The following is a 227,079-nucleotide window of genomic DNA, read 5'->3' as shown; positions in this document are numbered from 1 at the left end:
GACGCCTTCGCTGCCGCCCACGGCGCCTTGGTCGAGGACTACGGGCGCTGGCCCATCTTCGAGCACTGCATGCCGTTCAACGTCGCGCGCCTATGGGAGGAGCTCGACGGGGTCGAGCGCCCCACCGTGTGGACTGTGGAGCGAGACCAGCAGATCTGGGATCTGCTCCAGGGCGCATGACACCGACCCGACCGGAAGGACGCACGTGACCATCAGCTTCGAGGCGTCGAGCCTCAACGCAGAGGATCTGCGGGAGTCCCCGCTTGCACCACCGATCGCCCAGCCGCTCGCGGGGCCCATCACGACCCGCAGCCAGATCATGTTCTCCGCCGAGCGGCAGGGGATCCTGGCGGGTGTCTGGGAGTGCGAACGCGGCACGTCGCGATGGGATTTCCACGAGCGGGGGGAGTTCATCCACGTCCTCTCCGGACGGATGACGGTGCGGCAGGACGACGGCGAACCCGTGGAGATCACGGCCGGGCACACGGCGTTGTTCCCGGTCGGCTGGACCGGCATCTGGGAGGTGCACGAGAGGTTGCGCAAGGTGTACGTCGTCTTCCGGGCCGAGTGACAGCCCGCGGATCGGGTCCGACCAGTCATTCGAGGCCGGCGCAGCACTCGGCAAGAATTCGCACACCGTCCTCGATCGACGTCGCGGTCGCGCGGGCGTAACCGAGAACCAGGCCGCGCCGCTCGCTCGTGCCGTGGTCGTAGCGCCCCAGTCCGTAAACCTTCACGCCCCGTCGACCCGCTTCACTCACCAGGCGGTTCTCGTCGATTCCTTCAGGCAATCGCACCAGGAGGTGCAGCCCGGCGGCGATTCCAGCAGTCTCCAGTGCCGGCAGGTACCTGTCGAGTGCCTCGAGCATCCGTGCCCGCCTGGCGCGGTAGAGGCGTCGTGACCGGTTGAGGTGCCGCTCCAATTGGCCGTTGTCGACGAGCTCGGCGAAGATGAGTTGGACCAGCGCGGAGACGCCGAGGTCGATCCCCTCCCGTGCCTCGACGACGAGCCGGTTCCAGCGCCCCGGCAGGACGAGCCAGCCCAGCCGAACCCCCGGCGCGAGAAGTTTCGTCGACGAGCCCACGAAGGCGACCCGGGCGGGCGCCATGCCCTGCAGGCAGCCTACCGGCCGCTTGTCGTAGCGGAACTCGGCGTCGTAGGCATCTTCGAGCACCAGCCCGCCGACGGCTTCGGCCCAGTGCACCAACGCCTGCCGTCGCTCTGCTGACAGCACCACCCCGGTCGGGAACTGGTGCGCGGGGGTGACCAAGACCATGCGCACGTCGGGGTGTCGTTCGAGCACCTCGACCTTGATCCCGTCCTCGTCGACCGGGATCGGCACCAACTCGAGCCCTGCGGCCGATGCGAAGTCGCGCATGGGCGGCCAGCCGGGATCCTCGACAGCGAGCTTCGTATGGCCGGCGCGTGCGGCCGCCCGGCAGACCAACCCGATCGCGTGGGTGGCCCCTGCGGTCGCATGGACGTGGTCGGGTTCGGCCACCACCCCCCGAGTGCGGCCGAGAAGCTCGCAGACGCTGATCTTGAAGGCCTCGATGCCTGACGGGTCGATGTAGTGGAGGTTGTCCCACTCCGTGCTGGCGAGGACGGTCTGTGTCGCTCGTGCCCATGCACTCGCGGGGAAGGCGGAGATGTCCGGCTGCCCGGCGGTGAGGTCGATCCGGTAGCGCGTGACCGGCTGCTCGATCACTGGGTCCTGCGGCGCAGCCCGCCACGACAGTCCGCACACCCGCGTCGCACCGCCCTGCGTCGCCTGCAGATATCCCTCGGCGATCAGCTGTTCATAGGCCTGTACCACCACCCACCGCGAGCATCCGAGCTCCGACGCCAGGTGTCGGGATGACGGCAGCGCGACGCCTTCACGCAGGCGTCGGCTTCGAATCGCGTCGCGTAGCGACCCCTCGAGCCGCGAGGTCAGCGTCCGCTCAGGCCTCTGGTCGATGTCGACCAGGGCAAGATCGGCCGTGAACTTGGACCGGCGGATCGCCATGCCCGCACTCTCCTCACAACTGGTCTGGCTGAAGGAGCGAATACTGGACTATACGACCGATCCGGCCGCCCATACAGGCCAGCGGGAACCGAGTCGAGGAACCGGTCGGCCGGCCGTGAGCGCAAAGATCTGGTAGCAGAGGGCGGCGGCTGTCATGCGAAGGCGGGATCAGGCTGGATGGGCTCGCTTGCCCGCGCCCGCGGGCCGGGAGGCGATCCCCGTCCCGGTCGGACACCCGATCTTGCACTAGATCTAGGTAGTGATACCCGTACTTCACCCCCCGCCGCGACCTCTGCCCTCAAGGCACGCTGGACCGGTAAGCAGATGAGCTTGACGGAAGGCCGAACCATGAGCCAGCAGCAGACGCAAAGCGCGCCCCATGCATCCGGAAGCCAGGTGGTCGAGATCCGTGACGTTGCGACGACCAAGGCCCCTCTCGATTGCCTGGGTGCAGACGACCTCGCCCGGCGAACTCCGCGCGACCTGAGCCACGACCTGCGCACACCGCTGACCGCGCTTCGACTTCACCTGGAAGAGGCGCTGATGTATCCCGAGGATCTTGATCCTTCCGTCACTTTGCGGGCAGCGATGCGTTACGTGATGGCTCTGGAGCGGAACGTGACCGACTTTCTGTCCTCCAGCAGCCGGGGATGCGGCGCGCAAGTGCCTTCTCAGGAGGATGGTTGCCCAGGCGGTCATGGGAGAGCTCTTGACCTGGGAGCTGATGGTGATGGCGCCGCCAGGCTCGACACCTGAGCTCCTCGCCTACGGCATGGTTGGGCCGCTCACTCATCCGACAACCTGAGCACTGGTTCAGCAAGTCTCGCCTCGGTCGCGTGGCGATGCGTGGTCGCGGCACCGACCCCGAACTCGGTCGGCAACCGTCATCAAAGCCTCATCCGTAGTCGATATCTAGGGAGGAGGGGTGGGCCGGGCGTCATCGATAGGGAGGCGGCAGCGGTACGGCGCGTCATCGCTGACACACGTGGCTCATGCGTCACACCAGTCGCCAAGGCCCCGATACACACTTGAGTAACCATGCAAATTCGTAAAGCTCCTGGTGAGAGGCTTTTCGTCTCGGGGTTCCCTATTAGCATGAAGTATGGCTCAAGACGCATCGCCGCAGGTGGTCGGTAGCCTCCCGCCCGACGCGATGGGCATCGTCGGCCGCAGGCGGGAGGTGGTCGAGGCGAAGAGGCTGCTTTCCGACACGCGGTTGTTGATGTTGACCGGTGTCGGCGGGGTCGGTAAGACACGGCTGGCGATACGGGTGGCAGCCGAGGTCCGGCGGGCGTTCCCGGACGGTGTCTGGCTAGTAGAACTGGCGGCGCTACAAGACGGTGACTTGCTGGCGCGCAACGTTGCAGCCGCTCTGGGGCTGCGAGATCGGTCAGTCCGGTCTTCGGCCGAGACCCTGGTGGATTTCCTGCAGGGTAAGCGCCTGCTTCTGGTGCTGGACAACTGCGAACATCTGCTCGAAGCGTGTGCGCCCCTGGTCGAGAAGCTCCTCGGTGGGGCCGGGGGATTGCGGATCCTGGCGACCAGCCGGGAGCCCCTGAGGGCCAGGGAGGAGGTGGTGATGGCGCTGGCTCCGTTGTCGGTACCGGACCGGGTCGAACAGGTGACTCCGCGTACGGTGGCCCAGTACGAGTCAGTGATGCTGTTCATGGAACGCGCGAGGGCGGTTCGGCCGGAGTTTGTGATCAGCTCCGAGAACAGCTCCATGCTGGCGAGGCTGTGTCGCCAGCTCGAGGGCATCCCGCTCGCGCTGGAATTGGCGGCAGTTCGACTCCGGGCCCTGTCACTCGAACAGATTGTCGACCGGCTTGACAATCGTTTCCGATTCCTGACCCAGGGATACCGGTCCGCCCTGCCTCGCCACCAGACGCTGAAAGCCACGGTCGACTGGAGCTACGACCTGTGCTCCTCGGCGGAGCAGACGCTGTGGGCGCGGTTGTCCGTGTTTCCCGCCGGATTCGACCTCGATGCCGCCGAACAGGTCTGCTCAGGAGACGGTATCGCGCACGAAGATGTCCTCGGTCTTGTGACGAGCCTCCTTGAGAAATCGATTCTTATTCGCGAAGACGATGACAAAATAGCACGGTATCGACTGCTTGAAACTCTTAACCATTATGGCCAAGAGCGCCTGGATGAAAGCGGTGCGCAAACGTTGTATCGCCGCCGCCACCGCGACTACTACCGGCAACTCGCCGAACGGGCAAATCTTAATTGGTTCAGTCAGCGGCAGGGTGATTGGTTTGCCATGATGCGCCAGGAACTGCCGAACCTGCGTGCCGCACTGGCTTTTTCCTTGGCTGATACCGACCGGACTGAGGCGAGCCTGGACATCGCCACCAAGCTCTACGGATACTGGGTCTTCAATGGAGCTCACAGCGAGGCCCGTCACTGGCTCGACCAGGCGCTCCGGAAAAATAAACGGTCGAGTCCGGCGAGATTCGAAGCGTTGGCCGTGGATGCGACCTTCGCGCTGATGCAAGGGGAGATCGATGTCGCCCTCCCCATGATGAATGAATGTCGAGAGCAAATCGCACATTCTGACGATGGTCGGTCGCAGGCCCTTCTCAAGCTGCTCTTGGGGCGGGCCTCCTTCTTGACCGGGGATCTCCCACGTGCAATAGGCGAGTTGACTGAAGCGCGCGACTGGTATCGCGAGAACCAGAAAAAGCTTGCCGATAACGGAAGTGTGAACGAAGCCTTCTTCGCGTCTTTCTACCTGGCTACTTCCGCAGCATTTCTCGGGTGTGACGGCTCGGCTGATCTCGCCGCCGAGTGCCTGAAGATGGCCGAATCCGCGGATGCCCCAGGCGAGATATCCATGGGGCGATGGGTCGTCGGTATCGACTGTTGGCGAGCCGGTGACATCGAACAGGCCGGCGCATTGTTCAAGGACAGTCTCCACATAGACTATGTAATAGGCTATCGGTACAGTCCCGTCTGGAGTTTTGAGGCGCTGGCTTGGGCTGCCTCCGCCCAGAAGCAGTACGAACGCTCCGCTTGCCTGCTCGGCGTTGCCGACGCCCTCCGGCGGTCCTTGGGTCTGTCTCTGGAGAAATTCCGGCCGTATGCCCTTGCCCACGAAACTTGCGAAAGGCAATTGCGTTCTGCTCTACGGCATGAGAAGTACGCCACGGCCTTTCGATTTGGGGCAGGTCTTGACTTCGACGAGGCGATTGCTTATGCGCTGGACCCAGATAGCCCCGTGCAGACGCAAGCCGAGCCGCCGGATCCCAGCACTCCTTCCGTACTGACAAGACGTGAGCTGGAAGTCGCCCAGCTCGTCGCGGAGGGCATGAGCAATAAAGAGATCGCCGCAAGGCTCGTCGTCGCTCAACGCACCGCGGAGGGCCACGTCGAGAACATACTCGTCAAACTGGGTTTCAACTCTCGCGTACAGATCGCCGCCTGGATTCTTGAGCACCGGAACGCTTCCCGACAGTGACCAGACGGAGCGATCAGCCGGATCTGCTGTGGTTGGACAGGCCAGGGCGCTCGTAGGGCCGATGAACTTCGTCGCCGACGAGAGTGATCGGGCCGTCGTAGCCGTGATCCCGCCGCAGGGCTTGCGCGGCCTTGGCTCCGGCGAGGCTCGCGCCGGTAATGACGATTCCGGCGTGTTCGGGCATGACGCTCCTTGTAGGTGGAGGGCGGGGTCAGAGCACTTCGAAGTTGGCCATCATCCCCATGTCCTCGTGTTCGGCGTTGTGGCAGTGGAAGAGGTAGCGGCCGCGATAGCCGTCGAAGCGGGTGAGGATTTCCACTGACTCGCCTGGCCGCAGGGAGACAGTGTCCTTGAGCCCGGCGTCACGGGGCAGCGGCGCCCTCCCGCTGCGCGAAAGCACCTTGAATCCGACCAGGTGCAGATGGACGGGGTGGTGGATGTCGGCGGCCAGCCGCCAGACCTCCACGTCGCCGAGCCGGACGGTGACGTCGGTGCGGGCGGGGTCGAACGGCCTCCCGCCGATCACCCATCCGTGGCCGCCGTTCATGCGACCCGCGCGGAAGGCGAAGTCACGCACCCGCACGGCGTCCGACCGGCTCCAGGTGGGCAGGTCGGTCGACAGGACGCGGGGGACGCGGCTGTCGTCCCGGGCCTTGCGCGCGACGCGGAAGGCCATCACGTCCCGGGTCCGCCCGGAACCCAGCCGGTTGACGACCTTGACCAGCCCGCCGACTGGGATGCCGGAGAAGTCGACGACCACGTCGTAGCGTTCGGCCGGTGCGATCGGCAGCGACCGGTGGCGGATCGGTCCGGCGAGCAGCCCCTGGTCGGCGCCGACCTGGATCAGGTCCAACCGGCGGCCGTCCTCGGCAACCGCTTCCAGCTCGTAGTGCCGGGCGTTCGAAGCGTTCAGGACGCGCAGCCGGTACCGGGCGGCATCGACTTCGTGCACGGGCCACGGCGCGCCGTTCACCAGGATCACGTCCCCGAGGACGCCCGCGAGGTAGGGCTCCTCCACCCCCGGCTCCGTGCGCAGCGCCGGGTCGAGGGACGGGTAGGCGAGCGTGCCGTCGGCGTGGAACGCCCGGTCCCCGATCATGAGCGGCAGCTCGCGCGGGCCGGACGGAAGGCCGAGCGCCTCCTCGGCGTCGTCGCGCACGATGTGCAGCCCGGCGAGGCCCCGCCAGATCGCGGGGGCGGTGAAGTCCATCCGGTGGTCGTGGTACCAGAGAAGCGTCGGCCGCTGGTCCAGCGGAAAGGCGTAGTCCCGCGTGAGCCGGGACGGCACCGCGCGCGGGTCGTGCATGCTCCGCGCGCCGCCCACGCCGCCCGGCATGCCGTGCATCCCATGCCCGCCCTGGACCGCGTCCGGCCATCCGTCCGGCAGGACGAGGTCGGTCGGATATCCGTCGGAGGCGGCCGGGGTCCTGCCGCCGTGCAGGTGCACGACGGTCGGCACCGGCAGCTCGTTGCGGTGCCGCACGCTGACCGGCCGTCCGCGGCGCGACTCGATCGTCGGTCCGGGGAAGGTGCCCTCGTAGGTCCACAGCGGCGTCCGCACGCCGGGCAGGACCTCCGCGGTCACCTCGCGCTGGGTGATCTCGTACCGATCGATGCCGCCGGTCGTGGCGACCGGCTTCAGCACTGGCGGCAGCGGCAGCGGCACCTGGAACGGCGGCGGCAGCCGAACCCGGCTGCTCAGCTCCGCGCCGGTGCGCGGTGGACGCCGGGCCAGCGCGTTGGCCGTCGTCAGGCCGGCGACGGCCACCGCCCCGAGCGCGCCGCCGTAGCTGAAAGGCCTGCGCCCGAACCACCCGATCGCCTGGGGAGAGCCCGGAGACAGAACCTCACCTCGGCGCGTCCCCGATGACCCGCCTGGCCTCCTCCGGCGTGGCCCGCCGCAGGAGCGCCCGACTCTGAGACTGGATCCCTCTTCCTCTTTCCGCGGAAGGCGCACAATGACGTTCGAGAACACCATGTTCGGCGGCGGCGACGTACACAGCGCGACCGCTCTCTACGTGCCGCAGGATCCGACGCACCACGACCTGGCGTGGTGATGGCGTACTGCGCTCCCATGGTCGAGAGGGCACATTGACCGCCGCACGCTGGCCGCCCACACCGGCGACCCGCCGCCCCCCAAGCGCCCTGGCTCCGCGCGCCCCATCGGAACGGTCAGCGGCGTATCGACGAACGGCATCACCACTTTCTCCACGGCTCGGCACTCCACCCCGCAACGAGCACGGCTCGCGGCTCCACGCCGCGCCATTACTTCGCAACTAATGTGGTGCGGGGAGCAAACCGGCCCAGGACCCTCAGGGGTTCTGGTCTTTGCGGAGCCGGAGTCGCCTGAGCAGGTCGATGAGGCCGCGGATCGAGGTGATGAGTGCCGAGCCGACGGCGCCCACCAGTGGCTCGCGTTCCTCTTCGGCGGTCGGGCCAGGGTCCGGTGTGGCGGGGACGGGGCAGCGCCCGCGATAGGCCTCCAGTTGGGCGGCGGACGCCAGGCCGAAGAACAGCGCGATCGAACTGAGGAACGACCACAGCAGCAGCGCCATCACCGCGGTGAGCGGACCATAGGTGCTGCCGAACGTGGTGTGCTGGCCGGTGTAGAACGCCAAGCAGAACGTGAACAGGGTCCAGAGCGCCAAGGTGACAAGCGCGCCGAAGGCCAGCCACGTGTGGCCGGGTTGCCTGCGGCGGGGAGAGGCGCGGAACAGCACCGAGGTGGAGGCCAGCGCGAGCAGGAAGCCCAGCGGCCAGCGCCCCAGGTCGAATGAGGTGCGCAGACCGTCACCCCAGCCATAGACCTTGGCGAGAGCGCCTCCGATGGCGTCGCCGCCGGCCATGACCGTGAAGCCGGAGACCATGAACGCGCCCGCCGTGACGGCCAGCATCGCCGCTCTGCCGTACTTGCGGTGGAACGGACGGTCGCGTTTCATGCCGTAGATCCGGTTCGCGCCGCGCTCGATCTGAGCCATCGTGCTGGTCAGGGACGCCAGCGCGGTGGCGAGCCCCAGCCACAGGGCCAGCGCGTCGCGGCTCCGCCGCTGCTCGCCGAGCACCTCCCGGACGGCATCGGTGTCCCCGCCGGGGGCCAGTCGGCTCAGCGTCAGCTCGATCACCTGGCCCAGCTGCTCCTGGTGGGCGACCGAGCTCAGCCCGACCAGGGCGATGGCACCGGGAACGATCGACAGGCACATCTGGAAGGCCAGCGCCCTGGAATGGCTCATGCCATCCCCGTACCTGAACCGGATCCAGGAGTCCCGGGCCAGGCGCCACACGCCGTACTCGCGCAGGGTGGTCCAGGCATCGCCAGCCGAGAGCTCCTCGCCGCTCATGGTCCGCGTCTGGGGCACGAGAGTCACCGATGTCACGGCGCAACCGTACCTTTGCCCTGATATCACCCGCCCTGCTCCGCGCTCCCGGGACTCAGGTCAATGCCACCTGCGGCCACCGGCCGCCCACGCGACGCCGCCCCCAAGAAGCAAATGGCTGAGGGTGTGGCCTCTCTGCGAGGACGCCAGGGGAACTGTTCCGGGAGCGAGGCCGCACGGTCGCCGCGTGGATTCGCGAGCGCCGCCTGGAACAGCGCCGCCGCGAGCTGTCCGAACCCTACTCGCGCCTGCCTGATCAGCGAGGGCGCGGCCCGGTGGGGGGTTCTGCCGGCCTCAACATCTCCCAGTCGTTTCGTCATGCCTAACGAGTACCTACCCCGCCAGTAAAGGCAGGAGCAGTAGGAACGCGCACGTGGGTGTCGCCTCACCGGGCAAAGACCAGCGCCTTACGTGTCGATATCGGATCCCGGTCGGCGGCCTGGCCTAACCAGACACTGCAACGAGGCCCTCCCGCCTCGCCACCGCCGCCCTCGGCGCCCGGTCAAGTGCTCTAGCATGTCGATTCGACCATTCCGGTCCACGTTGCGAAATGGACGCTCACATGTTCAGGAAGACTTGCCTGGCGACCGTCGTCGGCCTTGGCGTCTTGGCCGCTGCCGGTTGTGGTGAGAAGGGGCATGAGGAGACGGCGGCTGTGACGACGAGCCCCATACGTCCGCCCACGAGTGGTGCAAATATCCGCGCATGTTCTCTCAACGAAAATGACATCGAACGGAGCGTCCTCCGGAAGGCGCCCGCGGGGGTTTTCTGGAAGCGTTTCAAGGGCGTTGCAGTGCCGTTCTCTCCGTCAGCCGGGCCAATGACCGTCCAAGGAGAAGTCGCGCGTTGCTACACGCACACGCCCAGTGGGGCACTGATGGCCGCGGTCCAAATCAGGGTGCGGCTCGAGCGGGCGGCTGGTTGGCAGAAGGTCCTGCGACAGCAGGTTGCTTCGGACGCGGGCAAGGCGACCTATGCGCAGACGCGGGGGTCTCACCAGGTCGTGCCGGCTGCGGAGGCGGCGCAGATTGCGGGCTTCCGGATCGTCTCGTACACCACGCAGAATGCAGTGATCGGAACGGTGTCGCGCGACCCGGCGCGCGGCGGACATACAGCCATGACTACGACCGTGAGGTGGGATGGCGACTGGAAGCTTGTGCTGACCTCGCAAGGCTCAGCGGCCTCGGTGCTTCGGGCGGACGACTCACTTTCTGGGTATGTTCGCTGGGGCGGCTTCTGACCCCCCCGGGACACTCTGTGTGGTTGAAGGTGGGTTGCGTGGTCGCTGCATGTTCCCTCAGGTCCACCAGCCGGGTTGAGTTGTCGTCTGTTTGGCGGCATGCCCAACAGGTCGGGCGCCCGGGGTGGCCCCACGTCCTGCTTTGGCCCGGCGCGATTGACAGGTCACCTGGATCGTCTGGAGGCGTTCAGCGCTGCTACGTCGCACCGTCTGATCGCCCGGGAAGGCCCGCTGATACGGCACGGCGTTCACCGACTTCGGCTTCGCGCTCATCCGCGCATGGCGGGACGTGCTGCTGCGGGCCACCCCGCCTGTCCCATGACCAACGAGCCGTGCCTGGCCATGACCCGCGAGGCGGCAACCTCCACCGTCCAGCCCGGCGGCACCGTCACCACCTGCGACCGCGCCCCACATCACCGGATCAGCTGCCGCGATTTCCTGGAAGACCATCAATGGCGCGCGCCGAGCAGCAACTTCGGCCCGCCCAGCCTGACCTTGCGGGGCGGTCGGCGTTTGAGGTCGGCGACCACGGCGTCGGCTCCCGGCCTGGTCTGCTCGGACATGAATCGGACCCCGCCATCGCGAGTGCGGCCGGGAGCCGACAGGCTCGATCAGCCGATCGGTGGTGCGAGGTATTCCAGCGCATAACCGTCGCCGGAGGGGGTTACGCGGGCGATGCCGGGGGAGTCGAGGTGGGCGCCGGCCACGAAGTGGTGTGGTCGGGTCAGTTGATCGAGGAGCGCCCCTCGCGCGGCGCGGGCCTGGGACTGGTCGCCGTCGAGCTCCCAGGAGACGTTCGGCTGCTCGAATTGAAGCGTGGGAACGTGAACGGTGTCGCCCCAGACGAGGAGGTGGCCGGTGCTGCTCCTGATGTCGTAGACGGTGTGACCGGGTGTGTGGCCCGGTGTCGGGACCGCAGTGGCCCATTCGTTGATCGCGACCTTCTCCGACACCGGCACGACCCTGTCACGGAGCGGCTCGAGCCGCCCCGTGAACACCGAGGCGTCGCCCGCGCCGATCCATACACGCTCGAGTGCGGTGAACGCCTCCGAACCGTTCGGTGTGATCAGGCCGCTCACATGGTCTTCGTGCTTGTGGGTGATGGCCACGTCGGTGATCTGCGCACGATCGATTCCTGCTTCGTCGAGCGCGTCGTAGATCAATCCCATGGTGGGGTCGTGCCAGACGTCGGACGCACCGGTGTCGATGAGAACCGATCGCGTGCCGTCGGTGACGAAGAAGGCGTTGACCGACAGCCGCAGGTTGTCGTCGGCCAGGGGGACGGCGGCCGGCAACTCGTCGAGCGGGCGCCCCTCCTCGTCGCGGAGCCGTGTCGGTGGCATGTCGATGTATCCGTCTCGCAACGAGACCACCTGCAGGTCGCCGAATGCGAAGGTGGCGTGGTGCCGGCCACTCGAGATCAAACGCATGGAACCTCTGTCATGTAGGGCGCACGACGCGCGTCTCCGATAGAAGACTCATGTCTTCTTTGGAAGAAACCATACACTGCGGCGGCGAGGTACTCGTCGATTGAGGAGCACAGTGGTCGAGCAGGACAGAGACGCGGCCGAACCACAGCACGGTGATGACCTGGCCGGCGCGTTCGGCGGTAACGTGCGGCGCCGTCGCGAGGAGGCGGGCCTGACGCTGGAGCAGTTGTCCGCGCAGTCGTCGGTCAGCCGGGCGATGCTGTCCAAGGTCGAGCGCGGTGAGAAGAGCCCGACGATCGGCGTGGCGTCCAGGATCGCCCACGCGCTCGACGCGTCGCTGTCGGACCTGATCGGTGCACCGACCGCTGCGGTGTCAGGTGTGGCCATCGCCTTGCGCAAGAAGGACCGTCCCGTTTTCCGTGACCCGGAGACCGGCTTCGAGCGGCACATAGTGTCGGCGGCCCCGGGCGCGGGAGGAGCCGAGGTGATCGTCCACTATCTTCCGGCGCAGGTCTCGACCGGGCTGCTGCCCGCGTATCCGCCCGGTACGGAGAAACAGCTCGTGGTGCTCGAAGGCACACTGACCGTCGCGATCGGAGGGATCACCGAGACCCTGAACACAGGCGACTCCCTGTTCGTCCAAGCCGACGCAGAGCACGGCTTCGCCAACCGAACGAACGCCCCCTGCGAATACATCATGGTCATCTCGCGGAGAACCTGATCGGCTGCAGCACATCCCTGACCTGCGGCAGGCGGCTAAGCGTTCCATTCCGGCCAGATGGTCGCGGCACCCCGACCCGACACCAGCCACCGCGCCCTTGCTGCGGGTGAGGAGCCAGGCTGGGACGAGTTGGCGCACGTGCCACGGCGAGTTGGAGACTGACCGCTCATCTTCGCTGGAGACGTCAGAGACGGTGCGGGCCTGGGAGACCGCAGGCCCCCGGCGAGCTTGGTCAGCGAGATTCACGGTGCTCCTGGTGACATTTGCATCTACTGACCAGCCGTGATTGCGGCGAAGGTACGGGGACCACGAAACCTCATTGCAAGGAGCACCCCATGGCCAGGCTGGTGGTCTGCAACATCATGTCTCTCGACGGCTTTTACGCCGACAACGACGGCAACCCGCTCGTACTGGAGATGGACGCCGCGTTCGACGCCTACAACCTGGAACGTCTGCGGGCGGCCGAGGCCCTGCTGCTCGGCGCCGACTCGTACCGGATGTTCATGGGGTTCTGGCCCGCCCAGGCGGACAACCCCGAGGCCTCGGCGGTGAACCAGGAGTTCGGCGGAATCTACGGGCGCATCAAGGTGAACGTGATCTCCGATTCTCTGACGAGTGACGACATCGCACCCTGGTCGGAGCAGACCACGGTGATCGGGCGTGCAGAGGCGGAGTCCCGGGTCAAGGAGCTCAAGCAGCAGACCGAAGGCGACCTGGTGACCTTCGGCAGCCGGATCACCTGGAACGCGCTCCTTCAGGCTGGCTTGGTAGACGAACTGCACCTGGTCGTCGGCCCCGCGGCGCTGGGCGCGGGCACGCCCCTGTTCACCGGCGCGTCGGGCCGGTTGAACCTCGCGGGAGTCCACAGGCTCGACGGCTCCGACAGTGTCGTGCTGCGATACGAGGCGTCCGTCGCCTGATGAGCTTTCCGCTCATATCCGCCCGGCTCTGGTCATCAGTGGACGTCGCCGTTCTGCCACAGCCCCTACCCTGGTCGTCCGCGACGGGAGGCCAGGTGGTGGACGGGTACGAGCAGCGCTGGCATCTCGACCGCGTCGTCCGACTGGCGCCGGGCGGCGCGGTCGCCTGCAGCGCTTTGTTCCCCACGTTGCAGGTGGCTCTCGCCTTCGGCTATCCGGGCGGCACCCGCGCAGCGCTCTGGAGCCTGGCCGCGACCGCGGCCTATCTACCGCTTCACCTGCGTCATCTTTGGCACGCGGCCCGTGGCGCCCGACCGCCGGCCGGGCTCTGGACGCTGGCGGCCATGGCGGTCGTGATTCTCGGGGCGACACCGCTGGCCGGGGCCACGTGGGTGCGGGCCTATGTGGCGTTGATCGTATCGGCGGTCCTGGTACTGCCCAGCCGCTGGTCTTACGCGGTGAGTGTCGCGCTGGTCCTGGCGTCAGCCCCTGTGGGCTACGCGATGGGGCTGGCGTTGACGGAGGCGCCATGGGTGTGGTTCACCCTGATGTGCGGCAGTACGGCATTGCTCCTGCTGGTCTGGCTGGCCGCGGCGCTCATCCGCCTGCAGTCGGCCCGTGAGGCGCTGGCCCAGCAGGCGGTCGCGCAGGAACGCCGCCGGATCGACGACGACCTGCGCTCCACGCTCGGTGCCGCGCTGGCGGCGATCGCCGCCCGGGGAGAACGGAGCCGCGAACTGCTCGCGCAGAGTGATCAAGACCGTCTCGAGGCAGAGATGACCCGGCTCTCCGAGGACGCCAGGGCCACCCTCGCCGAGGCCAGACAGCGCGTGCGGGGATATCGGCGGCCCTCGCTACGCGCCGAACTGGAGACCGCCGCCGCGCTGCTGTCGGTCGCGGGCATCACGACTCGCCTGGACCTGCCGCAGGGCCCGATCCAGGCGACGATCGGCGATCGGCCGCGAGCGGCCCTGCGCTCCACGGTCACCCGCCTGCTGCGCGACCGCACGGCCCGCGCGTGCGTGATCACGGTCTCCTCCCGCGGCGGCCGGGTCCAGTTGGAGCTGCGCACCGACGACTCGGCCGAGACGATCGAGGTGGCCGCGTGAGCGGAATGATCCCGCCGGCTTGGGTGATGAGGCGCCCCCACTGGCCCCTGGTCGCGCTCATCGTGCTGTGGACCGCCCAGGCGCCGTTCTACACGACGGTCGGCCTGAGCGAGGGCACACGGCACAGCCCGCTCCTCGCCGTCCCGCTGGCGTCCACCATCGGAGCCCTGCAGCTGCGGCACAGCCTGCACGCCGCTCGCGGAGAGCTGCCGAGGGGATGGCCCTGGACCCTCACCGCGCTTGCCCTTCTGGCCAACGTCCCGCTGCTGTGGTTCGGGCAGGACTGGGAGGCGCTGGGCATGTTCGTCATCGCCTCGGCGATGTTGCTGCGCAGCCGGGCCAAATGGGCAGTGGCAGGCGTGCAGCTGCTCATCACCGAGCTGGTCGGCGTGCTGGGCGCGATGTCCCTGCCCGGGTCCACGACCACGCTGGCCGTCGTCATCGGCGTCTACAGCGTCGTCATGCCCGCCCTGTACGCGGGTGCGCTGATCGGCGGGACGCGGCTGGTGCAGCTGGTGAACGAGCTGTACGCCACCAGGACTGAGCTGGCCGCCAGCGCCGTCGGGGAGGAACGCGTGCGGCTCTCGCGCGACCTGCACGACCTGCTCGGCCAGAGCCTGTCGGCGATCTCCCTGAAGGGCGACCTGGCGCTGCGGCTGCTCGCCAAGGACCCCGCCGCGGCCGGCGCCGAGATCGAAAGCCTGACCGAGGTGGCCCGGGAGGCGCTGCGCGACACGCGCGCCATCGCCCGTGACGAGCACGCCGTGTCGTTGAGCACTGAGCTCGACGGGGCGGCCGCCCTGCTCGGAGCCGCGGGAGTCCACACCCGCCTGGACGTGGCCGAACTGCCGGCTCTTCCGGTTCCCGTCCAGAGTGCACTGGCCTGGGCGATCCGCGAAGGAACCACCAACCTGCTGAGGCACAGCCAGGCCCATTCCTGCGCCATCAGCTTGTCGCGCCATCAGGGCACGGTACGGCTGGAGATCATCAACGACGGTGTCCGCGGGACCGCCGAGCACGGCTCGGGCCTGTGCGGTGTCGCCGAACGGGCCCGGGCGGTCTCGGGAACAGTGTCGGCCACGGTCCGCGACGGACGGTTCCGGTTCCGCGTCGAGGTCCCCGAGGAGGCCACGTGATCCGCGTCATGATCGCCGAGGACATGCACATGATCCGCAGTGCGCTCGTCGCGCTGCTGACGCTGGAGGACGATATGGAGGTCGTCGCCGAACTGGAGCGCGGGGACACGGTCGTCGCCACCGCACTGCGCGTGCGGCCCGACGTCGCGGTGCTGGACATCGACATGCCCGGACTGGACGGGCTGACGGCGGCTGAGCATCTCCATGACAAGCTGCCCGGCTGCCGCACCCTCGTGCTCACCGGGCTCAGCCAGCCCGGCAACCTCCTGAGGGCGCTGAAGGTCCACGTCCAGGGCTTCATCGTCAAAGACGCCCCCGCCCAGACCCTCACCGACGGCATCCGCCGCATCGCCCGGGGCGAACGGGTCATTGACCCCGACCTCGTCGCCGCCGCCCTCGAAACCGGCAGCAGCCCCCTCACCGTCCGCGAGACCGAGGTTCTGCGCGTCGCCGCGACCGGCGTGCCGGTGACCCAGATCGCCAGCGAGCTTTCGCTGTCGCAGGCCACCGTGCGCAACTACCTCTCGAACGCGATCGGCAAGGTCGGAGCCCGCAACCGCATCGACGCCATCCGCATCTCCCGCGACGCTGGCTGGCTCTAGACGAGCCGGCCAGACCGGCGAATTCGAGTGCGACCTCGCCTTGCTGGACAGCGATGGCCACGGCTTGACCGCTGGCGAGGCTGCGTAGAACTCGCTGGCGAAGAGCTTGGCCGGTAGGGCACCGAGGGGGTGACCAAGGCGATGACGGCTTCGGCGACCTCCAGAAGCCGTTCCGCGCCGGCCTCCTCGGCAGTGGCGGCGACGGCGCCTCACCGCCCAGCGTCTGGGTGGGTGCAAGCTCGGCAGTGTCGGCCTTGTGGTGCGCGGGGCGGCAGTACTCGTCCTCGCGGCCTACGCCGCGAGGACGCCATCGCAGCCGGTCTCAACGCGTCGCTTGTCACCACCGTCGCCGCTCAGAATCGGTAGCGGAGAATGCGGGCTCCTTGCCGAGACAGGGCCGTGCTGCGGGCGGTGAGACGGGTGAGCGCGCGTAGGGGTTGCGGGAATCGGGCTACTTCGGGTGCGCGGGTGAGGATCTGCTCTTCGATCAGTTCGAGGCCGGCGTCCCAGGACTCTGGTTCGTGTGGGTCGTCGAAGCCCTGGGCGGCTTTGATGCCGAGGGCCTTGATGGTCGGGTGGTACTTCATGGCCCAGGCGGCGAAGCGGGTGTAGCCGTTGAGCGCGAGCTCGCCCGAAGGGAAATGGCCGGCCAGCGCGCGGGTCATCTCCTGGAAGGAGTCGCCGGGCATGAAGGGGAGCAGCCCCTCGGCGACGATCATCGCTGGCCGGTCGCCGGGGATGGCGGTGAGCCAGTCGGAGGTGGTGAGGTCGGCTCCGACCAGGTGGGAGCGGCCGGGCAGGCAGTCGGCCCTGAGGTGGACCACTTCGGGGAAGTCGATGTCGTACCAGTCGACGCCGGGCGGGGGATCACAGCGCAGCATCCTGGTGTCCAGGCCGCAGCCCAGGTCGAGCACCACGCATCCGGGGTGGGCTTCGATGAAGGAGCGGACGACGTCGTCGAGCTTCTTGGCGCGTAGTGCGGTGGTGAGGACGAGGCTGGGCTTGACCTTCAGCTTGTCGAAGTCGTAGTCGATCTTGCCGGCCAGGTCGGCGGAGAGCGTGTCGCCGAGGATCGGGCTGGGCAGTCCGGCGTCCAGGGCTCTGGCGTGGAGGGTAAGCAGCAGTGTTTCCTGGATCAGCCCGAGCTTGGGTTGCCAGCGTTGCATGGGGCTTCCTTAACGGCGTAGCGGATGACGGGCCGCGAGGTTCTGCAGCCACGTCAGGGATTCGTGGGCGGCCTTGATGCGCTCGGTGCGGTGCCTCTCGCCGCCCGCGATGTCGATCCCTTCGTCGGCGATCTCACCGAACGCGCTCAGGCTTTCGAGCTTGCGCTGGATGACCTTCTGCCAGGCGTCGTCTTCGATGCGGTAGTAGGAGACGCGATCGCCCGGCCTTCTCACCTTCTTGACCAGGCCGATGGCCGTGAGAAACCGCATGTTCGAGGTGAGGGAGGCGCGGCTCGCCTGGATGACCTCCGCGATCTGCCCGGCGGACTGCTCCGCCGGATCGCAGATCATGAGCCAGCCGAGGATGCGTCCGGTGATGGGCGGCAGCCCCCACTCCTCGACGCAGAAGGCGGCCACCCGCTCCACCCAGCGGAGCAACCGGTCCTGCTGTTCCTCAGCGCTCATCGTCGAACCTCCGTTGTTGATCGTGTGGCGGTCACTCTGTCATGGCGGCCACCGACTCATAGGTGGGTGTCGGGGTGATGCCCGGGAGCCTGGTCTTGCGCAGGTAGAGGTCGAACCAGTCGATCGCGAGCGCCATCGCCTCCTCCAGGCCCGGGCCGGTGTAGAGGCCGAGCACGTCGTAGGGCAGCACCGCGAGCCGCTTGGGCTCGCCCGCTCTGGCGAAGGCGCTTTGCGCCTCTTCGAGCATGTGGTACGGGTCCCAGCCGCCGTTGGCGATCATCAGCAGGGGTGTCGGCGCGAGCCGGTGGATGAGGTTCTCCGGCGCGAAGGTGAGCAGGTGCTCGGCAGAGTCGAGGGTCTTCTCATTGCGGTAGGCGGGGAACAGGCGGGTCGACATGTCCGGCGTGTCCTTCACACTGTCGCCCTCCAGCGTCAGGTGCGGCACGCGAGCGCTCTGCCCGCCTTCGTAACGCCGCTGCCAGTCCTGCTGCAGTTGGTCGCGAAGCGCGTGGACACCAGCACGGCCCCGGAGGCGTTCCAGGTACCGCCATCCGTTCCACACGCTGGGGCTCTGCACGACGACGCACTTGATGCGCCGATCGAGCACGGCTGCCTGGGTGGCCACCGAGCCGCCGACGCTCACCCCCCACACGCCGATTCGCTCCGGCTGCACTTCGGGACGGGTCTGCAGGTAGGACACCGCGCTGCGGAAGTCCTCCACCTGCCGCTCCGGGTAGTCCAGGCCGCGCGGCTCGCCTTCGCTGGAGCCGACCGTGCGGTAGTCGATGGCCAGCACCGCGAAGCCGGCCTTGGTGAAGTACGGCGCGAAGAACGCCAGCGCCTCTTTGACCATCACCCCGCTGTGCCCCAGCACCAGCCCGGGGACCGGGCCGCTCGTCTCGGGCAGGTAGAGATCGCCCGCACAGCGGGTGCCGAGGCTGTTGAAAGTCACGTGTTCCACAGCTTGCTCCGGATTGAGGCGGCTAGTTATTTCAACTATGACTGAAACAACTAGCGATCGCAACCCTCGTACCACTCCGCGTTGAGCTCCTTCACTGTCCGGGCCGGCCTTCGAGGTCATCCTGGACTCGGCAGTTGTGGCGACCTGGCGGTTGCATGCCTGCTCCACCGACCGGGGCCGGTTGACCGGCATGGCTCCCGGTCCGCGCCCGCGTCAGCAGCGGCTGTTCGCGACGCACCGGGCGACGGCCTGCGCGGGGGCGGGCACTAAGGGCCGGGCGCCGGAGTAAAAGGAAACCGGTGAGCCGGTGTTAGAGGTTCACGCGGTAAACGGTCGGCGGGCGGCCCGTGCGGCCCTGCTGCTGGCTGCCGATCGGCGTGGCGATCCCGGCTCGTTCCAGGCGCTTGAGCACGCGCCGCGCCGTACGCTGCTGCACGTCCAGGTGCTCGGCGACGTCGTGCGCGGTCAGGCCGTCCGGCCGGTCTGCGACCAGCTCGCGAAGCCGGGCCAGCGTCTGGGCGTTGAGGCCGACGCGGCGGGCCAGCAGCGGCAGGCTCTCGACGCCGCGTTCGGCCGGGGGCTCGTCGCCGTCGGCGGGCTCGATCACGATGTCGACGTCGTCGGCCATCGCGACCACGCCCACCGAGGCGCCGATCGCCGCGGCCCTGCCGAGGGCCCGCTTGGCCAGGGACTCCGCCTCCGCCGCCGTGCGGCCGATGCCGAAGCCGATGTGCACGCTCGGGTGCCGGGCGGCGAGCCGGTCGAGTAGCGGCAGCCGGGTGAACTGCTCGGTGGCCTGCTCCAGGAGGCCGCGCGTAGTCACCATCAGGTGGCGCCCGCCGGGCAGCGGCGCGAGGCTGCCGCCCAGCGTCACCACGTCGGCCGCCAGGGTGTCGTCCGGGCCGGGAAGCTCGATCAGGCCCAGCGCGACCTGGGCGTCGCCGACCTGCTGCCCGACCGCGGTCAGGATGAGGGCCTGGATGGTGGAGCGGATCGAGAAGCGCGACGGGGCCAGCCGCACCGTGTGCATCAGGGGCTCCAGCACGTTGTAGGCGGAGCCCAGGCAGGTGATGGCCACCCGGGTGCCGTGCCGGTCGCGCGCGTTGCGGTGGAACGCGACGATGTCCTCTGACGTGAGGCCTGCCTTGTAGGGCAGCACCTGGACCTGGTCGGTCGGCAGCTTGGCCTCGGTGAGGGTCTCCAGCACCTCGGCGCGGCGGAGGGTGTCGACCGACACGCGCGTCACGTCGTGGCCTAGGCGCAGGAGCTCCACCAGTGCCCGAAGCAGTGTCGCGCCGTCATAGGAGACGTACATCGAGGGCCGCGTCACCACGCCCGCGGCGGTGGCCAGGGTGTAGGGGACCACACCGGTGAACAGGAACGCGTCGACCTCCTCGGGGGCGGTCGCGACGACCTCCACGGCCTCGCCCTCGTGCCGGTAGGGGAGGCCGGTCATGACGGCGCCGCCCATCTCGGAGCCCACCGCGACGGCGCGGTGGACCAGGTCTTCGGGACCCACGACCCCGATGGTGATGGGCACTCTCGGCTCCTCTATTTAGGTCCAGCCCTCAACCGTTTAGGTTAGTGCACCCCCGTCGGGCTTCGTTCCTTCCTGGCTCGGCCTCTTGACGGACATCCTAGGGTGAAATAACTTTCGGCCCAGACCGAAAATAGGTGGGACGTGAGGACGGGGAGAGGCATGGGCACGGACGGCGAGCGGTTCCCCGATGCGCTGGGTCCGAGCGGCCGGACGATCGGAGCCGAGGAGCGGCGGGCGGTGCTGCGCGTCCTCGACAGCGCCGTGCTGTGCAGCACCTTCGGCACCGAGGCGCGCGCCCTCGAAGCCGAGATGGCCGCGCTGTACGGCCGCCGCGCGGCGATCGCGTCGAGTTCGGGCACGGCGGCGCTGCACCTGGCCGTCGCGGCGATCCGCCTCGACCCCGGGGACGAGGTCATCACCACCCCCATCTCCGACTTCGGAACCGTCGCGCCGATCCTCGCGCAGAACGGCGTGCCCGTCTTCGCCGACGTCGATCCGACCACCGGCAACCTGGACCCCGCCGCGGCCGAGGCGGCGGTCACGCCGCGCACCCGGGCGATCATCGCGGTGCACCTCTTCGGCGCGCCCGCCGACCTCGCCGGGCTCCGCGCGGTCGCCGACCGGCACGGCCTGCTCCTCATCGAGGACTGTGCGCAGGCCTGGCTCGGCACCACCCCCGGGGGCGGCCTGCTCGGCACGGTCGGCGACATCGCCTGCTTCAGCTTCCAGCAGTACAAGCACATCACCGCAGGCGACGGCGGTCTGTGCTGCACCGATGACGACGAGCTGGCCCGGCGCATGCGGCTGTTCATGGACAAGGGCTGGGACCGGACGATCGGCCGGCTGCACCTGTCGCTCGGCCTCAACTACCGCATGACCGAGCTCGTGGCCGCGGTGGCGCGCGCCCAGCTCGCCAAGGCCGCCGGGGTCGTCGCCCGCCGCGCCGAACGGGCCGGGCAGCTCCTGTCCTCGCTCCGGGACCTGACCGGAATCGGCCTTCCCGATCCGGAGGGGCACGCGTGGTGGCTGTTCCCGTTCACGGTGCCGGACGAACCGGGCAACCGCGTCTGGGCGGAGGAGCTCGCCGCGGAGGGTGTCCCGGCGGTCGCCGGATATCTGGAGCGCCCTCTGTACGCCAATCCGGCGCTCGCGGCCGAGCCCGTCTACGGCTCCTCGCGCTTCCCGCTGGAGGGCCGGTCGTATCCGGCCGGGCTCTGCCCGAGCGCGGAGCGGCTCATCGACCGGACGCTGGTCATCCTGCACTGGAACGAGGGCTACACGGCCGACCACGTGGAGGGGATCGCCCGCGCGGTGCGCCGCGTGCACGCCCGGCTCGGGTAAGAGGCGGGCCCGTTCGCCGGGCTCCGCGGGCACGATCGACACGGTTCCGGCGGCATAGCGTCCGGCCGTCCGGCGGGAGACGGGCGGCAGGGCGCCCACTGCGCCTCCCGCCGCCCGTTCCCGCGCGGGATCCGGCTGGTCAGTGCGCCGCGGTGGCGCGCAGGTCCTCCAGGCAGGCGATCACCCGGTCGCGTTCCGAGGGCGGCAGCGCGGGGCCGTACGGGTCGTGCGCCGCGGCCTCGGGGATGAGCCCCTCCCAGACGGCCGCCCACAGCATGCGCTGCACGTATCCCTCGATCGGCGCGTAGAACGTCGCCGCCGCGAACCGGTCGAGCCGATTGGAGGCTTCGACGAACGCCGCGTGGTCATGTCCCGTCCAGGCCCGCAGCACGCGTGCGCTCAGCTCGGTCTGTGCCGCGGCGATGCCGACGAGCGCGGTGTCGGCGCCCCACATGAACGAGGGCCCGTACATGCGGTCCTCTCCGGTGATGGACAGCTTGCCGGTGCCGCGGCCCGCCCAGATCGCCTCCTGGCATCCGATGGCGCTGTCGAGCGTCGCCGTCTTCACGCCCAGCATCGCGGGGAGCGCCAGCAGGTCGCGGATCAACCCGGGCGGGTACGGGTAGCCGCCCGCCTCCGCGTGCAGGTAGAACCCGACGAGCGGCAGTCCGCTCTCGGCGGCCACTCGCTCGTGCAGCCGCACGGCCTGGTCGTGCCCGTCGGGCTCCTCGCGGAGCGCGGCCAGCGGGTAGACCATCACGGCGTCCGCACCGAGCTCCGCCGCCCGCACCGCCATCGCCACCGTCGCGTCCGAGGCCGCGGCCAGGGTCGGGGCGGAGACCGAGCGCGGCACGCCGACGCCCGCCACGATCGGCGCCGCGGTGGCCAGCCGCCACGTCGTCAGCACCCTGGCGCGGTCGTCGGCGGAGAGGTGGAGCCCGCGCCCGGTGTGGGCCCACACGGCCACGCCGCCGATCGGTTCCGCGGCGATCCGGCCGGCGTACGCCGCGAGGGCGTCGTGGTCCACGACGCCCTGCCGGTCCATCGGGGTCACCACGGCGGGCAGGAGGGTGCCGCGCAGCCGGTCGACGAGGGCGTGCATCGTCGGGTCTCCGTTCCGGGTCACAGGTCGTGGCCGAGGCCGGGGGCGGTCGGGACGTCCACCCATCCGTCGACGGCGGTGAACACCGAGGGCGCGAGCGGTTCCTCCCGCACCAGCAGCGGCCCCACCAGGTCCGCGGGTACGGTGGCGCCCGGCAGCGCGGAGGCCAGGTGCAGCGCGGCCAGCGTCGCCACGCCCAGCTCCGGCATGGAACCGACCTTGACCGCCAGCCCGGCCGCCTCCGCGATGGCCGCGATCCGCAGGGCGGGGTGCAGCCCGCCCACCTTGAGGATCTTGATGTTGAGCACGTCGGCGGCGCCGCGCCGCACGATCTCCAGCGCGTCCTGCGGCGACTGCATGCTCTCGTCCACCATCACCGGGACGTCCAGGCGCTCGCGGAGCCGGGCCAGACCCCCCAGGTCCCAGTGCGGCAGCGGCTGCTCCAGCAGGGAGAGCCCGGCGTCGGCCATCCTGGCCAGCACGGGCAGCGCCGAGAGGTCGTAGCCCTCGTTGGCGTCCAGGCACAACTCGGCGTCGGCGGGCAGCACGGCCCGGACGGTGCGCACGAGGTCGAGGTCGCGCTCGGGGTCGTGACCGCCCTTGACCTTGATGTGCCGGAACCCGCGCCCGGCGTAGTCCGCGGCCTCCGCCGCCATCTCGTCCGGCGTGCCGAGGCCGACCACCCAGGCGATCGGGACGCGCTCGCGCACCCGGCCGCCGAGCAGCGCGGTGACCGGCCATCCGGCGAGCCGCCCGGCCAGGTCGTGCAGCGCGATGTCGAGGGCGGCCTTGGCGACGTGCTGGCCGCGCAGCGCGACGTCCATCGCGACATGCGCCCCGGCCCGGTCGAGGGGATCGAGGCCGATCAGGGCGGGGCTCAGGTGCTCCTCGACGGCCGCGGCGACGCCCGCCAGCGTCTCGCCCGTGTAGGCGGTCATCGGCGAGGTCTCGCCGACGCCGATCGCTCCGTCCGCCGTCTCCACCTCCGCCACCAGGCTGATCAACTCCGTGCTGACGCCGCTGCTGATCTGGAACGGGCGGCGGTAGGGGGCCCGGACGACGCGCGTGCGGATCGCGGTGATCGGGCCCCCGGTCGCGGACGGGCGCTCGCCGGGCCGGGGGAGGGCGACGCTCAAGGCTGACTCCTCTGCTGGGGTCGCAATGAGAGGGCAAATGATTTACGGTCTAGACCGTAAGTAGCGTGCTCGGTCGATGTCAATGCCACCGACGACTGGAGGGCGGCCCCATGCGCCTCGGCCTGTATCTGAACCTGTACGGTGACGCGGCGGACCGCCCGTCCCTGGACGACGCCGTCGAGCAGGCACGGCTCGCCGAACAGGCCGGCTTCGAATGGGTCGTGCTGGGCGAGCGCCACCTGCACCGGCCCGGCTATCACGAGATCCTCACCTCGCTGACCTGGATCGCGGCGCACACCGAGCGCATCGGGCTGGCCACCGCCGGGATCGTCGCGCCGTTCTACCACCCGGTCGTGCTGGCCCAGACGCTCGCGCACATCGACGTGCTGTCGGGCGGCCGGCTGACGGCCGGGTTCGTGCTCGGCTACCGGCCGGAGGAGTTCGCCCTCTTCGGCGTCGCCCAGCGCGAGCGGGTCGCCCGTTTCGAGGAGTGCGTGGAGCTCCTCACCCGGCTGTGGACGGAGGACAAGGTGACGTTCGACGGGAGGTTCACGCAGGTCGAGGAGGCGTTCCTCGCCCCGCGTCCCGTCCAGGGGCCGCGCCCGAGGCTCTGGAACGGCGGCCGGGTCCCGGCCGTGCTGGAGCGGACGGCGCGCATGTGCGACGGCTGGACGACCTCGTTCAACGAGCTCGACGCCGACCTCCCCGGGAAGATCGGGGCGTACCGAGCGTACGAGCGAGGCCCCGGCACGCTCGGCGCCGAGGTGATCGTCTGCCGCGAGGGCTACTGCGCGCAGACGTCGCAGGAGGCGCGCAAGACGCTGGAGGCCCCGCTGCGCGACCTGTACGACGCGTACACGGGCTGGAAGCGCACGTCCTCGGACGCGGGCCGCTACGCGCAGGGCTGGGACGAGATCGTCGACCGGAGCGTGATCGGCTCGCCCGGCCAGTGCGCGGAGCGGCTGGAGCACTACGCGGCGATGGGCGCGGACGGGGTCGTGCTGCGCGTCCAGCCGCCCGGGATGCCGCAGGCGGACGCCCTTCGCGCCATCGAGTCTTTCGGTCACATCATTTCCGGCTGAGTCCGAAACTCGCGCCTGACCTTGGCCGCGGCGGACACGATGTCCGCGAGCGCGTCGTCGTCCGCCATCAGCAGGTTCTGCCGGAGCCAGACCACCGAGTCTTCGGCGGCCTCGGCCGCCGGGCAGGAAGCCTCGCACGCGTACGGGCGGAGGGCGGCCTCGCGGGACAGCGACCGGTATCCGGCGTCCAGCGGGACGCCCTCGGCCGCCATCGCCGCGATGAAGTCGGCCTTGGACCGACCGCCGAACTCCGCCCGCGCGTAGCGCACGATGCCGAGGTGCCTGCTGTGCCGCGTCGTCCCTTCCGGTCCCGGCAGCAGGCTCAGCCCGCCGACCGCCGCGAGTTCTTCGGCCAGGTACGCGGCGGCGCGCTCGCGGGCGGCCACCTGCCCGTCGAGCAGCGCGAGCTGGGGAGCCAGCACGGCCGCCTGGAACTCCGTCATGCGCAGGTTCCAGCCGATCACGGGATGTTCGTACCAGCCGCCGCCGAGCCGCCGCCCGACGTTGTGCAGCGACCAGAGCCGCTCGTACAGCGCCCGGTCGCCGGTCACGACGACGCCGCCCTCCCCGGCGGTCATCGCCTTGCTCGACTGGAAGCTGAAACAGGCCACGGCGCCGAGCGACCCGGCCGGGCGCCCGTGCCGCGCGGCGCCGTGCGCCTGCGCGGCGTCCTCCACGAGCGGGATCCCGAACGCCTCCAGGTTCTCGGTGTCGGCGGGAGCGCCGGCCAGGTGCACGGGCATGATCGCCCTGGTGCGCGCTGTGATCGCGCGTTCCACCGCCGCCGGGTCCAGATGCAGCGTGTCGGGGGTGACGTCGGCGAGAACGGGCCGGGCGCCCGCGAGAACCACCGAGGTCGCGCTGGCCACGAACGTGTAGGCGGGCACGATCACCTCGTCGCCGGGGCCGACGCCGAGGGCGCGCAGCGCGAGGAAGAGGCCGACCGTGCCGTTCACCGTGCAGACGCCGTACTCCGTGCCCGCGGAGGCGGCGAACGCCGTCGCGAACTCGGTGACCTTGGTCCCGTCCGTCGCGCCCCACGCACCGCCGTCCAGCACCTCCAGCAGCAGCGCGCGCTGCTCGGGGGTGGCGGGCGGCGGCCAGGCGGGCCAGCCGGAGGTGCGGACGGGTGTACCGCCGTGAAGGGCCAGCCTCATCGTGCTCCTTCCAGAAGCCGGGTCATCGTGCCGAAGAGGAGCCGGTCGCGGTCGGCCGGGTCGAGCGGCGCCAGGACCACGCGTCCGAGGCCGACGCGCAGATCGAGGAAGAGCGCGTCCGAGCCGAACACCATGCGGTCCGCACCGACGTCCGCCACCAGCCGCGCCAGATGCCGGGCGGTCATCCGCGAGCCGCAGATCTCCAGCACCACGTTCGGGCACCGCCGCGCGACGTCCGCCGCGGCGGCGAAGCCGGACGGCCACAGCCCGGCGTGGCCCATCAGCAGCGGGACGGCCGGATGCCGTCCGGCGACGGTCGCGAAGCGCGCCGGGTCGGACCAGGGCGAGCCGTACTCGCCGTGCGACAGCACCATCGAGCCGGTCGCGGCGGCGACGGCGAACGCGGGCTCATAGCCGGGACCGTCGAGCGGGTGCCCGTGCGTGTCCGGATGCAGCTTCACCCCGATCATGCCGGGCTCGTCGAGGAGGTCGCGCACCCGCCCGGGAGCCTCCGGGTCATGCGGGTCGTAAACGGCGTAACCGAGGAACCGGCCGGGCCAGCGGACGAGTTCCGCGAGCAGGAGGGCGTTGCCTGCGCGGGCGTCCGGGCCGACGCCCAGCAGATGCGAGACGCACATCGCGGCCACCCCGCAGCGGTCCATCTGCGCGACCAGACTCTCGGTCGAGGTGTCGGGGATGGCGAAGTTGAACCAGCCGCCGAGGTGGCCGTGGGCGTCGACGACCCTGCCGCGCCAGGCGTCCGGATCGTTCATCGGCCGTCACGACCGAGCCCGAGCAGGGCACGCGCGTTGCCGCCGGCGATCAGCGCGACGTCGGCGTCGGGCAGGTCGAGATGGTCCAGCTGGAAGCGCGGCCCGGCGTCGTCGCCGGCCGGCGCGCCCGTGCCGAACCACACGCGGTGCGCGCCGTAACGGCGGACGAGCCACTCGACACTCTGATGCCCGTTCAGCGTCGCCGTGTCGACGCCGATCCCGGCGTGGGCGTCCATCAGGTCGGCCAGCTCCCGCAGGCTTCGGTAACCGGTGTCGATGAGGATGAGGCGCAGCCGGGGGCAGCGCGTCGCGAGCCGGTGGATCTCCTCGAACGTGGCCGAATTCCAGCCCAGCAGCACTGCCGTGCCCTGGTCGGACAGGTCGCCGGCCAGCGCCAGTCCGTGGGGGCCGGTGAGCGCGAAGCGGTGCTCGGCCGGGCAGAGCCGCACCAGCCGCGCCGAGGTGCCGCCGGTGCCGAGCGGTCCCGGCACGAGGACGGGCACCTGCACGAGCCGGTCGGACACCGTTCGCGGCTGGCGGGAGGTCGGGTCGTAGAAGAGCGCGTGGGAGTGCACGACGCACGCCAGGTCGATGCGGAGCCTGTCGAGTTCGGCGACCAGGCCCTGCTCGTCCACGCTCGCCACGTCGTCCCCGGGGATCGGGCCGAGTACCCGGTCGATGTCGATGACCATGGGCGGTCAGCCCTTGAGACCCGTCATCGCGATGCTGTCGGTGAGGTAACGCTGGAGCAGGCCGAAGACCAGGAGGCTCGGCACCACCGTGATGGTCGCGCCCGCCATGACCTGGTTGATCGGCACGTTCTCGCTCTGCAGCGTCGCCAGCCCGACGGTGAGCGTCTGCATCTCACCGGACTGCCCGATGACCAGCGGCCACAGGAAGTCGTTCCAGTGCCAGAGGAAGACGAAGACGCCCAGGGTGGCGAGCGCGGGCCGCACCAGCGGCAGGACGATCGTGGTGAAGATCCGCCACTCCGAGGCGCCGTCCATCTCGGCGGCCTCGAAGAGCTCGTCCGGGAGCTGCACGATGAACTGCCGCATGAGGAAGATCGCCTGCACGTTGGCCAGCGTCGGCACGATCATGCCCCAGTAGGTGTCCACGCCGCCCAGCCGCGAGACCAGGATGTAGGACGGGATGAGCGTCGCCTGGAACGGCACCATCAGCGTGGCGAGCAGCGCCCAGAAGACCGCGTCACGGCCCGGGAAGCGCTTCTTGGCGAAGGCGTAGCCCGCCATGGACGCGAACAGCAGGATCAGCACGACCGACACGAACGAGAAGACCAGCGAGTTGAGCGTCCAGCGCGGGACGTCGGAGCTGGACAGCACTTGCTCGAAGTTCGCCAGGGTGATCCTGTCCGGCAGCAGTGCGTCCGGGAAGGTCTGCCCGCTCTCGGGGGCGAACGCGACGAGCACCATGGCGGCGAACGGGGTGATGGTGACGATCGCGGTGAGCACCAGCAGCACCGGCAGCGTGAGCCGCCCGGTGCGCGCCGCGGTGCGGGACGAGGCCATGGCGGTCAGTCCTCCTTGCCGAGGAACCGGCGCTGGACGAGCGAGACGCCCAGCACGAACACGAAGATCACCAGCCCGATCGCACTCGCGTAGCCGAAGTCGAAGAACTTGAAGCCCGAGTCGTAGAGCATGTAGACGAGGGAGTAGCTGGAGCGCACCGGGCCGCCGCCGGTCATCACGTACATCGCGTCGAAGACCTGGAACGCGCTGATGGTCTCGATCACCATCACGAAGAACAGCACCGGCCGCAGCAGGGGAAGGGTGATGTGCCGGAACCGCTGCCACGGCCCGGCCCCGTCGATCATGGCCGCCTCGGTGAAGGACCGCGGGATCGCCTGCAGCCCGGCGAGCAGGATCAGCATCGAGTAGCCGAAGCCCTTCCACGCCGAGGTGAGCGCGATCGAGGGGAGGACCAGCCCGCCGTTCCCGAGGAAGTCGACCGGACCGAGTGAGGCGAGCCCGAGCAGCCCGTTGACCAGCCCGTCCTCGGCGTCGTAGATCCACTTCCAGATCACGGCGGCGAGCACGATGCTGGTGACGTACGGCAGGAAGAAGATCCCGCGGAACAGCCCGCGCCGCCAGACCACCCGGTGCAGCATCGCCGCGGTGCCCAGCGACATCAGCACGGTCAGCGGCACGAAGACCACCACGTACAGCAGCGTGACCGTGAGGCTCTCGCGGAACAGATCGTCGCCGCCGAGCCGGGTGTAGTTCTCGATTCCGACGAACGTCCACTCGCCGTTCAGCCGGTAGTCGGTCAGCGACAGGAAGACCGCCCCGAGCACCGGCCCGAACCTGAACACCACGAACAGCAGGAGCATCGGGGCCGCGAACAGCAGTCCGGCCCGGGCCTGCCGGCGCCGCCGGGCCCGCCCGGCTCCGCCCGGCGGCGACGTGCCGCTCGCCGCCGTGGCCCTCCCGGCGTCGCCGCCTCGGGGAGGGGCGACGGGAGCCGCGCTGGACATGGGCACAGACGCCTCCACGAGTCCGTGGTCCGGGCCGCCGCGGCCGCCCGGACCTGGCCGTTCGTTCGCGTTCATCTCCGGTCGGCTACCGCTGCCTCGCCAGCAGGTCGTCCGCCTGCTTCGCGGCGTCCTCCAGGGCCTGCTTCGGCGTCTTCTTGCCGGTGAGCGCGGCCTGGATCTCGGTGCGCAGCAGCGCCATGACCTGCCGGGCGGCCGGGTTGGCGTCCCCCGGGTAGGTGTACTGCAGGGCCTCGGCGAACTTGGCGGCGCGCGGGTTGGGCGGCGGGACCTTCACGTCGGTGCGCGGGGACAGGAAGCCCGACGCGGTGCCGAGGCTGGTGATCTGCTTCGGGTCGATCATGAACTTGAGGAACTTCTCGGCCGCCGCGGTGTGCTTGGACCTGGCGTTGACGGCCAGGCCGCCGGGGATGCCGAAGCCGACGCGCTTCCTGCCCTCCAGCGGCAGGCCGACGACGACGTTCTCCTGACCCCAGGTCTTCGCGGCGATCTCGGCGTCGGCCGGCACGTTCATCAGACCGGCGGCGACCTGCTGCCTGCCGAGCGCCTGGTCGGCGACCACGTTCTTGTTGGTGAGCGCGCTCTTCGGTATCGCGCCCTCCTTGTAGAGGTCGGTGAGGAACGTGAGCGCCTCCAGTCCCTCCGGGCTGTTGAAAGCGGCCTTCTCGCCGTCCGGGGTGAAGACGCTGCCGCCCGCCTGCCACAGCAGCGGGTAGAAGTTCATGTTGAGCGAGGCCTCGGAGGACGCCGAGTAGTCGAGGGTGGCGTAGCCCTTGGCCTTCAGCTTCGGCGCGGCCGCCCTGATCTCGTCCCACGTCTGCGGCGGCGAGCTGATGCCCGCCTTCGCCAGCAGCTTCTTGTTGAAGATCATGCTGGTCACGGTGTGGTAGATGGGGACGGCGTAGAGCTTGCCGTCCACGCTGAGCGCGCTGAGCGCGTTGGGCAGGAAGGCGCTCTTGGTGGCGGCCACCGCGTCGTCGACCGGCTTCAGCGTCCCGTTGGCGACGTACTGGGGGACCTGGTCGGGGCCGAGCAGGACGACGTCGGGGCCCTTGCCGCCGGACAGCGCGGTGGCGACCTTGGTGTCGCGCCCGTCCCACGGCTGGAGCTCGATCTTGAGGTCGGTGCCGGAGTGGGCGGCCTCGAAGTCCGTTTCGATCTTCTTCCAGTACGCGTTGTTCGCCTGGACGTCGGTGATGACCGGATACATCCAGAGGGTCAGCGACTTGTCGGAGCCTCCGGAGCCGCCGCAGGCGGCGGTGAGCCCGGTGGCCAGCGTGAGCAGGGTGATCGACGCCGTGAGGCGGCTGCGACTGATCTTCATCGAGACGGGACCCCTTAGTTCGAGGTGACGCGGGGGCAGGGGGCGAGCGAGGGGGCAATAACGGTCTAGGCCGAAAGTAGCCGTGCAGGATTTCGGGTGTCAATGCCTGCGGGTGATCCGGAACATCTCCGCGCCGGCACCGGAATCCGATGGTCCGCCGCCGCGCGTCGGACACCGCGGTTCGGATGAGCCACCGGGCGCGGCGATCCGGGCGTGACCGGGGCGAGCTCGCAGATCTCGCCGCCGGCCAGGCGCGCGGACGCAACCGCGCGCGCGGGTGCGGCGATGCCGGGTGCCGGGGGGTCCTTCCGGCGTCCGGATCGAGGGTGTACGGGCTCGTGTCGGCGATTCCACCGCTTTCGGTCAGGGCCGATGACGACCGAGCCGCTCGCGGCACCATGCCGCACATGTCCTTCAGGCGCCCGACGGTGCGCGGCGTGCCCGAGAGGGCGCGGCGGCATCCGGCTCGGCGTTCATAGGGAGCCGCGGCGAAGCCCTAGGAGAGGCGTGGGGAAAGGTCTTCCGGATCGTCCAGGACGCCGTCCGCGTTCCGAGAGCGGGGTGACGGCAGGCCGAACAGCTCGGCGGCGTTGCGCCAGGCGACCCGTTCGGCCACCTCGTCGGAGAGGTCGGCGGCCGCGACCGCGCCGAACGCCGAGGCCGGGTCGATGAGAGTCGAGTCGGTGCCGAAGAGAAGTTGCCGGGGAGCGACGGCCGCCGCCACCTCGGCGAACCGCCCGGCCGGAGCCTGCGACCAGCACGGTTCGAGGTAGACCCGGTCGCAGCCGTTCGCCGCCTCGATCGCGTGGCGGTACCCGTCCGCGCCCATGTGGCCCGCGATCACCTTCAGGCCCGGGGTCTGCGCGCAGAGCGCGGCGAGGTCGAGCACCGACGTCCCCCACGTGTGCACGAGCGCCGGGCAGTCGAGCGAGGCGACCAGGGCGAGGGCGTCGCGCATCTGCGGCGAGGTCACCGGCGACCCGGTGTAGTCGGTGTGGATCTTCGCGCCGACGAACCGCCCGGTGGGCAGGTAGGCGGTGAGGTCCTTCTCGGCGTCGGCGAGCCGCCGCGGGTTGACCGTCACGTACCCGTAGAGCCGGTCGGTCGTCTCCAGCACCTCCGCCAGCGCGCGGTTGCCGCGCGGCGCGTCGTAGATGACGGCCTCGGTCGCCGACACGATCGCCATGTCGATGCCGTAGCGGTCCATGGCCCGCAGGCTCAGGCCGGTCACGTCCATGGTGAAGAACCACGGGCCCAAGTGGGCGTGCACGTCGATGATCACGAGGCGGCTCCGGGGGCGAGTCCGAGGAGGCGGCGGGCGGTGCCGCCCGCCACGGCGGCGACGCCGGCGGCGTCGAGGCCGCCGGTCGCCAGGCGCAGCAGCGGCACGGTCGTCTCGGTGTGCGGCGTGCGCGAGCCGAACACCAGCCGGTCCGCGCCGAGGTGGGCGGCCACGGTCTCCAGCGCGTCGGGGGAGTTGAGGAGGCGGGTGGAGGTGTGGAACCCGGGCTCGTCGGCCGCCGCCACCAGGAAGTCGCCCAGGTGGTAGAAGTGCGTGTCGAGGAAGACGACGGTGGCCCCGAGGCCGCCGAACGGCCGCCAGAACCGCCGCACGTCCCCGCCAGTGAGAATGACGAGCCCGTGCGCGGCGGCGCGCTCGGCGACGTGCCGGACGGACGGGAATCCGGCCTCGACGTTCTGCTCGTCGGGGAACAGCCGCACCGCCCGTACCGACAGGGCGGCCAGCCGGTCGATCTCCGCCGCGGCGCCGATCGGGTCGCGCAGGTCGAGGGCGCCGACCGGCAGCACCTCGGGACGCTCGGCCGCCAGGGCGAGGACCTCGTCGTTGCCCGAGGCCATGTCGAACAGCGCGGCGCGCAGGCTCGCCACCGCCGCGCCCGTGACCCGGTGCGCGGCCAGCGTGCCGAGGACCTCCTCGGGCGCGCCGGACGGGCCGTCCCGATCCGGATGGGCACCGACGAGGACGTCGAGATCGAGCGTGACGGTGAGCTCACCGATCAAGCGATCCGTCGAGAATGCCGTCATTGAACCACCAGCTTTCCGATATCGGTCATGACCCTAAGCGGGGGTCTTCCTGGGAGCAAGGGCGAGAAACCGTTGACGAGCATCGACACCTCTGTTTACGGTCCAGGCCATAAGTCTACTGAGGAGGTACGGCATGCCTTCCAGCCGTTCCCGCCGCCGGGCCCGGGCCGTGATCGTCTCTGCCCTCCTGGCCGCAACCGCGATTCCCCCTGCCCCCGGGGCCCTCGCGGCGACCGCCTCGCCGGCGTCCTGCTCGGCGCCGGGCTACACGACGTTCGGCCCCGCGTCACTGACCGGCGCGATCGTCGGGGCCACGGTGCACGACGGCAGGGCGTACGTCGTCACCCGCGGCCTGAAGCCGCCGCTGCTCGCCGAGATCGACCTCGCCACCAGGAAGGTGATCCGCGAGGTCCGGCTGCCCGACGCGCCCGCCGCCGGGGAGGCCGAGGGGGCCTGGGCCACCACCGTGTCCGGCGGCAAGATCTACATCGGCACCTACCCGGTGCCCGACCTCTACAGCTTCGACCCGGCGACGGGCGAGGTGAAGCACCTGCGCTCGTTCGGCCGCAACGGCGGCTTCGTCTGGAGCCTGGCCACCGCGCCCGACGGCACGATCTACGCGGGCACCTACCCCGACGGCAGGGTCTGGGAGTACGCGCCCGCGACCGGCGCCGTGCGCGACTTCGGCGTGCTCGCCGCAGGCGAACGCTACGTCCGGGCCGTCACGGCGGACGCCGACAATGTCTACGCGGGGCTGCTCGACAAGGGCAAGCTCGTCGCCATCCGCCGCTCGGACGGCTCCGTGCGCGAGCTGGCGCAGGGCACCACCGGGATCGGCGCGGTGGCCGAGCACGGCGACCGCGTGCTCGCCGCGAGCGGTACGACGCTCCTCGACGTGCGCAAGGACGGTACCGATCCGCGCTCGGTCGACCTCGGCGGCGTCACCCTCGACACCATCGCCTTCGGCGCCGACGGCACGGCCTACCTGGCGTCCCGGCCCAACGGCACCGTCTACCGCTACCGCACCGGCGACGCCTCGCCGACCGAGCTCGGCACGCCGCGGCTCGGGGAGGAGACGCGCAGGCTGGTACCGGACGGCGACCGGCTCACCGGATTCGCCGGCAGCGGCGGCATGTGGACGATGGACCTGACCACGAAGGCCGTCACCTACACCGACCTCATCGAGGCCGGCCTGACGACCGGCTCGGAACGGCCCCAGTCGATCCTGCTCGACCCGGGCCGCCGTGAGCTCTACGTCGGCGGGCACTACTCGGTGACCGTACGCGACCTGCGCACGGGCGGGCAGCGGAGGCTGTGGGTGCCGGGCGAGCCGAAGGCGATGGTCCGGCGCGGCGGCAAGGTGTACGCCGCGATCTATCCGAGCGGGCAGATCATCGAACTGGACCCGGGCACCGGCCGGATCCGGAGCCTCGGCTACCTCGGGCAGGGGCAGCAGCGCCCGTGGGATCTGGAGTACGACCCCCGCACCGACAAGCTGCTCGTCGCGACGGCGCCGCTCGGCGCCAACCTCAAGGGCGCGCTGTCGGTGGTCGATCCGGACACCGGCGACAAGCAGGTGTACGCGGACGTCATCCCCGACCAGGCTCTGATGAGCCTCTCCCTCGACTCCGCCAACGGTGTCGTCTACCTGGGGGGTGACGTGCTCGGCGGGGGAGGAACGCCCCCGACCAGGACGTCCGCGTCGGTCGCCGCGTTCGACCTCGCCACCCGCAAGGTCCTCTGGCAGGTCGACCCCGTTCCCGGCTACCGGACGTTCCAGGACGTCAAGGTGCACGACGGCGTCCTGTACGGGGTCTACAAGCGCACCGCGAGCTGGTTCGCGATGGACCTCGCCACCCGGACGATCACGCACCGGGGCCCGCTGCCCGGGTACGGCGAGATCGAAGTGCATCGCGGACGGGTGTTCACCTCGACCTACTTCGGCGGGGGCAACGTCCACGTACTGGGCACCGAGGCCAAGCTCGTCGCGACCGGCCTCGGCGACGAGTGGTACACCGACCCGCAACTGGCCTTCGAGCCCGGCTCGTGGGACGCCTGGACCCTGATCGGCCGCGACCTGGCCCGGATCAGGCTCGATCCCCGGTGCCCTGCGCTGACGGTCCCCGCCAGGGTCACTCCGTGATCGCGATGCGGACCAGATCGCGGCCCTTCACCCCGTAGAGCGCGCGGCGCGAGGGGTCGAGGGCGAGCTTGGGCTCGCCGCCGAACCACTCGCCGGCCAGTCCGCCGGCGATGGCTTTGACGGTGAGGGCGGCCAGGTCGATCTTGTAGACGGCCTGGCCGTCCGTCGTGTACGCGCTGCGGCCCACGATGTGGAGGTCGGAACCCCGCGCGCCGACCTTCACCGTGCGGGTCACCTTCCTGCGGCGCAGGTCGAACTCGAAGAGCACCCCGGTGTCGGTGACGCCGTAGACGGCCCGGTCGGTGTGCGCGACACCGGGGACGACCTTCGCCCCGGGCACCGGCTCCACCTGCCACAGCAGCCTGCGGCGCCGCAGGTCGTACGCGGCGAGCCGCGCGGTCGTCGTCACGGGCGGCAGGCCGAGCCCCTCCTGGATGTTGGTGCCGATGTAGGCGACGCCCCGCCGGCACGTCACCGCGTAGAGGCTCTGCCGTTCGACCACCGGGCGGTGCGTCTCGAACCGTCCGGTGCGCGGCGAGTAGAGCGACAGCGCGCCGTTGACGTGCCCCGGCTCCGGCTGCGTCGTCATCGCGATCAGGCCCGTCGCCGGGTCGTACGCCAGATCGCGCGGCCGGTCCTGCTGGTTCCCCGTCTTGGCGACCAGGGTCGCCTCGGCGTCGCCCGGCCGGTGCGAGTAGAGCAGCCCCTGGGTATAGACACCGAGGTAGGTGCGGTCGCGCACGGTCAGCGCGGTCTTGGGCTCTCCGGGGATGCCGAGACGCGTGCGGGTGCCGGCGGTGAGGTCGTGGACGTCGGCACCGCCCTTGCCTCCCACATAGACGCGCCTGCCGTCGGAATGGACCGACATCGGCTGCTCCGGCGCGGCTCTGAACCCGCGCTGGACGAGGTTGACGTAGTCGAGCGCCTTGGTGACCGGGTCGAACACCAGGACCGCGCCGTCCTGCACCCCGTACACCTTCCCCTCGTGCGCGAGCAGCCGGTGCGTGGCGGCCTCCGGTTGCGCGATGCCGAGCGCTTCCACCTCGCCGCCGTCGAGTGCGCAGCGGTAGAGCATGCCCGAGGGGCGTCCGGTGAAGTAGACGAAGCCGTCGTGGAGGAGCACCGACGGGACGTACTTCTCGGACGTGGTGATGATGCGGTGGTCGGCGGGGTCGCCCTTGGACATCACCAGGACCTCCCCGTTGGACGAGATGCCGCCCGCGATGTGCGTGCCGGAGACGTCGAGGCTTGCCACGAAGTCGCGTCCCGCGAGCGCGGCAGGGATGATGTCGCGCTTGGCGCCGGTGGCGCGGTCGATCGTCACGAGGTGGGCGTGCGCGCCGACGCCCGCGTAGATCGTGGTCTCGTCGGCGGCGATGCTGCGAACGTACGCCTCGCCCTCGACCGTGACGCCGAGGTCGCGGCTCTCACCGCTGGCCGGGTCGTACTCCACCACGCGGCCCGGCTCGGAGATGGCCAGGAAGACCTTGCCGTCGGGAGACGCGGCGAGGTTCCAGATGAAGTGGTAGGAGTACGCGCCCACCTTGGACGCCGATCCGGTCAGCGTGTCGAGGCGGTAGAGGTCGGACTGGCTGTGCGTGCCCACGTAGACGTCCGTGCCGACCTTGCACATGGCCCAGACGCCGATGCCGGTCGGGATGTCGACGTGGGCGGTGACGGAGTCCTCGGCCAGATCGTACGCGCCGACGACGTTGGGGGACAGGCCGCGGGTGCCGGTGTACAGCACCCCGTTCACGAACTCGCCGTTGCCGAGCGGGGTGGTGACGCTGGCCGGGCCGAGGTCGGTGACGGTCCCCTCCACCTCGTTCGGGGGCCGTTCCGAGGCGCTTGCGAGCCGGGGGGACAAGAGGGGCGTACCGCCCGCGACGGCGGCCGTCGCGGCCGTCTGGAGGAACTGGCGACGCTGGATCACGAGGAGAACCTTTCGGTCAGGACCGGAAGTCTCTCCTCACACTAGCGCTCATCTGTCTTTCGGTCAGGGCCCAAATCCCTGGAAGTGTCGGAGGATGGATCGCGGTGTTCCCCTGGATCTCGCCATCACCGTCTGGGAAGGCGCCGAGATGAGCGAACCCAGCGTTCGGCCAAGACAGGCTCACCCCGAGGGCGCAAATTTCCCGGTGCCCGCACCGCGATGGCCCGCCCGCCCACTGAAGTCGGCAGACGGGCTTACTCCGATCGAGCCGTGCGCCCTCGCGAGTTCGATCGGAGCCTGCTCGCCCCCGAGATCTGCGCGAAGTCGCGGACCATGGCGCTGTCGGTACCGGTCGGCCAGAAGGGCGCACAGATCATTGGTGGCATGCCCGACACCGGCACTGTGACGACGTGAGGGTTGTCCGGACGCACCCCACCTACCGTCAGGTGGATCACATCGCCCTTGGCGACCAGGACGATCGCCTCTTCGAGCGACCCGGACCTGTGCCGAGGTACCCGGCGCAGTGGGACACCGCCAGGAGTGGCGCGGGGGATCCACAGATCGGCGAGTTGCTGCCGCATGCCGCTCGGATACAGGATCTCGTGACCGGCCAGTTCCTCGGCGTCGATGACGGCGCGTCGCCCCAGCGGGTGCCCGGCCGGCACCAGCGCGGCCCGCTCTCGGAGGAGCCACGCCGGACCGACGGCGAGGCCCATGGCCTCCACTTCCGCGGTGTCGGCGGGCAGCCAGCCGACGAAGACGTCCACCGGCCAGTCCTTCCCCCAGCGCGACGGGTCGGTGTTGGGATGCGCGGAACGCACCACGGCGCAGTGCGGCCGGGCCCGTTCGAACGCCTGGATCGGCCCGTCGACCACGGCGCTGAGCAGGCTGGTCGCAACACCGACACGCAGTACCTGGGTACTCGTACTCTCTCGTGCCTCGTCCAGCGCCCGTTTCATCCGTTCGTACGCGGGCCGCAGTTCGGCGCTCAGACGTTCGCCCAGTGGCGTCAGCCGGACCTGCCGGCTCGTCCGCTCGAACAGCGGAGCGCCGACCCGGCGTTCCAGCGCGCGCACCGCCTGGCTCACGCGCGAGGTGGACACGCCCAGTCGCCCGGCCGCGCGAGTGAAATGCAGCTCCCCGGCGACCTGCAAGAACGCCTCGATCTCACGCATCTCCATGTGCTCATTGTGTCGTCCCAGTTAACGATCGTGCCGCGATCCGTCCTTGATCGTCTCCTCCGGCAGAGCCAGCCTGGAAGGACTATGGGACTCGAAGAACACCTTCCCAGCGGCTTCCTGCTCACGACCGTCGAGACGATGGCCGGCTGGGCGCGTAAGTCGTCGATGTGGCCGATGACCTTCGGCCTCGCTTGCTGCGGCATGGAACTCATGGCCGTCGGCGACCCGCGCCACGACTTCTCGCGGTTCGGCATGGAACGCGCCTCGGCAACACCCCGCCAGGCCGACCTGATGATCGTCGCGGGCCGGGTGAGCCAGAAGATGGCGCCGGTGCTGCGGCAGCTGTACGACCAGATGACCGAGCCGAAGTGGGTCATCGCGATGGGCGTGTGCGCCTCGTCCGGCGGCATGTTCAACAACTACGCCGTCGTGCAGGGCGTCGACCACATCGTGCCTGTGGACGTCTACCTGCCCGGCTGCCCACCTCGCCCGGAGATGCTGCTCGACGCCATCGTCAAGCTGCACGACAAGGTAGAGAACAGCAAGCTGGGCGCGCACCGCCGCGCCGAGGTACAAAAGGAGGAACGAGCCGTCCTCACAGGACTTCCGCTGGTCAACGAGCGCTCCGCCGCAGAGTGAACAGCGGGCCGCCGCTTCGGGGCCTGGTATTCCAATGACCGCATCCTTGGCGGCGACGGGTTCTTCGCGAGAACCGGCGGCGAACACCCGGGTGCACGGGACGGAGTGCGACGGCGGCGCCGGGTCGGCCGGGCAGAGGTCAAGCCACATTCGGCCGAGGGAACGCCGGGCACCTGACCGATCAGCGGACCGCGGCGGCGGATATGTGGGGAGCGTGCGGCCGGTCGATGAGGGGCACCGGCTCATCGAGGTTCGGGGGCGCGCCCGGATCTCGGCTCACCGGTATCCGGGACGCCCCGGCCGCCGTCTTCCGCCGATCGGCAGTCCATCTGGCGCCGGGCTGACCATGGCGCTTTCCAGCGCCGAGCGGCCGGGCGGACTGCACCCGGAGATTCTGGCGAGCGCGTAGCCGGCGCATAGAGCTCGCGGATACCGGCCACCGCGGTGTCGATCTTCTCGCGGGCGGTGCCGTCGGTGGGCAGGGCGCGGAGGTGGCCCAGGATTTCGCGCAGGTGGTCGACCGCGTCGGCCTCGTGCGGGCGCTGCCGGGTGATGGCCCGATGCGCTCGTAGCGGTGGGTAGAGCTTGTCCACGTCAGCGACGGACCGCTCGAACCCTTCCATCGCCCCTGGGTCACCCTGGAGGGCCCGGGGCAAGAGGGCGAGTGCCGCAGTTGAGCGGCGTCGCAGGACGTCTCCGGAACGAAACGGCAGCACGAACCAGGCGGACGCGACACCGATGAACGCTCCGGCGACGACGGCCGCCATCCGGGTCCAGAGCAGGGACATCGCGGACTGCCCGAAGTACCCGTACAGCAGGGCCAGGGCCGCCGTGATCCCACCGGCCCAGTACGCGTAGCTCTTGGGACGCGACCAGACGGCGACACCCAGCACGACGAAGATGAGCGCGACGGACCACCGGTTCCCCGGACCGAACACCCCTGCCAAGAGAGTGGCCAGAAGGGTGCCACCGGCCGCTCCGATCGTGCGCAGAAAGCCTCTGTACAACGCGTCTCCCTGTCCGCGGGCGCCGTTGCACACGATGAACGCGGTAAGGACGGCCCAAGACCAGTGGCCGGGGAAGAGCACGTGGCTTGCGGTGAACGCGGCGGCCAGGGCGACCGCCATCTGGGCGGCCATCCGTCCACTGACCGGGCTCCGTCGCGTCGGTCCCTTCGTGCTGGCAGGTCCGGTCGTGGCCACGCGGTCGGCGATCAGTTGGAACGCCGTCACCCAGAGCCACGCGATCAGTGCCATGACCGGCACCCACACGACGTCTCCCGCTGTTTGCATGTGCGGGACGACGAGAAGGGCCACGGCCGGGAGCGTCATCAGCGTGCCCGCGCGCGCGAAATGGCGCCCGAACCTGCGGATCCAGATGGCGGACGTGACGAGCAGTACGAAGGCGGCGTCGCCCACCACGCGGTGGTCGGACATGAGCGTCCCCACCAAGGTCGCGGCAAGGGCGACGAGGGGCATGACGACGCAGGCGGTGAGCCTGTCAGCCAGGGGCATGCCCTGCTGGGCTCCCGCGAGCATCAGTGACAGCACGACCGCCTGTATGACGACGTTGGCCCCTAGGTGGGCAGGTTGTTCCAGCGCAAGCGCCGAACCGAAGGCGGCGAGCACAGCCGCCATGGTGACGACGACCGGCGGAACCGACCGGACCCGCGCTCGGACGAAAGCCACGATCGCCTCCTCCTACTACTAAGTGATAGCTTAGCAATATGGAGCGGGTACCAACGGAGGTCGTGACGGAGATCCGGCACGGGATCATGCGGGTGTCGCGCCGGATGCGCACGGCCAGGGCCCCCGAAGCGCTGAGCTCGAACAAACTCACCGTGCTCGGCCACCTGCACCGGAACGGTCCCAGTACGGCGGGCGAGGTCGCCGGGGCGGAAGGGCAGCGCCCGCAGTCCCTGACGCGTGTCTTCGCTGAACTGGAGGCCGAGGGACTGATCTCCCGAGCCCGCGCCGACCGGGACAGGCGCCAGATCGTGCTGGCCCTCACCGAGCAGGGTGTTGACGCGTTGCGGCGCGACGTCGCCGAGCGCGACGCCTGGCTGGCGGGAGCCCTCGCCGGCCTGTCGGAGACCGAACTCGATCTCCTGCGGGTCGCCGCCCGCCTCATGGAACGCCTGGGTGAATAGTTCGCGCTTACGTAATGATTTCCAGATAGGCAGACGCGCATGCGCTGGCCCGATCACGCCAACGGCCGCGTGGGGGTAGCGAGCGGACCCGGCGCCGGTGTCCGGGCCCGCTGCGCGAGCGGTGGGCGTTCCGACCCTATTTGAGGCCCGAGTGGGCCAGGCCCTCGACGAACTGGCGCTGGGCGATGACGAAGACGGCCAGGACCGGCAGCACGGTCATGGTGGCGGCGGCCAGTTGGGTGTTCCACATCTCGGCCCCGTACGAGTCGGTGAACCGGGTGAGCGCCTGCGGGAGTGTGAACAGGTCCGGCGAGGTGAGGTAGACGGTGGGTTCCAGGTACAGGTTCCAGGAGGTGAGGAAGGTCAGGATCGCGACCGCGGACAACGCCGGTTTGGCCAGCGGCAGGAAGATCCGCCACCAGAGCGCGAGGCGGCCGAGGCCGTCCAGCCGACCCGCCTCCTCCAGTTCGGCCGGAAGGGCGATGAAGAACTGCCGCATCATGAAGGTGGCCAGGACGCACGGTCCGGCCAGCGCGGTGACCAGGATCAGCGGCCAGTGCGTGTTGATCATCCCGGCGCGTTTGAACATCTGGAACAGCGGCACGATCGTCACCTCACTGGGCACCAGCAGGCCGACCAGGACCACCAGGAACAGGGCGTTCGCGCCGGGGAAGCGGATCCGGGCGAACGCGTATCCCGCGAGGCTGGAGACCAGCAGGGTGATCAGGGTGACCAGGACGGCGATGTAGACGCTGTTCAGGTACTGCCGGGCGAACGGCTGGAAACCGAACGCCTCGGAGTACGCGGACAGGGTCGGGTCGCTGGTCCACAGTGACGGCGGGGATTTGAAGATCTCGGGCAGCGGTTTCACCGAGGCCGCCACCATCCAGACCGTCGGCACCACGAACGGAATGGCCAGGACACCGAGCGCGGTCAGCAGGGCCACCCGCCTCAGGACGGGGGAAGGCGGCTTACTCCTCATGGAACACCCACTTACGACGCAACTGCCACTGCACCAGCGTCAGCAGCATGACGAAGGACAGCAGCAGCAGTGCCAGCGTTGAGCCGTAACCGATGTGGTTGAACTCGAAGGCCTGCTGGAAGACGTAGTACACGAGCACCGTCGTGCTCAACTCCGGGCCGCCGCTGGTCAGTACGGCGATCTGCGCGAACGACTGCAATGCCCCGACGATGGTGATGATCGCGGTCAGCAGCACCATGGGGGAGATGAGCGGCAGGGTGATCCGGGTGAAGATCACCCTGCTTCCCGCGCCGTCGAGGCGGGCGGCTTCGTACAGTTGCGCCGGCACGCCCTGCAGGGCGGCCAGGAAGAGCACCATGTTGACGCCGACGCTGCGGACCACCTGGGTGACGATCACCGACACCATCGCGGTGTCGCCGCGCTGGAGCCAATTCGGGCCGTCGATGCCGACCACGCCGAGAACTCCGTTGATACCACCGTTGTCCTGGAGCAGGAAACCCCAGACCAGGGTCCAGGCGACCACGGAGACGACGACCGGGGAGAAGAACAGGGTGCGAAAGAAGGTCGCGCCGCGGAACCGCCGGTTCAGCAGTACGGCGAGCAGCAGGCCCAGGCCGATGTTCAGGACCACGACCCCGCCGCCGAAGACGGCGGTCGCCCGCAGTGTCGTGGGGAGTTGCGGATCGTCGGCCAGGGCCTTGTAGTTGTCGAGTCCGACGAAGGTCTGCTCGCCGGAGAAAACGTTCCAGTCGTTCAGGCTGTACCAGATCGCCAGCCCGACAGGGATCAGCACGAACAGCACGACCCCGACGAGCTGCGGAGTGATGAACAGGTAGCCCGCGAGCACGTCTCGGCGCCGGCTCGTCCAGAACGGCGCCTTGGAGGTGTTCCGGGCCGTGGCCGGCGTCCGGGAGGCGTCCGGTGCCCTCGCTCTGGTCTTCGTGAGGCCGACCATGGTCACTTGGCCAGGAGCGGTTGGATCGCGGAGCAGACCGACTTCAGTACGGCGGGGACGTCCGCGTCGGCCTTCCACATCGCGTCCAGAGAGGTCTTGCCTTTCTGGGCGATCTCGGCCGGGTTGGTGTGGTTGGGCAGGGTGACGGCGTTCGGCAGCTGGTCGACCACGGCCTCCTGGAGCTGCGTGGCGGTCAGGACCTTGTTGCCGGCGGCGAGCTTCGCGCCGGTGAGCATCGACTTGCGCGGCGGCGGGAAGAACTGCGCCAGCTTCTCGGAGTTCGTCGGGTTCGTCAGGTAGGCGAGGAAGTCGGTGGCCTGGGTCTTGTGCTTGCCCGCGGCGAGAACCCCCATGCCGGCCTGGCCGATGACGGAGTACTTACCGGCCGGGCCTGCCGGCAGCGGGTACAGCGCGTACTTGAACTTGCCGGTGAGCAGCGAGGAGCGGGAGACCTGGGCCACGGTGAAGGCGGAGTCACCGGCGAAGAAGTCGGCCGTCGTCCCTGGGCCGGGCATGGCCTGGGTCTTGAACACGGCGTCGTGCAGGAAGGTGAACGCCTTCTGCATCTGGGGGCTGGTGAAGGTGCAGGTCTTGCCGTCCGGGCTCCAGGCGGACGCGCCGAAGCCGGTCCACACGGTGGCCAGCAGGTTCCACGACTTGTAGTCGAAGTCCCGGATGACGAAACCTGCCTTGCCGGTGTCCGCGCGGACGGCCGCGCCGGCGGCGGCGACCCGGTCCCAGGTCAGGTTCTTCGGGTCGATCTTCTGGTCGGCCTTCGCCAGCAGGTCGGTGTTGACGTACAGCGCGTACGGAGAGGTGGAGAACGGGTAGGCGTACAGCGTGCCGTCCCGGCTGAACTCCCTGGTCGCGCTGGCCTCCAGGTCGTCGTACCGCCAGCCGGGGGTCGCCTTCAGCTTGCCGGTCAGGCCGACCAGCGCGTCGGATGCCATGAGGTCCCTCGACAGGTCGCCCATCCAGGCCAGGTCGGGAGCGTTGCCGCCGGCGATCTGGGTGGTGAGGGTGGTGTTGTAGTCCTCGAAGGGCAGGCTCTCGAAGGTGATCGAGGAGACCTCGGGGTGCTCGGCCCGGTAGGCGTCGGCGATCGAGCCGAACAGCTTGAGCTGGTCCTGGTTCGAGGTCCAGACCGTCATCCTCAGCTTGACGTTCCTGGCGTCGGAACCCCCGGACCCATCGGTGGGCGAGCCGCAGGCCGCCGTCAGTGTCAGGGCGCTCGTCAGCGCGAGAGCGCCGACGAGCCTTCTCGTTCTGTTCATGGTGTGCGTCTTCCGTAATCTCGGCGCGTGCTGCGCCTGCGGGGTGGGGTTAGTAGCCGGCGATCTGCGGCCAGTGGAGTTCGATCCCGACCGCGGTCAACCTGTCCTGGAGCCGGTCGACGAGGTGATCATCGGTCGCGATCTGCCGTGGGCTCAGGCCGAGTTCGAGGCAGTACGCGACCAGTTCCCCGGCCGATTCACCGACGTTCCATTCGACCGGGTGCAGCCGGTAGGCGCCGTTGGTGATGTGGGTGGTGCCGATGTTCTTGGCGGCCGGAACCAGGTTCTGGGTGGCCACCGGGACCAGTGCGCCGAGCGGAATCTCGAACGGTGCGCATTCGACGTCGATGTAGTTGTCGCCGCCGGTGGAGGGATGCAGGTCGATCCGGTACATCCCGACGCCGACCGAGCCGTCGAACCGGGCTGGTCCGGCGTCGCCGCGGGCCTTGACCGAGATGTCCTGCTCGCGCACGGTGGTGAGGGCCCTGATCCGGCGGGACTCGCGGATGTACGGGGCCTGCGCGAACCCGTCGGCGGTGCCGACCAGGTCGCCGCGCAGCCGCAGTCCGGGCCAGCCGCGGCCGCCGTCGGGGCGGGGCGCCTCGGTCTGCAGCCAGTGCACGTAGGCACGGGACTGGGCCTTCGCCGCGTCCAGGTGAAGCCGCCGGTCGTCGGTGTCGATGATCGAGCCGCCCACGTAGTCCAGTTGCGGCCAGTTGGCCAGCACGATGTCGCTGTCGTAGAAGCCGTCGGCGAAGTTCTGGCGGGCGGCGATTCGCCGGAACTGCCACAGGTCCCGGTCTCCGGCGTCGAACCGGGGGTCCCCGGTGGCGTCGGCGGCCGGGTTGACGTTCATCGTGCGGTCCTCCGGCACGAGGGTCCGGGGGTTCGGCGCGGTGAAGGACAGCATCGGCGCGCCCCAGAAGGGCAGCTCGAAGGAGCGCCAGTGGTCGTAGTCGTCCGGCCGGGCGATGGTGTGGTCGCCGGCGACGTGGTCGAAGACGAAGCACCACGCGATCGACTGCACGTTGCCCGGGTCGGCGGCCTCGGGGGCGCTCGGCTCACCGGTGTCGGACCGTGCCTCGGCGCCGACGACGTACTCGGTCCCGGTCAGCGGCAGCAGGTCGCCGGTCTCGGTCCCGTCCAGGACGTACTCGGCGGTGATCACGGTCTCGGCCCGGGTCCGCGGGTCCGCGACGGTGACGGTACGGACCACCGCGTCGCGCACCTCGGCCTCGACGGGCACCGCGGGCTGCAGGACGGTGAGCCGCCCCGCCGACCGGTACGGCGCGAGCAGGGCGGTGAGCACCGCGTGGGCCACCCGCGGTTCGTGACACAGCCTGCTCACCCGGCCACGGCCCGGATTGAGCGCCGGGTCGGCGCGCGCGGCGGCCGTCAGCGGATAGTGGTCACGGTAGTAGCGGCGGATGTCCTCGCGCACCGCACGGTAGCGCGCGGTGACGCCGAACTGCTCCACCCAGATGTGCTCGTCGGGCGGCACGGCCTGCGAGGTGAGCTGTCCGCCGAGCCAGGCGTACTCCTCGGTCAGCACCACGCGGCGGCCCCGTTGCAGCAGCGCCAGGGCGGCGGCGACTGAGCCGAGGCCACCGCCGATGATCGCCACCTCGGTCGTGATCCGGCCCGTCATGACGGCGTGTCCGTTCGCGCGACGATCGTGTCCCCCGGCTCGACCTCGGCCACCAGCAACCGCTCACGGTCCAGACCGGCCCACTTCTGCGGGGCCGTGTTGATCAGGAGCTGGAGGAGATCGAGGGCCTCGGCCGCCAGCTGTGGTCTGGGCACGTGGAAGCCGGCCAGCGCCCGGCCCTCCACGCGGTGGCCGCGCACTTCACCGAGCGCGGCGAGCGAGACCTCGTCCGGTACGGCGACCCCGGCGCCGGACAGCGCGTGCGCGACGTCCTCCGCCAGGAACGCGTCCTCCGCGATGATCAAGGTCGCGCCGGTCGCGCGCGCCAGTCGGGGCAGGTCGGCGATCCTCTCCTCACCGACCAGCAGGAAGGCCAGCCGGCCCGCCGCGGAGGCGCCCTCGACGGCATCGCGCCTGTCCCGCGCGGTCGGCGTGTCCCGGCCACGGTGGACATACAGCGCCTGCTGGTGCCCGCCGGCCGCCGCCTGGTCGATCAGCACCGTGGTCGGAGTGGTGTAGTCGATGGCCACGTACGGCACCTTGGCGGCGGTCTCGTCCCGGCGGCCGATCGCGACGAACGGGAACTGCTCGGCGACCAGCCGCTCCAGCTCGGACGCGACCATCTGCTGACCGAGCAGGACGCAGCCGTCGGTCAGCCGCAACCGGGTCTTGCGGTGGAAGAGGCGGCGCGTGCCGTTCTCCACCGGAGAGGAGGTGAAGAACAGCAGGTCCCACCCGATCTGCTCGGCCGCCCGCTCGATCCCGTTCAGCAGCGGACCGTAGAAGTCCATGCTCTCGGGGGACAACGCGGCCTCGTACGTGAAGACGCCGATGATCTGGTTGTCCAGGCCGGCGAGCCGGCGGGCCGCGGGGTCCGCGACGTAGGAGAGCTGCTCGATGGCCTGCCTGACCCGCGCCCGGGTGGCCTCGGGGACCCGCACGTTCGAGCCGTCGCGGTCGTTCAACACCACCGACACCGTGGTCTGACTGACGCCCGCCAGCTCCGCGATCTCGCGTTGCGTGACACGGCGAGGTCTCGGCGACATCGCTCCTCCATCGTGAGTGACCATCCTGATAATGCCTACCTTCAGCTCTGGGTGATGACCGTATTTCACGAGGATCGCCAGGGCAAGTACCTGTTGACACCAAAGTAGCGGCCTGGAAACGTGTCGTTCACCGAGCTGCAGATAGGCATTATCAGGGTCGGCGTCACCGAACGCCGGACAGGAGCAGACGATGACCTCCGAAGCCTTCTCCCGACCCACGCTCAACCGCCGCGCCTTCCTCGGCGCGGCTCTCGCCGCCGGTGTCGTCCTCGTCGCCGAGTCGACCCCGATCGCCGCTCACGCCGCGGCCGGCGACGTCGCCCTGACCGGCGGCGGCATCCGCCTGCTGGCCAGTGCGGGCGGCAGGCTCGCCATCCGTGACGGCGCCGGCGTCACGCGGTCCGCCGGGTCGAAGTTCCAGGTCAAAGACAGCGTCACCGGAATCCATGTGTCCACCGGCGGCACTCCGACCCTGAGCGCGCTCCCGGACGGAACGCCGGCGATCCGCATGGACTACACCTTCGACGCCGCCGCCGGACCGACCGCCGTCGCCGGCTGGTTCAGCGTCGGCACCTCCCACGCCGTGCTGGAGTGGCGCGTCACCGGAGCGGACACGCTGGTCCCGGACGGCTTCCTGTTCAGCAGGGCGATCCAGGCACCGGCCGCGCCCGACGACTACGTCCCGATCACCGAATGGGTCCGTGACGCGGGCGGCGGCATCCCCTACGAGGACACCCTCTGCGTCGCCCACACCTCCACCTGGTCGGCCTCCCTGCACGGCCTGTTCCTGCTCGACCGGTCCCGCCAGGCCTGGACGAACGCGACCTGGGTCCACGCGCCGGGCGTGGCCGACGCGGGCGGCGGCTGGACCAGCCGGGCCGACTTCTTCTTCTCCGAGACCCGGCCGTCCGCCACCGCCACCATCGGCCGGGGCCGTGAACTCGGCCTCGAACTCACCACGAACCGCGACTTCAACCTGTACGAGTCGGCCGGTGAACAGATGGAACTCACCGCTCTGGTGGCCAACGGCGGCAGCGCGGCCTCATCAGTCGACCTGAAGCTGTGGGTGCGCGACTTCGACGGGGCGCAGCTGGCCGCCACGACCGTCACCGGCAGCGTCGATGCGGCCGGCACCTGGCAGCACACCTTCACCCTGGCCGCGCCGACGGGCGGGATCGCCCTGGCCGAAGTGGTCGTCAGCTCCGGTGACGACCAGGCGTTCGCCCGCACCAACCTCGCGGTACTGCCGCCCTACGACTACCAGGCGGGCACGGCCGGCATGTTCGGCGTCGCCAACTACCCCTGGCTGCAACGGCCGAGCGCCACCGCCCTCCTGGACTTGTGGCAGAGGGCAGGCATCGGCCTGGTCCGGATCGCCTACGACGGCGGCCCCGGACTGCCGCCCGCCGACTTCGACGCCCGCGGCATGCGCCACAACATCGAACTCCAGCCGTCTCTGGAGGCGACCGACACCGAAGCCGCCACCTGGGCCGCGGACAAACTGGCGGTGGCGGTCGCCGCCGGGGCCGAGTACTTCGAGATCGGAAACGAGCTCAACAGACCGTTCAACACGGGCGACGCCGCGCAGGCCTACCTGGACAAGGCACTGCGGCCGGTCTTCGACCGGCGGGCAGCCACCGGCGGCACCGTCAAACTGATGAACAACGGATTGGCCGGCATGGACAAGCCATGGGTGGAGAACTTCATCGCGGCCGGCGGCTGGGACCTGATCGACGCCTTCGCCTACCATCCGGGACGCGGCAACTTCACCCCGGACTACATACCGCCGGGCGACGACTGGACCACCGACGGCGACGGAACCTACTGGAACTTCTACGGCGGCCTGCGGCAGTTGAAGGCGCTGATGGCCGAGCACGGCGAGAAGGAGATCTGGCTGACCGAGGCATACGCGCCGACCAAGCCCAACAGCTGGTGGCACGACACCTACCGGCACGCCGCGGAGAACGTGCTCCTCACCCTCGCCCTGGCCAAGGCCGAGGGGATCCGGGGCGTGTGCTGGTACCAGTTCCACGACAGCGTGCTCGGCATGCCCCAGATCGCCGACCCGGACAACGTCGAGTACCACTACGGCCTGATGAACCGCGACCTCAGCCCGAAGCCCTCACTCCTGGCCTATGCGACCGCGGCCCGCACGCTCGACCAGGCCACCTTCCGTGACTGGCTGACCTTTGCCGACCCACAGACCTTCGGCCTGTGGTTCGACACACCCGACGGCCCCGCGGTCATCCTGTGGAACCGCGCCGACGGCTACCTGCTGAACACAGCCGGCCCACGCACCGACTGGCACTTCCCAGCCCCCGAGATGTGGACCGACCCCTGGCCGACCAAGACCCCGCTCGCGGTCGCCGCCACGACCGCCGTACGGCAGGTGAACGCGATCGGACGGGTCACCCAGATCCCGGTCACCAACGGCAGCGCGACGCTGACGCTCGACGGCGCGCCCCGGATCTACTACGGCCTCCTCCCGCACAGCGACAACGCGGGCCACCACAGCCTGCCGGCGCCCGCCTGAGACACCAGGTCCGAGCCTGACATGAAACGACCAAGGAGCAGCAACACCGTGCCCGCCCCCACCGCCACCACTCCCTGGTGGCGCACTGCCGTCATCTACCAGGTCTACATCCGCAGCTTCGCCGACGGCGACGGCGACGGCGTCGGTGACATCGCCGGCATCCGCTCCCGCCTGCCGTACCTCGAGTCCCTCGGCGTGGACGCCCTCTGGATCAACCCGTGGTACAAGTCGCCGATGGCCGACCATGGTTACGACGTGGCCGACTACCGCGAGATCGACCCGCTGTTCGGCACGGTCGCCGAGGCGGAGCGACTCATCGAGGAGGCGCACGCGCATGGGATCCGCATCATCGCGGACATCGTCCCCAACCACTCCTCCGACCGACACGCCTGGTTCCAGGACGCGCTGGACGCAGGCCCCGGCAGCCCCGAACGCGCGCGCTACATCTTCCGCCCCGGCCTCGGCCCCGAGGGCGCCCTGCCGCCCAACGACTGGGAGTCCCGCTTCGGCGGCCCGGCCTGGACCCGGGTGCCCGACGGCGAGTGGTACCTGCACCTCTTCACCCCCCAGCAGCCGGACCTCAACTGGCAACACCCCGACGTCCACACCGAGTTCGAGTCCGTCTTGCGCTTCTGGTTCGACCGCGGAGTGGACGGCTTCCGCGTCGACGTGGCCCACGGTCTCGTCAAGGACCCCGAGCTGCCGGACCTGGCCGACCGCGAAGGCGGCGTGCACCCCTTCTGGGACCGCGACGAGGTCCACGACATCTACCGCGCCTGGCGCAAGGTGGCCGACGAGTACCCCGGCGACCGCTGCTTCGTCGCCGAGGCATGGACGGACACCCCGGAACGGCTCGCCGCCTACGTCCGTGAGGACGGCCTGCACACCGCCTTCAACTTCGACTTCCTCATGACCGAGTGGGACGCGAAGGACCTGCGCACCGTCATCGATGACACCCTCACGACACTCGGCGCGGTCGGCGCCCCGGCCACCTGGGTCATGTCCAACCACGACGTCATGCGCCACGCCAGCCGCTACGGCCGCGTGGCCGCGAAGAAGTGGGTGGCCAACGAGTCCTACGTCCCCGCCGGCCCCGCCGACCTCGAACTGGGCACCCGGCGTGCCCGCGCAGCAGCCCTGCTCACTCTCGCCCTGCCCGGCGGCACCTACATCTACCAGGGCGAGGAACTGGGCCTGCCCGAGGTGGAGGACCTGCCCGAACACGTCCTCCAGGACCCCGTCTGGGAACGCTCCGGCCACACCGAGCGCGGCCGCGACGGCTGCCGAGTTCCGATCCCCTGGTCCGGACGGACCTCACCGTACGGGTTCAGCCCACAGGCCACCACCGCGCCCTGGCTGCCACAACCCGCCGACTGGGCGCCGCGCACCGTGGAAGCCCAGAGCGGCGACCCGGACTCCGTACTGGAGTTCTACCGCGCCGCCCTCTGCCTGCGCCGCGACCATCCCGCCCTCGGAGACTCCACCTTGACCTGGCTGGACGACACTCCCGCCGGAGTTCTCGCCTTCCACCGCAAACCCGGCTTCATCTGCGTCGTCAACCTCTCGACCGAGCCGTACCACCTGCCGGAACACACCTCGATCCTGCTGGCCAGCGGCCCCGTCGAAGCCAGCCGACTGGCCCCGGACCAGGCGGTCTGGCTTACCGTGTAGCAGGCCACACCCGAAAACCCCAGGGCCTGTCCCCGTCTCACGCCCCGCTATCCGGACAGGCCCTGGAGCGCCCTGATGCTGGGCATGCGCCTCGCCGCCGCCGGAGGCGCGCTACTGCTGGTCATGATGCGGTCAAGAGACCCTCCAGCCAAACGGCGTGGTTCACTTGTGCCTACCTTTCTTGTGTTTGGGTGCCCTCTTAGCTGGTTTCAATGTCCTTTTCGGGGGCGGTTCTTGGCGCTCGACGGCTGACTTCTTCTCCGTGGGCGTTCCCGGAGGCGCGCCGCCTGCCGGAGGCGCCGATGTGGATGCCGTCGGGACCGGGGCAGGTTCGCCCCCAGCAGAGGCGACCGCCAATCCGATCGCTCCCGCGATCACGACCGCAGTGGCCGAGGCTCCTGCGGCGATCCCGTAGAACTTCAAGGAACGGGTTCTCGACACGGGGGACGGCAGGTCGACGACAGGCAGCCGGGCCGTGGAGGTGACGGCCGCGTCCGGTGCGGGGCGGTCTGCACGCCAGGACTGTTCAGCGAACCAGGCGGCTACCTCGGCGGCCGTGGGACGCTGTTCGGGCCGCTTGCTCAGCAGCCGCATCAGATAGTCCTCGAACGGGCCTGGCAGTCCCGGACACCAGTTCCGGGGCGGCACGGGTGCGGCGTCCACGTGCTGGAACACGACGGCGGCGGCGTTATCACCTTGGAACGGCGGCCGACCGGTCAGCAACTCGTACAGAACACAGCCGAGAGAGTACACATCGGAGGCGGCGCAGGCAGGCCTGCCCAGGCCCCGCTCGGGCGCCAGGTAGGTACTGGTGCCGATCACCTGACCGGTCATGGTGAGAGACGCCGAAGCCTCGCCGGTGAACCGCGCGATGCCGAAGTCGGCGATCTTCACGGTGCCGTCGGCGGCCAGCAGCAGGTTTCCCGGCTTGATGTCGCGGTGCACGACGCCCTGCCGATGCGCGGCGGAAAGCCCCGCCGCCGCCTGCGCGGCGATGTCGGCGACACGCGACGGCGTCATGGCACCACGCAGGGGCCCTGCGTGGGCGAGGCTGTGTCCCTGGACGTGCTCCATCACCAGGAAGAGCCGGCCCTCATGGGTGCCGAAGTCGTACACCGCCACAACGTGCGGATCACTGAGGCGGGCCGCGGTCTGCGCCTCCAACAGGAACCGCTCGCGTGCCTGTGAGTCCGGCGCGGCCGTCAGCAGCAGCTTGACCGCGACCGTCCGATCCAGGTTCTGGTCGGTGGCGCGCCAGACCTCGCCCATCCCTCCCTGGCCGATCGGCTCGTCCAGTCGATATCGACCCGCTACCAGCACTCGTCCTCGATCCCTTGTCCCCGATGGCCACGCCCGTTGAAATGCGCAACTATCAAAGAACAGCGCTCAATCCAAGCGGAACATCACATCAAGCCCCCGTCCCTGCGTGGAGTCGATCCCAGCCCGCAGCATGAGGAGCCGTTGATGGAGGTGCAGGCGCCTGTGTGGAACGGTCGAAGCCCGCCGCGATCACCGTATACGCGAGGCGCGTCCTCTCCCAGGAGTCGCACCGCGTGTGCGCTGAGCGGGATGTCCGGCGTCCCCGGTCCCTACCGGGGACGGCGCTCAATCCCGAGTTCGCCCTGATGCGCTGGCGCTTTCCCACTGTTCGCACCGCTGTGGTGCCGATGGTGGTGCCGAGAGCGTAAGCCAGTCCACGCACCGTCGCGAAAAGAGCGGTGCGTGCGAGCCGGTGGCGCGTGCCGCGCTCTGGCCTTCGACCCTCGACGCTGGCTCGGTGGTCGGCGCGATGGATCGACGGCGCGGGCGGGGCAAAGGTCGACCTGCCTTCCTCGACGGCGTAATCCACTTCTCCCTGGCCCGGGAGGTGGCGGCTGCCCGGTGTGCGCTGTGCGGACGGTCGGCGCCGAACAGTGGACGGATCCTAAAGCAGTGTGCACTCACCAGATAGATGTCCTATGGCGCCTCATTCAAAATTCAAAGGACGAACTCGCTATCCCAGAGTGGCGCGACACGCGCGCTCATCGCGAACCAGGAGGGCCACATGATCATGCGAGCGGCGCGAATGCCGAAGAGAAGGTTCGCCGCGGTCACCGTCGCGGCATCGGCGGTGTTGCTGTCGACGATCGCCGTCGCGCCGAGCGCGTCCGCCGACCCCTACATCGGCCCCGGGGGAGAGCCGAAGGTCGACGGCATCGAGGGTCCTTGGAGGTGGATGGACCGGCCGCGCGGCGAGGAGTCGAAGGACTACCTGCCCTCATGCGCCAAGTTCTACGTCTGCCTGTACGTGCTCTCGAACCAGACGAGCACGAGAAACTACTGGTACGTCTTCCGGCTGTACGACGAGAAGTCCTACGGCGTCCACAACTTCAACTACGACAGCAAGTACCAGTGGATCATCAACAACCAGACGGGCGGCGTGGACGCGCTGACGTTCGACGGGGGTGCGGTCGGGAGCATTATCGCGTGTTACCCGGCCCCCGCCTCGGCGCCCGACCTCTCGCGGAATTTCAAATCCGCCAACTGGTACCCCGTCTGGTCCGTGGATACGAGCTACAAGTATTGCTAGCTCCCTGACCAGATGCAGGAATTGCGCGATGGCGCGGTGGTCCGCCGCGCGGGCCGCCGCGCCCTGCGTTCCGCCACAGGTCGACAGAGCCGGGGTCTACGTGGGCATCACCATGATCGCCGCGGCACTGATCGGCCTGCTGGCGTTCGGTGGCATGCTCGCACTGCCCTCCACGAGAACCACGGCACTGGCCCGTGGCTGCGGCTGCGGAGGACGGCATTTGTAGCCGGCGGGCTGTCCTCTGACCGGACACCGGAGGGCCGCCGGCGAGCTGTGCGGCCCACCCGCGGGCTTCTTGTCGCTGCGGCTCACACCGTTCCCCTCAGCCCTGCTGCACCGCGTACTGCGCGATGCCATTGCCGAACGACCAGTTCTCCGGCAGTACCTCCACAAGATTGATGAACACGTCTTCGGGGCGCACGCCGGGGTTCGCCTGCAAGAGGTCGACGATGCGCAGGTAGAGCGCCTTCTTCTGGGCGAGGCTGCGCGTGTTGTTGGCGGTGATCCGGATGATGACCACCTCGTCGCTCCGTTCGACGCCGTAGTAGGTGGGGCTGACGCTGAAGGTGCTGCTGTCGTGCTCGGTGATCGTCATGAAGCGGTCGTCTTCCGGCACGTCGAAGGTCTCACGCATGGCGTGGTAGACGCCTTCGAAGAGTGCTTGGTGGTACTCGGCGGACTTGCCGCGCCGCAACGACACTTGGACCAAGGGCATGGTCTGACTCCGTTCCTCGGGACGGTTCGCAGCGTAGCCAGCACTTGATCATTCAAAAAAGTCATCTTAGGATATTTCAGTCATTAAATATTCCAATGATCGGCGTGACGATGAAGATGCTCGCCCTGGACGCGGTGCAGGCCTTCGTGCTGACCGCCGAGATGAAGAGCTTCACGCGCGCGGCGGAGGCGATGGACTCCACGCAGTCCGCCGTGAGCCTGAAGATCAAGCGGCTGGAGGACGCCTTGGGCCGCCGCCTGCTGGACCGTACGCCCCGCCTGGTCCGTCTGTCGCAAGACGGCGCCGCCTTCCTCGGCCCCGCACGTGAACTGCTGGCCGCCCACGCGGGCGCGCTGGGCTCGTTCGGCGTCCAGCGGCAACGCCTGTCGATCGGCATGAGCCACCACGTCGTCGGCGCCGAACTGCCCCACCTCCTGCGTCAGATGGGGCGAGCAGAGCCAGACCTGACGCTGGAGGTGAGAATCGCCAGCTCATGGGAGCTCCTTGACCTGTTCGACAGCGGTGCGCTGGACGCGGCCATCGTGCTGCGCCACGAGGGCCGTCGCACCGACGGTGAAGTCCTGATGGAGGAGCCCTTTGGCTGGATGGCCTCTTCCGACTTCGAACACCGCTCCGGCGAGCCTCTGCGCCTCGCCCTGCAGGCCGAGTCATGCCATGTGCACGAGATGGCGGTGACCGCGCTGAACGAAGCGGGCATCGCCTGGCAAGAGGTGTTCGTGGGCGGCGGCATCGCGGCCATCGGTGCGGCCGCGGCAGCAGGCTTGGCCGTGGCGGCGCTGAGCCCGCGCGTGGCCCCACCCGGCACCATGGACATGGGCGAATCACTCGGCCTCCCGCCGTTGCCCGCCCGCAGCGTCGTCCTGCAATCACGCCCGTCCGAGCCGGCCGCTCGCAGGGCGCTGCGCGCCTTCGCCTCCGCCCTGCGCGCCCAGCGGCACTCTTTTTGATCTACAATGTAAAGGTATCGGCTGGGTGAGCAGCTTCGCCTCCGAAGGAAACTGTCATCCTCGGCGCCCCAGATTGCTAACCGAATCAGCTTCCGCGATTTCCTCGTGGTGGCTGCGATGGCCGGCGCTGGGCTGGGCGGCCCCACGCTTCCGCCATTGCGTCCACCGGGGGAGTGCCTTCCGGGCCACGCTTACCTGACACCGCTGGTGCCCTCTAGGGATCGATGAAAGGACTGGCACGCAACGGCCCGACTAGGTTGAGCGCATGACAAGCCTGGATCATCCCCAACTCTCCGGGTTGGGGCGGAACCCGTCCTCTCCTCATGATGTCCTGGTACGTCTGGCTGCACATAGGGCTGGCCGACACGGGATATCGCAGCGCCGTGGGCGGCTGGAGGACGCCGTTGTCGATGCTCTGCTGAAGCACGACGACGGCGACACCGCGGTGGGCCTTCACGGGAACCGGATCTCCCAGGAGATGCGCCGAAGGATTGCCGAGCATCCCGATCCGGCGATCCGCAACGCGTTCACAGACTTTGTCCGCCACATGGTTGACCGCAAGGTGCCGATTGGCATCGACGACCTTGAGGAAGCCTATGGCCAGCCTCGGACGATGCTTGCCAGTGCGCCGAGTCCGAGCCTGCGCGCCGCGGTCGCACGAGCCTGGTACGACCGGCCTCTCGTTGTGCAAGTGGAACTGCTCGCTGACCCGGATCCGCAGGTCCGTGCAGCCGCCACCGAGCGCAAAATTCCGGGTGTCCCGCCTGAGTGGAGGGAGCGTTGCCTAGCCGACCCTGCAGTGCGCATTAACGTGGCGCGCTACGTCCCACTTACATCAGAGCAGTTTGCGCAGCTCATGCGGCAGGAGGAGGCGGAGCTCCATCAAGCTGTCGCCTGTAATCCCCATCTATCGGCAGAGATGGTCGCCCAGCTCCTGGGCGTCGATGACCCGCTCGTGCGGGTCGCGGCTGCGCAGAGTCGGCATGTGGACGCCGAAACCCGGGACCGGCTGTATGCGCTCGTAGAAGCCGAACGCGCGGACGGAAGCATCGAGGCGAAAGTAGCTCTGAGCTGGAACTTCGTCGAACCGGACTGGCTGCGCGAAGCTCCTCTCGATGAGCGGATGACCTACCTGGACTGCCAGCACACAACATTTCGGCGCGTTCTGGCCTCCTGTCACGACCTACCTGAAGAGGCATGGCGTCGGCTGGACAACGACCCGGAACTCGCAGTCCGCCGTGCTGCCGCCCGTCGGCCGGGCACACCACCAAAGGTCCTGGAAAGACTGGTCCGCGCCCACGGCGACGTATTGCACATCCGCCCGCTACTCGTCGACCACCCCAACTTCCCTCGTGACGTGCTGCGCACGTTCGTCGACGAGCCAAGCCCGGACGTGCGCTACCTCGCCTTGCAAGACCCGGAACTACCCCTGCCATGCCTTCAGCAGCTCGTCGGCGCTTCCGAGCCCTTCCTGCGCCGCGGGGTCGCCCGTCACCCCAACATCACTGACGTGTTGCTGGAGAATCTGCTCGGTGACCCAGACCCTGAGGTAGCCGACGACGCCGCTGCCAACTCTGCGCTGCGGCCGACCCAGATGTATCGGATCCTTACCGCTGCCGGCTTGTGACCCCCGAGAAATGCGGGCTGAACTGCGGAAACGCCGATCGGGCAACCGGGCAGAATTGGATCGTTCCGTACGGTCAGGTCCGGTCGGTTGCCGAGTCAGGGCGTGAGTAGGGCGGTGGGCTGGCCCATCAGGGTGACGACGGCCTCGCCGATCGCCGCGGCGAGCTGCGGGGCGTGCTCGGCGGGAAGTGCGCCCGCGTTGATCCGCAGGTGGCGTTGGTGGCCGGGGGACAGGAAGAAGGGCTGCCCGGCTGCCAGTAGGAACCCTCGCTGCGCCGTGGCTTCGACCACCCGGTCGGCGTCACAACCGTCTGGGAGCGTGACCCAGACGTGCAAACCGTCAGTGTCGTACTCGGGGACGAAAAGGCCGATCTGCTGGGAGGCGCTGGCCTGCCGGAGGGCCTCGCGGACGGCGGCCCGGCGGTGCGCGTACTCGGTGCGCGCCTCCGTGAGAAGTTCGTCGAGGCGGGGGTCGGTGAGCGTCGCCGCGAGTACGCGCTGGGACGTCCGGGACGTCCATCCGTCGGCGAAGGACTTGGCCAGCGTGAGCGGATGGCGGATCGGCTGCTTGGCGAGGGCCACCGCCAGCCGCATGTCAGGGGCGATGGACTTGGAGAATGAGCGAAGGTACACGACGCGGTCCCGTAGCCGGGGATCGGTGTACAGCGACCCTGGTCGCAGGGTCGCGGCCTCGGCGAACTGGTCGTCCTCGATGATCCAGACGTCGGGATGTGGCGCGAGGGCGTCTGCCAGCGCGCGTCGGCGTTGCGCCGTCCAGCAGCAGCCGGTCGGGCTCTGGGCGCGGGGGGTGAACAGCACGGCCGAGACACCCGCGTCGACGGCACCGAGCAGCCCCTCGACGGTGACCCCCGCCTCGTCCAGCGGCATGGGGACGAGCCCCAGTCCTTGGAATTCGAGGGTGTCCATGGCGGTCTGGTAACCGGGCTCCTCGACGCCCACAAGGACGGTCTCGCCGGGGGAGCGCCGTTGGAGCAGCATGGCGAGCAGGGCCAGGAACTGCTGCGTGGAACTGGCGATGAGCAGGTCGTCGGCATCGGTCTCGATCCCGTCGTGGGCGAGCCGTTTGGTGAGCGCAGCGGCCAGTTCCGGCTCGGTGCTCAGCGTCGCCGGATACTCCAGGTCCCGAGCCTGCAACCGGGCGGCGACGTCCCGGTAGGCGCGCTTGACGACGGTCAGCGGCAGCAGTCGCGGGTCCGGCCCGCCGCGCGTGAGGTCGCGCGCGTTCGGATGGCTGCGCTGCAGTCGTGCCTCGGTCTGGGCGAGAACCTGGCGCCGCCATGCCCTGCCACCGCGGGCGGGCATCGGGGGTTCGCCTCCGCGGGGGGGCGGCGCCGTCCGCGGGAGGTCGGCGGCCTCGCTGACGAAGGTGCCGCGGCCGGCCTCCCCGTGCACCAGGCCGAGCTCTCCGAGCCGGGCGTAGACGCTCATGACGGTCGTGACGCTGAGGCCCAGGTCGGTGGCGAGTTGCCGGACGGACGGCAAGCGCTCGCCGGGGCCCAGTTCGCCCGTCCGGATCGCCTCGGACATCTCGTGTGCCACTCGTTCGTAGAGCGGACGCCCGTTGCCCGAGGAGTCGCGCAAGGTCATTATCCGTCGTTGCACCTCAAGCATCACGCATACATTTTACCAGTACGTCTTGCGGCGTTGGAGTGCCCCCAGAGAGCGGGTGGGCCCCTGCCTCCGCTGGGAAGCCCCCCGTGGTATGGCGTTCTGGGGCCTGCGTGCTTGTTTGGGAAGGTCTGTCGGGCACAGAGATGCGGCCGGACTGAGCACCACAGCCTTCGTCAACTGTACCCCTAACGTATTGACTGTGTTACGCGAGCGTGACACTGTGACGTCCGTCCTCAGCGCCGTACCGTCTGGTCCGGCATGGCCTGCCGCGCTCGCCGTTCCGGCAGTGCGTGCCGGTACGGCGACCGTCCGCAGTACAGGAAGGCGCCGCGCGTGATCTCCCATCTGACCGCCACCGGTGACATCGTTCTCACCAGGTCCCTGGCCGAGGTGCCCGCTGATCCCGGCTTCACCGCACTTCAGGAGGTGCTCGGAGCATCGTCCTGCGTGCTGTCGAGCGTGGAACTGCCCTTCTCCGACCGGGGTCACCCTTCCGACCGGATCCTCAACTTCCGGGCGCGTCCCGAACTCGTCCACGAGCTGGCCGCCTTCAACCTGAGGGTGGCGACACTCGCCAACAACCACAGTTCTGACTACGGCTGGGACGCCCTGGACGACACCGTGCGGAGACTGCGCTCGGTGGGAGTGACGGCGATCGGTGCGGGAGAGGATCTCGCGGCCGCCGAGGAGGCCGTCGTCCTGGATATCGCCGGCCGCCGCGTAGGGATCCTCGCCTGGTCCTGCCTGCTGCCGCTGGGAGCCGCGGCCGGCCCGTCCAAGCCGGGCATCTCTCCCGTGCACGTGGAGACCGAGTGGGTCGTGAACGGCGAGTTCCAGCTGGAGGAACCGGGCGTGCCCCCGGTCATCCGGACTCGGGTACGCGCGGCCGATCACGAGCGGGTCATCGGCCGCGTCCGGGAACTGCGGGAGCGCGTCGACGTCGTGGTGGTCACCGTGCACTGGGGCTTCGGGTTCGGCAGCGCGCGCGCCGAGTACCAGCGGGTGTTCGGACACGCGCTCGTGGACGCGGGGGCCGACCTCGTCCTCGGCCATCACGTGCACGCCCCGCAGGGGGTGGAGGTGTACCGGGATCGGGTCATCGTGTACAGCCCGGGCAACTTCGTGGCCCAGCAGCCGAGGGAGAACATCACCCCGGAGATCGAGGAGATCTACGACGCGTTCAGCCGGGACGCCTTCATCACGGTCGTCGACCTGGCCGGCGGAGACGTCCCGCAGGTGTCACTGGTGCCGATCATGACGGCCGAGCACGGGCTCCCCGTCCTGGCGGATCCGGAGAACGCCCGCCGTATCGCGGACCGGCTGGCCGTCGAATCGGCGGATCTCGACACCGTCGTCGCGTTCGACGGCGCTCGCGTGATCGTCACCGGCTGAATCCCGTCGGCCGTGCCCGCCGGTGCAACGCCCCGCGGGCACGGCCTCCCCGTCCGCCGCGGCCAGGTGTTCCGGAGTAAGCGTACTGATTGTTATGCATACATCCTCTAGACACCAAGATGACAGCCGTGTACGTTCGCAGAACCGCCGGGCGCAGGACCCGGTGGACGAAGGACCGTGTCGGTGAACGGGCCGACAGAACGGAGCCTGTTATGCGTCTCGGAACAGGGCCGCTGAACCGCCGTCGTTTCCTCGTCGCCGCGAGCCTGGCATCGGCTCTCGCGCTCACCGGATGCGGGACCGGAGACCAGCGGGGAGGCGGAGACGAGAAGTCGGTGGCGCTCGTCACCCCGCAGAAGGCCGGGGACGGAGGGCCGACCGACAACCTGATCGCCGGTCTGAACACGCTGAAGGCGGCCGGCTACACCACCCGCCACGTGGCCGCGCCCGACCCCTCCTCGCACGAGTCGACGCTGCGCAGCCTGGCCCAGTCGGGGACGCCGGTGATCGTCGTGTCGTTCTCGGACTTCACGCAGGTACTCAAGACCGTGGCGCCCGACTTCCCCAAGACCAGGTTCGTGCACATCTACTCCGACCCGTACAAGCCCGAGCTGCCGAACGTCCAGACGGTCTCGTTCGACACGCAGGGCCCCTCGTACCTGGCCGGGGTGCTGGCCGCCACCGTGTCGAAGACGGGCGTCGTGGGGTTCATCGGCGGAACCGCGATCCCCTCGCTGAACGCCGACTACCACGCCTTCGAGGCGGGGGCGAAGGCCACCCGCGCCGGCATCGCCGTCAAGAGCGCGTTCGTCGGGTCGTTCGGCGACCCGGTGAAGGGCCAGCAGATCGCCCAGACCATGTTCAACAACAAGGTCGACGTGGTCCTCGCCTACGCGGGCGGCTCCTCGGTCGGCGTCGTGAAGGCCGCCGACCAGGCCAAGACCTTCGTCATCTACGACAACGCGGAGAGCGCCCAGACCGCTACCAGCGTGATCGCGGTCGCGTCGCAGCACTACGGCGCGACCATGGCCAAGCGGGTGCTCACCATCGCCGACGGGACCTGGAAGCCCGGTGGCAGCGAAGCGGGCCTCGCCGACGACGGCACCTTCCTGGAACGCGCCAAGATGTTCCGGCCCGGCGCCGGGGCCCTGGACCTGGACTCGGCGTTCCAGAAGGTCGGCGAGACCAAGCAGAAGATCGTCGACGGTTCCGTCGACGTGCCCGTCAACACCGGCAACGTGTGAGCGGGCCATGCGAGCCCGACCACACGAGAGAACCGGACCCGCCGCGGCGGGCGGTCCGCAACGCGCCGGAGCACCCGTCACCTGCCAGGACGTCTCGGTACTTTTCGGTGACTTCTGTGCCCTCGACGGAGTCAGCGGGACCTTCGCACCGGGCAAGGTGCACGCCATCGTCGGCCAGAACGGCGCCGGCAAGACCACCTTCGCGCGGGTGCTGGCCGGGCTGGTCGAACCCTCCGGCGGCACCGTCCGGGTGGGAGAGCACCTGCTCGCCGGAGGGAACGTCGCCGAGTCACGCAGACAGGGCGTGGAGCTGGTTCACCAGCACTTCGCGCTGCCCTCGGACTTCACCGTCGCCCAGGCACTGGAACTGTTCAACGACGAGCGCCGCCCCCTCGGCGGCTTCTCCAAGGCCGCGTTGCACCGCAGGGCGCGGACGCTCCTGGAGGACGGGGGAGCCGCCGTCGCCCCGGACGCCCTGATCGGCAGGCTGCCGATCGAGACGATGCAGGCGGTGGAGATCGCCCGCGCCCTCGCCTCCGGCCCCCGCGTCCTGGTCCTGGACGAACCCACGGCGGTTCTGCCGCCACCCGCGATGCGCGGGCTGTTCGACCGGCTGCGCGACCTGGCCGCCGCGGGCCTGTGCGTGATCGTGGTGCTGCACAAGCTGGACGAGGTGTTCGCGGTCGCCGACACCGTCACCGCGCTGCGGGCCGGCAGGCTCGTCCTGGAGCCGACGCCCATCGGCGACCTGGAGCCGTCGGACGTCTCGCGGGCCATCATCGGCGACGCCTCGGCCAGGGAGGTGCCGACCGTCGCGAAACCCGCGCCGGACGCGCCGGCGGTGCTGAGCACGACCCGGCTGACCGCGCGGTCCGGGTCGCACGACGCGGCCGCGACCGACGTGTCGCTGGAGATCCGCGCAGGAGAGATCGTGGGGATCGCCGGCGTCGAGGGCAACGGGCAGCGCAGCCTCGTCGAGGCGCTCGTCGGGATGGCGCCGCTGCGCGGCGGGACGGTGTCCCTGGCCGGCTCCGACATCTCGGGGGCCTCGGTACGGCGGCGCCGCGACCGCGGCCTGCGCATCATCCCTTTCGAACGCAACGTGGAAGGGGTCAGCCTCAGCAGCGCCCTGTGGGAGAACCACGCCGCCCCGCGGCGCGTCGGGGACGGGTTGATGCTCGATCCACGGGCCCTGCGGGAACGGTGCCGGGAGGCGCTGGACCGCTGGCGGGTCGCCTACCGGACCGAGACCCAGCCGGCCGGGAACCTGTCCGGCGGCAACGTCCAGAAGACCGTCCTGGCGCGCGAGATCACCGGTGACGTGCGGGTTCTCATCGCCGCGCACCCGACACGCGGGCTGGACATCGCCGCGGCCGGTGACGTGCGGGCGGCGCTGGTGGACGCCGCGGCGTCCGGCGCCGCCGTCCTCATCGTCAGCGCGGACCTGGAGGAGATGTTCGAGGTGTGCCATCGCGTACTGGTGATGTTCGCCGGGCGCGTGGTGGCCGAGTTCGACCGGCCGTTCGATCTGGATCGAGTGGGCGGCGCCATGGTGAGGGGTGAGGCCGCGTGAGGTTTCGGCCAAGGCCGGCCGCGGCCCGGCCCGTCGCGGTCATCGGTGTGTCCCTGCTGCTGGTCCTCGGCATCTTCGCCCTGTCCGGCTATGACGTGGAGGCGATCATCGCGGGAACGGTCGACGGCAGCGTCGGCTCGCCGGCCGCATGGACGCAGACGATCCGCTGGGCCATTCCTCTGCTCATCATCGCGCTCGGAGTCGGGCTCGCCTTCCAGGCCGGCTACTTCAACATCGGCGCCCAGGGACAGATGTACGTCGGGGCGATCGGCTCGCTCGCCCTCGGCCTGGTGTGGCGGGACGGTCCCGTGCTCGTGGTGCTCCCGTGCGCCTTCGCGGTCGGGATCGCGCTCGGGGCGCTGTGGTCGCTGGTGCCCGGGCTGCTGCGGACGCGGCTCGGCGCCGATGAGGTCGTCACCAGCCTGATGATGAACTTCATCGCCGTGCTGGTCCTGGAGTGGGTCTGCACCGGCCCGCTGAAGAGCCGCGACGGCACGGGCCAGGCGGCCACGACCGATCAGCTGCCGGGGGCCTTCCGGCTCAGCGACGGCAGCGGAGTATCGCCCGCCCTGCTGATCCTGTGCGGCCTCCTCATGGCGGGCGCCGTGGTCCTGACCGGCCGCACGCGGCTGGGCCTGGAGATCCGCCTCGTGGGACGCAACCCGGTGATGGCGCAGTGGATGGGAATCCGTGCCTCCCGGGTCGGCCTGGTGGTCTTCGCGCTGAGCGGTGCGGCGGCCGGGCTCGCGGGCGCCGTCGAGGCCTACGGCCCGTCGGGCAGCCTGCGGGTCGGGTTCTCGCCGATGGTCGGCTTCATGGCCGTCATCGTGGCGCTGGTCGGGACGTTCGGTCCGCTCCGCACGCTGCTGGCCGCGGTGTTCTTCGGTGCGCTGCGCGCCGCCACGATCTACCTGCCGGTCGTGAGCGACCTGCCGCAGGCGGGTCTCGACATGCTCAACGGGATGGTCGCCCTGTGGATCACGGTCTCCACGGTGCCCGCCCTGCTGAGACGCCGGCGAACGCGGGCCGCGGCCCAGGCCGGTGATCCGCCGGGTGGGCCCGCCCACCGCGATCCGGAGGTGGTGAACTCCCGTGGTTGACTTCCTGGTGACCTGCCTGCAGGCCGCCACGCCCATCTGGCTGGCGGCGCTCGCCGGACTGTTCGCCCAGCGCAGCGGCATCCTGCACCTCGGGTTGGAGGGGCTGATGCTCAGCGGCGCGTTCGTCGCGACCGCCACTGCCATCCGCACCGGGTCGGTTCTCGCGGCCGTGGGCGCCGCCATCGCCGTGAACCTGCTGCTGTCGCTGCTGTTCTGGGTGCTGGTCACGCATTTCAAGGCGAACGTGCTCATCGTCGGGCTCGGCCTGTCGATGACCGCCGCCGGTGCGACGGGCTACGCCCTGGTGGCCTTCTTCGACACCGAGGCTGCCATCGAGTCGCCCGCCGGACTGCCGCGGCCGCTCGGCGCGGTCGGCGGGCCGCTCGGCGGCCTGTCGGTGCTGACCTTCGCGGCGTTCGGGCTGACCTGGCTGTCGTGGTGGACGATCCGGCGGACCCGGGCCGGGCTGAAGCTCAGCGCCTGCGGCAGCGACCCGTTCGCGGCGCGCAGCGCCGGCGTCCCGGTGGACCTCTACCGGATGGCGGCGCTGCAGGTCGCCGGGTTGCTGTGCGCGCTGGCCGGTACAGAGCTGTCGCTGGCCCAGGTGCGGTCCTTCTCCGACAACATCGCGCAGGGCCGCGGTTACCTCGCCTTCGCGGCGGTCCTGCTCGGAGGGGTGGCCCCGGTCGGGGTGTCGGTGGCGGCAGTGTTCTTCGGGTCCGCGCTGGCCTTCGGCATCCAGTCGCAGCTGGACTTCAACGGGGTCCTGCCGCCGCAGTTCGTGCTCATGCTGCCCTACGCGGCGACCATCGCCGCCATCTCGGCCACAGTCGTGATCAAGCGGCGCCGGGGAGAGCAGCCGGAAGTGATCATGGAGCGAACGCTGTGAGCCGGGTCGTCCTCGTCGGGGCGCTCGACACCAAGGGCGTCGAGTACGCCTACGTCCGGGACCTGCTGGCGGACGCCGGCCTGAGGTCGTTGCTGGTCGACGCGGGTGTTCGCGGGGAGCCGCGGATCCGGCCCGACGTGACCCGTTCGGAGGTGGCGCGGGCCGCGGGCCGTGACCGCCGCGAGATCGCCGCGCTCGCCACCCGGGCGGAGGCCCTGGCCGCCATGGCCGAGGGGGTGGCCGCCCTGCTGGGGTCCCTACGAGAGGCCGGCGAGGTGGACGCCGCCTTCGGCATGGGCGGTTCGGGAGCGCTGAGCGTGCTGGCGCCGGGCTTCCGGTCCCTGCCGCTGGGCGTGCCCAAGATGATCGTTACCACGATGGCCTCCGGTGACACCCGTCCCCACGTGGGAGCCAGCGATCTGCTGCTGGTCCCTTCCATCGTGGACATCGCCGGGCTCAACACGGTGAGCCGCTTCGTCCTCGAACGGTCGGTGGCGATGCTGGCGGCCCAGTTGGGACGGCCGGTGCCGTCGGCGACGGGCGGCGACGGGAAGCCGATGGTGGCCGCCAGCATGTTCGGGGTGACGACCGCCGGCGTGTCGCGCGCCTGCCGGGTGCTGGAGTCACGAGACCTGGACGTCCTGGTCTTCCACGCCAACGGGCTCGGCGGCAGGACGCTGGAGTCGCTGGCCGAGGACGGATGGCTGTCAGGGGTGCTGGATCTGACGACGACGGAGCTGGCCGACGACCTCGCCGGCGGCGTGGCGAGTGCGGGGCCCGGCCGCCTGGTCGCCGCCGGCCGGCGGGGGACCCCGCAGGTCGTGTCGACCGGAGCGCTGGACGTTGTCAACTTCGGGGCGCCCGAGACCGTGCCGGAAGCGTACCGGGGGCGGCGGCTCTACTCGCACAACGCGACGGCGACGCTGATGCGCACCGATCCGCGGGAGGCCGCCGTCCTCGGCGCGCGCCTCGGCGCGAAGCTGTCGGCTGCGCGCGGACCGGTCGCGCTGCTGCTGCCCACCGGCGGGACGTCCGCCCTGTCGGAGCCGGGAGGCCCGTTCTACTGGCCTGAGGCGGACGCCGCCCTCGAACAAGCGCTGCTGGAGTCGTTGGCGCCCCACGTCACCGTGGTGCGTTCCCCGGTGGCACTGAACACCCCGGCGTTCGGCGAGCAGGCGGCGCGACTGCTGCTGGCCCGGCTCGCCGGGAAGCCGGCGGCGGGGAGCCGCGAACCGTGATGGACATCTCGCCCGGACGACGCGGTGCGGGCGGCCCGTGGAGAAGATCGAAGGAAAGGACGGGGATGTGCGCGAAGACTGCGACGTCCTGATCGTCGGCGCCGGCCCCTCGGGCGCGGTCGCCGCCCAGGAGTTCGCCCGCGCCGGAATGCGGGTCACGTGCCTGGAACAGGGGGACTGGCCCGACTACGAGAAGGCGCGCGCGGGCTATGCCGACTTCGAACTCGTGTCCCGCAAGCACTGGAACTGGGATCCGAACCAGCGCCGCGCCGGCGGCGACTATCCCATCGACGACGCCGAGTCGGACGTCACCGCCCTCATGTACAACGGTGTCGGCGGCAGCACCGTCCTCTACGCGGCGCACTGGGAACGCTTCCTGCCCTCGGACTTCCGCACCCGCACCATGGACGGTGTCGGCGACGACTGGCCGATCGGGTACTGGGATCTGGAGCCCTACTACGACGAGGTCGAGCGGCAGTTCGCCGTCAGCGGCCTCGAGGGTGATCCGGCGCTTCCCCCGAGCACGCCGCCGCCGCTGCCGCCCGTGCCGCTCAACAAGCTCGGCCGGCGGGGCGCGGAGGCGCTGAACAAGCTCGGCTGGCACTGGTGGCCCGGCAGCAACGCCATCGCCACCGCCGAGTACGGCCCCCTGCACGCGTGCGCGCAGCGGACCGCCTGTCCCTTCGGCTGCCCCACCGGAGCCAAGGCGTCCGCGGACCGCACCCACTGGCAGTCCCTCGCCAAGGACCAGGTGCGCCTGACGGTGCGGGCGACGGTCGAGCAGGTACTCCTGGACGACCGGGGCCGCGCCGCCGGCGTCACCTACCTTGACGCCGACGGAGTCCGCCATGAGGTTCGCGCCGGCGTGGTGGTGCTGTGCGCCAACGCGATCGGCACGCCCCGCATCATGCTCGCGTCGGCCGACGGGTCCGGGGTCGCCAACTCCAGCGGCCTGGTCGGCAGGCGCCTCATGATGCACCCGTTCGGCAACGCGATCGGAATCTTCGACGAGGACCTGGAGTCCTGGCGCGGGCCGCTCGGCCAGTACCTGCACTCCCTGGAGTTCTACGAGACCGACCGGTCCCGCGGCTTCGTGCGCGGCGCGAAGTGGAACCTGATCCCCTCCGGCGCGCCGCTGTCGTTCATGCTCCCGGGCACCTGGGGGGACGAACCGGTGTGGGGCCCGAACTTCACCCGGCTGCTGCGCGAACGGCTCGGCCACTCGGCGATCTGGGGCGTCATCTGCGAGGACCTGCCCGACCTGGCGAACCGGGTGCTGCTGGACGACGGCGCCGCCGCGGGCGGCGTCCCCGGCGTGCGGATCCAGTACCGCACGTCCGACAACACGCGGGCCATGATGGCCTGGCACTTGGAGCGCCTCTCCGAGGTGCTCGACGCCATGGGGGCCACGAAGAAGATCCTCAACTCGGGTCTGCGCGGCACCGGATGGCACCTGATGGGGACGACCGTGATGGGCGATGACCCGGGCTCGTCCGTGGTCGACGCGCACGGCCAGTGCCACGACGTGCCCAACCTGTACGTCTTCGACGGCTCGGTGTTCCCGACGTCGTCCGGCGTCAACCCCACCGCGACCATCGCGGCCAACGCGCTGCGCTGCGCCCGGTCCCTGGTCGCTCGCCGCCGCGATGTGGAGGTGACCTCATGACCACCGCGGAGACCGGGGAGACGCGGGACACGCCCGTGCCGCCGGAGGCCCGCCGGCGGCTCGGGCAGGTCGCGGACGCGCTGATCGAGGCCGGCGCCGGGCTCCCGTCCGGGTCGCAGGCCGGTGTGCACACCGATCTGCTCGACCAGGTGGTCAAGGCGCGTCCCGACCTCGTCCCGCCGCTGCTGCGGGCGCTGGACGAGCTGGGGCCCGCCCTCGACCTCGCGGCGGTCGAGCGACTGGCCGAACGGCGGCCGGAACTGCACGAGGTGCTCACGCTGGTCGTCGCCGGCGGCTACCTGATGTCGCCGCGTGTCGCCGCGCTGCTGAAGTACCCCTTCCAGGAAGCCAAGATCGTCGATCCGCGGGAGATCACGGTCGTCGTCGGGGAGGGCCTGCTCGACCTGGTCGCCGAACGCGCGCCCCTCTACCGGCTGCCCCCGGACTCCCCGCCGGAGCACCGCCCGTGACCGGGCGGGGAGGCAGCCCGTCTCACATCCACTTGGAGGTAACGGCAATGAGCCGCCAGCACTACGTCCCCCTGTTCCACGAGCGGGTCCGGTCGGGCCGCGCCCTGATCGGCGCGGGTGCCGGCACCGGCCTGTCCGCCAAGTGCGCGGAGGAGGCCGGCGTCGACTTCATCGTCATCTACAACGCGGGCAGGTTCCGTATGGCCGGGCGCGGCTCGATGGCCGGGATGATGCCCTACGGCAACGCCAACGACATCGTCGTGGAGATGTCCGCAGAGGTCCTCCCGGTGGTGCGCAGGACACCGGTGCTCGCCGGCGTCTGCGCCACGGACCCGTTCAAGAACATCCCGTTGTTCCTGGGGCAGCTCAAGGAACTCGGATTCGCCGGGGTGCAGAACTTCCCGTCGGTCTGCCTCCTGGACGGCAGTGTGCGGGCGGACCTGGAGGCCACGGGCTACGGCTTCGACAAGGAGGTCGAGATGGTCCGCACCGCCCGCGAGATGGACCTGATCACGGCCGCCTACGTGCGCACCGAACAGGAGGCCTATGACATGGCCGCCGCGGGCGCCGACATCGTCGTGGCGCACGTCGGGCTGACGACCGCCGGGATGATCGGCGCAAGGGCCCCCATGTCGCTCGCCGACGCGGCGGCGCGCACGCGGGAGATCCGCGACCAGGCCGAGTCCGCGCGCGAGGACGTGCTGGTCGTGTGCCACGGAGGACCGATCGCCACGCCCGACGACGCCCAGGAAGTGCTGCGGATGGTCCCGGGCGCGGCCGGTTTCCTGGGCGCGTCCAGCATGGAGCGGCTGCCCGCGGAGACCGCCCTCGTCGACACCATGCGGCGCTTCACCGAGGTCTCCGTCGAACCCGCCGCCGATGGCCCGCACGAGAAGGAGGTCATGGCGTGAAGCTCTTCCGTACCGCGGACCTGCTGAAGGACCCCACGCCGGTCCCCGAACCGGAACGCTTCACCGGCGCCGCGTTCAGCTCCCCGGTCCAGGGGTGTCCTACCAGCAAGGCGACCACCGCGCTGATCCGACTGGACCCGGGCGTGCGCGGCCACTGGCACAGCCACGCCGACGGCCAGGTGATCCACATCGTGGCGGGTTCCGGCTTCGTCGGGCGCCGCGGCCGTGAACCGTTGGAGGTGACCGGGGGCGACATCGTGTGGATCGAGCCGGGAGAGGAGCACTGGCACGGGGCCTCCGCTGCCGGGCTGGCCCAGCTGGCCTTCTCCTTCGGCGCCATCACCTGGCTGGAGCCGAGCACATGACCACCGGTGACGCACCCTCCTACGAGGAGCTCGCCGAGGCGGTGCTCGACTGCGCCTCCCGGCCGCTCCCCGGAGAGGTGGCGAAGGCCGCGAGCCGGACGCTCTTCAACGTCCTGGCAGTGGCCCTGGGAGCGTCCGGCTCCCCCCAGGTCGGCAGGCTTGCGGCCGCGCTGGCCGCACCGACCGGGGTCCCCGCGGCTCCCGGGGTGCGCGGGAAGGCGAGCCCGGTCGGCGCGGCGCTGCTCACGGGCTTCGCCGCCCACCTGGACGATTTCGACGACACCCACCTGGAGACGGTCATCCACCCCGGGGCGAGCGTCCTCGGTGCGGCGTGGGCGGCCGGATGGCCCGCCGGCGCATCCGGACGGGACCTGCTGGCGGCCTTCGCCCTCGGCTGCGAGGTGCAACTGCGGCTCGGCCTGGCGGTCAGTCCGGAGCACTACGACCGGGGCTGGCACATCACCGGCACCTGCGGGGTCGCCGGGGCCGCGGTCACCGCGGGACTGATCGGCGAGCCCGGCCGCGACCGGATGGCGGCCGCGCTCCGGCTGGCGTCCCTGCAGACGCTCGGGCACCGGGAGGCGTTCGGTACCGAGGTCAAGCCCTTCCACGCCGGGAAGGCCGCCGCGGCCGGGGTGCTGGCCGCGGCGGAGGCCGGCCGCGGCCGGTTCACCGCGGGCGCCGCGGCCGTCCTCCCCGACACCGGCGGGCTGCTGCGCGCCCTCGCGCCCGGGGGCCGGTCCCCGGGCCGCCTTCTCGACGGGTTCGGGACGCGGTGGGAACTGGCCGACAACACCTTCAAGCCCTATCCCTGCGGCATCGTCGCGCACCCCGGCATCGACGCGGCCGTCAGAGCCCATGACCGCGGTGTCGCCCCGGCGAACGTCGTCCGGATCCGCTACCGCTGCCATCCGCTGGTCCCGGAGCTGATGGGGCGGCTCGAGCCGCGGACCGGCTTGCAAGCGCGCTTCTCGGCGGTGCACGGGGTGGCCGCCGGCCTGGCCCGCGGCACCGGCGGGCTCGCTGAGTTCGGCGACGCGGCGGCGGCGGACCCGGTGCTGGCCCGCCTGCGGACGCACGTCGACCTGTGCCCGGAACCGCGCATGCCGCGGGACTCGGCCGTACTGGAGATCCACACCGTCGACGGGGGAACCGTCGTGTCGGCCGTCGAGCACGCGCGGGGAAGCCTGCTGCGCCCGCTGACCGACGACGAGCTCATCGGCAAGGCCGAGGCCCTGGCGCCCGGCCGGGCACAGGCGATCTGGGACGCGGTCGCGCGCCTGGGGGAGGGGTCCGGACCGGGGACCGTCCAGGCGTTGCTGGAGGAGACCCGGAGGGAAGTGGTGGCCCGATGACCGCTACCGAGGGGACGACCGCGAGCGTCGCCGGCTTCGTCGCCGAGACGCCCGTCCCGCCGGACGCGGCCGCCGCCGCGGCGGCTCTGTGCGAGAACCTGTCCGGACTGGAGACAGCGGCCGTCCGCGACCGGCGGGCGGCGGTCGCCTACTGGGTCGCCTGCGCCCTCCTGCATCACGCCGGCAGCGCCGACGACCTCGCGACGGAGAGTCTGGCCGCCGGGCTGGAACCCGCCCTGCGGGTGCGCGACTCGCTGGACGGCCACGTCGTGGGCGGGTGGGATCCGGTGTGCGCGGCCGTGCTCGTCGGCTCCGCCTGCGCCGCCGCCCGCCACGACGGCCTGGACGGGGAGGCGACGGCCCGCGCGGTCGGCATCGCCGTCACCCAGGCGTCCGGCCTGGAGATCCTTTCGGACACCCCGCTCGGAACGTTCCAGCGACGCATGGCCGCCCGCAACGGACTGGAGGCCGCCCGGCTGGCCGGCGCGGGCATGACCGCTCCCGTCACCGGGCTGGAAGGAAGGCGCGGCCTGTACGCGCTGATGGCGCCCACCGCGGACCCGGCCGCCGCCGCCGACCGGCTCGGCCGGCGGTGGCTCGTCACCGCGCTCCCGACCGCGGAAGGCCGAACCCCGCCGCCCGGCCGGGAGGAGCGGCGGCCGAACCCGATCGAGCGAGCCGCGGAGGCACTGTCATGACGGCGACCGCCACGCTGGCCGACCGGCTGCGGCCGGACCGGACGGCGCTGATCCTCATCGACCTGTCCAACGACTTCGTCCATCCACGCGGCAAGACCGCCACCGTGGGCGGCCGGGACGTCAGCCACGCCCAGCGGATCCTGCCCGTCGCCGCCGGCCTCGCGGAGGCCGCCCGCGAGGCCGGGGTGGCCGTGATCCACAGCCAGCACACCACGCTGCCGGGCGGCGCCGGCGACTCACCGGTGTGGCGGGACGCGCGCTCACGCGCCGCGTACTCCGCCCCCGACATCTGCCTCGACGGATCCTGGGGGCAGGAGATCGCCGAGGAGGTCGCGCCCCGGCCCGGAGACCATGTCGTCAAGAAGTACCGCTACGGCGGCTTCACCGGGACCAACCTGGAACTGATCCTGCGCAGCCTGGGACGCGACAGCGTCCTCTGCTGCGGCGTCTCCACCAATGTCTGCGTGGACACCACCGCCCGCGAGGCGTTCGCCCGCGACTTCTACGTCACCATCGCCGCCGACGCCTGCGCGTCGTGGGACATGGGCCTGCACGCCGCGGCGCTCAGCACCGCCGAGAGCCGGTTCGCCGTGGTGGCGGCGACCGGGGACGTCCTTGCCGCCTGGACCTGACCGAATCCGACGAGGAGGCCACATGATCGCAGAACTGCGCTACTACACCATCACGCCCGGCCACACCGAGGCGCTGCTCGACCAGTTCACCGGCACCAGCCTGCCTCTGTTCGCCAAGCACGGCATCACCGCGCACGGCCCGTGGCTGCGGCGGCTGACCAAGGGGGAGCAACTCGTCTACGTCCTGGAGTTCGCCGACGAGCACGACCGCGAGACCCGCTGGACGGCGTTCCGCGAGGATCCCGAATGGCAGGCCGTCGTCGAGGCCGGCCGGGGCCAGGTCCCGCACATCGCCGGCGGCGAGATCGTGGAGCTGAGCCGATGAGCTCCCGTGACACCGCCGTCCGCGTCCACGGCCACCACATCGCCGGAGAGCGGGTCGACGGCCCGCTCCTGGAGCGACGCGCCCCCGCCTCGAACAGGGTCGTGGCCCGCTACGCCGCCGGCACGGCGGACGACGTGGACGCCGCCGCCTGCGCCGCCGCTCGGGCGTTCGCGTCCGAGCAGTGGCGACGCACCCCCGCTATGGCCCGGGCCAGGCTCCTGGAGAACCTGGCCGCCCTCCTGGAACACGACGCCGACCGGCTCGCCGCCCTCGACTCCGAGGAGGTCGGGAAGCCGCTGGCGTTCGCGCGCGGCGACATCGAGCTCGGCATCGCGCACGTCCGGCAGGCCGCGGCGCTCGCCCGCACGTCCAAGGGCGAGGCCTACACCGGCCTGGCACCCGCGTACACCGCGCTCGCGACCCGGGAACCGGTGGGGGTCGCCGCGTTGATCATCCCGTGGAACTTCCCGGCGCTCGTCCTCCTGCAGAAGCTCCCCTACGCCCTCGCCGCCGGATGCACCGTGGTGGTCAAGCCGTCGGAGTTCACCTCCGGCAGCGCGCTGGAGATCGCCGCCCGCTGCGAGGACGCGGGCTTCCCGCCCGGCGTGGTGAACGTCGTCACCGGCACGGGGCCCGGCGCCGGGCTCCCCATGGTGACCCACCCCCTGGTCTCCTACGTCTCGTTCACCGGATCAACGCGGGTCGGCCGGGAGGTGATGCGCGCGGCCGCCGACTCCCTCACCCGGGTCGGGCTGGAGCTGGGCGGCAAGACCGGCAACGTGGTCTTCGCCGACGCCGACCTGGAAGCGGCGGCCGACGGCATCGTCTTCGCCGCCTTCGCCAACCAGGGGGAGTCGTGCGTCGCCAGCTCGCGGCTGCTCGTGGACGAGACCGTGGCCGACGATTTCACCGCCGCCGTCGCCGCCCGCGCGTCCGCGCTGCGGGTGGGGATGCCCGACGATCCTCGGGCCGACATCGGGGCGCTCATCCACCACGAGCACCGGGACCGGGTCCACGCGGCCGTGCTCGCCGGGGTCGACGCCGGCGGGAAGGTCCTGACCGGCGGGAGTTCACCCGACGACCCCGAACTGGCGGAGGGCGCCTTCTACCAGCCGACCGTGCTCGCCTCCGTGGACCGAGAGTCGCCGGTGTTCCAGCAGGAGATCTTCGGGCCCGTCCTGTCGGTGACGACGTTCGGCACCGACCGGGAGGCCGTCGAGCTGGCGAACGCCACCGAGTACGGCCTCGCCCAGTCCCTGTGGACCAGGGACCTCGACCGTGCTTTCGCGGTCAGCGGCGAGCTCCAGGCCGGCACCGTCTGGGTGAACACCGCCAGCGACGGGTCACCGGCGCTGGCGTTCGGAGGCGTGAAGGCGTCCGGCTTCGGACGCGAGGGCGGCGAGGAGGGGATGCGGGAGTTCACCGAGTACAAGACTGTGCAGTTCCGCGGAGAACCCCGCGTGAGCCCGTTCACCAGAGCGGAGCCGGCCCGATGAGCCTCGTCCACATCGTGCTCGTCAGGCCCCGGGACGGACAGGAGTCACGGGCAGACGACCTCACCTCCCGGCTCGCCGCGCTCGCCGCCGAACTGGGCGCCGGCGACGTCTACGCCGGCCCCGACGTGAGCATCGAGCCGTTCGGCGGCGGCTACACGACCGGGCTCGCCATCGCCTTCCCCGGCGAGCGCGCCCGGGACGCCTACCTTCGAAACCCCCGGCACGCCGAGTTGGCCCGCGAACTGCCCGCGGCGGCCGATTCGGTGCTGGTCGTCGACCTGCCGGCGGCCGCCACCGGCCTCGCATCCCAGGGAGCGCAGCGGACATGACGGAAAGCATCGGCTTCATCGGCCTCGGCGCGATGGGGCTCGGAATGGCCGGCAACCTCGTCAAGGGCGGCCACGAAGTGCACGGATACGATCCCTCATCGGAACGCCGCGAGAAGGCCGCCGAGGCGGGCATCCGGCTGGTGGGCTCCCCCCGGGAGGCGGCCAGGGCGTCCTCGGGCGTGGTCCTGTCCGTGGTGCGGGACGCCGTGCAGACCCGCGAGGTCCTGCTCGGCGAGCAGGGTGTCGTCCGGGAGGGCCGCCCGCTCACCGTCGTCGTGGCCAGCACCCTCGACCCGTCCACGATGCGCGCGCTGGCGGCCGAACTCGGCGGACACGGCGTGACCGCCGTCGACGCGACCATGTCCGGGGGACCCTGGGGCGCCGAGGCGGGCGCACTGACGCTGATGGTGTCGGCCGCACCCGAGGTGTTCGGGCGGCTTCGCCCCCTCCTGGACCTCATGGGCCGCAACATCTTCCATGTCGGCGAGGAGGTGGGCACCGCTCAGGCGGCCAAGCTCGCCGTGCAACTCACCTTCGGCGTCAACATGATGGGCGTGTACGAGGCGATCCGTCTGGCCGACGAGTTCGGCGTTGGCGAAGACCAGTTGATGGAGATGCTGTCGGTCAGCGTGGGCGGCAGCTGGGTCGTGGACAACTGGCGGCGCGTCAAGCCCTGGTGGGAGCACTACGTGCCCGGCGAGGACCTCGACATCCTCCTGAAGGACATGCGGTCGGTGCAGCGGGAAGCGGACAGTGGCGACTTCCCCATGCCCGTCACCGCGCTGGCGTTCCAGCTCATGCGGCATGTGTGGCCGGCATGGGCCGCGCTCAAGGCCGCCCGGGCGGGGGAGGCGCCGGAATGACCACCGTGACGACCCCTGACGGCACTCGCCTGGCGGTCGAGGTGGAAGGGGCCGGCCCGCCCCTGCTCTTCCTGCATGAGGTGGCCGGTGACCTCCACGACTGGCGCGCGCAGGTGGCGCACTTCGCCGACCGGTACACCTGCGTCCGTTACAACGCTCGCGGCTACCCGCCGTCCGACGTCCCAGCCGCCCCGGACAGCTACGGGCAGCACATCGCTGTCCAGGACGCGATCGCCGTCCTGGACGGGCTCGGCTTCGACGCCGCCCACGTCGTAGGCCTCTCGATGGGCGGATTCTGTGCCGTCCACCTGATGCTGCAGCACCCGGAACGCTGCCTGAGCGCGACGGTGGCCGGGGCCGGGTACGGCTCGGCGCCGCACCAGCGGGCCGGGTTCACCGAAGAGGCGCGCACGGCCGCCCGCATGTTCCGGGAGGACGTGCGGGCCGCCGCGAACGCCTACCAGAACGGCCCCACGCGCGTGCAGTACCGGCTCAAGGACCCCGGCGGATGGCGTTCGTTCGGCGAACGGCTCGCCGGACGCGACCCGGTCGGCATGTCCCTGACGTTCTCCCAGGTCCTTGCCGAACGCCCCTCGCTGTACGACCTGCGCGACCGCCTGGCGGCGGTGCGGACCCCCGTCCTGCTGGTCGTCGGCGACGAGGACGACGGTTGCCTCGACGTCAAGGTCATGCTCAAGCGGACCATCCCCGGGGCCGCCCTCGCGGTGCTGCCGCGTACCGGCCACACCCTCAACCTGGAAGAGCCCGCGGCGTTCAACGCGGTGCTCGACGATTTCCTGGACAAGGTCACCCACGGCCGGTGGACGCCCAGGGACCCCGCCACCTTGGGGCGCGGTCTTGTCGGCATGACCCCCGTACGGCTCGAAGAGAAGGAGTTGCCATGACCGCCGAAAGAGACGACGCCCCTGCCGTCCGCCAACTGCGCCTCGTCGTCGTGGCGGAGGACTACGAGGCCGCCGTCGCCTTCTTCCGCGACGCGCTCGGCCTGCCCGAGCAGGCCGCGTTCTCGGGTGAGGGCGACGCCCGGGTAGTGATCCTCGACGCCGGCCGGGCCACGCTCGAGATCGCCAACCCGGCGCAGAAGCGGCTCATCGACGAGGTGGAGGTCGGCCGGCAGGTCGCGCCGAAGTTCAGGGTCGCGTTCGAGGTCGGCGACACCCGCTCGGTCAACGACCGGCTGCTGGACGCGGGCGCCGAACCCGTCGCCCCGCCCACCGTCACGCCCTGGCAGTCGCTCAACGCCCGCCTGGACGCGCCCGGCGGCGTGCAGATCACGCTGTTCGAGGAGCTGACGACCCTGGAGGAGCGCAGCGCTCTGGACGGGTTCGGCACCGAGCAGGAACAGTCCGATGCGACCGGACCCTGAACCGCTGCTGATCCGCGGCGCCCGCCTGCTCGACTCGACCGCCCCGGTCGACGTCCACCTGGCCGGCGGGCGGATCGCCGCGATCGGCGACCTCCCGGCCCCGCCGACCGTGGAGATCATCGACGCGGAGGGCGGGCTTCTGACGCCCGCCTTCGTCGAACCTCATTTCCACATGGACAAGGCGCTCACACACCCGAGCCTGCCCCCGAGCGACCATGACCATCCTCTGGAAGCCGCGCTTGAGCGCACCCGGTACGTCAAGGCCCGCTACATCCCCGAGGAACTGAGGGACCGTGCGACCACCGCGATCCGGCTCGCCGTCGGTCACGGTGTGGGAACGTTGCGCGCCCATGTCGACGTCGACCCGGTGGGGGGACTGTCGGCCCTCGGCGTCATGGCCGACCTGCGGGACCGCCACCGCGACCTGCTCGACATCCAGCTCGTGGCGTTCCCCCAGGAGAGCATCGTCCGCGACCCCGGAGCACTACGGCTCCTCCGCGAAGCCCTGACCTCAGGCGCCGACGTGCTCGGCGGGGCCCCCGACGTGGAAGAGCCCCAAGACCGGCTCCGGCACCTCGACCTGCTCGTCGAACTGGCCGCGGAGACCGGTGCGGACCTCGACGTCCACTGCGACTACAGCTACGACCCCGCCCAGCGCGACCTGGAAGAACTCGCGCGCAGAACCATCGACGCGGGCCTCACCGGCCGCGTCCGAGCCGGCCACTGCTGTGCCCTGGACGCCTACGACGAAACGACCGCCACCGAGGTCGTCGAAGCAGTGCTCGCCGCCGGGATCGCCGTCTGCGTCTGCCCTATGGGCAACTTGCTGCTGGTGGGTGACTCCCCCCGCCCGCCAGGCAGGGGAGTGGCCCGCCTCAGGTCGCTGCTCGCCCATGGCGTCACCGTCGCCGCGGGAGGCGACAACATGAACGACATGTGGTTCCCGTTCGGCCGACTTGATCCGGCGGAGGTCGCCATGGTGACCGCCATCGCCGCCCGCATGTGGTCGGACCGGCAACTCAGGCAGGTCTTCGACATGGTGACGGTGAACGCGGCCCACTATGTCGGCGCACCGGCCGAAGGCGTCCATGTGGGAGCCGCGGCGGACCTGGTGCTGTTCTCGGCCACCCACCTCAGCGACGTTCTCCGGAACGCCCCCGGCCGCCGAACCACCATCAAGCGAGGCCGCATAGTAGGCGGCGCCAGCTCAAGCGTCTGGACGACCTGAAACCGAAACCGGCGTTCGTGTCGGTGTTAGCCACAGGCTCTCACTGGCCGACGGGTCCGGAGTGACCGTCCAGACAAGAAAAGCGCCTCTGCGCCGGGAAGCTAAGGCTTGTCCCCAAGAAGTATGAACCTCAGCCCCATGGGCCTTCTCGCTGCCGTGTGGCGGGTGGGCTTGTCGAAGCGGGTGAGTGTGCGCCCGCCGCCTGTTGGCGGCGGGCGCACGATGTGGCCGGGGTGGTGGGGATCAGGTGCGCTTGCGGCCCTTGTGGGGGCGGTTCTGGTCGCCGGGAAGGATCTGCCGACGGGTGGCGTCGGCCTGGTCCTGGATGGTGGTCAGGACGTGCGTGGGGAGGTGTCGGGCGCGGAAGTGGTCGACCATGCGGTCGAGGGTGGCGCCGGCGGCGGTGCGGTCGCCGGCCTTGGCGTGGACGGTGGCCAGGCGGCGCATGGCGGCGTTGAGGGTGATGTCGTTGAGGCCGCCCGAGCCGGTGGAGGCGTTGATCGCGGCGGTCAGTTGGGTGACGGCGTCCTCGGTGTCAGGTTGCCGGATGTGAAGCCGGCCGTCGCGGATGTGCTGATAGTGGCGGCCGGCGTTGGCGCCCTGGGCGAGGTGGGAGTAGACGGCCAGGGGGTGGTCGGGGAAGCGGTCCGACAGTTCGGCCAGGGCGTCGTTGCCCGCTTGCAGGGCGGGTGAGTCCGAGCCCAGCAGGGCCATCAGGGTGCCGGCCTGGTCGCCCATGAGCAGTTCACCGGCGTCCTGGTCGTCGCCGGTGAGCGGCAGCCGGATCCGGATGGTCAGGTCGGGTGAGACCACGCGGGAGCCGTCGGGTGCGGTGTAGAGGGCGCGGACGGTGTAGAGCCCGGGGTCGGTGAAGTACTGGCCGTCGGCGCCCGCGCCCAGGTAGGCCGATTCGTACAGGGCGGGCGCCTCGGCGGTCAACGTGGTCAGGGTGTCGTTGCCGTGCCCGCTGCACTGGCGGGCCAGCGGCCGGAACGGCCGGGTGATGCCGGAGGGGGCGGTGATGGCGATGGTGAGGTATTCGCTCTTGGGTGACAGGTCGCGGTGCACGGTGACATCACGGCCGTCGCGGGCGAGTTTGATCTCGACGGTGACCGGCTCGCCATAGGCGAACGGCCGGGCCGACAGGGTGAGGGCCAGGCCGGAGTCGTCGGCGATCGGGTCGCCCATCGCGGCGAGCGCCGGGTCGTTGGTGTTGTAGGCGGCGCTGCCCTGCGCGGCCCAGTTGGCCCCGCCGGGGATGATGTCGTAGCGGAAGGCGTGCCGCAGGTGGGCGAGCTCGTTGGCGGTGAAGGTGAACGGGAACCGGCTCCAGAAGACGTCCCAGCCGCTACTGCCGTCCTCGGCGGTGTACAGGTTCCAGTACTGCATCCATGACAGGTCGCCATGGCCGTTTCTGGGGCCGAGCGGGGCCCCGGAGTCGTTCTTCTGCCACGAGTGCTGCAGGTTGAGGCAGTGGCCGAGCTCATGGACGTACAGGCCCAGGATGAAGTAGCCGGGCTGGCCGCTGATCTGGTCGTAGAAGACGGCCATGCCCTGCCGCTGCTTGCCCTCGTTGACATCGAACATGACGCCCGTGCTGTCGTTGACGTGCCGGCTGGCTACGAACGCCCACAGCTTCCATTGCTCGGTCTCGGCGTGGCCCGAGAAGTTGTGGAGCATCGCGGTGTGCAGTTCGGAGTCCGACCATTTCAGGTCGGTGCCGGCGTCGGCGGTGCCGACCTCGTTGACCGTGCCCGCGGAGCGCAACTCGATGCCCGCCTCAGCGAAGGCGGAGGCGATGGTCAGCTCCCGGTCGACGTAGTCGGGCGGGCCCGCCACCGCGTCGGTGGCGGTGTTGTACGAGGCCAGTGCGGCCCGGTTGGCCATCGTGTCGATCTCCACGTCGATGGTGCGCAGGTGCGTCGACTCGAAGGGCAGATCGTAGGTGGGGACGTTGCCGTCGTCGAAGCGGAACTCTGCCCGCAGGGCGGGGGCGGCGGAGGACTGCGTCACCCGCGGGATTGTGATCTTGGCGGTGCAGCCGGTCCAATCCGGTTTCCACCGCACCCTGCCGGTGGCGGTCACCTCGGTGGCCGAGGCGGCGATCTCCGGCGCGCTGACGCGGAAGGAGTACATGGGGCTCCGCGTCGAGCCGCTGACCAGGTCGAAGTCACCGCTGAACTGGCGCGTCGCGCCCAGGCCGTCCAGATCGACACGCACGGTGACCGGATTGGGCGCGGCCGGAGTGGCCCAGCGGCCCACGATCGGCTTGTACTGCGTGGTGTAGGGCGCGGGCAGCGCGGCCAGCTCGGGCATCAGCGTGGTGAGCGCGCCGGTCTTCTCCGGGCCGGTTTTCCAGTTGAACACGCACCCGTTGCCGCCCTTGACCAGCAGGCTGCGTTTGGCGTCCGACGCGCCCGGCAGCGGCAGTACGTGGTCGTAGTCCCGCAGCCACTCGGCCGGCAGCTTCGCCCAGCCCGCGGTGGGTTGCGCGCCCTCGTAGATCCGGCACTCCCGGGTGCAGCCGTTCCGCCAGTCGATGGTGGCGACCCGTTCGTTCTTGAAGACGTAGGTCGTCCAGTACGGCGACTCGGCCGTGGAGTCCATCAGCAGCGCGTCCACGCCCTCGCGGTAGCCGACGGGCAGCATCGTGCCCCAGGCCGGTAGTCCGTCGGCATGCCTCAACTCGGTGACCGGCCCCTCGCTGCGGACCTTGGTGTCCCAGTGGTACCAGCAGACCCGGTCGCCCTTGAACAGCAGCATCTGCCAGGAACCGCCGGTCATCGGCAGCATCAGCGCGCCCTCACAGGCACTCTTGTACGGTTCGGGAATGCCGTTCAGCTTCCCGCTGTGAATGCTCGTGGCGCCGATCGGCCCGTTGTGGTCCAGGCCCGCCGCGCTGGTCTGCGCCATCTGATCGCCGCGCAGGAACATGGTTTTCCATGCCCCGGTCGGCAGCACCAGCGCCGAGTTGTACCCGGTGTTCTTGATCCGCATGAAGCCCACGAAGAGCAGCCCCTTTGCTGTATCCCAGTTTCCGTCGAACCGGGTTCACGGCACTGTCCCCGCGGCCTTCCCGGCAGGGCAACCGGCGCCCAAGGGCGCTACAGCAACGGACCGAAAACATTAGCCCGAAATTTACTTGCATTTCTGGAGAGGGCCGGTCAGAACGCCCACTTGCGGAGTGATCCGGCTACCACTACGGCATTTCCGGGCCGAAGCGATGCAGGCGAGCCGTCACAACGCGAAACGGGGCTGCTTCCGCCCCTCCCGGTCTACTCATCCGAATTGACCACCAAGTCACCCAGTGTGCTCGCGTCGGTGTTTCAGCCCAGACTGAGGTGAGGCTGCACGGGCGCCTGTCAACTGGGGTGGCCCGTGGGATCGGCGCCGAGACATACCCACCATGGGCCAACACCGGTCATGACGCATTCGGGCCACTGGCCAGGTAGAGCGCGCTCGGCACCTTCCTCGGCAGGTGATCGCACCGCTCTCGCGGGAGCCGCCCGCTGGACCGCGTGGGCCAGGGCCTACAGCGATCAGTGCAACGGGCTTCGGAAACCGGCAGCCCTCGAACCGGGCTGAACTCGTCCCCTGAGCGTCGAGAAACATATTGGATACTTCGACCGTTTATCGAGGCTCACTCTGGCTTTTTTACGGGGTTGTCCATATCAAAGATCCCTATAGTGAACGCGCTGGCCGCTGTGTGAGGCCAGGTCCTGGTTCCGCAGTTCCGGTTCGGAGTTAATACGGGTTCTGACCGTGAGTTGAGGTCACGATCATGATAGTTGCGGCCGGAGTCGGCCAGTAACGAGACATCCGGATATTCCTGATGGCACGGTGAGTATTCCAGGCATCACTGACGGCGATAATCGGTCGTGTTCCGTTGAGCCGTCCGAAGTCCCACGTGGATGGGGGCGCTCATGACACCGGACATCGTGCTGTTCCCGCACTGCGATCTCCACCTGGCCCTGTCCGGTGCGCCGCCGTTGACGCTGCAGGTGTTCGACCGGGTGGTGACGGCCGGTGGGTACACGCTGACGCCGATCGCCCCGGGGGCGATCACCGTGGACTTCTTCGCGCCGCATCGCCCGGTCGGACAGCGGCTTCTCCCGCCGCTGCCGGCGTACAACAGCGCCAACGGGCAGGTCACCGCCGCCCAGCCGGGGGTGTACCTGTTCCAGGTCCGGCGCGGCAGGGACTACATCGTCGGCCGGCTACAGGTGCACACCTCGATCGTGGCCTGGTGGTTCGGCAATGACTCCATCACCACCGCCGTGGACGCCGTGGCGCACGCCCAGCCGTCGATCTACGCCAAGTTCAGCGACGATCCGACCGGTACGGACCTGATCGGCGACATCACCGGGCACGGGTACGTGACGCTGACGTCGGCCGACACCGCCACCTTCGTGGTCACCCCGCAGGGGCGGCTGCGCGGGCTGCGCGAGACCACCGGCACCCCCGGGACCGTGGACCTGACGGGCACCCTCGTCAACCAGACCCAGCGGCTGCCCGTGCGGGTGGTGAACTACGCCAAGCACCGCCGCGACCTGAAGCCGGTCCAGACGCCCAACGTCGCGCACGCGGCCGAGCAGCACAACATCGTCTTCCTCGCGGAAGGGTTCCGTAAGTCCGACGAAGGGACCTTCGACAAGATCGTCACTCGCGTCGTGGACCAGATGTTCGACCAGCCCCGGCATCAGCCGTACCCGATGCTTGAGGGCAGCTTCAACATCTTCAAGGCCTTCGGCGCCTCGCAGGAGCATTGCGCCACCGTCGCTCACCGGATCGCCGACGCGGACCAGACGACGGGGACCGGCGTGCCCATCCCGTTCATCCACCCGGTCAGCGAAAACGAGAACGTCTACACGCTGCGGGACCTGGTCGCCAAGGTCGGGCTGCCGATGCGCAATGAGAACAGGGCCAACCTCAAGGACATCTGGGCGGGGCAGGAGCTGACCGGGTTCGATCGCAACAAGGTGGACGGCCCGCTGCTGGAGGCGTGGAAGAAGCACCAGGGGACCGGGATCCTGCACGCACGCGACACCCTGTTCGGGATGCATCTGGGCTGCCGGTGGGGCGACCGCTCCTCCGGCCGCAGCGCGGCGGTGATCCCGCCCGGAAGCGACCAGCCGGGCACGCCGGGGCTGCGCGAGTTCATCGCCCGGCTCTATGAGTTCTACGAGCCCGAACAGGCGACCAGGGCGTTGACGCCCGATCCCCGCAGGCATCCTCCTGAGCGTTTCGCCGGCCGGGACAGCACCAATCCGGGCAACCTGATCCTGCAGTACCTCGCGGGCCTGGAGTACGCGTTCGCCCCGTTCCATCACATCGGACCGGTGTGGGAGCCCGACGACGCCAACTTCAAGCCCAGCCGCGGACTGGTCGCCCTCATCACCTATGACGAGGTGAACGGCGGCAGCAACGTCAACAACAACACCCTGACGGCGCTGACGACCAACAAGGGCCTCGGGGTGGAGTTCGAGTACGCCGCGGGTGACAAGCGGGTGATGCGGCGCAAGCCGTCGTCGGAGCCCGACGTCAACTTCACCGAGACCGTTGACACGGTCGCGCACGAGTTCGGCCACAGCTTCGGCCTGATGGACGAGTACGAGAACTCCGGGGGAGACGACCCGAACGCGCCCGCGACCTCAACGAACGACATCCTCGGCGACAACGTGAGCATGCTGGGGTTCCTGCGGATCAACCCCGCCCCCGATCGGCAGATCGACGTCACCAAGGTCAAGTGGTTCGCGCTGCCCCGGATGCGCCATTCCGCACGGCTGGTGATCGACTCCGCGCCGGGGCTCGGCGGCATCGAGATCGTGATCGACAAGCGGTACATCGCGCCGTGGCAGAAGGTCGCGGCGCAGAACCCGCCTGCCGAGGTGCACCTGCGCAACTTCCACGTCAGCCCGCAGGGGATCCAGTTGCCGCTGGCCACCGGTTCCGCCCAGGTCCTGACCAACCTGAAGATCGCCCACATCGAGCCCGAGCTGGGCACCATGACGCTCGACGGCCCGGGCCTGCCGCCCGCGCCGTTCCCGACGTTCGCCGCGGGCTCGGCCGTGTACGTGCCGCTGAAGGACGCCGCCGGTCAGCTCCTCACCGTGATCGAGCCGGCGGTGCGCAAACACCTGACCACTCCCACGCCCGCCAACAGGCTTCCGCTGAACGTCGACCCCGACGTCCTGCATCCCAAGCACGAGGTCGACAACCCGAGGTCCATTCCGGACTTCAAAGCGCCCTGCAAGTCCTCGAAACTGATCGGCGTCTACGAGGGCGCGCTCGACTTCGCGGGCGGCTACTACCGGCCGACCGGAGCGTGCAAGATGCGCCGCTCCGACGACGAGGACAACGACGGCGAGTTCTGCTTCGTCTGCAAGTGGCTGATCGTCAACCGGGTCGATCCGGGCTATCACAACATCCTCGACGCGATGTTCTACCCGAAGGCGAAGAAGAATGGCTGAGCCCGGCACGTTCGACAGGCTGGTGGCCGAGCTGGGGCAGGCGCTGCTGCCGCTGCGCGAGGCGCTCGCCTCCCCGGAGGCCTTCATCGCGTTCCTGCAGAAGCTGGGCTGGCGCGCCGAGGACATCCCGCAGCCGCTGCGCGACCTCGGCAGCGGGGTGGAGACCCTCTACGACGGTCTGACCAGGCTGCTCGGCGAGGGCGGCCTCAACGTCGGCGGCTCCGTGGGCGACGGCGAGGCCTCCGTGCAGATCTCGCCCGACGACGTGGGCCGGGTGCTGCGGGCCTTCCAGGACGTGGTCAACGCGATCAAGGCGATCGCGACCGCACCCGACTCGGCCATCCCCGCGCCGCTGCGCGCGGACGGCTTCAAGGAGAAGTTCCCCGGCCAGCTCATCGACTACCTGGTCATCACCTACCTGCAGCGGTACCACCCGTCGATCGGGTTCGGACTGCGCGCGCTGGGCGTGGTCAAGACGGGCTACGCACCGGCTGAGGGCAATCGGCCGCCGTACATGAACGTCCGGCTCGACCTGGCGGACCTGCCCAAGACACTGAGCGAACCCTCGCTGGTGCTCAAGAACGCCTTCGGCTGGGGCGAGGCGGACTTCGACTTCGAGGCGCTGGCCGTGCAGGTCGACAACCTGATGATGGCCCTCGGCGTGGACATCGCCACCGCCGAGATCCCGAAGGCGAGTGCGGCCGCCCTGCAAGGCACCGCTCCCAAGCTGACCGACCCGCCGGTGCGCGGCATCCGGGCGGTCTTCTTCGAACGGGCGCAGGCCTCGGGCCGGATGGCCGCCGAGATGAGGCTGCTGCCGGTGCCGGCGGCAGCCGGGGACCCGCCCGGCCTGGCGCTGATCCCCGCCTTCAACGGCGCGCTGGACTTCAGGTTCCAGCTGGGCGACGACATCGCCCTCACCATCCGTACCGACCTGGATCTGCAAGGCGGGATCGGGCTGCGGGTGCGGCCGGACCGCCCGATCGAGATCATCGTCGGCTTCGCCGGCGGCGGCTCGCCGTCCCACGCCGCCGGCTCGCTGGTGGTCAAGGCGGAGCGCGGCGGCGCCGACGCCGCCCCGATCGTCCTGCTCGGCTCGCCCGGAGCGACCCGGTTGCAGTTCCGCAAGGTCGGCGGCACCGGCGGCATCCGGCTGTCCGACGGTGCGGCGGACGTGTTCGCCGAGTTCGAGCTGGCCGGTCTGGAGTTCGTCTTCGATCCCGGCGAGGCCGACGGCTTCATCGCCAAGATCGTGCCGGACGGCGGCTTCTCCTTCGGGGCCGACCTGACGCTCGGCGTCTCCCAGCGCACCGGCTTCTACTTCCGCGGCACCTCCAGCCTGGAGATCCAGCTGCCCGTCCACCTCGACCTCGGCCCCATCGACGTCCAGTCGCTGACCGTCTCGGCCGCCCCCGGCGCGGACGGCCTGCCGATCAACCTCGGCGCGACGATCAAGGCCGAGCTCGGCCCGATCAAGGCGGTCGTCGAGGAGCTCGGTCTGGCGGCGACCTTCGGCTTCACGTCCGGCAACGACGGCAACCTCGGCCCGCTGGACGTCTCGCTGGGGTTCAAGCCGCCCAAGGGCGCGGGCCTGTCGGTGGACGCCGGGGTGGTCAGCGGCGGCGGTTACCTGTTCTTCGACCCGGCCAGGGGCGAGTACGGCGGGGCGCTGGAGCTGGAGTTCGCCGGGCTCTTCGACGTCAAGGCGATCGGGCTGATCACCACCAGGATGCCGGACGGCTCCACGGGCTTCTCGCTGCTGCTGATCATCACCGCCGAGTTCGGCACCGGCATCCAGCTCGGCTTCGGCTTCACCCTGCTGGCGGTGGGCGGGATCGTCGGGCTGAACCGCCGGATGAACCTGCAGGCTCTGGTGGAGGGGGTGCGGAGCGGCTCGATCGAGTCGGTGATGTTCCCGCGCGACGTGGTGGCCAACGCGCCGCGCATCCTGTCGGACCTGCGCGCGTTCTTCCCACCCGAGCAGGGCACGTTCCTGGTCGGGCCGATGGCCAAGATCGGCTGGGGGACCCCCACGCTGGTCTCGGTCTCGCTCGCGGTGATCATCGAGATCCCCGGCAACATCGCCATCCTCGGCGTGCTGCGCTGCGTGCTGCCCACCACCGACCTGCCGCTGCTGGTCCTGCAGGTGCAGTTCGTCGGCGCGATCGAGTTCGACAAGCAGCGCCTGTGGTTCTTCGCCCAGCTCTTCGAGTCGCGCGTGCTGTTCATGACCCTCGAGGGCGGAATGGGCCTGCTGGTCGGCTGGGGCGACGACCCCGACCTGGTCATCTCCGTCGGCGGCTTCCACCCGTCGTACAAGCCGCCGCCGCTGCCGTTTCCGGTGCCACCCCGCATCCGGGTGGACATCCTCAACCGGCCGGGCGCCCGGATCACCGTCTCCGGCTACTTCGCGATCACCAGCAACACGGTGCAGTTCGGTGCGCGCGCCGAGATGGTGCTGGGCTTCGACGACTTCGGCATCTCAGGGCATCTCAGCTTCGACGCGCTCTTCCAGTTCTCCCCGTTCCGCTTCGTCATCGCCATCTCCGCTGGGGTCTCGCTCAAGGCGTTCGGCGTCGGCCTCTTCGGCATCGACCTGGACTTCCAGCTCGAAGGCCCGGCCCCGTTCCGGGCGCACGGCCGGGGCTCGATCTCGCTGCTGTTCTTCGAGATCTCCGCCGACTTCGATATCACCTGGGGCGAGGACCGTGACACCACGCTGCCCCCGGTCGACGTGCTCCCGCTCCTGGCGGGCGAGGTCGCCAAGCCCGAAGGCTGGCAGACCCGGCTGCCGACCGGCGGCGGCAACCCGCTGGTCACGCTGCGCGCGTTGCCGCCGACCGAGGACCTGGTGCTGCACCCCCTCGGCTCACTGTTCGTCCGCCAGCGTGCGATCCCGCTCGCCGTAAGGCTGGATCGCATCGGCGCGCAGCGGCCGCGCGACGGGAAACGGTTCACCGTCGAGCCCCTGCCCGGCAGCGGCCTCGTGCGCGCCTCCATCACCGCCGACAAGTTCGCGATGGCTCAGTTCCAGGACATGGACGACGCGACCAAACTGTCGCGACCGGCGTACGAGGACCAGGACGCGGGGCTGGAGCTGGTGGCGGCGCAGGGCGCGATCGCCTCCGCCCGCGTCGTCAAGCGCAGCGCCCGCTACGAGCAGATCGTCATCGACAGCAGGCTGCGCCGCCGGCCCGGCACCGTACGACCGCTGACCCGTACGATCGTGCGGGCCGACGGACTCGTCCGCCAGGTCGCCCCCACCGCCGCGCCCACCAAGACGCTGACCAGCGTCAGCCCGGCCGTGTTCACCCGGCTTCTGGAGGGCAGCAGCACCAGCCGTTCACCCCTGTCGCAGCGCGAGGCCGACCAGCGCCGGCCGTACACCCCTGACGAGACCGTGCAGGTCACGGGCCAGCGCTTCGTGGTCGCCCACCTGCGCAACAACGCCCAGGCCTTCCCGCCGGCCTCGCTCGGTTCGGCCGCAGCGAGTTTCCGCAGCCAGGCGGCGGCCGAGGAGGCCCTCGCCGAGTGGGTCATGGCGGACCCCGCGCTCATCGGCCGGCTGCACGTCATCCCCGAATCCGAGGCGGCCGCCCTGCCCGTCGCCCCGCAGTCGTGGACCTCCACCGGCTCCCTGCCGACCCCGGCCATCGCCCCGGCAGCGGTACGGCTGAGCAGCGGCAGGATTCTCGCCGCCGGCGGTCAGGAGGCCGCGGGCAAGCCGCTCGCCGCCGCCGCGCTCTTCGATCCCATCGCCGGGAACTGGGCCGCCGCCGCGCCGCTTCCGGTCGCCCGCGACGGGCACACCCTCTGCCTGCTGCCGGACGGCCGGGTCCTCGCCGCCGGCGGCGTGACCCAGACCGAGCCCCTGGCGACCAACGAGATCTTCGACCCGCTCACCGCGACCTGGAGCAGCGACGTTCCGTCGATGCGCACCGCCAGGTCCGGCCATAGTGCCACCGTGCTGCGCGACGGCAGGATCCTGGTCACCGGCGGCACCGGCGCCCGCGGCAACTCGCTCGCGTCCGCCGAGGTGTACGACCCGGCCAAACGGCAGTGGACCGAGACCGCGATGACCGACCCCCGCTCCGACCACCAAGCCGTACTGCTCGCGGACGGCCGGGTCCTGGTGGTCGGCGGCGTCCTCAAGACCGGCCGGACCAGCGCCGCGCTCGGCTTTTGCGAGATCTACGACCCGGCGACCGGCGAATGGACCCCGACCGGCTCGCTCGCCACACCTCGCGCCGGTCACCAGGCGACGCTGCTCGCCGACGACACCGTCCTGGTGACCGGCGGCGATGCCCCGACCGGCCCGGCGCGCGGTCCGTACGACTCCGCCGCCCTCGCCAGTGCCGAACGCTTCACCGTCGGATCCGGCACATGGACGGCGGTTCGCGACATGCCCGGCGGGCGTACCCGGCACCGCGCCCTGCCATTGCGGTCCGGCCTGGTGCTCGTGGCGGGCGGCACCCGTGCCCCCGCCTTCGACGGCGGCTTCCGCAGTGCGCTGCTCTACGACCCGGCCGCCGGCACCTGGACCCCCGCGAGCGGCCTGGCCACCGGCCGGTGGGCGTTCGCCGTGATCGACCTGCCCGACGGCCGGGTGCTCGTGGCCGGTGGCCGGACCCGCTCGGCCGCTGCCGCCCCGCACCCCGGCACCGACATCCTCACCCCGACCGCCGAGATCTTCACGCCCTGACGACGGAGGCACCCCATGACCAGTCCCACCGCGGCGGCTACCGGACAGTGGACGAGCACCGGGGCCCTTCCCTCCGCGCGCGTGTGGTCCGGCCAGCATGACGGCCCGGTCGTCCTCGCCGGCGGGAAGGTCCTGGTGGCCGGTGGAGCCGGCGCCGCCGGAGAGGCGCTGGGGCAAGTGTCGCTGTACGACCCGTCCGCCAAGACGTGGACGGCCGCCGCCGCGCTGCACACCGCCAGGCGGCTGCACACCGTCACCCTGCTGGGCAGTGGCAAGGTGCTGGTCACCGGCGGCATCACCGGGGCGGCGACGTTCCCGTCCGCCGGACTGGCCTCCGCCGAGGTGTTCGACCCCGCTCAGGGCACCTGGACCGCGACCGGCAGCCTGAAGACCGGCCGGTGGGGGCACAGCGCGGTGCTGCTGCCCGACGGCAAGGTGCTCGTCGCGGGCGGCTGCACCACCCGGTCCGGGCAGTCGGTCAAGGCGCTGCGCTCGGCCGAGGTCTACGACCCGGACACCGGCGCGTGGACGGAGGTCACCGCGATGACCGACGCGCGCTGCGGCCACCCGGCGCTCGTGCTCAACACCGGCAAGGTGCTGGTGGTCGGCGGCAGCGCACCCGTGTCCCGCGAGACCGACGCGGCCCTGGCCTTCTGCGAGCTGTACGATCCGGCCTCGGGCACCGGCGGTACCTGGACGCCGACCGGGAGCCTGCTGGTGGCGCGCAGCGGGCACCAGGCCACGCTGCTCCCGGACGGCTCCGTCCTGGCCAGTGGCGGCAGTCCTCCGGGCGCACCGGGCAACGGCACCTTCGACCCGTTCAGCAGGGCCACCGCCGAGACGTTCAACCCCGTCGCGGGCGTGTGGAGCGCGGTGCAGGACATGCCCGCCGGGCGCGGCCTGCATCGGTCGGTCTCCCTGGGCGGGGGCAAGGTGCTGGTGGCCGGCGGCACCGACACCCCGGACAACGGCGTCGGCTACGCCAGCGCGCTGATCTTCGACGCGGCCACCCGGAACTGGAGCCCGGCGGGCGGTCTGGCGGTGGGCCGGTGGGGGTTCGCCGCCGTCCCGCTGACCGGCGGCACGGTACTGGTCACCGGCGGCATCGCCCGCGCGGGCCTTGCCGCCGCCGGCCCCGGCGCCACCGAGGTCACCGCCACCAGCGAGATCTTCGGCACCGGCCCGGTGACACCGTGAGCAACGCGTACTCCTTCCTGCCGTGGCTGCGGACCGGCCTCAGCACCCGGATCACGACCGATCCGGGCACCGCCGACCGGGCGGTCATCCCGGTCAAGCTGCGGCTGACCGGGGACGGCGTGTCCGGCGGCACGATCACCCGCGACGTCGAGAAGGCCGTGCAGATGTACGGGCCGGGCGACGTGGTGGGGGTCGATCCCCGGGTGATCTCGCGGGTGGAGCCGCGGCCCTGGATCACCAACGTGGAGCCCAACTACCTGGCGCACATCGAGTTCTACGACGAGGGCCTGCCGTGGAGTTACAGCCCGGCCCCGCCCGACGGGGCCACCAAGCGGCTGCTGCCCTGGCTGGCGCTCGTCGTGCTCGCCGGGGCGGCCGAGCCGGCGGGCGACCCGGGCGCGGAGTTCACCGAGGGCGCGGTCGCCGGGCGGCCGCTGCCGTCGATCCAGGTCAAGGACCCGGCCGGGACGCTGCCGCCGCCGGGCCAGCTCGGCGCCTGGGCGCACGTGCACGTCAACGGCGCGCTGGACGGCCTGGTCGCCAACGACGATCCCGCCGGTGCGCTCGCCGTCCTGCGCCAGGTGCTGATCACCAACGCCGATCTGGCGTGCTCGCGGCTGATGTGCCCGCGGCGGCTCAAGCCCGACACCGGCTACCACGCGTTCCTGGTCCCCGCGTTCGAGACGGGCCGCCTGGCCGGGCTCGGCCTGGACCCGGCCACCGCGCCCGGCGCGCTGCACTCCAGCTGGGGCCCCGACTACCCAGGCCGCCCCGAGCCCGCGACGTTGCCGTACTACCACCGCTGGTTCTTCGGCACCGGCAGCGCGGGCGACTTCGAGTACCTGGTCCGGCTGCTGGAGCCCCGGCCCGCCGACCCGGCCATCGGCCGCCGCGATCTCGACGTGCACAACTCGGCCGGGCCGGGGCTGCCGCCCATCACCAGCCCGGCGGAGCTGCACGGCGTGCTCAAGCTGGGCGGCGCACTCCAGTCGCCCAACCGTCCCAAGGGCGACGTTTACGACAAGTGGGACGAGCCGTACCCGCATCCGTTCCAGAAGGCCCTCGCTGGACTGGTCAACCTGGCCGACGCCTACCTCGACCAGACCCCGGCCGCCGCGCACGCCGCCCACGGGGTGCAGGACGTGGCGGGCGAGGTCGACCCGATCATCACCCCGCCGCTGTACGGGCGCTGGCACGCCCCCGCGAACCGGCTGCTGACCGAGCGTGACGGCAGCCCGATCACGCCCGACCGCAACTGGGTGCACCGGCTCAACCTGGACCCGCGCTACCGCGTCGCCGCCCACCTGGGCACCCGCGTCGTCCAGGAGCGGCAGGAGGAGTTCATGGTCGCCGCCTGGGCGCAGGTCGGCGACGTGCTGGCGGCCAACGCCAAGATCCGCGCCGCCCAGCTCGCCCGCGAGGTCGGGACCGTGCTGCAGGCCAAGCATGTGGAGCCCGCCGGCGCACCGATCATGCTGGCCGGGGAGCCGGTGCCGTCCGGCAAGGCCCTCGTGCTCACCGCTCCCGCCAACTCGCGGGTGACCACGCGTGATCGGGCTCTGCGCGGGGCGGCGGCGGTCGAGGGCGAGCGGGTCGCGGTCGGGTTCCACGTGGCGCGCAGCCGCGTGACGGCCGCGCCGCTGTCCCCGCCGATGCGGCGGATGCTGCGGCCGGGGCGGCTGATCCGCGACCTGCCGTTCAGTGAGACCACGCCGCCCGACGCGCTGATCCCGCGGATGGACGACCCGGACGACCCCGTGACGGCGGCCGCCGCCAAGGAGACTCCCGACGCGGTGGTGACGACCGAGCAGCTGACCGATGTCCTGCACCCGGCACCACCGCCGATCGGGCTCACGGCCGCCATCGAGGCCGACCCAGCCGATCCGGTCGACCGGCTTCCGCGCAGCGCCGACTTCCGGATCACCTTGCCGGGCGACACGTTCGTCCCCTCCGAAGGCGGAGCCGACAGCGAGGAGGCCAAGCGCTTCAAGGACGGGCTGCGCGACATCTACCGGGGCTGGCACGCGGCGGGCGTCGGCGGCCGGACCGAGGGCGGCGACGAGCCGCTGAACGTCCGCGCTACCACCGATGCGATGATGACCGGCCTGCGCGCCGAGAAGACCGTGCCCACCAGCCTGCTGACGTCGGTCAGCCTGCCGGAACGACTGCGGTCGTTCGCCGAGCGGTTCATCGAGGCGATGGCGTATCCCGTCATCGACCTGCCGATGTACAAGGCGCTGCTGGACCTGTCGGTGGACTACTTCGCCCCGAACCTCGGGCTGATCCCGCGGAACACGGTGACGCTGCTGGAGACCAACCAGGAGTTCATCGAGTCCTACCTCGTCGGACTCAACCACGAGATGGCCCGCGAGCTGCTCTGGCGCGAGTACCCCACCGACCAGCGCGGCTCGCCTTTCCGGCAGTTCTGGGACACGCGCGGGGGCGTGAAGCAGTACGACATCCAGCCGCTGCACACCTGGCCGAAGGCCGCCGAACTCGGCGAGAACGACGCGCGGGAGACCGGCGAGCAGGCCGACGACCTCGTTCTGGTCATCCGCGGCGACCTGCTGAGGAAGTATCCGAACGCCGCCATCTACGCGCACCGCGCCCGCTGGCAGCCCGAGGCGGGACCGCCGGACCCGGCCCAGGAACGGGTTCCGGTCGAACTCGCAGACCCCGCGCACCCGACGCTGGAGGAGATCAGGCTCCCGCTGTACGAGGCCAAGGTGGACCCCGACCTGACCCTGCTCGGCTTCGACCTGACGGCGGCCGAGGCCAAGGGCGACTTCGCCACCGGCGCGGCGGGCTGGTTCTTCGTGATCCAGGAACGTCCCGGCGACCCCCGGTTCGGCGCGGACGAGGGCCCGCCCACCCCGGTCGAGGTGTGGAACGACCTGACGTGGGCCGACGTGGATCCGGGCGGGACCGGGTTCATCCGGCTGGACGCGAGCACTGTGCAGGTCCCGCTCAAGGACTTCGACGACCCCGCCGCCGATGCAGAGAAGAACGACCAGCACTTGGAGGACGCGTTCCTGCCCGTCTGGCACGGCGGGCTGAGTTCCGCCGACGTGGCCTACATGCTGTTCCAGGCTCCGGTGCTGATGGCCGTCCACGCTCAGGAGATGCTGCTGTGACCGCGCTCAGCGACGACTTCCCGGTACTGCTCGGCCCGGTCCGGGTGGAGACCCGGTTCACCGCCACCGAGCTGCTGGTACGGATCTTCCCGGACGAGTGGTGCACCGATAAGTTCGAGCCCAAGCCGACCCGCGCCGAGATCGCCGCGGTGGACGCGTACTGGACGGCGCACTGGCGGACCGGCGGGAACGCGGTGGCCGAGCAGGCGGCCTGGCAGGAGCTGGTCGCTCGGGTGCCCGGCGGCCGGGCCGGCTGGCTGCTGCGGACCCGTACCCCCGCCAACCTCGCCGACCGGCCCGTGACGGTGCCGGAGGGCGCGACCGTGCTGGTGGTCGTGACCGGCCAGGCCGTACCGGCCGCGGACCGGCAACCGACCGTCACGTACTGGACGGCGGTGTGGCGCGCGCACGGCGACCGGGCCAAGCTGCGCGCCGCCGACACCGCGCTGCGCGCCGACGTCGGGGCCGGCCGGGCGGACACGATCCGGACCCGGCGGCCGGTGGGCGTTGACGCCGCGCCTACCGCCGTCGACGACGCGGTGATGGTCGCGTTCCTCGTGCTGCCGCCGCCGGCCGCGGGAAGCCTGGCCGGGCAGTCGTGGACCCAGGCGGCGAAGGCCAGGCTCCTGCCGGACCGCTTCACCGTGCTCGGATACGTGGGCGGCGAGCGGGTGCTGGCGGCGACCGGCGAGGCGGTGCCCGACGCGCTCGCGGTCAGCCCCGACCCCGAGGCCGACGCCGACGAACAGCTCAAGGTGGATGAGCGGACCGGCGCGCTGCGGGTGCCCGACGAGCTCCAGTGGCTGACCGACTTCGGGCGGGCGGTGACACTCGGCATGGGCCTGCGCATCCCGCTCACCCCGCAGATCCGCAACGGCCTGGACCGGCTACTGGTGTTCGGGCTGCGGGAGCGGTCCGGCCCCGAGCAGACGGCCGTCCAGCTGGCCGACCTCATCACCCGGCAGCTGCGCAGCCCGTCCGGGTACGGGCTGCTGCCACAGGGCACCCCGACCAACAACAGCGAGGCCGCCCCCGCCGGGCAGGACCGCCGCGCCGAAGCCCAGGCCGCGCTGCGCACCGCCTTCGGGTTCGCGGCGGCGGACGCGCCTGACGACTGGCGGACCCGGACCGACGGGCAGTGGCTGGCCGACCTGCTCGGCATCGACCCGGCCGTGCTGACCGGCATGCCCAACGCCGACGGCACTGACCAGCGTGACGCCCGCGCGGCCAACGTCGCCCTGTGGCCGGCGACCTGGGGCGCGTACCTGCGCGGCATGATGCATCCGATCCTGTCCGAGCAGGCGGTCGACCAGACGCGCGAGTTCTTCGTGCGGTACGTGTCGGGGCGCGGCCCGGTCCCGGCGGTCAAGATAGGGCGGCAGCCGTACGGCATCCTGCCCACCACCGCCTTCTCCAAGATGACCTTCCCGGAAGGCGCGACGCACCGCCGCGGGCTGTACAAGCTCCTCAGCGTGGCGGCGGGGGACTGGCAGAAGGCCCTCGCGAAGGTCAGCTACCTGGGCAAGGGCGGCGACCCCCACCAGCTGCTGCTGGACATCCTGGCGCTGCATCCGACGTCGGCGGAGTTCTACCAGCGGTACGCGCAGAGCGTCGAGGACATCTTCAACCGGGAGAACCTCAACAGCGGCGGCCCGCGCGTCATCCCCGCGCTGGACCAGCTCAACATGCCGCAGCCGATCCGTGCCCTGCTCAACCGCCTCGGCTATGCCGTCCCGCCTGGAGCCGACCCGGAGGTGATCCGGCGGCTGTTCGTGGGCGACCAGTATCCACTGCTCGGACCGCTGGTCGACGACCGGCCGCTGTCGGAGACCGACCACATCCGCGCGTACCTTCCCGACGGCGGCAACTACCTGCACTGGCTCGCCCAGCACGCCGAGCAGGACCTGGAGACCGTCCGGCTCGAACTGGGCTTCAACGGTGACAAGCCGCCCGCGGCGCTGCTGTATCTGCTGGCGCGGCACGCGGTCCTGCTCGCCTGGGAAGACGCCGCCCGCCGCCTGGCCGCCGGAGCCGGGAGCACGGTGCCACCCGCGCGCGATCCGCTGTTCGTCCACGTACGTCCCAACCGGCCCGGCGCACCCCCGGTGGACAGCGAGAGCCGGTTCCGCCAGCTGTACTCGCCGGACCGAGCCATCACCGGCAGCCCGGACCGGCTGGTGGCGAGCTTCATCCCCGAGGTCATCAGGCAGAGCCCGGCCACCGTGCAGCTCGCCGAACAGATCGACGCGCTGGAACACCTGGCCGGGCTGCCGACCGCCCGGCTGGAACGGGTGCTGACCGAGCACCTGGACTGCGCGACGTACCGGCTCGACGCCTGGCGCTTGGGGCTGGTCAACGAGCGGCTCGCGGAGCTGCGCTACGGGGCGTCCGGCACGGGACCGGCCCGGCGCGGCATCCACCTCGGTGCGTACGGCTGGCTGGAGGAGGTACGGCCCAAGCCGCGCCCTGGCATGACGCCGGTCGAGCTGAGCGGCGACCTCGGGCAGCTGTTCAACCCGCCGGGCACGCAGCCGCTGATGCACGACAAGGCCAACGGCGGATACATTCACGCTCCCTCGCCCGCGCAGGCCACGACCGCCGCGGTCCTCCGCGCCGGATACATCGCCAACGCCAGTCCCGCCGACCGGCACACGTTCGCCGTCAACCTGAGTTCCGAACGGGTCCGGGTGGCGCTGAACCTGCTGGACGGGCTGCGGCGGGGACAGTCGCTGGGCGCCCTGCTCGGCTACCGGCTCGAACGGGCCCTGCACGACCGGTATCCGGATGCCGAGCTGGACTCGTTCATCACCGCGCTACGCGGGGCCTTCCCGCTGCGGGCCGGGCGCATCGAGGAGACCGAGCCGTCCCCCGGCACCGCCGTCGAGCTGGTCGAGGCCCGCAACGTCATCGACGGCCTCGAACTCGTGCGGCGGGTGACCCAGGTGCCCGGCGCGGACGTCTACCCGTTCGGCGCCCAGGGGCTCCCGGACCCCGACGCCGACCAGCGCAGGGCCATCAACGAGGAGGTGCACCGGCTCCTCGACACCCACGACGCGCTGGCGGACCTGGCGGTGGCCGAAAGCACGCACCAGGTGCTCGCGGGCAATCCCGAGCGGGCGACGACGACCCTCGACGCCTACGCGAAGGAAGGGGTCGCGCCCGAACCCGAGGTGGTCCGGACACCGCGCAGCGGCACCACCTTGACCCATCGGATGGCTCTGCAGCTGACGCCGGGCATCCGGCCGGGCCACAGCGCACCGTCCGTGCAGGGCGAAGGCCCGCGCGCCAAGGCCGAGCCCGCCGTGGACGACTGGCTGCCCACGCTGCTGCCCGACCAGCGGGACGTGGCCGCGCTGGTCACCTGGACCGACCCGGTCAACGGGGTGGCCCGCAGCAGCGTGGTCACCCAGCGGGACCTGCGGCTGCGGCCGATCGACCTGCTGTGGGCGGTACGGCCCGCCAGCGAGGCGTCGATGACCGATCTGGACGACCGGATCATCGGCGTGGTCGCCACCCGCGACCAGCCACGTCCGGACGCGCGGCTGGTGATCGAGCACACCAGGCGCATCACCGGCAAGGTGACGTTCTTCGAGCTGTCGCCACTGATCGCGGCTCTGCGTTCGCTGCTGACCACGTCCCGGCCCGTGCGGCCCACCGACCTGATCCCGGCCGCCGGGGACGCCCCGGTCGACCGCTCCGCCGACGCGGCCGTGACGCTGCCCCGCGAGCGGCTGGTGGCGGTGCGGGACGCGCTGGTGGCGCTGCGCACGGCCGTCACCGGCTACCTGAACGACCTCGGGCCACTGTTCCCGGAGCCGCCTGCGCCGGTCCGGCGCAGCGAGTTGATCAGCGGCATCGACGCGTTCCTGCGCCGGTACGGGGATCTGATCGCGACGGCGGGCGGGTTCGGCATGGTGCGCAGCGGCTGGGGCGAGGCCGCCGGGTGGCGGCGGGACCGCTACACCGAGGTGCTCGCGGCCGTCGACGAGGTCGCCGGCCGGATGGCCAAGGCGCTGGCCGACGCCAACGCGCTCATCGCCGCTTACGACGCGCTCCCTGCGGCCACCGTGGCCCCGGAGCGGTTCCGGCTGCTGGAGCGGATCGAGCGGCTGCTGACCACCACGCCGACCGCGCCGCGCCCGAACACGCCCCAGCGGCTGCGCTCGATCATCAACAACCGGCGGCAGGTGTTCCAGAACAAGCTGCGGGATCTGCGCGAGGTCGCCGGCACCGGCCAGAAGACGCTGAGCGGGCTGCTGGCCGAGGTCGCCGCACTGCTGCCGCTGACCGGCTTGGACCCGGCCGGGCTGACGCTGAGCCCCCACCAGGACCTGGTCGTCGCGTACGGGAAGGAACTGCTGGACCGGGCACGAGCGCTGCAAGCGGAAATCGTCGAGCGGCTGGCCGCCACCGACGCGGCGCTGATCGAGCACGATGCGGCGGTGCCCGGGCCCGACCGGGTGGAAGCCGCGCTCGACACCCTCAAGGCGCTGCTCGGCGAGGACGTACTGGCCGTACCGCAGTACACCCCGTCGGCCGCGCTGGCCTCGGACTGGAAGAAGGCCCGCGACGACAGCGGCGACCTGATCGAGCACCTGGAGGACGCGGGGCGCGACTTCCCGGTGGACGACTGGCTGCACGGCATCGCCCGGGTCAGGGAGAAGCCGCGGCTGTGGGAGCAGGTAACGATCCTGAGCGACGCGCTCCGCCGTGACGGGGGACTGCTCGGCCATCTGCCCGGCTTCGAGGAGCCTGAGCTGGTGCCGATCCAGCTGCCGTACCGGACGGACGACCACTGGCTGGCCATGGAGTTCGCGCCGGGCACGACGCTGGATGAGGACCGGCTGCTGTTCACCGCGCACTACGCCGCCAAACCCACTCCGCCGACCGTCGACTTCTGCGGTCTGCTGCTGGACGAGTGGACCGAGGTCATCCCGGCGCAGAAGGAGACGACCGGGATCGCGCTGCACTATGACAAGCCCGACTCCGAGCCGCCGCAGGCCATGCTGCTGGTCACCCCGCCCACCCGTACCGGGACGTGGAACGCCGACGACCTGGTGGCGGCGCTGCACGAGACGTACGACCTGATGAAGGCCCGCGCCGTCGAGCCCGCGCACCTGGACGAGACCGCCTACGCCCACCTGCTGCCCGCCACGCTGGTGTCGGCCGCCAGCAAGCCGATCACCATCGGCACCGACTTCGCGACCAACAATCTGCGCGGGAAGAACCCATGACAGAGCGCATCGAGAACCTGCCGAAGGCCCTGGCGGAGCGGGAGTTCCCGACCGTCGGCCTGTGGAACCGGCTGGAGGGACGTCCCCGCACGGCGGACTTCGAGCGGGCCCTGCGCGTGGAGGTGCGGGACGCCCTGTGGCTGCTCACCCGGCAATGGCAGCTCGGCGAGTTCCGCGGCTCCGACGCCGGGACGCCGGTCACCGCCATGTACTCGGTGGGGATGGCGGTTCCGAGCCGGTTCCAGTCCGCGTTGGGCGGCTCGGCTGAGAATCTGCCCGCCGACCGTCCGTTGGAGGACGTCGCCGAGCGCCGGGCGCTGCCGTTCGCCTTCGGGCCGGAGCGGATCTCGTACGATCTGCGCCTTGCCATCGGCCGCCGCTGGCTCAAACTGATGAGCCTGCACCCGCAGATCCACCACCATCGGCAGGACTTCGTCGAGCTGTATCCCATCGCACTGCCGTCCCCGGCCAGCGACGCCGACACCCCGCGGGTGGCCCACCCCGAGGTCTGGTCCACGCTGCAGGCCGTCGCCGGCCGCCGGATGGACGGGTACGAGCTGTACCTTCGCATCAAGGCGGGGCATGAGGCCGCCGACGGCATCGACCATGTCGCGCCCCCGCACCGCAGGCTGATCAACGAGCTGGGCGTCCGGCTGGTCGGCTGGTTCGACGGCCTGATCGATCAGCCCGCGGGCGACGCCACCTGGGATCCGCGCCGCCTGGAGCATCGGTTCTCGGTCGCCGCGGGGCAGCCGGGGGGCGCGGAGAAGGTGCTGACCGCACAGGAGTATCCGGGCGGCGAGCTCGACTGGCATGCCTTCTCCGTCGACCCCGGCACCCGGGTGGGCGGGGCCGCCGCACCGCCCGCCCCGATCAACCGCACGGTCTTCCCGGCCCCGGTGCGCTACTCCGGCATGCCGCTGCCGCGCTGGTGGGCGGTGGAGGACGGCAAGACCAACTTCGCCGCCGTCCGCCCGGACCGCACCGACATGGCCCGCCTGGTCGTCCTGGAGTTCGCCCTCGTCTACAGCAACGACTGGTTCTACCTGCCGTGCGACCTGCCCACCGGAACGCTGGCCTCACTGCGCGGCCTGGCCGTCACCGACGTCTTCGGCCAGCGCCTGTGGATCACGCCCGCCGGTGCGGGGCCCGACAACGACTGGCAGCGCTGGTCCATGTTCACCCTGGACACCATCGGCTCGGACGCCGTCCCCGCCGACACGGGCCTGTTCCTCGCCCCCACCGTCCCCAAGGTCGCCGACGGACCCGTCCTGGAAGAGGTCGACCTCATCCGCGACGAGAACGCCAACATGGTGTGGGGCATCGAGCAGACCGTACGGCTGCCCACCGGCCCGGGCCGCCGCGGCGGCGAGGTCGCCGCCGAGATCCTCGCCCAGCGCCGCCGCCTGTTCCCGCCCACGCCCCCCACCGCCCCGCTGGCCCCCATCGCCTACCTGGCCATGACCTCGGTCCCCGGCCACTGGATTCCGTTCATCCCCGTGCACGTCCCCGGCGACAGCCGCAAGATCCAGCTCCAGCGCGCCGCCATGCCCAGCGAGATCGACGCCAAGCCCGTCCGCCCCCGCACCACGATCCTCCGCGAGGGCTTGGACGCCGCCCCGCAACGCTCGTACTTCCTCAACGAAGAAGAGGTCCCGCAGACCGGCACCAAGGTCACCGTCGCCTACAACCGCACCCGCTGGGGCAACGGCCGCGTCGCCGTCTGGCTCAGCGCCCGCCGCGGCGCCGGCCGCGGCGAAGGCTCCAGCGGCCTCACTTTCGACCTCCCCGCCGGCACCGAACCCCTGACCTGAAGCCGAACCGTTCCATCACAGATGTTCGGCCAGGGCACGAGAAAGGGGGCGAAATGGAGGGCAGCCTTCGCGGCCGAAGTGGGGGAGTTGGTGGCCGACACCGTCGAGCTTCCGCTGCCGCCGGAGACCCAGGCGAAGCTGCGCAAGGTGAATTCCACCCTTCGGACGATCAGATCGCCGACCTGTTCAAGGGGTTCACAGGCAACAGCCCTCTGGGTGGCGATCAAACGTGAAACGATGACGAACTTTCTGGTGATCATAATTCGGGAAATGTGCGGGGAAGGGAGCGCCCGCACCGCGCCCGGTAACGACTCGGACAATGGCGCCTCGTACGCGGCTGGATCGTCCCGGTTCGAGCAACTGGTCCATCCTGTGGCCTCACGCCAGCCTCCCTGCAGCGCCCCGGGATACCACACCGTCGCCAGTGGGCGTCTTCCCTGAGTCATCGCCATCTCTTCCAGCACGCCGGCTCATGTTCAGGTGGGAAGGAGCCTCGCCCCGATTCGGGGCTCTCTGGCGCGGGGCTCGCACGGAGTGCCCGCAGTCCGATCGGGCGCACCCCGCCGACGGTCACGGTGGGGTACCCGTGGCCGCCGTCTACCTCTTCCCCGAAGCGGGCCCACGGCGATCCTAGCTCCGCTGCCGGCGCCGCACCGGGGGGCATGAGTGACGTTCCGGACGCCACGACGCTGTTCTCCAGGGGTGCGAAGCCGGCCTCGTCGACGATGATCAGGTCTGGGCGCGGCGGGGTCTCGATGATGCGGCCGACGGAGTCGCCGCCGTCCTGCGGTAGAGGGTGGCGACCAGGTCGGCGGCGGCGCGGTAGCGGGTTCCGAATCCGGCGTGAATTGTGGCGGCGCCGAAGGTGGCGAGAGGCTGTGGATTTGCCGGTCCCGGACGGGCCGACTGCGCAGTAGTTCTCGGCGGTGTGTTGATGGCCCTGGTCCACCTGCGTAAGGCCCTGTAAAGGACCCGACAGGCCTGTCCACACTCTGAGACTTCGCGGGGGCGCGTCACGCTGAAAAGGGCTCCGTGTAACCTTGATCAGCATCGCGGTCGGTTCGAGTGTGGAATCTGTCCGTGGCGTGACGTCGTGGTACTCCCGTCCGGGTGTATCTCCGCATGCGGACTGGAACCACTTCTCGCGGTTGCGTTGTGGTCAGGTCAAGACCCGAGGAGGGCAAGCCCTGCCGATCCGCGAGTCTGTGCAGGTCACGCCGGGCGAATGATTCACACGTCCACTGTGGTAAGCATTATGTTCCTTGCACTCCTTGATCGGCCGAATGACCATGACGTATGCCCAAGATCCAGGTGATTCGGAAGGTGGTCCATGGCCTGCTGCGGCGGATGAAACGAACGTGAGCGCGCACTTGATCGCCGGAACCTGGCAGCTTCCCCCCTTGCCTCTGGCAGGACGACCCGTGAGAGCGGACACCATGACGAATGATGTACTGCCGACGAATCATCTGCTGGCTCTGTCGACGGACGAGTTCATCGCCGGCTTCGACGCGGTCGCATCCAAGTTCGATTCTGCGACCTTCCCGCAGCAGGTCCTGCCGCCCGAAAGTTGGGCGCTTCTCGTGAGGGCCGGGGTTCGGCTCCCGACTCTGCCCAAGCGGTACGGAGGGCGAGACAGCAGCGTCGAGATGTGCCGGATCGTCGAGACGGCTTCCGAATGGAACCTGGCCCTCGGTGTCTACGTGATAGTCAACACGGCACTGGCGCTTCTACCGGTGGTGAAGTGGGCCGGTGAAGAGGTCAAGCAGGAGATGCTGCCGCTGTTCGCCGGCGGCGATCCCGTGATGGCCGGGCTCGCCGCCACCGAACCGGGCGCCGGCTCGGCCCTGTCCTCCATGACGACCACATTCGAGGAGTGCGAGGGAGGCTACCGGATCCGCGGCCGCAAGCACTGGCAGGCTCTCAGCTCTTCAGCAGATTGGTGGCTGGTCCTTGCGAAGAACGCACACCGTCGCGAGTACGGCTACTTCGTCGTCAGGCGGAGCGAGGGGTTCCGCACCGTCGAACTGTACGAGGCGCTCGGCCTGAAGTTGCTGGACTACGGGGTCAACGACATCGATGTGACCGTCCCTCGGCATCGGCGGATCGATGCCGAGGAGACGGGCCTGGACTCGGTGGACGTGTTCCTGGCGTCGCGAGCGCTGCTGGCGGCGGCGGGGGCCGGATTCCTGCGCCGCATCAGCCGGGAGGCGCACGCGTATGCGGATGGCCGCCAGATCGGGCGGAAAACGCAGTCCCGGATCGGGTTCGTGAACTACAGGCTCGCGGCCATCGACACTTCCTCCACCATCTGCGAAGCGCTCAGCCACTACCTGAAGACGATGGTGGACTTCAAGGGCGACCTGACTCCGGTGTTTCCGGCCGTGCAGGCTCTCAAAACCGTCGCGACCGAGCGGATGATCAGTGCGGCCCAGAGTTATCAGCAGCTGACCGGCGCTGAGGGATACCGCTGCGGATCGCCCACCAACATCGCCGGTCAGGCGTTCCTGGACACACGCGTCTTCAGTATTTTCGACGGCAACAACGACATGCTCAGCCAGCAGCTGACCGCGCACTGCCTGACCCGGCGGTCCGGTCGGCCCCTCAGCGGGTTCTTGGCCGACTGGCCGCTCACAGCGCCTGCCGTCGCGACGCTCCGGGAGGACCTGAGTTTCCTCGACCAGCCCTTGGGCCAGGCGCAGCAGGTCCTCGCCGGCCGCGCGATCGCCTACCTGATCGCGGTGACCCTGGTCCTGGAGTGGGCTGCCGAGACCGCCGCCGATCCGGCACGGGTCCGGCCCGCCATCGAGTTCCTCAGACATGACATCGCCGGTGTCGCCGCGGAATTCCGGTTGCTGGCCACCGGAATACTCGACGCCTACGGGCCGAAGGGTCGGCAACGGGCCTCGTGATCCGGGCTCGCCGACGAACACGGCGGCCGCGATTCGGCCACCGTGATCCTCCCGGCGCCCCTCATCGGCCGGCGCCCTCGTCGGCACAAGAAGAGGTCGCCGGGCGGCCTGAGCCTTGACCGGTCTCATCGCCGAGCAGGTCCGGAGAGCGGCGCCGGGATCGTCCCCGGTCCGTTTCTCCGGACCTCTCACCGGCCCTGCCGGGCCTGCTAGCCCTACAGGCCCTCGCGGCGGTGTATCAGGTCCACGAGGTCGGCCGCCCTGCGCTTCAGGAGATCCAGTCCGGTCCTGCCCCACGGGCGCGGTTCGCTGTCCACGACGCAGATCGTGCCGAGAACCGTGCCCGTGCGGTCGGTCAGCGGAGCTCCGGCGTAGCTGCGCACCATGAGCTTGTCGACGATCGGATTGCCCGCGAAGCGCGGATAGTCAAGGACATCGTCCAGAATCAGGGCCTTGCGCCGGACGACGACATGCGGGCAGTATCCGGCGTCGAGGGGCACTCTCGCCCCAAGGACACCGCCCACGAGTTCGGCGGCGGCCGGTGGCGTGTGGACACCGCAGATGAACTGATCGTCGCCGACGAGGTTCACGAAAGCCACCGGTGTTCCGGGAAGCCCGACAAGCTCCTGCGCTTCCATCGCGACCCTACGGGCGAACTCATCGAATTCGCTCTCCCGCGCCTGCCCCAGGCCGAGCTCCCGCAGGCGCCTCGCGCGCTGGGACGCTTCACGATCGGGCGGCATCAAGGGACGGGCCGAAAATGCCCCTGCCTGGTCATTGGGTGGATACGTCACGGAGGCCTCCAATTATGGCCGAGTGTGAAGATGGGCGCGGTGATTAACAGAACTCGAATCCCGAGAACGAAGCGGCGGCGGCGCCGGATGGAGCGTTCCCCATGTATTCGAGTTCTGTCAGGCAGGGACTGCAGGGGCGGCTGTAATGAGGTACTGGATCAGAGCCCGCAGCGCGGAAATGGCGGAGGTGTGGTCCCGAGCGTCGCACAGCACGATCGGTACGCGCGGGTCGAGTTTGAGAGCGCCCCGCAGTTCGTCGGATCCGTAGCGGTACGCGTTGTCGAACTCGTTGACCGCGACGAGGAACCGGGTCCCCCGGCTCTCGAAGAAGTCGACCGCCTCGAAGCAGTCCTCCAGGCGGCGGGTGTCGGCGAGCACGATCGCGCCCAACGCTCCGGCGCACAGCTCGTCCCACATGAACCAGAACCGCCGCTGCCCCGGCGTCCCGAACAAGTAGAGGACGATCCCGTGCTGTTCGATCGTGATTCTGCCGAAATCGAGCGCCACGGTAGTGGTGGATTTGTTCTCGATCCCGCCGAGATCGTCGATGCCGACGCTGGCCGAGGTGATGAGTTCCTCGGTGCTCAGCGGCTCGATCTCGCTCACCGCACCGACGAACGTCGTCTTCCCCACACCGAAACCGCCCGCTATGAGGATCTTGACCTGAGTGGGGAGCACCTCAGACTCGTTGTAGGCCATCGAGCAATTTCTCCAAAAGGGCTCGGTCGGTGGGATCGGCCGCGGTTCGCGGCGCGTGCGCGGTCATCGCCCGGCTGTCCACCAGATCGGAGATGAGGACTTTGGTGACCACCACGGGAAGCCGCAGGTGCGCCGCGACCTCGGCGACCGGGGTCGGCTTGCGGCACAGCTCAAGCGCTTTGGCGTGCTCTGGATCCAGGACCGGAGGGTGCCCGTCGGCCGCCACCACCAAGGACAGCATGTCCAGGTCGACGGTCGGATGGGTGCGGCCGGCCGTCACCGCGTACGGGCGTACCAGCAGCCCGGCGGCTTCGTCGAGCCAGAGCTCATCCTCGCCGGAAGTCAAAACGCGCGGCTTCGGTCGCTCGTCGCGGCCGTCGACCGTGCCGCGGTGTCCAGGAAGGGCCGGACGGCCTTGATCAGCCGGGCCATCTCAAAACCCACGACGGCCGGGTCGGCCTCCGCTCGGGCGAGCACCGCGAGCACGGAATTGTAACCGGCCCAGGAGATGTACAACTGGCTGGACTTCAGTTCCGCGACGACCTGCCGCACCTCGTTGCTGTCGTCGAACTTCGTTCCGGCACTACGCGCTATGGAGAAAAGCCCGGACGCGAGCGCGGCGAGATGTTCCGCGCCGGCGCGGTCAAAGCCGTCGGAGGCCTTCATCATGCCGTCGGACGACAGCAGCACGCTGCCGCGAATGACCGGAACCTGCTCGCCAAGCCCCCGCAACAGCCAAGCAAGATCTCGACCCTGGTTCGGGGAGGCAGCACTCAACGGAAAACTCCTTGTCGTGTGTGATTATCGTCAGTTCGCATTGTCGGGGTCATCGACGAAGTCGGTGTTTTCCTGCGCGCTGTTCAAACCCTTCTTGAATGCGGCCATAAAACCCGGATTGTAGTCGACTTCTTGATCATCCCGCTGGGGAGCGGGCGCACTGAGCAGTTCGGGCGCCAGGTTGGTCTGGGCCTGGCGCTGCGGCAACGGCGGCCGCTCGCCGTCACCGCCCGGAAAGCCCGTCCCTGGTCCGGAGTCGGGCGCGGGCCCGGAGGCCGTCACGGCCGCCGGCGGGCCGGACGCGGGCAAGGGAGAGAGCCGGTACCGGGAATCCTCGGCCGCCGGGGGCGGCGGCATGGAAGCGCCGAGAACATCACGTTCATCCAGCGGCAGACCCGGCCGGGTGTCCAGGCCCTGCCCGGAGCCGGAAATACGCGACGGCAGTGGGGGCGTGGGGCTCGCGGCGGGTTGTGCCCCGGAGGCCACCGGTTCCGCCGGGGGCCTCGCCTCCGCCTCCTCCGCTTCGCTGCCGTCCAGTTCCTCCGGGACGACGACGATGGCCTGCGTGCCGCCGTAGACATTGCCCTGGAGCTGGACGCGGACCTTGTGGCGGCGAGCGAGCGCGGATACCACCAGCAGTCCGATCCGTCCGTCCTTCAGTAGTTCCTCGGTGTCGGCCCGCTCGGGGTCGGCGAGCAGTTCGTTCAGCCGCCGCTGGTCTTCCCGCGGGATGCCCAGGCCACGATCCTCGACCTCGATGGCCATGCCCGCGGCAACCCTCTCGAAGCGAATGAGCACCTGTGTCTGCGGCGGCGAGAACTTGGTGGCGTTCTCGATGAGCTCGGCCAGCAGATGGACGACGTCCGCGACCGCGCCACCGTCCAGGCTCCCCTCGACCGGAGGCACCACCTTGACCCGGTTGTAGTGCTCCACCTCGGCGATGGCCGAGCGCAGCACCTCGTACACCGTCACCGGCTTGGTCCACCGGCGGCGCGAAGCGGCTCCGCCGATCACTGCGAGGCTCTCGGCCTGGCGACGCATGCGGGTGCTGAGGTGGTCAACCCTGAACAACCCCTTGAGTAGGTCTGGATCCTCGACCTGGTTCTCCAGCTCGTCGAGCCCCTGGATGGCCCGATGCGACAGCGACTGCATCCGCCGGGCCAGGTTGACGAAGACCGCGACCCGGTGACCGCCTCCACCGGCCGCATCGCGGCTTGCGGCGCCGACCACGGCGTTCCAGGCCGCGCTCTGCGCCTTCCGCAGCTCATGCACGAGCTGCAGGTAGGAGTCGGCGTTGACGGGAGGCGGGAAGTCCTCGCTGATCGGGGCGGCCGTCCCGCCGGCGCGGAGCCCCTCGGCCAGCCGCTGCAGGTCCCGCCGCCCCTCGGCGATCAGGAACCCGAGCTCGCCGAGCCGCCGCTGCATGTTCTCCTGGCCCTGGAGGGCCGACTCGGCGAGCTGCCGCTGTATCCGGCGGGTCGCCGAGTCCGCCGCCACGAAGGCGGCTCCGAGGGTGATCGCGGCCCCCGCGGTCGCCATGATCAGCACCAGCCGCGCCCCCTGGCCCACGGCGGCGCCGTCGTACACGACCGCCACGGCGGCGAAGCCGAGAAAGCCCACGACAACCGAGGGGAGCATGAAAATGGACAGGTGAAGCGCGCGCATTTTACTCTGTCGATGCGTACCATGGGCCACCGACCTGCCGGCTCGCCGGACATTCCGTCGCTCGGCACCGGTAGTGGATTGGAAGAACTCAGGCATCGGCATCCTCGGTGCGTCGACAGCAGTCACCACATTGATTAATGCGGACTCTCGTATGGGCACAACCCGTGACTAGGCTGTCACAACTCCTCACGGGAAAAGTGCGGATTGCCGAGATTGCCGAGACCAATGCCCACAATTGGGGATATTTGTCCCCGTAAGTCCACTTTTGCGATGGATGTGTGGCGCCGTAGCGACAGCGGCTGGATCGGGCGAGCACCACAAGTCTTCCCGGGAACCGCGCATCCGCTCCAGGGCGGCCACTGGCCCGCCTTCAGGTTGCGTGCCTGAGCCCCAGTCCTGTCACGCGAGGGTGGCCTTGAGGTGGCGGCCTTGGGGAGTCGGATCAGTGAGGGTGTCGTCGTCGACGACGATCCGGCCTCCGATCATGACCGTTGTCGGGCGGCCTGTGAGGTGCATGCCCTCGTAGGGGGTGTAGTCGGTGGCCATGTGGAGCGCGCCGGCGGTGACCTGCCAGCGGGCGGACGGGCCCCAGATGGTGATGTCCGCGTCCGCGCCGGGCAGCAGGATGCATCAATTGACGTACTTCACCTGATGTGGTTCAGTTGAAGTACTTCAGATGCGGAAAGAGGTGTGGGATGCGTCAGAACCCGGCCCGTCGGGCCGCGCTGCTCGACGGTGCCATCGAGGTTCTCGCCCGCGAGGGGGCGCGGGGCCTGACGCAGCGCGCCCTCGACAAGGAGGTGGGGGTGCCCATCGGCACCACGTCCAACTACTTCCGCAACCGCGACGAGCTGCTCGTCCAGGCCGGCGTCCGCGTCTACGAGCGGCTCAGGCCCGCGGAGGGCGCGCTCACCGAGATGTTCGAGCAAGCACGGGACGCCGCGTCGTACGGCACGATGCTGCGGGAGAGCGTCGGCAGGGTCGCCGCCTTCCGATCCGGGCACCTGGCGATGCTGGAGCTTCGGCTGGAGGCCACCAGAAGGCCGGAGCTGCGCGCGCTGCTCACCGAGCGGGTCCGCGCCGACATCGATGAGAACGTCACCCTGCACGAGACCGCGGGCCTCCCCGGCGGCGCAATAGCCGTCCTGCTGATGTACCTGGCAATGAACTGGCTGATCGTTGAACAGCTCACACTTCCGGATGTCTTCACAGACGCCGAGCGCGACGAACTGGTCACTCAGGCTGTAGAGCGCATCGTCACTCCGTTCCCCACAGCCACGATGTGACACCCCGGGCGGGCCCGGCCCGACCGGCTACCCACCGTCCACGCCGACCGATCAACAAAGGACTGACTTGCGCAAGCTCGTGTACTTCATCGCCTCCACCCTCGACGGTTTCGTCGCCGGCCCCGACGGCTCCGACCCCACCGGCCCCGGCGGCTTCTGGTCCCCGTCCGAGGACTACGTCCAGCACCTCATCGAGGAGTACCCCGAGACCCTGCCGGGGCCGGCCCGGGCCGCGCTCGGTGTCACTGCCGAAGGCACCCATTTCGACACCGTTGTCGAAGGTCGCAAAAGCTATGAGGTCGGCCTCGCGGCCAACGTGACCAACGCCTACGCCCACCTCAAGCACCTGGTCTTCTCCCGGACACTGACCGAAAGCCCAGACCCCGGCGTCGAAATCGTCGCCGATGACCCGGCGGCGACGGTACGAGAACTGAAGCGCGATGGCGGCAAAGACATCTGGCTCGTCGGCGGCGGTGAACTGGCCGGCGCACTGTACGGCGAGATCGACCGCGTGATCATCAAACTCAGCCCGCTCACCATCGGCTCCGGCATCCCCCTCTTCGGACGGACCGCGGTCTTCGCGCCCAACGTCTGGGAGCTCATCGACCACACCATCCTCAACTCCGGAGCTGCCTTCCTTACTTACGACCGGGCCCCCGGCACTCCGCAGTCCTCCAGCAGGTAGAGGCAGGGCCAGCCACGACAGCCTGCTCCCGATGCCTGGCGACTTTGGCGGCCCTGCCTCGGCGATACCGCTTGTCAGCGCTATCGCGTGAGTAGGCGGTATCGCGAGCGGAGCCGCGCGGTAGCCAGCGCGGCTCCTCCAAAGCGCGGGGACGGCTTACCTGGCGGTCGGGGACACGTCCGGGGGTGGAGGGCCGTCTTGGCGAGCTCTCGGCGGCCGCGCCCGATACGGGGCGGGCACGGGCCCAGTTGGTCTGACACGGGGGCTCCACGAAGTTCGAGGTCGTAGCGGTCGCCGTGCAGGGTGCCGTGAGGCACTGTGATGGCATCCTGCTCGCATTGCTGCGTGCCCGGGTCGCGTCCGTCGCAGTGCTCACCGTCGGGGTGGAGGGTGACTGAGGCGCGGAGCGCGCTGGTCCCGGGGGCGGACTGCGAAGATCAGCCGAGCGTGAACGTCCTGGTGCGGATACGGCGTCAGCTGGGAGGGTGTGCCTCATGGAGGACTTGCGGGACGCCGAGCGCCGACTTCAGAGCGCGCAGCTTGCTGGAGACGTCGAGGCGCTGGACCGGCTGCTGGATGATCGGCTGATCTTCACCTTCGGTGCGAGCGTTCAGACCAAGGCGGACGACCTGGAGGCGCACCGCACTCGGGCGCTGGTGATGACGAAGGTGGCTGAGGAGGAGTTGACCGTACTCGCCGATGGGCGCACCGGGGTGACGTGGTTTCTCGGCACCGTCGAAGGGACCGCCTCCGGGGCGCCGTTCGCGGCCAGGATGCGCTACACCCGTACTTGGCTACACGACGAGACGCACGGCTGGCGAATCATCGCCGTGCACGCCAGCACAGCCGATTGACATAGCCGACACGTTGAAGAGCGAACCGCACACCGGTAGACGGCGGTAAGAAGCTGTTTTCGAACCCTCTGCGAGGCTGATCAGCCTCGCAGAGGGGTGAACATGACTGCCCCTGATGCGCGAGGCGCGGGACGCCGGGCGCCCTCCCGGATGGCTTATGTCATGCCTCGGGTCTCGTGGCGATGCTGCGCATGCCTGCGGGCGGGATTTTTTCGACCTACACCGTCGCGCGTGGCCTCCTGGAGACTGCGGCCCGGGGCTGGAACCGGATATCGACATGCTGGGGCGCGTCCGGCGGCATATGGGCGAACGGCTCCACAGCCTCAACCAGGTATCCGGAGCCTACTGGGGGTCGGCCACGGGCGAGGCGGCCCGTGATGCCGTCAGGAGGTTGTCCTGGCGGCGTGTCGGCGCCGGGCACCACTGGAAGGTAGGTCGTCGCAGTGATCCGGTCAGGGGCGACCCGACAAGGGAGAGCAGACTTTAGACGGCAGTAAGTTGTCGATCATGAGGAAGACCGGGAACGATCCGACAGCGCTCGGCGTGCAGGGCACCGTCACCTACCGCCTTGCTCGACCCGAGGACGATCAGGTCCTGGCGAAGCTCGATGGGTCGTTCACAACAGACTCGGTGTTCGAAGTGGTCGAAACGGGCGAGGGCTTCACGCTTCGCCAGACTCCCGTGATCCCTCCCATCCACAAGGTCTTCCCAGCCGATGAGGACACCAAGGACGACCGCGATCCCGAGCTGAGCCAGACGGTGGTCGCCTGCAACGGCGACGAGCTGTGCGGGTTCGTAGAGAGCTCCTTCGAACCGTGGAACAGGCGACTGACCATCTGCGACATCGAGGTCGCGCCAGCGTGGAGGGGGAGGGGGCTGGGACGAACCTTGATGAGCCACGCCTTCGACTTCGCCGAAGCGCGGGGGGCCGGGCATGTATGGCTTGAGGTCAGCAACATCAACGCCCCCGCGATCAGCGCCTACCTGCGGATGGGCTTCGTTTTCTGCGGGCTGGACACCAGGCTCTACGACGGGACCGAGTCGGCCGGCGAGCAAGCGATCTTCATGGCGCGACAGATCCACTGACCCGTGCCGCCCGAGTGCTCACCGGCAACGACTTCGCCGCCCCACCGACGAGGACTCTGCGCTCAACACGAGCGCCGCCAGGACGCGGACATGCTGGAGTCCCACCGGTCGATCGCGCAAATCGCCGCCGATCTGGGTACCTACAGCGACGACCCGCCCAACCTATGCGCCGCATGATCCGCAACGAAACCGCTAACCCTCATGTGACCAAGCCTCACCCTGGATGCGTCACCACGCGGCCTAGCAGGCGATCTCCATCTCCTTGAGAGGTCGCGCCGACCGGCGAACAAGTGATGCTTGACCGAGCCCGACGAAATCCCAAGGGCATTAGCCGCCTCGGCGGTCGTGAAGTTCAGAAGATAGCGCAGCACGACTCGGTCCTGCTTCGCCTGCCAGGAGGCTCGATCGTCCCCCAATGCGCGCAATGATGATCATTGATTGCTGGCGTATGCCGGGTGGCGGGCGGCGGTCGCTCAGACGGGCGGCATCAGATCGCTCTCGCTGATGGTGTAGGTCAGCAGGGGGTAGGCGAAGTCCGTTTCGCTGTTCTCACGGCGCCGCAGCCGGTAGAACTCGCGCCTCTGCTCCTCGTCGGCCGTCGTGAGGCGCGCTCCCTGCGGGAGATAGACGTGTCCGTCGCGAAACCGGACGACGGTCTTCGACGTCCGGAAGGTCACACCCAGCCACGGGTTGTCCGTCGGCGGGGCGGACGCGTCCAGCACGATCCTGTGCTTGAATCGCCGATTCGAGTCGACGGAGAACGCGACGACACTGTTCTCGACGAGGGGCATCTCGAACGTTCCGCCACCGGAGACCTTCGATTCGAAGATCAGCTTCCTGCGCGGGTTCCCTTCGGGACGCTCGTAGCAGGAGAACACGGCGATGAACGAACCGTCGGCCAGATCGAGGGCCTGGTCGGAGTGGCCGCCCATCGTCTTGTAGGCGTTCGTGTAGCTCTCGATGAGAGCGTTGTTGAAGGCGACCGGAAGCGCCGCACACTGCTGGATCCGCTGCGCCAGCCGTTCGTGCACCGGCCGGAAACGCTGCGCCGGACTGCTGTAGCGAGTGGTGGTGCGCACGAGAGGCACGCCGCCCGCCTCGTCGATCCTGGTGAGCGTGGCGCCGCGCCGCCCTTTTCCCACGTCCTCGAGGCGAGCCGACGCGGACAGTTCTGCGAAGAGATCCGTTTCGGCCGGCAAGGTGCACGAGAAGATTTCATCGGAGATGTCAGATGCGGGGGGCAACGTAGTCTCCCTTGTTCATGCTGAAAAGGAACCCGTCGCCGTAGTCGACGAAGGACGTGGTCCTGTTCTCCTCGGCGTACAGCCCGCGCAGCGCGTTCATGCCCTCCGGCGTCGGCGGTTCCAGCCTCACCAGTCCCTCGTCCAGCTTGAGGAACGTCTGGCCTTCTTTGTGGACGGCCTCGGCGCTGGAGCAGCGCACAACGTAGCCCAGGCGGGTCGGAAGCAGCCCGGCGTCCAACGCCGAGGGTCGGATCTCGTGCGTGTAGAGGCGGTTGGTGGACAGAGGCATGAAGAACACGGAGCCGGGGTGGAGAGTGAGGGTGAACTGCTGGGGGAGCGCGACCCCGTCGCGTTCCCCGGTCGGCTCCTTGAGGCGAAAGTGGAGCCTGGTCAGCCCGCTGGTGCCCTTCACGCCGTAATCGAAGGTGTCTTCGGCGAGAGGGCGCAATCGGTCGAGCCGGTCATAGAAGGTGCAGAAGGCCATGATGCCGTTGACGGGCATGTCCTTGGTCTTGTCGGCATGAGCCGAGATCTTGGCCTTGGACTGCTTGCGCTCGGTCGCGGCGGGAGTGTTGTGGTAGATCTGGGCGAGGACGTGATTCAGCGGCGCCTGGTTCTGGAAGACGGCGGCGGCCTCGCCGTTCAGGGCCTCGACGATGCTCGTGTCGGTAGGCCGGAAGCCCTCGGTCGGCCCCGAGAGGTTCGTGGAACAGCGGAGCAGGCGGAAATGCAGTCCGTCGCTTCTTTGGGTGACGGGCGTCAGATAGATTCCGCTGCGATGGGCTGTTCCAGGTTTCGTGGACTCCGTCAAAGACTGGAACTCGTGCTCCGCGCGGATCCGGTCGAAGTAATCGCCGTCGAGGTCGAAGAAACGGCGGTAGTACACACCGGCGCCGTGGACACGGAGGGGAAGCCTGCCGAGGCCGACGGGGACCCAAGGTCCGTCGGCGCCCTCGCGGTAACCGTGTGACAGCTCCCGGACGACGAACACCCGTGCCGCCGCGTACAGCCGGCGGCCGCTGATCCCGGAGACGTCGCCGCACAGGTAGACGGTCTTCTGCGCAAGGTCGAGCGAACCCGAGGCAAGGTCCTCCGGCGTGATCGTTGAACCGAAGAAGCCTCTGATCGAGTCATCGTCGTGCAACGCCGCAGGTGCGACCAGGACGTTCCCCGCGTCCTCGATGCGGGCTTCCGTCGGCTCCTTTGCGTGCATTAACTCTGACCTACCATTCGCACCCTGCGCCACGAACCCGCAGAGCCGACCGGATGCCCGCCGGTCCGTTCGCCCATTCCATGAACTTCCGGACAGTAGAGCAGGCAAGGTTATCACCCTAAAGCCGACCCTGCCCTGGTCGTAGGGCGACCACCTCCTCGAGGTCTTTTCCTCCTACGAAGTCATCTCATTTGGCTAGTCGGCGGTGGCAGATGAGGGTGGCGGCGATGGCGACGAAGGCCAGGAAGTGCTCGGGCTTACGTTCGTAGCGGCGGTGCAGTCAGCGGCAGCCACTCAGCCAGGACCGTCCGCTCCACCACCCAGCGGTAGCGCCCGAGCCGGTCGGAGGACTCGATGCCACGGCGCGCGATGCGCGGGGTGATGCCCCGCCTGCGTAGCCAGCGCCGCAGGTCGGCGTGGTCGTGGCCCTTGTCGCCGTGCAGCTTGGCCCACACTCGCGCGGTCGTCCACTCGGTGAAGCGCCGGTGCGCCGTAGGACCCGACGGCCCGAACACCGACGGCAACTGCTGCCACCTACGGCCAGTGGTGGCCACGAAGATGATCGCCGCCAGCACCTCACGACCCCCGTACCGGCGCCGCCCGCCGCCCTGCGGCCTCGTCGGAGCGGGCGGAGGCCATCCATAGGCCCGCGGGCGAGGGAGCTACGGGGTGCACGCCCCCTTGCTGTCGGCGACCCGCAGCCTCAGTGTCGTGCCGTAGTGCTGGCGCATGCTCTGGCCGGCGGGCGGGTCCTGGGTGCAGACGGTACGTTCCAGATGCGAGCTGTCGTCGTATCCCTCGGTCACGATGGGCTCACTGCTGACGAGCGGGAAGCCGAGCCGCAGGGCGGCTTGCTTTGCGTCAGTGCCGGTCTTGCCGACGAAGTTGGGCACGACGGGCCAGGTGGTCACGCGGCCGTCGGGTGGGCAGGACACCTGCGGGGGCAGGAAGCCAAGCTCCACCTTCTTCCCTTGAGGGTCCTCGACCTGCGTGCAGACGACCCAGGTACCGGAGTAGGACTCGCCGTCGAACAGGTGACCGTCGGGCAGGGCCCTGAACGCGCTGGTGTAGGCGGGCCAGGAACGCTGCAACTCGCTGCTGACGGCGTCGAGCGTCTTTCCCCTGAAGGAGGGCAGTACAGGTGAGGGACGCTGCGATTCTGCGCCGCTCCCCGCGCTTCCTGCGGCGGAATTGCTGTCGCCGCCCGAGCAGGCCGCAAGGCCGAGCACGGGCACCATCAGCAGACCGAAAGCCAAGGGCCGGATCCCCACCATGTGCCGCTCCCGAACATGATCAGACATGAACGCGGTGATCGTAGCCGTCTCCCCGCCGCCGCGCAGACTCTCCGGCACTCGCCCCGATAGATGTCGAGGCCGCTGAGGCGCGGGCGCAGTTGTGGGGGTGCCTGGGTGGTGCCTAGAGCCCGCCGTCATCGAACCGTTTTCAACCCGGCCCGCTACGCGAGGCGGCCATCGGTGCCCAGCGCCGGGCTGGCCGCGTGGTGGCCTGGGTCGGGCGGCCCGGGGAGCTCCGCAGAACCCACGGAACCCACAGAAGGCCCAGCAGCCGGGTCGGTGGACGGCGGGGAGGTTGGGTCCTCCCCGCCGCAAATGCGGAGTCAGCCAGGTCACTTCCTGTGCTGACTGATCGCAGCGCCGACGCCGGCGGCCGTGACCATGGAAATGCCGATCCAGGACGCCCAGTTCAGCTGTTGACCTGCGATCAGTCCCAGGATGGCACCGCACGCAGGTTCGGCGGGATTCAACAAGGCCACGGCGAAGGGGCGGATTCCCCGCTGCCATGCCACGTTGGATAACACCGTCGACAGGAAGGTCAGCGCCCCTGCCGCCAGGAAGATCAATAGATCATTCCTGCCTAGACCGAAGACCGCGTCTGACCCCTCCCATAGTGAAGCCAACACGAACATAAGGAGAATATTAGGGATTCTTGCCAAAGTCGTGCAGGTGGTGATGTCGCTCTTCTTGATACTGGACATCATTTTCATGCCGACCAAGAAATTCGCCGCCAAAACCGCAACGACAGCGAATCCCCAGTAGTTGATCTCGCCCTCCCAGGAGGGTGTGAGCACGACGACACCAGAGAAACCCGCCGCCGGCCACGCCAGGTCCCGCCACCGGCGGGACCTCAGGATCTCGATGGTGACGAGCAGCATCGGGCCTCCGACATAGAAGGCCGCCAGCGCGATCCCGAGGGGCAGCATGCGGATGGAATACTGGAATGAGACGAACCCCACGCTAAGGCAGAGCCCCAGAATCAGCGCCGATCGCCAGATCGGCCAACCCGCCCGCAAAGACGGCCTGTACGTGATCAACAATGGCGCGATGCCGACTATCGCGACCCAGAGGGCAGCCGTGAACGGGCCGACCCTGCCAACCAGTCCCAAGGCGATCTGAACGGTGCCCGCCGTCACACCCAGGGCAATTGAAAAAATCAACGCAAAAACTGCAATATTAGAATTCCTTGGGAGTTCTGCTGCGCACATGCACCTCTCCCCCTTCTTGTTTGAGTTGCCCCCACATCCTTTTGATGCAGGCATAGAAGACCGTCCGTGTTCACTACGGAACGGCAAGTGGATACGCCGTCTCGGTGCCTGCTCTACCGGACGGGTCGCACCGTGCGCCTGCCGGCCCCGTGTTTCCAGGGCCGACAGGTTCGCGGTCCAATTTCATTCCACCCGGAGCGGAGTGCCTACGGATTCGCGGTCGTCCGAACCATGGAAGGCGATGGACCTTTCCGCTGGTCGGGAGCCGGAATCAGATTTTGGGCAGTGTGAGGGCCGAATGGGCTTGGGAGACCTCCGAAGTGCTCCGAGCCCGACTGCCTGACGGCGGTTCCTCGATGAGCTCGGGGAAGATCCGGTCCATGGCCGTCGCGTCCACGTCCGTCGCGGGCCTGATCTGCTGCCGGTAGACCTTCTTGGTGACGGTCGTGCTCTTGTGCCCGATCAGGCGGGAAATGTGCTCGATCGGCACGCCGCGGTCCGACTCCCGCGGCGTCCGCTGCTCGGCATAGAGGCCGGCCTGGGCGATGGCGCGTCGGAACTCCCGCCGGACGTCCCCAGCGTTGAGCTGCGCGCCGGCTCGGGGCGCGAACGCTAGGCCATCGCGTGCTGACCCGCTTGGCCTTGCGGCTTCCGCTGCGACGGTCGACCGTGCCGAGATACAGCCAAAGTAGGCTACAGATTGTGACGATTCAGAGACGCATTGTCCTTGTGGGGGTCGCTGGCCTTGTCGGCGCGGGGGTCTGCGCGTCGGCTACCGCGGCTGCCTGTCCTCTGACGTGGAATTGCTGGACTTCGCCGATCTGGGCAAGTCGGCCATCATTCGTGAAGTTCTCGGTGAGGCACGCGGCGGGTCGGTGGTGAGCATGCACCCCGGCCACACTGGAACGGTCGAGGCGTTGGCGGCGGTTCTGGACGGCCTGCGTCGGCGTGGGCTTCGGGCGGTGACCGCCTCTGAGCTGGTCCGAACATGAAGCGCCGGTGGGCACCGGCTGTGACCGCCGGGCTGCTGGTCGCAGGGTGCTCTTCAGCTGGGCAGCCGGGCGGTGCTGATTCGCGGAAGCTCACGAGTCACGCTGTTGCCGGCCCGCTGACGTCGCCGACGGACCTCTACGAGCACGACCGGCCGGGCATGCTCAGCCCACAGGTGCGGGACCTGCCGGCGCGTGTGTATGTGCCGAATTCACAGAGCGACGACGTGATCGTGCTAGATCAGAAGACGTTCACACGGGTGGGGCGGTTTCGGGTCGGCCGTAAGCCGCAGCATGTCGTCCCGTCCTGGGACATGCGGACGCTGTGGGTCAACGACAACGACTCCAACGACCTTGTCCCGATCGACCCGCGCACCGGCCGCCCGGGCAAGCCGGTCTCGGTCGACGACCCCTACAACATGTACTTCACGCCGGACGGCCGGTCCGCGATCATCATGGCGGAGCGGCTGCAGCGCATCGACTTCCGGGACGCCCACTCGATGCGGCTGCGCAAGCACGTGGACGTGCCGTGCCGCGGCCCCAACCATGCCGACTTCTCGGCTTCGGGGGACTTCTTCCTCACCGCGTGTGAGTTCTCCGGCGAAGTGCTGCGCGTCGACACCCGTGGTCAGAGGGTCACCGGCGTGCTCAAGCTGGCGAAGGGCGCGATGCCGCAGGACGTGAAGACCTCTCGCGACGGCCGGACGTTCTACATCGCTGACATGGCCTCCAACGGCGTCTGGACGATCGACGCGTCGACGTTCCGCGTGACCGGCTTCATCCGTACCGGCAAGGGCGCACACGGGCTGTATGTGAGCCGTGACTCGACCACCCTGTACGTCACCAACCGGGCTGAAGGCTCTATCTCCCTGATCTCGTTCAAGACGGGGCGGGTAGCGCGGCGATGGCGGCTGCCCGGTGGCGGCTCGCCCGACATGGGTGGGGTGTCGGCCGACGGGCAGGTGCTGTGGCTGTCGGGTCGCTACCACAGCGAGGTGTACGCGATCTCTACGGTCACAGGCCGGTTGGTTCGCCGCATCCGTGTCGGTGACGGCCCGCACGGTCTGTGCGTGTTTCCGCAGCCTGGCCGCTACTCCCTTGGCCACACCGGCGTTTTCCGCTGAACATGGACGTCCGCCCTGGCCGAGCTCGTCCTCGGCTTTGCGGCCTACGCGGATATCACCTACGGAGAGGCATGAGCGTAGCCGCGTTCGCGAGGTCCTAGCCGTCAGGGGCTGGCGATCCGGCGGAGGGCGTCGGCGTATCGGCGGACTGCCTGCGCCGGGAGCCGCCCGGCGGGGAGCTCGACCACGAACGCGCTACTGCGGACGACGGTGTTCTCCCAGCCGGTGACACTGCCTGGAAAGTGGGTGAGCGAGCGCAGCGGGAGCCCGACGTCGCGGGCGAAGCGCCGCTCGACGTCCTTGGGTCCTTCGGAGTCATCGACGACGGCCAAGTGCTGGTGGAACCAGATGCCGATGGTCGGGCGGATCCGCCGGATGAGGTCGGCGGCGTACCGCGATTCCGGCTCTGAGAGTGGCCGGGGGCCGGAGTAGTTGACTGAGCCGCGCGAGTCGATCGGTCGCCACCCGGCTGGGAAGTTGCGGTTGAGGTCGACGCCGTGCGCGTTTCCCCGCGTCCGGGACGCCATCCCGTCCGGGTTGAACGTTGGAACAACCCACAAGTTCGTGTCCGTCGGCCCGGTTCTGGCGGCCAGTGCATGTGCCACCGGCACGCCGGCCTGCTCGTCTCCGTGCAGGCAGCCGACGACCAGCACTCGTCGAGCCGCTCGCGGGTTCCCCAGTTCGACGGCGACGATCGGGCGTCCCTGGACGGATCTGCCCAGTAACACCGTCCTGCGGGCCTCATATGTCGCCGCCGACCGACCGGCTTTCCCGGGCCTGCTGCACGCTGCCGAGAAGATCAGAGTGTTGAGGAGGGCAAGTCCAACGGCGAGCAAGATCGTCGGCCGCCGACCCGTCATGAAGTGTCCCCCCCAGACATGTGCCTCGACTGATCTGGGGGACGCAATACCAGATACCCAAGTCGCGAATAGTGACACTTTGAATGCATGTAGTCGCCTAAGTGGCATGACGCTGTGCCAACCGCCTCGTGCCCGTGGGCAGGATGGGCGACGGGAGCCCTCGTTTGTTCGATCGGACTGAAACAGCGTAAGAGCCGACGCGCCACGGCGCCCGCCGGCGCCCGTGCTCGCCTTACTCGCGTTCGGATGCGCTACGGCGTTGACGGCCCTCACCGTGGATGTCGCGGCCGGTGAGGCGGGTCGGTGGGAAGCGCCGGTCCACGCCTGGTTCCTCGGGCACCGTCTCGGGCCGGTGACCGTGTTGATGGAGACGGTGGCCTGGCTGGATTCGAGGATGCTTTTGGGGCGTCGCGCGCTGGCTTGGCAGATCGTCCGGACAAGGCGCACCGGCGCCGTCCGCCGATACGGCGGAGGCGCCGGACTCTGGGTGGTGCCGGGGGAGTGGTCTCGGTGGCACGCTGACCGGGGGGCAGGGTGGCGTGGGCCACGGCAAGCGCAACGAGCTCAGCTCACCGGGCGCGGACGTCAGCTTCCGGCTGTGCGGCGGATGTACAGGGTGAGCCGGATGCTCCCGAACCGCCTTGAGATGGTCGCTCGGAGGCCTTTGTCGTTCTTGAGGATCGCGAGATCGCGCGGAGACGCTGCGCTGCGGTACCGGTGATCGTGGGGGAGTATCTGGACGAGCCAGATCCGGGACTCGGCTGCCAGGGCCGACCGGAAAGAGCCGGGCTGCAGGTTCGTCTCGTGGTGTTGCAGGGCCGTCGTGTTCAACCGGGCGAAGGCGTCGGCGTAGGCGGTCGCGAAGGCCTGCCGATCCGCGGGCAGGTACAGGACCGCGTCCCCCGGGTGCGAGTGCCGCCGAAGGGCGGCGGCCAGAGAGCGCAGGTCGTCCGGACGGCTCCGCGGTTCACGCTCAGCGAGTTGGGCGGGGAGCGTCACCAGCGCCAGGACCGCCAGCACGGTGACCGCGGCCGCTACGGGGAACCAGGATCGGCCAACAGGCAGCCGCCCGACCACGGTGTCCAGCGCTACCCCGCCCAGCAGCGCGAGAGCGCAGACGGAGTAGAGGATGTATCGGGGGTGATAGACGGGATGGACCTGGGACACGCCCCACGCCAGGACGAACGGTAAGCACATCCACGGGACGGTCAGCGCGGCGGCGTTGCGATGATCGCGAACGAGCAGTCGCGCCGTCCCCACCACGACGGCCGCCACCAGCACGAGCAGGAGGACGCGTCCGCCGCCGGTGACCCACAGGCCGAGGCTGTAAAGCGCCCTGGTTCCGGGGCGCTCCAACCAGGACACCTGGGCGGCCTCTTGGCCGCGCGCGACCACTGCGAGCGGTGACACCAGGAGTACCGCAGCCAGGGCGGCCAGCCCCCAGCTCGCGCGGTGGCGGCGCCGCCACTGGGGATGCCTCCACATGCCGACGGTCGCGGCGTGGGCGGGTAGGAGGAACAGCGCGTAAAGGTGAAGCCAGCCCACCAGGCCCATTGTCGCCGCGTACGCGGCGTACCATCTGATCTGGGGACGCGAATCCTGCAACGCCCGGACCAGGAAGTACGTGGCCAGGACGGCGCCCGCGCTGACCATCGCGTACTGGCGAGCCTCCTGACCGTACCGGCTGGTGATCGGCAGCAGGCCGTACAGCAGCCCGCCGTAGAGGCCCGCCTTGGCCGAGTACAGCCGCCCGCCGATGGCGGCGATCCCCATGGCCGCCACGCCGGAGGCCACCGCCGAGGGCGTGCGGGTGATCACTTCGCTCGTTCCCAGCCTGGTCACCAGGTGCATCAGCAGGTAGTACAGGCCGTGGACCGCGTCGATGCGGGAGATGAAGCTCGTCAGCGCGCCGAGCCCGCCGCGCCCGACGGTCACGCTGACCGACTCGTCCCGCCAGTACGAGGGCACGCTGATCCGCCACATGCACATGCCGAGCGTGACCACCCCTGGAATCACCAGGTACGGCCACGTCGCGGCACGATGCCCCGCAGTGTCGGACAGCGCGGTGGTCGTGCTCTGAGTGCCGGTCGGCGCCATGTCTCACCCCCCGTCGACCGAGTCGAGGACGTCAGGAAGGTCTTCACCATTTGTCACGACCCCTAACCGAAGGTCGCCGCCAAGGGTCCCAGGGCGCCGTTCAGGGCGCGCCCACTCGCGGGGTGCCGGGATTCCGTGCCCACGAAGAACCGCGGGCTGAAACCTGATGAATTGACCAGAGGCGACAACCATCTAGCAGGCCCTCGGAGGCGGGTTCCCTGGTGGTCGACCTTCTCGACGACGAGGGGCCGGTGCAAAGCGCAGGCTCGTCGGGATCGTCGCAGCCTGCGCCGCCTGCGAAGATCGCCTCAAGGCCCAGGACTGCTTCAACTGATCGGCCCAGGCATCGCGTCGTGCGACGCCTAGGCCGATCTCGCCGTCGTTCAAGGCCGTACCGGCCGTGGGTTCCGAGGGGCCGACCACATCATTTGCCTTCGGCTGTCTCCGTGGAGTCCGTGACGCGGTCGAGCCGGGCGACCAGATCGCGCAGGGCGGCCAACTCCTCTGCCAGCGCACGTGACCCCTTCGGGGTCAGACTGAGCCAGGTCCGGGGACGGCGTCCGTGGTAGCCCTTGTGGATCTCCACATAGCCGGCCTCGTCCAGCGTCCGTAGGTGTCGGGACAGATTGCCGTCGGTGAGGTTCAGGGTGTCGCGCAGATACCCGAATTCGGCACGGTCGATCTCGCGCAGCACCGTCATGATGCCGAGACGGGTGCGATGGTGGACGGTGTCGTTGAGGCCTTGCGTGGGGTGCGGTGCCCCTGGCTGCCCGCTGGTCTCCCTCATGCCTGGACTGGGGCCGCTGCGGTGACCGAACGCAGTCGCGCCCACGCCCGCAACTGGACGACCAGCGCGCCGACCAGCAGGACGGCGGCCAGCAGGATCAGGTTCTGTGCCGGGTTGAGCATTCCATCGATCATGCCGCCGGAGGGGGGCACGAGCCAAGCAGGGATTTGGCCGAGGCCGTAGCCGTTCATGATGACGCACAGCCCCCCGTACACGAGAGCGCAGACCGCGACCCCCAGGCTCCGCTCCACCTTGGCCAGGACCAGCAACCCGAGCGCGATCGCTAGCAAAGGACTGACCACGGCACTCGCCACGAAACTTTCTCCCAGGGGCGGAGGCGCCTTCTGGGCGCCGTGGTTCTGTGCGAATACGGCGAGCAAGAACACGGCGAACAGCGCCGTGCCCACGTACGCCCAGGGCTGCCACCGCACGGTGAGGCCGACGCGGGCGGCCCGTCGCCGGTACCACCAGGCGCATGCCAGGTAGCTCAGCGGTCCTGTGACCAGCCAGAACGCGATCGAGAGGGCCCCCGATCGGTCGAACCCGTCCAGGCCCGCGTAGCCGCTGGTCGAACCGGGTCTGCTCACGCTGCCGCCGTCCGGCAGCGTCTGCATCGCGTGGAAGGGGTGGGAGTACAGGGGGATCGAGGCCAGCGTCAGCAGGCCGAAGATCATCAGCGGGACCGCCGCCCCGCGCGCACGGGCACGGGTGAGCCGCCGCAGCCTGGCCACCTCGTCGAGCATCTGGTCGGGGGACTGTGAATCCACGATGCCTCCGTCGTCTTGCGCTTGCGAAGTACTTTGCAACAGCGAGTACTTTCACGTCAAGAGTGCCAGCGACACTCCCAGAGCAGGAGGACGGACAGGGCGGTAGGTCGCTCGCGCCGCCGCCCACGGAACCGCGCAGGTCAGCCCCAGCCAACGCCGGTCGTTCGGGAACTCGCTCCAGGCGCGGTTGTCGAACCCGATGACGAACAGGTCGAGGTAGCCGGGGGCGCGGGACGGAACCGCCGGCTCGACCATGTCCGCGCGGGTGTTACAGGCCCGCGAACGGGAGCCGGACGTCCGGCCTGGGGGCCTGTTGCCGGTGACCGGCACCAGGCGCTCTGCATCGCCCTCCGCCAGGCGTCTTGACCAGCGTCCCGCAGGTCTTTCCCCTGATGCGATCGGGAGCATCGGAGCTGTATTTGCTCAGACCTGCGCAAAACCTGTCCATAGACAGGTGGGTAGCTCTCGGAGCGATATAGGGGTTTTCCCCCTCCCGGTTTCTCGGGTCCGCTGAGCATGCTGGAGAGGAGCCGGTTCCTATGGCGGAACCAGGCGTCTTGTTCTAGATCTTTGGAGCGGTTCGATGAGTTTCGGAAGGGACGACTTCCCCCTGTGGGGTTCCTTGGCCACCGTGATGGTCGAGAAGCCCGAGTGCCTCGATGCGGCCCGGCGCGCTGTCGACTCGGTGGTCGCCGACTTCGATGCCGCGTTCGTCCAGGAGGGGTCGGATCTTGCGCGCGTCAACGCCGCCAGTGGCGCTCCAGTGCGGGTCAGCGCCACTTTCCTGGCCGTGCTCTGGACGGCGCTCCACGCGTTCGACCTGACGGAAGGGCTCGTCGATCCCGTCGTAGGCGATTCTCCCGCCGGAAACCGGAGTGTCGTGATCGACGAACCGCCCGGCACGGTGATGACGCCCCCGGGGACGACTCTCGACCTGTGGGGGATCGCGCAGGCGTTCGCCGCCGACAGGGCAGCCGAATCCGCGGCCGGACTGGCTGGATGCGGAGTCTGCGTCTGCCTTCCGGGCAGCTTCGCGACCGCGGGACCGGTGCCCGTCTCGGGCTGGCCGGTGCAGGTGACCAACGGTCGCCGTGAGCAGGACGACGGAGCTTTCCGTGGCATGAGCCTCGTGCTGCGGACGCCTGGCGGACTGGCCACCTCCGTCCTGGCGGCGCAGGCTCGCGAGCCCGGACAGGCACCGGCGCGGTCGCTGCCGGCCAGTGATCAGTCCTGGCATGCGGTGTCGGTCTTCGGTCTTCGCTGCGTCGCCGCCAAGACCGCCAGCATCGCCGCCCTCTCCTTGGGAGACGCTGCCATCACCTGGTTGGAGGCCCGGGAGTTGCGTGCCCGCATAGTGCACACGAACGGCACGGTGACCAACGTCGGATGCTGACCCAGGCGTACTCAGCCGCCAGGGCTCGCCTCGTCTCCCCGCCCTTGCCTCCAGACCCAGGACGCGATCTGCACGCGGGAGTTGAAGCCGAGTTTGTTCATGATGTGCTCTATGTGCCCTTCGACGGTGCGCGTCGAGATCACCAACCAGGCGGCGATCTCCTTGTTGCTCGCTCCCTCCGCCACCAGGCCGGCGATCTGCGCCTCCCGTGGGGTCAGCGGCGAGGACGTGCTGGGATCAGTGCTCTCGGTGCCAGCGGCCGAGGACTCGCCCAGGGCATAGGCGACCCCTTCCTCGAAGGGCATCTCCAGCCCCCGGTGCAATTCCTTGAGGAATCTCGAAGGGCCGAGTGCGCGCCGGACTTCTTCCTCGCAGGCGTCGTGGTATCGCACCAGGTGCCCGTACCCGGAGAGGGGAGCGCCGAGGGCGTTCCACAGGGCTTGGGCGATTCCCAAGAAGCTCGCCGCTCGCGCATGCCGCCCCTCGGTGGCGTCCACCCAGGCCAAGACCTCCAAGTTGAGGCCCATACCGAAAGGGTCCTCCAGGGAGCGGTTGGCGCGCAGGCTGTCCTGCTCCAGCGCGGTTGCGCGGGCCGTGTCGCCTTCCAGCCATCTCTCGACTCCCAGGGCCATCATCGTGTACGACCGATGCCAGGTCTCCCCGTGGGCGTCACAAATGGCGAGCCCCTCTTCACCAAGCGAGACGGCGGCCGCCGTCTGGCCCAAATAGGAATAGGCGAGTGAGAGGCGAACCAGGGCGAGCACGTGGCCGACCGGGTCGCCCGTAAGGGTGTGCCGGTCGATGCCCTCCTGGTACAGGACGATCGCTGTCTTCACGTCCTGACGACCCATGGCGACCATTCCGGAGAACACGGCCACATAGCCGAGCACGTGCTCGAGATCGAGTCGCTCTCCGATCGCCTTGCTCTCCTCCAGCATCGCGGCCGCGGTCTCGAGGTCGCTCTGGATGATCGCCAGCCAGCTGGCGCACCACAAGGCCCGGGCGCGAGGCTCGTCGGCAGCGGGGGCGCGATCCAGGGCCCGGTCGATCCAGTGCCGTCCTTCGGTCAGGTAGTAGCTTGTGATCCAGTGGTAGAGCAGGTCGGCGACCATGCCGAGTGCCGCGCGGACGCCGGAGCGGTCGGACAGGTAGTGCTCCAGGGCGGCGCGCAGGTTGCTGTGCTCCACTTGGAGTTTGCTCAGCCATGCGATCTGGTCAGGGCCGAACAGGCTGGCATCCGCCTTGGCCGCCAGCTTCCGGTAGTAGTCGCGATGGCGGCGTCTCAGCTCGGCATCTCGCCCGGATTCGGCCAGCCGTTCTCGGCCGTACTGCCGGAGCGTCTCCAGCAGCCGATACCGGACCCTGCCCGCCTGCTCCTCACGGCTCACAATCGACTTCTCGACCAGCGCGGCGACCACGTCGACGACGTCCGCTCGCTCGACGCCTTCGCCCGAGCACACCTCCTCGACGGCCTCCAGATCGCAACCCCCGCTGAAGACCGACATTCCCGCCCACACGCTGCGTTCTTGCTGGTCGCAGAGTTGGTGACTCCAATCCATCAGCGCCTGCAGCGTCTGGTGCCGCGGCAGTTCCGCCCGCGATCCTCGGGTGAGCAGCCGGAAGCGGTCGTCGAGTCGTTCCAGCACCTGCTCCACCGAGAGCCCGCGCAGGCGTGCCGCCGCCATCTCAATGGCCAGCGGCAACCCGTCCAGGCGCCGGCAGATCAACTCCACCGCCTCCTGGTTGGCCTCGGTGAGCGTGAACTCGGGCAGCACTGCCCGTGCGCGGTCGGCGAACAACTCGGCCGCCTCCGTGGCGCGCGGCGTGGCGGCATTCCGATGTGAAGTCCGCTGGTCCAGTGGCAGTGGCGGGACGGGCAGGGTCTGTTCCCCGGCGATCCCCAGAACCTGCTGGCTGGTGGCGAGAATTCGCAACCCTGAGGCCGAGCGCAGCAAATTCTCGGCCAGAAACGCACACGCGTGGTGAAGGTGCTCGCAATTGTCCAGCACCACCAGCATGCGCTTGTCACGCAGATTCTCGATCAGCGCTTCCAAGGGCGGCCGGCCGGACCAATCCCTGATCTTGAGCACCTCCATGACCGTGGTGGTCAGGAGTTCGGGCTCATCGAGGTTGGCGAGTTCGACCATCCACACCCCGTCGGGGAACTCCCGCTCCAAGCTCGTGGCCATCCGACCGGCCAACCTGGTCTTGCCGACTCCACCAGCCCCCGTCAACGTCACCAATCGGGACGCGGACAGCAGACGCTTGACCTCGGCCGACTCTCGGCTTCGCCCAACGAAGCTCGTCGCCTCCGCGGGGGGCTTGGACAGCTGCCATCTGGTCGCCTCGTTCGGTCCCGCTGAAGCCATCACCATCCCACCCGGCGTCGCCGCCCAGGTTGCTCTGACCGATGGCCACCCACACTATTGGCGTAAATCCCCATGCAAACCCATGAAAGGGTTAAGTTGCGGTCTGGTGGCGTTTGCCGGCCATCGGCCACCGGTCGGTGACGACTGGCCCGACCTGTGCGCGGAGGCAGCGACCGGAGCGCGGTCACCCCTGGAGCCCGACGCGCTGTTCCTGGCGCAGGCAGCGAGGCCTGTGCGGCGCCGAAACCGACAGTCCGCCGAGTTGAGATCGTCACCGGCTCCGAGGTGACCTCGGCCGACCCCCACGGCACTGCCAAGCCCGCTTCGAGAGAAACGCGGAAGCCCGACCTGGCGGGCGGCGCGGACGGCCTCCGCTCCGCGGTACGGAAATCAACCGGCCTAGACCACGAGCGTTGGTCTCCAGCGGATTGCCCTCGACATGTCGCGGGTGGCCGCCATGTCGGCGGATCGCCGCTGGCAACGGTCGGTGACGGGCCGTTCCGGCCATCACCACCGGTCCAGCGCGACGCCATCTCGTCGTCGTCGCCATCCGCCTCGGTGGCGGTGACCGCCAGGGTGTAGGCGTCGGACATCGTGCAACCGGCTCCCTGCGCCAGAGCAGGGCACCTCGCCTGCGCCGAGTCGCCCACCAGGGCCTCCATCCGGACTTCACGGGTCGTACGCCGAATGGCGGAGTCGCTCAGACGGGCGGCAAGGGGCATCTCGAACGTTCCGCCACCGAAGTCCTTCGATTCGGAGATCAGCTTCCTGAGCGGATTGACTTCGGGACGCCAGTAGCAGGAGAAGACGGCGATGAACGAACCGTCGGCCCGCTGTGAGGGCGCCGTGGTGGACGCTGCGGGGCGTCCGGCGTGCGGGCGCTCGTGTGGATCACGGCTGCGGCACTCGCGGGACCGATCATGGTGAGAGCGGTCGCCAGGGTGGCGTCCACGGGCTGCGGCCCGCTCGCCGCCAGCGGCCCGCATCGACGCTTCCCGGCTCTGGGTGTGAGGCCGCGCGCCGTGACGGCGCTGAGGGCGGCTGCAGGTCAAAGGTGACGGCGGTGATCACGCTAGGCAAAGGCCAAGCCGCTACCGACGCCGATGACGACCCAGCCGGGCAGGACCTGCGTGACGTAGCGCCCGTCGGGCGAGGCGCTGACGGCCAGCAACACCGCACCGGCAAAGAACAGCAAGGTCCCCAGTGCCACGAGAACCCCACCGGCATGCGCTTGGCCAGCCGCTGACCGACGACCGCGAAGACCGGCCCGGACAGCACGGGACAGGACGGTGATAGCGGCGGTCAGCGCCTCGCTGTTGAAGGCTGGGCGGGGGTGGCTCCATGGCAGGTGTCGACTGGTGGGCACCGTGTGGACGTAGTCAGCCGCTTGACCCGCTGATTCGCTCCTGCCGGGGGCCTGGTGCACAGGGCGACGGCTTGGTGTTACCGGGCGGGACCCATTCCTCGAAAGGGACGCGGGTGCCGTCGGGCCGTAGGTGTAGCGCCTGCGGGTGTGGGTGCGCATGAACTCCTGAAGTCAGCCTGGGGGCCGCCCGGCGACGGGGACCCGAGATCCCAGCAGGCGGATGGCTTGAGCGCCGATGTCGGTCTCTCAGTGCCCGCCTTCAGTGCCTGCCCGGCGCGGCGGTCAGGTGTGGTCCGCCTGGTCGAATGCGTCCCGTGCGGCCTCGATGGCCGGCAGGTGCCGGTCCGCCCACGCCAGAAGCACGTCGACCGGGCCGCGGAGGGTCTTGCCTAGCGGCGTGATGCTATAGGTCACGGCGACCGGGCGGGTCGAGGTCACCTCGCGTTCGACGACGCCATTGCGCTCGAGCCGGCGGAGCGTTCCGGTGAGCGACTTCTGCGTGACCTCCGGGATGGCGCGCCGGAGCTCGTTGAAGCGGCAGGGGCGTTCGCACAGCTCGTTCAGGATGCTGAGCGACCACTTGTCGAGCACCTGGTCGAGGAGCTCTCGGTGCGCGGTGCTGATCCGCAGCTCTGCAGGGGTATCCATCGTGAAACCTGGTCTCGTTGAAGTGTCTTCTCGCACCTAAGTATCTTGACGATACCTAAGGAAGGAACATTCGTCATGACCGTTCAGCGCTTCACTCCCCTGGGGATGCTTCAGCCCGCCCCGTATCACCACGTGGCCGTGGCCACCGGAACCCGGCACGTCTACGTCGCAGGTCAAGTCGCCCACCAACCCGACGGTTCGCCGATCCCGTCCGACCTGGCCGGGCAAGTCGCGCAAGCCCTGCGGAACACGGCGACTGGACTCGCCGGTGCCGGTGCGACCTTCGACGACGTGGTGCGGTTGACGTTCTACGTGGCCCGTTGGAGCTCGGAAAAGATCGCGGAGTTCATGGCCGGCGTCGAATCTGTGGCCGACGAGATCGGCATCGGCTCGCCCATGCCGCCGGCGTCGCTCATCGGCGTTGAGGTGTTGTTCGAGCCGGGTGTGCTCGTCGAGGTGGAGGCCACTGCGGTTCTGGACTGAGCGCCGCGGCGTGGCACGGTCCGCGAGGTGCATGGAAGCGGCGGCGAGGGCCCACCTCGCTCGCCGCGTTCGGCATGTCAGTCAGGCAGCGGAATACCGCACGGCGATGCCGAGCGCCCAGTTCACGCCGGAGCGGTCGGTGAGCTGTCCGTTGAGCGGAGCCCACAGCGAGGGATTCAGGGCTGGACGGTCCCGTCGTCGGCCAGCCTGTTCCAGCTGCCCTGCAGCGCAACGGGTTCGCCGCGCCGCTCTGCGGCGGGCTGGTATTTGGGCCCGGTCAGCAGGTAGTCGGTGAGGTGCGCGGTGTTGGGGAAGTAAAAGACGTGCTGGTCGCGCAGGACGGTCCTACCCGCGAGACTCATCACCCATCTGTGGGACCACACAGCCATTATCAGAACGGCGGCAGCGCCTATACATTGCGCAAGTCCACCGAGCCGGCAACGTGTAGATCGGCTGGCACTTCTGCCGGGCCTGCAAGGCCGTCTACTACTTGGGCAACGGCGAGATCGGCTGGGGCATCTGCCCGAACAATCCGTCCGGCCTTCCGAGCCACACCCGGGGTGACGTGGAGATTCGTCGCATCACCATTAAGAGATATAGACCGATCCCTGTGGCCAGCCAGGATCGGCTTAGTCTGGATACCAGACGACTGTGTTACCGGCTCTGCAACGCGCATTAGTGCTGCGACATCCCTTCAATCTCCAGCAAGGAAGTGAGCGCATGAAGCGACGGATTCTCACGGCGGTGGCGCTGGTGGGCATTGGTGCCACCGTGACTGCCCTGACCGCGGCGCCTGCTCAAGCGACACCGTCGCCCAGCTGCTGGGCCGCGTTAACGGCCGATGGCCGCGGCATCGGAAGCTGCCAGGGCAACCCTTCCGGGGGCAGTTGGTATCGCGTGCAGGGGCTCTGCGCGCTTCCCTTCCCCAATCCGCCCGGAAGCTTCGTCGTCTCCAGTCAGCCGACCTACGCGTCGCCCAACCAACCGGGAATCGTGGTCATGACCCCGCCCTGCGGCTCGTTGACCTTCCGGGTCACGAACGCGTGGGCGACCAGTTGGTGACGCCTTAGCGGCCCATGCTGGCGCTCGCGCGCGCCGAGGACCTCACCCCGTTCGCCTCGCCGGCTGCAGACCGACGACAGCATGGTGGGCTTCTTCCTCGACCTGGGCCTCTCGCCGCAGGACGCCTACCGCGCCCGGTCCATCACCGTGCTTCAGGTGGCCGGGGTCGCCGAACTATGGGACGTCAGGCATGATCGTCCGCCACCCGGCCTGGACCGGGCGCCTGGTCTGGCGTACCCACCGAGGCGCACGCCGCGGCGTTCCAGCACCTGCGACGCCTGGCGGCCGAGTCGGCGAACGAATCTCCCGACGCGCTGTTCGAGTCGGCACTTACCATGCTGGTCGCAGGCGTGCGGGCCATGTGGTGACCTCTCACCAGTAACCGATCGCAGGATCGGCGAGTTACGTCACTGGCACCGCACTGGCGCAGACTGGCGGGACGTGCCTGAACGCTATGGGCCGTGGCGGACGCTCAGTCAGCTATTCCGTCGCTGGAGCGCGGCGAGACCTGGGAGCGGCTGCTGGCGCACGTCCCGGTGCACGACGCCGCGATGGGGTGGTGGACTTGACGGCGGACCAACTTGAAACGACCATCAGCCACCTCAGCGACGGCCGACCTCCCGCAGTCGAACGATCTCCCATAACGATGTCCGCAGGGGACGTGTTCGGGGGTGTTTCCGCTACGCGCCGGTAGGAGAGTGGGTGGGACGGCACCGGGTTTACGCAGGTGCGGAGGGGGCCGCGCCGGCCCGGACGCCCGGGGAGAACGCGATGAGAGTCATGCTGAGAGCGGTCATGGACACTCAGGTCTCGAACGGCGCGATCAAGACCGGCAGGCTGCCGGAGATCGTGAAGTCACTGATGGACCGGCTCGATCCCGAGGCGGCGTACTTCGGCCCCGGCGACGGCGGGCGGTGCTGCATCCTCGTCTTCGATCTCCAGGACCCCGCTGCGATACCCACCATCGCCGAGCCGCTCTTCCAGGAACTGGGCGCGAAGATCGAGATCAACCCGGTCATGACCCGCGAGGACCTGCAGAAAGGCCTTGCCGCGTTGCAGTAGCGCGGAACAGCGCCGCCGCCTCCTACCACCTGCCGGTTCGGGGCCGACCCAGGCTTGCTCAGCCGAGGATGAGGGGACCTGGTCCCCATCTCGGCCCACTCCGCGGCAGTCGGTGCCCGGCGTCCTTTCCGGACTAAGGGAAGGCGGCCTGAATCTAGGAGAGGCAGCTGCGGAGCCGCACAAAGGACCAGTGGGCCAACCGTCCCGGCTAAGTCTGCCACCGCACCGTCACCGTGGCTTCGATCGACCTTTGCTCAATCCTTGATCACTTGGCCTGCGTGACAAGATCTGGGCGTGACGACGTTGTTCCTGACAGTCGGCTTGCCCGGGGCCGGAAAGACCACGAGAGCTCGACAGTTGGCCGAGGAGCACAACGCGCTGCGGCTGACGCCTGATGAGTGGATGCGCCCGCTGTTCGGCGATCCGCAGCCGGCCGGAAAGCGCGACGTGTTGGAAGGACGGCTGCTCTGGCTCGGTCTGGAGGCGCTGAAGCTGGGAACGAGCGTGGTCCTGGATTTCGGATGCTGGTCTCGTGTCGAGAGGTGCGCGATCCGCTGGTTGGTGATGTCTGTGAGCGCGTCCTGTCAACTCGTGTACGTGCCGGTGGATCATGAGACCCAACGTGCTCGGATCGCCCATCGCCAGGCCACCACCCCTGATCAGACGTTCGTGATGAGCGAGACAGACCTCTTGCACTGAGGAACGCTGTTCGAGGAGCCCGACGCCACGGAACTCGATGGACAAGAGCTAGGAGGTCCACCTCCTGGATGGCCGGGATGGCTGGAGTGGGCCGCCGACAGATGGCCAACCCTCGCGTGAGCCCGACCTGAAGTCGGCCAGTAACGCAGCCGTGCCAGGAGCGCCGAGCCCGGAAAGATTCGCCGGACAGACCCTGGATTAGAGCGGGCCCGCAAGGGGCGGGGCTGGGATGCGGGGCCTCGGCGATCCGGTCGCGGAGATTGCCGATGATCTCGATGAGGCGCGGCTTCTGGCGAGGGTCGACCTGCGGGACGGGGCTGTAGCCCCCATGGCCCCCTGCTCGCTTTGCCGCGAGGCTTGCTGAGGCAGCTGACCTGCTACGGGAGCCTCAACGTCGTCTTTGCCCTCTGGTGCCGGGCTCTTGCCCTGGCGCAGGCTTTGCCTCACCGAACGATGCGTAGCGTGAAACTGTGTCGGATGAGATCGCGCGCTCACACGTCCTTGAGGTCGCCGCCCGCCTGTTCGGGCAACTCGGCTATGACGGGACCTCCTTGCAGCTGATCAGTGACGTCCTCGGCGTCGGTTCCGCGGTTGTCGCCGAGGTGGCTGGAGACAAGCGCGCTCTCTACCAGGAGGTCATGCGGCAGGCATTCGAGGCGGAACGGGAAATGCTGGAAGCTGCCGTGTCCCGGGCGGACTCCGCGCGGTCGGCGGTGCACGAGATCGTCGACGCCTATCTCGATTTTCACGTGGCGAACCCGCAGAACCGTGCACTGTGGGCACATCGTTGGGTGGCCGACGCCGCCGACTTCTCCACCATGGAGGATCAGTACGCTCGGCCGCTGCTCCAACTCGCCGCCCGCAGGATAAAAGACGCGGTCCCCCCGGACGTCAACACCTACTACCTTCTCGGCACCATGGTCTGGTGCGTGCACGGCTTCCTGGGCTCGGGAATTCTCAGCCCCAATCAGGGAATGAGGGACGCGGCTCAGCCAGAGGTCGTCGAGTCATTCCGCGCGCACCTTCACGTCCTTATGGATAGGCTGCTCGCCCCGTGGTACTCGGCGCCCGATGCCCCGGGCTCACCGACCAGGCTGTCTGCCCCTCCTTCGGAATAGCCGACCGGGTTGGCGCACTCACCGGCTTACTGGGCCGGGACGGTTCGCAGCGCATCCTGATTATGGTCACCGAACTTGCCGTGCTGCGCTGACCCCGAGGACCACTCCAGCACGCGGCAGCCCGCCCTCGGCAAGGGCATCGACAACCGCGGCCCCGTGCTGGCGGCATCCGCGGGGTGCGGCGTCACTGCGGGACGGGGCCGTTGACCTCGACCAGTGGGGGTGCGACGAAGCAGGTGCAGGGCGAGGTCGTTCCGACGGCCCAGATCGAGGTGCCTACGCGGGTGAGTCCCTCGACGGTCCCCTCGGCCTCCTCGCTGGTTCCGGTGGTCCAGGCGGTGCCGTTCCAGTGCAGGAACAGCGGTCTGCTCGTCACCCCGCCGTCCGTCATGTGGTAGCCGCCGACCCAGACCCCGCCCCTGCCGTCCGGAGCCGCGGCGCTCAGCCACGACTCGGTCAGCGCGGGCTCCGGCAGGACGCGCCAGCGAGTGCCGTTCCAGTGCATCACCAGCGGTCTGCCCTCATGGTTGCCGACCGCCCACACATTGTTGGCTGAGACGGCGGTGACGCTTTGGAGTTCAGTGTTGCCCGACGGGAGGGTCACTGGGCTTCTGGTCCAGGCGCGGCCGTCCCAATGCAGGACGAGGGCGACGTTGTTGCCGGCGTCGCTGAGGTACCACCCGACGGTCCACGCGTTCGTCGCCGAGAGGGAGGCAACGCTTTGAAGAGTGTTGCTGAGACGACCCGGGTTCGGGGAGGTCATCCGCCACCACTTCGTCCCATCCCAGCGTTCGACCAGGGTGACCGGGCCGGGGGTGTTCCGGTCGGAGAAGGATCCGACCGTCCATGCCAGCGTCTTGGAGACCGCCGCTATGTCGTTGAGCCGGTCGGCCCCGACATGCGCTCCGTTGGGTGGCGCGGCGGGCTGGACCGCTGTCCACGCGGCACCGTCCCAGTGCCGGATCACCGGTCCGAGACCGGTGCTGTCGCCGACGGCCCAGACGTCGTCGGACGCCACGGCGCTGACACCGTCGAGGCTGCCCGTGCCCGTCGGCGTGTCGGGAACCGTCACCTCCTTCCAGGACGTGCCGTCCCAGTGCTCGGCGACCGGATCGGCGGACTCGTACGGAGGGTGCTTCTCCCCGACCGCCCACGCGTCGCTTCCGCCGAGCACGGCGACGTCCTTGAGAGTTCCCTCCGCGCTTGAGTGCGGCACCTTCCGCCAGTCCGCCTCCGCTCCTAAGACGGGCGGCGCTCCGGCGAGCACCACTCCCGCCACCGCCGCCATGGGAATCGCGAAACGCTTCACGAACCGCATATGAACTCCTCCCCGCTTCTGCGCTGTGCAGTGGGGACGCCCCGGCGATCACCTCGGTTGCCGTGGTCGGCCAACCACTCCGACCGAAACCGGCCTCCGCACTGCCCATGCCGCTTCGCGCCCCAGGACGCGGAACGGGGAGAGAAGGACGCGGCTCGGTCGGAGCCAAGAGGGTGGGTGAGGTTCCTGCATCCTCCGACCGGAAGCGGTGAGCTATCGCGGGTGCACGGCCACTGTCACCAGCGCGCGCCTCGTCGTCGCCTGCGGCATCTTGATGCGCAGGGTGACCTACGGGTAGTCGATCGTGTTCACACCAGCTCGTTGACCTCTGGGAGGACGGCGTCGGCCACTCTGACCGGACGCTCGATCAGGCCGTTGGCGTGGAACAGGTCGGCGGCGTGCTGCTGCTCGGTGACGAAACCGTCGTCCACCGGCAGCAGGCCCCATGGGCGGGTGCGCAGCGCGTGCTCCCACGCGTCGAGGCTCCCTCCGTCGTCGGAGGCGAAGAGTTCGGCCGCCTCGCGCGGGTTCTGCCGCACCCACGCGTCCGACTCCTGCAGCGCGGAGACGATGGCGGCGAGCTCGTCGCGGCGCTTGGTGGCGAACGCCCGGCTGGTGAACCAGAGCGAACGGTGGCTGAACAGACCGTCGGTCTCGATGACCGTGCGTACCGGGACGCGCCGCTCCACGCCGGTCAGGTACGGGTAGGAGCCGACCCAGGCGTCCACGTCGCCCTTCAGGAACAGCTCAGCGGCGTTGCCGTAGGCGTCGACCGGTTCGATGTCGCTCCAGTTGAGCCCGGCCTTCTCCAGCGCGAGAAGGACGAGGGTCGTCTGCCAGGAGCCGTGGCCGAGGGCGATTCTGCGCCCCTTGAGGTCGGCGGGCGAGGTGACGGGGGAGTCCTCCCGGACGACGAGCCGCCCGTTCTCGATCCGCGGACCGGACACCGCGACGTACACCACGTCGTGCCCCTTGGCCTGCGCGGTGACCGGCGGCGTGGAGCCGGTGCCGATGAAGTCGTAGCCGCCGTCGAACAGGTGGTCGCCGTGCGCGGACGGCAGGCCGCGGGTGGGGTCGGGCCGTTCGCCGGCGGGCAGCGAGCGCAGGTCGACCCACTCCACGTCAGGGACGGCGCGCTCGAGGATGCCCCGGTGCCGCAGTACCCAGAGCGAGTTGTTCTGCGGGAAGTAGCCCACACGCAGGCTCATGACTTGTTTCCTTTCAGCAGTGGGAGGACGTGGCGGCCGATGCGCCGGGCCTCTTCCAGGTGCGGCACGCCCGCGAGGATGAAGGCGTCCACACCGAGGCCGATGAGCTCGTCGAGCCGTTCGGCGACCTGGTGGTAGTCGCCGACCAGGCCGAAGAGGGGGCCTGGCCGGAGCCGGTTGAAGCCGCCCCAGACACCCGGTTGGACCTCCAGGTCCCGGTAGTCGACGGCGCCGGCGGTGAAGGAACGCCCGCGCTGCCAGCCGACGGACTCGCTCGTGTCCGGAGTGCGCTCGGCGTCACCGGCCCGTGCCCAGCCCTCGCGGATCTCCTCCCAGGCCTCTTCCTCGGTCTCCCGGGCGAGGACGTCCACGCGCACCGCGAACTTCGGCGGCGTGTCGCTGTGCTCGCGGACGAGCGCGAACTTCTCCGCCAGGGCGTCGAACGGCTCCAGCCATGAGAGGTAGTAGTCGGCGTGGCGTCCGGCCGCGGCGATCGCCGCGGGGGAGGAGCCGGAGAAGTAGACCTCCGGGAACGGCTGCTCGCGCAGATCGGGCGGCAGCGCCGCGCCCGCGACGCGGTAGAACCGGCCCTCATGGTCGTAGGGGCCGTTCCACACGCCTTTGAGGACGTCCAGGAACTCGGACGTGCGGGCGTACCGGTCGTCGTGGTGGACCTTGTCGCCCCACCAGAGCTGCTGCGGCCCGCCCCCGCCGGAGATGATGTTGTACACGACCCGCCCGCCCGTCGCGGCCTGAAGGGACGCCGACATCCGCGCGGCCTGCACCGGATGCAGGAAGCCCGGCTGGAACGCGATCATGAAGCGGTAGGCGGAGGTCTCACCGGACAGCGCAGCGGCGGCCGCCCACGGGTCGTCGGTCACCGGGAACGAGGGCATCAGGCCGCCGACGAAACCGGCTCCCTCGGTGGCGCGCGCCACCTCCGCCATGTAGTCGAGCGGGCCGTGGCCGTCCGGCTCGCCGCCGCGCAGCCCGGGACCGAGCGCCCCCGGCAGGTACGGCCCGAAACCGCCCCGAGTGATGTCGCCCAGGCGAAGCGCCGGAGCGTCCCCCTCCATGGCGATCCGCCAGTAGACGTCAACGGACATGCCCGGCCCCCTCCTTCTCCACGAGCGGCAGGACGCGCTGCGCCAGCCTGTAGGTGTCGGCCACCGGATCGGCCGGGTCGAGGAAGAACTCCGAGACGCCCTCCTCTCGCCGGCGCGCGATGGCGCGGGCCAGTTTCAGGTCGTCGTCCTCCGAGGCGAGATGGAACGACAGGCGGAGGGCGGCGTCCACGCCGTCCGGTACCAGCGAGACGTCGCCGTCCGGGTCCAGCAGGTGTGCGTCGGCGTGACGGGCGGACAGGTCGAGCGCCTCCGGTGACGTGCCGGAGAGATAGACCCGCGGGAACGGGCTCGGCACGCGCGAAGGGAGCAAGCCGCCGTCCTTCACCTGGAAGTACTCGCCTTCACGGCTGTAGCCGCGCTGGTTCCAGACGCCCTTGGCGATCGTCAGGAACTCGTCCGCGCGCGCGTACCGGGCGGGGCCCTCCAGGTAGTCGCCGTGGGCGCGGGCGACCGCCGGAGGCAGGTCGACGACGAGCCGCCAGGCGAGCCGGCCGGCCGCGTAGCGCTGCAGCGACGCCGAAAGCTTCGCCGCGTAGACCGGTGTCGCGGTCCCCGGGTGGAACTCCGCGGTGACCTGCAGATGGTGTGAGTCGCGCAGGAGCGCCGGCGCGAGGATCAGTGAGTCGTGGCCGTCCGGGTCGAACGGGACGAAGGCGCCGTCCAGCCCGCCCAGTTCGGCCGCGCGGGCGGTGAGCCGGTGCTCGGGCCCGCGCTCCGGCGGCCGGACGTCGGTGACGAAGCCCGGCAGCGCCGACCGTTCCGGCACGCGGGTGGGGACGACCACGTGGAAGCGGGTCATCGCATCGCTCCTTCCGTCGGCTGCCGGACGCCGTCCGGCTCCGGGGCGCCGCCCGGCTCCTCGGGGAGGCGCACGCCGAGATCGGTCAGCAGGCGGCGGCGCAGGGCGGTGAGAGCCGGGTCGGCGGGGTCGCGGGGGTGCCGCGCGCCGACGGTCTCGTCGGTGATCAGCGTGCCGTCCCGGAGCACGGCGACCCGGTCGGCGAGCCGCACGGCCTCGTCCACGTCGTGCGTGACGAGCAGGACGGCGGGCCGGTGGGTGCTGACGAGGTCGCCGACGAGGTCCTGCATGCGCAGCCGGGTCAGCGCGTCGAGCGCGGCGAACGGCTCGTCCAGGAGCAGCAGCTCCGGTTCGCGGACGAGGGCCCGCGCGAGGGCCACGCGCTGCGCCTCGCCGCCCGACAGCGTGTGCGGCCACGCGTTCGCGTGCTCGGTCAGACCTACCTCGGCGAGGGCTCGCTGCCCGCGCTCGCGCGACGCGGCGCCGCGCGGCAGTCCGACGAGCACGTTCCCGAGGGCCCGCTTGGACGGGACGAGCCGCGGCTCCTGGAAGACGATCGTCCGGGCCTCGGGCACGAGGACGGTTCCCGAGTCCGGGCGGTCGAGCGCCCCGAGAATCCGCAGCAGGGTCGTCTTGCCCGTGCCGCTCGCTCCGAGCAGGGCCACGAACTCGCCCCGCTCGATGTCGAGGTCCAGGCCGTCCAGGACGGCGCGGGTCCCGAACACGCGGCGCAGGCCGCGGATGTGCACGGCGACGCTCATCGGGCGGCCTCCCTCGGACGCCACGGCATCAGCACCCGTTCGGCGCCGCGGGCGACGAGGTCCGCGAGGAGCCCGAGGATCCCGTAGATGAGGACGCAGAGCGAGAGGATGTCGGTGCGGGAGAAGCTCTGTGCCTGCGTCATGAGGTAGCCGATCCCGGACGTCGAGTTGATCTCCTCGGCGGCGATGAGCGCGATGACGCTGAGGGTCATCGACAGCCGGAACCCCGCGAGCAGTGACGGGAGCGCCCCCGGCAGCACGACCTCGCGGACCAGCGGCCAGCCGCGGAGCCCGAAGGAGCGCATCGCCTCCAGCAGCCGCCGGTCGACGTTGCGGACGCCGCCCGCCGTCGAGACGTACATCGGGAACGTGGTGGCGACGGCGATGAGGACGATCCGGGCGGTCTCCCCGATGCCGAACCACACCATGAACAGCGGGACGAGCGACAGGAAAGGCAGGGCGCGCAGCAGCTGCAGCGGCGAGTCGAGCAGTTCCTCACCGAGCCGGGAGAAGCCGGTGACGACCCCGAGCATCAGCCCGGCGGCGAGGCCGCAGGACAGTCCCAGCACGGCGCGGGTCAGCGACACGCGCAGCGCGTCGGTGAGCTGGCCGTCCGACCACAGCTCCCCGGCGGCCCCGAGGACCGTCGCGGGGGAGGCGAGCACGTCGGGGCTGAGCACACCGGCGGCCGAGGCGGCCCACCAGCCGCCGAGCAGCGCCAGCGGACCGAGCGTCCGCAGCGCGAGCGTCACCTCGCGGCGCCGCGGCTTCGGCAGCCGCGGCCGCGGCACGACCAGGTCCGGGTACGCCGCCGGGCCGGCCGAGGGCGCCGGGCCGACAGGGACGGCGGTCATGATCCGTCCTCTGCCAGGTCCAGGACGTGCGGCTTCACGTCCACCACCGTCGGTGTGATCTTCTGGTCGGCGAAGAACCGCGCGACGGCGGCGAAGTTCGCGAGGTCCGCCGCGCCGATCGGCGCGGCGGCGGCGCCCTGGCGGACGTTGGCGATGGTGAGCTGCTCGGCGGTCCCGGTCACCGCCTGCGGCCCGGACCTCGTGAACACGTTGACGAAGGGGGCCGGGTCCTGGATCTGCCGCAGACCCTGGTCGTGCACGTACCGGTAGAACGCCTTGACGACCTGCGGGTGCTCCTCGGCGAACTTGGCGCGGACCGCCCAGACCGAGTAGTTCTGCGAGTCGATTTCTCCGCCCTTCACCAGGAAGCGGGCTCCCGTGGACGCGATCTCCGGGATCGTGTACGCGGCCCACGCGGCCCACGCGTCGACCTTCCCGGAGTTGAAGACCGGGGCGGTCTGCGCCGGGTTGAGGTAGACGCGGGTGACCCGGTCCGGCTTCACCCCCGCCGACTCCAGCGCCTTGAGCAGCAGGTACTCCGCCGTGCCGCCCTTGTTGACCGCGACCTTCCTGCCGACCAGGCCCTGCACCGAGGTGATCGTCGAGTCCTTGCGGACGAGGATGCCCTCGCCCGCCTTGTCCGGCGCGACCTGGGCGAAGAGCGCGAATCCCGGCTTCTGGGCCAGTGCGGCGATCGCCGAGGTGATCGAGCCCTGCGCGAAGTCGAGCTGGCCGGCGTTCATCTGCTGCGCGGCCGGGGCGAACGGTCCCGTGCTCCCCGTCCAGGCGACCTTCGCGTGGACGGCCGACAGAGCCTTGGCGAGGCTGCCGTCCTTCTTGCCGAGCGCCAGCACCCCGGAGTTGCCGGGATCGGGGATCCGGAGGACGACCGTCCCGTCGGCGGCCGCCTTCGAGCCCGAGCCGCCGCAGCCCGCGACGGCCAGCAGGACCGCGAGGGCGCCCGCGGAGAGCAGGGGCCTGCGGGAGAGGAAGCGCGTCATGAATACTCCTGGGAGAAGGCGGGGCGCGGCACGAGGCCGCGAGCCTCGGCCAGTGGTGTGGGATCGGCCCAGGCGGACACGTCCACCCGGGCGTCGTGGAAGCCGTGCCGGCGCAGGAAGTCCTCCTGGTCGGTCAGCAGGTCGAGGCGGTCGGCGCCGAGTTCCGCGTGCAGCCTCCGGTGGTAACCCGCGCCGTAGGCTCCGGCCACTCCGGCCGGGCCGGACCCGGTCTCGGCCTGCAGGACCCGGGCCAGCTCCTCCGGGTGGTCGTGGGCCCAGTCCGCCGCGCCCAGCAGGACCGCGAGGAACCGCACGACCAGGTCCGGATGGTCGTCCAGCAGCCGCTGATCGACGGTGATCGGACGGGGCGTGCCGTTGTTGACCCGCGCCCGCCGGTCCGGGAGCGAGTCGAGGTCGATGCCGACCTCGGCGCCGTAGCGGGCCGCGGTCTCCACGGCCACCGAGCCCTTCGTGTAGACGGCGTCGACCCGCTCGTCCCGCAGGGCGGCCAGTTCCGCCTCCCACTGCCCCGGCAGGGCGTCGCCGTCGAGTTCGACCTGCTCGGCGTCGGCCAGCGTCAGCCCGGCCTGGCGCAGCGCCCCGTCGAAGCCGCGCAGCGCCATGGCCCGCCAGAAGTCGATCTCGATGGCGCGCCGCGGGACGGCCAGCCGCCGGCCCTTGAGGTCCCCGGGCTCGGTGATGCCCGAGCCCGGCCGGACGGCGATGACCTGCCGCTCCTCGAACCAGGTGAGCCCGATCAGCCGCGTGGGCGCGCCGTTCGACCTGGCCCACAGGGCGGGAACGTTCCCACCCTCCCGGACGAGTGTGGCGAGCCGGTGCCGGTAGTGCTCCCCGCGGACGTCCTCGGTGCCCGCGTCCTGCAGGGAGCGGACCGCGATTCCGTCGGCGGCGAACTCGTCCGCCAGCCATCCCCGGTCGGCGGCGATGCCGGTCGCGGTGGGGACGGGACAGCGGGTGAACCACAGGTTCGCCGGATGCGTGGTGACCATGGCCGGGAGTATTCTCGGTAAAACCTACCAACTCAACATGGATTTCACATGATGGGAAACTTCCTGGTCGATCAGCGTCCTGGCCAGGGTGTTCGCCAATCGACGGCTCCGGTCAGGATTACTGCATCGTGGGCCCCGATCGGAGGTCTTTGATGCCGACGACGAACCGCGCGCCGGGCAGCCAGACGGTGCTGCGCGCGCTCGAGGTCCTGCTGTGCTTCCGGGACGGCGGTACCGCGCTCACCGCGTCCGACATCGCCCGGCGCCTCGGGCTGAGCACCTCGACCGCCCACCGGCTCGCCCGGACGCTCACCTCGTCCGGCTTCCTCGCGCAGGACGCGGTGACCGCCCGCTACCGCATCGGCCACTCGGTCACCGAACTCGGCCTGCTCTCCTACCACCAGCACGGGCTCCACCGCGCCGCGCCCGAACTCGACCACCTGACCCGGCTCACGGGCGCGACCGCCGACCTCGCGATCCGCAGCGGCGACCAAGCCCTGCTGCTGGCCGGCGGGACCGTGCGGCGCACCGACACGGGCATCGGCCTGCGCCGGCCCCTGTACTCCACGGCCCTGGGCAAGGTGCTGCTGGCCTGGGCGCCTCCCGGTGAGGACGACCTGGCCGAGCTGGGTCCGCTCCGGCCTCTGACCGACCGGACGATCGCCGACGTGGGCCTGCTGCGCGCGGAGATCGAGAAGGTCCGGGCCGCCGGCCACGCCATGAACGACGGAGAGTCGGCGGAGGGTGTGCGCACGCTGGCCGTGCCGCTGCTCGACCGCGCCGGGTACGTCCGCTACGCGCTCGCGCTGCGCTCCACGCCCGAGGTCATCACCGACACGCGCATCCCCTGGTTCCTGGCGCACGCCCAATCCTGCGCGCAGGCACTGGAGGTCCTTCTCCTGGAGCCCGCAGAACGCCGCCGCCACTGAAGGTCTCCGCGGGCGGGCGGCCACCGGTGACAGGTCCCTCTCGGCCTGTCACCAGCGCCGCATTGACCGGCGGTGGGACGGGACTCCATAATCTCAACTATGTCAGTAGGAAATATCGACAACAGTCTCGCCGGGCCGGTGAAGTTCGCCTACTGGGTGCCGAACGTGAGCGGCGGCCTGGTCGTGAGCAAGATCGAGCAGCGCACGGACTGGGGATACGACTACAACCGGAAGCTCGCCGTCCTGGCGGAGGAGAACGGTTTCGAGTATGCGCTCAGCCAGGTGCGCTACATCGCGTCCTACGGCGCCGCCTACCAGCACGAGTCGACCGCGTTCAGCCTCGCGCTGCTGCTCGCCACCGAGCGGCTGAAGGTGATCGCGGCGATCCACCCGGGGCTGTGGCAGCCCGGCGTGCTCGCCAAGTTCGTCGCGACGGCCGACCAGCTCTCGGGCGGACGGGCCGCGGTGAACGTCGTCAGCGGCTGGTTCAAGGACGAGTTCACCAAGCTCGGCGAACCGTGGCTGGAGCACGACGAACGCTACCGGCGCAGTGAGGAGTTCATCCGGGTGCTGCGGGAGATCTGGACGTCCGAGCACGCCGAGTTCCGCGGCGACTTCTACCGCCTGCACGACTTCGACCTGCGACCGAAGCCGGTCGAGAGCCCCGGCCGCCCGCACCCGGAGATCTTCCAGGGCGGCAACTCCACCAGCGCCCGGCGGATGGCCGGTCGGGTCTCCGACTGGTACTTCAGCAACGGCAGGGACTTCGACGGCGTGACCGAGCAGATCACCGAGGTGCGCGCGGAGGCCGCGCTGCACGGACGGCGGGTGCGGTTCGGCCTGAACGGGTTCCTGATCGCTCGGGACACCGAGGCCGAGGCGCGCGAGGTGCTGCGCGAGATCGTCGCCAAGGCCGACCGGGACGCCGTCGAGGGCTTCGGGACCGCGGTCAGGCAGGCCGGGCGGTCGACGTCCGACGGCAAGGGCATGTGGCAGGACTCAGAGTTCGCCGATCTGGTGCAGTACAACGACGGCTTCCGCACCGGGCTGATCGGCACGCCCGAGCAGATCGCCGAGCGCATCGTCGCCTACAAGCGCCTCGGTGTGGACCTCTTCCTGCTCGGCTTCCTGCACTACCTGGAGGACGTCGAGTACTTCGGCAAGCGCGTCCTGCCGCTGGTGCGGGAACTCGAGGCCGCGGACGCCGACCGCGGCGAGCCGGCGCGCACCGGGTCCTGACGCGGTCATGCGCCTCGTCCGCCGCCGCCACATCGACCTGCAGAGGACCTGCAGCGCGTTGTGTCGCGACGCCGCGTCCACGACCCGTCCGCAGCCCCCTTGAGGAGACACAGCAGCATGTCCGTCGACACCGAACAGCAGACCGCCACCGAACAGCAGACCGCCAACGAGCAGAAGAGCCGGGACGAGCGTTTCGTCGCGGCCCTGGAGCGCGCAGACCTCGTCTCCGCCGAGCTGCGCGCCACCGCCGCCGAACGCGACCGCGCCAACGGAACTCCCCGCGCCGAGGTCGAACTGCTGCGCGCACACGACCTCCTGCAGGTCCAGGAACCAGTCGAGTACGGCGGCGACGGGCTGGCGTACGCGCAGGCGTCCCTGATCACCCGCCGGATCGCGCGCGGCGACACCTCCATCGCCCACCTCATCGGCTACCACTACGCCCAGACCCGCATCGCGCCGTTGTTCGGCACGCCGGAGCAGGCCGACGCGCTCTCCCGCCGCAACGGCGAGGAGAAGCTCTTCTGGGGCGGTGTGCAGAACCCGCGCGGCGGCTCCGGCATCGTCCTCACCCGCGACGGGGACGGCTTCAGGCTCGACGGGCGCCGCTCGTTCGCGTCCGGTGCGAGCCTCGGCGACCAGCTGTCGGTGACCGCCTCCTACGAGGGCGAACTGGTCTTCGTCTCGCTGCCGGGAGGGCGCGCGGGCTTTCGCGCCCTGGGCGACTGGGACAACATCGGCCAGCGCCTCACCGACTCCGGCGGCGTCGAGTTCGACGGAACCCGCGTCGAGCGCTCGGAGATCCTCGGGCCCGATCCGCTCACCGGCCGGGAGCTCAGCCCGTACCAGACGCTCGTCACACCGCACTGGCAGCTCGCGTTCGTCAACTTCTACATCGGGACGGCCGAGGGCGCGCTCCGCGAGGCCCTCGACTGGACGCGCCTGCACGCGGCCCCGTGGGAGACCTCGGGTGTGGACGGCGCCACCGACGACCCCTACGTTCTGCAGACCGTGGGCGAGCTGCGGAGCGAGATCCGCGCCGCCGCCCTGCTCGCCGACCGGGCGGGCGAGGCGCTCCAGACGGCCCTGGACACCGGCCCGTCGCTCACCGAGGAGGAGCGCGCCGAGGCCGCCGTCGCCGTCTACGAGGCCAAGTACCTGACGACGAAGGTCGCGCTCGGGGCGGCGTCCCGGCTGTTCGAGATCCAGGGCGCGCGGGCGACCACCAGCGACTACGGCTTCGACCGGCACTGGCGCAACCTGCGCACCCACACGCTCCACGACCCCGTCGCCTACAAGGCGCGCGAGGTCGGGGACTGGACGCTGAACCGCCGCGCCCCGCAGTTCTCGCTCTATCGCTGATCCCGGCGACGCCGGCAGGAATTGCGGGGCGCCGCCCTGGAAACGCACTGATCCGTCCCCCCGGTCCCGCGGCGGTCCCCCTTCCGCCGCGGGACCGGGTCCGCGAAGGGAGACCCATGACGACGACCGCGCTCGTGCACCCCGGACCGGGCCGATGACGACCCCGCACGTGATCCGCTCCGGCGGCGAGGCCGTGGAGACCGCACGCAAGCTCGCCGCCTCGTTCGCCGAGCGGGCGGGCGACCGCGACCGCGACCGGAGACCGCCCGCCGCCGAGGTCGCGGAGCTGTCGGAGTCCGGACTCCTCGGCGTCACCGTCCCGGCGCGGTTCGGCGGGGCGGAGGTGGACGTGGCGACCCTCGCGGAGGTGTTCCGAACGCTGGCCGCGGCCGACGCGAGCCTCGCCCAGATCCCGCACAGCCATTTCGTGTTCCTGGAGGCCCTGCGCCGCCAGGGCACCGAGGAGCAGCAGGCCCGGTACTTCGCCGAGGCCCTGGCCGGCGCCCGCTTCGCCAACGCCCAGTCCGAGCGGGGCGGGCGTACGGCGGCCGAGGACACGACGACGCTGCGCCGCCGCGAGGAAGGCGGGTACACCCTCGACGGCGAGAAGTACTACAGCACGGGAGCGCTGTTCGCGGATTGGCTGGTCGTGCGGGCGGTTCTCGCCGACGGACCGCCGCTACCGGACGGCCTCCCGCGCAAGGCCCTGGCGTACATCCGCCGTGGCGCCGAAGGCGTCACGGTCGAGGACGACTGGGACGGCATGGGCCAGCGCACCACCGCGAGCGGAACGGTCCGGCTCGTCGGCGTGCGCGTGGACGGCGACGAGGTCGTCCCTTACAGCACGCTGTTCGACGGGCCGACGACCTACGGCGCCCGCGCCCAGGTGCTGCACGCGGCGCTCGACGCCGGCATCGCCCGCGGCGCGCTGGACGCCGCGGTGACCGCCGTGGCGAAGGCACGACCGTGGTTCGAGAGCGGCGCTGAGACCGCGGCCGCGGACCCGCTGACCGTCCAGCAGGCCGGCGAGCTGGAGATCACCGTCCGGTCCGCCGAGGCGCTGCTGCGCGAGGCCGCGGAAGCGATCGACGCGGCCGAGCGCGAGCCCACCGGCGACGCCACCGCACGGGCGTCGGTGGCGACGGCCGTGGCGAAGGTCGCCGCGTCCCGAGCCTCGCTGGAGGCGTCGTCGGCGCTGTTCGAACTGGGTGGGACGAGGTCGGCGGCCGATTCGCTGAACCTGTCGCGCTACTGGCGGGACGCGCGCACGCACACGCTTCACGACCCGGCCCGCTGGAAGGTGCAGCACGTCGGCCGCTGGCTGCTGTCGGGCACTCCGCCGCCGCGCCACGGCCAGATCTGACCCGGTTTCCCGGGCGGCGCCCGAGACGGGGCGGAAGGAAGGAAAGACACTGTGACCCTCACACTTCACTGGTTCCTGCCCACCTACGGCGACTCGCGCTTCATCGTGGGCGGCGGGCACGGGCAACTCGCCGGCGCGGCGGCCGGCGACCGCCGCGCTTCGGTCGGCTACCTGTCGTCGATCGTGCGCGCCGCCGAGGAGTTCGGCTTCGCCGGCGCTCTCACCCCCACCGGGGCCTGGTGCGAGGACGCGTGGCTGACGACGGCGATGCTGGCGCGCGAGTCGGAGCGGCTGGCGTTCCTCGTGGCGTTCCGTCCCGGGCTGGTCAGCCCCACGCTGGCCGCGCAGATGGCCGCGACTTTCTCCGCGCACGCTCCCGGACGGCTGCTGCTCAACGTCGTCACCGGCGGTGAGGATCACGAGCAGCGCGCCTACGGCGACCACCTGTCCAAGGACGAGAGATACGCCCGCTGTGACGAGTTCCTGTCGGTCGTGCGGCGGCTGTGGGCCGGCGAGACCGTCACCCACCGCGGCGCCCACCTCGACATCGACGCGGCCCGGCTGCCGACGCGGCCCGATCCGGTACCGCCGCTGTACTTCGGAGGCTCGTCCGCCGCGGCGGGACCGGTCGCGGCCGAGCACGCCGACGTCTACCTGACCTGGGGCGAGCCGGTGGACGCGGTGGCCCGCAAGATCGAATGGATTCGCGGGCTCGCAGCCGCCCGGGGCCGCAAGCCGCGCTTCGGCATCCGGCTGCACGTCATCACCCGCGACACCGCCGAGGAGGCATGGCTGCAGGCGGGACGGCTCGTCGACGCGCTCGGCGAGGAGACGGTCGCCGCCGCGCAGTCCGCTCTGGCCCGCAGCGAGTCGACCGGCCAGCGGCGCATGCGCGACCTGCATGAGCGCAGCCGCGCCGACGGCACCTGGCGCGACCCCCGCGCGCTGGAGGTGGCGCCCAACCTGTGGGCCGGGGTCGGGCTCGTCCGCGGCGGCGCAGGGACGGCGCTCGTCGGCTCGCACGCCGAGGTCGCCGACCGGATCGCCGAGTACGCCGGCATCGGCATCGACGAGTTCGTCCTGTCCGGGTACCCCCACCTGGAGGAGCTGTACTGGTTCGGAGAGGGAGTGCTTCCCCACCTCGACCGGCACGGGCTCTTCCATGTCGGGGGCGGTACCGGCACCGGGCACAATGCCTTCCTCCCGAAGGGAACCGCACGATGACGTCCGTGGAACTCGATCTGCGCCGCGTCTACGGCGCCTACCCGACGGGCGTCGCGGTGGTGGCGGGGCTCGTGGACGACCGGCCCGTCGGGATCGCTGCGAGCTCGTTCGTCCCCGTGTCGCTGGACCCGCCGCTGGTGTCGGTCTGCGTCGCGCACACCTCGACCACCTGGCCGCTGCTGCGCCCCCTTCCGCGCATCGGAATCAGCGTTCTCGGCGCGCACCAGGAGCACGCGGGGCGGCGGATCGGCTCGCGCGCCCCGGACCGCTTCGCCGGGGTCGACTGGCGCGCCACCAGTGACGGCTGCGTCCTGCTCGACGACGCCGCCGCCTGGTTCGACTGCTCGATCGAGCAGCAGGTCCGGTCCGGCGACCACGACATCGTCGTCTTCCGCGTGCACGACCTCGACGCCGTCCCCGGCACCCCGCCGCTTGTCTTCCACGCCGGCGTCTTCCGGCGCCTGACCTGACGCGGGGCCTTCCCGCCGACCGACCGAGACCACTTCCAAGGAGGACAGGTGACCAACAACATCATCACGCTCGTGGGCAATCCACGAGCGCGGTCCCGCACGCACCGGGCGGCCCTGCAGGCCGCGCAGTCCATCGCCGACCGCATCGAGAACGCGGCGCTGGGGGAGACGATCGACCTGGCGGCCCTGGCGCCGGAACTGCCGACCGCCTCCTCCGCCGCCGTCGAGTCGGCTCTGAACACCGTCACTGCCGCGGACGTCCTGGTAGCCGCCAGCCCCACGTACAAAGGCACCTACACCGGGCTGCTGAAGACCTTCCTCGACCGCCTGCCCGGCCACGCGCTCACCACGACGATCGCAGTGCCCCTGCTGGTCATGGGCGACGCCAAGCACGCGCTGGCCGTGGAGACCCATTTCCGGCCGCTGCTCGTGGAACTGGGCGCGCACGTCCCCACTCCCGGCATCGTCCTGCTCGAATCCCAACTTCCCGACGCCGAGCAGCTCCTCGACGCCTGGGCCGACCGTGCCGCACCCCAGATCGCAGCTCTCCTCACCGCCTCGGCACCGACCCCCGCCTTTGAGGGCTGACTCGTCCGAATCGCCGGGCCCGGCGAAGGATCATCTTCACCTTTTCCGCTTTCCGCGCTTCCCCTTGCTCTTCTTGGTGTTGTGGTGCGCCCGGCCGCCGTCCGCCGTTGCCGGCGGGCCTGGGCCACCCAGTCCAGCCCCTGCTCGGCCTCCTGTGCCAGCGGCGTGTCGAGTCGGCTAAGGATCTCCTGCGCCGCCTCGGTCGCCGCTGGTGGTCTGCTTTCCGCTGACCTGGCTCACCCGGCCCTGGCCCGACGCCGTGGCCCGCTGCCACACCTGATGTCCACCCGGTGCGAACAACCCGTACGCCGGGCCAACCCGATCGATGCGGCGAGCGCACCGACCACACTGGTCTCCCAATCCGCCCGGCCGTTCGTCTGGGGCCGGTCAGTCCTGCTCGGCGGCCTGGGCGATGCGGACGCCCGCTTCGACGGCCTCCTCCCAGGTCGGGTACTCATCGTCGAAGTCGGTCGGGCCGTCCAGGCTGCCGTCGACGTACATGCCGCCTTGCCACTCGGTGTTTGCGATCTGCTCCTCGAACTCCGCGGGGCGCTGTACCCATTCCAGCGGCCAGACCGGCATCATGACGCGCACCAGCCACCGATTCGCGATTTTGAGGCGGAAGGACCACTCCTCCGCGCCGTCGGCGTCCGGCTCGTGTTCCACATCGGAGACGATGACGCCACGCCGCTCCAACTCGGCCACATAAGCGAGCACGTTGGCGGCCACGTCGGTGTTCACATCGGCCGACGCCATGAAGTCCTCAGCTCTCAGCATGATCCTTACGACGTCCACCCGGCGACACCAGTTCCGGGCGCGGGAGGTGAAACCTTCGATGGCCGGCCGGGTCGTCGATTGCCCGAAACCGAGGAGATGGACCGGCCGCCCGGTCATCAGGCGGCCAAGTGCTCTGATACGAGAGCTCCGGCTTTGATCCGTAGGTCGGGGGTTGATCCTCGAATATCGTTCGAGCGAGTAGGGCACAGGATCGGTTGGTGACCATGCGAACGGCTGAGCTCACCGTCCTGTCCCCGTCCTTTCGTCCTGCGAAGGAGTGGTGGTGACGTGCTGCCGCATGTCTACCGGATTACCAAGTACAACCCGGCAGACCGCGATGAGCGTGGTCACTATGTCGGCGGCGAGGACTCGATAAGCGATCGCGGGCCGGTTGAGGCCGCCTATCTGGAGGCCGTGGCCGCCTTCGCGCACGACACCGGAGTCGAGCGTCTTGACATCCGCGAGCCGGAGGTGGCCGGTCTGGCGCATTTCGGGCTTGAGGCTCCGGTCGAGGGATACGGATTGGCCGGGCTGTTCCCGGCCGACCTATCGGGCTATCACGACGGTGCGCAGGTGCCGGTGACCGTCGGGCTGGAACTGGTCCGGGCGATGCTGCGCGACAACGGCCCCTGGTGTCGGCTGGAGGTCCAAGACCGGTTCTTCGTCCACGTCGGGTACGACCAGTACGTGTACGTTGGGAGCAACGTGCCATGTGAGCGGGCGCAGGCCCTCACCGGTGAACTGGGGCTGTTTCCCGAACGGATCGACGCATCTCCCTACGAACCGGAAATAGAGCCCGGCGAACAGTGCCTCGCTGACGATGACTTCTGGGCTGCTGTGTCCCTGAAGATTCCCGGGGAAGGGGCGCTTCTCCTGCAGGAGTGCTACGTCGGCAACGCCTCCCGGTGGTATCGCCTCACTTTCGCGGACATTGACCGAGTACGTGCCGGGCTTACCCCGCGCGCCCGGGTGACCGTGTGGCCGGACCTGTCCACCGACCTAGAGGCGGTTGCGGCCGCGTTCCCCGAGGAGGATTCGATCGAACTTGTCTGGCAGGACCCGTCAGGACACATCACGAGCCGAATCGGTGGCGAGGAGCAGTTCGCCGAACTGGCCGCGCTACTGGCCCATGCACGCGCCGCGGCGGTGATTCCCCTGACCGCGGGTGACCATCACCCGCTGTTCGCCGCGGTGCTGCCCGACACCGACGGGGTCCTGCGTGCCCGCTGGCGAACCGAGCCGACATCGAGCGAGTAAGTCGGCAAACCGCGAGCCCCGCTCACGCCTGGCCCGCCGCGATCGGGGGCGTCGATAGGCAGCCCGCCGTTCGGCCGAGGCCACCGAGCAGGCGCAGCCGATGCAGGTTCAGCTGCGGGTGGGTGCCATGCGCGCACAAGGAAAATCCGCGTGGCGTGCCTACAGTTGAGCTCCCCTCAGAACGCGATCGAGCGCTGCTCGGCCTGCGGGCCCCCAGGTCGGCTTGCCGCCAGGAATGCCTCGGTCTCCGTTCTGGCCTATCAGCATGAGGATCAGGCCTTTCAGAGCAGCGAGCCCCTGAGCGCGTCGGATCGTCGCCTCGTCGGCATGCGCATAGACGTCGAAGAAGCGTGCGGCGGCGCCCGAGGGAAGGATGACCCATGCGGCCGCGAGGTCCCACGCCGGGTCGCCGGCGAACATGTCACCGAAGTCGATCACTCCTGCGAGCGTCCCGTCCGAGATGATGACGTTCGCGGGATGAAGGTCACCGTGCACCCAGACCGGCGGGCCCTCCCGCTCGGGCGCCGCAACGGCGTCATCCCAGACGGCCTGGACATCGTCGGCGATACCACCAAGGGCAACGGCGTCGAGGACGTGGTGGAAGTCGTCCGTGTACTTGCTGAGGTGAGCACCGCGGTCCGAACTGATCGGCGCCTCGGCGGGCGCCTCCACGTGCAGCGCCCTGAGGAAGCCCGCCAGAGTGTCGGTCGCGTGGTCGACGCGGTTGATCGAGGTGGAGTCCAGTGGCTCGCCGGGAACCCACGTCATGACGGTCCAGGGCTTCGGGAAACGCTCGGAGGGCTCACCGAGCCGTACCGGGTCAGGGACCGGGAGCGGCAGGCGCGGGGCCAGGACGGGCAACCAGCGGCGCTCCTTGCGCTGCAGGTCCGGGGCACGCTCCGTGCGCGGCATGCGCACGGCCAACTCGTCCCCCAAGCGCCACTGCTGGTTGTCCCACCCGCCCGCCACCTCGCGCATGGGCAGCTCCGCAAGGTCGGGATGTTGCTCCTGCAGCAGCTCATGGACCAGATCCGCGGTGACCTCGATCTCGGAGTCCGTCATACGACCCGACAGTACTGGGGCAAGCGCCGACTTCGGCTCCACTCGTGATCAACGGGGGTCGGCCGCCCGAGCCGGGAGCCGACCCCGGTCACCCGGCTGAAGGCAGAGAACACCGAACGTGCTCTGGCCCGCTGGCCGCACCGCACGAGGAGACACCGCCGCCGACCGTTACCGCTGCCGTCGGGACGACCTTGGCTTGAGCATCCGCCGCGCTCGCCCGCGCCTGTCTCGCCCACGTTTTCACGTCAGAGGCTTGTTCGAACGAACGGCAGGCCTCTTTGGTGTGGTCGCAGTGACCAGTAGGTCACCGGGGCTAACCGGCAGCGCGCGCGACCCCGTTTAGAGCGGGGCCTTCTTCGACTCTGGGCCAGGCCCTCAGCGATTCAGTGGGAGGGATCCGGGAGATCATCTTTCTTCCACCGCGAAGGAGGTCACGAGAGGAGCGCGCCGCCGGTCACTCTGCGCGGTCGAGGACGGGCCCGAGAGCTCGCAGCTTCCTTGTTCAGGTGCCTCGAGCTGGGTTGCGGTATCGCCTCCTGAGCGGCGGACCTGACCTGTCGGGCGTCCAGGGCGAGACGCCCGCAGTCTCCCGTCCTGCAGGGATGTTGTTCACCTCGGTGGCTGGGGTGGGGGGTGTGGCGTCTCTTGCATCTGGCTGCTCAGTTGTCGTAGCTGCGTACTGCGGCGGCGATCGGTTCGAGTCCTGCGGCCAGCTCGTCGAGCTCGTCCGCGCTGAGCACTTCGAACGGCGGTGCCGCCAGCTCGTCGGTGAGGGCTTCGATCCGCTCCTTGGTCTCCCGGCCGGCGTCGGTGAACCCGCCGTCGGCGTTCACGAGGCCGCGGCCGCGTAGCCCGTCGACGACAGCGGCCAGCTGAGCCTTGGGCAGGTGGTGGATCCGGCCGAACTCCTCGGCCTTCATGCCGAGGGAGAGGGCCATGAGGACGTGGGCTTGGGTGCCGCCGATGCCGTGGGCGACGAGGGCGGCGTTGTGGCCGTCCCCGCGGTGCTCGCGCAGCAGTGTCGCCGCGTGCCAGAGCCGGGCCACCGGCTCCTCGGGGACGTCGAGCGCCCGGAGGGCGGCGTACAGCACTCGGCCCTCGGTCGGTGCGCTGACCGCTGCCCGGGTGGCGAGGTCGGCGGCCCGCGCCAGGCCGGGGGAGTCGGCGAGTTGTCCGATCATCTGCCGCAGCGCGGTGGCGCTGCCCCGCTCGCGCACGGCGATCGCCTCCTGCGGGGTGATCTTCCCCCAGACCCACGGGAGGTGCCGCGCCACCTCGCCGTCGGCGAAGTTGTAGAAGACCGCGTGCACCACCTCGGCCGGTGCCAGCCCTAGCGGCGCGGCTCGCCCGGCGAAGTATCCGTCCCAGTAGTTGCGCATTCCGAGGGCCAGGAACGCCTCGTTCGGGACCTCGGAGAAGGTGACGGTGGCGATCGGCTCGACGAGCTCGAACATCTTGTGGATCTTGGACTGTGTGTGCGACATCGGTCGGCATCTCCTGTGATCGTCACGGCCGTCCTCGTGGGCGGCGTCTCACCATCGCTACGAACGGCGCGGCCCGGATCCGACAACTCCGGTCCGATTTTCCGCCGACAACGTCGGGGGAGTCACACGGCCTCGGCCGCGACCAAAGTCGGTGGCGCGTTGCCTTCTTTTGGAGGCTGCGGGCGTACAGGGCATGGCGGGAGCCTGGGATCATGAGCGAATCGAAGGTTCCCCTTGCGGAGGGCTCGTACGTCGGTTCCCCGGCTGACGAGCTCGCGGGGCGCAAGAGAGGTCACCGGATCGCCGCGGGGGTGGACCAGCGGGTGCTGTTCCCGCGGTCCGGACGGCTGGAGCTCCATCCCGACCGCCTCGTGATCGGCGGCTGGCATGGTGGGTCCGATCTCGTGCTGCGGCCGGAGGAGGTGAGATCGGTGGCCAACGAGTACACCGAGCTGTACGGGCGGTTCGTCGGCGGGCTGCTGAACTCGGGCAGGCCGCTCATCATGGAAACGGTCACGGCCGGCGAGATCTACCTGATGGTGGATCACAAGACGTTCCTGGAGACCACCGCCAACCGCAAGTGGACCCGCCTGCTGAAGAGCTGGCTGGTGTCGGGCCATGGCTGAGCCGGGCATGGGACGAAGGTGGCGGACGGCCAAGCCGGTTTGGGCCGTGACGGCCCTGATGACGGTCTCCCTGAGCGTCCCGGCGGTCGGCGCGTCGGTCACGACGGGCGAGGCGGACCCGGTGGTGCAGACCGATCTGGGTCCGGTGCGCGGAGTCGCGACAGGACGCACGGAGCTTTATCAAGGCATTCCCTACGCCCAGCCGCCGACGGGGGCCAGGCGCTGGCGCCCGCCGGTCCGTCCTCGTCCCTGGACGGCGGTACGGGACGCGAGCAAGCCCGGACCGGCATGCGCGCAGCTGGACGAGACCGGTGGCGTCGCGGCGCATTCCTCCGAGGACTGTCTCTACCTCAACGTCACCGGCCCCCGCCGGAACCGTTCTGAGCGACGGCCGGTCGTGGTGTACCTGCACGGCGGAGCGTTCAGCTCGGGTTCGGGCAGCGACTTCGACGCCCGCCGCATGGCCGCCATGGGCGACGTTGTGGTGGTCACCGTCAACTCCCGGCTCGGCGTGTTCGGGTTCTTCGGCCATCCCCGGATGGCCGGGTCGGGTACCTACGCTCTGGCCGACCAGCGGGCCGCGTTGCGCTGGGTACGGGCGAACGCGCGGGCGTTCGGCGGCGATCCGGGGAACGTCACGCTGATGGGCGAGTCCTCGGGCGGGGCGAGCGTCTGTGCCCAACTGGTCTCGCCTCCGGCGGCCGGGCTCTTCCACCGCGCGATCATCCAGAGCGGATCGTGCCTGCAGAGCTGGCCCAAGAACGTGATGGGCCCCGGGCTCGACGCCATCACCTATTGGGCGCCCCGAACGGCCGTGCAGGCTCGGGGCGCCGCGGCGGCGGCGGGGCTGGGCTGCGCGGGACCGGACGGACCGGCATGCCTGCGCCGGACGGACACCAGGAAGCTCCTGGCGTTGAACGGCCAGTTCGTCACCCCGGCGTTCGGGACCCGGGCGCTGCCCACCGACCCCGTCAAGGCACTGCGGACCGGCGCCTTCCATCGGGTACCGGTGATGCAGGGCAACACCCGGGACGAACACCGGCTGTTCGGGAGCCTCTTCGAGGCGGAGGAGCCCATCGATGACGCCCGTTACCGGGCTCTGCTGGCGACGTCCTTCGGAGAGCGCATGGCCCGTCGCGTCTACGTCAGGTATCCGCCCCGGGCGTACTCCGGCCAGTCGGGTTCCCCGGCCGCGCTGGCCTGGGCCGCGGTCGGCACCGACGTCGGATGGGTGTGCCCGACCCTCGCCGCCGACCGTCTTATGGCCCGGCACGTGCCCGTCTTCAGTTTCGAGTTCGCCGAGCCGAACGTCCCGGACTTCCTCGGCATCTTCCCCGAGGGTTACCCGCCCGGCGCGTTTCACGGCTCGGAGCTCCCCTTGCTCTTCGACATCGAGGGCACGTCCGTGCCGCTCGACCCCGCGCAGCGGAACCTGTCCGAATCGATGATCATGTATTGGGCCGCGTTCGCCGCCCAGGGCGATCCGAACAGGGCGGGGCTGCCCCGCTGGCCGGGGTCCCCGGCGACCCAGTCGCTGGACTCCGCGCGCGGCGGAATCTCCCAGACCGACCTGGCCGCCGGTCACCACTGCCGGTTCTGGGCGTCACGGACATGAGGACTCCGTGGTGGCCGGTGCCGGGGGCGCGCCGGGCCGAGCCGCATCGTGACCCGGCCGCCGAAACGCCGGCAGGGTCGGCGCCGGCCCTCGTGGTCATCGCCGTCGCGGTGGTGATCGGCGCGCTGAACCTCTGGCCTAGTTACGCACGGGGAGCGGACACGCTCGCCAACGCCGACCTGGCGGCCGGGCTCGCCTGCTGCGCAGCCTTGGTGATGCGCCGCCGCCGGCCGGTCGGGCTGGCACTGGTCGTCACGGCGGTCTCGGCCGTGTCCCTGGCGGCCGGCGGCGCGGCGTTCGTGGCGACGCTGACGGTCGCCGTGCGGCGGCCCTGGCCCGTGGCGGTGGGGATCGGCGCGCTCGGCGTGCTGACCGGCATGATCGCCGTGGCTCTGCGTCCCCCTCCCGAGCTGCCCTACGCGGTGAGCGTGGCGATCGTCGCCCTGCTGACCGCCGCGACGGTCGGCTGGGGGCAGGCGATCCGCGCGCGTCGCCAGCTCCTGGCCTCCCTCGCCGAGCGGGCCCACCGCGCCGAGAGCGACCGGCACCTCCGGGAGGTCGAGGCCAGGCGGCTGGAACGGGTGCGGATCGCCCGCGAGATGCACGATGTGCTCGCCCATCGCATGTCCCTTCTCAGCGTGCACGCCGGCGCGCTGGAGTTCCGCCCGGACGCCTCGCCGGAGGAGATATCGCGCGCCGCCGGGGTGATCCGCAGCGGCGTCCACCAGATGCTCGTCGACCTGCGCGAAGTGATCGGGCTGCTGCGCGAGGACCCGGTCGACGGCGCGGACGCCCCGCCGCCCTCGCTCGCCGGCGTGGCCGGGCTCGTCGAGGAGTCGCGGCGTGCGGGCGCACAGGTCACATTGGACATGGACGTCGGGGACGTGGAGGCGGTGCCCACCCTGGCCGGGCGCACCGCCTACCGGGTCGTCCAAGAGGGATTGACGAACGCGCGCAAGCACGCGCCGGGCATGCCGGTCACCGTCACCGTGCGGGGTGAGGCCGGGCATGGGCTGGAGGTCCAGGTGCATCAGCCGCTGCCCGGCCCCGATCGCGGGCGTCCGGCGATTCCGGGGACCGGCATCGGCCTGACCGGGCTTTCCGAGCGTGCCACGCTGGCCGGCGGGCGGCTGGAGCATGGCCCGGTGGCGGACGCCCACCTGCTGCGCGCGTGGCTGCCATGGGAGGCGTGATGCCGGAACCGATCAGGGTGCTGCTGGTCGACGACGAATGGCTGGTGCGGGCGGGCCTGGCCACCATGCTCGGCGGCGTCGAGGGGATCGAGATCGCCGGCGAGGCCGCCGACGGCTCCGCGGTGCCCGCGGCGGTGCGTGCCGCCCGCGCCGACGTCGTTCTCATGGACATCCGGATGCCGGGGACCGACGGCCTGACGGCGACCCGCCTGCTGCGCGCCGCCGCCGACGCCCCCGAGGTCATCGTCCTGACCACCTTCGACACCGACGAGCACGTTCTGCATGCCCTGCGCGCGGGGGCCGGAGGGTTCCTGCTCAAGGACACCCCGCCGGCCGAGATCGTGACGGCGATCCGCCGGGTGGCCGCAGGCGAGCCCATGCTCTCCCCGTCGGTCACCCGCAAGCTCATCACCCATGTCACCGGCCGGGATCACCAGACCCGCACGGTCGCCCGCACGCGGCTCGCCTGCCTCACCGACAGCGAGCGCCGGGTGGCAGAGGCCGTCGGCCGCGGGCTGTCCAACGCCGAAGCCGCCGCCGAGCTGTACATGAGCGTCACCACCGTCAAGTCGTACGTGTCACGCATCATGCGCAAGCTCGACCTGAACAACCGCGTCCAGATCGCCCTGCTTGCCCACGACGCCGAGTGAGCGTCGCTGGAGGAGGGCGCCCGGGCGGCCTCGGCCATCCGCGCCCAGCGCGCGGGCCGACATGCGAAACACCCGGGCGGCCCGCCGGTGGCCTGGCACGATGAGGATCTGTCGAGGTCGAAGCCGTACTGCCAGCGGCCAAGCCGTCTGAGCGAGCGTCAACCGGGGGTCCGCATGGCCGACGTTATCTATCGTGTCGCGGACGCCACGGAGCGGTCAGCCGTGGCGGAGCTGTGGCGGAAGGTCGAGAGTGACGCCGAGTACATGCTCGCGGAACCCGGCGAGAGAGCCGCCCCCATGGAGGACCGGTCGTTCGAGGTCGTGGCCGGCCGTAACCCGCTGCTTGGCACGCTGCGCGTTGCTGTCGGGCGGTTCCAGCGGGTCGCGCACTGCGGGCATCTCATGCTCGGAGTGCTGCCCTCACACCGAGGACAAGGAATCGGGACGGGCCTGCTGCACACGCTCATCAATCACGAAGCCCCCGAACGGGGCCTGACCCGGCTGCAGTTGAACGTCGCCGTCGAGAACCCGGCGCACCGGCTGTACCAGCGGCTGGGGTTCACGATCGAGGGCGTACGCAAGCACGCAGTGATCGTGGATGGGATTCCGCGCGACGAGTACGCGATGGCTCTCCTGCTGTAGCCAGCCGGCTCTTGCCGGGTCGGCGCGAAACCGCAGTTGGTGGGCGCGGACGGTGCCCAGTATGAGGGCGGTGCGACAGTGCTGTTGCGCTGCACGTCGCCTCATCTGGCAACGCGCGGGGTGGCGAACATGTGCCGCCCCGCGCGTGCCGGTGTCTCGACGGAGGTTCGGCTCTCAGTGCCGAAGAGAAGGGGCCTGCCCTGACCTGTCATTCAGGCCATGTGCCAGCGGGGTCAGGCGCGGAAGGCGACGTGGGCGGAGAGCCGTTCGCCGCTGAACAGGAGGACTCCGACGCTTCCCGTGGTGGTGACGGACCAGTTCTGGTTGCCGGAGGGGTTGTTCACCCACCCCTTGACCGAGCAGGACTGGACGTCCCGGCACAGATGCTGGGCGATGGCCGGCTTGCCCGGGTTCACGCCGGACACCACGTCGATGATCGCGGTCTTCTTGTTGCACTCGATCTTGCCGTAGTGCCAGACGCGGCCTCCGACGGTACCGGCGCTGGCGTAGGTGCGGCACTGCAGACTCTGGTTGGCGAAGTGGCCGCTCCAGGGGCCGTAGTCCGTCTTCTTGATCGTTGTCGCGGCGGCCTGGCCTCCGGCGGCCGCGACCGACCCCGTGTCCGCGACGCGCGCCGCGGGCTTCGGCGATGACGTCGACTCGATGGTGAGGCCGGAGACCACCGCTCCGCCGGCCAGGGCGACGCCCAGGGCGCCCGCCGCGACGAGTGCGTTCTTCCGTTTCATGGCTGAACCCTTTCTGGGGGACGGGCACATCTACTGAGCGATTCAGTCCCGTCGTTGACAATCAGCGAAGTTAGCGAGCCGACTCGTTCGCGTTTCAGGGCCTTAGGGCCCTGAAACCGGAGAGCGGGGACCTCAGTCCGGCACCGCGTGCAGTGGCGGCCGACCAGAAGTACGCGCCAGCGCGATCCGCTCCAGCCGCCCATTGAAGAGGCATTCTGACTCAATGCGCTCTTTCGCCTTCATCGAGGACTTGGGGACGGTACTGCCCGGGAGATATGGCGTAGGCAATCCCGAAAGCGCGGTGAAGTGGGCTGCGTCGCTCGTAAGTGACGCGGACTCGCGTTATGAACGCTGGATCAGTGGGTGGGCCTTCAGCGGTCAGTGGTGCCTGCTGCAAGCAACGCCCCGAGTGCCGCGGACACCGATGATGTGAAGGGCACCTCGGGTGGGAGACGGTCACGGTCCCAGCCCGGGCCTCCCACCACCACCTGGAGCGCAGGATGCGTGGTGCGCAGGTCTGTGAGCCAGGACGGGTCACCGGTCTCGGAGGTCTGCGACCACACGAACACCGTGTGCGCCCCGGTACGGGCTACCGCGGCTGCCAGGGCCGATGCCGGCACTCGCGCACCCAGCATGAGTCTCGCCGCGCCGATCTCGGCCAAGGCGGCGGCCAGCACGAGGACCGGCAGGGCGTGCTCCTCTTCTGGGGCGCATGCCAGCACCACGGGACTACGAATCCGCCCGGCTGGAAACTGCGTCTGAGGCGACGTCACCGCAAGTAGACAGCGCGATACCACGGCCGACAGTAGATGCTCCACTTCCACGTACTCGCCAGTGGCCGCATGCTTGCGTCCGAGGTCGACGAGCAGCGGTACGATCACCTGCTCCCATGTCGCAGTGACGCCCTCGTGTCGCAGAGCCGATTCCAGGATGCCGGTCATCACAAGCTCGTCCAGCGCCATCGCCGCATCCGCGAGGTTCCTGATCCGCGTGACCTGCGATTCGGCATGCTCGGCGGCAGAGATCTCAAGCTCTTTGTGGCTGTCGGCGGCACTGTGGCTCGGCCCCTGGTCCTGCCCGTGCGGCGTGTGCAGGACCGCCTCAGCGGCCTCCGCCGGAGGCGCTCCTGCGGAGATCATCTGCTGCATGGTCTCCAGCCGGGCGACGTCGGCCTGGGTATAGCGGTGATGCCTGCCAGGGCCGCCGCCCGTCGGGCCCACGCCGTACTGGCGATCCCAGACGCGCAGCGTGGAAGGCGCCACGCCCAGCCGACGCGCCACCTCCGCCACCCCCAGCCCGCCTATTCGGGGACCGGCCTCCCCGGGTGTCAGGTCGTCCATGCTCATCCCCTACCCAGGAAGGACCGCGAAGAGTTAGTGGAACCGTCGGCTGCAACCCACGCTTGCCGCCCAGAGGCGTGGGTCTCGCTCTTTGCCGCACCGCCTATCCGACTGGCAGGGGATTAGGAGATCCGAGAAGCCTGCGTCCTGTGGCCGGGGTCAGGCGAAGGAAAAGAGTGCGGCGGCTTGAACGGGCGTGCTCCCTTGGCGACGTCCGGGAACATCGTGGACGGTGGCCGCGCCTTCGGAGCGGAGCTGGCCAGCCCCGGCATCCCGGGCCATGACGGCGGCGTAGGCGCGGATCTGCGCGGCGGTGAGATCCGTGCGGCCGCGCTCGGTGTACTGCTGCAGGAGTTCGGTGACGTCCGGATCGAACCGCAGCATGGTCACCGGTGCGTCGAAACGCCTGGCCATGGCGATGAGTCGCGCGCGTGCCCGCGGCGTGACGTTCGTCGACTCGGCGACCGCGGTGCGGCCCGTGGCGAGCCTGGCGACGATCCTGCGGTCACGTTCCTCGAAGATCGCTGCGTCCGCCGCGTCGGATCCCGCTTCCGCAGGTGAGCCGCCGAAAAGCTCCGCGCGGATCTCGTCGCTGGACACCACGGCCTCCGCGTCGATCTGCCGGCGCGCGATCAGGGCCTGGACGAAGCTGGTCTTGCCCGAGGCTGGTGGGCCGACGAGGACGACGAGTCCTGCCGGCACCCGGATCACCGGTGCGAGAGGGGTGCGAGGTGAAGGCTCCTGCGCGGTCGAGGGCCTCGTGTCGAGAGTCGACGGGCACTCCGCTGGGCAGTCGCTCCTCGCCGGGCAATCCGGCTGCCATGGTGGCGGATCCTGTGCGGAGATGAACCGTGAACAGCCAGCATTCGTCTTCGTCGCCGCCTCCGCTGCGATGCTCTTCTGGCGGGCGCGCGGCTTCCTACGCCGGTCCCGCAGTGGCCACAGCGACCGGCCACCGAGGGACGACCCTACTAATAGCCGCCGTGGCCACGCGTGCGGGTGCTTGCCGTCAGACGTCCCGTGCCATGGCCGCCAGGTGTTCCAGTCCTCCGCGCGCTTCGATCGCCGGTTCGAGAAACCGGAATGACACGTGGCCGACGGGACTGCGATCATGCGCGCCATGATCTTGTTGTGGGCGGGGGTGCACCGTGCAGCCACTGCGTCCGGTTGATCCGGCCGCGATCGGCGGCTATCCGCTGCTCGGCCGGTTGGGCGAGGGCGGGATGGGGCTGGTCTACCTGGCGCTGGCCGGAGGGGGCCGCCACATCGCGTTGAAGGTCGTGCGCGAGGGGTTGGACGATCCGCAGGTGCTGGCGCGGTTCCGGCGGGAGGCGCAGACCGTGGCGCGGGTGCGCAGCCGGTACGCGGCGGCGATGGTCGCCTCTGGCCTGATCGAGGAGCCGTTCTGGCTGGCCACCGAGTACGTGCCCGGCCCGACGCTGCGCCAGGCCGTGCAGCGGTACGGCCCGCCTCCCGTCGGCACCTGTGTGCGGCTGCTGGCCGCGGTGGCCACGGGGCTGGCCGAGGTGCACGCCCAGGGGGTGGAGCACCGCGACGTCAAACCCTCCAATGTGGTGCTGGCCCCGGACGCCCCCAAACTGATCGACTTCGGGATCGCGCGGGGCGAGGACCAGACGCAGATCACCCGCACCGGGGGCTGGAACGGCACCCCCGGCTATGTCGCGCCCGAAGTGCTGCGCGAGCAGGCGTTCGGGCCGCCCGCCGATGTGTTCTCCCTCGGGGTGACGATCGCCTACGCCGCCACGGGCCGTCCGCCTTTCGGGTCAGGTCCGGTCGAGGCGGTGCTGCTGCGCACCATCAACGACGAACCCGACCTGGCCGGGCTGCCCGCCGAGCTGGCGGCACCGCTGGCGGCGGCAATGGCCAAGGACCCCGCTGATCGTCCAACCGCACAAGAACTGGCCGCGGCATGCGGGGCACCTGCGCGAACGGTCAAAGCCGATACCGGCGACCGCCCCGTCGCTCCCCACGGCCTGCAGGATGGGTTCGCCAGTGACTCCGCGTACCAGCACATCACCGCGCTGGCAGCGCAGCCAGTTCCGGCGGACGTGGCAACAGCGGTGCGGCAGGGGCTGGTACCGCACGGCCACGGGAGAACGAGAAGGCTACGCCGCACAGGCGTCATCGCCGGTGCCGCGGCCGCCGTCCTGGTCCTGGGATCAGCGGTCGCTTTCCGCTACCTCGACAGCGGGGACGGCGACAACAGTGACCGGCCGCCCACCGGCCGCCCCGCCGCCGGCGCGACGGTGACGGCCGCCTCCCGGCCGTCGTTCGAGGGGTCGGTCTCCGATCTGAGCGAGGGCCGCTCCGGCTTCGGCTCGTTCCTGAAGAACAACATCGGCCGCAAGGTGCGGCTCAAGGTCGGCCTCAACATGGACCTAAAGATCACCGACGGGAAGGGCGCCGCCATCGACACGAGCGGCGCCGAACACGACAACGTCATCTTCCAGGTCTGGTCCACCTGCGAGGGCGGCCTTCCCGAGAACGAGAAGCCCGAAATCGGACGTTGCACCGCCTACCACGTGAACATCGGCAATGACGAGCGCCCCTGGAGAGGGCTCAATTTCGTGCACGGCGAGTTCGTCTTCCAGGGCAACTTCGAGGTGTCAGGCGGAGACGACTACCAGGGCCTGACCCTCTACTCCCTGCTCCCCGTGGCGGCCGACTGACCTCCGCCGCCCAGACCGGATACCCCCGTATCGCCCAGACACCTGAGGCCCGGGCCGACTACGTCCCCCACCACGACGCCGTGGGGAACCGGCCGGTCCACTGCGTCGTCGATTACTGACGTGACTGAAGTGACCCCCGCCCTGTCCGACGACCACAAAGAACTGATCTCCGACCTCTGCGGGATCGTCAGCGACTACCCCCACGGGAGTCCGTCGGCGACCCTTGGTCTGCTCGCCGACGACGCGGCGGACGCGCTCGCCCGCATCGGCACTCCGCAGGGGCGCCGGGAACGGACCGGGTACACAATCCTGCTCCACACCACGTGCTGGTATGTCGCCGCACGCGTCTTCAGCAAGTCCCTCTTCGCGTCGTACACGCAGGCCCTGAAAGGGGTGCGGGCCACGCTCGACCCGGCGTCCTGCACCTGCCCGGACGGAGCCCACCCCACGGACGTGGACGACGAGTACGGCGTCGAGGCCGGGGTGAGCATGCTGTCCGAGGCCGGCCGTGCCGTGTTCGCCGAGGAGTACGGGCTGGAGGGCGAGGAGCTGGCGGCGTTCGACTGCGAGGCGTTCCTCGCCGGCCTCGCCGACGGGGCCACCGTCCGCATGCGCGAGGCCCACGAGGAGCTCTTCGGCAGTGTGGACGTCTCCCACCTCGACGCGCGGTTCCTCCGGGACGGCGGCGGGATCGACATCGTCGCCCTGCAGGAGGCCATCCGGCGTTCCTGGGAGGACAACACCGGCCCCGTCGCACTGTGGTCCGCCCGCCGCTGGCTGGCCGGGCAGGTGCGCGACGAGGAACGGATCGGCCTGTTCCTGTCCCTGTGGATGGGCATCGCCCAGACCTACGAAGGTCTGCCTCCCTCCTACACCCGCGAACTGGTCGCGGCCCTGGACACCATCGACCCGGACGCCTCGTGCGAGCACCCCCAGCACCCCTGGTCCGCGACCACGCACGTGGACTCCCGGTACAAGGCGGTGGTGCATCTGTACGCGCCCGAGGACTACCCGGCCACTCCGGTGCCCGTCGAGCTCTCGGCCCGCGAACTGTGGGTATGCCCGGCGCACTACGCCGAGCTGGCACGCGGTGCGCGGGAGGTCGTCGAGCAGTGGCGTCACATGCGCGGCGGCGAGGAGGAGGACCGGTAGGTCCTGATGCGTGCCGCCCCGCGGTCCCCGACACTCACCCGCCTGGGCTCTTTGTGGTGGTGATCCGCGTAGATCAGGGCTGCGCCAGCAATCGGTCGACCAGCCCGGCGATGTAGTCCGGGGTGAGCGGGCCCGCGCCGAACAGGACGCGGATGTACATCGGGGCCATGATGTGGTCGAGCACGCCCAGCACGTCGGGTGGATTCTCGCCCCGTTCTCCGGCGCGGTCGAGCATGGCCTGCATGAACCGGGTGCGTTCGGCGAGAAAGTCGTCGCGCGCCCGCAAACCCTGTTCGCCCCTGTTCGACAGGGCGACGGTCAGGCGCAGCACCGCCAGACCGTCGGGTCCCGTGATCTCGCGCGCCACCTGACTCGCGTAGGCGTGCAGGTCACCGGCCAGACTTCCGGTGTCGGGCATCGGCGACTGCGCGTTCAGGCGCGTGAGCACCACGTCGGTGAGCAGGGCTTCCAGGGTGCCCCACCGGCGGTAGATGCTGGTATCGGCCACGCCCGCGCGGGCCGCGACGTCGCCGACCGTGAACTCGCCGTAGCCGCGCTCGCCGACCAGGTCCGTCACGGCCTGGTGCACCGCCGCCCGGACACGGGCGCTGCGCCCGCCGGGCCGCCGGACCGGTCGTCGCTCTTCCATGCCCTCACCTTAGCGCAGCTCGTGGTTGCGTTAACGACGCCTGCCGTCTACTCTCTCCTAAAGCAGTTAAGAGCTGCTTTAGGAGGAACGATGAAGTCTGCACCGCCGGTGGCCGTGCCGAACAGGGCGGCGTTGCTCACGGTGACCTGCCTGGGGCAGTTCATGGTGCTGCTCGACAACACGATCGTCGGGGCGGCGCTGCCCGACATGCAGCAGCGGCTGCACATCGAGTTGACCGGGCTGCAATGGATCGTCGACGCCTATGTGCTGCTGGTCGCCATGCTGTTGCTGTCCGGCGGCGTCTTCGCCGACCGCTTCGGCCGCAAGAGGATGTACCTGGCCGGCGTCGTGGTGTTCACCGCCGCGTCCGTCGTGTGCTCCGCGGCGCCCTCACTCGGCTGGCTGGTCGTCGGGCGGGTTCTGCAGGGCATCGGGGCCGCGGCGCTTAGCCCCGCCTCGCTGACCCTGCTCGCCGCCGCGTATCCGGTTCCGCAGGAGCGGGTCAGGGCGATCGGGCTGTGGGCCGGATTCAGCGGAATCGGTCTGGCCGCCGGACCACTGGCCGGTGGCGTTCTGGTGGAGGCCTTCGGCTGGCCCGCCATCTTCCTCGTCAACGTGCCCGTCGGCGCGGTCCTGCTGGTCGCAGGGCTGCGCGTGCTGGACGAGTCCCGCAATCCGAACGCGCCCTCGATCGACGTCCCGGGAACGGTCCTATCCGTCCTGGGCGTGGGGGCGCTCACCTACGGGCTGATCGAGGGCGGCGCCCGTGGCTGGACCTCGCCTGTGATCCTGAGCAGCTTCGCCGCCGCGGCCGTGATCCTCGCCGTCTTCGTGGTCGTCGAAGGACGGGTATCGGCGCCGATGCTGCCATTGCGCCTCTTCCGGCAACGGCTGTTCACGGTCTCCAACACGGCGATGATCGTGGTCGGTTTCGCGCTCATGGGCTCGTCGTTCTTCTTCTCCCAGTTCTTCGTCTACGTCCAGGGCAGCTCGATCCTGCGAGCCGGGGTGCAGACCCTGCCCGCCACGCTCGCGATGGTCGTCATCAGCCCGTTCGCGGGCCGGTTCGCCGCCCGGTACGGCTTCCGGATCATGGTCACCCTCGGCCTGATCCTGGCCGGGCTGGGACTGCTGGCCGTAGGTTTCGTGCACGCCGACACCGGCTACGCGAGCGTGTGGTGGCGGCTGGCCGTCGTCGGTATCGGGTTCGCCCTGACCATGTCCCCGCTGACCGGCGCCGCCATCCAGTCGGTCAGTCCGCAGGAGGGCGGTCTGGCGTCGGGCGTCAGCAGCACCACCCGGCAGATCGGCGCGGTCCTCGGCGTGGCGGTGCTCGGAGCCGTCGTCCGCACCCGGGAATCCGGTGGCGCCTCCTTCGAGGACGGACTCAACAGCGCCTTCGTGGTGGCCGGCGTCGTCACTTTGGCCACAGCCGTGTTCACGGGCCTTTGGCTGACCAGGAGCACGCAGCCGTCACGGCCGACGAGCCCGACCTTGCGCGTTGCTGAAGACACCATGAGCCGCTGACACAGCAGAAGCTGACCGTTGGTGATGTGGGCGCGGAGCGGACCGGCGAAGCGCCGCTCATGCGGCCTGGCGTGCGAATGTCGAGGCCCTTGCCGAGTTCCACGCTGTTGTCGGGCGTATTGGGAACACCGGAAAGCCCACATCTCGGAACGGAGGGCTGTGCCCCCTGCTCAGTCGAGGTAGAGGCGCTCGGCCAGGCCCGCGGCGGCGAATGCGGCCAGGATGTCGTCGGGGCCTTCGGTGAAGTGGGACCAGCTGTCGACGTGCGCTGGGACGATCCGCCGCGCACCGAGCATCGCGGCTGCGGTGGCTGCCTGCTCGCTGTTCAGTGTGAGCAGGGCTTGGTCGAGGAGAGGCGTGCGGACGGCGCCCGCGAAGATCACCGCGGTGTCCACGGGGCCCAGCCGGTCGGCGATCTCCTGGACGAGTTCCAGCGCGGCGTTGTCGCCGCTGACGTAGACGCTGGGAAGATCGGGTGCGGAGAGCACGAAACCGATCACGTCGCCGGTGACGGGTTCGCAGCCCTCGGGCCCGTGGCGCGCCGGGACGCCGGTGACGGTGAGCCGGCCGCCGTCGGGGCGGGGGAGTTCGTGAGCGTCCCACGGCGCCAGGCCGAGCGCGTTGCCGCCGAGGCGCCGCGCGCCGCTCTCGGTGGTGTAGACCACGGGAACGTTCGGCAGCAGGGCCCGTCCGGCGTGATCGAGGTTGTCGGGGTGCTCGTCGTGCGAGAGCAGTACGGCGTCCAGGTGACCGATCTCGCTCGCCTGGACGGCGGCTGATGCCGTCTTGCTGAGGAACATGCCGGGGCCCACCTCGTAGTCGCCCGGCTCGTCGAACGTGGGATCGGTCAGGATGCGCAGCCCGCCGATCTCGATGAGAGCGGTGGGCCCGCCGAAGACCCGAACGCGGGCGGCGCCGGCGCGAGAATCTGACATGAACACTCCTCACGTTATTTGATGGATTTCTCCGTGAGGACGCTAGCATGACGTCACGGAAGAACCAAGCAGTTAACATGAGAAGATGAGTCCAACGGACGCTGCGGCCTCACGACACCTCCTGCCCCCTGCTCCGGGCGATGACGGACGTCCGGCGCTGGCACTGGCGAATACCTGGCTGGTCACCCCCGCCGGCACGACCGACATGATCGGTGATCGGGAGCTCGCGACGGCCTGGCTCGTCGAGCGTGATCTGATCGATTCCGGGCTGGCGCTCGGTGACCCCTGCACGGCGCGCCTGCGCACGTTGCGGCACAGCATCCGCGAGTTGCTCACTGCTCTGACGCAGAAGGAGCCCGCGCCTCAGCATGCATTGACCGTGGTCAACGACGCTTTGACCGCGGTGCCGCGCGCGCAATTGCTGGCCTGGAGTTCCGAACAGGGCTTGTATCGGCGCCGGCTCCATCCGCTGGACCAGGCCACCGACCACATTCTCGCCGAATTGGCCGCCGACGCCGCCGACCTTCTCACGGGTTCAGATGTGCCCAAACTTGCTGCGTGCGCTGCCGAACCCTGCTCTCGGTTCCTCGTGCGCACCCATGGAGCCCGTCTCTGGTGCTCAGTGCGCTGCGGAGATCGGGTCCGGGCGGCACGGGCCTACGCCCGACGGCGTCGGCCTTCATCTACCTAGCGGCCTGCCCGAAAAAGGTCTCGGAACGATGCCCGGCGTCACGCGAATGCACCTGCCGTCCCGGTGCCGTCGGTAGTGGCGAAGCGCAACTCCGGCAACACCCGCGCTGTCACCCCGGCGGCTCTGCACGCTCAGGCCCCCGCAGCTGATCCAACCCTCGACCACGTCATAGCGCCGCCCGGCCACGGGACTCGAGGGCGGGACGCCTTCGGCACCTTTGATCAGCTTCCTGGCGTGCGTTCTTAGGGCGGGCTCAGTGCTCGCGGCATCCGCCAGCAATGCGCGCCTGACACTGTGCACGCGCTTCGTAATGCCTCCACCGATCTGCGGCGGGTCGGTGAACTCAGTGCCGGTCCAGCCCCTGAGAGGGGTTTTTGCGCGCCCCCCCGGTGGGGGCGACCGTGCAGGTCCGCGCACGTCGGCTGACCCGCCGGCGAGTGGCGCTTTTGTCGGGCCTGGGCGCGTATGCGGTTCGACGATAAGCCAAAAATGGCTTGATATTAGACAAAAGTCGTCAACTGGATTTAATTGCGTTTCTGAGTGGTCATAGCATGCGGTGTCCCGATGGTTAGCAGTACATGCCCTTGTTGGTTTTGTTGGATCCTGCCTAAACTCGCCCGGGTCGGGTGAGTTTTCGGAGCAGTCAGAGAAATGAAAGGCTAGGCGTGGCCGACGTGTCGGAAGAATGCTCGCCGTCTATCTCGCGACGGGCGGCGCCAGGGGACTCGTTATTCGCCGCATTTGATCCGGTCCTCTTTCGGAGAAATTCCGAAGCGGTCGCCGCGCGCCTGGAATCGCATCTGGCGGACCGGTCCGTCCGGGGCCTGGACCTCGCGGATCCGGACGTCCTGGCGCAGGCGGCGCGGGCGTTGATGACCGTCGAGCGCGAGGGCATCGCCGCCTTCGACGAGAAACGGCTGGCGGCGATCGTCGACCTCTATCTCCGCACCGGCATCCAGGTGCACTCGCCCGGCTACATGGGACGGCAGTTCTCCGGCACCGTCCCGCTGGCCGGCGTCATCGACTTCGTCGGCTCGGTCGTCAACCAGCCCTCGTCCTACTACGAGGCGGGGCAGCTGCCGATCACGGCCGAACGGATCATGGCCGAGGAGCTCAACCGGTTCATCGGTTGGGACCCGGGCTCCTTCGCGATGGTCACGACGTCCGGGGGGTCGCTGGCCAATCTCACCGCGCTGCTGGCCGCCAGGAACCGCGCCTATCCCGGCATCTGGGCGTCCGGCGAGCATGGCGGTCGCGGCCTGCCCGCCATCGCGGTCAGCGAAGAGGTGCACTACAGCGTGACCCGCGCGGCCGGCGTCCTCGGCATCGGCGAGAAACGGATCGTCCGGCTGCCGGTGGACGCGCGAGGACGCATCGCCGTGCGCCGGGTGCCCGCGGTGCTCGCCGCCGCCGAGCGCCGGGGCCTGGAGGTCTTCTGCCTGGTGGCGTCCGCGGGCACCACCGCGCTCGGCGCCTTCGACCCGATCGATGAACTGGCCGGTATCGCCGCCGAAGGCCGTATCTGGCTGCATGTCGACGGGGCGCACGGCGCGAGCCTGCTGGTGTCGGACGTGCTGCGGCACAAACTGCGCGGTATCGAGAAGGCCGACTCGCTGACCTGGGACGCGCACAAACTGATGTTCGTCCCCGCGCCCTGCACCATGCTGTTCTACCGCGACGCGGGGGACGCCCCCGAGGCGTTCGGCCGCCGCGCCGCCAGCTACGTCCTCGACGAGGAGCCCGACGCGCACTGCGCGTTCGACAGCGGCGACAAGAACCTCGAGTGCACGAAACGGCCGATGATCATGCCGTTGTGGGCGCTGTGGGCGGTGTACGGGCGCGCCCTCTTCGCCGAGAAGATCGAGCAGTTGTGCCGGACGGCGCACGAGGCGCACCGCATCCTGCTCGACGAACCCGATTTCGAGGTGCTGCACGAGCCGGAAGCCAACATTCTCTGTTTCCGTTACCGGCCGGAAGGCGTCGCCGCCGACCGTGTCCACCGCCTGCAACTGCGAATCAGGAAACAGGTAAGGCTCGCCGGACGGTTCTTCATCTCCAAGGTGGACGTGCAGGGAACCGCGGCACTGCGCATCGTCTTCATGAACCACGAGATCAGCGCGGAGCATTTCCGAATGCTCCTCGCCGAGATCAGGAGCACCGGTGAGCGGCTGCTCCGTGGTGATCTCCCCGAATGACGAACCCCCCGTGACGAACAGGAGCGCGACATGACCTCGACGATTCTCACGCCGGTCGGCCGGTCACCCGTGGACGGCCCGGAACTGGCCGCGCGGCTGATCCCCGAGGAGGAGATGCGGCCGTGGTCGGTGGACGCCGTCCCGGCGCTGCCCTCCTTCGCGAGCAAGTTGCGCGAGTGCGAGCGGCTCTGCGGCGTCCCCTACGCCGAGACTCCGCACGATGTCCAGGACGCTCTGGTCCTGCGCCGCCTCGGCCAGATGATCAATACGGCGCTGCTCAACCCGCTGTGGCGGGAGCGGCTGACGGCCTCCGGCATCACCGGTCCGCCCGCCACCTTCGAAGAATGGGAACGGGTGCCGCTGTCCGACAAGACCGTCCAACGCGACATGTTCACGGGCGCCCGCGCCGGAATGGTGGTGCCGCTCGCGCACGGCGGGTTCGAGGTGGTGGCCAGCGGCGGCACCAGCGACGGGCTGCCACTGGAGATCGTCTACTCGCTGCGGGAGCTGCACGACACCTACCGCATCGCCGGCGCCTTCATGGGCACCTACCAGCTCCGCGACCACCTGGCCGGCGGCGACCCCAAATGGCTGTTCACGAACCTCGCCGACTACCAGATGTGGAGCAGCGGGACCATGGTCGGCGGCGTCCTGCAGCAGGTCCCGGGCGTCAACTACATCGGAGCCGGTCCCGTCACGGGTCCCGTGCTGGAGCACATGTTCTCCTACCCCGGGCCCAAGGCCATGATGGGCATCTCGGCGGGCATCGCGATCCTCAGCGACCTCGGCGCCGGACTGAGCCCCCAGGCGCGGGAGAGCTTCCGCGTCGCGCTGTACGGCAGCGGCGTGCTGCCGCACCGCAAGCGCGCCGAGCTGCGCGCGGTCTTCCCGAACGTCGCGATCCTCAGCTACTTCGCCGCCACCCAGGCCGAGACCGTCGGTCTCCAGCTGAGCGACGACTCGCCCTGGCTGGCCGCGGTGCCCGGCCTGCACCTGGTGGAGGTCGTCGACGACCAGGGCCGCGCGGTCGCCGAGGGCGAGGAGGGCGAGCTCGTCGTCACCCGGCTGCACGCGCACGAGGCGCCGCTGCTGCGGCTCAAGCTCGGCGACCGGATGATCCGCCGCCCCGCCCTCGACGGGCCCGGCCTGAAGACCGGCCGGTTCGAGTTCGCCGGCCGCACCGCCGACGTGCTGCACATCAACGACAGCCAGTACTCGGCGGCGATCGCCTACGCCGCGCTCCGCGACCGGCTGCGCGAGACGACCGGCATGGACCTGGACGCCGCCGCCCACGAGATCCAGTTCGTGAACAACCGCGAGCACAGGACCATCACGCTGCTCGCCGCGGTCGACGACGCCGACGGCCACACCTGCGCGCTGTCGGCCGCGCTCGGCCCGGCCGGCGTCCACCAGGTCTTCGTCGGTGCGCTTCTCCGCTCCCTGTCGCTGTTCAACGACCGGGAGGCCACCCCGGAGGCGGTCGAGCGGACCGGGTACCGCTTCCAGCTCGCGTTCGTGCCCCGGTCCTCGCCCGAGATCGAACGGACGGCCGTCGGCAAGGTTCCCCTCGTCCGCGACCGGGGCTGAGGGACGGCGACCGACCAGAACAGGAGTGCCAGTGAAACCCCACGTCAACATCGTCGTGCTCGTGGACGCCGTCGGAGCCCTCTCGGACGGGACGCTGCACAACGGCAACCTCTCCCTGGTGGACGACGGAGACTTCGAAAGCCACGGCCAGGGCACCGTCGACCTGTGCACGATCGTCGTGCCCGGGCAGGTCGTCCAGTGGACCGCGATCGCGATCGACGTCCAGACGACCGCCGAGATCTCCGCCATCACCTTCCTGCCCCCCGGCGGAGCCGCCCCGGAGCGGGCACCGGTCTGGGAGGCGCCGTCCGGCGGCCACGAGAACCTCGACCTGAAGGTGTGGGAGGGCGTCGTCCCGGCCCACCTCACCCGCGGCGTCCCTTACCACTACCGGCTGGAAGTGCAGATGCACGAGGGCCGCCACAGCGTCCTGCATCTCGACTCGCCCGCGCTGATGTGCGCGTGACCCCACCAGCGACCCGAAAGGCGCATCCATGGCGCAGCAGCAAGGGATCATCGTCCTCGTCGACATCGCCAACGCGCTCCAGGCCGGAACGCTCACCGGCAACGTCTACCTCTTCGACAACATGGCCTTCCTCGGCTCGACCGGACAGGGCACCCCGGACCTGGTGACCATCTGCCCCGGCACGTACTGGGCGGACGGGTCCCAGGCCACCGAGCAGGTGCTGAACTGGCTGCCCGCCAGTCTCGGCTCCATCCCCCCGACCGTCCCCCGCAGCTACCACGCCGACCGGGCGCAGGCCACCGACCAGGAGGCGCTGGAGGAGATCGCGGGCGTCGCCGACCGGGCCGGGGACCCGTCCGTCGACACGGCGGCGGAACTGGAGGGCCTGCGTCGCCGCGTGGGCGCCCGCGCCCGCAGGCCGCGCGGGGGCCGCGCCCCGGCCGTCGGCAAGGTCCTGGACGTCACCGGGAACGTCGTCACCGGCGAGGGACAGGCCTACAACCACCCCAACCCCGTGATCACCGACATCACCGGCCAGGCCGTGGACGAGAAGGTCATGTATCCCGCCCAGTACGGCTCGCCGGACATGGTGTCGGACGGCTGGTACTGGGCGGCCTCGGTCGACACGGCCCGTCCCGGGACGTACCGCTACACGATGCACATCCAGTTGCACGAGCTGGTCTGGCGCAACGACGAGCCGTCCTGGGAGCCGGTCGACTTCACCTGCGACTCCGCCATCAAGGTCATCAGCGATCCCAAGCGCAACGCCTTCACCGGGGCGGGCCTCGGCGCGCTGCCGATGCCCTGAGCCCGCGTCCCCCCGAGTCCCGCACCGAACGGAGAAGCCGATGCCCAGCAAGGCCAGACCACCCGAGTCCCGGCCCGTGTCGATCACGGCGGTGATCGACCCGGTCGCGGCCCTCGCCTCCGGAACCCTGGAGGGGAACCTGTACCTGTACGACACCAACAAGGCCGAGGGGTCGACCGGCTTCGGCACGGTGGACCTGCGCACCCGGGTGCGCTCCGGCGACCGGATCATCTGGAACGTCGTCGTCCTGGAGTGCGAGACCTACGCCGCCCTCGACGGCATCGTGATCGACGAGAAGTTCTGCGCGCCCGAGCGGAAGGTCTACCCCAACACCGACATCACCTACTGGACCGCGACGGTGAAGCGGCATGTCGCCGAGCCCGTCTCGTACCGGCTGAAGTTCCGGCTCGGCACCGTCACGGAGCCGTACGCCATATCGACGCCGGCCCTGGTCGGCCAGAGTGCCACCGGAAGGGGGCACCGATGACCACCGAGGCCCGCGGTCAGCTCAACTCCGTCCAGCTCAACGTCGTCACCCTGGTGAACATGGAGCGCGCCGCCCGGACCGGCTCCCTCGACGACGCGCTCTACATGATGGACAACAGCGTCGGCGGGGTCGGGCAGGGCACCGACCACCTCGAGACGATCTGCAAGCAAGGGCAGGTGATCAACTGGATCATCCGCCCGATCGAGATGCACAAGCGCCCCGACGGCACATGGCCGCCGATGCCGAAGATCAACAACCTGGTGTTCCTGGACACCGAGCGGGGCGACGAGGAGGACGTCGCCGAACGTCGCGTCATGACCGAGCTGAAGATCTACGGGATGCCGGACCTGATGCGCTCGCCCTACACACCGATCTACTACTACTGGGCGGGGGCCGTCCTCAGCACCGCCCGGCCGGGGCTGTACCGCTACCGCCTGGTCCTCGAACTGGAGCAGGACGGCACGAAGGAGAAGCTCTACCTGAACACCAGGAACCACCCGTCGATCCGAGTCCTCAAGGTGTGACGGGCGGTCCCGGTGCCGCGCGGACCCGGTCAAGGAGGACCGGGCCCGCGCGGACGGGCAGCCTCGCGGTCACTGCGGACGGTCCTCGGAACGATCTTCCGATCTGGACGGTGGCGAGGGTTCGTCCGGCGCCTTGCCGGAGACTCCCGGACGCCTGATCCGGGTGCGGGTGCGCTCGAACCAGGCCGGTACTTCGCGTTCGTCGTCGAAGCCGCGGGCGACGACGATGTCGGTGGAGGAGTGCGCCAGGATCGACAGGGTGATGGTGACGCCGACCAGGTGGAAGATCTTCTCACCCGCCGGGATGCCGGACTCCAGGACCAGCAGCCCGTAGACGACCGAGGCGAAGCCCTTCGGGCCGAACCACATCACCGCCGCCTGCTCCCGCGCGGTCAGCCCGGAGCGCAGGAACGACACCCAGATCGCCACCGGCCGGGCGACCACCAGCGCCAGCACGGCGAAGGCCCAGCCCGTCCAGCCGACGTCGCCGAGGAACGCGGGGGACAGCAGCGCACCGAACACCAGCAGCGCGGCGAGCTTGAGGAGTTCGGCGACCAGCTCGCCGAACTGCTCGAACGCCTCCCGGTGCCGGTGCCCGACGGTCGCGACGGTGACCCCGGCGGCGAAGGCCGCCAGGAAGAGGTTGCCGTGCGTGGCCTGCGCGGTCGCGAGCACCAGCAGCCCGATCGCGACGGCGTTCAGCGGCTCGTACTTGGGCGAGATCGCGAACCACCGGGTGCGCACCAGCATGATCGCCGCCCAGGGGATCGCCACGCCGATGGCCAGACCGCCGGCCAGTTCGGCGCCGAGTTCGCCCAGGTGCAGGTTCTCCTCGCCCTGGGCGATCGCCAGGAACAGCACCACGAACGGCAGGACGAGCCCGTCGTTGACGCCCGACTCGACGTTGAGCAGGTGCCGCAGCCGGGGCGGGACCTTGTCGTTGCCGACGAGCGCGGCGGCGAACACGGGGTCGGTCGGGGTGAGGACGGCCGCGATCAGCAGTGACTGCACCCATCCCAGGCCGACGACGTAGTGCGCGAGCACGGCGGTGACCAGCAGGGTCAGCGGCAGGCCCCAGCCCAGCGCGCGTCCGGGCAGCCGCCAGGCGCTGCGCAGGTCCTGCCAGCCCGCGTGCATGCCGTCGGTGAACAGGACCGCGAACAGCGCCAGCTCCGCCAACTCGGACACCAGCGTGTCGCCGGGCCGCAGGGCGATCACCCCGGTGACGCCGTCACCGAGGAGGAACCCGCCGACCAGGAACAGCGCCGCCGTCGACAGCACAGTGCGGTGCGCGAGGCTGGACACCAGGACCGCCAGCAGCAGCAAGGCGGAGAAGGCGAGCAGAAGGTTGGGCATACCGGGGCTCTTTCGGGAATGGCGGACGCAATGCCGACCAGACTTCCCGGCTCACCGGCCACGACCCTAACGCGAATCCAAGCGCGCTTTCCACACGGCCTCCAGGCGAGCACCCTGGCACCCGCGCCGTCGACTACGTCGAGCCGACAAGGTGCGCCAAGGCCGCCGTGAAGAGCGCCGCCGACCGAGGAACCGAGACCTGACGCGCCCGGCCTTCCGCGGGGCGAGGGTCCGGTGGTTGAACCGCCAGGCTCCGGCGATGACGAGGACGGCCGTGGCCGCGCCCAGGACCGCGGTGCCAGCGCACTGGACGCCGTTCTTCAGCGCCACGGGGACGGCAACCACTCGCGGCTCGCCGGCTGCAAGAGCTACGTGACTTCGCGGGTTCCTGTTACGCGAGATGCCGGCCTTGATCGCGTTGGCGCATCGGGGCTGTCGGTGGTGGTCAGGATGCGAAGTGCCTCGGCCGTGGTGAGGAGCGTGAGCATCGCTGCGTGTACGTACTCGAACTGGTGGTGGGCGACCTGGACGAGGGCGTCACGGTCGTACTCGTGATCGGGTGGATTACCGCTGATCGTCGAGTGGCCTGTTGATCTGATCGATCCGCTGGATCCGGCCGTCGGGCGCCAGCCGGCCGAACATGTAGACCTCTGCGGTGAAGGTTTTGCCCTTGCGCATTCTGGTGCGGAGGGTCCAGCGTGCGCTTATCTGGTCACCGCGGACCAGCGCCTGGTGGATCTCCACCCCGGTGTGTTCGTCGGCTGCCATGGCCGCCCTGTCGACGTTCTTGCGGACGGGCCGGACGTGGTCGATCATCCGCTGCCGGTCGATCACCAGGCCCTCGTTGCAGTACTCGAAGTCCGGCACGAAGTAGCGGTCGAGGATCGCGCCGGGTTCCTCCTCTGACAGGGCCATGTCCCGGGTGTAGGTGACGAGGAAGTCGACGAGGTCGCGCTCGGTGCTGATGCCCATGATGCCCCTTGTAAGAGTAGGCAATACGCTTACGCTGGACTGTACCGCACCCCCGTAGGGTTTCCCGTTACGCGCGTTTCCCACCCCGGGCCTTCTGGCCGCCTACACCGGTCTGGCACCCCGAACAGCCCTACCGACCCGACCATCCGCAGCCCAAGCCGCAGGACCCGCTGGATCCGGCGCCCGACAGGCCCTTCCTGGCACCCTAGGATCGATGATCACTGCCACCTGATCACGCTGCTGCGATGACGGCGGCAAGGAGGACGATGAGCCAGTTCTTCCAGATCGGCGAACGGGTCCTCTGGAATCCCGCAACAGGAGTCGCTCAGGTCTTCCTGCGAGCGGCAGAGTCGTTCGCCACGCTCACCGACCTCCCCACAGGCCTCGGCCCGATGGAGGCGGATGAGTGCGAGATCGACATCGACGTCTTCAGCGTGTTCGTCGACACCCTCATCGACCGCTATACACGCTCCAACCACGTGATCCTCCGATCCCTGATGCAGGGATTCACCGCGACCGCCATCGTCCTGGTCACCCGCGGCGGAGGTCATCTACCAGCGCTGCAATCCTCGGACAACCCGGACATCGCGTCGCTGAAAGAGCTCAGCCGGCACCACGGCCGCGCGATGGTCACCTGAGCCACCCGCCGACCCAACCCTTGACGAATCCCATAGGGACACCCCCCTGCGCGTGCAGCCAGGAGATCCTGCGGCTCGCGGTGTCAGCGAGCCGCAGGATCTGGGCTTGTCTGTCGTGGGTTGGTTGATCGAAGACCGCCGCCGAAAGCGGCGGGTGCTCATCGGGGACGTCGACCGAGCGCGGCTCCAGGTCGAGACGGACGCGGCTTGCTGTGCTCTCAGCGCCAGCCGAGTTCGGGTGCCACGTGGGTCAGGATGTTCTCCAGGACGTGGGCGTTGTAGTCCACACCGAGCTGGTTGGGGACCGTGAGCAGGAGCGTGTCCGCGGCCTGTATGGCCTCGTCGTCGGCGAGCTGCTTGACCAGGACGTCCGGTTCGGCCGCGTACGAGCGTCCGAAGATGGCCCTGGTGTTCTCGTCGATCATCCCGATGTGGTCGCCCGAGTCGGCGTTCCGGCCGAAGTAGGCGCGGTCCATATCGGTGGTCAGCGCGAAGATGCTGCGGCTGACCGACACGCGCGGCTCGCGCTGGTGCCCGGCTTCCTTCCACGCCTGCCGGTAGGCCTCGATCTGCTTGCGCTGCTGGACGTGCAGCGGCTCGCCGGTCTCGTCGTCCTTGAGCGTGGAGCTCTGCAGGTTCATGCCCAGCTGGGCCGCCCACACGCTGGTGGCATTGGAGCCCGAGCCCCACCAGATGCGGTCCCGCAGCCCCTCGGAATGCGGCTCGATGCGCAGCAGCCCGGGCGGATTGGGGAACATCGGCCGCGGATTCGGCTCGGCGAACCCTCTGCCCCGCAGCACCGTGAGCAGGACTTCGGTGTGCTTGCGTGCCATGTCGGCATCGGTGTCGCCCTCGGGCGGCTCGTACCCGAAGTAGCGCCACCCGTCGATGACCTGTTCCGGTGATCCCCGGCTGATGCCGAGCTGCAGCCGTCCACCGGAGATCAGGTCGGCCGCGCCGGCGTCCTCGGCGAAGTACATCGGGTTCTCGTAGCGCATGTCGATCACGCCTGTGCCGATCTCGATGCGCGAGGTCTTCGCACCGATCGCGGACAGCAGCGGGAAGGGAGAGGACAGTTGCCTGGCGAAGTGGTGCACCCGGAAGTAGGCGCCGTCCGCGCCGAGTTCCTCCGCGGCCACCGCGAGATCGATCGACTGCAGCAGTGCGTCCGCAGCCGACCGGGTCCGCGAGCCCGCGCCGTCACTCCAGTGACCGAACGAAAGAAAACCGATCTTCTTCACACCTATACCAACCAGCTCAGCGCCCGCGAGATTCCAGCACGCCGGCACCACGACCACCCCACGGCCCTCGACCGTCACACATCAGGCCCGGCCGGAGCCCTCTGCGATCACCCGGTATCGGCCCGCATGCCCGGCAGGTCGTCCATGATCAGGCCAAAGCCGGTGAACCCCGGTGCCCGTCTACCCAGGAGGGCTGACGCGGAGCGGGAGGGCGCGGGCGGCTACTTCCGGGCGGGTGCAACGGCGGACTTCACGTCTCGGCGTGTGCCTCTCGGCGGCCGAGTATGGCCAGGTATCCGCCGTTGACGATCGCGTCGGCGGACGCCGCGTACTCCGCGGGGTCGTCGGGCAGGGTCGTGCCCAGGCCGTCCACGTACCGGTTGAACATGCAGAACGCGGCGGCGATCAGCACCGTGTCGTGCACCTCGACGTCGGTCGCGCCCTCGGCGCGGGCGGCGGCCACGTCCTCGGGCCGCACGGCGCGCCCGCTCCGCTGGACCGCGCCGGCCACCCTCAGCAGGGCCTTCAGCTTCGCCGACACGGGTGCGCTCTCGAGGTCGGCCCGCACCTGGTCGACCAGCGCGATGCCCTCGGGGAGCTGGGCGGCGGCGAACGCCGCGTGCGAGGTGGTGCAGAACTCGCACTCGTTGAGGGCCGAGACGTAGGAGGCGATCAGTTCCCGCTCGCCGCGGCTCAGCGAGCTCGGGCCGCGCAGCAGCACCTCGGCCAGCTCGCTCATCGGGCGAGCGGTCTCGGGCCGGTAGGCGAACAGCGAGATGATTCCGGACGCGTCGTTCCCCAGGGCGATATGCGGCATCGGTTCTCCAAACGTTGTCCACGTCAGGGATTCGCTCTCCGTGCACAAGGAAGTGTCTCGCATCGGGCGGGCCCAGGGCAGGGGGCAAAAGGTGTCAGATCCGGCCATGCTGGCATTCGGCTTTCGCGAAGCGCATTAGGCAGGCGGGTCCCTCCTCACCGCCCATGCGGGGCGACCATGCGCGGCCTGCGCACCGTCACTCATTTGCGCGGTCACCTCTCTCCGCGGGTGCTTCAGGGCTCGGCGTGCTGGCGCTCGGCCGCGAGGTGCTCGTGGTTACCTGGCCCCTTTTCGGCCTGCCGCTCGTCGTGTACTGCTTCAGGTGCTGTACACGCCGTCCAGGGCTTTAAGCTGCGACGATCCCTCCCAGTGTTCGGTGACCTCCAGGTCCCGAAGATGCCTCGTATGTTCGATCAGCGACCGAATGAGATCCCCGATGAGGCCGATTAGCTCGGCGGCGTCGGCGTTGGAGGGCGGTTTCCTCCGACGTCAACGAGTCCCCAATGGTGCGGACGCCGCGATATTAGGGAACTGATCGACCGAAATTCGCTCGACCGTCTCGTTTATTGCACCAAGTTGGTTTGGTGTGTTTTCTGGCAGGGCCAGTCGGCCCTTGGGGGACCAGTTGCGACCTGCGCGAGTACGTCTGCGAGCACCTCGGGTACGACTTGGGGGCTGATCGTGGGTCCGAGCCGGTGGCGGGGGAGGCCCGCGTCGGCCGGGAGCTCAGGGCCGGCGCAGCTTCGCCGCGTGCGATCGGGCGGTGGACGCCGTGGCCGCGTCGCCGAGGGCTTCGGCGACGTCGGCGTGCTTGAGCCAGTTGAACGGGCTGGCGGGTCGTATGCTGATCCGCTCGCTGACCAGGACGCGGGCCAGATCGAGGCGGCCGGAGCGGAGGGCGGCCTCCAGCAGGGTCTTCTGCACCGCGTCGCGCTGCGCGTGGCTGCCGCCGAATTCGTTGACCTGGTGCCGGATGGGAGCGAGGAGGTCGACGGCGGCGCTGTGGTCGCCGCGGCCGAAGGCCACCAGAGCGCGGCAGACCGGAAGGCCGACGCGTGCGGTCATCGCCTGGTTGGTGACGTCGGGCAGGGGAGCGGCCAGGTAGGCCTCGCGGTCGGCGATCAACCGGTCGGCGTCGCCAAAGCGGCCGGCGCCGACGAAGGACATCACCGCGTGCATGTCGTTGAACGCGTAGAACGGCTCCTCGGCCTTGGACGCCCAGGCGTCGGCCAAGGCGTTCCACCTCGCGGTCTGGTCATCGCCTTCGAGAAGCAGGCGCCAGAGCAGTGCGGCGGCGTCCAGCAGCTCCATCGCGGTGCCTGTCGACTCCGGGCCGTGGAGCACGGCGTCGTAGATCTCCAAGGCACGGGCCGTGTCTCCGGCCTCCAGTGCGTAGAGCGCATAGTGCCACCACGCGTGCACGTTGAAGAACGTGCCGGTCGACCAGTCGGTCGTCCGTTCGTCCATGTAGGCGATGCCTCGCCGGAACCGGCCCTGCATCTCGTAGGTGTGGACGACCGCGTGGATGCCCCACACGTCCTTCGGGTCGAGCCCGACCGCGCGCAGGCCGACCTCCTCCGATCGGTCGTAGTGCCCTGCCTCCTCCAACCCGAAGGCGTACATGCCGAGCAACTGGCCGAAATGCCGGTCGGACTCGCTCCATGCCGTCAGCGCACCACCGACCCGGTCGCGCAGTGCGCGGGCGTCCCCGGTGAAGTAGTCGACCTGGTGGCCGACGAACAGCGCGAGGACGTCCCGCGGGTACTCCTCGCTGATCTGGCCAAGCAGGCGGCCGCAGCCGGGGAAGTCGCCCTTCACCAGGCGTTCCAGCGCCGCGACGTGGGCCCGCTCGCGGGGAAGGAGCCCGGAGCCGTCCACGCGCGACCGGAAGAGCCGGAACCGCTCCGCCGCGGCCCGCGCGCCTTCGGGCTCGGTGGCCAGAAGCCCGAGGTACGCCGACAGGACGTTGCCCAGCGGGAAGTCGGGATCCGCTTCGAGTGCCCGCTTCGCTTCGGCGTCCACCTCCGGGCGGAAGTGCAGCAGCTCATGGACGGCGTAGTCGTAGTGCTCGACCGCGGTGCGGCTGCCCGCCCCGATGGCCAGCCCGTGCTCGTCCGTCTTCATGGCCGTCATGTCTCCGTCGGACGTTCGACGTGTGCGGTGTCGGGGTCCAGGTCGGCGCCGCGGACCTGCTCGATGCGGCCGTGCCAGGGGGCCGTCCCCCGTGCGTGATCAGTCACTGGTGTCCCTTTGTCGGTCGTTTCAACAGAGAGGGGACCCGGCGTGGCCCGGTTCCTCGTGCCGCGCGGCTTCGTGGTCGTCGCAGGCGGCGCAAGACGATTCAGCCTTGCATGCGTCCTTCCACCCGGGCAACCGCCGACCGGCCGTCCCCACGCCGCCGAGCTCTGTAGATGGTTCCTACGGACGGCCAGGCGTGTCGGTGGAGCCGCCGGCTCGATCTGGCGAGGGGAAGGTGCGGCTGACCGCGGCGCACGCGGCGTCGGCGAGGGTGTTCGCTGTGGCGGTCGAGAGGTGGCCGGTGACGAGCCAGTGGTAGATCAGGGGGCCGAAGACCAGGTCGCGGACCGTGTCGGGGGCGAGTGCGGGGTTGAGGCGGCCCTCGGCCAGGCCGCGTTCGATCAAGGCGCGGATGGTGGCGTTCCTGGGGTTCAGGTAGTGGTGTCGTAGCGCTTCGGCGAGGTCGGGCCGACGGCCCGCTTCAGCGTGCACGGCAAGGACGGTCCGACCGAGCGGGGAGCCGGCCAGCCGGAGCGCGAACCCGGCGGACAGTTCCTTCAGATCGCGCAGCACGTCGCCGGTGTCCGGAACGGCCAGCGGCGGCACCTGTTCGACCAGGGCGTGGACCACCAGGTCGTCCTTGGTCGGCCAGCGCCGGTACACCGCCGGCCGGCCCACCCCCGCGCGCGCGGCGACCGCCTCGATCGTCAGCTTCGCGTATCCCTGTTCGGCCAGTAGTTCGATCGTCGCCGCGGTGACGGCGCGGTCGACGTCGGCGCTGCGCGGCCGGCCGCGGCGTCCTGCGGCGCCCTTGCGCTCCTCGCTCATTTCAGAAATATTACAGTACGACTCGTAACGTAAAGGGAGGCGAGGATGATCCGTAAGAGCGTGACCTGGGGGCTGCTGCTGGCTTGGGCGGCCAACGACGCCGAAGAGTGGTTCACCATGGCTCCCTGGTCGCGGAAGAACGCGGGCGGCGGCGCTCCGGGACCGGTGTGGCTGCGTCGCGAGGTCTCCACGGCGCACGCCCGCACGGCCATCGCTCTCATGGGCGCCTTCATGCTCGCCGCCACGGTGGACGGCGCGCGGACCGGCGGGAGGTCCCGGCTCTATCAGGCCGCATTGGCCGGGTTCGGCGTGCACGGGCTCGGACACCTGGCTTTGAGCGTCAGGCAACGCGGCTACACCCCGGGTGTCGCCACAGCACCCACGATCGTCGTGCCGTTCTCCCTGTGGGCTTGGCGCGCGCTCGGCCGCGCAGGCGTTCGCCGCGACCCGGCGCGGACACTCCGCGACGCCGCGATCCTGCTCCCCGCGACCCTGATGGCCGTCCACACCGGAGCCGACCTGCTGACCTCGACCCGCGAGAAGAAGCGCTCTGGCTGAGCGGCCCGACACCCCGCTCAGGTCCGCCGGGGAGGTCTTCCGAGCCAGGAGGGGGTCGTGATCGATTTAGAACGGGGCTTTTCAGGCGCCGTGCGGGGTGGCCCAGGTGGCGGTGATGTCGCGGGCGACATCGCGGAGGAGGTCGATGAGCATGTCCGCGAGTGGGGTGAGGCTGGCGTCGGTTCTGGTCACGGCGTAGAGGTGGCGGTAGGGCTTGGGGTGGGTCAGTTCGCGATGGGTGGTGCCGGGGACGTGGGCCAGGGCCAGGCGTGACACCAGGGCCACGGCGATGCCTGTGCCGACCAGGGCTTGGGCGACGTCGTAGGACTCGGTCTCGAACCGCACGGTGGGGGTGAAGCCGGCCTTGCGGGCGGCGTTGTGGAACTGTTCGCGGGCGGCATGGCCGGCCAGGATGGAGACCCATGATTCGTCGCGCAGTTGTTCCAGGTGGAGTTCGGTGTCCGCGGGCTGCCCGGTGGCCAGTGGGTGGTCGTCGGGGAGGACCACGACCATCGGGTCCACCAGGAGCGAGTGCGCCCGTAGGTGCGGGGGCGGCGCGAGCGGCGTGTCCCAGGACGCGACGATGGCCACGTCCAGGTTCCCCGCGCTGATCTCGTCCGCTCCGCGCCCGGACACCACGTCGATGACGGAGACGTCGGCGGCCGGGTGGCGGTGGCGCAGGGCCGTCAGGGCTGGTGGCAGCAGGTGCAGGGCGGCCGCCTGGAACGTCCCGATCCGCAGGCGGAGCGAGAGGTGGCCGAGCAGTGCGGCCAGTTCCGCCTCGGCCTGGTCCGATGCCTGCTCCACGGTCCGGCCGTGGGAGGCGAGCAGCGCACCGGCCGCGGTGAGCGTCGCTCCGCGAGGGCCACGAATGACCAGGGGGACCTGCCAGTCGCGCTCGGCCTTGGCCACCTGCTGGGTGACCGCCGCGGGCGTGAGCCGGAGTGCGTGGGCCGCCGCCGTCAGGGAGCCGTGCCGCTCGATCAGGGCGAGAAGCCGCAGTTGCCCCGGGTCCACCAGCATTCACCAATGCTAACGCTGCACCCTTCTCTTTTAACTTCCCTTAGGGGCGCGGAGCGAGGAAGCCTGATGGCACACCCGTCGGCCGCAATCCCCGGAAGGGGTTCGTTCCCATGCCCACGCATGTGCCTGCCTTCGTCATCACCACCTTGTTGCTGGCGATGCTGCCCGGCGCGAGTCAAGCGCTGATGATCCGGCAGGTACTGGAAGGTGGCAGGCCTGCGCTCCACGGCACGCTCGCGGGCAATGCCAGCGGCTTCCTGCTGTGGTCGACGGCCGCCGCGGCCGGGCTGTCCGCCGTCCTGCTGGCCAGCCCCACCGCGTACGCGGTGCTCCGGATCGCCGGCGGCATCGTGCTGATGATCCTCGGGGTGAAGACGCTCCGGGCCGCGCTCACGGTCGGGTCCCCCCGTCCGCCCGAGCAGGACGGGCGCCGCACCGGCTTCACGGGTGGATACCTCACCGGCCTGATCACCAACCTCGGCAACCCCAAGGCGGGAGTGTTCGCCATCTCGGTGCTGCCCCAGTTCGTGACCGAGGAAGGCCCGGTGTTCCTGTCGACCGTCGCCTTGGGAGCCCTGTGGGCGCTCGTCAGCGCCTCCTGGTACATGCTGCTCACCTGGGCCGTCAGCCGAGGGCGCGCACTGGTGTCGCAGCCGACCGTCCTGCGGGGGCTCAGCATGACCACCGGTGCCGTCCTGCTGGCGCTGGGCGCTGCGGTGGCAGTAGGTGTCTGAGGGCTGGCCCGGTCAGGTCCGCGGGCCCTGCTCGCCCGCCGCAAACCGTGAGCACCTGCGCGGGCGGCATGTGCAGGGGCGCCCAGAAGCGGTGAGGCGTGCTACTGAGTGGAGGTGTCGGCCGGTGGGGCGAGGCCGGTCATTGCGAGGTCGACGATGGCGTTGACGTGCTCGGCGTCGGCCGTGCGCGGGGTGAGCAGGCGGCGGTAGTAGGCGGCGCCGTAGAGCAGTTCGGTGACGAGGACCGGGTCGGCGTCGGCGCGGACCTGGCCCTTGCGCTGCGCTACGCGGATGCGGTCGGCCGCGGCGCCCGCCAGGTGACCGATGAAGTTGTCCCACAAGGCCTGGTGGAGGTCCGGGTCGTGCTGGGCCTCGCCGATCAGTGCGCGGTAGTGCGGGAAGACGTGCGGGTCGCCGAGGATGCGCGAGGCCGCCGCCATCTGCGTCTTGATGTCCGCGACGAAGTCACCGGTGTCGGGGAAGGTCGCGTCCATCTTCCAGGTGGACAGCAGGCCGTCCAGCAGCACGGCCGCCTTGGACGGCCACCAGCGGTAGATCGTGTTCTTGCCGACGCCGGCGCGGGCGGCGATGCCCTCGATGCTGACCTTGCGGTACCCGACCTCCTGGCACAGGTCCATGGCGGCCTTGATGACGGCGTTGGCGGCCTCTTCACTTCGGCGCTCAGGACGTCTGGGTGACATGGGGACAGCATAGCCCTCAGGCGGCACGGAACGTTCCGTATTGACGCGGCGAGCGACGGCGGGCATGCTGAGGCGGCACGGAACGATCCGTGCCGCCATCGAAGGACGAACCCATGAAAGTTGAGTTCACCCACGACATCGCCTGCGTCTGGTCGGCGCTCGGCTACGCCCGCTTCCAGCGGGCCGCCGAGGAGCACCGTGCGGGTGGCGGCGAACTGGAGGTCGTCTTCAGGCCGTACCAGACCGCGGGTTCCGCGGCGGAACCGCCGCCGAGCCGCGGCCATTTCCCTCTCGCGCCCACCGCGCGGGTCGAGCAGATCGCACGGGCGGCGGCGGTCGACGGCCTGGTGGTGAACCTCGACCGGATCGTGCCCGCCCGCACCGCCGACGCCCACCGGCTCATCGCGCTGGCGGCCGCGCACGGCACCGCCGAGGACATGACCGCCCGTCTTTACCGCGCCTACTTCAGTGACGGTCTGGACATCGGCGACGTCAACGTGCTGCGGGGCTTGGCGTCCGCGACCGGCGTCAGGTGGGACGGCGAGCGGCCCCACGCGGAACCGGCTCGGTCCGCTCGCGTGTCCGGCCCGCGAGTGCCGGTCTTCCGGTTTCCCGACGGGACGGTCCTGGTCGGAGCCGTGTCACTCGCCGCGCTGAAGGGTGAGTTGATGAGGGCCGACTCACCGCGCTGGCGCTCCAGCAGGACCACGCATCCGCGCCCGGCTCCGGTGCGACTATGACGCGTCCTGGTCGGTCGTGAACTTGGGCACCTTGATGACCAGCCCGCGGGTGGGGGCGCGCTCGGGGGTGATCGTCTCCCGTTGGGGCGAGGTGGCGACCAGAAATCTTGGGTCGACTTGACTGGACCGCAGCCCTTGCGTTGAGGGCGCTTTGGGGAGTCTTTACAGGTCAGCGGCGTCTTTGGGGTGTGCTTGACGAAATATGGGGCCGCTTGAACCTGTTGTGGGTGTGTGACCGACGGGAAAGCCCGTCCGGAGCGCCCGACCAGATCGTGACGGGCGCATCGAGTCCCTGATCATCAGGACGGCCGATCAAGGCACGTCCGCCGCCGAGTCCGCAGAGCGCCGATCACTGGCCGAGCGGAGCCGGGGACCCACCGAAACACCGGGGTGAATCCGCACTCCCGCCTTGCGCGGGGTCGCGGTAGGGCCACTTCCATGCCCGAACCCGACAGCTAACCCGGTAGGCGGACTGGAAGACCTCAGGAGAACCTTCGCATGACCGCTCGTACTTTCGACCTGACCAAGCGCATGGGCACCCGCTTCGCCGCCGGAGCCGTCCTCTCCCTGGCGAGCGCTTTCGGCTTCGCCTCCCTGGCCCCGTCCGCCCATGCGGACACCAAGCCCGCGAACACCGCGCACGTCGCCGCCGCGCCCCAGGCCGGCGCCAACGGCGCGAAGACCGCCACCGCCGGCGCCTCCGCGCAGGACGTCATCAAGCTCGCCCGCACGCAGATCGGCACCCACGAGGACGCCTCGGGCAACAGCAAGTTCAACGACTGGTACGTCGGCTCGCCGCTGGGCGAGCAGAACGCCCACCGCATCGGTTCCAAGAGCGCCTCGGTCTACAAGGGCCAGTCCTGGTGCGACATGTTCGTGTCCTGGCTGGGCCAGCACACCGGCACCAAGGGCATGGGCGCCGACGCCTACACCGTCAGCCACGCCAAGTGGTTCAAGAAGACCGGCCGCTTCGGCCAGACCCCGAAGCCCGGCGCCGTGGTCTTCTTCGCCTGGAACGGCGGCGGCATCAAGGGCGTCGAGCACGTCGGCATCGTCGTCAAGGACAACCACGACGGCACCATCAACACCATCGAGGGCAACACCGGTGACGCGGTGAAGAAGAAGGTCCGCGACACGTCCACCGTCGCCGGCTACGGCTACCCCCAGTACCGGTGAGCCAGGGCCGCTGAGCGGCCCGTTGCCCCGCACCGTCCAGTGGTGCCTCCCCCTTCTCCATCCCTCCGCGATCACACCCACGTCGCGAGCACGCCCACGTGCCGTGCGCCGGATCCGTCATGCCCGAACGGCGAGCCCCCGACTAGCCGAAGCCGTGACCCGGCGCCCCGGACCACCGAGCAAAGGATGAACATGCAGAAGCGAGCCATCGACACCGCCCTGATCGGTACCGCTCTCGCGGGCCTGCTGGCCGCGGGCGTGGCGGCCGGGACCTCCCACGGGGCCCAGGCCGACGAGCCGATGTCGCACAAGGTCATCGGACAGCAGGTGGCCGGGCAGCAGGTCACCGGCCACAAGATGACCGGACAGCTGGTCACCGGACAACAGCTGAGCGGGCACAAGGTGACCGGACAGCCGGTCACCGGAAAGCAGGTGACCGGAAAGGTGACCGGCCAGCAGGTGGGGCAGCCCGCCGCGAAGGCCACCCACCACGGCACCGCCAAGGTCGCACCGAAGCGCCACGCCGTCCTGTCGGGCAGCACCAAGGCGTCCTACTTCTGGGACGACGGCTCGGGCGTGAACGGCGACACGGGCGCCCCGGCGGGCGGCAAGCCGATGCAGAAGGGCCTGTTCGCCAGCCCGAGCTGGCCCATGCACACCAAGGTGAAGGTCACCTACAAGGGGCGCAGCGTCACCGGCTTCGTCGGGGACCGCGGGCCGGGCGAGCCGTCGCACCGCGGCGTCATGCTCGACCTCGACACCTACACCTTCCGCCACCTGGTGGACGGCAAGAAGCCGCGGAGCAAGTACGACACGGGCACCTCGGCGGGCCACCTGAAGGGCGTCAAGTACGAGATCCTGTCCTGGGGCCACGGCGCCGGCAAGAAGGGCGCCCCGAAGCCCCTCGGCTGATCAGGCCCGACCGGGTGACCCCTCCTGGCCTCACCACGGACCCCGCTCCCGTCTTCGGACGAGGGCGGGGTCTGTCACGTCCGGGGTAGGACTGGGGTGGGGCGCCAGCCGGGCGCTCCTGGGCGAGGGAGTGCCAGTGGGATTAGACGTCAGAGCGATCCAGGTAGTGACCTGCGACATCTTCGGGACGACCGTCGACTGGCGGACAGGGGTCGCCGGCCAGGTGGCGGCGATCGCTGCGGAGTGCGGTGTCGCGTTGGAGAGCGAGGCCTTCGCCGACCAATGGCGCGAGCGGTACCTCCCGTCCATGCAGCGGGTCAGCAGCGGAGAGCGGGAGTGGGTGTACCTCGACACGCTGCACCGGGAGTCGCTGGACGAGCTGCTGGAGCTGCACGGCGTTGCTGACGCCTTCGACGAGACCGCACGGCGGCGGCTCGTCCGGGCCTGGCATCGCCTGCCCGCGTGGGACGACTCGGTGGACGGCCTGGCACGCCTGAGGGAGAGCCGCGTGGTGGCGGCGCTGTCCAACGGCGGGTTCGCCCTGCTGACGCACCTGGTCAAGGGGGCGGGGCTGCCGTTCGACTGCATCCTGTCGGCGGAGCTCGCCCGCACGTACAAGCCCGAGCCGGAGGCGTACCTGACAGCAGTGCGGCTGCTGGACGTGGAACCGGCGGAGGTGCTGATGGTCGCCGCGCACAAGTGGGACATCGACGGCGCCAGGGGAGCCGGGCTCGCCACCGCGTTCCTGGAGCGTCCGCTGGAGAAGGGGCCCTCTCTCACGGCCGACCGGGCGGACGACGTGGAATGCGACCTCGTCGTGCGCGGGTTCGGTGAGCTCGCCGATCTCCTGGAGGCCGGTCCGCGGACCTAGCGGACGGGGCGGCCGTTCGCCCTGTCCGGGGCTTCCACCTTTCCGGCGATGTGTTCCAGGGCGGTGAGGTCTTCCGGTCCAAGGCGGTCGATGAAGTGGTGGCGCACTGACTCCAGGTGGGCGGGGGCGGCGTCCGTCAAGGTGTCCAGGCCGTGTTCGGTGAGGACCAGGATGCAGCCCCTTCCGTCGGCCGGGTCGGGTGCGCGGCGGATGAGGCCGCGGGCCTCCATGCGGGTGGCGTGCCGGGAGAGCCGGCTGCGCGACCAGCCCATCTTCGCGGCCTGCTCGTGCAGGGTGCCGGCGTGGCCCGGCCGTTCCGACAGCGTGCTGAGCACCTCGTAGTCGGGCTCGGAGAGGCCGACCCGGGAGAGGTCGCGGGCGGTGCCGGTCTGGACGGCGATCACCATGCGGCGGAAGGCCCGCCACGCCCGTTCCTCGTCCGGGGTCAGCCAGCGCACGGGCTCGTCCGGCGGATTCTTTGACATGTAAACAACCTATCGCCTAAGTTCATTTACATGTCAACGAAACAGGTGCGCGTCCTCGTGCTGGTGTGCAGCACCCGCCCCGGCGCCCTCGGCCCCGCGGTGGGGGCATGGCTGACCGAGACGATCACGCCCCGCGCCGCCGAGCTCGGCGCCGAGCTGGTGCCGCTGGCCCTCGCCGACCTCGACCTCCCGTTCCTCGACGAGGAGGAACATCCGTCGGCGGGCGTGTACCGCAACGAGCACACGCGCAGGTGGAGCGCGATCGCGGACGGCGTGGACGGCCTCATCGTCGTGACGCCGGAGTACAACTACGGGATGCCGGCGTCCCTGAAGAACGCGCTGGACTACCTCTCCCGCGAGTGGGTGTGGAAACCGGTCGGTTTCGTCAGCTACGGCAACACCTCGGCGGGCACGAGGGCCGTGCAGCACGCCAAGCAGGTGGTGACCACGCTGCGCCTGGTACCGCTGGGGTCCACGGTCGCGCTCCGCATCGCCGACGCCGTGCACGACGGGGAGGTGCGGCCCGCCGCCGCTGCCGGCAAGGCCGCGAACGACGTCCTGGAGGAGCTGGTCCGGGTCGCGCACGCGCTCCGGCCGATGCGAGAGCGAGCACGGCCCGCATCGGCGGCCGGCCCCGAACCGGGCTCCTACCTGCGGCGGCTGACGCCGGACGATGCCCCCGAGGTGACCGTCCTGCAGCGGTGCTGCTGGGTGGACGAGGCCCTCGCCAACGACCCCGTGACCGTCCCGGCGCTGCACGAGTCCGTGGAGCAGGTCCGTGACTGGCTCGCGTCCTGGGACGCGATCGGGCTGTGGCGGGACGGCCGGCTCCTCGGCATGGTGCGGACCCGCCGCGAGGACGCCGAGTGGCACGTGGGACGGCTCGGCGTCGTCCCCGACCTGCGGGGGCGCGGCCTGGGGCGCTGGCTGCTCCATGAGGCGGAGGCCGCCGCCGACCAGGCCTGCCGCAGCATCGTGCTGTCCACGGGAGCGGGCAGCCGGAACAACATCGCGCTCTACCGGAGCGAGGGATACCGGCCGGCCCCCGTCCCCGGCGACGACGGAACCATCCGCCTGACCAAGATGCGCCTCAGCACTGGTTGATCGGCCCGTGCGCAGGGGGAGTGCGGCGCGACGGGATGCGGCGGCGTTCACTCATCGGGTGGCCGCCCGTCCTGCGGTCGAGCGGGAAGTGGGAGAGCCAGGCCGGACTTGATGGTGTCGAAGACGACCAGGGTCTCGTAGCGCTGGACGTTGTCGTCCGCCTTCAACAGGCGGTCTCCGAGCCGACCGCAGTCGCGCATGCTCCGCGCGGCCAGGACGATTACGTAGTCCCACGGCCCCGCGACGCGGTAGCACTGCTGGACCTGAGGCTCCGAGCGCATCCGTTCGGCGAAGGCCCGGTGGTGCTCGAACGATTCCCGGACGAGGGTCACCAGGACCGTGGCCAGGACGGTGGGACCGAAGCGGTGCGGATCGAGGACGGCGACCTGCCGGGCGATGAGACCGTGCCGGCGGTAGCGGGCGATCCGCCGCTGGACGGCGCTCGGGGACAGTCCGACCTGTTCCCCGAGGTCGTGCAGGGTGCGCCCGGCGTCGTGCTGAAGGAGGTCCAGCAGCAGGGCGTCGATCTCGTCCAGGCGGGGCGGCGGCGATTCGGGCACGCAAGATTATTGCGCCTTGGTGCAAGAATTCTCAATCGCGTCGATCGGAAGCTCGGTTAGCGTCGGCCGGGTCGGAAAGCCTCGGCGGAAGGTGGCGCGCATGGACCTGGACGTGGCGCGGATCGAGCAGGCCCTACGGGTGATCGATCCGGTGTTCCTCAACACCCCGCAGTACCTCGACGAACAGCTGTGCCGGGCGCTGGGCGGCCGCGCGGTGACGGTGAAACTGGAGACGGCCAACCCGGTGCGCAGCTTCAAGGGCCGGGGCGCCGACCTGATGCTCAGCACTCTCGCCCCCGGCACGCCGGTGGTGTGCGCCAGCTCGGGCAACTTCGGGCAGGCCGTCGCCTACGCCGGGCGAGCACGCGGGATGCCGGTCGAGGTGTTCGTGCCCGAGACCGTCAATCCCGGCAAGCGCGAGCGGATGGAGACGTTCGGCGCCCGCGTCGTCGCGGCGGGACCGGACGGCTCGTCGGCGCGGGAGGCCGCGGCCGCCCACGCCGGGCGCCATCCTGACCGCGTCCATCTGCAGGACGGCGTCCAGGCGGCGATCGCCGAAGGCGCCGGGACGATCGGCGCCGAGCTGACCCGCGGCGCGCCGGCCGGGGCGTGCTTCGACGCCGTCGTGCTCCCGGTCGGGGACGGCGCGCTGATCAACGGCGTGGCGCGCTGGATGAAGGAGCACGCTCCCGGAACCCGGATCGTGGGGGTCAACGCCGAAGGCGCTCCCTCGATGGCGGAAAGCCTGCGTGCCGGCCGCGCGGTCCGCGCCGGACGTGCTCGCACCTTCGCCGACGGCATCGCGGTGCGTCGCCCGACGGAGGCTTCGGTGCGGCGGGCCCGCGTCCTGGTGGACGACATGGTCCTGGTGACGGACGAGGCCATCGCCGACGCCATGGAGTTGGCGGCGCGCACGCTCGGCATCGTCCTGGAGCCGGCGGGCGCGGCGGGCCTGGCGGCGATCGCCGGGGGCGCGGTCCCCGGCGACCGCCTGGCGACGGTGCTGACCGGCGCCAACCCCCGTCCCGAGCAGGTCCGGGAGCTGGCGGCCCGGCTCACGTGCGCTGTGCAGGCGCCCGCTGGACGCGCGAGCTTCTGAACGACCCCACACACCATGGAGGAAAGCGCAGTGAAGCGCATCGGCATCATCGGGGTAGGGGAGATCGGCCAAGCCATCGTGGACGGCCTGTACTGCCGGGACGACGACGCGCCCGAGGTGTTCCTCTCCCCTCGCGGAGCCCGGACGGCGGCGTACCTGTCCGAGCGCTACGAAAGCGTCCGGGTGTGTCCCGGCAACCAGGCGGTCGTGGACCGCTCCGAGATCGTGATCATCGCCGTACGCCGTCAGGACCGCCACGAAGCGCTCGCCGGCCTGGCGGTGCCCGACGACAAGATCGTGATCAACGTGATGGCCGGCGTCGGCAACGACGACCTGCGAAGGACGCTGACCACGGACGCCCAACTCGTTCGGGCCATCCCGCTGCCCGCGATACGCGAACGCCGCTCCGTCACGGTGACGTGCCCGTCCCACCCGGTTGCGGATTCTCTCTTCGAGCACCTGGGCGGGGCGCTCCCGGTCGCGGACGAGACGGCCTTCGACGTCTTCTCCGCACTGACGGGAACGCTCACCACCCACTACTCCTACCTCGCCGCGCTCACCTCGTGGGCCGTCGGCCACGGCATCGCCCCCGACGACGCGGACGGCTACGTCCGCAGCCTCTTCCAGGAGGTCGGCCGGGCTCTGGGCGACGACACCCGGACCCTGCGGCAGCTCGCAGCCGATCACGAGACCCCGAAGGGGAACAACGAGCGCATTCGCACCACCTGGTTCACCCCGGCCAACTCCGAAGCCCTCACCCGGGCGCTGGACGACCTCGTCGCCGACCTCGCGGGATGACGGAACCGCTCCGAGGAGCCGCCGATGTTCACGCCGGCGCCCCCGCCTCGGCGAAGGCGGGCACGCCCACGGCGACCGGCGGCGTCAGACGGTCGCGAGGGGGACGGGGAGCCGGTCGCGCAGTTCGTCGACCGTGACACCGAAGGTCTCGCGGACCGCCGCCCCGTCCGGGCCGACGTCGATGACGGCGACGTCGGTGTAGACCCTGCTGACGCAGCCGGTGCCGGTCAGCGGGTAGGTGCAGGCGGGCACCAGCTTGGAGCGGCCCTGCTTGTCGAAGAGGGTCATCATCACGAAGACCTGCTTGGCGCCGATGGCCAGATCCATCGCGCCGCCAACGGCCGGAACGGCGTCGGCGGCCCCGGTGTGCCAGTTGGCGAGGTCCCCGGTGGCCGAGACCTGGAAGGCGCCGAGCACGCACACGTCCAGGTGGCCGCCGCGCATCATGGCGAAGGAGTCGGCATGGTGGAAGTAGGAAGCTCCGGGCAGTTCGGTCACGGGGACCTTGCCGGCGTTCGTGAGATCGGGGTCGATCTCCTCGCCGACGGCGGCGGGGCCCATGTTGAGCATGCCGTTCTCGGTGTGGAGCACGATGCCCGCGCCGTCGGGGAGATGGTCGGCGACCCTGGTCGGCCGGCCGATGCCGAGGTTGACGTAGGAGCCGGCCGGGATGTCGCGGGCGACGACCTCGGCGAGCTCGTCCGGGGACAGGGGCCCGGTGGTGGAAGGCATGGTCAGCGTGCTCCTTGGACGGTGTAGCGCCGTTGCTCGACCGGCACGACGCGGTCGACGTAGATGCCGGGCGTGACCACCGTCTCCGGGTCGATGTCGCCGGCGGGGACGACGCCGGACACCTGCGCGATCGTGGTGGTCGCGGCCGTCGCCATGACGGGGCCGAAGTTCCGGGCCGTCTTCCGGTAGACGAGGTTGCCCATCGTGTCGGCGCGGTGGGCGCTGATCAGCGCCACGTCGCCCTTGATCGGGTACTCCAGGACGTGGACGCGCCCGTCGATGGTCCGGGTCTCCTTGCCCTCGGCGAGGGGGGTGCCGGCGCCGGTCGGGCAGTAGAAGGCGCCGATGCCCGCGCCGGCCGCGCGCATCCGTTCGGCGAGGTTGCCCTGCGGCACGACCTCCAGCTCGATCTTCCCGGCCCGGTACAGCCCGTCGAAGACGTGGGAGTCGCTCTGCCGGGGGAAGGAGCAGATCACCTTGCGCACCCGCCCGGCCTTGAGCAGGGCGGCGAGCCCGACGTCGCCGTTGCCGGCGTTGTTGGACACGATGGTGAGGTTACCCGCGCCCTGCCGGATCAGGCCGTCGACGAGGTCGAAGGGCATTCCCGCGAAGCCGAAGCCGCCGACCAGAACGGTGCTGCCGTCCTCGATCCCGCGGACGGCCTCGTCGACGCTTTCGAGGATCTCCGTCCGGCTCATGCCCCGGCCCCCGCGCCGCGCAGGTCCGTGTTCTCCAGGACGACGGCGAGCCCCTGTCCGACGCCGATGCAGATCGCGGCGACGCCCCAGCGCTCGCGGCGTTCGCGGAGCACCTTCGCGAGCGTGCCGAGGACGCGGGCGCCGCTGGCGCCGAGCGGGTGGCCGATCGCTATCGCGCCGCCCCGGGTGTTGACGATCTCCGGATCGATGCCCCAGGCGTCGACGCAGACGAGGGACTGCACGGCGAAGGCCTCGTTGAGCTCGACCGCGCCGACCCGGTCCCAGCCGATCCCGGCCCGGGCCAGGGCGCGGTCGGCGGCCTCGACCGGGGCGTAGCCGAAGTCCTGCGGGTCGAGCGCGAACGCGCCGCGCCCGGCGATGCGGCAGAGGGGGTCGAGGCCGATCAGGTCGGCGGCGGCGGCCGAGCCGAGCAGCAGGGCGGCGGCGCCGTCGCTCAGCGGCGAGGCGTTGCCGGCGGTGATGGTGCCGTCCGCGCGGAAGCTCGGCCTGAGCCCGGCCAGTTTCTCCAGAGAGGTGTCGGCGCGGACGCCCTCGTCGCGCTCCAGTTCCCCCGCGGGCACGACGAGGTCGTCGTAGAAGCCCTCGTTCCAGGCGGCCGCCGCGAGCCGGTGGGAGCGCAGCGCGAACGCGTCCTGGCGCTCCCGGCTGACGGCGTGCTTCTCCCGGAGCGATTCGTTGGCCTCGCCGAGCGAGACGGTCCACTCCCTCGGCATGCGCGGGTTCACCAGCCGCCAGCCGAGCGTGGTCGACACGGCGGCGAGGTCTCCGGGCGGGAACCCTCGGGCCGGCTTCGGCAGCACCCACGGCGCCCGGGTCATCGACTCGACTCCGCCGGCCACCACCACGTCGGCGTCCCCCACCTCGATCGTTCGGGAGGCGCTCATCGCGGCGTCGAGGCTGGAGCCGCACAGCCGGTTGACGGTGGTGCCCGGCACGCTCGTCGGCAGCCCGGCGAGCAGCGCCGCCATCCTGCCGACGTTGCGGTTCTCCTCGCCCGCACCGTTCGCGTTACCCCAGACGACCTCCCCGACCGCGGCCGCGTCCAGCCGGGGCGCCCTGGCCAGCAGCGCTCTGATCACGTCTGTAGCGAGGTCGTCCGGCCGGACGCCCGCCAGGGCGCCGTTGAACCGTCCGAACGGTGTCCGGACGGCGGAGTACAGATAGGAGCTCATGGCGTCGAGGCTAAGCGGCCTGCCTTGATATAGTGAAGTATCAATATTCGCGCTTATTGAGACGCGAGCGATATGGATCTCCGTCACCTCCGGTACTTCGTCGCCGTCGCCGAAGAACTCCACTTCGGACGCGCCGCCGAGCGGCTCAACATGGCGCAGCCGCCGCTGTCGCAGGCGGTCCGCCGGCTGGAGGGCGACCTCGGCGTGGAACTGCTGCACCGGACCACCCGCCGGGTCGAGCTCACCGACGCGGGCCGCGGCTACCTGGCGCGGGCCCGGAAGATCCTCGGTGAGGTGGCCGAGGCCGCGCACGAGGCCCGCCGGGTCGCGGCCGGCGCGGTCGGCCATCTCGCGATCGGCTGCGTGGGGTCGGCCACCTACAGCCTGCTCCCCGCGCTCTCCCGCGGGCTCTCCCTGGAGTTGCCCGGCGTCGATTTCTCCTTCCGCGGCGAAATGCTGGTCCCCGACCAGGTCGCGGCACTGCGGACCGGCGCGATCGACCTGGCGCTGCTGCGGCCGCCGATCGCCGATCTCTCGCTCACGGTCCTGCCGCTGCGCCGGGACCGGCTGGTCGTCGCCGTCCCCGCCGATCACCCCCTGGCGGCGCTTCGGGAGACGGGGGTCGCCGACATGGCGGGCGCCGACCTGATCGTGCACTCCGCGGACCGCCGTTCGGTGATGTACGACGTGGTGCTCGGCCTCTTCCGCGACGCGGGCGTCGAGCCCCGGATCCGCCACGAGGTCGGCGAGACCTCCACTCTGATCACCCTCGTCGCGGGCGGTCTCGGCGTGGCGGTCGTGCCCGAGCCGGTGACGGCCCTGGCCCTCGACGGCGTCGTCTTCCGCCCGCTGGCACGGCCCGCCGTGCACGTCGACCTCGCGCTCGCGCACCGGACCGACCGCACGGAACCCCACCTGGCCCGAGCCGTCTCCGTCATCCGCCGCATCGTCTGACCGACCCCGGGCGACCGCCGCCTGCGGCCGCTTCGGAGCCGGTGGCGCACGTTCTGGACGACTTCCGGGCGCCGGCCGCTCGTGGTCGCGGCCGCAGGCCGGCCTCTAGTCGGTGTCGCGGGCGTGGTCGGCCAAGGCCTGGTTCATCTCGAGTTCGTGTTCCTCAAGGTTCCACTTGTCTGCTTGGGATGCCTGGTTGGTGACCCAATAGATCATGGTGCCGTCGCGCAGGATCCGGCTGTAGCTGGCGAAGGACCAGTCGTTGCCGCCGTTGTGCCAGGCGACCCGGCCGTCCTTGGTGTGCAGGACGCCCCAGCCGTATCCGTAGGCGGCCTCGGTGCCGGGGATCCGTGCGTGGGGCTCGAACATCTTGGCCTTGGCGGTGGCGCTGAGGATCGTGTCGCCGAGCAGCGCGCGGTGCCACTTGAACATGTCGCGGCCGGTGGACAGCATGCCGCCGTTGCCGCGCAGGTACCAGTACGGTCCGTCGGAGGCCCAGGGGTGGTCGGACGGACGGCCCTGGCTCACGCCGTTCTCGTCGTACTCGACGGCCACCTCTGCGCGGGAGAATTTCGGCAGCACATAGCCCGTGTGGGTCATCCCCGCCGGCGCGAACAGGTGCGTTGCCAAGAACCGCTCGTAGCTGGTGCCTGACACCTTCTCGACGATGGCGGCGAGCACGCTGAAGCCCGTGTTCGAGTAGTGGAATTCCGCGCCGGGGCGGGAGACCAGCTTGGACTTCAGTGCCTTGCTCAGCATCTCGTCGCGGGAGACGCGTTCGTAGTCGTCACCAAGCCCCTCGGCCAGCCCGGCCGTGTGCGTCAGCAGGTGGTGCAGGGTGATGCCGCGCTTGTCCGCGGGCACCGGGCCGAGGATCGTGCTGATCCGGTCGGTCGTCCGGAGCTTCCCCATCGTCTCCAGCTTCATGATCGCGGCCGCGGTGAACTGCTTGGTGATCGACATGACGTCGTACACGGTGTCGCAGGTGGCCGGGGTCCCGGCCGCGCGGTCCGCCAGGCCGAAGCCCTTGCAGTGCGCGAACTCCGCGCCGCGGGCGGCGACCACCGTGCCGCCCGGTCCTTCGGGCAGCGTGCGGTCGAGGTAACGGGCGATCGAACGGTCGACGGGTTCGGCCGCGCTCCGGGCGGCCCTCGGCGCGCCCATGGCGTCGCCGCCGCAGCCCGCCACGGCCAGCGTGGTCGTGAGCGCCAGGGCGAAGGGGAGCGTATTGATCCGTTGCATGCGTCCTCCAGGGCGGTGTGGTGCGGGGGATGCGCCAGAGGCTGGCCGCGGCGGGCCGCGGTGATCAAGAGGTCGTGCCGTGCGAGCTTGTGCGAGACGCTGTGCGGCCTGGTCAGGCTGGGGCATAGTGGGGCGATCAACGAGCATCGGGGTGAGATCATGAGCGCACCGCCACCGTCACCGGACGTGGTCACCGACGAGGCCGAGTTCGTCGCTGCGATGCGCCGGCTCAAGGCCTGGTCGGGCCTCAGCTACCGGCAGCTGGAGCGTCGGGCCGCCGAGGCCGGTCGCGTGCTGCCCTACTCGACCGCGTCCACCGCGCTCGGCCGGAAGACCCTGCCCCGCGAGGAACTGCTGGTCGCCTTCGTCCTGGCGTGCGGGCTGGACGATGAAGGAGCGGCGTCCTGGGTGGCCGTCAGAAAGCGCATCGCGGTCGGCGAACGGGTCAGTGTGACCGAGCCGAGGGCGGTCCGAAGGCCGCGGTGGCGGCCCGCGATCGGCTGGGCCGCTGTGATGCTGAGCCTGGCGCTCGCCGGCGGCACCACGCTCTCCATGAAGGCCAGCGAAGAGGTCGAGGCCGTCCAGGTCACCGTGGGCCGGTGATCCTGGCAGGGCGTTGAGCATGGAACTGGGCGGGCTCTGAGTCGGCTGGACTCTCGGCCCGGGCCTTGCTCTCCGCCGCAGGGGTAGTCAGTGGACGGCGTCGGCGAGACGTGTGGTCGCGGCGGCACGGCCCGCTTCGAAGGCCGCATGCAGCAAGGCGCCGTCGGACTCCAGGCGGCTGATGCGCGGTGAGTCTTCCGGAGGGCGGATCGACAGCACGGCGGGCCCGGCATGGTCCTGGTCGGCGTCGTGCGCGGCGAGCAGCAGGTCGGCCTCGGCGAGTCGGGCGTCCCGGGCGAGGAAGGTGGCCTTCAGCTCGGCCGTGTAGCGGCGCAGCCCGACGTCGGCGACCAGCCGGGAGCCGAATGAGGGGGCCGGGCGTTCCGGTGCCCGGTCGCTCAGTCTGCGCGAGCGAAGGACCAGCACGTGGGTCGCCCCGTCCCGCAGTGCCTGGCGGAAGGGGATCGCCTCGGCGACGCCGGCGTCGTAGTAGAGCCCGGGGCCGACGGAGACCGGCCGTCCGGAGAGCAGGGGCAGTGCCGCGCTGGCTCGCAGCGCCAGCCGTAGCGCGCGCTCGTCGACAAGGGCGCTGTGCAGGTCCACCGGGCCGCCGGTGACGACGTCGGTGGCCAGGGGATGGAACTCGATGGGACTGGCCAGCACCGAGGCGTAGTTGAGCGGGAACCGGCGGATGTAGACCTCTTCGACGAGCTGCTCGACGTCCACGATCGGACGGCCCCGTAGGAGGTTGCGCTTGCGGATCAGGGTCCGCGCGAAGACCGGGTCGGTCCAGCCGCGCACTCCCTCCGGGGTGGTGCTGAGGAGCCAGGCCGCCGAGATCGCGCCCGCTGACGAGCCGTAGACCGCGTCGAACAGCGGCAGAAGCCCGAGCTCGTGGATCGCCAGTGCCATGCCCGCCGAGACGGTGCCGCGCATCCCGCCGCCTTCGATGGCCAGCGCCACGCGGTGCCCGTCGTCGCGGGCACCCGGCTGGCTGCCCGCGATGGCCCGCTCGGCAAGGACCGGCAGAAGCCGGTGCCGGGTCTCCACGCCCACGTCTCCTCCTCCGTGTGGGTGCCCCTGCTCGGGCGTCCCCAACGAAGCCCATTGTGCCGTTCCCGCGCATCGGCTCCCATGCGGGAGGACGCACCCGTCTAGCCAGGACGCGGCCTACCGCTGGGCTGCCTATTGTCCGGGCCTGGGGTCGGCCGCTGACACGACCCACCACAGTGCGGCCAGCGCCACCGCCTGCACGCTCAGCACGACCGGTACCAGCGCGGCATGCGCGTGCCCGGCGAGGGCGCCGAGCCCTGCTCCGCCGGCGAGCCAGGCGATGCCGTACACCGCGGCGAAGGCTCCGTAGGCGGTCGGGCGGCGTGCGGCCGGGACGAGATCGGCGACCGCCGCCCGCATCGTCGATTCCTGTACTCCCATCGCCGCGCCCCACAGCGCCGCGCCTGCCAGCACCGGAAGCAGCGAACCGGCGAACGCCAGCGCGGTCCCGGCGCCGGCCAGCACCGGCAACGCCACCAGGACGCGCAAGCCCCATCGGTCGAACAACCGGCCCGTCGCCAATGCCGCCACCGCGTCGGTCGCCATCGCCCCGGCGTACACCAACGGCACCGCCTGCGGACTCACCAGGTGCGCCTGCACCAGGTGGAACCCGATGAGCCCGAACGTGGCGAAGCCCGCCATCGTGACCGCAGAGAACACCGCGTAGCGCCAGAAGACCTGGCCCAGTCCCGCCAGCGGCGAGACGCCCCGCAGCGCCACGGAGCCCCTCGCCGGAGCCGGTGCGGGCACGCGTCCCACACCTTCCTCATAGACCTGCGGGTCGGGGACGCGGCGGGCGAGCCAGACGAGAACGACCAGGACCGCGAGGCCGGGCACCGCCAGGATCCCGAAGCCGAGGGCGTACCCGTGCAGGGCGACGGCCGCGGCGACCAGCAGCGGTCCCGCGAACGCGCCTGCCTGGTCCAGCGCTTCGTGCACCGCGAACGCCGTCCCGCGGCCCATCGGGCTGCCGGCATGGGAGAGCAGCGTGTCCTTGGCCGGGCTGCGCGTCGCCTTGCCCACCCGTTCGGCCACCACGAGCGCGCACGCCCCGGCCAGCCCGACCGGCAGCGCCAGCGCGGGCACCGCCACGACCGTCAGGCCGTACCCGGCGATCGTCCAGGCCCAGTACCGGCCCGACCGTTCCGCCGCCGGGCCGCTCACCAGCCGGAGAACCAGGCCCGCCGCCTCGCCGGCACCCGTCACCACCCCCACCAGGACGGCGCCGGCGCCGAGCGACCCCAGGAACGGACCGGTGATCGATCGAGCTCCCTCGTAGACGACGTCCGCCAGGAGACTGACCACACCGAAGACCACGACGAACCGCCACGGCGACAGCGCCGGAGCCGATCCAGGAGTGGGCGGCTCGGCTCCGGTCCCCGAATCGGGGTGCTCGGAAGCGCTGTCGCCAGCCATGGGCTCTCCCACCGGGCATGCACGAAGGACACCAGGTAGGGACTGTTGGCGGAGCCCCGCAGCGGCACCGCGGTTCGGGTACGGCGAGCCCCACCGCCGCAGACGTCCTTCTCCGAAGTGAAGCGGAGTCTTAGGACCGACCGTAACGACACGCGCTCCAGCATGGCAAGGCACCCGCATCGACCCAGGCGTGCAGCGTCGAGCGCCACGCGCGCGGTCCGCTGCGCGGGGTCAGGGTCGGTGGATCCGCTGGTAGTGGGCCTTGACCTTGGCCCGGTTGCCGCAGCCGCTCATCGAGCACCAGCGGCGTCGGCCGCTGCGTGAGGTGTCGAGGAACCACAACACGCAGCCGGTTCCCTCGCAGTGCCGCAGTCGTCCAGGGGGCGCCGTCCTGAGCAGGTCGAGGTAGGCCCTCGCGGCCAGCCAGGCGGGCCGCCACGCCTCACAGTCCAGTTCCAGGCGCTCGCTCGGAGCCCCGTCTTCGAGGTGAAGCCGCAGCCTGCCGTGCGCGAGGACGGTGTTGACCTGGTCATCGGCTCCTTCGTCCAGAGACAGGCGGATGGCCGCCCGGGCTGCCCGCAGTGGTTCTGCGCAGCGCTGGGGGTCGTCGACCTCCAGGCCGTGTTCCTGGAGCCACTCGGCAAGGCCGATGGGGTCGGCCAGTTCGTCGTGCATCACTCCGTCGGCCGGCCATCGCGTGTTGACCAGGTCCAGGGGCAACGGCTCGCCGGTCAGAGGTCTGCGCGCCATGGCATCATTCTAACCATCTATAGCCGGTTGAAAAGTTAGATTTCCCATGACACCTTCCTAACCGCTACAGGGCACTTAGATGGTTAGGGGAAGTGGATGCGGCGAGATCGCGTGGCAGGTGCGGCGCTGACGGCGCAGGCGGTGTCGTTCGGCCTGAACTTCTCGGCGGGTGTCTTCTTCGCGCCGGCGTCCGCCTCCTACGGGCTGTCCGCCGCGACGCCGGCGATCGCGGCCGGGATCGCCATCGCGCTGACCGGCCTGGCGCAGCCCTTGGTGGGCGTGCTGCTCGACAGGGTGGGACCGAGGCTGGTCCTGCTGACCGGACTGACTCTGATCTCCAGCGGCTACGTGGCCTTGGCGGCCGTCCAGCAGGCCTGGCAGTTCGTCGCCGCCTACGTGGTCCTCGGCGGCCTGGGCTTCGTGGCCTCGTCCAGCCTGGCCGTCACCACGCTGATCGGCCACCGGTACGGTGACCGGGCCGGTCCGGCCCTGGCCCGCGCCTCGGTGGGCGTCAACGTCGGCCAACTGCTCGCCCCCTGGGCGGCGACCCTGCTTCTGGAGCCGGTCGGTGTACGGGGGACGTACCTGGCGCTCGGCCTCACCGGCCTGGTGGTCACCGCCGCGCTGGCGACGATCCTGCCCCGGGATGACCGCGGGGGGAACGCTCCCGCACCGGCCACCGCCGCTCTGCGAGGCAGGGGCCGCGTGCTGACGTCCTTCGCCCTGCACTCGGCGTCGCTGTACATGCTGGTCCTGCTGCTGCCCAAGTACGCCACCGAGCTGGGCTGGTCGGCCGCGCACGCGGGACGGCTGATCACCCTCAGCGCTCTCGCCGCGGGGCTCACCTCACTGGCCACCGCCCGGCTGCTGCACCGGTTCGGCCCCGAGCCGCTGCTGCGCACGCTGCACCTGGTCCGCGCCGTGGCGCTGGTGCTGGCGGCCACCGCCACCGAGCCGGCCGTCCTCGTCGCGGTGGCGGTGCTCTTCGGCACGGCCTCCTTCACCGTGATCCCACTGACGATGACGCTGCTGACCCGCGGCCTCGACCGGGCCCGGCTCGGCCGGGCGCTGGCCCCGGCATGGCTGATCCACCAACTCTCGGCCGGTGCCGCGCTGGCCTTGGCCGCCGCCGTCCACGCCCTGTCCGGCAGCTACCGGGCCGCCTTCGCCCTCGGCGTCCTGCTCAGCCTCACCGCCGCGGCGCTGGTCGCGCCCGCGGCCCGCGAACCCGTGGCGACCGCCACGCGATCCCGATGAACACCGCGAAAGGACACAACGCGATGACCACCCGGCACCACACCGTCAAGATCCAGGGCCTGGACGTCTTCTACCGGGAGGCCGGCGACCCGGCCGACCCCACGCTGGTGCTGCTGCACGGCTTTCCCACCAGTTCGGCGATGTTCCGCGACCTTCTCCGCGACCTCGCCGGCGACTACCACCTGATCGCACCCGACCACATCGGCTTCGGCCAGTCGGCGATGCCCGCGGTCGACGAGTTCGACTACGGCTTCGAGAAGCTCACCGAGATCACTCTGGGGCTGCTGGACAAGCTGGGCCTGGACCGCTTCGCCCTCTACATCCAGGACTACGGCGCACCGATCGGCCTGCGCATCGCCAGCCGGAACCCGGAACGCGTCACCGCGATCATCAGCCAGAGCGGCAACGCCTACATGGAGGGCTTCACCCCCTTCTGGGACGTCCTGTTCGCGCACGCCAAGGACCGCTCGCCCAACGAACCCGCCGTCCGTGGACTGCTGGAGCCGGACGCCACCAAGTGGCAGTACACGCACGGCGTGCCCGCCGACCGGGCGGACCGGCTGTCCCCCGACACCTGGACCCTCGACCAGGCCTACCTCGACCGTCCCGGCAACAAGGAGATCCAACTCCAGCTGTTCTGGGACTACCAGTTCAACCTCGACGGCTACCCGGCCTTCCAGGAGTACTTCCGCACCCACCGCCCGCCGGTCCTGGTCACCTGGGGCGGCAACGATGAGATCTTCGGCCCCGACGGCGCCCGCGCCTTCGCCCGGGACCTGCCGGACGCCAAGATCCACATCCTCGATGCCGGACATTTCGCGCTGGAGACCCACGGGCCCGAGATCGCCGCCCACATCCGCGACTTCCTCAGCCGCACCCTGCGCTGATGCGGGCGCCGACGATCCGAGCCAACTGATCCGCCAATTCTGGCGGGGGCCGCCCTTGGGAGGGGAGGGGCGGCCCCCGTTCAGGCCCGTTCCGTTCGCCGGCCTTAGGAGATGTTGAAGTTGGGACGCAGCACCGCTGTGGCGGTCGTGCGGACTCCCGACTCCACGAGGGGGCCCTGGTTTCCCCCGATCGTGCTCAGCCTGCCCTGGCCGAGGTTGCGGACCACGATGTTGATGTGAGCGTTGTCGCCGTAGATGGCCAGGTCCCCTGGTCGTGCCTCACTGACGGGGAGGGCTCGTCCTGCGGCCCGCCATTGCCAGACGCCCGCCCACCGGTGGGCCGGTGTCCCCGTCGGGCTGTTCCAGTACGCCTTCGTGGCGCCGGCTTTGTCGATCACCCAGCTCACGAAGTCGGCGCACCAGGGCTCACCGTTGTACTGGTTGTACTGGTTGAGGTTGTTGTCGCGGCCGCCTCTGTCTCCCGTCCCGATCAGTGACGTGGCCACGCTGATGACCCGGGCGGCAGATCCGTCACCGCCCTGGTACACCGGTGTCGACGGGGAGAGCGGGGTGCCGGACAGGCTCTTGCCGGCACTGTCGAACGGCGGGATGACGCCGCCGAAGAACCAGGCGTAGTCGACGGCGACCTTCTGCAGGGGCAGGGCCACGCTCTCGGACGTGCCGAGCCGCGACCAGGCGTCACTGTCCTGCGAGCCGACCGGCACGCTGATCTCCTTCAGCGGGCGTGGCGCCAGCCGCGGGATCACCAGGCCGTCCCGGCCGGACACCGGATCGGCCCGCCGATTGGCCTCCTCCCTGGCCTGGTAGAAATTGGCCAGGCCCTTGAGATTGGCGGCGTCCGCGCCGCCGGACAGGTCCGTGGCGATCCGGGAGAGCGTGGCGCTGTACCCCGCCGACCAGGAGCCGACCACGCAGGCCTTGTCGTCGATCGGATCAGGGATCCCGTATGTCGTCTCCAGAGCCTGCAGTTTCGGCTCCCAAGTCGTGTGCAGCGACGGGGCGTCCGGCGGGTCCTGCAGCGTGGCGAAGGCCGCCGAGTGCGGAGCCATCGCCGTGAGGAACCGTCTCATCACCGTGGTGCACGCCTCCGACGCGGTGTAGTCCTCCTGCGCGGGCCCGACCCTGGAGAAGAGCCCGAGGTCGTTGCCCATCGCGATGCTGATCTTCTGCCAGCCGCCGACCATCGGCTGGAAGACGCCGAGGTCGTGCGGGCGCTCCTTGGGCGGGACCTTCTCGACGGACAGCACCAGATCGGCGGCGCCGGCGATGTCGCCGTCCACGTCGCACCGGTTCTCGATGTGGGCCTCCTCCGCCTCCTTCTTGGTCATCGGGAAGACGCCCTGGCGATCGTCCTTGGAGTTGTCGCACTCGTCGGTCTTCCAGTGCCCGACCCCGTAGCTGACCGACAGGGCCTCGTTGACGAGGATCCCCGTGGCGGTGGCCCGGTCGGTCTCGACGGTGTAGCCGAAGACGCCCTTCTGGTCGTAGGAGCCGCCGCTGACCAGATAGAGGTCCTGGAGGCGCGTGGCCTCGCAGCGCCAGATCGAAATGATCTTGAAGCTGACCGGCCACGGTCTGCTCGGGTCGTCCGGCGGGGGGACCGCGCACGGAGCGCCGGGGTCGGGGCTGCGGTCCATGAAGATCCCGGAGGTCTCGATGACCTTGCTCCAGTACCTGCGGGCGCCGGCCTGGTCCTTCCCGTCGCCGTCGGCCTTCCAGCGGGGGCTCTTCGGGTCGCGGTGCACCTTCTCCGCCGCCTTGACCAGCTCGAAGGCGACGAAGTACGAGGACTGGCACGGGTTCTGCGGATCGAGACCGTGCATCCGCATCTGGCCCGACGCCGCGGGGGTCAGCAGGTACGGACCGGAGCCCTGATCGTCCTTGCCGCCGATGTCGGGGTCCGGATCGGCGACGTCGCAGCCGCCCGCGTGCAGGCCCGTTGCCGCGGTCTCCGACGACCCGGCGCCCGCCCGGAACGCGGCGTCCTGGACCCCGGGCCTGCCGGGCGCGACGAGGAACGAGGCGGGCTGGACGCGGCCCAGGCCGGCTCCGGCCGGGTGGTCCCGTGCCGCGGCCCGCATCTTCGACATCACGCCGTCCGCGTACTTCCAGGCCGTCGGGTTGAAATCACACGCCCCCGGACACTGGTGCCATTTCTCCGGGGAGTCCCCCCAGCTGCCGGTGAAGTGCTCGACCGCGACCTGCTGCCACTTGTGGAACCTGTTCCAATTGGTGAGGACGTCCCTTTTGGCCCGGCGGTCCTGCACGCTCGGCGGTGCTTGGCACGCCCTCCGGTAGCCCGCGTAGTTGTTCCAGGTGCTCGTGATGTACTGGTAGGCGCCGCAGGCGCTGCTCTTCTTCGTCCCGGCGTTCTTGGTGTAGTCGCCGCCCGATTCCTGCATGCGCAGCGCCCAGAGGAACCAGCCGAGCTGGTGGCTGAGATCCCCGTCCGGCGGCGCGACGTGATCGTCGTCGGTGCCCGGCACGGTGGCGGCCGAGCCGGCCCCGGTGACCCCCTGGACGGGACCCGGCCCGGCGCCGACGGTGTTGCTGACGTTCGTGTTCGTGCCCCCGTCGGCGGAGCCGTCCCCGCCGGGGACCTCCTTCGCCTCGCGCCCCGGATCGCGATCGATGTTGTCGTACGGGCTGTAGCGGGCGAAGTCGGTCTGCGCCTTGGCCAGACCCGCCAGAATGGTCCAGGGCACTTCGGAGTAGTCCTGCGCGCTGCCCGACGTCTGCTCCGACGCCTGCTTCAGGATCTGCTGCCAGCCTCCGGGAAAGTACGCGGCGACCTTTTCGTCCGAGGCCGCCTCCGGCTGCGACTCCGGGTCGTCGTCGACGTCGACGCCCAGAATCATTGCGGCGATCAGCACGATGCACAGGAACGGGACGAGGACCGGCAGCCCGACGCCCAGCAGCACCTTGAGCTTCCCGTGCTGATTCTCCTTATCCGACCCCGTACCGCTGACCTTCTCCTTCTTGTTGTCGCCCTTGGTGTACTTGGCCTGGAAACCCTTCCAGAACGACTCCGGTACGAACCGCCCGGCGACAGACCCCTTGAGCCTCCGCATCACCAACCAGCGGCCGAGCCTGTTGCTCATGACCCTGTCGAAGACCCCGGGCGCGTACCGGTCGAGGTAGCGGCCGAGAGCGAAGTTGGCGCCCTGGCCCGCGCCATGGGCGATCTTCTCGCCCGTGGAATCGCCTTCCGGCATCGACAGGCCGTACCTGCCCGCGACCTCCTCGGCGGCGTTCTTCGCGGCGTTCCTGGCGGCGCTCTTGGCGGCGTCTGCCACCGCCTTCTTGACCCCGCCCGAGGACGTGTCGTCGTTTCCGGGCGCACCATCTGGAGCATGGGGGCCCGCGGCCGCGCCGCCCGCACGCCCGGTGAGCGGGTTGGCCGTAGACGGGATCTTGACGGGCCCCCCGCGCAACCCGGCGTCGCCGTAGGGGGCTCGGCCCCGCCCGTCCGCACCCCGATCGCTTCGCGACTGCTCGGCGAGGATGTCCTGGACGTTCTCCGGCCTCAGGGCCGCCGCGGCGATGCGGGGGTCCGACTCCAGCGCGGATGCTTCCTCCGGCGTGAGCTCGGCCAGATCGTCCAGAGGCGCGCCCTCTGCCACCGGCCGCAATTCCTCCGCCGCCCCGGGCCGAGGTAAGTCCGACGAAGGCTCACCGTCGTCCGGGGGCTGAGGTACTGATTCCCAGTTAGACCACAGGTTGGCCTTGTCATCCATCCAGGGCATTCCCCGTTACCTCGGTCCCGCTGCCTTGCTCAGCTCTAAAGTGGTCCCCGGCACAAAAGCTGCTCGGATACCACCGTCCGTCAGGTCGCGGCGGGCGCAAGCCGGATATCGGACTGCGGGCCTGCAAGCCGCGACCATTCCCGGACCCTGTCAGGGCAGCATCATCCATGACGCTGCTGATCAGCGCGACGGAATTTGAATTGGCCTTCTCACCGCCGGGTCGCCGACCTCCCGCGGTCCGACCATTCAGGTCGTCGGAGTGGTTCCCGGCTGCGGCCCTTCGATGAGCTCGGCGAAGCGCGGGAAATGCTCGTCCGGAAGGGGGTCGCCCACGGTCAGGCCGAGCGGGTCGGTGACGGGGTGCGCCGGTTCGGCCGCCAAGGTCAGGTCAGCGTCCACGTAGATGATGACGTGGGCGATTCGAGGGTCGCCGGTGAAGTTGGGTGTGGCGCTGTGGGCGAGGCGAGAGTTGTGGAATGTGCAGTCGCCCGCGCGCAGGGGGACCGTGACGCGCCGCTCCCACCGCAGTTCGGGCGCCACGGCGAACATGTCGGCATGGTCGGACAGATCCTGTGGTCGCAGGCCGTCCAGGTGCTGGGAGCCCGGGATGAACGTCATGCAGCCGCGGTCGACCGGCACGTCCACCAGCGCCACCCAGGCCGAGAGCGCATGCCGTGAACCGGCGTGCGGCCAGTACGGCTGGTCCTGGTGGAACTCTGTCGCGGCCCCGTTCCTCGGCTCTTTGATCAGCAGCTGGTCGTGCCACAGCCGCAGCGGGATCCCCGCCAGCCGGGCGGCGATGGCCGCCAGGTCGGGGTTCAGGGTGAGCTCGCGCAGCGTCTCGTCGTGACGCCACAGCTGGAGCAGCTGCGTGAAGATCGTCCCGTTGTGGTGGTCCCGGACGGTGGTGCGGGCCGCCATCGCGGCTTCGGCGAACCTGCCCGCGTCGGCCCGGGAGATCACTCCGGGCAGGTGGACGAAACCGTCACGGCGATACGCTGACACGGTGTCCTCGGAGAGGTCGTCCGGAGTGGTGGGGGTTTCGGCACCGGCTGCTGCCATGGCTGTCTTCCTTGCCTTCTGGGGGTTGGCGTCTCGACAACTGTCGCCGCCGCCTCCGCCGGGCGGCTAGCACGAGAGCCCGACAGGCGTAGCACGATCTTGACAAGCGTCCATCGAGGGGAGGTCCGGTGCATCGCGTGCGGCATGCCGAGGTGTTTCCGCCGGGTCGGCCGCCCATCGCCGCCGAGCGGTTCGAGCTGCGGAGCGACACCGCCTCTCACAGCCATGACTTCATCGAGCTCGCCGTCGTCACCGGTGGCACCGCCACGCACGTCTCGGCCGCGGGCGAGCAGCCTCTCGTCCGCGGCGCGGTGACGATGCTCCGTCCGGGTGACTGGCACGGCTACCGCGACTGCGACCGCCTGACCGTCTACAACCTGTATGTCAGCCCGGAGGCCTTTCGACACGAGCTGGCCTGGATGCGCGCCGCCCCGCACATCGGCCGCTCATTGCACGTCGCCGGCCGATCCGGCCGCCCTACCGGTCACCCGTTGCGGCTGGACACCACCGCGCTGCGAGTGGTCGAAACCGGCCTGGCGGAAACCGCGGGCGAGCCCGGTTCCGATCCGGCCCTTCGTCCCGGCCCGGTCTACGCGGTGTGGGTCGGGATCCTGCTCTGCCTTCTGGGCGGGGTAGAGGCACATGGCTCCACGGACGCCACCGGCGAACGAACCGACCACGTCCACCCCGCTGTACTGGCCGCAGTGCAGTCCTTGGAGAGCGATATCGAGCGGGCGTGGAACCTGGACGAGCTCGCCTCCACGGTGAACTTGTCGCCTCCCTACCTGACTCGTATGTTCACAGCGCATCTCGGAGTTCCGCCCATGACCTATCTGGGCAGGCTGCGAGCGGAGCGCGCGGCGGCGCTCCTCATCGAGACCGACCTGTCCGTGGCAGCGATCGGAAGGCTCGTCGGCTGGCACGATCCGAACTACGCGAGCCGCCGGTTCCGGCACTTCTTCGCCCTCAGCCCGGCCGCATACCGCAGCCGGTTCCGCCCTGGCGGGTAACAGACGATGTTCTGATCGTTGCGCCACCCCTTGGTGACCGCGACGCTCGCCACGACGATGCACCGGATGTCCGGCGGCCGGTTCGCGCTCGGCCTGGGACGGGGAGAGGCCGTCGTCGGGCACGACGGTCCCGCCGGAAGCCATCCGTACCTCAGCCAGGACCCCGCGTTCCGCGAAGATATTCCGATCATGCTCGTGGCGATGGGCGAGCGCACCCTGGAGTTCGCCGGCCGGGTCGCCGACGGGGTCGTCCTGCACACCTTCTTCACCGACCGGACCCTGGCCCGTGCGGTCTCCTCGATCCGCCGGGGCGCCGTCGCGGCGGGCCACGACCCCGCTTCGGTGCGGGTGTGGTCGGTCCTGGCCACGGTGGGCGACCATCTGGACGAGGAGGCCCGCCTGCGCAAACTGGTCGGCCGCCTGGCCACCTACCTGCAGGGTTACGGGGACCTGCTGGTCCGGGTCAACGAGTGGGATCCGGCCGACCTGGTCCGTTTCCGCGCCGACGACCTGGTCGACGGCTACCCCGGGGCCTTCGACGCGCTCGCCACGCCGGACGAACTCCGCCACCTCGCCGGGCTGCTCCCCGAGCACTGGCTGGAGGCGGCGGCGACCGGCTCTCCCGAACGGTGCGCGCGACGCGTCCTCGCCCAGTTCGACGCCGGCGCCGACAGCGTGGTCCTGCACGGCGCCACCCCCCGCCGACCTGGCCCCGATCATCGACGCCTACCGGGCGGTGCGACCCGCCGACCGGTTCGAGGGCCTGCCCCGTAACCCAGGCCGCGCCCGTGCGGGGCAGCCGTGACCGGCGGCGGGCCCGGCGTCGCCGCGGTCGACTGGCAGACCCTCACCGTCGGCCTGCCCGCCCGCGCTCTGGTCGCCGCCTGCCACCGCGCTCTGGCCGGCCACGGCGTGACCGGTTACTCCCTTGAGCAGTGCCGGGACGACTACGTCTTCGCCTTTACCGCTGCCACAGCACGGTCTGGGTGCCGTACGGTACCTCCGACTGGCTGACTGCCGGCCCGCTGAACGAGGTCATGCCGTTCAGCGGGCGTCTCGAACCGCGCGACCGGAGGAGCCGATGCTGGGATGACGGCAGAGCGACCGATGCCCACACAGGACGACGTGCTCGGCTACTTCGACACGCTGTCGAACTGGGGACGGTGGGGCGACGACGACGAGCTCGGCACTCTGAACCACATCACCGACGACGTCCGGCTGGCGGCGGCGTGGGCCGTGCGCCACGGCAGGAGCGTGTCGTGCGCATGGGAGGTCGCCGTACCGGAGGACATGGAGCGGGCGACGACGACGTGCCCGTGCGCCGCCGACATGCCCGGTGCCGAGAACATGCCGGCGCCCTTCCACAAGGACCGGCGCTGGGGCTTCTCGTCCGAGCGGCTCGGCATCACCTTCCACGGCAACACCCTCACCCACGTCGACTCGCCGTGCCACATCTTCTGGAACGGCACGATGTACAACGGGCGGTCACACTCGCTGGTCGACGCCGCGACGGGATCGGGGTGGGCGGCCGTCACGGCGGCGGCGAACGGGATCATCACGCGTGGCGTCCTGCTGGACATCGCGGGGGTCCGCGGCGTGCCGTGGCTGGAACCGGGGGACGGGGTGTTTCCCGAGGACCTGGAGGAGGCCGAGCGGCGCCAGGGGGTGCGGGTGCGATCCGGCGATGCGGTTCTCCTGCGCACCGGCTACGGCCGCGTCCGGCACGAGGCCGGTCAGGCCGGTGGATTCAAGCAGGCCGGCTGGCACGCGTCCTGCCTGCCCTGGCTGCATGAACGGGAGGTCGCGCTGATCGGCGCCGACACCCCTCAGGACGTCCAGCCGTCGGGGTACGAGGATGTGCTGATGCCCGTTCACGCGGTGAGTCTCGTCGCGATGGGTCTGTGGCTGGTCGACAACTGCGATCTGGAGGCGTGCGCGGCGACGGCTGCCGAGCTCGGCCAGTGGGACTTCCAACTGGCCGTCGCGCCGGTCCGCTTCGCCGGGACGTCCGGCAGCCCGGTCAACCCGATCGCCACGTTCTGACCTCGGGACTCGCAGGCGATCCCACCCCGGTAAATGCGTTGCGGCGTCCGGAACGGGCGTGCATGCTGGGGCGATCGAGCGGCGACGAACGCTGCCTGGACTAAGGAGGGCTGACGAATGGCCGTCACTGTGCTGCGGCATGTCCGCATCAGTCCCTTCTTGTTCAGGAGCGCATCCGTTGTCTTCCGAGTACGAAACCTCTGATACCTACTCCGACCTTCACTCCCGCTCGTCCGGTCTCGCCGGTGACGAGCCCCCGCCCGGTCCGGCCGGCGCCTTCGAGTTCGAGTTCCACTCGGTCGACGAGGAGCTGGGCCCGGATCAGCGGTGGTCCACCTGGCTGGACGTCGAGCGCGGCTCACGCGGCCCGGAACCGCGCCCCTCGTGGGTCGTCACGGAACAGGCTGCGATCGATACGGAGCTCGGCATCCTCAAAACCGGCAAGGAAGCCGACGTCTTCCTGCTCGAGCGGGCTGTCGAAGCCATCGGCGACAACCCGGCGAAGTCCTCGCTGCTGGCCGCGAAACGGTACCGGACCGAGGAACACCGGTCCTTCCACCGCAGCACGTCGTACGTCGAAGGCCGCCGTACCCGCAACAGCCGTGACCGGCGGGCGATGGCGAAGAAGACCTCGCACGGGCGCAGTGTCGCGGCCGGCCAGTGGGCGCACGCCGAATGGGGCGCCCTCAACCAGCTGTGGGAGGCCGGCGTCCCGGTGCCTTATCCCGTGCAGGTGGACGGCACCGAACTGCTGATGGAGTTCATCGACGACGGTGAGGGCGGCGCCGCGCCCCGGCTCGCCCAGGTCCGCCCCTCGAAAGAGCTGCTCGGCGTGTACTTCGAGCAGCTCCGCGACGGAATGCGTGAACTGGCCCGCGCCGGGCTCGCGCACGGCGACCTCTCGCCTTACAACGTCCTCGCCCAGGCCGAGCGGATCGTGATGATCGACCTGCCCCAGGTCGTCGACGTCGTCGGCAACCCGAAAGGCATGGACTTCCTGATGCGCGACTGCCACAACATGGCCACGTGGTTCACGAACCGCGGGCTCGAAATCGACGAACAGGAACTGTTCGCCGACCTGCTCGCGATGGTGTTCTGATCGCCTTCAGCCGGCCTCCCGGCCCGAGGTGCCACCCCGGGCCGGGAGCCGGCCGGACGGATGATCCGCCGGGTGCGGTGTGGATCAGCTGGACGCGGGAGCCACGTACTTGTAGCAGGTGAGCCACGTGGTGTCGATGTCCACCGAGGCTCCGGCCGCTGCGTAGGCGCCGGCGAGCGCGCTCTCGTTCTGGAGGATCCAGTCGGCCGACTCGGGGAAGTCGGCGTTGACGGTCTTGACCAGCTTGCCGTCGAGGTAGAACCGCAGCGAGCCCGGCACGATCTCCGTCGAGTAGGTGTGCCACGAGGTCCACGCGGTGCCGGGCGCCACGTCGGCGCTGGACTCCTTGAAGCCGTGCGTGAAGACGCTCACGGGGTCGCTGGAGAAGTTCCCGCCCGCCTCCGGATAGTCCACCTCGTTCGGCGTGTAGCGCAGGTGGGCCATCTTGAAGCCGGGGGTGCGGGTGCGGACGACGAACCGTTCGGTGAACTTCCCGTACCGCAGGTTCATGCACTTCCGGGGAACCACGGCGGCCACGGAGTTGACGGAACCGTTGGAGGTCATGTGGACCCGCATCTGGCCGTCACCGTTGGACGCCGTGTAGACGCTCACGGCCTTCTCCGGCCGGTAGTACCCGCCGAACGTCCGGCCGCCGTTCCCGTCCGCCCCGCTCGTGGCGGTGTCCGGCCAGCCCGAAGGGTAGGCGCCCAGCGTGTCGTAGTAATGCGGATAGTTCGTCTTCAGCCCGGCGCAGCGGAAGTCTCCGTCACCGGCGCACGAGTTGAACGCGCCCGCGGGCACGTCACCGCCGTTGAAGTTCTCCGCGTAGAGCTGGACGAAAGGACCGCAGTCGCCGGAGGGTGTGTTGTTGTTCGTCACCGCACAGGCGTCCTGGGAAGGGAATGTGTCGGCGGCCGAGGAGACTCCGGGAGCGAGTGGCACACATACGAAAGCCGTCGCCAGTACGGCGACGGCCCTTCGCGCCATCAGAGTGGGGGTCATCCGGCACACTATATAAGTCGGATGATCAAGCGTCTCGGGTCTTTCCCGAGAAGTACCCGCCAATTAGGCCCGCGACGGCATCGCGCGAATCGACCGAGCCGCCGGAGCCTGGAGCCGGCGTCTCCATTGCCAGCTCAGAACCTTTCGGGAGGCCATCGCCGGCCCGAATCCTTGACGGGACGAAGCTCTGGGCGGCGCGCGGCCTGGCGTGGTGGGCGCGGGTCGGTCAGTGCGGGTTGAAGCTGCCGTAGGCGCCGCGGTGGAACAGCAGCGGCGTCTCCTCGTCGCCCGCCTGCAGGTGCGTGACCCGGCCGACGACGATGTGGTGGTCCCCGGCGTCGTGCAGTTGCTCGGTGACGCAGTCGATCCAGGCGACCGCGCCGTCGATGATCGGATTTCCGGCGGGGGACGGGCGCCAGCCGATGTCGTGGAACTTGTCCGTCTTGCGGACGGCCACGGCGCGGCAGACGTCCTCCTGGCCGGCGGCCAGCACGTTCACGCAGAACCGCTCGCCCGACGCGCGCAGCGCGCGCCATGAGCTGGAGCCCTTGTCGGGGAGGAAGGCCACCAGCGGCGGGTCGAGCGAGACGGAGGTGAACGAGCCGACCGTCATGCCGATGGGGGCGCCGGCCGGGTCGAGGGCGGTCACCACGACGACGCCGGTCGGGTAGTGGCCGAGCACGTGGCGGAAGCGGTCGGGTTCGATGACCGGGGCGCCGGTGCCGTGGGCGGTGAGGGCCATGGCGGGAACTCCTCCCTGTAGCGATCGCTACAGAGACTGCCATGCGAACCCCCGGTGTGACAACCGCCCGTTTCCGCCGGGTCGCTCCGCCGGGGGTCCGCCGCCCCGGTCAGCCCGCGTCCGCGACCGCCTGCTCGACGATCGCCACGATGATCGCGATGAAGTCGTCCGGATCCCCGGCCGCGTCGATCTGGTGGGCGAGGAAGAGGCCGTCGGTCGAGGCCACCACGATGCGGGCCAGGTCCATCGCCAGCTCGGGGCGGCGCGCCCGCAGCTCGGTGCTGAACTGGGAGGTGAACCAGGCCGCGATGCTGCTCGCGACCGCGTCGCGCGTGGCCAGGAAGTACCGGCGCGCCTCGGGCTCGACCTCGCGGGACTCCAGCAGGAGCATGTGGCCGATGCGCAGGAAGTCGGGGGCGCCGGGCAGGCCGCGCGTCGAGCGCGCCAGGATGTCGCGCAGCCCCTCGCCCAGCGACCGCTCGTCGCGCGGATCGCGCTCCCAGCGCGGCTCGGCGGCGATCCACTGCTCGAAGCTGTGCCGCACGACCTCCGCGAGCAGGTGGTCCTTGTCCCGGAAGAACCAGTACACCGAGCTGGCCGGCAGGCCGGAGCGCTTGGTGACCTTGGAGATCGTGGTGCCCTCGTAGCCGCACTCCGCGGCGATCTCGGCGGCGGCCGTGAGGATGCGGACGCGGGACATCTCCCGGTCGTCGGCGGGGCCGGGGGAGGCGGGGGGAACGGTGCTCACGCCGCCTCGCCCAGCCACGCGACGGCCTGCGCGTAGGCGCCGGCGGCGATCAGGTCGACCATGCGCTCCAGGTTCCAGCCCCGCTCCGAGCGGACGCCGACGTACAGCCCGTCCATGACCGCGAGGTGGAAGCGGGCCATCCGGTCGGCGACGTCCCGCCCGCGCTCCGGGTCTCCGGCGGGCAGCACCTGCTCCCACCAGCTCCGGATGGCGGCGCGGGTCTCGTCGCGGACCTCGATGTAGCGTCGCCGCGCGGCCGGCTCCTTCGGGCGGTTCGCCAGGCCAAGCATGAGGCCGAGCCGCCAGAACTCCGGCCGGTCGGCGATGGCGCGCGAGGCCCGCTGGAGCCGGTCGCGGACCTCCTCCGCGGGGTCGCCGATCCGGACGCGCTCCTGCCAGGTGGGGGCGGTCTCCCGCCAGCGCCGGTAGCTGAACTCCAGGGTCTCGGCGAGCAGCTGGTCCTTGTTGCGGAAGTGCCAGTAGACGGAGCTCGGCGGCAGGCCGGTGGCCTCCGTCACCAGGCCGATCGAGGTGCCGTCGTAGCCGCGCTCGGCGGCGATGGCGAGGGTCGCCTCCAGGATCCGCAGCCTCGACTCCTCACCTTGCTGGTGGCGTCGTGCCGTCTTGCGCATCTGCACCTTGCTCCTCTGACCTTCGGAAACTGCGCCCCGGCAGGGGGTTGTGTCGACCATCACATCATGGGTACGGTCGCCACGCGTCCCTGTAGTGATCGCTCCAGTCCGTGTAGCGATCAGTACGGATCCATTGTGGCGCGTACGCCTGCGTGGCGACGCATCGGCGTCGGCCGGCGGAACGGAGAGACACCATGCCCACCCCTCGCAGCGATCTCGGCCGCCGACGGCTGATCGCCCCCGTCCTGGCGGCCCTGACGGCGGCCGCGACCCTCGCCGCCTGCGGGTCCGGCGACACCGGCGTCAGCGCCGCCGACGCCAGGACCCAGGCCGCCGACCTCGTCAAGGTCCTCAAGCTCCAGGACGGCGCCGCGCTCGGCGGCGACGTCACCTTCAAGCTCGGCGCGACGCTCACCCTGTCCGGTCCGTCCGCCGCCAACGGCGAGTCCATGCGCAACGCCATCGAACTGGCCGCCAAGCAGATCAAGGCGGCCGGCGGGCCCACGATCGAGCCGAGCGTCAAGGACATCAAGGGCCCCGACCCCGTCGCCGCCAAGCAGGCCGCGTCCGAGCTGGCGGGCGAGCGCGTCCCGGCGAAGATCAGCTCGATGGGGGACGGCCTCGGCGCGATGCTCGCCGACACCGACAAGAACAGGATCCTCACCCTCGACGGCGTCGGCGGCGCCCAGGTCTTCACCCGGGGCACGAAGTACTTCTACGGCACCCGCGAGGTCGCGCCGTCCGACGCGGTCCCCGGCGCCCTGGAGTGGTTCAAGCGGACCCGTCCCGAGGCGCGGACGGTCGGGCTCGCCGGGGTCGACCTCGGCGCGCAGAACGCCGCCATCAAGGCCGACCTGACGAAGAAGTTCGCCGCCGCCGGCCTGACCTTCAACGGCCTGTGGGAGACCGTCGCACCGACCTCCCAGGACTTCGCGAGCATGATCTCCAAGATCAAGAAGAACCCGCCGGACCTGCTCTGGGTGGCCTTCAGCGGCGCGTCGCCCGGCGCCTTCGCCGCCCAGGCCAAGAGCGCAGGCCTCAAGAGCCGGCTCGTCGGCATCGAGTTCACGCAGGAGGCCGTCAAGGCGTCCAAGGGCGTGCTCGACTCCGACGGCTTCACGTTCGCCATGGACTACTTCGACGCGTCGGCGCCGGCCAACCCGCTGGCCAGGCTCTTCGCCGACTCCTACCGGAAGGCCTACGGGCAGCCGGCGGACTTCTACGCCGCCAACGCCTACGAGGAGACGCTGATGGTCTGGGACCTCATCCGCCGCGTCAAGGCGGCCGGCGGCGACCCCGCCGACAGCGCCCAGCTCAAGGCCGCGCTGGAGAAGGAGCCGGTGTTCGCCTCCGTCTACGGCGGCGACGCCGCCACCGTCGGCACCCTCAAGATCGACCTCGCGACGCACGGCGTCGCGAGCCGCCCCATGGGGGTGTTCCAGTACAAGGACGGCAAGGTCGAGACGCTCGCCACCTACAACGTCGGCGGCCAGGAGTTCCGCCTCGCCGACTGACCGCCGCCTCCCGGGGACGGCCCGCGACGGGCCGTCCCCGGCCCTCGATCCGGGGAGGATCCATGCACGACCTTCTGGGCGGCGAACTCTGGCAGCTGACCGTCAACGGTCTCGTCCGGGGCGCCTTCTACGCCGCGCTCGGCGCCGGGCTCGCGCTCGTCATCGGCGTCACCGCCCGCTTCCACTTCGCCTACGCGCTCACCTACACCGTCGCCCCGTACGCCGCCTTCTGGGTGATGGACGGCCTCGGCGCGCCGTTCTGGCCGTCGGCGCTCGCCGGGCTCGCGGCGGCGGTCGCCGTCAGCGTGCTGCTCGAAGCCGGCGTCTACGAGCCCGTCGCCCGCCGCGCCGCCGACCGCGCCATGCTCGCCGTGCTGGTGACCTCCATCGGCGTCAGCACCGCCGGCATCGCGCTCCTGCAGTTGAGGTTCGGGACCAGCAGCCTGCCCTTCTACGGGCCGGACGTTGTGCAGCACCGGTTCGGGCCGGTGCGGATCTCCGACTTCGAGCTGGAGCAGACGGCCACCTGCCTGGTCCTCGTCGCGGGGCTCGCCGCCTTCCTGGCGTTCACCCCGATCGGCCGCTCGATCAAGGCCGTCCGCAGCAACCCGGGCCTCGCGGCCGTGCTGGGGATCGGGGTCCGCCGCGTCAACCTCGTCTGCTTCGCCGTCGCCGGGCTCATCTCGGGCGCCTGCGCCCTCTGGTACGGCCTCCTCTACACGGTGCAGCCGAGCATGGGCGACTCGACCGTCGTCTACGGCTTCGTGGTCGCCTTCCTCGCGGGCACCCGCTCGTCCCCGCTGCGCGCCCTGCCCGTCGGCGTCGGGCTCGGCCTGCTGGAGCAGTGGGCGTCGAACTGGCTGCCGCTGCAGTGGACGCAGACCGCCGTCTTCGTCGTCCTCACCGCCTACCTCGCGTTCCTGGCGGTGAAGGGCCGGCTTCCCCGCCCGCGCCTCGCCCGTCCCGCGCCGCTGAGGAAGGCCTGACGCCATGTGGATCAACTATCTGGACCAGGCGCTGCTGCTCGCGGCGCTCGCCGTCTGCGTCAACCTGCTCGTCGGCTACGCCGGGCAGGTCTCCGTCGCGCACGCCGCCTTCGCGGGCGTCGGCGGGTACACCGTCTGCTTCCTCGCCGGCGCGCACGGCTGGCCCTACCTCGCCTCCCTCGCCGCCGCCGTGCTGGTCGCCACCGCGCTCGGCGTGGTGATCGGGCTGATCGCGCTCGGTCTCGCCGAGGAGTTCCTCATCCTGATGACGCTGGCGTTCTCGCTCGGGCTCATCGGCGTCCTCGCCACCTTCGACTCCCTCGGCGGCGTCACCGGCATCACCGGCGTCGAGGGCCTGCGGCTGTTCGGGCTGGACCTGCGGACGCCGGAGGACTGGCTGGTCCCGTCGGCGGTGCTGCTCGTGCTGGTCTTCGCCGTCTGCCGGCGCATCGGCGAATCGCCCTACGGGCTGGTGCTCAAGGGCGTTCGCGAGGACGCCGTGGCGACCCGCGCGCTCGGCAAGAACACCTTCGGCTACAAGATCGGCATCTTCGCGATCACCAGCGGGCTGACCGGGCTGGTCGGCGGCCTCTACTCGGGCTGGCTGGGCCAGGCGACCCCGTCGGCGTTCGGGTTCCCGCTCGCCATGGCCGTGTTCGCGATGGTCGTCGTCGGCGGCAACGCCAACCTCGCGGGCTCGATCGCGGCCGCCGTCGCGCTGACGATGATCGAGCCGGTGCTGCGCGAGGTGCTCGGGGTGCAGAGCACCCAGGCCGCGCTGGTGCAGGTGGTGCTGTACGGCGCCCTGCTGCTGCTCGTCATGCTCGTCCGGCCTCAGGGCCTGTTCCCCGAACGCTCCCGGCGGGCCGCCGCGTCCGCCGTGCCGGAGGCGGCCGCCGCGTCGCCCGCGCCGCCGGTGAAGGCCGCGCTCAGGCCGGTCGACCCGGCCGCCCGCGCCGCGGCCGACGTCGTGCTGCGGGCGGAGGGCCTGTCCAAGCGGTTCGGCGGCATCGTCGCCGCCAAGGACATCGGCCTCGAACTGCGGCGCGGCACGATCACGGCGCTCGTCGGCCCGAACGGGGCCGGGAAGACGACGGCGTTCAACCTGCTCACCGGCACGGTCGTCCCCGACACCGGCTCGGTGACGCTGAACGGCGCGGAACTGGTCGGGATGCGCCCCGACCTGGTCGTCCGCGCCGGGCTCGCGAGGACCTTCCAGGACGTCCGGTTGCTGAACCGGCTGACCTGCCTGGAGAACGTCATGCTCGCCGTCCCCGGCCAGCCCGGGGAGCGGATCGGCCGCCTGTTCGCGCCCGGCCGCGGCGTCTCCCGGGCGGACCGCGAGGTCGCCGCGCAGGCGATGCGGTGGCTGGAGTTCGTCGGCATGGCCGACCAGGCGGGGACGCCGGCCGACGCGCTGTCCTACGGCCAGTCGAAGCTGGTCTCGCTGGCGCGGGCGCTGGCGACCCGGGCCGACGTGCTGCTGCTCGACGAGCCGGCCTCCGGCGTCGACGCGGCCTGGGTGGAGACCATGCTCGCCATGGTCGCGGCCGTCCGGGACGAGGGCCGCACCGTCTGCCTGGTCGAGCACAACCTCGACGTGGTCCGGCAACTGGCCGACCACACCTGCTTCATGGAACTCGGCGAGATCACCGCGTCCGGCACGCTCGACGAGCTGACCGGCTCGGCCCGGCTGGCCGAGGCCTACTTCGGCGCCCAGTGACGGGCGCGCCCAGGGAGGACGGATGAGTCAGGACAGCGCGGTGCGGGACGCGCCGCTGCTCGACGTGAGCGGCCTGGTCGCCGGCTACGGCCGCAAGGAGGTGCTGCACGGGGTCGGCCTCCGCGTCGGGGCGGGGGAGATCGTGACCCTGATGGGGCACAACGGCGCGGGCAAGACGACCACGATCCGGTCCGTGCTCGGCACGGTCCGGCCGCGCGCCGGGACCGTCCGGATCGCCGGACGGGACACCGCGCGCCGGCCCGTCCGCAGGGCCGTCGCCGCGGGCGCCGCGATGATCCCGTCGGAGCGGTTCGTGTTCCCCGACCTGTCGGTGCACGACAACCTGCTGCTCGGCGCCGCGAACGCGCCGTCCGGGACGAGCACGGCGGAGCGCCTCGCGACCGTCGGGGAGCTGTTCCCGATCCTCGGCGAGCGCGCGAGGCAGGCGGCGGGCTCGATGTCCGGCGGCCAGCAGCGGATGGTCAGCCTCGGCATGGCGCTGATGGCCCGGCCCCGGTTGCTGCTGCTGGACGAGCCGTCGCTCGGCCTCGCCCCCTCGGTCGTGGAGGCCATCTTCGAACGCCTGCGGCGCCTCGCCGACGACGAGGGCCTCGGCATCCTGCTGCTGGAACAGAACGTCCGGCAGGCACTGAAGATCGCCGACCGCGCCTACGTCATGCGCTCGGGCCGCGTGATCCTGGAGGAGACCGCCGAGCGGATGCGCGACCGCGGCGACTTCTGGGACCTCTTCTGACGGGCTTGTTCTGACGGGCTTGGCCGGAGCGCCGGAAAGGCCTCTTCCGCGGTGACCGGTTCCTGTCAGGTGACTGTCGGGTTCCGGATCTCGCGTGGATGATGATCAAAAGCAGGGGAAGCCCGTGGTCATCGGAGGCAGGAATGCTCGCCAGGCGGTTCGGCTACGCGGTCTCTCCCGCGCCGGCGGCGATCGTCACCCCGTCCGTCCTCGGCCAGCTCGACAAGGCCGCACGCATGAACCGCGTGCTTTCGATCATCTTCTCGGTGTGCGGTGCGGCGGGGTCGGTCGCCATGATCTTGACGCTCGGGGACGAACTGTCCCTCTCCGGCCTTGTGGGCGGGGTGCTCGCAGGGTGGGCGGTCCTGCTGGTCGTATGGCTGTTCGCGAGGAGCCAGGAGCGGGTGCGCGGCCCCTACGGCGAGGGCCTGTCGGGGCCGGAGGCGCACCGGCTCAGACGAGTTCTGACCGAGCAGCCATGGCAGGTCTGGCCATGCCGGGTGGAGCTCGTCCGCGACTTTGTTAACCCCGCGGCGCTGGTTCACGTGTTCCTTCTGGATCCGGACCAGAACGTGGCGGGGGTGATGAAGACCCGCCTCCAGCGCGGCACCTGGAACTCCATCACCGACGGCTACGGGGTGCTGTGGTTCGCCGGAGATCTGAGGTTCGGTGGCGCGCTCGCCCATCCGGCGGATCCCGCCGACCCGACGGTGTCGTACGCCGACGCCGTCCCGCAGCGATCCGCCAGTGCGTCACCTGGCGATTCCGTCCTCGTCGAGGAACTCCAGCGGCAGGCGATCGGCTGGACGTTCGGCCAGCTCTGACTCCGCCACCCGGCGAAGCGGTCCCGGTGGACCCGGCCGCGGTACCGACCGGAGCCCCGGCCCTTGTGGGGCCGGGGCTCTCGTGTGCGGCTCACTGGAAGGTGTGCTCCATCTCGCCGATTCCCTCGACCCAGGTGCGCAGGGTTTCCCCGGGGCGCAGGAAGCGCTGCGGGGTGCGGCCGAGGCCGACGCCGTCGGGGGTGCCGGTGAAGATCACGTCGCCGGGGCGCAGGGTGACGACCCGCGACAGGTCCGCGATCGTGCGGGGGATCGAGAAGATCAGCTTGGACGTGCGGCCGTCCTGGACGGTCTCGCCGTCGATCGAGCAGCCGAGCGCGAGGTCGTCGCGGTCGGGGATCTCGTCGAGGGTCACCAGCCAGGGGCCGATCGGCGCGAAGCCCGGATGGGACTTGGCGAGGCCGAACTGCGGGGCCTCGCCGGTGAACTGGAGGATCCGCTCCGAGAGGTCCTGGCCGACCGACAGGCCGGCGACGTGGTCCCACGCCTCGCCGGCCGCGACGCGGTGGGCCGTCCGGCCGATGACCGCGACGACCTCGACCTCCCAGTCCGTGTGGCCGCCCTCGGGCAGGGCGATCTGCCCGTACGGGCCGGTGAGGGACGAGGCGAACTTGGTGAAGACCGGCGGCAGGTCCTTCGGCGGCTCGAAGCCGGTCTCCGCGGCGTGGTCGGCGTAGTTCAGCCCGATCGCGATCACCTGGGACGGCGCCGGCGACGGCGGGCCGAGACGGGCGGCGTCGATCTCGACGTCCGGGACGGGAGCGGCGGTGGCCGCCCAGGCCGTGAAGGCGTCCCAGCGGTCGTAGAGGCTCTGCGGGTCGGGGCCGAAGCGGCCGTCCGAGGCCGTCGCGACGTCCGCTGCCTTGCCGTCGGCGACGACCAGCACCGCTCGGCCCGCGTGGTTGGCGATGCGCATGCGCGTCTCCTCAGAGGTGGCCGTCGACGAGGCCCGTCAGGAGCCGCTCGAAGGTCCGGGGGTGCTCGATCTGGGTCCAGTGGCCGCACCGCCCGAGGACGTACAGGTGCGCGTTCGGGATCGCGGCGGCGAAGTACCTGCTCGCCTCGACGGGGATGATCCGGTCGTCGCGGCCGTGGACGCACAGCACCTCGTGGGTGAGGGTCGCGAGTTCCTCGGGAGTGAAGAAGCGGCGGGCGCCGTCCGGGTCGAAGGACGCCTCGTGCGAGCGCCGGACGTCCTCGCGGTTCACGTAGGCCATCCGCTCGGCCACGACCCGGTCGACGGTGTCGCGCATGGGTTCGAGGTCGTACACGAACTCGCCGAGCAGCTCCTTGAGGGACTCCGCGCTCGGGTTCGCGTAGAACTCGCGCAGGTGCCGCAGACCGGGGCTGACCGGCATGTCCGGCGCGCCGCCGCTGCCCATCAGGAGGATCCTGCCGATCAGGTGCGGCCGGGCCAGCGTCATCAGGAGGGCGAGCTGGCCGCCCATGGAGTTGCCGACGAGGTGGACCTTGCCCAGGCCGAGGGCGTCGACGAGCGCCAGCAGCGCCTCGGCCCGCAGTTCGTTGAACGGGCCCATGCCGCGCGGCGCGTCGGCGGGATGCGAGGAGTCGCCGAACCCGATCTGGTCGGGCGCCAGGCACCAGTACCGGTGCCCGAGGCCGGTGATGATCCGCTCCCAGTTCGACAGCCCGGTCGCGCCGGGCCCCGAGCCGTGCAGGAACAGCACGGCCTCCGGGCCGCGCTCCCCGGTCTCGTGCAGCCGGAACGTCAGGTCGCCGCCGCGGACCTGGACGGCGACGTCGGACGAGGTGATCACAGGTGGACCTCCGCGGGCTTCGCCGCGCCGAGGTGCCGGCCGCCCCACGCCTTGGCCAGCGGATCGCCGAACAGGAAGGCGTGGCCGCCGGCGGCCATGGCGTCCTGGAACCTGGTCTGGAGCGGGTGGTCGACGAAGGCGGAACGGCCCGACGAGACCCGCATCAGCGCCTGGACGGTGTCGACCGCCGCGTTCGCCGACCGGGCGACGTCCCAGCGCCAGAAGGCGCGCTGCTCCAGGGAGGGGACCTCCTCGCGCTCGGCGTGCTCCATCAGCTCCTCGGCCGCGCGCCTGACCTTCAGGACGGCGGCGTCGAGCTGCCAGGCCGCCTCGGCGAGGTGGTGCTGCACGACCGGCTCCTCGCGCAGCGACTGGCCGTAGTTGGTGCGCCGGGCGCGGGTCTCGGCGACCCACCGGTCGTAGAAGCCGAGGCAGGCGCCGAGGGCCCCGGCGGCGATGATCAGGTTGAAGGTGACCGCCCAGGGCGTCCGGTACAGCGGCCCGTCGTTGAGCTCCTGGCCGGGCAGCGGGGTGCCGAGGCCGTGCGTGTAGTACACGTGCGACTGGCCGCGGTGCTCGGGGACGAACACGCCGTCCACGACGATGTCGTCGGAGCCGGTGCCGCGCAGGCCCGCGACGTTCCAGGTCTGCTCGATCCGGTAGTCGGCGGCGTCGAGGATGACGGAGGTGAAGTCGGGGTGCTCGACGCCGTTCACCTCGCGGCGTCCGGCGATCCCGCCGAGGATGACGCCGTCGCAGATGCCGCTGCCGGAGGAGAAGCTCCACCGTCCCGACACCCGGTAGCCGCCGGGGACCTTCTCGATCTTCCCGGTCGGCGTGTAGGACGAGGCGATCCTGCGGGCCGGGTCGGCGCCCCAGATCTCCTTCTGCGTCTCCTCGGGGAACAGGGCGATCTGCCACGGGTGGACGCCGACGACGGAGGCCACCCAGCCGGCGGACGCCGAGGCGCGGCCGATCTCGACCACCGTCTCGGCGTACTCGGCGAGGTGGGCCTCGCCGCCGCCCCAGCGCGCGGGCTGCAGCGCCCGCAGGACGCCCGTCGATTCGAGCGCCGCGACGGCCTCCGCGGTGAGCCTGCCCTGCTCCGCGCTCGGGGCGTCGGCCGCGGCGAGCGCCGGCGCGGCCGCCCGCGCCTTCTCGATCATGCTCATGGTCATCGCGTCCCCGTTCCGACGAAGGTCCGCACGATCGCCTGGAATCGCGCGGCCTGCTCGATCTGCGTCCAGTGGCCGCACCCGCCGATGACGTAGAGGTCCGCCTGCGGCAGGTGTTCGGCGAGGTAGTAGCCGCACTCCAGCGGCACGATGGAGTCCTGGCGGCCGTGCACGACCAGGGCCGGGATGTCGATCTTCGCGAGGTCGTCGGGCCCGAAGCTGAGCATCTCGGGCGCGAACATGGCCCGGTGCCCCGCCTCGATCCAGGGGCGCCGCACGATCGGCATCCGCTCCGCCGCGACCGCCTCGACGGTGTCGCCGAAGGCTTTCTTGTCGTGCACGAACCTCATCAGCAGGTCCGCCATCGCCTCGACGGTCGGATCGTCGAAGTAGGTGATGAGCTTGATCAGGTCCGGGGTCGGCTCCAGGCCCGGCATGCCGCCCGAGCCCATCAGCACGATCCGGTCGACGAGGTCCGGCCGCAACTGGGCCATGCGCAGCGAGTACATCCCGCCCATGGAGTTGCCGACGAGGACGACCTTCTCCAGGCCGAGCGCGTCCACGAGGGCGAACAGCGCGTCGATGCGGACCTCGGCCTGCGCCGCGAAGCCCTGCGGCTGCGGGTCCGGGTGGCTGGAGTCGCCGAAGCCGAGGATGTCGGGGGCGACGCAGTGGTAGGTGTCGCCGAGCCCCTCGATCACCGCTCGCCAGTTGGACGCGGCGGTCACGCCGGGCCCGGAGCCGTGCAGGAAGAGCAGGGCGGGCGCGCCCGGGGCGCCGGTCTGGTTGACGCGCAGGTGGCGGCCGCCGCCGATCGCGACGTCCTCGGTGCGGATCGCGGCGGTCATCCGGCGGCCTCCTCGCCGCCCGCGGGGCGGAAGATGCCGGGAGGCCCGTCCAGGTACGCCTGGGAGCGGTGGTGGCCCCAGATCGACGGCAGGTCGTGGTTGCCCGCCACCCAGGTGAGGTCGTCGACGCTGATCCCGCCGTGCCCGTACTCGATCTGCATCGAGGACGGGGTCTGCACGTAGATCGAGGTCATCAGGTCGTTGGTGTGCCGGCCGAGGGACAGCAGGATCTCCCGCTCCGGGTCGGCCGTGAACAGGTCGATCGCGGTGCCGAGGTCGTCGAAGGACTCGACCTCCAGCATCAGGTGGTTGATCCCGGTCATGCCGGGGATCTCCGCGACGGCCAGCGAGTGGTGGCGGCCGTTGCAGTGGTAGAAGCGCAGGTTGAAGACGTCGCTCTTCACCCGGTCCGACAGCCGGAAGCCCAGCGTCTCGGCGTAGAAGGCGTTGGCGCGGTCGAGGTCCGGCACGATCAGCACCACGTGGCCGAGGCCGAGGTCGCCGGTGACGAAGCGGCCGCGCATGGGGCGTCCGGGGAAGAACGAGTTCGGCTGGGAGAACTGCCCCCAGACGATCTCGTGGCGGTTGCCGAACGGGTCGGTGAACCAGTACAGCTCGGCGACCTGGCGCTCCTTCAGCTCCTCGGCGCCGCCGCCGTGCACCTCGACGCCCTTGCCGCGCAGCTCGGCCGCGTAGGACCGCAGGTCGGTCTCGTTGCCGCAGTCCCACCCGACGTACCGGAGCTCGTCCTGCTCCGCCGGGTGGACGGCGACCCGGTAGCCCTTGTCGTCGACCTTCACCCGGACGGCGCCGTCCGGGCCGTCGCCGGCGATGGTCGCGCCGAGCAGGCGGGGGGCGTAGTCGCGCCACTCCGCGGAGTTCGGGGACGCGATGCCGAGGTAGGCGAGTTGCGTGATCACAGCATGACCTCCGGGGCGGAAGAGTCGAGGAGGGCGGCGCCGTAGTACTGGCCGACGCCGTCGGAGACGAGGAACGCGTGGCCGAGTTCGGCGATGACGTCCTGGTAGAGGCGGTGCAGCGGGTGGTCGACGAAGACGGTGCGGCCGGAGGCGGCCCGCATCAGGTCGTTGATCGCGAAGCCGGTCCGCTGGCAGGCGCGGGTGATGTTCCACCGCAGCCGGGCCCGCTGCCGCTTGTCCAGGAACACCCCGGCCTCGGCGGCCTCGGTGATCGTGTCGATCGCGTCGTACATCTTCATGACGGCGGCGTCGTGGACCCATTCGGCCTCGGCCAGGCGCATCTGCATCAGCGGGTCGTCGGCGTAGGTGCCGCCCCAGTTCGCCCTGCGGACGCGGGTGTCGGCCGTCCAGTCGTCGATGAGGCGGCGGGCGAGCCCGAGCATCGGCGCGACCAGGACGAGGTTGAACATGACCGCCCACGGCAGCTTGTAGAGGGCGCTCGGGTTGGTCTCCATGCCGGGCGCGGGGCGTTCCGGGTTGTACTCGTAGAGCGGGCTGGACAGGAAGCGCCGGGCCGGGATGAAGGCGTCCTCGACGACGATGTCCTTGCTGCCCGTGCCGCGGGAGCCGCGGACGTGCCAGGTGTCCTCGATGGAGTACTGGTCGCGGTGCAGCAGCGCGGACCCGTAGTTCGGCACCTCGACGCCGGGCGCCACCTCGACCTTCCCGGCGAAGCCGCCGAGGATCACGCCCTGGGCGTGGTCGCAGCCGGAGGAGAACGACCAGCGGCCGTGCACGCGGTAGCCGCCGTCGACCGGTTCGATCTTCCCGGTCGGGGCGTAGGAGGAGGAGGCGTTCCAGTCCGGGTCGGACGCCCAGATCTCGGCCTGCGTCTCCTCGGGGAACAGGGCCAGCTGCCAGGGGTGCGAGCCCATGACGCCGGCGACCCAGCCCGCGGACGGGGCGATCCGCCCGAGTTCGTAGACGCCGGTGAGGTGCTCGCGCAGCGACAGCTCGGCGCCGCCCCAGCGCTTGGGCTGGAGGCCGCGCATCAGCCCGGTCTCCTGCATGCGCGTGAAGGCCCGGCCGGTCAGCATGCGCTGGTCGGCCGAAAGGTCCTCCTCGGCGCGAAACTCCGGCTCCAGCCGGCGGATCTCGTCCAGGACGGTCATCGGTGACGTTCCTTCGGGTCGCGGAGAACGGGAGAGCGTGACCGGCATCTCTGTAGCAGTCACTACATGGACCGTAGAGCGATCGCTCCGGGGAAGGCAAGAGGTGGCCGCAGAATTCTGTGACTGCGACCACAGGTGCAGGGCGCTGGGACGAGCTCTCGTACATGGCTGATTTGCTGCGACAACTCGCGATGTCGACCCTGGTGGAGGGAGTCCGCGGGAAGGTGGGCCGGAACCGCGAGGGTTGCGCCGACCTGGTGACTGCTGTCACGGTAAGTGTCTGTAGTAATCGCTCCATGGAGGAGTTGACGTGCCCCACACCCCGCCCTGGGAGCCGGGCCTGCTCGCATCGCTGACCGGTGTCGGCCCCGGCCCGACCGCCCGCGACAAGCGGCTGGAGCTGCGCGCCGCGCTGGCCGCCGCCACGGCCGCGCCGGGCGCGCCGGTCGAGCCGCTGGTGCTGCCCGGCGCGACCGACGCGCTCGGCGCCCGGCTCGTCGAGGAGGCCGGCTTCGCCGCCGTCTACGCCACCGGCGCCGGGCTCGCCAACGCCGGCTTCGGGCTTCCCGACATCGGGCTGATCTCCCAGGCCGAGGTCGTCGACCACGCCGGACGGCTCGCCGAGGCGACCCGCGTGCCGCTGGTCTGCGACGCCGACACCGGCTACGGCGGACCGCTGGCGGCGATGCGCACGGTCCGCCTGCTGGAGCGCGCCGGTGTGGCCGGCCTCCAGCTGGAGGACCAGGAGATGC

At 70.2% G+C, this 227,079-nt stretch carries 203 protein-coding genes, 2 pseudogenes and 1 riboswitch (2 of these 206 cut by a window edge); of the genes and pseudogenes, 107 read left to right on the top strand and 98 right to left on the bottom strand.

Going from position 1 to position 227,079, the window contains the following annotated elements; translation table 11 throughout:
• A protein-coding gene (locus ABD944_RS08625; RefSeq protein ID WP_345174126.1) for an MBL fold metallo-hydrolase crosses the window boundary here: on the top strand, nt 1-180 show its final stretch. Its footprint begins 783 nt before the window's first position; 180 of the gene's 963 nt are visible here — the last part of the coding sequence; the start codon falls outside the window, past its left edge; the stop codon is at nt 178-180.
• Between the two features lie 25 nt (nt 181-205).
• Nucleotides 206-571: a cupin domain-containing protein gene (locus ABD944_RS08620; RefSeq protein WP_345174124.1), complete on the top strand. Its 366-nt coding sequence runs from the start codon at nt 206-208 to the stop codon at nt 569-571.
• A gap of 25 nt (nt 572-596) precedes the next feature.
• Here the strand turns inward: ABD944_RS08620 and pdxR are convergent, their stop codons facing one another.
• Nucleotides 597-2,009, bottom strand: a complete 1,413-nt coding sequence (pdxR, locus tag ABD944_RS08615) for a MocR-like pyridoxine biosynthesis transcription factor PdxR (RefSeq protein WP_345174122.1) — start codon at nt 2,007-2,009, stop codon at nt 597-599.
• A 348-nt stretch (nt 2,010-2,357) separates the two neighbouring features.
• On the opposite strand from pdxR, the gene ABD944_RS08610 reads away from it, so the two are divergent.
• Nucleotides 2,358-2,765, top strand: coding sequence for a histidine kinase dimerization/phospho-acceptor domain-containing protein (locus ABD944_RS08610; protein WP_345174120.1), 408 nt, complete (start codon nt 2,358-2,360; stop codon nt 2,763-2,765).
• Between the two features lie 397 nt (nt 2,766-3,162).
• Nucleotides 3,163-5,469 carry an ATP-binding protein gene (locus ABD944_RS08605; RefSeq protein ID WP_345174118.1) on the top strand — a complete coding sequence of 769 codons (2,307 nt, stop codon included), beginning with the start codon at nt 3,163-3,165 and terminating at the stop codon, nt 5,467-5,469.
• A gap of 13 nt (nt 5,470-5,482) precedes the next feature.
• On the opposite strand, the gene ABD944_RS08600 is transcribed toward ABD944_RS08605, so the two are convergent.
• From ABD944_RS08600 to ABD944_RS08590, 3 genes are all read right to left on the bottom strand, one after another.
• Entirely contained in the window at nt 5,483-5,653 is a 171-nt protein-coding gene (locus ABD944_RS08600; RefSeq protein ID WP_378191379.1) for a hypothetical protein, read from the bottom strand.
• Between the two features lie 27 nt (nt 5,654-5,680).
• On the bottom strand, nt 5,681-7,237 hold the full coding sequence (locus tag ABD944_RS08595; RefSeq protein WP_345174116.1) for a multicopper oxidase family protein: 1,557 nt from the start codon (nt 7,235-7,237) through the stop codon (nt 5,681-5,683).
• A gap of 544 nt (nt 7,238-7,781) precedes the next feature.
• Nucleotides 7,782-8,843, bottom strand: coding sequence for a YihY/virulence factor BrkB family protein (locus ABD944_RS08590; protein WP_345174114.1), 1,062 nt, complete (start codon nt 8,841-8,843; stop codon nt 7,782-7,784).
• A 550-nt stretch (nt 8,844-9,393) separates the two neighbouring features.
• Between ABD944_RS08590 and ABD944_RS42615 the strand changes: the two genes are divergently transcribed.
• Nucleotides 9,394-10,083, top strand: coding sequence for a DUF8175 domain-containg protein (locus ABD944_RS42615; protein WP_486303765.1), 690 nt, complete (start codon nt 9,394-9,396; stop codon nt 10,081-10,083).
• 611 nt (nt 10,084-10,694) lie between these two features.
• Here the strand turns inward: ABD944_RS42615 and ABD944_RS08580 are convergent.
• Entirely contained in the window at nt 10,695-11,513 is an 819-nt protein-coding gene (locus tag ABD944_RS08580; RefSeq protein WP_345174110.1) for an MBL fold metallo-hydrolase, read from the bottom strand.
• A 112-nt stretch (nt 11,514-11,625) separates the two neighbouring features.
• On the opposite strand from ABD944_RS08580, the gene ABD944_RS08575 reads away from it, so the two are divergent.
• From ABD944_RS08575 to ABD944_RS08555, 5 genes are all read left to right on the top strand, one after another.
• On the top strand, nt 11,626-12,234 hold the full coding sequence (locus ABD944_RS08575) for a helix-turn-helix domain-containing protein (protein WP_345174108.1): 609 nt from the start codon (nt 11,626-11,628) through the stop codon (nt 12,232-12,234).
• Between the two features lie 335 nt (nt 12,235-12,569).
• Nucleotides 12,570-13,154 (top strand): dihydrofolate reductase family protein, encoded by a 585-nt coding sequence (locus ABD944_RS08570; protein WP_345174107.1) that lies wholly within the window; start codon nt 12,570-12,572, stop codon nt 13,152-13,154.
• A 98-nt stretch (nt 13,155-13,252) separates the two neighbouring features.
• The gene (locus ABD944_RS08565) at nt 13,253-14,263 is read left to right on the top strand and encodes a sensor histidine kinase (RefSeq protein ID WP_345174106.1); all 1,011 of its coding nucleotides are present in this window, start codon (nt 13,253-13,255) and stop codon (nt 14,261-14,263) included.
• 5 nt (nt 14,264-14,268) lie between these two features.
• Nucleotides 14,269-15,399 carry a sensor histidine kinase gene (locus tag ABD944_RS08560; protein ID WP_345174193.1) on the top strand — a complete coding sequence of 377 codons (1,131 nt, stop codon included), beginning with the start codon at nt 14,269-14,271 and terminating at the stop codon, nt 15,397-15,399.
• Entirely contained in the window at nt 15,396-16,001 is a 606-nt protein-coding gene (locus tag ABD944_RS08555; RefSeq protein ID WP_345174105.1) for a response regulator transcription factor, read from the top strand. Before ABD944_RS08560 ends, ABD944_RS08555 begins: the two co-directional genes overlap by 4 nt.
• A 353-nt stretch (nt 16,002-16,354) precedes the next feature.
• On the opposite strand, the gene ABD944_RS08550 is transcribed toward ABD944_RS08555, so the two are convergent.
• The 4 genes from ABD944_RS08550 to ABD944_RS08535 form a co-directional block, all read right to left on the bottom strand.
• The gene (locus ABD944_RS08550) at nt 16,355-17,167 is read right to left on the bottom strand and encodes a class I SAM-dependent methyltransferase (RefSeq protein ID WP_345174104.1); all 813 of its coding nucleotides are present in this window, start codon (nt 17,165-17,167) and stop codon (nt 16,355-16,357) included.
• A 9-nt stretch (nt 17,168-17,176) separates the two neighbouring features.
• Complete coding sequence (locus ABD944_RS08545; protein WP_345174103.1) at nt 17,177-17,632, bottom strand: GbsR/MarR family transcriptional regulator; 456 nt, start codon at nt 17,630-17,632, stop codon at nt 17,177-17,179.
• Between the two features lie 31 nt (nt 17,633-17,663).
• A complete protein-coding gene (locus ABD944_RS08540) occupies nt 17,664-18,593 on the bottom strand; it encodes an alpha/beta hydrolase (RefSeq protein WP_345174102.1) in 930 nt (309 codons plus the stop codon).
• 310 nt (nt 18,594-18,903) lie between these two features.
• On the bottom strand, nt 18,904-20,133 hold the full coding sequence (locus ABD944_RS08535) for an HTH domain-containing protein (RefSeq protein WP_345174101.1): 1,230 nt from the start codon (nt 20,131-20,133) through the stop codon (nt 18,904-18,906).
• Nucleotides 20,134-20,292: 159 nt separating this feature from the next.
• On the opposite strand from ABD944_RS08535, the gene ABD944_RS08530 reads away from it, so the two are divergent.
• Nucleotides 20,293-21,474: a DegT/DnrJ/EryC1/StrS family aminotransferase gene (locus ABD944_RS08530; protein ID WP_345174100.1), complete on the top strand. Its 1,182-nt coding sequence runs from the start codon at nt 20,293-20,295 to the stop codon at nt 21,472-21,474.
• 139 nt (nt 21,475-21,613) lie between these two features.
• Here ABD944_RS08530 and ABD944_RS08525 read toward each other — a convergent pair whose 3' ends face one another.
• Together ABD944_RS08525 and ABD944_RS08520 are read right to left on the bottom strand one after the other, a co-directional pair.
• Complete coding sequence (locus ABD944_RS08525; RefSeq protein WP_345174099.1) at nt 21,614-22,576, bottom strand: dihydrodipicolinate synthase family protein; 963 nt, start codon at nt 22,574-22,576, stop codon at nt 21,614-21,616.
• 20 nt (nt 22,577-22,596) lie between these two features.
• On the bottom strand, nt 22,597-23,712 hold the full coding sequence (locus ABD944_RS08520) for a mandelate racemase/muconate lactonizing enzyme family protein (RefSeq protein ID WP_345174098.1): 1,116 nt from the start codon (nt 23,710-23,712) through the stop codon (nt 22,597-22,599).
• Nucleotides 23,713-23,822: 110 nt separating this feature from the next.
• On the opposite strand from ABD944_RS08520, the gene ABD944_RS08515 reads away from it, so the two are divergent.
• Nucleotides 23,823-24,794 carry an LLM class flavin-dependent oxidoreductase gene (locus ABD944_RS08515; RefSeq protein ID WP_345174096.1) on the top strand — a complete coding sequence of 324 codons (972 nt, stop codon included), beginning with the start codon at nt 23,823-23,825 and terminating at the stop codon, nt 24,792-24,794.
• Here ABD944_RS08515 and ABD944_RS08510 read toward each other — a convergent pair.
• The 8 genes from ABD944_RS08510 to ABD944_RS08475 form a co-directional block, all read right to left on the bottom strand.
• Entirely contained in the window at nt 24,776-25,951 is a 1,176-nt protein-coding gene (locus ABD944_RS08510; protein WP_345174095.1) for a DegT/DnrJ/EryC1/StrS family aminotransferase, read from the bottom strand. The two genes, ABD944_RS08515 and ABD944_RS08510, sit on opposite strands and share 19 nt — an antisense overlap.
• Nucleotides 25,948-26,724, bottom strand: a complete 777-nt coding sequence (locus tag ABD944_RS08505) for an amidohydrolase family protein (RefSeq protein ID WP_345174094.1) — start codon at nt 26,722-26,724, stop codon at nt 25,948-25,950. The genes ABD944_RS08510 and ABD944_RS08505 overlap by 4 nt, the downstream gene beginning before the upstream one ends.
• Nucleotides 26,721-27,416, bottom strand: a complete 696-nt coding sequence (locus ABD944_RS08500; protein ID WP_345174093.1) for an amidohydrolase family protein — start codon at nt 27,414-27,416, stop codon at nt 26,721-26,723. Before ABD944_RS08500 ends, ABD944_RS08505 begins: the two co-directional genes overlap by 4 nt.
• Nucleotides 27,417-27,422: 6 nt before the next feature.
• Entirely contained in the window at nt 27,423-28,253 is an 831-nt protein-coding gene (locus tag ABD944_RS08495) for a carbohydrate ABC transporter permease (protein WP_345174092.1), read from the bottom strand.
• 5 nt (nt 28,254-28,258) lie between these two features.
• Nucleotides 28,259-29,218 carry a carbohydrate ABC transporter permease gene (locus ABD944_RS08490; protein ID WP_345174191.1) on the bottom strand — a complete coding sequence of 320 codons (960 nt, stop codon included), beginning with the start codon at nt 29,216-29,218 and terminating at the stop codon, nt 28,259-28,261.
• A gap of 85 nt (nt 29,219-29,303) precedes the next feature.
• On the bottom strand, nt 29,304-30,560 hold the full coding sequence (locus ABD944_RS08485) for an ABC transporter substrate-binding protein (protein WP_345174091.1): 1,257 nt from the start codon (nt 30,558-30,560) through the stop codon (nt 29,304-29,306).
• Nucleotides 30,561-31,056: 496 nt separating this feature from the next.
• The gene (locus ABD944_RS08480; protein ID WP_345174090.1) at nt 31,057-31,842 is read right to left on the bottom strand and encodes an amidohydrolase family protein; all 786 of its coding nucleotides are present in this window, start codon (nt 31,840-31,842) and stop codon (nt 31,057-31,059) included.
• Nucleotides 31,839-32,582, bottom strand: a complete 744-nt coding sequence (locus ABD944_RS08475) for an amidohydrolase family protein (protein ID WP_345174089.1) — start codon at nt 32,580-32,582, stop codon at nt 31,839-31,841. Before ABD944_RS08475 ends, ABD944_RS08480 begins: the two co-directional genes overlap by 4 nt.
• Nucleotides 32,583-32,739: 157 nt before the next feature.
• On the opposite strand from ABD944_RS08475, the gene ABD944_RS08470 reads away from it, so the two are divergent.
• Complete coding sequence (locus ABD944_RS08470) at nt 32,740-34,749, top strand: outer membrane protein assembly factor BamB family protein (RefSeq protein WP_345174088.1); 2,010 nt, start codon at nt 32,740-32,742, stop codon at nt 34,747-34,749.
• Here the strand turns inward: ABD944_RS08470 and ABD944_RS08465 are convergent.
• Together ABD944_RS08465 and ABD944_RS08460 are read right to left on the bottom strand one after the other, a co-directional pair.
• Nucleotides 34,739-36,682: a twin-arginine translocation signal domain-containing protein gene (locus ABD944_RS08465; protein ID WP_345174087.1), complete on the bottom strand. Its 1,944-nt coding sequence runs from the start codon at nt 36,680-36,682 to the stop codon at nt 34,739-34,741. The two genes, ABD944_RS08470 and ABD944_RS08465, sit on opposite strands and share 11 nt — an antisense overlap.
• 254 nt (nt 36,683-36,936) lie before the next feature.
• Nucleotides 36,937-37,863, bottom strand: coding sequence for a LysR family transcriptional regulator (locus tag ABD944_RS08460; RefSeq protein WP_345174086.1), 927 nt, complete (start codon nt 37,861-37,863; stop codon nt 36,937-36,939).
• Nucleotides 37,864-37,947: 84 nt separating this feature from the next.
• On the opposite strand from ABD944_RS08460, the gene ABD944_RS08455 reads away from it, so the two are divergent.
• On the top strand, nt 37,948-38,502 hold the full coding sequence (locus ABD944_RS08455) for a NuoB/complex I 20 kDa subunit family protein (protein ID WP_345174084.1): 555 nt from the start codon (nt 37,948-37,950) through the stop codon (nt 38,500-38,502).
• 242 nt (nt 38,503-38,744) lie between these two features.
• Here ABD944_RS08455 and ABD944_RS08450 read toward each other — a convergent pair whose 3' ends face one another.
• On the bottom strand, nt 38,745-40,190 hold the full coding sequence (locus tag ABD944_RS08450; RefSeq protein WP_345174083.1) for an FUSC family protein: 1,446 nt from the start codon (nt 40,188-40,190) through the stop codon (nt 38,745-38,747).
• Between the two features lie 38 nt (nt 40,191-40,228).
• Between ABD944_RS08450 and ABD944_RS08445 the strand changes: the two genes are divergently transcribed.
• Nucleotides 40,229-40,651: a MarR family winged helix-turn-helix transcriptional regulator gene (locus tag ABD944_RS08445; RefSeq protein WP_345174082.1), complete on the top strand. Its 423-nt coding sequence runs from the start codon at nt 40,229-40,231 to the stop codon at nt 40,649-40,651.
• Between the two features lie 136 nt (nt 40,652-40,787).
• On the opposite strand, the gene ABD944_RS08440 is transcribed toward ABD944_RS08445, so the two are convergent.
• From ABD944_RS08440 to ABD944_RS08420, 5 genes are read right to left on the bottom strand one after another with little or no spacing between them, the layout of a single operon-like run.
• Nucleotides 40,788-41,633 (bottom strand): carbohydrate ABC transporter permease, encoded by an 846-nt coding sequence (locus tag ABD944_RS08440; protein ID WP_345174081.1) that lies wholly within the window; start codon nt 41,631-41,633, stop codon nt 40,788-40,790.
• Nucleotides 41,623-42,588, bottom strand: a complete 966-nt coding sequence (locus ABD944_RS08435) for a carbohydrate ABC transporter permease (RefSeq protein WP_345174188.1) — start codon at nt 42,586-42,588, stop codon at nt 41,623-41,625. The genes ABD944_RS08440 and ABD944_RS08435 overlap by 11 nt, the downstream gene beginning before the upstream one ends.
• Before the next feature lie 2 nt (nt 42,589-42,590).
• Nucleotides 42,591-43,862 carry an ABC transporter substrate-binding protein gene (locus ABD944_RS08430; protein ID WP_345174080.1) on the bottom strand — a complete coding sequence of 424 codons (1,272 nt, stop codon included), beginning with the start codon at nt 43,860-43,862 and terminating at the stop codon, nt 42,591-42,593.
• Nucleotides 43,863-43,911: 49 nt separating this feature from the next.
• Nucleotides 43,912-45,510, bottom strand: coding sequence for an FAD-dependent oxidoreductase (locus ABD944_RS08425; RefSeq protein WP_345174079.1), 1,599 nt, complete (start codon nt 45,508-45,510; stop codon nt 43,912-43,914).
• A complete protein-coding gene (locus tag ABD944_RS08420) occupies nt 45,507-46,556 on the bottom strand; it encodes a LacI family DNA-binding transcriptional regulator (RefSeq protein WP_345174078.1) in 1,050 nt (349 codons plus the stop codon). The genes ABD944_RS08425 and ABD944_RS08420 overlap by 4 nt, the downstream gene beginning before the upstream one ends.
• A gap of 190 nt (nt 46,557-46,746) precedes the next feature.
• Between ABD944_RS08420 and ABD944_RS08415 the strand changes: the two genes are divergently transcribed.
• Together ABD944_RS08415 and ABD944_RS08410 are read left to right on the top strand one after the other, a co-directional pair.
• Nucleotides 46,747-49,089, top strand: a complete 2,343-nt coding sequence (locus ABD944_RS08415; RefSeq protein WP_345174077.1) for a hypothetical protein — start codon at nt 46,747-46,749, stop codon at nt 49,087-49,089.
• A gap of 21 nt (nt 49,090-49,110) precedes the next feature.
• Nucleotides 49,111-50,760, top strand: a complete 1,650-nt coding sequence (locus ABD944_RS08410) for a glycoside hydrolase family 13 protein (protein ID WP_345174075.1) — start codon at nt 49,111-49,113, stop codon at nt 50,758-50,760.
• 162 nt (nt 50,761-50,922) lie between these two features.
• Here ABD944_RS08410 and ABD944_RS08405 read toward each other — a convergent pair whose 3' ends face one another.
• A complete protein-coding gene (locus ABD944_RS08405) occupies nt 50,923-52,080 on the bottom strand; it encodes a serine/threonine-protein kinase (RefSeq protein WP_345174073.1) in 1,158 nt (385 codons plus the stop codon).
• Nucleotides 52,081-52,804: 724 nt separating this feature from the next.
• On the opposite strand from ABD944_RS08405, the gene ABD944_RS08400 reads away from it, so the two are divergent.
• Nucleotides 52,805-53,329 (top strand): hypothetical protein, encoded by a 525-nt coding sequence (locus ABD944_RS08400; RefSeq protein WP_345174072.1) that lies wholly within the window; start codon nt 52,805-52,807, stop codon nt 53,327-53,329.
• Nucleotides 53,330-53,651: 322 nt separating this feature from the next.
• Here the strand turns inward: ABD944_RS08400 and ABD944_RS08395 are convergent, their stop codons facing one another.
• A complete protein-coding gene (locus tag ABD944_RS08395; RefSeq protein ID WP_345174071.1) occupies nt 53,652-54,044 on the bottom strand; it encodes a tautomerase family protein in 393 nt (130 codons plus the stop codon).
• Nucleotides 54,045-54,139: 95 nt separating this feature from the next.
• On the opposite strand from ABD944_RS08395, the gene ABD944_RS08390 reads away from it, so the two are divergent.
• On the top strand, nt 54,140-55,012 hold the full coding sequence (locus tag ABD944_RS08390) for a LysR family transcriptional regulator (protein ID WP_345174068.1): 873 nt from the start codon (nt 54,140-54,142) through the stop codon (nt 55,010-55,012).
• Between the two features lie 265 nt (nt 55,013-55,277).
• The gene (locus tag ABD944_RS08385; protein WP_345174067.1) at nt 55,278-56,639 is read left to right on the top strand and encodes a hypothetical protein; all 1,362 of its coding nucleotides are present in this window, start codon (nt 55,278-55,280) and stop codon (nt 56,637-56,639) included.
• 95 nt (nt 56,640-56,734) lie between these two features.
• Here the strand turns inward: ABD944_RS08385 and ABD944_RS08380 are convergent, their stop codons facing one another.
• Entirely contained in the window at nt 56,735-58,246 is a 1,512-nt protein-coding gene (locus ABD944_RS08380; protein WP_345174187.1) for an aminotransferase-like domain-containing protein, read from the bottom strand.
• Between the two features lie 357 nt (nt 58,247-58,603).
• Between ABD944_RS08380 and ABD944_RS08375 the strand changes: the two genes are divergently transcribed.
• The 20 genes from ABD944_RS08375 to ABD944_RS08280 all read left to right on the top strand — a co-directional run bounded on the left by ABD944_RS08375 (nt 58,604) and on the right by ABD944_RS08280 (nt 77,431).
• Nucleotides 58,604-59,662 carry a CapA family protein gene (locus ABD944_RS08375; RefSeq protein ID WP_345174066.1) on the top strand — a complete coding sequence of 353 codons (1,059 nt, stop codon included), beginning with the start codon at nt 58,604-58,606 and terminating at the stop codon, nt 59,660-59,662.
• A gap of 212 nt (nt 59,663-59,874) precedes the next feature.
• The gene (locus ABD944_RS08370; RefSeq protein ID WP_345174064.1) at nt 59,875-60,906 is read left to right on the top strand and encodes a BMP family ABC transporter substrate-binding protein; all 1,032 of its coding nucleotides are present in this window, start codon (nt 59,875-59,877) and stop codon (nt 60,904-60,906) included.
• A gap of 7 nt (nt 60,907-60,913) precedes the next feature.
• Complete coding sequence (locus ABD944_RS08365; RefSeq protein ID WP_345174062.1) at nt 60,914-62,479, top strand: ATP-binding cassette domain-containing protein; 1,566 nt, start codon at nt 60,914-60,916, stop codon at nt 62,477-62,479.
• On the top strand, nt 62,476-63,579 hold the full coding sequence (locus ABD944_RS08360) for an ABC transporter permease (protein WP_345174060.1): 1,104 nt from the start codon (nt 62,476-62,478) through the stop codon (nt 63,577-63,579). The genes ABD944_RS08365 and ABD944_RS08360 overlap by 4 nt, the downstream gene beginning before the upstream one ends.
• Nucleotides 63,572-64,468 carry an ABC transporter permease gene (locus ABD944_RS08355; RefSeq protein ID WP_345174059.1) on the top strand — a complete coding sequence of 299 codons (897 nt, stop codon included), beginning with the start codon at nt 63,572-63,574 and terminating at the stop codon, nt 64,466-64,468. The genes ABD944_RS08360 and ABD944_RS08355 overlap by 8 nt, the downstream gene beginning before the upstream one ends.
• Complete coding sequence (locus tag ABD944_RS08350) at nt 64,465-65,706, top strand: Tm-1-like ATP-binding domain-containing protein (protein ID WP_345174058.1); 1,242 nt, start codon at nt 64,465-64,467, stop codon at nt 65,704-65,706. The genes ABD944_RS08355 and ABD944_RS08350 overlap by 4 nt, the downstream gene beginning before the upstream one ends.
• 67 nt (nt 65,707-65,773) lie before the next feature.
• On the top strand, nt 65,774-67,372 hold the full coding sequence (locus tag ABD944_RS08345; protein WP_345174057.1) for a GMC family oxidoreductase: 1,599 nt from the start codon (nt 65,774-65,776) through the stop codon (nt 67,370-67,372).
• The gene (locus tag ABD944_RS08340) at nt 67,369-67,842 is read left to right on the top strand and encodes a hypothetical protein (RefSeq protein WP_345174055.1); all 474 of its coding nucleotides are present in this window, start codon (nt 67,369-67,371) and stop codon (nt 67,840-67,842) included. The genes ABD944_RS08345 and ABD944_RS08340 overlap by 4 nt, the downstream gene beginning before the upstream one ends.
• A gap of 47 nt (nt 67,843-67,889) precedes the next feature.
• Entirely contained in the window at nt 67,890-68,753 is an 864-nt protein-coding gene (locus tag ABD944_RS08335; protein ID WP_345174052.1) for a phosphoenolpyruvate hydrolase family protein, read from the top strand.
• Complete coding sequence (locus tag ABD944_RS08330) at nt 68,750-69,118, top strand: cupin domain-containing protein (RefSeq protein ID WP_345174050.1); 369 nt, start codon at nt 68,750-68,752, stop codon at nt 69,116-69,118. Before ABD944_RS08335 ends, ABD944_RS08330 begins: the two co-directional genes overlap by 4 nt.
• Nucleotides 69,115-70,473 carry an MmgE/PrpD family protein gene (locus tag ABD944_RS08325; RefSeq protein ID WP_345174048.1) on the top strand — a complete coding sequence of 453 codons (1,359 nt, stop codon included), beginning with the start codon at nt 69,115-69,117 and terminating at the stop codon, nt 70,471-70,473. Before ABD944_RS08330 ends, ABD944_RS08325 begins: the two co-directional genes overlap by 4 nt.
• Entirely contained in the window at nt 70,470-71,171 is a 702-nt protein-coding gene (locus ABD944_RS08320; RefSeq protein ID WP_345174046.1) for an MmgE/PrpD family protein, read from the top strand. The genes ABD944_RS08325 and ABD944_RS08320 overlap by 4 nt, the downstream gene beginning before the upstream one ends.
• On the top strand, nt 71,168-71,803 hold the full coding sequence (locus ABD944_RS08315) for a cysteine hydrolase family protein (protein WP_345174044.1): 636 nt from the start codon (nt 71,168-71,170) through the stop codon (nt 71,801-71,803). Before ABD944_RS08320 ends, ABD944_RS08315 begins: the two co-directional genes overlap by 4 nt.
• Nucleotides 71,804-71,825: 22 nt before the next feature.
• Nucleotides 71,826-72,128: an NIPSNAP family protein gene (locus ABD944_RS08310; protein WP_345174042.1), complete on the top strand. Its 303-nt coding sequence runs from the start codon at nt 71,826-71,828 to the stop codon at nt 72,126-72,128.
• Nucleotides 72,125-73,624: an aldehyde dehydrogenase family protein gene (locus tag ABD944_RS08305; RefSeq protein ID WP_345174040.1), complete on the top strand. Its 1,500-nt coding sequence runs from the start codon at nt 72,125-72,127 to the stop codon at nt 73,622-73,624. Before ABD944_RS08310 ends, ABD944_RS08305 begins: the two co-directional genes overlap by 4 nt.
• On the top strand, nt 73,621-73,953 hold the full coding sequence (locus ABD944_RS08300; protein ID WP_149262002.1) for a Dabb family protein: 333 nt from the start codon (nt 73,621-73,623) through the stop codon (nt 73,951-73,953). Before ABD944_RS08305 ends, ABD944_RS08300 begins: the two co-directional genes overlap by 4 nt.
• On the top strand, nt 73,950-74,816 hold the full coding sequence (locus ABD944_RS08295) for an NAD(P)-dependent oxidoreductase (RefSeq protein WP_345174038.1): 867 nt from the start codon (nt 73,950-73,952) through the stop codon (nt 74,814-74,816). Before ABD944_RS08300 ends, ABD944_RS08295 begins: the two co-directional genes overlap by 4 nt.
• Nucleotides 74,813-75,721: an alpha/beta fold hydrolase gene (locus ABD944_RS08290; protein WP_345174036.1), complete on the top strand. Its 909-nt coding sequence runs from the start codon at nt 74,813-74,815 to the stop codon at nt 75,719-75,721. Before ABD944_RS08295 ends, ABD944_RS08290 begins: the two co-directional genes overlap by 4 nt.
• Nucleotides 75,718-76,203: a VOC family protein gene (locus tag ABD944_RS08285; RefSeq protein ID WP_345174034.1), complete on the top strand. Its 486-nt coding sequence runs from the start codon at nt 75,718-75,720 to the stop codon at nt 76,201-76,203. The genes ABD944_RS08290 and ABD944_RS08285 overlap by 4 nt, the downstream gene beginning before the upstream one ends.
• Nucleotides 76,187-77,431, top strand: coding sequence for an amidohydrolase family protein (locus ABD944_RS08280; RefSeq protein WP_345174032.1), 1,245 nt, complete (start codon nt 76,187-76,189; stop codon nt 77,429-77,431). The genes ABD944_RS08285 and ABD944_RS08280 overlap by 17 nt, the downstream gene beginning before the upstream one ends.
• A 243-nt stretch (nt 77,432-77,674) precedes the next feature.
• Here ABD944_RS08280 and ABD944_RS08275 read toward each other — a convergent pair whose 3' ends face one another.
• Nucleotides 77,675-80,428: a hypothetical protein gene (locus tag ABD944_RS08275; RefSeq protein WP_345174029.1), complete on the bottom strand. Its 2,754-nt coding sequence runs from the start codon at nt 80,426-80,428 to the stop codon at nt 77,675-77,677.
• 926 nt (nt 80,429-81,354) lie between these two features.
• Between ABD944_RS08275 and ABD944_RS08270 the strand changes: the two genes are divergently transcribed.
• The 7 genes from ABD944_RS08270 to ABD944_RS08240 all read left to right on the top strand — a co-directional run bounded on the left by ABD944_RS08270 (nt 81,355) and on the right by ABD944_RS08240 (nt 102,891).
• Nucleotides 81,355-83,901 (top strand): hypothetical protein, encoded by a 2,547-nt coding sequence (locus ABD944_RS08270; protein ID WP_345174028.1) that lies wholly within the window; start codon nt 81,355-81,357, stop codon nt 83,899-83,901.
• Nucleotides 83,894-88,603, top strand: a complete 4,710-nt coding sequence (locus ABD944_RS08265; protein WP_345174027.1) for a DUF6603 domain-containing protein — start codon at nt 83,894-83,896, stop codon at nt 88,601-88,603. The genes ABD944_RS08270 and ABD944_RS08265 overlap by 8 nt, the downstream gene beginning before the upstream one ends.
• 15 nt (nt 88,604-88,618) lie before the next feature.
• A complete protein-coding gene (locus ABD944_RS08260) occupies nt 88,619-89,800 on the top strand; it encodes a Kelch repeat-containing protein (RefSeq protein ID WP_345174026.1) in 1,182 nt (393 codons plus the stop codon).
• Complete coding sequence (locus ABD944_RS08255) at nt 89,797-92,934, top strand: hypothetical protein (protein ID WP_345174024.1); 3,138 nt, start codon at nt 89,797-89,799, stop codon at nt 92,932-92,934. The genes ABD944_RS08260 and ABD944_RS08255 overlap by 4 nt, the downstream gene beginning before the upstream one ends.
• Nucleotides 92,931-98,168: a hypothetical protein gene (locus tag ABD944_RS08250; RefSeq protein ID WP_345174022.1), complete on the top strand. Its 5,238-nt coding sequence runs from the start codon at nt 92,931-92,933 to the stop codon at nt 98,166-98,168. The genes ABD944_RS08255 and ABD944_RS08250 overlap by 4 nt, the downstream gene beginning before the upstream one ends.
• Nucleotides 98,165-99,982 (top strand): hypothetical protein, encoded by a 1,818-nt coding sequence (locus ABD944_RS08245; protein ID WP_345174020.1) that lies wholly within the window; start codon nt 98,165-98,167, stop codon nt 99,980-99,982. The genes ABD944_RS08250 and ABD944_RS08245 overlap by 4 nt, the downstream gene beginning before the upstream one ends.
• A gap of 1,421 nt (nt 99,983-101,403) precedes the next feature.
• Nucleotides 101,404-102,891, top strand: a complete 1,488-nt coding sequence (locus ABD944_RS08240) for an acyl-CoA dehydrogenase family protein (RefSeq protein ID WP_345174018.1) — start codon at nt 101,404-101,406, stop codon at nt 102,889-102,891.
• Nucleotides 102,892-103,106: 215 nt separating this feature from the next.
• On the opposite strand, the gene ABD944_RS08235 is transcribed toward ABD944_RS08240, so the two are convergent.
• The 6 genes from ABD944_RS08235 to ABD944_RS08210 all read right to left on the bottom strand — a co-directional run bounded on the left by ABD944_RS08235 (nt 103,107) and on the right by ABD944_RS08210 (nt 107,372).
• Nucleotides 103,107-103,685 (bottom strand): GAF domain-containing protein, encoded by a 579-nt coding sequence (locus ABD944_RS08235; protein WP_345174015.1) that lies wholly within the window; start codon nt 103,683-103,685, stop codon nt 103,107-103,109.
• A 117-nt stretch (nt 103,686-103,802) separates the two neighbouring features.
• Nucleotides 103,803-104,384 carry a GTP-binding protein gene (locus tag ABD944_RS08230; protein WP_345174013.1) on the bottom strand — a complete coding sequence of 194 codons (582 nt, stop codon included), beginning with the start codon at nt 104,382-104,384 and terminating at the stop codon, nt 103,803-103,805.
• Nucleotides 104,365-104,730: a DUF742 domain-containing protein gene (locus ABD944_RS08225; RefSeq protein WP_345174012.1), complete on the bottom strand. Its 366-nt coding sequence runs from the start codon at nt 104,728-104,730 to the stop codon at nt 104,365-104,367. Before ABD944_RS08225 ends, ABD944_RS08230 begins: the two co-directional genes overlap by 20 nt.
• Nucleotides 104,727-105,161 (bottom strand): roadblock/LC7 domain-containing protein, encoded by a 435-nt coding sequence (locus ABD944_RS08220; RefSeq protein WP_345174010.1) that lies wholly within the window; start codon nt 105,159-105,161, stop codon nt 104,727-104,729. The genes ABD944_RS08225 and ABD944_RS08220 overlap by 4 nt, the downstream gene beginning before the upstream one ends.
• Nucleotides 105,162-105,191: 30 nt before the next feature.
• Entirely contained in the window at nt 105,192-106,922 is a 1,731-nt protein-coding gene (locus ABD944_RS08215; protein ID WP_345174007.1) for a sensor histidine kinase, read from the bottom strand.
• 303 nt (nt 106,923-107,225) lie between these two features.
• Complete coding sequence (locus tag ABD944_RS08210; RefSeq protein ID WP_345174006.1) at nt 107,226-107,372, bottom strand: hypothetical protein; 147 nt, start codon at nt 107,370-107,372, stop codon at nt 107,226-107,228.
• Between the two features lie 149 nt (nt 107,373-107,521).
• Between ABD944_RS08210 and ABD944_RS08205 the strand changes: the two genes are divergently transcribed.
• From ABD944_RS08205 to ABD944_RS08190, 4 genes are all read left to right on the top strand, one after another.
• Nucleotides 107,522-108,112, top strand: a complete 591-nt coding sequence (locus ABD944_RS08205) for a TetR/AcrR family transcriptional regulator (RefSeq protein ID WP_345174004.1) — start codon at nt 107,522-107,524, stop codon at nt 108,110-108,112.
• 67 nt (nt 108,113-108,179) lie between these two features.
• A complete protein-coding gene (locus ABD944_RS08200) occupies nt 108,180-108,797 on the top strand; it encodes a dihydrofolate reductase family protein (protein ID WP_345174001.1) in 618 nt (205 codons plus the stop codon).
• A 494-nt stretch (nt 108,798-109,291) separates the two neighbouring features.
• A complete protein-coding gene (locus ABD944_RS08195) occupies nt 109,292-109,651 on the top strand; it encodes a nuclear transport factor 2 family protein (RefSeq protein ID WP_345173999.1) in 360 nt (119 codons plus the stop codon).
• Nucleotides 109,652-110,158: 507 nt separating this feature from the next.
• A complete protein-coding gene (locus tag ABD944_RS08190; RefSeq protein WP_345173997.1) occupies nt 110,159-110,737 on the top strand; it encodes a GNAT family N-acetyltransferase in 579 nt (192 codons plus the stop codon).
• Nucleotides 110,738-110,877: 140 nt separating this feature from the next.
• Here ABD944_RS08190 and ABD944_RS42405 read toward each other — a convergent pair whose 3' ends face one another.
• From ABD944_RS42405 to ABD944_RS08160, 7 genes and pseudogenes are all read right to left on the bottom strand, one after another.
• Nucleotides 110,878-111,108 carry a sigma factor-like helix-turn-helix DNA-binding protein gene (locus ABD944_RS42405; protein WP_378191327.1) on the bottom strand — a complete coding sequence of 77 codons (231 nt, stop codon included), beginning with the start codon at nt 111,106-111,108 and terminating at the stop codon, nt 110,878-110,880.
• Nucleotides 111,109-111,210: 102 nt separating this feature from the next.
• On the bottom strand, nt 111,211-111,981 hold the full coding sequence (locus ABD944_RS08185) for a hypothetical protein (protein ID WP_345173994.1): 771 nt from the start codon (nt 111,979-111,981) through the stop codon (nt 111,211-111,213).
• Nucleotides 111,965-113,194 (bottom strand): hypothetical protein, encoded by a 1,230-nt coding sequence (locus ABD944_RS08180; protein WP_345173993.1) that lies wholly within the window; start codon nt 113,192-113,194, stop codon nt 111,965-111,967. Before ABD944_RS08180 ends, ABD944_RS08185 begins: the two co-directional genes overlap by 17 nt.
• 187 nt (nt 113,195-113,381) lie before the next feature.
• Nucleotides 113,382-113,826, bottom strand: a pseudogene (locus ABD944_RS08175) (transposase); the annotation flags it as partial.
• Between the two features lie 30 nt (nt 113,827-113,856).
• A complete protein-coding gene (locus ABD944_RS08170) occupies nt 113,857-114,495 on the bottom strand; it encodes a PASTA domain-containing protein (RefSeq protein ID WP_345173991.1) in 639 nt (212 codons plus the stop codon).
• A gap of 326 nt (nt 114,496-114,821) precedes the next feature.
• Nucleotides 114,822-115,697: a DMT family transporter gene (locus ABD944_RS08165; protein WP_345173988.1), complete on the bottom strand. Its 876-nt coding sequence runs from the start codon at nt 115,695-115,697 to the stop codon at nt 114,822-114,824.
• Between the two features lie 271 nt (nt 115,698-115,968).
• Nucleotides 115,969-116,187 (bottom strand): hypothetical protein, encoded by a 219-nt coding sequence (locus tag ABD944_RS08160; protein ID WP_345173986.1) that lies wholly within the window; start codon nt 116,185-116,187, stop codon nt 115,969-115,971.
• 307 nt (nt 116,188-116,494) lie between these two features.
• Between ABD944_RS08160 and ABD944_RS08155 the strand changes: the two genes are divergently transcribed.
• Nucleotides 116,495-116,689: a polysaccharide deacetylase family protein gene (locus ABD944_RS08155; protein WP_345173984.1), complete on the top strand. Its 195-nt coding sequence runs from the start codon at nt 116,495-116,497 to the stop codon at nt 116,687-116,689.
• Nucleotides 116,690-116,709: 20 nt separating this feature from the next.
• Nucleotides 116,710-117,810 (top strand): YncE family protein, encoded by a 1,101-nt coding sequence (locus ABD944_RS08150; RefSeq protein WP_345173983.1) that lies wholly within the window; start codon nt 116,710-116,712, stop codon nt 117,808-117,810.
• Between the two features lie 104 nt (nt 117,811-117,914).
• Here the strand turns inward: ABD944_RS08150 and ABD944_RS08145 are convergent, their stop codons facing one another.
• The 5 genes from ABD944_RS08145 to ABD944_RS08125 form a co-directional block, all read right to left on the bottom strand.
• Nucleotides 117,915-118,670 carry a DUF2817 domain-containing protein gene (locus ABD944_RS08145; RefSeq protein WP_345173980.1) on the bottom strand — a complete coding sequence of 252 codons (756 nt, stop codon included), beginning with the start codon at nt 118,668-118,670 and terminating at the stop codon, nt 117,915-117,917.
• A 585-nt stretch (nt 118,671-119,255) separates the two neighbouring features.
• Entirely contained in the window at nt 119,256-120,767 is a 1,512-nt protein-coding gene (locus ABD944_RS08140) for a glycosyltransferase family 39 protein (protein WP_345173979.1), read from the bottom strand.
• A gap of 424 nt (nt 120,768-121,191) precedes the next feature.
• Nucleotides 121,192-121,554, bottom strand: a complete 363-nt coding sequence (locus tag ABD944_RS08135) for a winged helix-turn-helix domain-containing protein (RefSeq protein WP_345173976.1) — start codon at nt 121,552-121,554, stop codon at nt 121,192-121,194.
• The gene (locus ABD944_RS08130; RefSeq protein WP_345173973.1) at nt 121,551-122,321 is read right to left on the bottom strand and encodes a hypothetical protein; all 771 of its coding nucleotides are present in this window, start codon (nt 122,319-122,321) and stop codon (nt 121,551-121,553) included. The genes ABD944_RS08135 and ABD944_RS08130 overlap by 4 nt, the downstream gene beginning before the upstream one ends.
• 51 nt (nt 122,322-122,372) lie before the next feature.
• Nucleotides 122,373-122,576, bottom strand: a complete 204-nt coding sequence (locus ABD944_RS08125) for a hypothetical protein (RefSeq protein ID WP_345173971.1) — start codon at nt 122,574-122,576, stop codon at nt 122,373-122,375.
• 328 nt (nt 122,577-122,904) lie between these two features.
• On the opposite strand from ABD944_RS08125, the gene ABD944_RS08120 reads away from it, so the two are divergent.
• Nucleotides 122,905-123,714: an FAD:protein FMN transferase gene (locus ABD944_RS08120; RefSeq protein WP_345173968.1), complete on the top strand. Its 810-nt coding sequence runs from the start codon at nt 122,905-122,907 to the stop codon at nt 123,712-123,714.
• 11 nt (nt 123,715-123,725) lie between these two features.
• On the opposite strand, the gene ABD944_RS08115 is transcribed toward ABD944_RS08120, so the two are convergent.
• The 3 genes from ABD944_RS08115 to ABD944_RS08105 all read right to left on the bottom strand — a co-directional run bounded on the left by ABD944_RS08115 (nt 123,726) and on the right by ABD944_RS08105 (nt 128,097).
• Nucleotides 123,726-126,083: a LuxR C-terminal-related transcriptional regulator gene (locus ABD944_RS08115; RefSeq protein WP_345173965.1), complete on the bottom strand. Its 2,358-nt coding sequence runs from the start codon at nt 126,081-126,083 to the stop codon at nt 123,726-123,728.
• Nucleotides 126,084-127,155: 1,072 nt separating this feature from the next.
• Nucleotides 127,156-127,293, bottom strand: coding sequence for a hypothetical protein (locus ABD944_RS08110; RefSeq protein ID WP_345173963.1), 138 nt, complete (start codon nt 127,291-127,293; stop codon nt 127,156-127,158).
• Nucleotides 127,294-127,731: 438 nt separating this feature from the next.
• Nucleotides 127,732-128,097, bottom strand: a complete 366-nt coding sequence (locus ABD944_RS08105; RefSeq protein WP_345173960.1) for a winged helix-turn-helix transcriptional regulator — start codon at nt 128,095-128,097, stop codon at nt 127,732-127,734.
• A gap of 75 nt (nt 128,098-128,172) precedes the next feature.
• On the opposite strand from ABD944_RS08105, the gene ABD944_RS08100 reads away from it, so the two are divergent.
• Complete coding sequence (locus tag ABD944_RS08100) at nt 128,173-128,580, top strand: RidA family protein (RefSeq protein WP_345173958.1); 408 nt, start codon at nt 128,173-128,175, stop codon at nt 128,578-128,580.
• 176 nt (nt 128,581-128,756) lie between these two features.
• On the opposite strand, the gene ABD944_RS08095 is transcribed toward ABD944_RS08100, so the two are convergent.
• Entirely contained in the window at nt 128,757-128,942 is a 186-nt protein-coding gene (locus ABD944_RS08095) for a hypothetical protein (protein WP_345173956.1), read from the bottom strand.
• 358 nt (nt 128,943-129,300) lie between these two features.
• Here ABD944_RS08095 and ABD944_RS08090 point away from each other — a divergent pair, with 358 nt between their 5' ends.
• The 5 genes and pseudogenes from ABD944_RS08090 to ABD944_RS08070 all read left to right on the top strand — a co-directional run bounded on the left by ABD944_RS08090 (nt 129,301) and on the right by ABD944_RS08070 (nt 132,521).
• The gene (locus tag ABD944_RS08090) at nt 129,301-129,642 is read left to right on the top strand and encodes a hypothetical protein (RefSeq protein WP_345173953.1); all 342 of its coding nucleotides are present in this window, start codon (nt 129,301-129,303) and stop codon (nt 129,640-129,642) included.
• 81 nt (nt 129,643-129,723) lie between these two features.
• Nucleotides 129,724-130,098: pseudogene (locus tag ABD944_RS42400) on the top strand (hypothetical protein); the annotation flags it as partial.
• A gap of 339 nt (nt 130,099-130,437) precedes the next feature.
• Nucleotides 130,438-130,704, top strand: coding sequence for a DUF3303 family protein (locus tag ABD944_RS08080; protein ID WP_345173950.1), 267 nt, complete (start codon nt 130,438-130,440; stop codon nt 130,702-130,704).
• Between the two features lie 294 nt (nt 130,705-130,998).
• Complete coding sequence (locus ABD944_RS08075) at nt 130,999-131,403, top strand: P-loop nucleotide/nucleoside kinase family protein (RefSeq protein WP_345173948.1); 405 nt, start codon at nt 130,999-131,001, stop codon at nt 131,401-131,403.
• A 470-nt stretch (nt 131,404-131,873) separates the two neighbouring features.
• Nucleotides 131,874-132,521, top strand: coding sequence for a TetR/AcrR family transcriptional regulator (locus ABD944_RS08070; RefSeq protein ID WP_345173946.1), 648 nt, complete (start codon nt 131,874-131,876; stop codon nt 132,519-132,521).
• Between the two features lie 184 nt (nt 132,522-132,705).
• Here ABD944_RS08070 and ABD944_RS08065 read toward each other — a convergent pair whose 3' ends face one another.
• The 8 genes from ABD944_RS08065 to ABD944_RS08030 all read right to left on the bottom strand — a co-directional run bounded on the left by ABD944_RS08065 (nt 132,706) and on the right by ABD944_RS08030 (nt 140,599).
• Entirely contained in the window at nt 132,706-133,839 is a 1,134-nt protein-coding gene (locus ABD944_RS08065; protein ID WP_345173943.1) for a hypothetical protein, read from the bottom strand.
• A 308-nt stretch (nt 133,840-134,147) separates the two neighbouring features.
• Nucleotides 134,148-135,047 carry an ABC transporter substrate-binding protein gene (locus tag ABD944_RS08060; RefSeq protein WP_345173941.1) on the bottom strand — a complete coding sequence of 300 codons (900 nt, stop codon included), beginning with the start codon at nt 135,045-135,047 and terminating at the stop codon, nt 134,148-134,150.
• Complete coding sequence (locus ABD944_RS08055; RefSeq protein WP_345173939.1) at nt 135,044-136,153, bottom strand: LLM class flavin-dependent oxidoreductase; 1,110 nt, start codon at nt 136,151-136,153, stop codon at nt 135,044-135,046. Before ABD944_RS08055 ends, ABD944_RS08060 begins: the two co-directional genes overlap by 4 nt.
• On the bottom strand, nt 136,143-136,973 hold the full coding sequence (locus tag ABD944_RS08050) for an LLM class flavin-dependent oxidoreductase (protein ID WP_345173938.1): 831 nt from the start codon (nt 136,971-136,973) through the stop codon (nt 136,143-136,145). Before ABD944_RS08050 ends, ABD944_RS08055 begins: the two co-directional genes overlap by 11 nt.
• The gene (locus ABD944_RS08045; protein ID WP_345173936.1) at nt 136,970-137,734 is read right to left on the bottom strand and encodes an ABC transporter ATP-binding protein; all 765 of its coding nucleotides are present in this window, start codon (nt 137,732-137,734) and stop codon (nt 136,970-136,972) included. The genes ABD944_RS08050 and ABD944_RS08045 overlap by 4 nt, the downstream gene beginning before the upstream one ends.
• Nucleotides 137,731-138,588 carry an ABC transporter permease gene (locus tag ABD944_RS08040; protein WP_345173934.1) on the bottom strand — a complete coding sequence of 286 codons (858 nt, stop codon included), beginning with the start codon at nt 138,586-138,588 and terminating at the stop codon, nt 137,731-137,733. Before ABD944_RS08040 ends, ABD944_RS08045 begins: the two co-directional genes overlap by 4 nt.
• Nucleotides 138,585-139,589, bottom strand: a complete 1,005-nt coding sequence (locus ABD944_RS08035; protein ID WP_345173932.1) for an NrtA/SsuA/CpmA family ABC transporter substrate-binding protein — start codon at nt 139,587-139,589, stop codon at nt 138,585-138,587. Before ABD944_RS08035 ends, ABD944_RS08040 begins: the two co-directional genes overlap by 4 nt.
• The gene (locus ABD944_RS08030; protein WP_345173931.1) at nt 139,586-140,599 is read right to left on the bottom strand and encodes an ABC transporter substrate-binding protein; all 1,014 of its coding nucleotides are present in this window, start codon (nt 140,597-140,599) and stop codon (nt 139,586-139,588) included. Before ABD944_RS08030 ends, ABD944_RS08035 begins: the two co-directional genes overlap by 4 nt.
• A 152-nt stretch (nt 140,600-140,751) precedes the next feature.
• Between ABD944_RS08030 and ABD944_RS08025 the strand changes: the two genes are divergently transcribed.
• The 7 genes from ABD944_RS08025 (at nt 140,752) to ABD944_RS07995 (ending at nt 147,771) form a co-directional block, all read left to right on the top strand.
• Nucleotides 140,752-141,528, top strand: a complete 777-nt coding sequence (locus tag ABD944_RS08025; RefSeq protein ID WP_345173929.1) for an IclR family transcriptional regulator — start codon at nt 140,752-140,754, stop codon at nt 141,526-141,528.
• A 99-nt stretch (nt 141,529-141,627) separates the two neighbouring features.
• The gene (sfnG, locus tag ABD944_RS08020; protein WP_345173926.1) at nt 141,628-142,767 is read left to right on the top strand and encodes a dimethylsulfone monooxygenase SfnG; all 1,140 of its coding nucleotides are present in this window, start codon (nt 141,628-141,630) and stop codon (nt 142,765-142,767) included.
• A 117-nt stretch (nt 142,768-142,884) separates the two neighbouring features.
• Entirely contained in the window at nt 142,885-144,126 is a 1,242-nt protein-coding gene (locus ABD944_RS08015) for an acyl-CoA dehydrogenase family protein (RefSeq protein ID WP_345173924.1), read from the top strand.
• A gap of 154 nt (nt 144,127-144,280) precedes the next feature.
• Nucleotides 144,281-145,489, top strand: a complete 1,209-nt coding sequence (locus ABD944_RS08010; protein WP_345173922.1) for an SfnB family sulfur acquisition oxidoreductase — start codon at nt 144,281-144,283, stop codon at nt 145,487-145,489.
• 51 nt (nt 145,490-145,540) lie between these two features.
• Entirely contained in the window at nt 145,541-146,713 is a 1,173-nt protein-coding gene (locus tag ABD944_RS08005; protein WP_345173920.1) for an LLM class flavin-dependent oxidoreductase, read from the top strand.
• Nucleotides 146,710-147,183 carry a flavin reductase family protein gene (locus ABD944_RS08000; RefSeq protein ID WP_345173918.1) on the top strand — a complete coding sequence of 158 codons (474 nt, stop codon included), beginning with the start codon at nt 146,710-146,712 and terminating at the stop codon, nt 147,181-147,183. Before ABD944_RS08005 ends, ABD944_RS08000 begins: the two co-directional genes overlap by 4 nt.
• A 48-nt stretch (nt 147,184-147,231) precedes the next feature.
• Nucleotides 147,232-147,771 carry an NADPH-dependent FMN reductase gene (locus ABD944_RS07995; RefSeq protein WP_345173915.1) on the top strand — a complete coding sequence of 180 codons (540 nt, stop codon included), beginning with the start codon at nt 147,232-147,234 and terminating at the stop codon, nt 147,769-147,771.
• Between the two features lie 387 nt (nt 147,772-148,158).
• On the opposite strand, the gene ABD944_RS07990 is transcribed toward ABD944_RS07995, so the two are convergent.
• On the bottom strand, nt 148,159-148,548 hold the full coding sequence (locus ABD944_RS07990; RefSeq protein WP_345173913.1) for a hypothetical protein: 390 nt from the start codon (nt 148,546-148,548) through the stop codon (nt 148,159-148,161).
• A gap of 288 nt (nt 148,549-148,836) precedes the next feature.
• Here ABD944_RS07990 and ABD944_RS07985 point away from each other — a divergent pair, with 288 nt between their 5' ends.
• Nucleotides 148,837-149,805, top strand: coding sequence for an RNA-binding protein (locus ABD944_RS07985; protein ID WP_345173910.1), 969 nt, complete (start codon nt 148,837-148,839; stop codon nt 149,803-149,805).
• Nucleotides 149,806-149,964: 159 nt separating this feature from the next.
• Here the strand turns inward: ABD944_RS07985 and ABD944_RS07980 are convergent, their stop codons facing one another.
• Together ABD944_RS07980 and ABD944_RS07975 are read right to left on the bottom strand one after the other, a co-directional pair.
• The gene (locus tag ABD944_RS07980; protein ID WP_345173907.1) at nt 149,965-150,867 is read right to left on the bottom strand and encodes an aminoglycoside phosphotransferase family protein; all 903 of its coding nucleotides are present in this window, start codon (nt 150,865-150,867) and stop codon (nt 149,965-149,967) included.
• 659 nt (nt 150,868-151,526) lie between these two features.
• Nucleotides 151,527-152,351 carry a MarR family winged helix-turn-helix transcriptional regulator gene (locus ABD944_RS07975; RefSeq protein ID WP_345173905.1) on the bottom strand — a complete coding sequence of 275 codons (825 nt, stop codon included), beginning with the start codon at nt 152,349-152,351 and terminating at the stop codon, nt 151,527-151,529.
• Nucleotides 152,352-152,563: 212 nt separating this feature from the next.
• Between ABD944_RS07975 and ABD944_RS07970 the strand changes: the two genes are divergently transcribed.
• From ABD944_RS07970 to ABD944_RS07950, 5 genes are all read left to right on the top strand, one after another.
• The gene (locus ABD944_RS07970; protein ID WP_345173902.1) at nt 152,564-152,977 is read left to right on the top strand and encodes a hypothetical protein; all 414 of its coding nucleotides are present in this window, start codon (nt 152,564-152,566) and stop codon (nt 152,975-152,977) included.
• Nucleotides 152,970-154,592, top strand: coding sequence for a carboxylesterase/lipase family protein (locus tag ABD944_RS07965; protein ID WP_345173899.1), 1,623 nt, complete (start codon nt 152,970-152,972; stop codon nt 154,590-154,592). The genes ABD944_RS07970 and ABD944_RS07965 overlap by 8 nt, the downstream gene beginning before the upstream one ends.
• On the top strand, nt 154,589-155,785 hold the full coding sequence (locus tag ABD944_RS07960; RefSeq protein ID WP_345173896.1) for a sensor histidine kinase: 1,197 nt from the start codon (nt 154,589-154,591) through the stop codon (nt 155,783-155,785). Before ABD944_RS07965 ends, ABD944_RS07960 begins: the two co-directional genes overlap by 4 nt.
• Complete coding sequence (locus ABD944_RS07955; RefSeq protein ID WP_345173893.1) at nt 155,785-156,435, top strand: response regulator; 651 nt, start codon at nt 155,785-155,787, stop codon at nt 156,433-156,435. Before ABD944_RS07960 ends, ABD944_RS07955 begins: the two co-directional genes overlap by 1 nt.
• A gap of 222 nt (nt 156,436-156,657) precedes the next feature.
• Nucleotides 156,658-157,077, top strand: coding sequence for a GNAT family N-acetyltransferase (locus ABD944_RS07950; RefSeq protein WP_345173891.1), 420 nt, complete (start codon nt 156,658-156,660; stop codon nt 157,075-157,077).
• A 233-nt stretch (nt 157,078-157,310) separates the two neighbouring features.
• Here the strand turns inward: ABD944_RS07950 and ABD944_RS07945 are convergent, their stop codons facing one another.
• From ABD944_RS07945 to ABD944_RS07935, 3 genes are all read right to left on the bottom strand, one after another.
• Nucleotides 157,311-157,823 (bottom strand): hypothetical protein, encoded by a 513-nt coding sequence (locus ABD944_RS07945; RefSeq protein ID WP_345173889.1) that lies wholly within the window; start codon nt 157,821-157,823, stop codon nt 157,311-157,313.
• Between the two features lie 371 nt (nt 157,824-158,194).
• Nucleotides 158,195-159,163 (bottom strand): MerR family transcriptional regulator, encoded by a 969-nt coding sequence (locus ABD944_RS07940; RefSeq protein WP_345173887.1) that lies wholly within the window; start codon nt 159,161-159,163, stop codon nt 158,195-158,197.
• Between the two features lie 159 nt (nt 159,164-159,322).
• Nucleotides 159,323-159,874, bottom strand: coding sequence for an AAA family ATPase (locus ABD944_RS07935; RefSeq protein ID WP_345173885.1), 552 nt, complete (start codon nt 159,872-159,874; stop codon nt 159,323-159,325).
• Between the two features lie 437 nt (nt 159,875-160,311).
• Here ABD944_RS07935 and ABD944_RS07930 point away from each other — a divergent pair, with 437 nt between their 5' ends.
• Both ABD944_RS07930 and ABD944_RS07925 read left to right on the top strand, forming a co-directional pair.
• Nucleotides 160,312-161,853, top strand: a complete 1,542-nt coding sequence (locus tag ABD944_RS07930) for a serine/threonine-protein kinase (protein WP_345173882.1) — start codon at nt 160,312-160,314, stop codon at nt 161,851-161,853.
• 120 nt (nt 161,854-161,973) lie between these two features.
• Complete coding sequence (locus ABD944_RS07925; RefSeq protein WP_345173879.1) at nt 161,974-163,005, top strand: hypothetical protein; 1,032 nt, start codon at nt 161,974-161,976, stop codon at nt 163,003-163,005.
• Nucleotides 163,006-163,078: 73 nt separating this feature from the next.
• Here the strand turns inward: ABD944_RS07925 and ABD944_RS07920 are convergent, their stop codons facing one another.
• Nucleotides 163,079-163,654 (bottom strand): TetR/AcrR family transcriptional regulator, encoded by a 576-nt coding sequence (locus tag ABD944_RS07920; RefSeq protein WP_345173876.1) that lies wholly within the window; start codon nt 163,652-163,654, stop codon nt 163,079-163,081.
• A 90-nt stretch (nt 163,655-163,744) separates the two neighbouring features.
• On the opposite strand from ABD944_RS07920, the gene ABD944_RS07915 reads away from it, so the two are divergent.
• Nucleotides 163,745-165,181, top strand: coding sequence for an MFS transporter (locus tag ABD944_RS07915; RefSeq protein ID WP_345173873.1), 1,437 nt, complete (start codon nt 163,745-163,747; stop codon nt 165,179-165,181).
• Nucleotides 165,182-165,351: 170 nt separating this feature from the next.
• Here ABD944_RS07915 and ABD944_RS07910 read toward each other — a convergent pair whose 3' ends face one another.
• A complete protein-coding gene (locus tag ABD944_RS07910; protein WP_345173870.1) occupies nt 165,352-166,116 on the bottom strand; it encodes an MBL fold metallo-hydrolase in 765 nt (254 codons plus the stop codon).
• Nucleotides 166,117-166,201: 85 nt separating this feature from the next.
• On the opposite strand from ABD944_RS07910, the gene ABD944_RS07905 reads away from it, so the two are divergent.
• The 7 genes from ABD944_RS07905 to ABD944_RS07875 all read left to right on the top strand — a co-directional run bounded on the left by ABD944_RS07905 (nt 166,202) and on the right by ABD944_RS07875 (nt 172,874).
• Complete coding sequence (locus tag ABD944_RS07905; RefSeq protein WP_345173868.1) at nt 166,202-166,807, top strand: ABATE domain-containing protein; 606 nt, start codon at nt 166,202-166,204, stop codon at nt 166,805-166,807.
• A 665-nt stretch (nt 166,808-167,472) separates the two neighbouring features.
• Entirely contained in the window at nt 167,473-169,002 is a 1,530-nt protein-coding gene (locus ABD944_RS07900; RefSeq protein ID WP_345173866.1) for a pyridoxal phosphate-dependent decarboxylase family protein, read from the top strand.
• 30 nt (nt 169,003-169,032) lie between these two features.
• Nucleotides 169,033-170,589 (top strand): phenylacetate--CoA ligase family protein, encoded by a 1,557-nt coding sequence (locus tag ABD944_RS07895; protein WP_345173864.1) that lies wholly within the window; start codon nt 169,033-169,035, stop codon nt 170,587-170,589.
• A 31-nt stretch (nt 170,590-170,620) separates the two neighbouring features.
• Complete coding sequence (locus ABD944_RS07890) at nt 170,621-171,055, top strand: hypothetical protein (RefSeq protein WP_345173862.1); 435 nt, start codon at nt 170,621-170,623, stop codon at nt 171,053-171,055.
• A 28-nt stretch (nt 171,056-171,083) separates the two neighbouring features.
• Nucleotides 171,084-171,863, top strand: coding sequence for a hypothetical protein (locus ABD944_RS07885; RefSeq protein WP_345173859.1), 780 nt, complete (start codon nt 171,084-171,086; stop codon nt 171,861-171,863).
• Between the two features lie 40 nt (nt 171,864-171,903).
• Entirely contained in the window at nt 171,904-172,350 is a 447-nt protein-coding gene (locus ABD944_RS07880) for a hypothetical protein (RefSeq protein WP_345173857.1), read from the top strand.
• Nucleotides 172,347-172,874 (top strand): hypothetical protein, encoded by a 528-nt coding sequence (locus ABD944_RS07875; protein WP_345173854.1) that lies wholly within the window; start codon nt 172,347-172,349, stop codon nt 172,872-172,874. Before ABD944_RS07880 ends, ABD944_RS07875 begins: the two co-directional genes overlap by 4 nt.
• A gap of 69 nt (nt 172,875-172,943) precedes the next feature.
• Here the strand turns inward: ABD944_RS07875 and ABD944_RS07870 are convergent, their stop codons facing one another.
• Both ABD944_RS07870 and ABD944_RS07865 read right to left on the bottom strand, forming a co-directional pair.
• Nucleotides 172,944-174,230, bottom strand: a complete 1,287-nt coding sequence (locus ABD944_RS07870; protein WP_345173851.1) for a cation:proton antiporter — start codon at nt 174,228-174,230, stop codon at nt 172,944-172,946.
• Between the two features lie 564 nt (nt 174,231-174,794).
• Entirely contained in the window at nt 174,795-175,202 is a 408-nt protein-coding gene (locus ABD944_RS07865; RefSeq protein ID WP_345173847.1) for a nuclear transport factor 2 family protein, read from the bottom strand.
• A 266-nt stretch (nt 175,203-175,468) separates the two neighbouring features.
• On the opposite strand from ABD944_RS07865, the gene ABD944_RS07860 reads away from it, so the two are divergent.
• Nucleotides 175,469-175,840 carry a DUF6086 family protein gene (locus ABD944_RS07860; RefSeq protein ID WP_345173844.1) on the top strand — a complete coding sequence of 124 codons (372 nt, stop codon included), beginning with the start codon at nt 175,469-175,471 and terminating at the stop codon, nt 175,838-175,840.
• Nucleotides 175,841-176,058: 218 nt separating this feature from the next.
• Here ABD944_RS07860 and ABD944_RS07855 read toward each other — a convergent pair whose 3' ends face one another.
• The 4 genes from ABD944_RS07855 to ABD944_RS07840 all read right to left on the bottom strand — a co-directional run bounded on the left by ABD944_RS07855 (nt 176,059) and on the right by ABD944_RS07840 (nt 180,964).
• Nucleotides 176,059-177,081, bottom strand: a complete 1,023-nt coding sequence (locus ABD944_RS07855; RefSeq protein WP_345174185.1) for an LLM class flavin-dependent oxidoreductase — start codon at nt 177,079-177,081, stop codon at nt 176,059-176,061.
• A gap of 250 nt (nt 177,082-177,331) precedes the next feature.
• A complete protein-coding gene (locus ABD944_RS07850; RefSeq protein ID WP_345173841.1) occupies nt 177,332-177,898 on the bottom strand; it encodes a carboxymuconolactone decarboxylase family protein in 567 nt (188 codons plus the stop codon).
• 726 nt (nt 177,899-178,624) lie between these two features.
• On the bottom strand, nt 178,625-180,031 hold the full coding sequence (locus ABD944_RS07845; RefSeq protein ID WP_345173838.1) for a tetratricopeptide repeat protein: 1,407 nt from the start codon (nt 180,029-180,031) through the stop codon (nt 178,625-178,627).
• A gap of 285 nt (nt 180,032-180,316) precedes the next feature.
• Nucleotides 180,317-180,964 carry a TetR/AcrR family transcriptional regulator gene (locus ABD944_RS07840; protein WP_345173835.1) on the bottom strand — a complete coding sequence of 216 codons (648 nt, stop codon included), beginning with the start codon at nt 180,962-180,964 and terminating at the stop codon, nt 180,317-180,319.
• Between the two features lie 45 nt (nt 180,965-181,009).
• Between ABD944_RS07840 and ABD944_RS07835 the strand changes: the two genes are divergently transcribed.
• The gene (locus tag ABD944_RS07835; RefSeq protein ID WP_345173833.1) at nt 181,010-181,522 is read left to right on the top strand and encodes an HXXEE domain-containing protein; all 513 of its coding nucleotides are present in this window, start codon (nt 181,010-181,012) and stop codon (nt 181,520-181,522) included.
• A gap of 81 nt (nt 181,523-181,603) precedes the next feature.
• On the opposite strand, the gene ABD944_RS07830 is transcribed toward ABD944_RS07835, so the two are convergent.
• The gene (locus tag ABD944_RS07830) at nt 181,604-182,545 is read right to left on the bottom strand and encodes a LysR family transcriptional regulator (RefSeq protein WP_345173831.1); all 942 of its coding nucleotides are present in this window, start codon (nt 182,543-182,545) and stop codon (nt 181,604-181,606) included.
• 110 nt (nt 182,546-182,655) lie between these two features.
• On the opposite strand from ABD944_RS07830, the gene ABD944_RS07825 reads away from it, so the two are divergent.
• On the top strand, nt 182,656-183,279 hold the full coding sequence (locus tag ABD944_RS07825) for a LysE family translocator (RefSeq protein WP_345173829.1): 624 nt from the start codon (nt 182,656-182,658) through the stop codon (nt 183,277-183,279).
• Nucleotides 183,280-183,380: 101 nt separating this feature from the next.
• On the opposite strand, the gene ABD944_RS07820 is transcribed toward ABD944_RS07825, so the two are convergent.
• The gene (locus tag ABD944_RS07820; RefSeq protein WP_345173827.1) at nt 183,381-183,980 is read right to left on the bottom strand and encodes a TetR/AcrR family transcriptional regulator; all 600 of its coding nucleotides are present in this window, start codon (nt 183,978-183,980) and stop codon (nt 183,381-183,383) included.
• Between the two features lie 113 nt (nt 183,981-184,093).
• Between ABD944_RS07820 and ABD944_RS07815 the strand changes: the two genes are divergently transcribed.
• From ABD944_RS07815 to ABD944_RS07800, 4 genes are all read left to right on the top strand, one after another.
• Nucleotides 184,094-184,720 carry a DsbA family oxidoreductase gene (locus ABD944_RS07815; RefSeq protein ID WP_345173824.1) on the top strand — a complete coding sequence of 209 codons (627 nt, stop codon included), beginning with the start codon at nt 184,094-184,096 and terminating at the stop codon, nt 184,718-184,720.
• A 333-nt stretch (nt 184,721-185,053) separates the two neighbouring features.
• Nucleotides 185,054-185,204: riboswitch (cyclic di-AMP (ydaO/yuaA leader) on the top strand.
• Between the two features lie 14 nt (nt 185,205-185,218).
• The gene (locus ABD944_RS07810; RefSeq protein ID WP_345173822.1) at nt 185,219-185,896 is read left to right on the top strand and encodes a CHAP domain-containing protein; all 678 of its coding nucleotides are present in this window, start codon (nt 185,219-185,221) and stop codon (nt 185,894-185,896) included.
• A gap of 192 nt (nt 185,897-186,088) precedes the next feature.
• The gene (locus tag ABD944_RS07805; protein ID WP_345173820.1) at nt 186,089-186,808 is read left to right on the top strand and encodes an RlpA-like double-psi beta-barrel domain-containing protein; all 720 of its coding nucleotides are present in this window, start codon (nt 186,089-186,091) and stop codon (nt 186,806-186,808) included.
• Nucleotides 186,809-186,974: 166 nt separating this feature from the next.
• The gene (locus ABD944_RS07800; protein ID WP_345173818.1) at nt 186,975-187,679 is read left to right on the top strand and encodes a haloacid dehalogenase type II; all 705 of its coding nucleotides are present in this window, start codon (nt 186,975-186,977) and stop codon (nt 187,677-187,679) included.
• Here ABD944_RS07800 and ABD944_RS07795 read toward each other — a convergent pair.
• The gene (locus ABD944_RS07795; RefSeq protein WP_345173816.1) at nt 187,676-188,164 is read right to left on the bottom strand and encodes a MarR family winged helix-turn-helix transcriptional regulator; all 489 of its coding nucleotides are present in this window, start codon (nt 188,162-188,164) and stop codon (nt 187,676-187,678) included. The genes ABD944_RS07800 and ABD944_RS07795 overlap by 4 nt on opposite strands.
• Before the next feature lie 30 nt (nt 188,165-188,194).
• On the opposite strand from ABD944_RS07795, the gene ABD944_RS07790 reads away from it, so the two are divergent.
• Nucleotides 188,195-189,268, top strand: a complete 1,074-nt coding sequence (locus ABD944_RS07790) for a GNAT family N-acetyltransferase (RefSeq protein WP_345173813.1) — start codon at nt 188,195-188,197, stop codon at nt 189,266-189,268.
• 47 nt (nt 189,269-189,315) lie between these two features.
• Here ABD944_RS07790 and ABD944_RS07785 read toward each other — a convergent pair whose 3' ends face one another.
• On the bottom strand, nt 189,316-189,828 hold the full coding sequence (locus ABD944_RS07785) for an Lrp/AsnC family transcriptional regulator (RefSeq protein ID WP_345173811.1): 513 nt from the start codon (nt 189,826-189,828) through the stop codon (nt 189,316-189,318).
• Nucleotides 189,829-189,928: 100 nt separating this feature from the next.
• Between ABD944_RS07785 and ABD944_RS07780 the strand changes: the two genes are divergently transcribed.
• Both ABD944_RS07780 and ABD944_RS07775 read left to right on the top strand, forming a co-directional pair.
• The gene (locus ABD944_RS07780) at nt 189,929-190,927 is read left to right on the top strand and encodes a threonine ammonia-lyase (RefSeq protein WP_345173808.1); all 999 of its coding nucleotides are present in this window, start codon (nt 189,929-189,931) and stop codon (nt 190,925-190,927) included.
• A gap of 30 nt (nt 190,928-190,957) precedes the next feature.
• Nucleotides 190,958-191,725: an NAD(P)-binding domain-containing protein gene (locus tag ABD944_RS07775; protein ID WP_345173806.1), complete on the top strand. Its 768-nt coding sequence runs from the start codon at nt 190,958-190,960 to the stop codon at nt 191,723-191,725.
• An 84-nt stretch (nt 191,726-191,809) separates the two neighbouring features.
• Here the strand turns inward: ABD944_RS07775 and ABD944_RS07770 are convergent, their stop codons facing one another.
• From ABD944_RS07770 to ABD944_RS07760, 3 genes are read right to left on the bottom strand one after another with little or no spacing between them, the layout of a single operon-like run.
• Entirely contained in the window at nt 191,810-192,457 is a 648-nt protein-coding gene (locus tag ABD944_RS07770) for a 3-oxoacid CoA-transferase subunit B (protein ID WP_345173803.1), read from the bottom strand.
• A 2-nt stretch (nt 192,458-192,459) separates the two neighbouring features.
• The gene (locus ABD944_RS07765; protein WP_345173801.1) at nt 192,460-193,155 is read right to left on the bottom strand and encodes a 3-oxoacid CoA-transferase subunit A; all 696 of its coding nucleotides are present in this window, start codon (nt 193,153-193,155) and stop codon (nt 192,460-192,462) included.
• Nucleotides 193,152-194,348: a thiolase family protein gene (locus ABD944_RS07760; RefSeq protein WP_345173800.1), complete on the bottom strand. Its 1,197-nt coding sequence runs from the start codon at nt 194,346-194,348 to the stop codon at nt 193,152-193,154. Before ABD944_RS07760 ends, ABD944_RS07765 begins: the two co-directional genes overlap by 4 nt.
• Nucleotides 194,349-194,420: 72 nt before the next feature.
• Here ABD944_RS07760 and ABD944_RS07755 point away from each other — a divergent pair, with 72 nt between their 5' ends.
• Nucleotides 194,421-195,302, top strand: a complete 882-nt coding sequence (locus ABD944_RS07755; protein WP_345173798.1) for a LysR substrate-binding domain-containing protein — start codon at nt 194,421-194,423, stop codon at nt 195,300-195,302.
• A 105-nt stretch (nt 195,303-195,407) separates the two neighbouring features.
• Here ABD944_RS07755 and ABD944_RS07750 read toward each other — a convergent pair whose 3' ends face one another.
• Nucleotides 195,408-196,544 carry a serine hydrolase domain-containing protein gene (locus ABD944_RS07750; RefSeq protein ID WP_345173796.1) on the bottom strand — a complete coding sequence of 379 codons (1,137 nt, stop codon included), beginning with the start codon at nt 196,542-196,544 and terminating at the stop codon, nt 195,408-195,410.
• A gap of 159 nt (nt 196,545-196,703) precedes the next feature.
• Between ABD944_RS07750 and ABD944_RS07745 the strand changes: the two genes are divergently transcribed.
• The gene (locus tag ABD944_RS07745) at nt 196,704-197,147 is read left to right on the top strand and encodes a hypothetical protein (protein ID WP_345173794.1); all 444 of its coding nucleotides are present in this window, start codon (nt 196,704-196,706) and stop codon (nt 197,145-197,147) included.
• 87 nt (nt 197,148-197,234) lie between these two features.
• Here the strand turns inward: ABD944_RS07745 and ABD944_RS07740 are convergent, their stop codons facing one another.
• The 3 genes from ABD944_RS07740 to ABD944_RS07730 all read right to left on the bottom strand — a co-directional run bounded on the left by ABD944_RS07740 (nt 197,235) and on the right by ABD944_RS07730 (nt 200,366).
• Complete coding sequence (locus ABD944_RS07740; RefSeq protein ID WP_345173791.1) at nt 197,235-198,203, bottom strand: patatin-like phospholipase family protein; 969 nt, start codon at nt 198,201-198,203, stop codon at nt 197,235-197,237.
• A gap of 129 nt (nt 198,204-198,332) precedes the next feature.
• Complete coding sequence (locus tag ABD944_RS07735; protein ID WP_345173789.1) at nt 198,333-199,616, bottom strand: MFS transporter; 1,284 nt, start codon at nt 199,614-199,616, stop codon at nt 198,333-198,335.
• Nucleotides 199,617-199,847: 231 nt separating this feature from the next.
• Nucleotides 199,848-200,366: a CGNR zinc finger domain-containing protein gene (locus ABD944_RS07730; RefSeq protein ID WP_345173788.1), complete on the bottom strand. Its 519-nt coding sequence runs from the start codon at nt 200,364-200,366 to the stop codon at nt 199,848-199,850.
• A 96-nt stretch (nt 200,367-200,462) separates the two neighbouring features.
• Here ABD944_RS07730 and ABD944_RS07725 point away from each other — a divergent pair, with 96 nt between their 5' ends.
• Both ABD944_RS07725 and ABD944_RS07720 read left to right on the top strand, forming a co-directional pair.
• Nucleotides 200,463-201,623 carry an MFS transporter gene (locus ABD944_RS07725; protein WP_345173786.1) on the top strand — a complete coding sequence of 387 codons (1,161 nt, stop codon included), beginning with the start codon at nt 200,463-200,465 and terminating at the stop codon, nt 201,621-201,623.
• A 23-nt stretch (nt 201,624-201,646) separates the two neighbouring features.
• Complete coding sequence (locus ABD944_RS07720; protein ID WP_345173784.1) at nt 201,647-202,510, top strand: alpha/beta fold hydrolase; 864 nt, start codon at nt 201,647-201,649, stop codon at nt 202,508-202,510.
• Nucleotides 202,511-202,614: 104 nt separating this feature from the next.
• Here the strand turns inward: ABD944_RS07720 and ABD944_RS07715 are convergent, their stop codons facing one another.
• Both ABD944_RS07715 and ABD944_RS07710 read right to left on the bottom strand, forming a co-directional pair.
• Nucleotides 202,615-206,154 (bottom strand): CHAP domain-containing protein, encoded by a 3,540-nt coding sequence (locus tag ABD944_RS07715; RefSeq protein ID WP_345173781.1) that lies wholly within the window; start codon nt 206,152-206,154, stop codon nt 202,615-202,617.
• Nucleotides 206,155-206,523: 369 nt separating this feature from the next.
• Nucleotides 206,524-207,339 (bottom strand): phytanoyl-CoA dioxygenase family protein, encoded by an 816-nt coding sequence (locus tag ABD944_RS07710; protein WP_345173779.1) that lies wholly within the window; start codon nt 207,337-207,339, stop codon nt 206,524-206,526.
• Between the two features lie 128 nt (nt 207,340-207,467).
• Here ABD944_RS07710 and ABD944_RS07705 point away from each other — a divergent pair, with 128 nt between their 5' ends.
• The 4 genes from ABD944_RS07705 (at nt 207,468) to ABD944_RS07690 (ending at nt 211,491) form a co-directional block, all read left to right on the top strand.
• Nucleotides 207,468-208,349: a helix-turn-helix domain-containing protein gene (locus ABD944_RS07705; RefSeq protein WP_345173777.1), complete on the top strand. Its 882-nt coding sequence runs from the start codon at nt 207,468-207,470 to the stop codon at nt 208,347-208,349.
• A gap of 18 nt (nt 208,350-208,367) precedes the next feature.
• Entirely contained in the window at nt 208,368-209,123 is a 756-nt protein-coding gene (locus tag ABD944_RS07700) for an LLM class flavin-dependent oxidoreductase (protein WP_345173775.1), read from the top strand.
• 315 nt (nt 209,124-209,438) lie between these two features.
• On the top strand, nt 209,439-210,392 hold the full coding sequence (locus ABD944_RS07695; protein ID WP_345173772.1) for a cyclase family protein: 954 nt from the start codon (nt 209,439-209,441) through the stop codon (nt 210,390-210,392).
• Between the two features lie 178 nt (nt 210,393-210,570).
• A complete protein-coding gene (locus tag ABD944_RS07690; protein WP_345173769.1) occupies nt 210,571-211,491 on the top strand; it encodes a serine protein kinase RIO in 921 nt (306 codons plus the stop codon).
• An 84-nt stretch (nt 211,492-211,575) separates the two neighbouring features.
• Here ABD944_RS07690 and ABD944_RS07685 read toward each other — a convergent pair whose 3' ends face one another.
• The 4 genes from ABD944_RS07685 to ABD944_RS07670 form a co-directional block, all read right to left on the bottom strand.
• Entirely contained in the window at nt 211,576-212,370 is a 795-nt protein-coding gene (locus ABD944_RS07685) for a family 16 glycosylhydrolase (protein WP_345173766.1), read from the bottom strand.
• A 349-nt stretch (nt 212,371-212,719) separates the two neighbouring features.
• Nucleotides 212,720-213,235, bottom strand: a complete 516-nt coding sequence (locus ABD944_RS07680) for a flavin reductase family protein (protein ID WP_345173763.1) — start codon at nt 213,233-213,235, stop codon at nt 212,720-212,722.
• Nucleotides 213,236-213,344: 109 nt separating this feature from the next.
• The gene (locus ABD944_RS07675) at nt 213,345-213,983 is read right to left on the bottom strand and encodes a TetR/AcrR family transcriptional regulator (RefSeq protein ID WP_345173760.1); all 639 of its coding nucleotides are present in this window, start codon (nt 213,981-213,983) and stop codon (nt 213,345-213,347) included.
• Nucleotides 213,980-214,615 (bottom strand): TetR/AcrR family transcriptional regulator, encoded by a 636-nt coding sequence (locus ABD944_RS07670; protein WP_345174184.1) that lies wholly within the window; start codon nt 214,613-214,615, stop codon nt 213,980-213,982. The genes ABD944_RS07675 and ABD944_RS07670 overlap by 4 nt, the downstream gene beginning before the upstream one ends.
• Before the next feature lie 194 nt (nt 214,616-214,809).
• Between ABD944_RS07670 and ABD944_RS07665 the strand changes: the two genes are divergently transcribed.
• From ABD944_RS07665 to ABD944_RS07645, 5 genes are all read left to right on the top strand, one after another.
• The gene (locus ABD944_RS07665; protein WP_345173757.1) at nt 214,810-216,129 is read left to right on the top strand and encodes an ABC transporter substrate-binding protein; all 1,320 of its coding nucleotides are present in this window, start codon (nt 214,810-214,812) and stop codon (nt 216,127-216,129) included.
• Between the two features lie 62 nt (nt 216,130-216,191).
• Nucleotides 216,192-217,115 (top strand): branched-chain amino acid ABC transporter permease, encoded by a 924-nt coding sequence (locus ABD944_RS07660; RefSeq protein WP_345173755.1) that lies wholly within the window; start codon nt 216,192-216,194, stop codon nt 217,113-217,115.
• Nucleotides 217,116-217,119: 4 nt separating this feature from the next.
• Nucleotides 217,120-218,838: a branched-chain amino acid ABC transporter ATP-binding protein/permease gene (locus ABD944_RS07655; protein WP_345173753.1), complete on the top strand. Its 1,719-nt coding sequence runs from the start codon at nt 217,120-217,122 to the stop codon at nt 218,836-218,838.
• 22 nt (nt 218,839-218,860) lie between these two features.
• Nucleotides 218,861-219,592, top strand: a complete 732-nt coding sequence (locus tag ABD944_RS07650) for an ABC transporter ATP-binding protein (RefSeq protein WP_345173750.1) — start codon at nt 218,861-218,863, stop codon at nt 219,590-219,592.
• Between the two features lie 143 nt (nt 219,593-219,735).
• Entirely contained in the window at nt 219,736-220,416 is a 681-nt protein-coding gene (locus ABD944_RS07645; protein ID WP_345173747.1) for a hypothetical protein, read from the top strand.
• 91 nt (nt 220,417-220,507) lie between these two features.
• On the opposite strand, the gene ABD944_RS07640 is transcribed toward ABD944_RS07645, so the two are convergent.
• Genes ABD944_RS07640 through ABD944_RS07615 form a run of 6 tightly spaced genes read right to left on the bottom strand, consistent with a single transcriptional unit; the run spans nt 220,508 to nt 226,327 of the window.
• Entirely contained in the window at nt 220,508-221,350 is an 843-nt protein-coding gene (locus tag ABD944_RS07640; protein WP_345173745.1) for a fumarylacetoacetate hydrolase family protein, read from the bottom strand.
• Between the two features lie 10 nt (nt 221,351-221,360).
• A complete protein-coding gene (locus ABD944_RS07635) occupies nt 221,361-222,212 on the bottom strand; it encodes an alpha/beta fold hydrolase (protein ID WP_345173743.1) in 852 nt (283 codons plus the stop codon).
• Entirely contained in the window at nt 222,209-223,390 is a 1,182-nt protein-coding gene (locus tag ABD944_RS07630) for an acyl-CoA dehydrogenase family protein (RefSeq protein ID WP_345173741.1), read from the bottom strand. The genes ABD944_RS07635 and ABD944_RS07630 overlap by 4 nt, the downstream gene beginning before the upstream one ends.
• A complete protein-coding gene (locus ABD944_RS07625) occupies nt 223,387-224,235 on the bottom strand; it encodes an alpha/beta fold hydrolase (RefSeq protein WP_345173738.1) in 849 nt (282 codons plus the stop codon). The genes ABD944_RS07630 and ABD944_RS07625 overlap by 4 nt, the downstream gene beginning before the upstream one ends.
• On the bottom strand, nt 224,232-225,155 hold the full coding sequence (locus ABD944_RS07620; RefSeq protein WP_345173735.1) for a VOC family protein: 924 nt from the start codon (nt 225,153-225,155) through the stop codon (nt 224,232-224,234). Before ABD944_RS07620 ends, ABD944_RS07625 begins: the two co-directional genes overlap by 4 nt.
• Complete coding sequence (locus tag ABD944_RS07615; protein WP_345173734.1) at nt 225,152-226,327, bottom strand: acyl-CoA dehydrogenase family protein; 1,176 nt, start codon at nt 226,325-226,327, stop codon at nt 225,152-225,154. The genes ABD944_RS07620 and ABD944_RS07615 overlap by 4 nt, the downstream gene beginning before the upstream one ends.
• Nucleotides 226,328-226,637: 310 nt before the next feature.
• On the opposite strand from ABD944_RS07615, the gene ABD944_RS07610 reads away from it, so the two are divergent.
• A protein-coding gene (locus ABD944_RS07610; protein WP_345173732.1) for an isocitrate lyase/PEP mutase family protein crosses the window boundary here: on the top strand, nt 226,638-227,079 show its beginning. It continues 539 nt past the right edge of the window; only the first 442 of its 981 coding nucleotides appear in the window; it begins with the start codon at nt 226,638-226,640; its stop codon lies beyond the right edge, outside the window.

Origin of the sequence: Actinomadura verrucosospora, assembly GCF_039540335.1 — a bacterium.
Lineage (GTDB): Bacteria > Actinomycetota > Actinomycetes > Streptosporangiales > Streptosporangiaceae > Spirillospora > Spirillospora verrucosospora.
Note: the sequence above shows the minus strand (reverse complement) of the source record. Positions and strands in the feature narration are given on the sequence as shown.

Excerpts from the sequence above, each read along its gene's own strand:
- pdxR (WP_345174122.1), bottom strand. The coding sequence starts at position 2,009 with ATGGCGATCCGCCGGTCCAAGTTCACGGCCGATCTTGCCCTGGTCGAC.
- ABD944_RS08610 (WP_345174120.1), top strand. The coding sequence starts at position 2,358 with ATGAGCCAGCAGCAGACGCAAAGCGCGCCCCATGCATCCGGAAGCCAG.
- ABD944_RS08605 (WP_345174118.1), top strand. The coding sequence starts at position 3,163 with ATGGGCATCGTCGGCCGCAGGCGGGAGGTGGTCGAGGCGAAGAGGCTG.
- ABD944_RS08600 (WP_378191379.1), bottom strand. The coding sequence starts at position 5,653 with ATGCCCGAACACGCCGGAATCGTCATTACCGGCGCGAGCCTCGCCGGA.
- ABD944_RS42615 (WP_486303765.1), top strand. The coding sequence starts at position 9,394 with ATGGACGCTCACATGTTCAGGAAGACTTGCCTGGCGACCGTCGTCGGC.
- ABD944_RS08580 (WP_345174110.1), bottom strand. The coding sequence starts at position 11,513 with ATGCGTTTGATCTCGAGTGGCCGGCACCACGCCACCTTCGCATTCGGC.
- ABD944_RS08570 (WP_345174107.1), top strand. The coding sequence starts at position 12,570 with ATGGCCAGGCTGGTGGTCTGCAACATCATGTCTCTCGACGGCTTTTAC.
- ABD944_RS08560 (WP_345174193.1), top strand. The coding sequence starts at position 14,269 with ATGATCCCGCCGGCTTGGGTGATGAGGCGCCCCCACTGGCCCCTGGTC.
- ABD944_RS08550 (WP_345174104.1), bottom strand. The coding sequence starts at position 17,167 with ATGCAACGCTGGCAACCCAAGCTCGGGCTGATCCAGGAAACACTGCTG.
- ABD944_RS08545 (WP_345174103.1), bottom strand. The coding sequence starts at position 17,632 with ATGAGCGCTGAGGAACAGCAGGACCGGTTGCTCCGCTGGGTGGAGCGG.
- ABD944_RS08530 (WP_345174100.1), top strand. The coding sequence starts at position 20,293 with ATGGGCACGGACGGCGAGCGGTTCCCCGATGCGCTGGGTCCGAGCGGC.
- ABD944_RS08525 (WP_345174099.1), bottom strand. The coding sequence starts at position 22,576 with ATGCACGCCCTCGTCGACCGGCTGCGCGGCACCCTCCTGCCCGCCGTG.
- ABD944_RS08515 (WP_345174096.1), top strand. The coding sequence starts at position 23,823 with ATGCGCCTCGGCCTGTATCTGAACCTGTACGGTGACGCGGCGGACCGC.
- ABD944_RS08510 (WP_345174095.1), bottom strand. The coding sequence starts at position 25,951 with ATGAGGCTGGCCCTTCACGGCGGTACACCCGTCCGCACCTCCGGCTGG.
- ABD944_RS08505 (WP_345174094.1), bottom strand. The coding sequence starts at position 26,724 with ATGAACGATCCGGACGCCTGGCGCGGCAGGGTCGTCGACGCCCACGGC.
- ABD944_RS08500 (WP_345174093.1), bottom strand. The coding sequence starts at position 27,416 with ATGGTCATCGACATCGACCGGGTACTCGGCCCGATCCCCGGGGACGAC.
- ABD944_RS08495 (WP_345174092.1), bottom strand. The coding sequence starts at position 28,253 with ATGGCCTCGTCCCGCACCGCGGCGCGCACCGGGCGGCTCACGCTGCCG.
- ABD944_RS08490 (WP_345174191.1), bottom strand. The coding sequence starts at position 29,218 with ATGTCCAGCGCGGCTCCCGTCGCCCCTCCCCGAGGCGGCGACGCCGGG.
- ABD944_RS08485 (WP_345174091.1), bottom strand. The coding sequence starts at position 30,560 with ATGAAGATCAGTCGCAGCCGCCTCACGGCGTCGATCACCCTGCTCACG.
- ABD944_RS08470 (WP_345174088.1), top strand. The coding sequence starts at position 32,740 with ATGCCTTCCAGCCGTTCCCGCCGCCGGGCCCGGGCCGTGATCGTCTCT.
- ABD944_RS08460 (WP_345174086.1), bottom strand. The coding sequence starts at position 37,863 with ATGGAGATGCGTGAGATCGAGGCGTTCTTGCAGGTCGCCGGGGAGCTG.
- ABD944_RS08455 (WP_345174084.1), top strand. The coding sequence starts at position 37,948 with ATGGGACTCGAAGAACACCTTCCCAGCGGCTTCCTGCTCACGACCGTC.
- ABD944_RS08445 (WP_345174082.1), top strand. The coding sequence starts at position 40,229 with ATGGAGCGGGTACCAACGGAGGTCGTGACGGAGATCCGGCACGGGATC.
- ABD944_RS08440 (WP_345174081.1), bottom strand. The coding sequence starts at position 41,633 with ATGAGGAGTAAGCCGCCTTCCCCCGTCCTGAGGCGGGTGGCCCTGCTG.
- ABD944_RS08435 (WP_345174188.1), bottom strand. The coding sequence starts at position 42,588 with ATGGTCGGCCTCACGAAGACCAGAGCGAGGGCACCGGACGCCTCCCGG.
- ABD944_RS08430 (WP_345174080.1), bottom strand. The coding sequence starts at position 43,862 with ATGAACAGAACGAGAAGGCTCGTCGGCGCTCTCGCGCTGACGAGCGCC.
- ABD944_RS08425 (WP_345174079.1), bottom strand. The coding sequence starts at position 45,510 with ATGACGGGCCGGATCACGACCGAGGTGGCGATCATCGGCGGTGGCCTC.
- ABD944_RS08420 (WP_345174078.1), bottom strand. The coding sequence starts at position 46,556 with ATGTCGCCGAGACCTCGCCGTGTCACGCAACGCGAGATCGCGGAGCTG.
- ABD944_RS08415 (WP_345174077.1), top strand. The coding sequence starts at position 46,747 with ATGACCTCCGAAGCCTTCTCCCGACCCACGCTCAACCGCCGCGCCTTC.
- ABD944_RS08410 (WP_345174075.1), top strand. The coding sequence starts at position 49,111 with ATGAAACGACCAAGGAGCAGCAACACCGTGCCCGCCCCCACCGCCACC.
- ABD944_RS08400 (WP_345174072.1), top strand. The coding sequence starts at position 52,805 with ATGATCATGCGAGCGGCGCGAATGCCGAAGAGAAGGTTCGCCGCGGTC.
- ABD944_RS08395 (WP_345174071.1), bottom strand. The coding sequence starts at position 54,044 with ATGCCCTTGGTCCAAGTGTCGTTGCGGCGCGGCAAGTCCGCCGAGTAC.
- ABD944_RS08390 (WP_345174068.1), top strand. The coding sequence starts at position 54,140 with ATGATCGGCGTGACGATGAAGATGCTCGCCCTGGACGCGGTGCAGGCC.
- ABD944_RS08385 (WP_345174067.1), top strand. The coding sequence starts at position 55,278 with ATGACAAGCCTGGATCATCCCCAACTCTCCGGGTTGGGGCGGAACCCG.
- ABD944_RS08380 (WP_345174187.1), bottom strand. The coding sequence starts at position 58,246 with ATGACCTTGCGCGACTCCTCGGGCAACGGGCGTCCGCTCTACGAACGA.
- ABD944_RS08370 (WP_345174064.1), top strand. The coding sequence starts at position 59,875 with ATGCGTCTCGGAACAGGGCCGCTGAACCGCCGTCGTTTCCTCGTCGCC.
- ABD944_RS08365 (WP_345174062.1), top strand. The coding sequence starts at position 60,914 with ATGCGAGCCCGACCACACGAGAGAACCGGACCCGCCGCGGCGGGCGGT.
- ABD944_RS08340 (WP_345174055.1), top strand. The coding sequence starts at position 67,369 with ATGACCACCGCGGAGACCGGGGAGACGCGGGACACGCCCGTGCCGCCG.
- ABD944_RS08335 (WP_345174052.1), top strand. The coding sequence starts at position 67,890 with ATGAGCCGCCAGCACTACGTCCCCCTGTTCCACGAGCGGGTCCGGTCG.
- ABD944_RS08325 (WP_345174048.1), top strand. The coding sequence starts at position 69,115 with ATGACCACCGGTGACGCACCCTCCTACGAGGAGCTCGCCGAGGCGGTG.
- ABD944_RS08320 (WP_345174046.1), top strand. The coding sequence starts at position 70,470 with ATGACCGCTACCGAGGGGACGACCGCGAGCGTCGCCGGCTTCGTCGCC.
- ABD944_RS08315 (WP_345174044.1), top strand. The coding sequence starts at position 71,168 with ATGACGGCGACCGCCACGCTGGCCGACCGGCTGCGGCCGGACCGGACG.
- ABD944_RS08310 (WP_345174042.1), top strand. The coding sequence starts at position 71,826 with ATGATCGCAGAACTGCGCTACTACACCATCACGCCCGGCCACACCGAG.
- ABD944_RS08305 (WP_345174040.1), top strand. The coding sequence starts at position 72,125 with ATGAGCTCCCGTGACACCGCCGTCCGCGTCCACGGCCACCACATCGCC.
- ABD944_RS08300 (WP_149262002.1), top strand. The coding sequence starts at position 73,621 with ATGAGCCTCGTCCACATCGTGCTCGTCAGGCCCCGGGACGGACAGGAG.
- ABD944_RS08295 (WP_345174038.1), top strand. The coding sequence starts at position 73,950 with ATGACGGAAAGCATCGGCTTCATCGGCCTCGGCGCGATGGGGCTCGGA.
- ABD944_RS08290 (WP_345174036.1), top strand. The coding sequence starts at position 74,813 with ATGACCACCGTGACGACCCCTGACGGCACTCGCCTGGCGGTCGAGGTG.
- ABD944_RS08285 (WP_345174034.1), top strand. The coding sequence starts at position 75,718 with ATGACCGCCGAAAGAGACGACGCCCCTGCCGTCCGCCAACTGCGCCTC.
- ABD944_RS08280 (WP_345174032.1), top strand. The coding sequence starts at position 76,187 with ATGCGACCGGACCCTGAACCGCTGCTGATCCGCGGCGCCCGCCTGCTC.
- ABD944_RS08275 (WP_345174029.1), bottom strand. The coding sequence starts at position 80,428 with ATGCGGATCAAGAACACCGGGTACAACTCGGCGCTGGTGCTGCCGACC.
- ABD944_RS08270 (WP_345174028.1), top strand. The coding sequence starts at position 81,355 with ATGACACCGGACATCGTGCTGTTCCCGCACTGCGATCTCCACCTGGCC.
- ABD944_RS08265 (WP_345174027.1), top strand. The coding sequence starts at position 83,894 with ATGGCTGAGCCCGGCACGTTCGACAGGCTGGTGGCCGAGCTGGGGCAG.
- ABD944_RS08260 (WP_345174026.1), top strand. The coding sequence starts at position 88,619 with ATGACCAGTCCCACCGCGGCGGCTACCGGACAGTGGACGAGCACCGGG.
- ABD944_RS08245 (WP_345174020.1), top strand. The coding sequence starts at position 98,165 with ATGACAGAGCGCATCGAGAACCTGCCGAAGGCCCTGGCGGAGCGGGAG.
- ABD944_RS08230 (WP_345174013.1), bottom strand. The coding sequence starts at position 104,384 with ATGGCCTACAACGAGTCTGAGGTGCTCCCCACTCAGGTCAAGATCCTC.
- ABD944_RS08215 (WP_345174007.1), bottom strand. The coding sequence starts at position 106,922 with ATGCCTGAGTTCTTCCAATCCACTACCGGTGCCGAGCGACGGAATGTC.
- ABD944_RS08210 (WP_345174006.1), bottom strand. The coding sequence starts at position 107,372 with ATGGCCACCGACTACACCCCCTACGAGGGCATGCACCTCACAGGCCGC.
- ABD944_RS08205 (WP_345174004.1), top strand. The coding sequence starts at position 107,522 with ATGCGTCAGAACCCGGCCCGTCGGGCCGCGCTGCTCGACGGTGCCATC.
- ABD944_RS08195 (WP_345173999.1), top strand. The coding sequence starts at position 109,292 with ATGGAGGACTTGCGGGACGCCGAGCGCCGACTTCAGAGCGCGCAGCTT.
- ABD944_RS08190 (WP_345173997.1), top strand. The coding sequence starts at position 110,159 with ATGAGGAAGACCGGGAACGATCCGACAGCGCTCGGCGTGCAGGGCACC.
- ABD944_RS08180 (WP_345173993.1), bottom strand. The coding sequence starts at position 113,194 with ATGCACGCAAAGGAGCCGACGGAAGCCCGCATCGAGGACGCGGGGAAC.
- ABD944_RS08170 (WP_345173991.1), bottom strand. The coding sequence starts at position 114,495 with ATGTCTGATCATGTTCGGGAGCGGCACATGGTGGGGATCCGGCCCTTG.
- ABD944_RS08165 (WP_345173988.1), bottom strand. The coding sequence starts at position 115,697 with ATGTGCGCAGCAGAACTCCCAAGGAATTCTAATATTGCAGTTTTTGCG.
- ABD944_RS08145 (WP_345173980.1), bottom strand. The coding sequence starts at position 118,670 with ATGACGGGTCGGCGGCCGACGATCTTGCTCGCCGTTGGACTTGCCCTC.
- ABD944_RS08140 (WP_345173979.1), bottom strand. The coding sequence starts at position 120,767 with ATGGCGCCGACCGGCACTCAGAGCACGACCACCGCGCTGTCCGACACT.
- ABD944_RS08135 (WP_345173976.1), bottom strand. The coding sequence starts at position 121,554 with ATGAGGGAGACCAGCGGGCAGCCAGGGGCACCGCACCCCACGCAAGGC.
- ABD944_RS08125 (WP_345173971.1), bottom strand. The coding sequence starts at position 122,576 with ATGGTCGAGCCGGCGGTTCCGTCCCGCGCCCCCGGCTACCTCGACCTG.
- ABD944_RS08120 (WP_345173968.1), top strand. The coding sequence starts at position 122,905 with ATGAGTTTCGGAAGGGACGACTTCCCCCTGTGGGGTTCCTTGGCCACC.
- ABD944_RS08115 (WP_345173965.1), bottom strand. The coding sequence starts at position 126,083 with ATGGCTTCAGCGGGACCGAACGAGGCGACCAGATGGCAGCTGTCCAAG.
- ABD944_RS08105 (WP_345173960.1), bottom strand. The coding sequence starts at position 128,097 with ATGGATACCCCTGCAGAGCTGCGGATCAGCACCGCGCACCGAGAGCTC.
- ABD944_RS08100 (WP_345173958.1), top strand. The coding sequence starts at position 128,173 with ATGACCGTTCAGCGCTTCACTCCCCTGGGGATGCTTCAGCCCGCCCCG.
- ABD944_RS08095 (WP_345173956.1), bottom strand. The coding sequence starts at position 128,942 with ATGAGTCTCGCGGGTAGGACCGTCCTGCGCGACCAGCACGTCTTTTAC.
- ABD944_RS08090 (WP_345173953.1), top strand. The coding sequence starts at position 129,301 with ATGAAGCGACGGATTCTCACGGCGGTGGCGCTGGTGGGCATTGGTGCC.
- ABD944_RS08080 (WP_345173950.1), top strand. The coding sequence starts at position 130,438 with ATGGACACTCAGGTCTCGAACGGCGCGATCAAGACCGGCAGGCTGCCG.
- ABD944_RS08065 (WP_345173943.1), bottom strand. The coding sequence starts at position 133,839 with ATGCGGTTCGTGAAGCGTTTCGCGATTCCCATGGCGGCGGTGGCGGGA.
- ABD944_RS08060 (WP_345173941.1), bottom strand. The coding sequence starts at position 135,047 with ATGAGCCTGCGTGTGGGCTACTTCCCGCAGAACAACTCGCTCTGGGTA.
- ABD944_RS08055 (WP_345173939.1), bottom strand. The coding sequence starts at position 136,153 with ATGTCCGTTGACGTCTACTGGCGGATCGCCATGGAGGGGGACGCTCCG.
- ABD944_RS08050 (WP_345173938.1), bottom strand. The coding sequence starts at position 136,973 with ATGACCCGCTTCCACGTGGTCGTCCCCACCCGCGTGCCGGAACGGTCG.
- ABD944_RS08045 (WP_345173936.1), bottom strand. The coding sequence starts at position 137,734 with ATGAGCGTCGCCGTGCACATCCGCGGCCTGCGCCGCGTGTTCGGGACC.
- ABD944_RS08040 (WP_345173934.1), bottom strand. The coding sequence starts at position 138,588 with ATGACCGCCGTCCCTGTCGGCCCGGCGCCCTCGGCCGGCCCGGCGGCG.
- ABD944_RS08035 (WP_345173932.1), bottom strand. The coding sequence starts at position 139,589 with ATGACGCGCTTCCTCTCCCGCAGGCCCCTGCTCTCCGCGGGCGCCCTC.
- ABD944_RS08030 (WP_345173931.1), bottom strand. The coding sequence starts at position 140,599 with ATGGTCACCACGCATCCGGCGAACCTGTGGTTCACCCGCTGTCCCGTC.
- ABD944_RS08025 (WP_345173929.1), top strand. The coding sequence starts at position 140,752 with ATGCCGACGACGAACCGCGCGCCGGGCAGCCAGACGGTGCTGCGCGCG.
- sfnG (WP_345173926.1), top strand. The coding sequence starts at position 141,628 with ATGTCAGTAGGAAATATCGACAACAGTCTCGCCGGGCCGGTGAAGTTC.
- ABD944_RS08015 (WP_345173924.1), top strand. The coding sequence starts at position 142,885 with ATGTCCGTCGACACCGAACAGCAGACCGCCACCGAACAGCAGACCGCC.
- ABD944_RS08010 (WP_345173922.1), top strand. The coding sequence starts at position 144,281 with ATGACGACCCCGCACGTGATCCGCTCCGGCGGCGAGGCCGTGGAGACC.
- ABD944_RS08000 (WP_345173918.1), top strand. The coding sequence starts at position 146,710 with ATGACGTCCGTGGAACTCGATCTGCGCCGCGTCTACGGCGCCTACCCG.
- ABD944_RS07990 (WP_345173913.1), bottom strand. The coding sequence starts at position 148,548 with ATGCTGAGAGCTGAGGACTTCATGGCGTCGGCCGATGTGAACACCGAC.
- ABD944_RS07980 (WP_345173907.1), bottom strand. The coding sequence starts at position 150,867 with ATGACGGACTCCGAGATCGAGGTCACCGCGGATCTGGTCCATGAGCTG.
- ABD944_RS07975 (WP_345173905.1), bottom strand. The coding sequence starts at position 152,351 with ATGTCGCACACACAGTCCAAGATCCACAAGATGTTCGAGCTCGTCGAG.
- ABD944_RS07970 (WP_345173902.1), top strand. The coding sequence starts at position 152,564 with ATGAGCGAATCGAAGGTTCCCCTTGCGGAGGGCTCGTACGTCGGTTCC.
- ABD944_RS07965 (WP_345173899.1), top strand. The coding sequence starts at position 152,970 with ATGGCTGAGCCGGGCATGGGACGAAGGTGGCGGACGGCCAAGCCGGTT.
- ABD944_RS07960 (WP_345173896.1), top strand. The coding sequence starts at position 154,589 with ATGAGGACTCCGTGGTGGCCGGTGCCGGGGGCGCGCCGGGCCGAGCCG.
- ABD944_RS07955 (WP_345173893.1), top strand. The coding sequence starts at position 155,785 with ATGCCGGAACCGATCAGGGTGCTGCTGGTCGACGACGAATGGCTGGTG.
- ABD944_RS07945 (WP_345173889.1), bottom strand. The coding sequence starts at position 157,823 with ATGAAACGGAAGAACGCACTCGTCGCGGCGGGCGCCCTGGGCGTCGCC.
- ABD944_RS07940 (WP_345173887.1), bottom strand. The coding sequence starts at position 159,163 with ATGGACGACCTGACACCCGGGGAGGCCGGTCCCCGAATAGGCGGGCTG.
- ABD944_RS07920 (WP_345173876.1), bottom strand. The coding sequence starts at position 163,654 with ATGGAAGAGCGACGACCGGTCCGGCGGCCCGGCGGGCGCAGCGCCCGT.
- ABD944_RS07915 (WP_345173873.1), top strand. The coding sequence starts at position 163,745 with ATGAAGTCTGCACCGCCGGTGGCCGTGCCGAACAGGGCGGCGTTGCTC.
- ABD944_RS07910 (WP_345173870.1), bottom strand. The coding sequence starts at position 166,116 with ATGTCAGATTCTCGCGCCGGCGCCGCCCGCGTTCGGGTCTTCGGCGGG.
- ABD944_RS07905 (WP_345173868.1), top strand. The coding sequence starts at position 166,202 with ATGAGTCCAACGGACGCTGCGGCCTCACGACACCTCCTGCCCCCTGCT.
- ABD944_RS07895 (WP_345173864.1), top strand. The coding sequence starts at position 169,033 with ATGACCTCGACGATTCTCACGCCGGTCGGCCGGTCACCCGTGGACGGC.
- ABD944_RS07885 (WP_345173859.1), top strand. The coding sequence starts at position 171,084 with ATGGCGCAGCAGCAAGGGATCATCGTCCTCGTCGACATCGCCAACGCG.
- ABD944_RS07880 (WP_345173857.1), top strand. The coding sequence starts at position 171,904 with ATGCCCAGCAAGGCCAGACCACCCGAGTCCCGGCCCGTGTCGATCACG.
- ABD944_RS07875 (WP_345173854.1), top strand. The coding sequence starts at position 172,347 with ATGACCACCGAGGCCCGCGGTCAGCTCAACTCCGTCCAGCTCAACGTC.
- ABD944_RS07870 (WP_345173851.1), bottom strand. The coding sequence starts at position 174,230 with ATGCCCAACCTTCTGCTCGCCTTCTCCGCCTTGCTGCTGCTGGCGGTC.
- ABD944_RS07865 (WP_345173847.1), bottom strand. The coding sequence starts at position 175,202 with ATGGGCATCAGCACCGAGCGCGACCTCGTCGACTTCCTCGTCACCTAC.
- ABD944_RS07860 (WP_345173844.1), top strand. The coding sequence starts at position 175,469 with ATGAGCCAGTTCTTCCAGATCGGCGAACGGGTCCTCTGGAATCCCGCA.
- ABD944_RS07850 (WP_345173841.1), bottom strand. The coding sequence starts at position 177,898 with ATGCCGCATATCGCCCTGGGGAACGACGCGTCCGGAATCATCTCGCTG.
- ABD944_RS07845 (WP_345173838.1), bottom strand. The coding sequence starts at position 180,031 with ATGACGGCCATGAAGACGGACGAGCACGGGCTGGCCATCGGGGCGGGC.
- ABD944_RS07840 (WP_345173835.1), bottom strand. The coding sequence starts at position 180,964 with ATGAGCGAGGAGCGCAAGGGCGCCGCAGGACGCCGCGGCCGGCCGCGC.
- ABD944_RS07835 (WP_345173833.1), top strand. The coding sequence starts at position 181,010 with ATGATCCGTAAGAGCGTGACCTGGGGGCTGCTGCTGGCTTGGGCGGCC.
- ABD944_RS07830 (WP_345173831.1), bottom strand. The coding sequence starts at position 182,545 with ATGCTGGTGGACCCGGGGCAACTGCGGCTTCTCGCCCTGATCGAGCGG.
- ABD944_RS07825 (WP_345173829.1), top strand. The coding sequence starts at position 182,656 with ATGCCCACGCATGTGCCTGCCTTCGTCATCACCACCTTGTTGCTGGCG.
- ABD944_RS07820 (WP_345173827.1), bottom strand. The coding sequence starts at position 183,980 with ATGTCACCCAGACGTCCTGAGCGCCGAAGTGAAGAGGCCGCCAACGCC.
- ABD944_RS07815 (WP_345173824.1), top strand. The coding sequence starts at position 184,094 with ATGAAAGTTGAGTTCACCCACGACATCGCCTGCGTCTGGTCGGCGCTC.
- ABD944_RS07810 (WP_345173822.1), top strand. The coding sequence starts at position 185,219 with ATGACCGCTCGTACTTTCGACCTGACCAAGCGCATGGGCACCCGCTTC.
- ABD944_RS07805 (WP_345173820.1), top strand. The coding sequence starts at position 186,089 with ATGCAGAAGCGAGCCATCGACACCGCCCTGATCGGTACCGCTCTCGCG.
- ABD944_RS07795 (WP_345173816.1), bottom strand. The coding sequence starts at position 188,164 with ATGTCAAAGAATCCGCCGGACGAGCCCGTGCGCTGGCTGACCCCGGAC.
- ABD944_RS07790 (WP_345173813.1), top strand. The coding sequence starts at position 188,195 with ATGTCAACGAAACAGGTGCGCGTCCTCGTGCTGGTGTGCAGCACCCGC.
- ABD944_RS07780 (WP_345173808.1), top strand. The coding sequence starts at position 189,929 with ATGGACCTGGACGTGGCGCGGATCGAGCAGGCCCTACGGGTGATCGAT.
- ABD944_RS07770 (WP_345173803.1), bottom strand. The coding sequence starts at position 192,457 with ATGCCTTCCACCACCGGGCCCCTGTCCCCGGACGAGCTCGCCGAGGTC.
- ABD944_RS07765 (WP_345173801.1), bottom strand. The coding sequence starts at position 193,155 with ATGAGCCGGACGGAGATCCTCGAAAGCGTCGACGAGGCCGTCCGCGGG.
- ABD944_RS07760 (WP_345173800.1), bottom strand. The coding sequence starts at position 194,348 with ATGAGCTCCTATCTGTACTCCGCCGTCCGGACACCGTTCGGACGGTTC.
- ABD944_RS07755 (WP_345173798.1), top strand. The coding sequence starts at position 194,421 with ATGGATCTCCGTCACCTCCGGTACTTCGTCGCCGTCGCCGAAGAACTC.
- ABD944_RS07750 (WP_345173796.1), bottom strand. The coding sequence starts at position 196,544 with ATGCAACGGATCAATACGCTCCCCTTCGCCCTGGCGCTCACGACCACG.
- ABD944_RS07745 (WP_345173794.1), top strand. The coding sequence starts at position 196,704 with ATGAGCGCACCGCCACCGTCACCGGACGTGGTCACCGACGAGGCCGAG.
- ABD944_RS07735 (WP_345173789.1), bottom strand. The coding sequence starts at position 199,616 with ATGGCTGGCGACAGCGCTTCCGAGCACCCCGATTCGGGGACCGGAGCC.
- ABD944_RS07730 (WP_345173788.1), bottom strand. The coding sequence starts at position 200,366 with ATGGCGCGCAGACCTCTGACCGGCGAGCCGTTGCCCCTGGACCTGGTC.
- ABD944_RS07725 (WP_345173786.1), top strand. The coding sequence starts at position 200,463 with ATGCGGCGAGATCGCGTGGCAGGTGCGGCGCTGACGGCGCAGGCGGTG.
- ABD944_RS07720 (WP_345173784.1), top strand. The coding sequence starts at position 201,647 with ATGACCACCCGGCACCACACCGTCAAGATCCAGGGCCTGGACGTCTTC.
- ABD944_RS07710 (WP_345173779.1), bottom strand. The coding sequence starts at position 207,339 with ATGGCAGCAGCCGGTGCCGAAACCCCCACCACTCCGGACGACCTCTCC.
- ABD944_RS07695 (WP_345173772.1), top strand. The coding sequence starts at position 209,439 with ATGACGGCAGAGCGACCGATGCCCACACAGGACGACGTGCTCGGCTAC.
- ABD944_RS07680 (WP_345173763.1), bottom strand. The coding sequence starts at position 213,235 with ATGGCCCTCACCGCCCACGGCACCGGCGCCCCGGTCATCGAACCCGAC.
- ABD944_RS07670 (WP_345174184.1), bottom strand. The coding sequence starts at position 214,615 with ATGCGCAAGACGGCACGACGCCACCAGCAAGGTGAGGAGTCGAGGCTG.
- ABD944_RS07665 (WP_345173757.1), top strand. The coding sequence starts at position 214,810 with ATGCCCACCCCTCGCAGCGATCTCGGCCGCCGACGGCTGATCGCCCCC.
- ABD944_RS07660 (WP_345173755.1), top strand. The coding sequence starts at position 216,192 with ATGCACGACCTTCTGGGCGGCGAACTCTGGCAGCTGACCGTCAACGGT.
- ABD944_RS07655 (WP_345173753.1), top strand. The coding sequence starts at position 217,120 with ATGTGGATCAACTATCTGGACCAGGCGCTGCTGCTCGCGGCGCTCGCC.
- ABD944_RS07650 (WP_345173750.1), top strand. The coding sequence starts at position 218,861 with ATGAGTCAGGACAGCGCGGTGCGGGACGCGCCGCTGCTCGACGTGAGC.
- ABD944_RS07645 (WP_345173747.1), top strand. The coding sequence starts at position 219,736 with ATGCTCGCCAGGCGGTTCGGCTACGCGGTCTCTCCCGCGCCGGCGGCG.
- ABD944_RS07640 (WP_345173745.1), bottom strand. The coding sequence starts at position 221,350 with ATGCGCATCGCCAACCACGCGGGCCGAGCGGTGCTGGTCGTCGCCGAC.
- ABD944_RS07630 (WP_345173741.1), bottom strand. The coding sequence starts at position 223,390 with ATGACCATGAGCATGATCGAGAAGGCGCGGGCGGCCGCGCCGGCGCTC.
- ABD944_RS07625 (WP_345173738.1), bottom strand. The coding sequence starts at position 224,235 with ATGACCGCCGCGATCCGCACCGAGGACGTCGCGATCGGCGGCGGCCGC.
- ABD944_RS07615 (WP_345173734.1), bottom strand. The coding sequence starts at position 226,327 with ATGACCGTCCTGGACGAGATCCGCCGGCTGGAGCCGGAGTTTCGCGCC.